Here is a 229,006-nt window from a genome sequence, read left to right on the forward strand (position 1 = left end):
GTTGCCGCAGGGTTGATCGATGCGGATGATTTCGACGATGAGCGCCTGGGCCAGAGCGCCGAGCAGGTGCATGCCGAGCTGATCGCAACGTGTCCGGCGGATGAAGATCTGGTGGTAGCGCACGGCGATGCATGCCTGCCGAATCTGATGGCGGTCGACGGCCGCTTCAGCGGTTTCATCGATTGTGGCCGGCTGGGTGTGGCTGATCGTTGCCAGGACCTGGCGTTGGCCGCACGCAGCCTGGTCCACAACTATGACGACACCCGCTGGGTTGCGCCCTTGCTGGCCCGCTATGGCATCGGTGCCGATGAACGCCGACTCGCGTTCTACCGCCTGCTGGACGAGTTCTTCTAGGTGCATGCAGGGTCCGCAGTTGCAGCAGGGCGCGGCAGGATCGGTCCTCAACAGCGGTTGAGGTCAAGCGCGACGCGCTGAACGGCGACTGGCCGAAGGCTGGGATTCGGCTTTTAAATGGACGAACGTTCGTTCATTGTTTGCCGCATGAACCGCACCGACCGCAATGAGCAACGCGCTTCGCAGATCCTGCAGGCGGCCCTGCAGTGCTTTCTGTCCAAGGGCTTCCACCAGACCAGCATGCGCGACATCGCGCAGGCGGCCGGGGTGAGCCTGGGCAATCTCTACAACCACTTTCCCGGCAAGGAGGCGCTGATCCTGGCGACGGCCGAGGCCGAACAGGACGAACTGCAGCCGTTGCTGCAGCGGTTGGCGGGATGCAATGGCGAACGTGCGCAGGTGCAGGGGGTCCTGCGGGACTTCCACACCCTGTGCCGGCAGCCGGAATGGGCGCTGTTGAGCGTGGAAGTGCTGGCCGAGAGCGCGCGTAATCCGGCGGTGGCGGCGGCATTCGCTGGCAACCGCGCGCAGTTGCAGCGTGGTCTTGCCGAGGCTTTGCAGGAGGTCGCACGTCGTGAGCGCCGCCGGCCCGTGCTGGCGCCCGCGCTGCAGGCGCAGGTGCTGCTGGATGCGATCGAGAGCGCTGCGCTGCGACAGGGATTGGGTGAGGCGAGCGATGCCGATACCGACGTGCTTGATCCCGCTCTGCTGGCAGCTCTGCTTGGGGCGCGTGCGTGAGCACTGACGATCGGCGGCTGCATGGGCTGGACCTGGCGCGCTACCTCGCCCTGGCCGGCATGGTGCTGGTCAACTTCCGCCTGGCGATGGCTGTCGAGACCGACGGCGGCGGCTGGCTTGCTGGATTCTTCCACCTGCTGGAAGGCAAGGCTTCGGCGACCTTCGTGACGCTGGCCGGGGTGGGCCTGATGCTGGCCACACAGCGACTGGCGTGGTGGCAGGCAAGCGTGCAGACCTGGCGGCGGGCCGTGTTCCTGGCCGTGCTCGGCCTGCTCAACCTGACCGTGTTTCCTGCCGATATCCTGCATTACTACGCGGTGTACTTCGCGCTGGCGGTGCTGTGGCTGCGCGCGTCGCCCCGTGTTCTGCTGGGCAGCATGGTGGCTCTGGCGATGGTCGCGTTCTGGTCCCTGCTGCGCTGGGACTACAGCCAGGGCTGGAACTGGCAGACGCTGGCTTACGAGGGGCTGTGGCACTGGCCGGGTGCGATGCGCAACCTGCTGTTCAATGGCTTTCATCCGGTGTTGCCGTGGCTGTGCTTTTTCCTGCTGGGCATGCTGCTGGCGCGGCTGCCGCTGTCGCAACCCCGGGTGCAGCGTGCCTTGCTGCTGCTCGGCCTGCTGCTGATGGGGGCCGGCCAGGTGTTGCAGCAGTGGGGCCACGGCACGGTGTGGCAGGTGTGGCTGGCGACGCAGCCGATGCCGCCCGGTCCGGCCTATCTGCTGACCGGCGCAGGCGCGGCGTGTGCACTGATCGCGGCATGCCTGTGGCTGGTGCGGCTGCATCCTGGCGATTGGCTGGAACCGTTCACCGCGGCCGGACGGATGACGCTGAGCCTGTACGTGGCGCACATCCTGATCGGCATGGGCGTGCTGGAATCGCTTGGACTGCTTGATGGCAGTGCCAGCCTGTCGTGGGTGCTGATGGCCGCGTTGTTGTTCGTGATGCTGGCGACCGCGGCGGCCTGGTTGTGGTCGTGGCAGTTCGCGCGCGGTCCGTTGGAAGCGGTCATGCGACGCATCGCCGGCTAGTTCTTTTGTCGCAGGAGAGCGATGTTGTGACCAGTTTGCCTGTGCGGATGCAAGGCCATCTGCGATAGTAGGTGTCGTCACCAAAGCACGCCTGCATCCATGTCATTCGCTTCGGCGCAGCAGATCGTTGAAGTCCTGCAGCAGTCCTACGACATCAACGCGACCGCGGTGGTGCCGCGTCCGGTGGGCGCCGACGCCAATGCGTGCGTGTTCCGTATCGATGCCCGCCACGACCATTGGTGGTTGAAGTGCCGCAACTTCCAGGTGGCACCCGCGGTGTGGGACAGCCTGCATTGGCTGCGTGGCACCTTGGGCATCGAAGAGATTGTTGCGCCGTGGCCGGCATTGACCGGCGGCGCATCGGTGCAGCGCTGGGGCCTGCAGTTCACGTTGTTCCCCTACATCGAAGGGCAGTCGGGCTTCGAGGCACCGCTGAGCCGTGCGCAATGGCGCCAGCTGGGCGGAGTGCTGCGTCGCCTGCATGAGGCCGAGATTCCGCCGGCGTTGCGCCAGGCCCTGCCGACGCTGCGGCTTGAAACCGCAGCGGTCGACACGGTGGGGACATGGTTGCGCGATCCCTCGACGCTGGCGCAGGCGCAGGATCGGTCCGGCAGTGCGTTCCTGGCGCTGTGGCAGCAGCGGCGGCCGCGCATCGCCGAACTTCACCAGCGTGCAGAAGCGCTGCATCGCCAATTGCAGGGTGAGGCACCGGCGCTGCGCCTGTGCCACACCGACCTGCACGCGGGCAACCTGCTGATGGGGCAGGACGATGCACTGCACCTGATCGACTGGGACGGACTGGCACTGGCCCCGCGCGAGCGCGACCTGATGTTTGTCGGCGCCGCGGTAGGTGGTCGCTGGGGGCGCGAGCATCCACTCGGCTTCGCCGAAGGCTATGGCAGCGACCTGGGCGATCCGCGCTGGATTGCGTGGTATCGGCACTGGCGCATCCTGCAGGACCTGATCGAATTCGAGCAGATGCTGCTGGGCCCCGGCGCGGCGCAGCGCTCGTTGCAGCAGCACCGGCAAGCACTGCATTACTTGGGCGAGCAGTTCGCGCCGGGCAATGTGTTCGATGCGGCCGAGCGCGCGTACCAGGTGCTGTAGGGGGTCTGGCCGGGCTGCGCCCGGCACCTGCAGAGGCCGAAGCAACAGCAACAGCCGAAGCAACAGCAACAGCAAAAGCTGGCCTCCTGTGGGATGGCGGGGTGGGTCCGGTTGCGGGGGACGCCGTAAATCCTTCCATGGAGGCTCGGTCGCGCCATCCATGGCGCTCACGCCCCCGCAACCGGACCCACCCCGCCTTCGACAGATCTCCGTAATCTGTCGGGATGGCATGGCTTGCTCTTGGTAGGTGTCGACCTTGGTCGACACGGTAGATCCACGCCATGCGTGGATGCTCTTCGATCATTTGATCAATTGTCGAAATATTCGATTTCGATGGAAGTTCATCCACGCATGGCGTGGATCTACCAGACACCGGGGAATTGTCGAAGGCGGGGCGGTGTCGGATTGCGGGGTGTCCGCGGCATGGATGCCGCGGCCAAGCCTACAAGGACGTACTTGCGGCGTCCCCGCCATCCGACACCGCCCCGCCATCCCACGGAACGCCCGCTGTTGCTTTTGCTGTTGAGGTTGCCGGCCAGCGGCCGGCACTACCACGGGTGCCGGGCGCAGCCCGGCCGGACCTCTTACTCTGCCGGCTTGGCCGCTGCGCTCGCGGCGACGCTCGCTGCACGCCGTGACAGCACCGCTTCGCGATGGGCGATGTAGGCGTTGGCGGCGAGGATGATGCCGGCGCCAATGATCGTCCAGCGATCCACCGTCTCTGCGAACAACAGCCAGCCACACAAGGTCACCAGCGGCAGTTGCAGGAAGCTGATCGGGGTCAACGCGGAGACTTCGCCCAGGCGCAGTGCGCGTGTCCACAGCAACTGGCCGATGGTGCCCAGCACGCCGGTGGCCAGCAGCCAGAGCCAGGCGATGCCGGTGGGCCAGACCCACACGAACAAGGCCGGTATCAGCGACAGCGGTACCCAGAACACGTAGGTGTAGAGCACCACGGTGTCGGCGCTGTCGATCCGGGTGAGCTGCTTGATCTGGATCGCCACCAGCGAGCTGAGCACGGCGGCGGCCACGGCGATCAGGCTGCCGGACGTGAAGCCGGCGGTGCCCGGCCGCACGATCACCAGTACGCCGATGAAGCCGACCACCACCGCTGCCCAGCGCCGTACGCGTACCGTTTCGCCCAGCCACAGCACCGCCGCGATGGTGACGAACAACGGGGTGGAGTAGGACAGCGAAACGGCCTGTGCCAGGGGCAGGTGGCCCAACGCCCAGAACGCGCACAGCATCGAGCCCAGGCCGATCGCGCTGCGCAGGAAATAGCGCGGCAGCTGCTGGGTCTTCAACGGGGCATGGCCTGGGCGCAGCAGCATCGGCAGCAGGGCGAGCAGGCCGAAGGCATTGCGGAAGAACGCCACTTCCTGGGTCGGCACGTAGCGGGTGGCGTAGCGGATCGCCACCGCCATCAGTCCAAACGCCATGGTGCTGCCGAGCATCAGCAGCGCCGCCCGCAATGGGGTGGCGCTGGCGGGTAGGGCGGGTGTGCTCACCACTGTGCGCCGAGCAGGCGGGGCTCCGGTTCGATCGGCACGCCGAACTTCTCCAGTACCGAGGCAGAGATCCACCGTGCCAGCGCCAGCAGTTCAGTGCCGGTGGCGTTGCCGTGGTTGACCAGCACCAGCGCGTGGCTGGGCGCAACGCCGGCATCACCTTCGCGGAAGCCCTTCCAGCCACAGGATTCGATCATCCAGGCCGCCGAGACCTTGCGGCGGTCGTCGCGGTCCGCCGGGAACACCGGCAGCTCGGGGAAGTGCTGCAGCAGCACCTCCACCTGTTCCAGCGGCAGCACCGGGTTCTTGAAGAAGCTGCCTGCGTTGCCCAGTACGTCGGGGTCGGGCAGCTTGCGGCGACGGATCGCGATCACCGCATTGGCCACGTCCACCGCGCTCGGCAGTTCCACGCCCTGCGCCTGCAGTTCTTCGCGGATGCCGGCGTAGCCCATGCGCAGGTCGTGCAGCAGCGGCAGTTTCAGTTCAATGGCGGTGATCAGGTAGCGGTCCAGCTGCTGCTTGAACACGCTGTCGCGGTAGGCGAAGCCACACTGTTCGTTGTCCATCCGTACCCAGGCTTTTTCCTGGCAGTCCCAGGCCTCTACGGTCTGGATGAACTCGCCGACCTGCGCGCCATAGGCGCCGATGTTCTGGATCGGCGATGCGCCGGCGGTGCCGGGAATCAGGGCCAGGTTTTCCAGGCCGGACAGGCCTTCCTGCAGCGACCACATCACAAGCCCGTGCCAGGACACGCCGGCTCCAGCGCGGATCACGGCGTGGTCGGCACGGTGTTCGAGGAAACTGATTTCGCGGTTGCCGAACACGAGCACGGTGCCGGGCAGGTCTTCGGCGATCAGCACATTGCTGCCGCTGCCGAGCACCAGCAGCGGGCCATTGGCCACTTCCGGCAACGCCAGAACCTCCGGCAGCAGCGCGGCGTCGTGCAGTTCCAGCAACTGCGCTGCGCTGGCCTGCACGTGGAACGTGTTCAGGGCCTGCAGTGGCGCGTTGTGGGTGAGGGTCCAGCGCAGCGGTGCTGCAGCGTTGTTGGTGTCGTCCATGGGCGTGCTCACAGGGGTGCCACCGCGCCGCGGCTGGGCGCCTCGCGTCGGCGGCGGATCGCCTCCACGCAGTCGGCGACCAATGCCGGGCCCTTGAAGATCAGGCCGCTGTAGCACTGCACCAGCGCCGCACCGGCGGCCATCTTGGCCACGGCGTCGGCACCGGACAGGATGCCGCCGACACCGACCAGCGGCACTGATTCGGGCAGGCGTGCACGCAGGCGGCGCAGTACCAGGGTGGACTGTTCCAGCACCGGTGCGCCGGACAGCCCGCCGGCTTCATTGGCCAGCGGATCGCCGGCAACCCGGCTGTGGTCGATGGTGGTGTTGGTGGCGATCACGCCGTCCACCTGCAGTTCGCCAAGTACGCGCGCGGCGGCATCGATGTCGCGCTCGCTGAGGTCCGGGGCCACCTTCACCAGCATCGGCACGCGCCGGCCATGCTGCGCGGCCAGTGCTTCCTGGCGCTCACGCAGCTGGCTGACCAGCTGCCGCAGCGCGGTCTCTTCCTGCAGCTCGCGCAGGCCGGCCGTATTGGGCGAGGAAATGTTGACGGTGATGTAGTCGGCCAGCGGGTACACCTTGTCCATGCAGGCGATGTAGTCATCGGCCGCCTGTTCGTTGGGGGTGTCCTTGTTCTTGCCGATGTTGATGCCGAGCAGGCCGCGCCGGTTGCGCGCGCGTTCGACGTTGCGCACCAGCGCATCCACGCCGGCGTTGTTGAAGCCCATGCGGTTGATGATCGCGTTGTGCGCCGGCAGCCGGAACAGGCGCGGCTTGGGGTTGCCGGCCTGCGGTCGCGGCGTGATCGTGCCGATCTCCACGAAGCCGAAGCCCAGCGCGAACAGTGCATCGATGTGCTCGCCATTCTTGTCCAGGCCGGCAGCAAGGCCGACCGGATTGGGGAACGTCAGCCCGAACACCGTGCTGGGCATCGGCGCGATGCGTGCGGCCACCAGCGGCGTGGTGCCGGTGCGATAGGCCAGGTCCAGAGCGGACAGGCCGAGACCGTGGGCGCGTTCGGCGTCGAGCGAGAACAGGAAGGGGCGGGCAAGCGAATACATGCGTTGGTTTCAGTCCAGCGTGCCGAGGAAGGCTCGGGTTCGATATTCAAAAGCGACCTGGCCGTCGACCGCATGGGCGGCGAACAGGTCCTGCAGCGCAGCCAGCATCGGCGCGTGGCGCGGATGGCCGGGCTGCGGCGCGTAGGAAGAAGACAGCAGGCGCCCGCGCAGGGCGTCCAGGTCCAGGTGCTGCACGTTCGGCAGCTGCACCATGCCGCGCAGGCCGGAGCCGAACCAGGCCTGCATGGTGGCGTCGTCCTGGTAGCGTTCGGCCACGGCCGTGTAGTCGGTGCCGTAGTCCAGCAGCAGTTGTTCGTAGCCGACCAGGAACGGGCTGGCATCGAGCAGGCGCGAATTCCAGTAGATCAGCGCCAGGCCGCCCGGGCGCAGGATGCGCTGCCATTCGGCGCGCACGGCCACGGTGTCGAACCAGTGGAAGGCCTGCGCGGCGCCGACCAGATCAACGCTGGCATCGGCCAGCCCGGTGGCCTCGGCGCGGCCATCGACGGCGGAGAACTGCGGATACTGCGGCGTCAGCCAGTGCTCGGCGGCGGCGCGCATCGCCGCGTTGGGTTCGACGGCGACCAGTGGATGGCCGGCGGCCAGGAACTGCCGGCTGGAGATGCCGGTGCCGGCGCCGATGTCAGCGACACGCGCGCTGGTTGCCACGGCCATGGAGCCATGCAGCCAGTCCATCAGGGCAGGCGGATAGTCCGGGCGGTAGCGGACATAGTCCGCGACGCGGCTGCTGAAGCGTTCAGTGCTGTCGGCGGAGGTCATCGTGCTTTCACCAGCGCAGTCCAGGTTTGGCGTCGGCGCCGGCGGCCACCATCGCGAAGATCAGGATCGCCACCAGGCCCACCGCAGCGAGGATGTTGAGCCAACCCATGATCAACCCGGCCAGGGCCATGCCATCGCCGTCCTGTTCGCCGGCGCGGCGGCGGATCTCGGCGCGGGCCAGGTGCCCGGTGATGATGGCAACAAGGGCGGCGACACCCGGCAGCACGGTCCAGCTGCAGATGCCCGCGATCAGGCTGACCACGGCCAGGGCGTTGCTCTGTCGGGGTGGCACGCTCATCGAGTCCTCCGTGGCAGTGCCGACATGATAGTGCGTCTGCCCCGGCAATCCCATGGTCCGGCCAATGCAAGGCTGCCAGGCAAGGTTGGCAACCATCGGAGCCGAGCGCGGGGTGGCTTTTGCAGGCGTCGACCTTGGTCGACGAATGCGGCGCCAACCAAGGTTGGCCGCTACCGAGGGATCGGCGCTAGCCCATCAGCACCTGGCCGCCATCGACATTGAGCACGTGGCCGGTGATCCAGCGCGCCAGCGGCGAGCACAGGAACAGCGCGGCATCGGCGATCTCGCGCGGCTGCCCGAAGCGGCCGAACGGAATCTTCGCCAGGGTGCCGTGGTACAGGGCGGGATCTTCGACACGACGTCGATCCCAGAGGCCATCGGCAAATTCGATCGAGCCCGGTGCGATGGCGTTGACCCGGATCCGGTCCGGCGCCAGCGCCAGGGCCTGCGACGTCGTGTAGTGCGACAGCGCGGCCTTGGCCGCCGCATACGGTGCGCCGCCGGGACGCGGTTGCTGCGCGGCGATTGAAGAGAGGTTGAGGATGCAGGCATCGGACGAGGCGCGCAGCCACGGCAGCGCAAGGCGCGAGGCGCGGACCGCCGCCATCAGGTCGATCTGCAGGCTGGCGGCCCAGCCGTCTTCGTCATCGGCCATGCCGTAGCCGGTGGCGTTGTTGACCAGCACATCGATGCCGCCGAGCGCATCGGCAGCGGCCTGCAGCCAGGCGCCGATGCGGCCGAGGTCGCCCAGATCGGTGGCGAAGGTGTGCAGCTGCGTGCCCTGGGCCTGCGCATCGGCCTGCAGGGCGTCAAGCCCGGCCTGGCCGCGGGCGCAGGCCGAGACCTGCGCACCGGCGCGGGCGAAGGCCAGCGCCAGTTCGCGGCCGATGCCCTTGCTGCCACCGGCGATCAGCACCCGGCGGCCGGTGAAATCGAGGGTCGGAGCCCCTGTGGGGATCCGACCCTGAGTGGTCGGCACGGCATGGGTCGGATCCCCGGAGGGGCTCTGACCCATGTGCATGGCCGGACCGTTTGCCATTACAGGTCGAACTTGATGCCCTGGGCCAGCGGCAGCGAATCCGAATAGTTGATGGTGTTGGTCTGGCGGCGCATGTAGACCTTCCATGCATCCGAACCGGACTCGCGACCACCGCCGGTGTCCTTCTCGCCACCGAAGGCGCCACCGATTTCCGCGCCCGAGGTGCCGATGTTGACGTTGGCGATGCCGCAGTCCGAACCGGCCGCCGACAGGAAGCGCTCGGCGGTCTTCAGGTTGGTGGTGAAGATCGACGAGGACAGGCCCTGCGGCACGCCGTTCTGCATGTCGATGGCTTCCTCCAGCGTGCTGTACTTCATCACGTACAGGATCGGCGCGAAGGTCTCGTGCTGCACCACTTCATCGCTGTTCTTCAGGCCGGTGACGATGGCCGGCAGCACGAAGTTGCCGGGGCGGTCGATGCGCGTGCCGCCGGTTTCGATGGTGCCGCCGCTGGCCTTGGCCTTTTCGATGGAGGCCAGGAACTGCTGCACGGCACCGTCGCTGTTGAGCGGGCCCATCAGGTTGGCCGGGTCGGTCGGATCGCCGATCTTGCCTTCCACCTGCTTGTACGCCTTGACCAGCGTGGCCAGCACGTCGTCATGGATGGATTCGTGCACGATCAGGCGGCGGGTGGTGGTGCAGCGCTGGCCGGCGGTGCCGACCGCACCGAACACGATGCCGGGAATGGCCAGCTTCAGGTCGGCGGTTTCGTCGAGGATGATCGCGTTGTTGCCGCCCAGTTCCAGCAGGCAGCGGCCAAGGCGGTGCGCGACCTTCTCGGCGACCGTGCGGCCGACCTGGGTCGAGCCGGTGAAGCTGATCAGCGGCACGCGCTTGTCGGCCACCATCTTTTCCGACAGCGCGGTGCCGGCGTCGTTGATCAGGAAGAACAGGTCCGGGAAACCGGCATCGCGCAGCGCTTCATTGCAGACGCGCATCGAGGCGATGGCGGTCAGCGGCGTCTTGTTGGACGGCTTCCACAGGCAGATGTCGCCGCAGATCGTGGCCAGGAACGAGTTCCATGCCCACACCGCCACCGGGAAGTTGAACGCGCTGATGATGCCGACCAGGCCGAGCGGCTGGTACTGCTCGTACATGCGGTGGCCGGGGCGCTCGGAATGCATGGTGTAGCCGTACAGCATGCGGCTCTGGCCCACGGCGAAGTCGGCGATGTCGATCATCTCCTGCACTTCACCGTCGCCTTCAGGCTTGCTCTTGCCCATTTCCAGCGCAACCAGCGAACCGAGGGCGTCCTTGTTCCTGCGCAGCGCTTCGCCACACAGGCGCACGGCTTCACCGCGACGCGGGGCCGGCGTGGTGCGCCAGACCTTGAAGGCTTCCTGGGCGCGCGCGATGACGGTTTCGTACTCGGCTTCGGTGGTGGCGCGGACCTGCGCGATCGGCTCGCCCGTGGTCGGATTGATCGGGGTGATCAGTTCACCACCGGTAGCGCTCGACCACTCCCCGTTGCCCAGGTAGGTGCCAGCGTTGATCGCGTCCAGACCAAGGGACTTGAGCAGCTCGGAAGACATGCAGACTCCTGTGTTTCGTTACGTTGTGTTTGGTGCCGTCGCGGGCAGGTGGGGGCGCGACGAACTGAGCCGCCGATGGTAGCAGAGCGCCCGGACTGGCCATGGTGCGCCGCGCCAGTGGCAAAGGTGTGGCAGATGAAAGCTTGGAGGGCAGGGCGGCTTGCCTGTAAACTTGGCGGCTGCATGGCCCCGTAGCTCAGCTGGATAGAGCGTCCCCCTCCTAAGGGGAAGGTCGCCCGTTCGAATCGGGCCGGGGTCACCATAATCAATGACTTAGGTCAGCACAGTGGCGTGCAATTCCCACTGTTTCCCGCATATCCACAGGATTTGGTCCCAGTGGTCCCAGTGGTCCCGCTCAGTACCTGAGCTTCGCCACAGCGCCATCGTCGCCTTCAGGCGTCAGATGGGCGTAGAACTTCTCGGTCGTGGCGTAATCGGCGTGGCCGGCCAAGATCTGCACCCTTCGCAACGGCACTCCGGCCATGACCATGTGGGCGCAGAAGGTGTGCCGTAGCCGGTGCAGGCTGCCGCCGATCCCCGCACGCTTGGCATCCGAGGCGAACCAGTCGGACACGGTGTCCTTGTGCACGGCGACCAGCGGATCGGGTAGGTGGCGCAGCGCCCAGCGCGCATACCGGTTCAGCGGCACCTCGCGCCACTTGCCCGACTTGGTGCGTCCCTCGCCATCTTCGTCTGGATCGCTCTCGACCCTGAGCTTCCGCCCGGTCACTGAATCCTTGCCCAGCCCAACCAGCTCGCCACGGCGCAGCCCCGTGTGGGCCATGAACAGCCACAGGGGCGCCCGGCTGGGGTTTGCTCGGTAGAGCTTGCGCATCGCCCCCCGGTCGTAGAACCGCACTGCGACGCTACGGACGCCGCGCGGTGCCTGGGTTTCCTCCAGCGGGTTGAAGTCCAGTTCCTTCCACTTCACGCCGCGACGAAATGCCGCCTGCAGCCTGCGCACTTCCTTGCCTACGGTCTCCGGGGCCACCTTGTCCTTGGTCAAGCGATCCGTCTTGTAGGACTCCATTTCCATCGGCCGCAGGGTATCGATGGGGCGATGGCCGAACCGGGCAATGAACAACCGAACCTCGCTCTTGGCCTTGCCGTGCGTGGTCGGGTGCTCGGCCTTGTACCAATCCAGGTACGCCTCCAGGAAGTCCCTGACAGTCGGTAGCCGGGGAAGGATGCGCACGCCATGGGTCAGTTCCGCTTCTTTCGCTGCTCGTACGCCCTCAGCTTCGCGTGGGCCGACGCGACCAATGGCGACACGGCTTCGCTTGCCGCCTTCCCGCCAGTTGAGGTACGCGGCGCCGTCCCGCCAGAAGATTGTGACCTTGACCATTGTCTGGAGCCGTAGATTGCAGAGTAGAGGGCAGCTTTCTCGTAGAGCTTTTTGCCCATGAAATTTCGGGGTTCGATGCCGTAGTCGGCGATGTTCGAATCGAACTGGCTTCGGGACACGCCGCAGTAGTGCGCGGCCTCGTCCACGGTCAGCCAGTCCTTTCCGACGATGTCCAGCTTTTCAGCAGCTCCCATCGGGTTCTCCTTCAGTTCGTGGCCAGCGCAGCGCGGAGCTGCTCGGTGGCGGTGTTCATGCGATGCCACGCAGTAGCGGGGCGTCATGGTCGAGACGATGGGCTGCGCTTCTCGCGATTGCTTCGTCCATTTCGATCAGGATCGACTGGCGGCCCTCGACCCCTGCGGCAAGCCCTGTGCTGCCACTGCCAGCGAAAGGGTCCAGAACGACGCCTCCCGGGGGGCACGAATAGCGGATCAGTGGCAGGAGCAGCTCGAGGGGCTTCTGGGTCGGGTGAATGGCGCGGCCATGCTCATTGCGGACCTGCATTACGCTGCGCATCAGCCTGGGCCCGCCATCCTCGGAAACGTAGGTAGTCGAGCCAGTGGCGCCGTGCCATTGCGCTGGCTTCTCCTTCTTGCGGACCACTCGGGCACGGGCGTCGTTGGTGAACTGGGTGGCGTGGTAAACGTCTGCCCACGCCCCCCGGTAGAAGAGGACGGCGTGCTCATGGACGCGACGGAACCGGTCATTGTTGAAGCCGGTGCCGTTCTGCTTTTCCCAAACCACGTCCTGGGAGTAGCGGAACCCGTGGGCGGCCATCTCGGCGAACAGGGGCGCCAGGAAGCGCATGGATCCGAAGACCCAGATCGACCCGTTGGGCTTCAAGGCACGGGCTACATGCTCGATCCAGCCAGGGCAGACCGCATCCCATTCCAGCGAGGTATCGCCGTAGGGCGGGTCAGTAATGCAGCAGTCTGCCAATGCCGGGCGCATGGTGGCCAGCACCTCACGGCAGTCTCCGATGTGGATCATGCGAACAGTTCCAGTTGGGCCGGGAGCGCCGGCGAAGAGGTGGCGATGGCCAGCACCGAAGGCTTTACGCGGATCAAGCATTCACCCTCTCCGCGCATCTGCCACGGGCGGCCGGCGATGGGAACAAGGTCGTGGTAGCCACCGCCACCACGCTCCCGGTCTTTGACTTTCACCTGGTAGTAGTCGCGACCACCGAACTGCGTGTGGTGCCCGGGACGTCGCCGCACCGAAACGACAGTGAAAACGGGAATCAGAAGGTGCCACCCGCTGGCCCGCACTTCGTCTTCGTAGTGCCAAGAGCCATCCAGATCGCGGTCCATCGAGAGAACCTGGTCACCCACCGCGAAAGGCTCCAGGCTATCGACATCGCCGTGCGCAGATTTGTGGACCGGCGGGAAGAAGTCGCAGATGGGGAAGAAAAGCCCGCGGCCGTTCGCGTCAGTGAACTGGGCCATGGGGAAGTAGGCAACGGCGATGCCGCCCTCCCGCAACAGGTAGAAGGCGGAACCGCACGGGGTCGGCCCGGCGGCCTCGTGCTTCCGCAGCGACTGGCGCGACCAGCCGCTTTCCAGCAGGTCGAGGACGACACGCTCCGCGAGGTCCATTCCGATCTCCTGGTGCATAACGCGCTCGCGCTGTGCCTCAGCCATGAGCGCACCTCCGCCAGCACCAGCGCAGCCCTGCGCGCGCGGCGCGGTATGCGCGACTGATCGCCCACAGGGTGGCGATGCCGGCCAGGAACCCGATGCCGGCGAACACGTGGACCATTGCAGCGGTGAGCAGCTGGTCAGCCATTGGCGCGATCATGCTGCAGCCTCCATCGGGAATCCGAACAGATCCACCTCCGTGGCAGCAGTCGCTTCCGACGGGCCGGGAGCTGACTCTTGGAGGTCGGCCACCTCCTCCTCCGGGACTACGAAGTCGCAAACCACGATCTCGCAAAGAGGACTGACCCCGTTCCATTCGTCCTGGTAGTAGGCCGTGTCTACGCCGGTGCCGAACTCCATCACGATTCCGGTTTGCTCGCGGAACTTGCGCGGGTTGGCGCCTTCCTTGGAGTTGTACAACCGCTTGCCGGAGTAGGCAAAAGGAGCCGAGCACTGCGGAATGATGAAAGCCCCATACGCGGCCATCCGTGACGCCACCTCGATTGCCTTGTATTCGAAGCTCTTGCCGGTGTACTTGCCATCGAACCCTTCCGCTGCGATGTATCCGAATGGCGGATTGCTTATGGCATAGTTGAACCAGCCGAGGCCAGCGATGAGCGGATCGAAGATGCTGGCGACAATCCACTCTGCCTCCGGCACTACGCGTCGGCCTACGCGGGCGTATTCCGGATTGAACTCGATGCACACAAGGCGGGTTGCTCTGTCACGAACCGCATAGGCAAGGCTGCCAATCCCCGCACACAGATCTACTATCGACCCCTTGCCGATCTCAATGGAAAGGTCGACGGCGAGCCCGCGTGGCGTAAAGAACGCGCCGTGCTGGGAGTTCACGTTCGTGGCCGACTCTTGGAAATTGTCCAGGATGAATTCCCTCTCGTCCTCGAACAGGGGGCGATCCAGATCCACTAGGTCCATAACTTCCTTGTGTGCCTTGATCTGAGCCTTGCTGAGCTTAGCCATTGCCCACCGCCTGGCTGTCGATGAAGTTGTGCAGCCGGTGGCGCTCGTCAATCAGCTTGTACGCGCAGCACTGCGAGTGATGCAGACCATAGTCCGTGAGCAGCGGGAACGCGGCCTTGATCGCCGCGCCCAGGTCCACGGCCTGCGCGGGCTGCTGCGCGGGCGGGGCGTCAAAGAGCGGCACGTACTTACCGTGCAGCTCTACTGCCATTGCAGAAGGAGGGGTGCGGCGAGCCGTCATGGCCACGATGCCCTTATCGAAGAATTTGGCAGGAACCCACGCCACCGGCTCCGTCACCGGCTGGCGGGCGGCGAGGGCTGCTGCCGCGTTGCGCAGCAGGTTTGCAGTTTCCTCGGCCTTGGTGGCGCCGTGCTGCAAGCCAGCAGCTACGTCCTGAGGCTCGTCCGGGGTGTAGCCTTCGCCATTTTCGATGGCTTGTTCGATGCTTTCGCCCGTCTCCCGGTCGCCGGCCGCCATGCGTTCCAGTCCTTCGGCATACGCCAGCAGCTCGGAAGCCAGCACATCCTGACCACCCGGGGAGGGCTGGGCGGAGAGGGCGGCTTGCCATGCGCACCACAGAGCATGCGTGAAACTACTTACGTACTCCCCATCTGCCGCGCGTGCCATCGAGGAGACACGATGCTTGGCCCACGCCTCAAACCGCTCGCGCTCCGAGTTGAGCAACTGCACGCATCCGCCGTGCTTCGCGGTCGCCAGGGTGGCGGGGGTCTTGTCGGTGGTCATGCGCGTGCTCCCTTGTTCGCGGTGCGGCGGCCGTGGCCACCCTCGACCACCTCGCGGCGGGTGATGGTGGATCGGTCGATGGGGCTGTTGCCGAGCTTCTGGACCTTGCCGCCGGAGCGCAGGAACTGCGCCACGTCGTCGGCGATCTCCTGCCGCTGGCGGTTCTTCTCGGCCTGCGTGGCCAGGTCGAAGGTCGGCTGTACGTGGATGTTGGTCATGCGCCTTCTCCCGTGGCCTTGGCGATGGCAGCGCGCAGTGCGGTGATCGCGTCTGCCACTTGCGTTGGGCCACCCTCGATGGTGTCGATAGTTGAAAGCGCGGCCTCCAGCAGCTCCGGCGCGGCAGCGATCAGGCGGGCGTTGGCTTCGGGTGTGCCAAGGTCTGGCGTCGGGTTCTCGGTCGGATCGCCGCCGACGTAGCCGTGGATGATCCTGTAGCGGTCGAACATGGGATGGCAGCTGGCGGGCTGGTTCACGACCTGCACGAACAACTCACCATCTTCCTCTGCAACTTCCCACGGACCCGGCGTGTGCTTACTGCTCATGCAATGCTCCTCATCGGCTCGCGGCGCACAGGCCCGTGCCACAGTTGGACGACGTTGTTGATTTGGACCTGCAACGGATCGGCGCGCAGGGGTTTCAGCGGATCGCGCAGGCGGCGGTCCGTGTTCCGGCACGGCGCGCAGTCGGCCGTGGCCTTGCCGTTCACCAGCGGGAAGAACCGCAGCGGCAGTCGGGCGGCGCACTTCGTGCAGGTTTTCATGGTCGACGCACCTTGATCAGGCTCGCCCAGGTGAGCGGGTGGGCCCGGCGCTTGATCCGCTCGTATGCCGCGTCGTTGGAGATGCCCAGGATCTCGGCCACCTGCGCGGTGGTGTAGCGCTTGCCCTCGATCACGTGGGCGTACAGCTGGGCTCGCGCGAGGCCGGCACGGCGCAGGCATTTGGCGTGGCTGGGGTAGATCGTGACGTCCATCAGGCTGCCTCCTGGTGGTGATCACCAGCGCGCAGGGACTGCTCGAACCCGTCGACCATCTGCCGGAACTGATCCAGGTCGGTGCGCATCTTGGCGATGAACGCCTCGTCGCGGTCGAAGCGGCGCCACCACAGCTGGCGGTTCGCCGAGGCCAGGGCGGGGCAGTACAGGCCGATGTGCCACCACTCGCGGTCGGTCAGCCACATGCAGCCCTGCGCCTGCTCGAACACCTCGCTGGCGTCGTCATCGATGTGGAAGGCGCGCAGCTTCTCCGGGTTGATGAAGCACTTGTATTCACTGCCGCCGGCATCGCCGATGAAACCGTCCGCCGAGCAGCCGTAGTTGCCGCAGTCGCTCAGGACGAACCCGGCGCGCTTCACCAGCAGGCCGGACTGCACCTCATGCTCAGCGCGGGCGAACGGCTCAAGTTCGTGGCCGCGACGCATGGCGTACGTCTCGAAACCTTCGTCCAGCGGCTGCCCGCTGATGCGCTCGACGGCCAAGCGGAACGCGTAGTTCTTCGCTGCCTCGCTGAAATCGCCGATGGGCTCGCCGGCCAGCGCCTTCTCGATGATGGCCGAACGCGGGACTGCGGCATATCCAGCTTCAATGGCGGCGTGCTTGCGATGTACACCGGCCAGCACCGAATCCACGTAGGCGCGCTGCTGGTCGGTCAGCTCGCCAACACGTGAGCGCGCGGTGGCGAACATGCTGGCGGTAATGATGCCGGCGCGGGCGTTGTGCCACGCGTCGCTGCCCTGGTCGCAATGAATCAGTCGCATCCTGCAGCCTCCCTGCGCTCGATGTCGCGGTCGATCAGGTCGGTGACAGTGGGGCGACCATCGTGTTCGACCACCTCCGCGCCTGCCTTCTCGGCCTCAGCCTTCAACGCAACCAGACCGGTCTGGCCGATCATTGCCCGCTGCTCCTTGGTCAACTTCGCCCATGCCTCGCCAAGCGCGTCGACGCCATCGGTCGCGATGTCCTGCAGGCTGGCGTACAGCTCCTGGCGCTCCGGGGTGTCCTCCGGCGGCGGCAAGGCGGCGCGATTGGTGGGCAGCTGCTGGCCTTCGATCACAGCCAGCCCTTCGCCAGCCTCGGTGTTGAGGTGGTGAATCGCCTTGTCCATGCGGTCGGTCTTCGGCCAGTACTTGTAGCCGCGCTTCACCACCGTTTTGCGCGCCATTTCGTGCCAGTCGGTTTTCCAGGGCGACGACTTGCCAGACCTCACTGACTGCGAGCGGCCCATGATCCGGTCAATATCCTCGCGGTCCATGCACTCGGTCAGGTAATCGCCTTCGGGGGTCTTGACCACCACGTATGCGCCGATCACTTCGCCGCGGTCGCGGCTGAAAGGGGCGTGCTTGTGGATGGGCTGCTGGTCAATCCCTACCAGCTCGAACTGATCCTTTTCGTAGACCAGCTTTGCCTGTCCCCAGCGGATCGACCCAGAGTCGATGGCCAGGTCCATCAAGCCCATGTAGCTGATGTCGAGGCAGATCTTGCCGTCGCGTGGTACCAGGTAGGCCTGCTTCTTGGCCGGGTTAAGGCTGATGCCGATGGCCGCGATGTTCACGACCGCATTGATGACCGACTGCCGGTTCTGCATCGCGATCTTCATTGCGTACTCGTTGCCGTACAGCGCCTGCAGGGCGAACTCGGCCTCGCGGTCGAAGTTGATGGACCGGTCAGTCAGCACCGAGGCGAAGGAATCCTTGGTGCCGTAGACCGAATCCTCGATGGTGACGATCTGGTTCATGGCTGCTCTGCTGGTAGGTGGAATGAATGCCGGCATCGTGGAATCCCGGCCGGCGCGGGGCCCGTAAGGGCGGGGGAATGCGTTACGCGGCCAGGTCTTCCTGCTGCGCCGGCGCGCTGGGCGGCGTGAGGGTCAGGCGCACATCACCGCGGCGCCATGCAGAGATCAGCTCGGCGTCTTCGTTCTCGTCCAGCAGCACCGAGACGGTGAAGCCCATGGCCACGCTGCCGCCTTCGAGCGGCTTCCAGGTGATCTTTTTCACCTTGGCGTCGGCGAAGAACACCGGCTCGATGTGGTCCATCAGGGAGCCGATGTTCAGCTCGTAGCCTTCGAACTTGCCGGTGATGTCCTGCTCGCCCAAGAGCGGCAGGTTCAGCGCCACCAGGTCGGTGCTGCCTTCCATCGGCAGCGACTGCTGCTGGCCCTTCTCGGCCTTCTTCCAGAACGCGCGCACGATGTTCGGGTCGATCGTGTCGAGGATCGTGTTCTGGGCGGTCAGGGTGAACTTCAGGTCGGCAGCGGCTGCGTCTTCGTCGCCGTGCTTTTCCTTCCGCAGGTTCAGATGCGAGAACACCGCATCGTGTTGATCGAGTTGGAACATCGGTGGTGCCTCTCGTAGGAGCCGGCCGCGCCGGCGGGAAGGGGGAGCGGTCAGCCACGCACGCTGGTGGTGATCAGCCAGCGGTGCTTGGCTGGCTGGGGCTCGGCTGGGCTGCGGTCGGCCTTGGGCAGCGACATAGCCACCACCAAGGCCAGCAAGAACGCCGACCGAACGCTGTGGGTGCGCGCCCTCATGCCCCGCCGCCTTCGCCCGTGCGGATTGCCCGCATCGCGGTGCGCAGCAGGTCGTTCATCTCGCTGATGGCTGCTGCGGCGCTGCGGCGCCCGCTGAGGAAGTCACGGCGGGCCATGGCAGCAGCGTTGTCTGCGTGGTGCTGGTGGTATCCGAGACGCACAGCCGCACGGCGCACCGCCTCAGCGACTGCAGCGGCGCGCACACGGCGGTAGGGGAAGTGGAGGAGGACGGCGCTCATGCGGCCACCTGCATGGCCTTCAAGGCGCGGTCGGTGTCGTTGGCGCACATCTGCACCCGGGCCAGCGTGTCGGCCTCCAGCAGGCCGCTGCAGGGGCGCATAGCGCGCAGGCGATACAGGGCGTAGTTGTGCCGGCGGTCGGCGGCGCGGCGCTCGCTCATGGCCCATCCGAAGCGACCCTTGCGGTACTTCGCCACCAGCAGCAGCGGGTCGATCAAGCCATCTGCCAGTTCGCCTTCGCCGTTGCAGCGAGAGCAGGGCACGCCCGAATCCCGCTGAGGATCACCGGTGCCGCTGTCGTTGTGGGCGTGCTCGCCGGTACCGTCACAGTCCGGGCAGGTGGCCCAGCCGTTGACCGGATGCAGAGGCAGGCCGCGCTCTTCCCGGCACTCGTCCTGGCACCGCAGGTGCGACCGCAGGCCCAGGTAGCCGGACCGCGTGGTGTTCCTTGGCAGGTTCTCGAACATCTCGGCCTCCGACGTTCCAGCGGGGTGCTGGCGGGTCGGGACCTAGTATGCCTATAGGAATTGGATGGTCAATGCCTATAGGAATACAATTTTGCAGCAGCCGACGAACGGTAGGTGCCGGTTCATCGGAAAGAGCGTGGTTTAGCGGTCGCGGACTTGCTTCAGGATGTTGCCGATAGTGGGACGATCCCGATCAGCTTCCGGGCTCGTTGCGGCCTGGCCAGAGGCAGGTGCAACAAGTGCCCGAAGGAGGGCGTTCGTCTCGTCCTGCTTTTGAACCAGCTGAGCAAGTAGCCGCCGGATGGCAAGAACAGCGAAAGGCACGAAGAGCCAGACAATGGCCATGATCAAGAACAGCACCTGGAGAATCAGGTTCCCCGGTCCAAGAATCGAATCCATGCTTCCTCCATGGCCGGCGACTGGCCGGCCTAAGCCCATCATGCCACCCAGGTGCAGGTGGCGCCCCTGATCAGCCCAACCTCCACGAACGGGACCCCGTCGTGTACCGCCTGTTCCGCTCGCAGGAGGGTCGCGATAAGACCTTCCAGCTCCTCATCAGGTAAGCACTCCAAGACGCCATAGACGTGCATGGTCTCCTGCCGCACCAGCCACCCAAGCTGATATAGGGTCTGGAGGTCGATGATCCTGCGGAGCATCGCATCCCGCCTCGTGGCTGACTCTTTGCGCCTCTCTTCGGGCCGCCGCATCTCATCGGCGATCAACGCTGCAAGCTCGTCACGAAGCAAAGGGTTCATGTTTCCTCCACCGTCATCATTATTCCCGCCAGAAGCGCTTGCACGGTCTGTGGCGTGCTCGCGGCTAATTCCGGATCGTGGGCATAGAGGGTGGCTACCATCCGAGCCTTAAGGCGGGCGGGAATCGTCCGTCCGCTTTGCTCTGCTGCCGCCTCAACCGTTTCGATCAGGGAGGCCAGCTTCGCAGGCTCCAATCCCACAGCCTGAGACGGCTTGCTGGGCCCGTCTGCCTCCAAGTCACGCCAGACCAGGTCGTCCATGGAGACGCCGAAATGGCGTGCCAGCCCTGCAACGGTCGCGTACCCAGGCATCTTGGTCGTGCCGTTGATGATCTTGCTGATTGCCGGCTGCCCGACACCGGCGGCCGTGCTGGCACGGCCTTGGCTGCCCTGTGCCTGAGACGTAGTCAGGTGGCGCAGATTCTTGATGAGAAAGTCCATGCGGGAAGGTTCGCGTCTACCGTTCGTCAGGTCGAATGCCTATAGGCATTGAATGTGCTTGACCGACACATTCCTATAGGCATACTTGGCGCATGAACCCATCCGCCGCCATTGAGCTTCTGAGGGACGCCGGCATGACCGAACAGGCCATTGGGGCCAAGGTCGGTGCCGGGCAGTCGACGATCAACAAGATTCGCCGCGGCCAGATGCAGCCCACCTACGAGGTGGGGCGTGCGCTGGTCGAGTTGGCCGTCGCGGCTCGCCGCAGACAGGCGCGACGTAAGCAGGTCCCAAGTTGACATGAACGGTCAACGCCCGCCGCACGGGAAGTGCACCACTTCCCCCAGCGCCATCCGTGGCGCTCGGCGGGGCTGGCGCAGGCACCGCACCACATCCCGGCCTTTGATCCTCCGCACCGCGTACGACCTACCGCCCATGTGCACCAGTCGAACCACGTTCGGCGCCCACAGCAGCCTTTCTTCCTTCTTCGCTCGCTTCTCCATGCCGCGCATCTTGCGCCGGCGTCGTAACGCAAACCACGTTCACCGAGACCGCCCATGAACATCACAGACGCCGCACACAAGACCGTGAAGGACTACCCCGGTGGTAGTGAAGCGCTGGCCGTCCGCATCGGCATGTCCGCTGCGGTGCTGCGCAACAAGGTCAATCCGAACAACAACACGCATCACCTGACCCTGGCCGAGGCCAGCGAGATCATGGGCGTGACCGGTGACGACCGGATTCTGCACGCACTGGCCGCCGAGCATGGCTATGTCCTGCGCCGCACTGAGGGCTCGCCGGGCGGCAGCGTGGTGACGGCGCTGCTGGCGGTGGCTGCGCGTCAGGGCAACCTCGCGCAGGCCGTCTCCGAGTCGCTGGAGGACGGGAAGATCTCGCAGAACGAAGCCAGCGAGATCGGGCGCCTCTGCGCATCCATCCAGGCCGACGCTGCAGACCTTGCCCAGCGTGCGCACGTTGCAGCGAGGACGGTGGCATGAAGCGCCAACACGATTCCATCGCCCATGCCATCTGGCTTGTCAGGCAGCGCTGGCACATCGCCGGCTGCCTGCCGCTGCTGCGGGGTGCGTGATGAGCACCGATGCCCGCCTGAGCGTCGGCCTTCCGGGCCACCCGAAGACGAAGAAGCTGATCCGCCGTCTGAATGCCTCGGCTGGCTGGTCGCTGGTGTGCCTGATCCTGTGGGCCCGTGCAAATCGTCCCGACGGTGATCTCTCTGGCATGTCGGCCGAAGACATCGAACTGGCAGCCGACTGGACTGGCGAGAACGATGCGTTCGTGCGTGAGCTTGCCTCCGTCGGATTCCTGGATGGCGTGGAAGGGGACTACCAACTGCACGACTGGGCTGATCACCAGCCGTGGTCGGCAGGGTCGGATCTGCGTTCACTCAAGGCGAAATGGAACGCGGTGAAGCGTCACCACGGAGAATCAGAGGCTGATCGGCAGGTTCCAGAATATGCACGGATTCGTGCTGCAAACGCCGATTCGGATGCTGGTAGCAAGAAAAGTGATGCTACTAGCAATGCTGGCAGCAGTGATGCAGCAATGCGTCCAGCAGCTTCTAGCAATGCTCCGTCTCCGTCTCCGTCTCCGTCTCCAAAAGAAGAAGAGCCCCCCCATACCCCCCCGGCTACCGCCGAGGGGGCGAAGCCCGGCCGTCGTAAGCGGGAGAAGATCACCTTCGCCGCGTTCCTCGACCTGTGCCTGGAAGCGGGGGAGTCGGCCATCCCGAGGACCGATCCGATCTTCACGTTTGCCAAGGATACGGGGATCCCGAAGGATTTCCTGCACCTGGCATGGCGCGAGTTCGCTGCCCGGCATCGCGAAAGCGGCCGGATGCAGAAGGATTGGCGCGCACACTTCCGAGACGCGGTGCGCCGCAACTGGTTCAAGCTCTGGTGGTTCCCGGCAACCGGGCCCTGCGAGCTGACGACGGCGGGTGTGCAGCTGGCCCGAGAGCGCGACGCAGAGCGCGCCCGTGAGCAGGATCAGGAGCAGGCCGCATGAGCGCCCAGCCTGTCTACCGCGACGACTACGCCTACCTGCCGGTGCCGCCGCACTCGATCGACGCTGAGCAGGCGGTGCTGGGTGGCCTCATGCTGGCACCAGAAGCGCTACGGGAAGTCCGCGATCTGCTGACAGAGCAGAATTTCTATCGTCGCGACCACCAGCTGATCTGGCAGGCCATCTGTGACCTTGCCGACCGCGAGCAGCCGTTCGACGCGGTGCTGCTGGCCAACTGGTTCGAGAACCAGGGGAAGCTGGAGATGGTCGCCAACGGCTCCTACCTGGTCGAGTTGGCCTGCACCACGCCGTCGGCGGCAAACATCCGTGGCTACGCCGAGGTCGTGAGGAACAAGGCACTGCTGCGTGGCGTGATTGAGCGTGCCACCGAGATCACCAACGACGCCTACGGCACTGCTGACGAGGATGCCGACGCACTGGTGGCCAGCGCCACTGCGGCGTTCGCCAACCTGAGCGTGCAGTCTGGGGGCACCGGTGGTCTGGTGCTGGTGCGCAGCGATCTGCAGGGCATGTGGGAGGAAATGGAAGCCCGCTACGAAGGCACTGCCGACCTGGGTCTCGTTCCGCCGTGGCAGAACGTTGCCAGGAAGCTGCCAGGGCTGGAGCCGACCGACCTGATGATCCTTGCGGCACGGCCGTCCATGGGCAAGACCGCGAACATGCTTGAGTGGGTTTACAGCGTTGCCGATCAGGGCAAGAACGCTGCAGTGTTCAGTCTGGAAATGAGCCGGCGCCAGCTGCTCGCGAGGCTCATGAGCATGCACTCGGGTGTCCCGCTCTCGCGTATGCGGGTAAAGGGCGAGCTGACCGACGACGACTGGCACAAGCTCAGCATCGCCAGGAACTACCTGCACAGCTTGCCACTGGCGATCGACGACTGTGGCTCGCTGCCGGTGGATTCGCTGGTGGCGCGCGCGTCGCGGATGCACGCCAAGGTCAAGGGCGGCTTGGGCGTGGTCGCGGTCGACTACCTGCAGCTGCTGTCGGGTCAGGCCAAGGCAGGAAACCGCACCGAGGAGGTGTCCTACATCTCCCGAACGCTGAAGAAGCTGGCCAAGACGCTGGGATGTCCGGTGATCGCACTGTCGCAGCTCAACCGGAGCGTCGAGACGCGCACCGACAAGCGGCCAGTGATGGCGGACCTACGTGAGTCCGGCGGCATCGAGCAGGACGCCGACGTGATCGCCTTCATCTACCGCGACGACTACTACACCAAGGACGCCTGCGGCGCCCCGGGCATCTCGGAATTCATCCTGGCCAAGAACCGCCAGGGCGAGACCGGTACCGCTTACCTGCGTCACCACCTGGAGTGCAGCCGGTTCGAGAACTACCACGGCGAGAAGCCGAACTACACGCCCAAGGCAGTGGTTCGGGACACCGCTGGAGACGATGACGGCGGCTTCGATGCCCCGGCCGGCCATCGTCGAAGTGGCAAGGATCGAGCTGCAGGAGACCGAGCATGACCCTCACTGCTGCAGCAAAGAAGATCCGCGCCAAGCGCGCGCGCCGCCCGATCTACATGGTCGTGACCAAGCTGATCGATCCGGCAACCGGTGAACTGGTCGGCGCACTGGTTCCGGCACATGAGGTAGACCAGCGCCTGCTGCGAGAGCGCAAATTCAAGGTGGGTCGCGAGGTGCGCGCGGAACTGAAGCAGCCGCGCGAGGGCTGGCAGCATCGCCTGGTGCACAAGATCGGCCAGCTGATGGTCGACAACGTCGAGGGGTGGGAACAGCTCGGCAGCCACGACGCAGTGAAGCGTCTACAGCGCGAGTCCGGCACTTGCTGCGAGGAAATGGAGATCGATGTCCCCGGCGTCGGCCGCCTGATGGTGAAGCAGGCCGAGAGCCTGTCGTTCGACGAAATGGAACAGGACCGATTCCAGGTCCTGTTCGATGGAATCACTGAGCACATCGGCCGCCACTACACCCACGTGATGCTCGACGAAGTGCGCGCGGAGTTCTGGGAAATGGCTGGGCAGAACAGGAGGGTGGCGTGATGGAACGTTCATTCCGACAAAGTGCTGAGGAAGGCTTCAACTCGCTCGCTGGCGTCTCGGCATTCCTTCTGTGCGAACACCAATGTTTCGATGAACTGGTCGTTGTCGGTGATAGCCAAGGAGCCATTTCGGATAAGGTCCTGCGCTTCCTCAAACAGGTTGATCGCGGTGAAGCCTGGTCCGCCAGCGCGGTTGTCGAGGAGGTGCATCTCGCTCTCCATATCCCTCAGATCGTCTGGGACGCGAAGGACCTGCATGCTTCCGGACCGATAGGCCCCGCGGTATCCCTGCGCTTCTTCGATCTGCTTGGAGATCAGCCGATCAAAGCGGTCGAGGATTCGATTGGCTCGGACGTGCCTACCAATCTTGTCCCGATAGTCCCGCTCTGCCAGGTCTCGGCGCGAAGCCCGCTGCTGCCACCACGCAATGACAATTGCGGCAATGATCGCAAGCACACTGCCAACCGCCTGAACCCATGCAGCCTGCACTTCGGGCTTCATCACGCACCAGCCAATCCATCCGCAATCCATGCCAGCCCCCTGTGTCATTGGAGGAAAGCATGAAGCGCGGCCGCTCAACGGGCAACCCTACGGCCGCTCAGCGGCAGCGTATGGACGCTATCGCCGAGATCGGCTGCATCGTTGCCCACAGCCTGGGGATCGACCTGGGAGACATGCCGATCCCCGCCGAGGTGCATCACCTGACGGTCGGCGGCAAGCACGGGGCCAAGCGCCGGGGACACGACTTCACTGTCGGCCTTAACCCATGGTCCCACCGTGGAGAGCCGTTCTGCGGATGGTCGGCGGCTCGTTGCGAGGAGCTGTTTGGTCCGTCCTACGCCCGTCAACCCCGCAAGTTCCGCCAGGAGATCGGCAGCGACGACTACCTGCTGGATCTGCAGAACACCCTGATCGAAAAGCACATGAAGGAGGGCAGCCCATGGCGAGCCGACTGACTTTCGGTATTGACCCCGGCCTGACGGGCGCCATCGTGACGCTGCTGGATGGCGAGCCCGGCCCGATGGTCGACATGCCCGTGATGGACGGGGAAGTGGACGCGCGCGCCGTCGCCGCTTTCCTCCGGCAGCAGCGAGAAGCCAACCCTGGCGCAGTGATTGCCGTGGCGCTGGAGCGGATCCATGCCCGGCCGATGCGGAACGACGAGGGAAAGGCCATCGAGGGTTCGGTGGCCAGGCACAACCTTGCGGAGGGCTTCGGCCAGTTGAAGGCGACGGTGCGGCTGCTGGGCATCCACCTGGTGCTGGTGCAGCCGTCGGTGTGGAAGCGGCGTTTCGACCTGTCGGGAAAGGGCAAGGACGCTGGCCGAGTGCTGGCGATCCAGCGATTCCCGGCGGCGGCGGTGCAGTTGCAGCGGAAGAAGGACAACGGCCGAGCCGATGCGCTGCTGATCGGCCTGTACGGCGACAGCCTGCTGAGGGGCGGCGCATGACCACAGCTGAGGCCCGCACGCGGAAGCGATACAACGCCTACCTGCGCCGGCACGGCGTGTGCGCCGTCTGCACCATGCGCGAGCGCGGCAGCAGCCCGGCGCACTGCCAGCGCCGGCCGGACCGGCAGGGGAGCTGCGACACCGACGGCCTGCTGCCGGTGTTCCGATTCGACGAGAACGTACTGAAGGGGATGCGCGATGGCGACCGATGACAACTTGACGGCGCAGCTGCGTGCCTGGGGTTTCGCCCAGGCCAATCGGTTCGCGCTCACCTACGCCGACCGGAGCACGCACGTGCTGGAGAAGGCGCGCGACATGGCGCCAGGCACCCGCGAACGGGCCCTGCGCGACTTGGTGGGGCGGGACGGATCCAGCCGCCGGCGCTTCATGGCCGAGCGGAGCGGGGTGCAGGGCCTGGCGATGCTGCCGACATGGGCCGTGGACCCGATCCGGTCCAGTAACGACGCCGACAAGCCCCACGATAACCCCGAGATCGCGGTCGACGTGGGTATCCCGGACGAACTGCGCTGGGTCGACCGGGCGCTCGCCTCGATGATGCGGCAGCATCCGCTGCGCGCCCTGGTGCTGCACACCGAGTACACGGTGTCGGCCAGTCAGGCGGTGAAGGCTCGCATGGTGGCGGAGAAGTACGGCGGTACGCTTTCGGTCTGGCAGTACCGCCGGGAGCTTCAGCGTGGGGTCGACTGGCTTACTGGGTCTCAGGCGGCGTAAACGCCCATCGCCTTTGCGATCCGCTCAGCTTCCGCATCTGCGGCATCCTCGGAAGCGAAATACTCGGTAAGTGCGTAGCCGTTGACGATCACGTGCACTTGATACTGGATGCTTCCAACGCTGCCGCTATTGATCACGTCGCTGACGGCGCTGATGTGATCGACACGGATGGAGTAATTGCCGAACGAAACGAAGCGGATTGGTGAAGTCACAGGAGTCTCCTAAATGGACCTGTGTTGATACGCTGTTGGATGGGGTATTGACAAGTTGCACAAGCGGGACCACCATTTCTGCAACTGTCAAGAATTGTCCCTGAAGCCCCGGCCCTGCGTCGGGGCTTCTGCGTTTCCGGGGCACCACCTACGCCCGTCAACCCTTACCGGACACACCACACCGCCCTGAAATTCCGGGCTGCGGTGGCGGGCACCTTTTCGGAAAACCCCTATGAGCCAGTTCGACCAGATCATCGACCGGGTGCTGGCCCATGAGGGCGGCTACGTCAACGACCCGCGCGACCCAGGCGGCGAAACCCGGTGGGGCATCAGCAAGCGGTCGTATCCGCAGCTCAACATCCGTGCGCTGACCCGGCCGGATGCCGTGGCCATCTACCGCCGGGACTTCTGGCAGCGGGTGAGCGGCGACCAGCTGCCGAAGGCCTTCGCCTTCCAGGCACTGGACGCAGCGGTCAACCACGGCATCGGCAACGCCGTCCGATGGATCCAACGGGCTGCCGGCGTGGCGGACGATGGGATCATCGGCCCCCGCACCTTGGCCGCGGTGGCTGCAGCCGACCCAGCCGACCTGGTGCTGCTGTTCAACGCTGAGCGCCTGGAGTTCTACGCCAAGCTGGGTACGTTCGACACCTTCGGCCGCGGCTGGACCCGGCGTGTGGCCGGCAACCTGCGGTACGCCGCCAAGGACAACTGATGCCGGCGGCCAAGGCCAAGGCTGCCAAGCTCTCGCCGGTCAGCCAGCTGCAGGGCGTGCTGGTGGTGCTGGAAAGCCGCAAGGCCAAGAACCCCACCGCTGAGCTGCTGACCGCCATCCGCGAGATGGTGAGCGACGCGCTGGCGGTGCTCCAGGAGCCGGACCCGACCAAGCAGCGGATCGCGTTCGTGCTGCTGGCGGTCCAGCAGTCCACCCAGGTCGCCATCAAGGTCGTGCGGGGCAAGCGCCTCACCCGCGTGACCATCGTCGACCAGCAGCTCTATCACTGGGCGCTGGAGGAAATCCACGCACTGGCAGGTGCCGCATGACCTTCGCAACACGCAACGTGGGCGCGGCCAGGGCTGGCATCGCGATCCTGATCCTGTTCCTGATCGGCATGGGCATGGCCGCAATGCTGGCGGTGGCCATCCCCGAGGGAAACAAGGACGCCTTCCTCATGCTCATCGGCGGGCTGAACACGGCCATGGGCGGAATCATCCAGTTCTACTTCAACATTGGCCGCCGCGGCGCAGGAGCCTGACGTGAATCGGACCGTGATCGTGGTGCTGGTGTTCGTCGCCTGGTCGGCCGGCATGTTCGGTGCTGGCTGGGCGTGGCGCGGCGATCGCGCCGAGGGCACTGAAGCCCGGCAGCAGGCCAGCGCCAGTGCCGCCCAGGTGCAGCAGGTCAACCAGACCCGTGTCACCGAGCACAACCAGGCCGCAGCGCTGGCCACCATCGGAGCCAAGCATGAAGAAGACCGGACTGCGGCCGAGGCCGTCCCTGCTGCTGTTGTGGCTGACCTGCGCACTGGCAACCTCCAGCTGCGCGACGACCTCGCCACCTGCAGCACCAGCCTCCTGTCCCAAGCTATCGCCGGCACCATCGAACGTGATGCGCACGCCGAACTACGAGCAGAGGTTGCGGGAGCTGTTGTTCAAGTCGGCCGAGACGCAGACGACCACGTCCGCGCCAGCCAAGCCGTCATCGCAGCAGACCGTGCCGAGGTGACGCCGTGAGCCTCGCCGACCGCCTGCGCCGCATCGAGCAGCAGCAGGAAGAGCAGCGCCTGGCCACCGCCCGTGTGGAAGGCAAGCTCGACACACTGCTGGAAGCGCTGGCTGCCGAAGGCGAGGAAGAGCAGGACGAACCGACCCGCAGCCTGGACGGTGAGCTGGTGCCCGGCGAGCGGGACCAGTCGCAGAGCTTGGGCTGATGGCTCGCGTCACCACGCTGGCCCCGCGCATCGCCAGCGCACCCAGCAGATTGAAGCCCACCGCACCGGTGGTGCCGACGTATGGGAAGGGCAGAGGCGGCAGGCCATGGCGCAGGAAGAGGGATGCCGTCATGCAGCGAGACCATTACCTGTGCCAGCCCTGCAAGCAGCGGGGAAGGATCACGGAAGCCACTGAGGTGGATCACATCGTCAACGTGGCCGAAGGCGGCAGCGACGACGACACGAACCTGCAGGCCATCTGCACCGAATGCCATGGGCTGAAGACCCAGGCAGAGGCACGACGTGGAGCCGCAAGGCGGTGAGTGTGGAACCCAACAGGGTGAACGCGAAGCTGAACGGCGAAACCGTGGAACATGAATGACGAACATGAACGTGAAACATGAACGGGGGGGGTAACTTCGATTTTTCGGTCGAGGGGTCGGACACCCGCCGCCCACTCATTCAGAGGTTTTTTTCTCGCCCCGGAGATTTCACCGGAGCGCCTTTCGCAGCAATTAACGGCTGACCCGACATGGCACGACCCGCACACAAGCCGACCAAGGCCACGCAGCTGAAGGTCGCCGTCGCTGCCGGTGGCGGCATGCGGCACGAAGAGATCGCCAACGCGCTGGGCATCACCATTCCAACCCTGCGCAAGCACTACGCCACCGAGCTTTCCTCGGGCGCGTCCCTGAAGCGAATGGAGGTCCTTGCGGTGGCCTTCCGGTCGGCAACCAAGAAGGGCAACACGTCGGCCGCCAGGCTGTACCTGCAGCACTCCCCGGAGTTTGAAGTGGCGCCGGCAGCGCCCGAGCAGCAGGAGCCGGAAGCGCCGAAGCCGGAAGGGAAGAAGGCGCTGGCCAACGCGAAGGCGGTGGGGGCTGAGGTCGGTACCGGGTGGGAAGGGCTGCTGGGCGAGAACGTCACACCCATCCATCGGGCAGCGGGTAAGTGAGCTGGGACCTCTCCTGCCGGGACTGGTGGGAGCGTCTTCAGGCCGGTCAGGTCCCGGTCGGCAACCTGCCGCTGTGGACCGGCCAGGCCGAGCGCGCTGCTGCCATCTTTGGCCGTCTGCGGCTGGCCGATGTGCCGGGCACGCCGACGGTGGCCGAAGCAGGCGGTGAGTGGTTCCAGGAGGTGGTCCGGTGCATGTTCGGTGCGGTGGATCCGGCGACCGGACAGCGCGAGATTCGCGACCTGTTCGCCCTGGTGCCGAAGAAGAACGCGAAGACTACGTTCGGCGCCTTGGGCATGGTCACCGCGGTGCTGCTCAACAAGCGCCCGCGTGCCACGTTCCTGATGACGGCACCGGTGCAAGACACGGCGCAGCTGGCGTTCGACGCCGCCGCCGGCGCGATTGAGCTGGACCCGGTGCTGGATGCCAAGTTCCACATCCGCCACCACCTGAAGACGATCATCCACCGCGAGACGAAGGCCTCGCTGGAGATCATGACGTTTGACCCCGGCGTGCTCACCGGCATCAAGGTGTCCGGCGGTGCGCTGATCGATGAGCTGCACGTCTGCGCGAAGAAGTCGAAGGCGCCGCAGGCACTGCGACAGATCCGCGGCGGCATGGTGCCGTACCCGGAAGCGTTCCTGTGGTTCATCACCACGCAGAGCGACGAACAGCCCGTCGGGGTGTTCGCCGATGAGCTTCAGAAGGCCCGCGACATCCGCGACGGAAAGCGGGTGGGCAAGATGCTGCCGGTGCTGTTCGAGTTCCCGCAGGAGCTGCAGGAGTCGAAGGATCAACGCTGGAAGGACCCTCAGCTGTGGCCGCTGCTGAACCCCAACATCGGCCGGGCCATCACCCTGGAGCGCATGGTCGAGGAGTTCGACGACGCGGTCGGTACCAGTGAGGCAGAGCTACGCAGCTGGGCCTCGCAGCACCTCAACGTGCAGATCGGCGTGGCACTGCACCAGGGCAGCTGGGCCGGTGCCGAGTTCTGGGAAGGGCAGGCGGACAAGCGGATCACCTTGGACGGAATGATCAGCCGTTGCGATGCGATCACGGTCGGTATCGATGGCGGCGGACTGGATGACCTGCTCGGCCTGTCGTTCTGCGGCAGGGACAAGCACACGAAGCGGAAGCTGCTGCTGAGCCGGGCATTCGCCCATCCCAAGGCGTTGAAGCGCCGGAAGAGCGAAGAGACACGCTACGAAGATTTCAAGGCTGACGGTCACCTGCTGATCGGCGCTGAGGAAGAAGAAGGCGCTACGGACCTGCGCGAGATGGCGGCGATGGTGAAGCGGGTGGCCAAGGCCCGGCTGCTGGCCGGCATCGGCGTCGATCCCTCTGGCCTGGGCACGGTGCTGGACGCACTGGCGGCCGAGAAGATCGACGCCGAGCTGATCGTCGGCATCCGGCAGGGCTGGCAGCTGACCGGCACGTGCAAGGTGTTCGAGCGTTGGCTGGCTGATGGCCTGCTGACGCATGACGGCTCGCGGCTGATGGACTGGTGCGTGGGCAATGCCAAGGTCGAGGCGTCGAAGAACGCGCTGTACGTGACCAAGGCGGCCAGCGGGGTCGGGAAAATCGATCCCCTGATGGCGGCGATGAACGCCGTCGAGCTGATGTCTCGGAACCCCGAGCCGCAGAACAAGAAACTCGTCCTCATGACCTTGGGTGGAGCCCGATGAACAACGAGAACCGCGCCTACAGCTTGCTGGAGGTGAAGAACTACGACGACGACCTGCAGGTGATCACCGGCCTGGCCACCACGCCGGAGCCGGATCGCTATGGCGATATCGTTGAGCCGCTGGGTGCCAAGTTCGCCGCCGAGCTGCCGCTGCTGTGGCAGCATCGCCACGACAGCCCGGTCGGCATCGTGAAGTTCGGCAAGCCGACGGCCAAGGGCATCCCGTTCACCGCCAGCGTGGCGAAGATCGCGACGCCTGGCGCGCTGAAGGATCTCTGCGACCTCGCCTGGCAGTCGGTGAAGGAACAACTGGTGCGCGGCGTGTCGATCGGCTTCCGCGCGCTGGAGTACAGCTACATGGAAGGCGGCGGCATCCGGTTCACCGAGACCGAGATCTACGAGCTTTCCCTGGTCACCATCCCGGCCAACGCCGCGGCGACCATCCAGACGATCAAGGCCATGGATACCGGCGCCCGGCGCCCAGTGAACTATGGCGTTCCGCTCATCCAGCGCAAGGCGGCACCGGTCGAACGACCGGCCGACGGCGCGGTGAAGTTGCTGCACTGAAGCACCGGGCCTGACGGCCCTGCGGGGTGGAACCCGCCTCCCATCATCTGCAGGCACTGCCCGGCGTGGAACCCGGGCCGAACGGCTGCGCCTACGAAAGAGAACCGAAAAATGAACATCGCAGAACAGCTGGAGAAGCTCCGCGCAACCCGTGCCGAGCTGGAAAAGCAGCTCTCCGCCGTCATGAAGAAGCCGGCCGACGAGCAGCGCTCGCTGAACACCGGCGAGCAGGAAGAATTCGACTCGCTGAAGAGCCAGATCACCTCGATCGATGGCGACATCGAGCGCTACGAGCACCTGCAGGCGATCCAGGCAAAGTCGGCCACCGCTGTTGCGACCATCGTCAAGGCGCAGGGTTCGGCAACCGTCGGCGCCGAAGGCCTCACGCTGGAACCGGCTCAGCTGAAGACGTTGGACAAGACCGATGCTGGCATCGGCTTCGCCCGTATGGCGCGCTGCCTGGCCGTGTCGCATGTGCACCACCAGAATCCGCTGGATGTGGCGCGCGCGATCTATCCGAACGATGAGCGCCTGCACGGCATCATCCAGGAGAAGGCCGCTGTGCAGGCTGCCAGCACCGGCAATGCGACCTGGGCCGGCAACCTGATCACCGACGGTGGCGTGGCCTTCGCGGACTTCGTAGAGTGGCTGCGCCCGCGCTCGCTGCTTGGCCAGGTCACCGACCGCCTTCGCAACCTTCCGTTCGATACCCCGGTGCTGGTGCAGGGTTCGGCCGCCACGGCGAAGTGGGTCAAGGAAGGCGCCGCGAAGCCGCTGACCAAGTGGTCGTACACCCGGGCGAAGCTGACCCCGTTGAAGGTTGCTGCGATCGCCGCTGCCACCAAGGAAACGATGATGCGCGCCACGCCCGCGGCCGATGCGCTGCTGCGCGATGAGCTTGGCCGATCGGTCAACCAGGCAATCGACACGCAGTTCATCGATCCGGACGCGGCGGCCGTGGCCGATGAGGCGCCCGCGTCGATCTTGAACGGCGTGCCTGCGACCACAGTCCCGGCGGGTAGCGACCCGGATTCGATCCGGGCCGGCGCTGCGGCGCTGATGAATGCGATTGCCGGTTCCAACCTGTCGCTGGCTGGCTCGTTCTGGGCCATGTCGGAGCGCACTGCGATCGCGCTGTCGCTGATGACGAACCCGCTGGGTGCATCGGAGTTCCCGGGCATCAGCTTCACCGGAGGGACGTTCCTCAGTCTGCCGGCGTTCGTTTCGGCCTACGTGCCGGACGACGAGGACGGTGCCGTCATCGCGCTGATCAAGGGCGATGAGATCTTCCTGGGCGACGAAGGTGGCCTGCAGGTCTCGATGTCGGATCAGGCGTCGCTGGTGATGGATGACGCCCCGACCATGAACAGCACGACCCCGACCGCGCAGCAGGTCGTGTCCCTGTGGCAGACCAACAGCGTGGCCTTCCTGGTGGAGCGCTTCATCAACTGGCAGCGTCGTCGCGCACAGGCCGTCGCCTGGGCCCGCGTGAACTGGGGCAGCGGTTCGGTTCCGTCCAGCTCGTAACCGACACGTGGCGGGGCCTTCGGGCCCCGTCACTCTCTCCCGTATTGCGAGGTTCCCATGAGCAAGGTCGATATCGTTGGACGTGGCGGCCGCGTGATCAGCGTCCATCATCGTGTTGCTGCGGCGATGGAGCAGCGCGGCGGCTACCTGCGCCGTGACATGGTGGCGCACCAGCCCACCACGTCCCAGCCGGTTACCACGGCCACTCCGCTGAAAAAGCCGAAAAAGAAGGCCAAGAAGACGGCAGACAAGGCTGGCCAGCCGAACAAGGACGCATCCGTATGACCGGTTTCTCGCCCCGGGAGTTGGCCATCGCCGCTGGCGTGCGCCGGCATGGCGTCGACTACCTCAAATCGCTGTCGCCGGCCGTTGCTGCACCGGGGCGGGAATCGTGGCATACGCTGACCGTGCATGAGCCATTTACCGGGGCATGGCAGCGCAACATGGAGGAGCGTGCTACCACGGTCCTCACCTATCCGACGCTCTATGCCTGCCTCAACCGCATCGCCTCGGACATCGGCAAGCTGCCTTTTCTGCTGAAGGTGGAGGATGGGAGCGGGATCTGGCGTGTCGATAAGGGCAACACTGCCTATTGGCCTGTCTTGCGCAAGCCCAACGGCTACCAGACTGCGGGCCAGTTCCTCGCAGCTTGGATCCTCTCGAAGCTCATCCAAGGCAATGTCTACGTGCTGAAGGGGAGGGACGAACGCCGGGTGGTCAACCGGCTGTGGATACTCGACCCGTGCAGCGTCCAGCCGATGGTGTCCGAAAGTGGCGAGGTGTTCTACCAGCTGAATTACAGCACCGGTTCCAATCTGCTACCGGATGCTTACCCGGGCAGCCAGTTGATCGTGCCGGCTAGCGAGATCATCCACGACCGCATGAACTGCTTTCACCACCAGCTGATTGGTGTGCCTCCGCTATGTGCGGCGCACTGGCCAGCGGTGAAGAACCTGAAGATCCTGAAGGATTCGACCACCTTCTTCTCCAACGGCGCCAACCCTGGCGGCATCCTGACGGCTCCGGCGGGCATGTCCGACGAGGACGCAAAGGAAGTGAAGGACTACTGGAACAACAGTTTTCAGGGTTCCAACGCCGGCAAGGTGGCCGTGATTGGCGCCGACATGAAGTTCACGCCGTTCGCCTTCAAGGCCGCTGATTCGCAGCTTGTCGAACAGATGCGGTACTCCGACGAGCAGGTATGCCAGCCGTTCGGCATCCCGCCGTTCAAGATCGGCATCGGCTCCATCCCTGCGGGTATGAAGGTCGACGACATCAACCAGCTGTACTACTCAGATGCTCTGCAGGCGCACATCGAGGCAATAGAGGCGCTTCTGGACGAAGGGCTGGGCATCTCCCGCCCGATGGGCGTGGAACTGGATCTGGGACCGCTCCTGCGAATGGACGTGGGTAAGCAGGCAGAGGTCGAAACGAAGCTGGTGAGCGGGAACGTCAAGACGCCGAACGAAGCGCGGCTGGCCTTCAACTTGGCGCCGCTGGAGGGTGGTGACACCGTCTACATGCAGCAGCAGGACTACCCGCTCGACCAGGTACGGCAAAACAAGATCACGGCCGAGCCCGATGCCGCACCGGCGGCACCTCCCGCCGAACCCGACGACACGCCGCCTGACGACAGCGACGAAATGCGCGCGCTGCAGCAGGAGAATTTCATGATGAAGGCCCTTCACGCCGCGCGAGCCGAGGTATTCCGCAATGACTGACCCCATCGACTTCGGCAAGGAGATCGGCGGCCTAATCCGTGAGGCGATCGCGCCGGTGAAGCGGGAGCTGGAGGAGCTGCGCGAGCGCGGACCAGAGAAGGGTGACCCCGGCCAGGATGCGGAGCCGGTGGACGTGGATGCGCTGGCCGACCTGGTTGTGGCCAAGCTGCTGGAATCGCCCCGCCTGCTGACGCTGGTCGATGTGGCCACCGCCGAAGCTGTCTCAAAGCACTTCGAAGCCAACCCGGTGCAGCCTGGCCGCGATGCTGATCCTGCGGTGATCGAGGCAACGGTGAAGGCCGCTGTCGAGGCACTGCCTGCGCCGAAGGATGGCCGCGACGCCGATCCGGTCACCGAGCAGCAGCTGGCCGAGGCGGTCGCCAAGCACCTGACCGACAACCCGCCGCAGGCTGGTGCAGATGGCGTTGGCCTGGCCGGCGCCATGATCGATCGTGCTGGGGAACTGGTGATCACCACAACGAAGGGCGAGGCGATCAGGCTGGGCAAGGTCGTCGGTGAGGATGGCCGCGATGGTCTCAGCTTCGAAACGGCCGCCGGCGAATACGACGCCGAGCGCGGCTTCGTGCTCACCTTGGGCACCGGCGACCGCCGAAAGGAGTTCGTCCTGCCGTACATGGTGCACCGCGGCTTCCATCGCGATGGCCTGGGAATGAAGGCGGGCCAGTCGGTGACGCACGACGGTGCGCTGTGGATTGCCAAGCGCGACAACGCTTCGCGGCCCTGCTTGGAGAACGCGGACGACTGGATCCTGGCGGCGCGCAAGGGGCGCGACGGCAAGGACGGCAAGAGCGTGCGCGTGCCGGCCGAGCCTGTGCAGCTGGGTGGCAGCCATGCGTGAGTTCGTCACCCAGGCCGACGCCCGCGAGCAGATGCGCATCGACAGCGACGCCGATGACCGCTGGCTGGCCATCTGGATCCCGGCTGTTTCTGCCTCGGTCGCCGCTTGGCTGAAGCAGGATTGGCGCCTGTACGTGCTGCAGCGCGATTCGGATGGCGAGCTGGTGCGCGACAGCGCTGGCCGCCCGGTGCCGGCCGAAGACAGCAACGGCGAGCCGATCCTGCAGCCTGCAGTGATCGCCGCCACCTTGCTGGAGCTGGCATCGCAGTACCGATTCCGGGAGGGCGAGGGCGACAACGTGGTGCCGGCTGATGCCGGACACGGCTACGTGCTTTCGAAGGCCGCCACCGCACAGCTGGCGCCGCTGCGCCGCACGACGGTGGCCTGATGAGCAACGTGGCGACCGGAACCCTGCGGCACCGCGTGCTGATCCAGCAGCAGGTGACCACCAGGGATAGCGATGGCGTCGAACAGACGGCGTGGGTAGACGTGGCCACGGTGTGGGCCTCGGTAGAGCCGCTGTCGGCCCGCGAGTTCATCCAGTCCGGGCAGACGCAGGCTGCTATCACGGCGCGGATCACCATGCGCTACCGCGAGGGAATGCTGCCGACGATGCGGCTGATCCACCGCGGCGAGATCTTCAACATTGCCGGCCTGCTGCCGGATAAGGCATCGGGTCTGGAATACATCACCATTCCCGTCTCGGCCGGGGTCAACGACGGCCAATGATCGATTTCGACCTTCTTGGACCAGGCCCGAGCGCATCGGCAAGCCTGGCCGAACGGCTGCGCGGCCGTCGGGTTGGCGTGGTCGGCAACGCCTACGAGTTGGCGCCGTGGGCTGAATTCCTGGCGGCAAGCGACCGGCAGTGGTGGGACAAGTACCCGCAGGCCCGGGAGTTCGCCGGTGCCCGCTACAGCAGCCACCGGATTGGTGGGGTGCTGCAGCTGCCCGGCGCGCTGACTAACTGGAACAGCGGCGTGCTGGCGCTGGCAGTTGCTGCCCACCTGGGCGCGACGCTGGTCCGCCTGCACGGATTCGATATGCACGGAAGCCACTTCTTCGGCCCGTACGCCAACGGCCTGACCAACACGGCGCCGGCGCGGCGCGAGATTCACAAGCAGCAGTTCGCCCAGTGGGCGAGGCAGAACCCACACGTCCGGGTCGTGAACTGCACGCCCGGCTCAGCCCTCAGGTGCTTCGAATTCGATGAACAGATTGCCGCTTAACTCGGTGCGCGGTCGCATCCGCGCTTACATCGAGAGCCATGTCGGGGGCCTGGGCGATGACGTGCTGGAGGTCGGCAGCCGCATCCATGACCCAGCTGCGTGGTGGTGCACGAATCGCGATCTGGCAACTGGCCAGTGGACGGGCATCGACATGCAGGCAGGTGAGGGCGTCGACCAGGTGGCCGACATCCACGACCTGCCGGCCGAATGGTCTGGGCGCTTCAGCGGCATCGTGTGCTCGGAGGTGCTGGAGCACGTCGCCCGGCCATGGCTGGCCCTGCCGGAGCTTCGCCGGGTGCTGCAGCCGGGTGGCCTGCTGGTGATCACCACGCTGTTCGCCTTCCCGGAACACGGCTACCCCGAGGACTACTACCGGTACAGCCAGAGCGGGCTGCGGCTGCTGCTGGCCGATGCTGGGTTCAGCGACATCTCCACCGAGTACGCCGGCGAGGTGCCGATTGAACTGAACGACCATGGCGAGCGAGGCGTGGCCCGCCGCCGGCTGCCGATGCACACCTTCGCGGTGGCGCGATGCTGACGCTGCTGACGGCCACCGGTGCCCGGCCCGCTGCCTGGACGCTGTGCGAGCGCTGGATGGCGCGACAGGACTACGCCGGCCCGGTGCGCTGGATCATCGTGGACGATGGCCCTGAGCCGCAGCCTGTGACCTTCCGCCGCGAGGGCTGGCAGCTGGTGCTGGTGCGCCCTTCGCCGCATTGGGCACCCGGCCAGAACACGCAGGCTCGCAACCTGCTGAAGGGGCTGGCCGCAGTCGATCCGGCTGACAGCCTGGTGATCATCGAGGACGACGATTGGTATGCGCCGGACTGGCTGACCACGGTTGCCGCGGAGCTGCAGCACGCGGAGCTGGTAGGCGAGCACCGCGCCCGGTACTACAACGTGCAGAAGCGCCGCGGCCGACAGCTGGTGAACACCGGCCACGCCAGCCTTTGCAGCACGGCCATGCGCGGCTCGGCCTTGCAGGACTTCGCCGATGCCTGCCGATCGCGTCCGAAGTTCATCGACCTGGAACTGTGGCGCCGCCCGCGCGACCGGCGCCTGTTCGGCGGACACCGCGTTGTCGGCATCAAGGGCCTGCCTGGTCGCGGCGGCATCGGCATGGGGCACGACGCCGGGTTCAAGGGTGAGCCGGACCCCACCGGTGCGCTGCTGCGGGACTGGATCGGATGTGATGAGGAGGCGTATCGATGAGCCGGATTGGCATGACCATGAACATCACGGGCCTGGACGGGACGATAGGCACGCTCCAGAGCCTTCCCGCTGAAGTGGTGTCCAAGCGCGGCGGCCCGGTGAAGATGGCCCTCGCCCGCGGCGCGCGGATTCTTCGCGGGTACGCAAAGCAGAACCTTCGGGCTGCCATCGCCAACGCGCCCACCACGCGCAGTACCGGAGAGCTCGAGAAGCGCGTCATCGCCTCGCGCGGCAAGGCTCCGAACGGAACGAAAGGCGAGCGTTACCTGGTCCGGATCAAGAAGAAGGACTACCTCAATGCGGATGGCGTGCGCACCAATCCCCTGATGACGGCGAACCTGCTCGAATGGGGTTCAAGCCATCAGCCGGCAACCCCGTGGCTGAGGCCGGCAGTGATGCAACACGGTGGGCAGATCATCACCGCGACCCGAGATGACCTGACGCGCCGAGTGGATCTTGCCGTGAAGAAGCTGGCCGCTCAGAACGCGGGGACGCGCTGATGCTCCCGAAGGTGGCTCGAACCATCAGGACGCCGGCAGTTGCCGCAATTGTCGAGGATCGCATCGGGCGGCACGGACAGATATCCCCCACCGAGAAGCGTCCGTACGTTGTCTGGCAGGTGGTCAGCGGCCAGGCGTACGACAACCTGAGCGCGGCGCCCGGCGGCGACTTCACCACAGTGCAGATCGACTGCTACCACCCTACGGATGCCGGTGTGGAGCAGCTGGCCAAGGCAGTTCGCGACGCGCTGGATGCGGTCCTCATAGTCAACCGCGTAGCGATCAACAACGTCGATCCAGATACCAAGCTGTACCGCATCGGCCTCGAAGCCGATTTCATCGACCAGCGCTGAACGCTGGTCATCCGTAATGCCGCCCTCGCGCGGCCCTTCAGAGGAAACTGCCATGACCGAGGGCGTCGTCAAGACCCAGGGCACCCATCTGTTCTTCGTCAACCCGAATGCGGCCGGCGGCCCGGCGATCGTCAAATTCGCCTGCCCCACCGGCGCATCCGGCCTGGGCGGTGCTGCCGACCAGATCGAGTCCACCTGCCTGGATGCAACGGTGGACAAGGAGTACCAGCGCGGCCTGGGCAACCCGGGCCAAGTGTCCATCCCGTTCAACTACATCCCCAGCGACGCGTCGCACGACGCGCTGTTCAAGCTGAAGGACACCGGCGAGAACGTCAGCTGGTACATCGGCCTGAGCGACGGCACGGCAACGCCCACGCTCGACAGCGAAGACGAACTGGTCCCGCCGCTGGCCACAGCCCGCTCCGGATTCCTGTTCAACGGCTACATCTCCGACGTGAACATCGACATCGCCACCAACGAGATCGTGCGGGGCACGGTCACCGTCCAGCGCAGCGGCGGCGTCACCCGCTACGGTAAGCCGCTGGCCTGAGCCCATCCAAGCGCCCGGCGCCCCAGTGGCGCCGTGGCGCACCCTCCCTACGGAACTGTCCCATGACCGAGAACATCAACACCGCAGTGCCGCTGCTCGACCCTTCGCTGTTCATTTCTGACGACGTGCACGAGCGGGAGGTGAAGCTGGCCGATGGCCGCAAGAACACGTTCTTCATCCGTGAGCAGGATGCCGGAGTGCTGCGCGGCTTCTTCGCTGGGCAGGCAAGCGACGATCCGGACAAGCAGGCAGATTCAATGGCGAGACTGATCGCAAAGGCCATCTGCGATCCAGAGGGCAAGCCTGCGCTCTCGCTGGTGGACGCCAAGCGTCTGAAGTTCGCTGTCCAGATCGCCCTGACCCAGGCAATCAGCGAGGTGCACAGTTACCAGGGAAAGGACAGCTCGCCCGCCGCGGAAGCGGAGAGTGGTTCCGATACCAGCTCGCGCTGAGCCTCGGGAAGACCCTCGGCGAGATCGACGCAATGCCGGCCGCTGAACTGAACGGCTGGCGTGCCTTCTACGAGCTGTATCCGTTCGACGATCTGCACCGGTTCCACCGGCCGGCTGCAGTGATCGGCGGCGCCTTTGGCGGCAAATACGAAAGCATCATCGGCTTCCTCGCGCCTAGCCCGGACGATCCGGTTCTGAGCGACGCCGATCGCGATGTATCCAAGGCCCTCGGCTTCTAACCTCACTGGATTGAATCATGGCCACAGCTGGCTCCATCGTCATCGACCTGTTGATGAAGACAGGCTCGTTCGAGACCGATACCGAGCGCTCCGCGAAGTCGCTCAGAAAGCTCGGTAAGGACGCTGGCGATTCCGCCGCGAGCATCGGGCGTGCCTTCGGTCTGATCGGTGGCACCGTTGCTGGCGGCCTGGCCACGGCGGGCACTGCGGTACTCGGTTGGACCCGACAGCTGGTAGATGCTTCGGCGGAGCTGGAGAAGTTCTCCCGCCTGTCCGGAACCAACGAGCAGGTGTTCCAGCGCATGGCCGCCGGTGCGGCCACCGTTGGCATCCAGCAGGACAAGCTGGCCGACATCTTCAAGGACACCCAGGACAAGCTGGGTGATTTCCTGCAGACCGGCGGCGGCGCGATGAAGGACTTCTTCGAGCAGATCGCCCCGCGCATCGGCTTGACTGCGAAGGAGCTCCAGCACCTGAGCGGGCCGGAGGTGCTACAGAAGTACTACAGCGCCTTGGAGCAGGCCGGGGCCAGTCAGGCCGAGATGGTCTTCTACATGGAGGCCATCGCCAGCGATTCGTCGCTGCTGGCGCCGCTGCTGGCGCGGAACGGTGAGGGCTTCCGCAAGTGGGGCGATGAGGCGCAGCGGTTGGGCGCGGTGCTCGATGCCGACACCCTGAAGGCCATGAAGGAGGTGAAGGAACAGTCCAACTTGATCCAGCTGGCGTTCCAGGGCCTGAAGAATGAGGTCGCGGCCGAGCTGCTTCCGCAGTTCAAGGAGCTGACAGCGTTCCTGGGCTCGGACCAAACGAAGAGCGCGTTCGTCTCGATCACGAAGTGGGTGGGCGACTTGGCCGCCGAGATGGCCAACGGCGCCGTGCTGATCGTCAATTTCATCGACAAGGCCAACCAGCTGCGAAAGCTGGACGCGGGCGGAATGGTCGGCGACGCCGGCGAAAATGCCCTGAACACCCAGATGGCGCGGCTGACCGACCAGATCAACTACGCCAAGAAGAACACCTCAGGCTTGTTCGGCCTTCCGCTGACCGACGGGCAGGAGGAAGCCCGCCTGAAGCGCATCAATGACCTTGAAGCCAAACGGCTCGACATCCAGAGGGAACTGACAAAGCGGTACAGGTCGGAGGCCGCCGGCGAGAGCTTCAAGGGGGTGACTGGCTCGGTAGATAGCACAGCGCGTATTCCTGGGAGTGGTTCAGCTACCGGGGCAGGTGCTGCTGGAGCTTCGGATCGGCGTACGGGCGCCTTGACCAAGGAAAAGTCGCTGCTGGAGCAGATCGCGGAGGACTACGAGGCGTTGTACGGCGCCGGCAGCAGCCGAGCCGATGACCAGATAGCAAAGCTGGAACGAGAGATCGCTCTGCATGGCGATCTGAGCGAATCGGCAAAGCTGAACTACGACATCCAGACCAACGCCTTCGGTGCGCTGAGTGAGGCACAGGCGGAGGTGCTCCGCAACTTGGCCGCGGTGAAGGACGCGCAGGACGACTTCGCCGCTCTCTACGGAGACGGTCTACAGGATCTGGCCAGCAAGACCCAAGAAGCGAACAGCCAGATGAGCGTCTTTGCCGACCAGGCCGCCCGCAACATGCAGGACGCCTTCGCCGACTTCCTGTTCGATCCGTTCTCCGAAGGGGTGGGTGGCATGGTGCAGGGATTCGCCAAGGCCCTGCAGAAGATGGCCGCGCAGGCAGCTGCGTCGCAGATCTTCAAGATGATCGGCAGCTGGGCGAGCGGCTACAGCGGCGCCGGTGCCGGCTGGGTCAACGCGATCGGCTCGGCCATTGGCTCGTCAGGTGGACGCGCTGGCGGTGGTCCGGTAGCGGCAGGAAGCATGTATCGCGTTGGCGAGGGCGGTCGTCCGGAGCTGTTCGACCAAGGTGGAAAGACCTACCTGATTCCTGGCGATGCCGGATCCGTCCGCCCCATCACCGCAGGGCTCCCTGCTTCTTCGATGGCCGGTGGCGCCGGTCCCACCAATCAGTTCAACACTACCCTCAACGTCACCTCGGAAGGCACCAGCACCACCCAGCAAGGAAGTGGGGACGAAAAGGGGCAGCAGATCCAGAGGGCGTTCCTGGCAATGATCAATCAGTGGGCCGTGCAGCAGTCTCGCCCGGGCGGCCTCTTCCACCAGATGAGCGTGCGCAATGGCTGAGGTATTCACCTGGTGCGTGCGCACCGAGATCACCGGCACCGGTGACTTCCGTACCCGTGAGGCGCAGTTCGGCGACGGCTACCGACAGACCGCCGCCGATGGACTGAACAACGAAACGCAGCAGTGGCCGATCTCGATGGTTGGCCGCGAGTCGAAGGTTGGCCCGGCGCTTGCCTTCCTGCGCGCGAGGAAAGGGGCCGTGTCCTTCCTGTGGACGCCACCGCTGGGCGTTCAGGGCCTGTACTTGTGCAAGACCTACACCATTATTCCCCATGGCAATGGCTTGTTCACGCTCAATGCCACATTCGAACAGACGTTCCAGCCGTAAAGGAAGACCATGACCATCGAGATCATTGACACTGTCACGGATCACGGGACGTATAAAGGCGACCCAGCAAAAATCGCCTTTGAGAAGGCAAACTCAAATTTCGCCCAAGTCGCAGGACCGCTCGGTGTTTCAGCGATATCAGGGGCGGGCCTCAAGATCACGCGCACTGGAGCAAATTCGGTATCCGTAAGCGAAGGATTCGCCTACGTCCCGGGGCTCAACAAGGTCGTGGTGCTGGCTTCACCAGCCGTGTCAACGGGGTTGGCTGTCCCTGCGGGTACGTATCTCCACGGCTACCTGTATGAGTCTTCGCCCGGGCAGGGAGCAGTAGAGTGGGTAACCACCGCGATGTCGGCGCCATACAGTGGTTCTGCCAGGACCAAGTCGGGTGATACAACTCGTCGCTACATCGGAAGCATTCGATCCATTGCAGCGAATACCCTCGCGAAGTTCATACACAATCCGGCGAACAACGCCGTCCGCTACTTGGAAGACATAAACCAGAGCTTCCTTCGTCCGCTCGTCAATGGGGTCAGTACCACAAGCACCAACATCAGCTGCTCGAACTGCGTGCCGGCAAGCGCCCGAATTATCAATGTGTTCGCAGAGAACGTCGCTGACAGCAGCGGCGCCTTAGTGTTCATTTCTAACAGTGAATCAGGGCCAGCCGGAAGTGGAAACATTCTGGCATTCCTGCGCACAGGTGGCGTCCTGTATGGCGAACTTACGCTGGATTCGAGCCAGCAGTTCAACTATGCGAGAGCTGTGAGCAGCACCGGTGGGCTCACTGTTTGGTGCAACGGCTATGTTTTCGAGAGGTAACCATGTACGCGATCACAGAGCTTGGATTCCGCGTCATAGCTAGCGCCGACGACCTGGCCGAGGGCGAAATAGCAGTCGAAGAGGTTCCGGAATCACTTTGGGGTTCAATAGCGAGGCAGGATGCCATTCGACGCAGGGATGATGCGCTGAGGGACACAGCGTTGGCCTTATGGCCGGATTCACCGTTGAGCGAGGAGAAGCGGGTTCTGATATTGGAGTATCGCCGCCTCCTTCGAGAACTGCCCGATCACCCTGGCTTTCCTGAATGTGAGTTTCCGGAGTCACCGATCCCATGATTACTGCTGATGCTCAACAGCTCGAGCCGGGCGGGCGAATCACCTTGTTCGAACTGGACGCCAGCAGCTTCGGTGCAGACCAGCTGTTCTTCCACGCCCACCTGCAGTCTGGCGTGATCTGGTGGCAGGGCCAGGAGTACGGGCCGTGGCCCATCGAAGCAACCGGCTTCGCGCGCACCAGCGATCAGCCGCCGAACCCTCGGCTGAAGGTGAGCAACATCGATGGCCGGATCACGGCTCTATGCCTCCTTTTCGACGACCTGGTGGGCGCGCGAGTAATCCGCCGTCAGACGCTTGCCAAGTACCTGGACGCGGCGAACTTCCCCGACGGCAACCCGACGGCTGACCCGAATGAGCACTTCCTGGACGAGATCTGGTTCATCGAGCGCAAGGTCGCTGAGGACAAGCAGATGGTCGAGTTCGAGCTGACCACGGCCATCGACCTCAACGGTGAGCAGCTGCCCGGGCGGCAGGTTATCGCCGGCGTGTGCGGCTGGCTGATCCGTGGCGGCTACCGCGGGCCCTACTGTGGCTACAACGGCCCGGCGGTCGCCGATGCCAACGATGTGCCCACGACGGACCCGGCGCGTGACCAGTGCGGGGGCAGGGTTGGCAGTTGCAAGCTACGCTTTGGCGCGGACAAGCCGCTGCCATACGGGGGCTTCCCGGCCGCTGGCCTGCTGCGCACCTGAAGCGCCTAACAATTCCGCACCCTACAGCCCGCCTTGCGCGGGCTTTTTCTATGAGCGAACCATGGAACTGACCACCCTGCAGGCTGTCCAGGCGCACGCCGTGGCCGAGTACCCGCGCGAGTGCTGCGGGCTGATCGTGGCCGGTGCTGATGGCGAGGCCTACCTGCCGTGCCGAAACGTGGCCACCACGCCCAGCGAGCACTTCCGGCTGCCGGCCGAGGACTATGCCGATGCCGAGGATATCGGCGCGGTGCTGGCCGTCGTGCACAGCCACCCGAATGCACCAGCCACGCCCTCGGACGCGGACCGAGTCATGTGCGAAGCCAGCGGCCTGCCGTGGCACATTGTCAGCGTGGGCCAGGTCACCGGTGCCGAACCCGAGTGTGGCGACCTGCAATCGATCGAGCCGGCCGGCTACGTCGCACCGCTGGTGGGTCGGCAGTTCGCCCACGGCATCCTCGACTGCTACACGCTGGTGCGGGACTTCTATGACCGAGAGCTGGGGATCAGCCTCAGCCAGTACGACCGCGACGATGACTGGTGGGAGAAGGGGCAGGACCTATACAGCCTGGAGCGGTTGAGCGCCGAGGGCTTCAACCTGATCGAGGGCGCCCCGCAGCGCGGCGACATGGTGCTGATGCAGATCCGGTCACCTGTCCCAAACCATGCCGGCGTCTATCTCGGCGACGGCCAGATGCTGCACCACATGCACGGCCGCCTGTCGGAGGTGATCACCTACGGCGGCATGTGGGCCGAGCGCACCCGTTACATCGTCCGCCACAAGGAGGCAGCCCGTGTCTGAGCGCCTGCGCACCATCCGCCTGTACGGCCAGCTGGGCAGCCGCTTCGGGCGCTCGTTCCGCTTGGCTGTGAACAGCCCGGCCGAGGCCGTGCGCGCGCTCTGCGCGATCCTTCCGGGCTTCCAGCAGTACCTGGCTCGGGCGAAGGAGAACGGCATGGCTTTCGCCGTCTTCGTCGGTAGGCAGAACCTGACGAAGGATCAGCTGCAGGACCCGCCAGGCAATGAGGACATCCGCATTGCACCGGTTCTGCTCGGCAGTAAGCGTGGAGGTGCCCTCCAGACGATCATCGGCGTGGTGCTGATCATCATCTCTTATGTCTTCCCAGTGACCGCCCCCTACTTGCTGGAGCCCGGTATCGCGATGGTCATCGGCGGCGTTGTGCAGATGCTTGGGCCGCAACCGAAGGGCTTGGGCTCGCAGGATAGTCCTGAGAACCGTCCGAACTACAGCATGAACGGCACCGTCAACACCCAGGCACAAGGCAACCCGGTGCCAGTGGCGTATGGCGGCCATGACACCAAGGGGATGCTGACCGGTTCCGCAGTCATCAGCGGCGGCATCATGGCGGAGGACCAGCTTTGAACCTGCCCATCGCAACTCCTATCGCGCGTGCCGTGCAGCTGGCCGGCGCCGGTGGCAAGAGTGGCAGCAACGGCCGCACGCCCGTGGAAACTCCCGACAGCCTGCACTCGATGGCTGTTGCAAGAATCATCGACTTGGTCAGCGAGGGTGAAATCCGTGGCCTGGTCGCCGGCAATCAGTCGATCTACCTGAACCAGGTTCCCATCCAGAACCCGGACGGTGGGCTGAACTTCGCCGGCGTCACCGTGGATACCCGGTCCGGGACGCAGGACCAGGAGTACATCCCCGGCTTCCCATCCGTGGAGAATGAGATCGGGGTCAATGTCGAACTGCGCAGTGATCAGCCGATCGTGCGCACGGTGAGCGGGTCAGACCTATCGGCAGTTCGCATCCGGCTGGCCGTGCCAGCACTGCAGAAGGTCGACGAAGCGAATGGAGACCGCAACGGGTATTCCATCAGCTACGCGGTGGACCTCTCCGTTGACGGCGGCGCCTACACGACGGTGCTCAATGACGCGATCACCGGCAAGACGACCACGCAGTACGAGCGCAGCCGCCGCATCGACCTGCCTGCGGGATCACAGTGGCAGATCCGTATCCGCCGGCTTACCCCCAACCAGAACAATTCTCTGATCTCGGACACAGTGAACGTGCTCTCGATGACCGAGATCATCGACGTGAAGCTGCGCTACCCGAACTGCGCCCTGGCTGCGGTCCAGGTGGACGCCAGCGCCTTTCAGAGCGTGCCGTCGCGTTCCTACCGCATTTGGGGACGCATCGTCCGCGTGCCGAGTAACTATGACCCCATGGGCCGTACCTACAGCGGGGTGTGGGACGGCACCTTCAAAGCTGCATGGACAAACAACCCAGCATGGGCGTTCTTCGACATCGTCACGAACGACCGCTTCGGCCTGGGCAACCGTATCCCTCTTGACTGGGTGGATAAGTGGCGGCTTTACCAGATTGCCCAATATTGCGATCAGCTCGTCAGCGACGGGCAGGGCGGTCAGGAGCCACGCTTCACCTGCAGCCTGTATCTCCAGACGCGAGCAGACGCGTACAAAGTGGTGCAGGACATGGCCAGTATGTTCCGTGGCATCAGCTTCTACGCTGCTGGGCAGGTCATGGCCTCCGCTGACATGCCGAAGGATCCAGGTGCCACATTCAGCCCGGCCAACGTGATCGATGGACAGTTCCGCTACGAAGGCAGCGGCCGCAGGGCTCGGCACACCGTGGCATTGGTGTCATGGACCGATCCTGACGACTTCGGTCGCCAGAAGGTTGAGCCAGTGCAGCATCTGGATGGTATCGCACGCTATGGTGTGAACCAGACGGAGGTGACCGCCATCGGCTGCCATTCGCGTGGCCAGGCGCAGCGGATCGGCAACCACATCCTTTTCACGGAGACCCTTGAAACCGAGACGATTCGATTCGCCGTCGGCCTTGACTCTCTGAACTGCATGCCTGGTGACGTGATCCAGGTGTCAGATCCCAACCGCGCAGGTCGTCGGAACGCTGGTCGGATTCGTGCGGCGACCGCCAACAGTCTGACGCTGGACCTTGTGCCGGACACAATGGACGTCGGGGATACGCTACGCGCCACGCTCCCCAGCGGCGGGACGGAGGCAAGGACGGTCAATGGCGTCAACGCATCGACAGGAGTCGTTACCGTATCGGCCCCGTGGAGTGCTGTGCCAGTTCCGCAGTCGGTATGGGCAACGGAGTCTAGCGAGCTGGTGCTACAGCTGTTCCGTGTGATTGGCATCGAAGAAGGCGAGGGGCTGACCTTCAACGTGACAGCACTGAAGCACGTCCCCGGCAAGTACGCCGCGATCGACGACGGCACCCGTCTGGAGCTGCCGCCGATCAGCATCATCCCGCCCAGCGTGCAGCCGCCGCCGACCAACGTGGCGCTTTCCTCGCATGTGGTGATCGAGCAGGGCATAGCCACCCCGACGCTGACCATCCAGTGGGACGCGGCAGACAAGGCCATCGCCTACGACGTGGAGTGGCGCCGGGACGACCTGAACTGGGTTCGCGCAGGCCGGGTGGCCACCAGCAGCATCGAGGTGCCCGGCATCTACGCTGGCCAGTACCTCGCGCGCGTGCGGGCGGTGAACGCGCTCAATGCCGTCTCGCTGCCGGCCATGAGCCCGCTGACCACAATTGCGGGCAAGACCGAGCCGCCGCCGGCGGTGACCTCGCTGACCGCCACGTCCATCGTGTTCGGCATCCGACTGGCGTGGGCATTCCCACCCGGGGCGACGGACACGCAGCGCACCGAGATCTGGCGCAGTCCCAGCCCCAATCGCGAGACCGCGACGAAGCTGGGCGACTACGCCTACCCGCAGAACCGCCTTGAACTAGATGGCCTGGCTGCCGGTGCTCGTTTCTTCTTCTGGGCGCGGCTTGTGGATCGGTCCGGCAACATCGGCCCTTGGTATCCGGAAGGCACCGGGGTGATGGGCGAGGCCAGCACCAACCAGTCCGACTACGACGCCTACTTCGCCGGCAAGATCAGCGAGAGCGCGCTGGGCCAAGCGCTGCGCGAGAAGATCGACAGCATCGACCAGATCGTGCCGCTGATCTGGGACGCTGCTGCGACCTACGAGCCGGGCCAGACGGTGGTGCACAACGGGAAGATCTGGAGCTGGCAGGGAACCGAGCCGGGGAACGAGGAGCCACCGGGTACGAACTGGCAGGACGTGGGGGATGCGATTGCTCAGGCCGGTGCCATCGTTGGTCGCGTCAACACCTTGGAGCTGGAGGTCAACGATCCCGAAACCGGTCTGCAGGCCATCGGCCGTAAGACAGATGGCCTGTTTGCCCAATTGGACGTGCAGGCGGCTGGTGATCAGGACTGGGGCGCTGGCGACGAGACTGTGTTCGCTGGCTCGGTGACCATCCAGACCGTGATCGCCGAGGGTGACCGGGCGCTCGCAGAGCGTGTGGACACCGTGGAAGCATCCATCGGCGATATCGACCTTGGGGGCATCCAGGCATCAGTGCAGCAGGTCAGCCAGGCAGTGGTTGACCTCAATGGCAGGGTGAGCGCGACGTATACCCTGCGCGCCCAGGTCACCTCCGACGGACGCATCTACGGCGCCGGCTTCGGCCTGGGTGTCGAGCAGCAGCCCGACGGCAGCTTCCAGAGCCAGGCACTGTTCCAGGTGGATCGGTTCGCGCTGATCAACATCGCCAACAACGTGACGACAGCGCCGTTCGTGGTGCAGAACGGCCAGACCTTCATCAGCCAGGCGTTGATCGGCACCGGCTGGATCCAGAACGCGATGATCGGGGATGTGATCCAGTCGACGGCTGTCGGTGCTGGCGGACTGCCTCGCTGGAAGCTGGACAAGAACGGCAGCCTTACGATGAACGGCCCGGTCGGTGGTGGGTCATTGGCGATAAATGACCGAAACATCTTCGTCCGCACCGCCGGCGGGCAGCCGTTGGTCGCCCTCGGGGATGGAATCTGATGGCAACCGGAATGCGGGTCTGGAACCCCGATGGTTCCATCAAGTTCGAAGTCACGACCCGCCTGACCCGGCTGCTGGGTCAGGTGCAGACTGGCAATCAGGACGGGTATCTGGATGTTCCCAACCAGGGAAACCAGGTCTTCTTCTTCATCATCTCCAATAACCCGGCGCAGCCGACTCGCGGGATACCGGTGATCGGTGTTTCTGGGAATCGCCTGTCGTGGACGTTCATGGAAAACGTCCGCACACCCTGCACTCTCTACTATGGACTCTGGTGATGGCGACTGGCTTCAAGGTCTGGACCAACAATGGAAGCGTCCTCACAATCGACGAGTCCTATGAGAACCTGTCGCTCTATAGCTCGGGGACAGGGCAGACATCCGCCGCGGATGCGTCATTGGCATATGGGCTGTATACGCTAACGCTCACGCTGCCAAGCGCGGCCATTCCTCAGCTGGCATTGCGGACCCACGACCCTTCGAAGTACATCGGGATCGTGGGGGCGTCGGCCAATGGCAACATCTACAGCTTCCTGATTCGAACGCAGGGTGGGCCGGTCGATTTCAGCTGGTACATCTTCACCATCCCTGCATACATTGCGGCGAGCACCGTCGGCATGAAGGTGTGGCGCCCCAGCGACGGGCGCCTGGTGTTCGACACAGGGATGAGCTGGATGCGGGTGGCGGGGCAACTCTTGGGGGCCGATGCTTCGGTGCAACTACCCGACCCATCGCGGACCTATGCCGTCGCGTTCGCTGCGGCAGCCATGAATCAGGTCAGGCAATGGCAGAATCAACCCGAGACACAGCCGGCAGTGGTGGCTCAGACCACCAACATCATCGGCGCACGCGTGCTCAATGGGGTTCTGTCAAGCCTGAGCATGCGCGTGGATGTGACACAATCCTCCCCAGGCACGCCGGCCGACATCGGATACATCTCCAACGGCGTGGCCGCCTACTTGGCTCTGGACATCACCGGGTACTGACCGGCCGATCCTTGGTGCGGCCTTCCTGATAACGAACCACGTTGCCAAACGCGACGTATCCGCCGGGGCGCTTGAAGTTCTCTGCTGAGAACCCGCGCTGGCTTCCCTCATCGCTGGTAGTGGTGTGAAAGGTGATACCTGTCGACGTGAAGCCGGCCACAGTGTTGGCCAAGTCAATGTCGCACTTCTTCCAGGTGTTGCTCGTGCCCAAGCGGATCCCGAACCGCTCCCCCGACTTCCCGATCACACCGCAGATGGAAACGCGCCGCTGTCCCGTGACCTCGATAGCCTTCGGGCTGATTCGAGCGACGAACCCGTCCATCGTCTCGCCAGGCGTCGAAATCTCTTCGTAAAGCTGGGTGGGGTCCTGCGCTGAAGCGGCGAGGACTGGACTGGCTACGACGGCGGCCAGAACTGCGGAAAAGATCGATACGCGCATGACGCTCTCCTTGTGTTGTGCTGCGAACAAGGGAGAGGTTACGCCCAATCCAGGGCAGGTGCCTTACGGAAAACCGTTCGCGTTTGGCTGCCGCGAACGTTCGAACACGCCTCACGTCGACCGATCATTGAGCCTGGCGGCGACCAACTTGCAGTAGTGCCCAGACCCAGCCAGATCCCATGAACAGGCCGGCGAGCCATGCCAAGTCCTGAGCGTAGGCCGTGAAGTCGCCCAGCTCATCGGCTGACCCCCAGCTGTTTGGCATCCAAGACAGCATGAAGGCAACGCCGGCACCGGTGATAGCGGCCGCAGCTATCCAGGCCAGCACCTGCAGAACGATGCCGACGGTACGGTAGCGGCCGCCCGGCGTGTATAGGCTGCGGACCCAGTCGGGGAACAGCCATGAAGCCAGCTGCAGGTGCACTAGAGCCGCTAAGGATAGGGTCGACCCAGTGATCGCTATAAAGAGAACGGCTGTCTGCATAGTGAAACTCCCTCCATGGCATCGGCGCGGATTGTGCCACGGGTTCACCCTTTACGATGAGACGCAGTTGCCTGCCTCAGGCCACGGGCTGCAGAAGATCCTCGCGGTTATTCCGCGGCGTGTTCACCGCACGGCTGACGCGGTAGGCCTCCATGGCCGGCGTCTCGCTGGCCAGCAGCATCGCCATGGCGTCGTCCGGGCTGGCGGCCATCCACTCATCGATCTGGCCGGCCTGCAGCCACACCGGCATGCGGTCGTGGATGTCGGCCGATACGCCGCTGCTGTCGCCGGTGATGATGGTGAAGGTGCCGAGGTTGCCGTCGGGCAGGAGAGGGCTGGTGTCCTCCCAAAGGCCAGCGGCCAGCAGCGGCCCGGTGGCGTGGATGAACCATGGATCTTTCTTCCCGTCCTCTGGGCTCACCGACCACTCGTAGTAGCCGGCCATGGGGATCACGCACCGGCGCTTCTTGAACGCCGATCGGAAGGCCGGTTTGGTGGCCACCGTCTCGATCCGGGCGTTGATGGTCGAGCCCTGCAGGCCCTTGACCTTCGCCCAGAACGGCAGCAGGCCCCAGGCCAGCCGCGTCACCTGCCGGCCTTCGCCGCGGTCCAGGATCACCGACGCTCGCTGCGTGGGCGCGAGGTTGAAGCTGGGCTGGATCTCGGCCAGGCCGGGGGCAAGGTCAGCCAGGCCCGGCTGGCCAAAGTCGACGACGGGGAGCTGGACGAATCGGCCGCACATAGCCGGAGCGTAGCCCGCCGGCCCGTGGCCGGGGCGTGTAGGAGGCCCCAGGCGGAGGGGCCACTCGGCATGTCAAGTCTGGCCGTGTGACACCGGTCCGCGTTAGCATCGCGTCCCCTCTGGCGGTGCCGGGGCAATTGGATACACTACCCCGCATGACGAGCATCACCATCCCCGGTGGCCTGCTGGTTGCCATCGAGGGAATCGATGGGGCCGGCAAGTCGACCTTGGCCAAGGGCCTGACCGAGCGGCTTCGCGCCCACGGCGTGGCCGTTTCGACCAGTAAAGAGCCGACCAATGGCCCCTGGGGCACCAAACTTCGTCAATCTGCTGAATCCGGCCGCTTGAGCCCTGAGCAGGAAGTCGAGTACCTGCTGGCTGATCGTCGCGATCACGTCGAGCAGTTCATTGAGCCAGCCCTGCAGCGCGGCGAAGTGGTGATCCTGGATCGTTACTTCCCGTCCATGGTGGCTTACCAAGGCGCTGCCGGCCTGCCGGTAGAAGACCTGTCGAAGGCGAATGACTTCGCGCCGCGGCCACACCTTATGTTGCTGCTGGACGTCGAGCCGGCCACAGGGCTGGAGCGGATTCGTGCGCGCGGCGACCGGCCCAACCACTTCGAGAACGAAGACAATCTGGCCCTATGCCGGCAGATATTCCTCGGCATGCCGGAGCGCACCAAGTGCGTGATCGACGCCTCGAAGTCGGAGGCGGACGTCCTTGAAGATTCCTATGCCCTGCTTATCCGCCAGTTCGCCCAGAACATCGGCGGCCTGTCGCTGGAGAACATCGGAAAGGTGGGCGCCCTGATGGAAGGGCACCTGTCTTAATCCGGTCAGGATTCAATCGCAGCATCTGCGACGGCCGGCCGTATCCTTCCCGCCATGCTTCCCATGCACGGCTATCAAGGTTTCCGCACCGCACCTCCACCCTCCGGCTGGGTCCGCCTGAGGGACACATGGGTGCTGTGGTGGAGTGGCCGGCAGATCGCCCAGGTTTCGCCGGCGAAGGAGCGCGGGGTGCGTGTGCACCTCGATGCCCGGAAGATGTGGCAGACCAAGGATGTATGGGCGGCGAGCGTTGACCAGGGCAAGCGCTACGCCGAGCGGTGGTGCGCGGCCAGGCTCTACCCAGAGATGCGGCTGCGAGCCGCTGTGGCTCGGATGGTAGACGGCTCCCCGGGGGAACCTCTACCGCCGCTGCCCGGCCTGCCGCCGACACCCGAACAGCTGCAGCAGGCCCGGCGTCTGGCCGAGGCGGGGGCGAAGGAGCTGGAGCGGGTCAAGGAAGCGCTGGCGCCAATCCGTCCGCCGTCGGCGACGAAGCCCAGGGCGAAGGACCCGCAGAAAACGCGGGTAAGGGCAGCGCTGCGGGATCTACGGCGCGGGGTGTGAGAGTAAAATGGACCCAAGCTGGTCCCGGCCACGTCGCAAGCCATTGATTGAAATGGCGATGAAATCCCCCTCCTAAGGGGAAGGTCGCCCGTTCGAATCGGGCCGGGGTCACCATAATCAATGGCTTAGGCCATTCGGCGCATAGCCATTCGGCGCATAGCGTCTACTCCACTGTTTTCGGCATATCCATGCCGTTTGGTCACAGTAGTCACAGTCGGTCTGCGTCTGCGAATCTATCTGGCAGGAAGCCGAGCGCGCGGGGTGTCCTTCATGAGCGTGGCGCGAATGGCGGCGAGCCTTTCCGCCGACGTTCGGGCGGAGCGCATCACGGCATCGATGCCAGGCTTCCAGCGGGTCAGCTTTTCGGTTTCGTGGTTCCAGTGGAGGATGTCCCGTATCGCGACGCCGTCCACAACCCGCATCACCAGATGGTTGCCGGTTCCATTCGACGCGAGCGCCACAAGATCAAGTGATCGAAGGTGCATTCCCCACGCACCGCGCAGGTTCTCATACGTGACCGATCCGGCCGTCTTCCGCGGGTTGCCAGGGTCAAAGACCGGGAAAAATCGCCACCCACCCGGTAGCTCGGTGCCGTTGTGCGTGAGCCAGACGGCCCTGAGTTCAACTGGAAACACAACGCACAGCTCCCGCTCTGCCTCATCAATGAGCGCCGCAGTGGCAACGGTGGTACCTCCCTGCATCGTCGTCTCCTTTGTTCGGGACTGCCGATTGTACGAAACGAGCATCGGGCCGGGGTTACCAAAATCAATGAGTCAGGCAAGCGCAGTGGCGTGCAATTCCCACTGTTTCCCGCATATCCACAGGATTTGGTCCCAATGGTCCCAGCGGCGCCGGTCAGTACCGGAGCTTCGCCACGGCGCCATCATCGCCTTCAGGCGTCAAATGGGCGTAGTACTTCTCGGTCGTGGCGTAATCAGCGTGCCCGGCCAGGATCTGCACCCTTCGCAACGGCACCCCGGCCATGACCATGTGGGCGCAGAAGGTGTGCCGTAGCCGGTGGAGGCTGCCGCCGATTCCCGCACGCTTGGTATCCGAGGCGAACCAGTCGGATACCGTGTCCTTGTGCACGGCGACCAGCGTATCGGGTAGGTGGCGCAGCGCCCAGCGCGCATACCGATTCAGTGGCACCTCGCGCCACTTGCCCGACTTCGTGCGTCCCTGGCCATCTTCGTCCGGATCGCTCTCGACCCTGAGCCTGCGCCCGGCCACCGAGTCCTTGCCCAGTCCGACCAGCTCCCCGCGGTACAATCCCGTGTGGGCCATGAACAGCCACAAGGGGCGCCCGGCGGGAGTTCGCACGGTACCGCTTGCGCATCGCCGCCCGGTCGTAGATCCGCGGCGAGCTGAAGCAGCCGCGCGACGGCAGCCAGCACTATCTGATTCACAAGATCGGCCATCTGATGATCGACAACGTGGAAGGTTGGGAGCAGCTGGACCCGCATGACGCGGTGAAGCGTCTGCCCACGTCGGGCGCATCGACGCGTGCCCGCAACAGCGCCGGCGCCATGGATTACGTCCTGCAGCCTGTCCAGCCTTCGCACTTTGCCGTTGTTGCCGGCTGGCTCGACTCACCTGAGGCGACCCTGCGCTGGGCAGGTCCCGGCGTTCCCTTCCCCTTGCCTGCCGAAGCCTTCGCCGCTGCATTGGCGTTGCCTTCGCGTCCAGGCTGGACACTGCAGGATGCCGACGGCGCCTGCCTGGGCTTCGGCCAGTATTGGCAGACAACACCTGACAGCATGCACATCGGGCGCATCATCGTGTCGCCGCAGGCGCGCGGCCGTGGCCTGGGCCGGGAATTGATGACCGCATTGTGCGCCGAAGCCCTTCGCAGCAGCGCTGCCGTGCAACTGACGTTGAAGGTCTATAGGGACAATCAGGCGGCCGTGGCGCTGTACCGCGACCTCGGCTTCGTCGCCAGCGAAGACGCCTCCACGCCTGAGCTGCTGTTCATGGCATGCCGTACAACCTGAGCGGGAAAGGGCAGGGCTCTGCACTCCCGCTGCACATCCTGTGCACGCGCTGCTGCAAGCGGACTCGGCAGTCTGGTGCCGTCCCCATCGGTTGCCTAGGAGCGCCCCCATGAATACCCCCGGCACCCCCAAGCCTTCCTGGCGCCAGCGCAACGTGCTGCTGACCGTCGCCGCCGTGCTGCTGGTGATCGTGCTGATCCTGCTCTTCGTGCCCTGGTAGAAGCCTGGCTGCCGCCAAGCGCGGCGCGATCCCCCTTCCACTTCAGCTCCCGCCGGTAGCCCATGGCCCGGCGGTTTTTCTGTGTGCGCCCCACGCCGGATGCATCGCGCCGGCTCCGAAAATGCGTGACGAATTGCCGGAAAGGGCGGTGCGGCTGCCGGATCCGTGCACGAGGCCCCCGGGGCCCGTTGCTACAACTGTGTTCGTGGGGCCGGCGCCAGATTTTGCAAACTTAAATGTGACCTACATCACACAAGTGTTTGTATTGTGTTATCTTCGTCACAGTTTTGCGAACCTGACCAACAGGGTCCAGGGACGGTTGTAGTCGCCACGGAACCGGCAGACACGCATTCGTACGCGTCTCCGGGTCCGGCAGAACCCTCCCCGGTACCCACTGAACAGCGGCTCCCCTGTGGGGCTGATGACGGGGAAAAACCAACATGTGGCAGTCGACGACGTCGCGCATCAGCGCGGGCGGTGAATCCGTTCATCCTGAAAAAAGTGCACATCCCGGCCGGACCGGGCGATGGCTGGCCGCCGGTCTGCTGTTGCTGCTGCTGTCGGTGCTGCTGCCATCGTCGGCCTGGGCCGCGGCCTACGCGACCGGCGGCACCAGCCCGTACCGCAACACGGTGCTGTGGCTGACCTGGGGTGGCGGCACGGACCTGGGCACTGCCGGGGTCACGCTCAACAATGGTGATACCTCGTCGATCTCGATGCCGGTGGCCGCGGGCATCAACCTCAGTGTCAGCTGCAGTCTGGCCAACATCAGTGGCGGCGGACTCCTGCAGAGTTATCGCCCGGGCAGCTTCAGCGGCGACAGCCTGGACGACCTGTACAACGTCGGTGGCACCGGTGGCGCCAACCAGCTGATCGCAGGCATCTCGCGCAGCAGCGGTACATCCTCTTTCGAAATCAACTGCGTCTCGACCCTGGGCGGTGCGCCGTATCGCCTGCGCGGCGTGGTGATGGCCGACGCCGAGTCGATCAACAACAGTGGCGAGTTCGTCGAAGCCAGTGCACTGGGCACCTGGAACGTGGTGGAGATGCGCAAGAACCTCAGCGCAGGTGCCTACAACGTGACCAAGTCCAGCAGCGGCGGCAACAGCGTGATCCGCTTCGGGCCGGGCAACGACAACAACACCGCTGCGGTCACCTTCCTCAATTTCGACAATGCCGCGCACGCGCCGGGCAACCTCGCGGTGAACATGGGCTTCTCGATGCGCGGCGGCGGCACCACCGCCATCGCCATCGGCCTGCTGGTGCCGTACGCCGACTTCGGCGATGCGCCGCAGAGCTACGGCGACGCCATGCATGTGGTGGACGACCTTCAGTTCCGCCCGGATGGCCTGCCGGTCAACGCCACCCCCACCAACATCAACACCGCCGGCTATACGCCGGGTGGCCTGGCACCGCCGCTGACCGATTTCCTCGGCACGATGGGTCCGGATACCGAGCAGAAGAGCAGCTACAGCGCCGATGCGAAGGGTGACGACAACTTCCCTTCGGGCAATCCCAACGAAGAGAACGCCTGGCCGGCGAGCTACGTGCTGACGGTGATGCAGGCCGGTACCCAGATCAGCCAACCGGTGGCGTGCGTGGGCAGCGGCAGCGTGGCCGGCTGGATCGATTTCAATCGCAACGGCACATTCGACCCGGGCGAGCGCAGCAACATCGCTGCATGCAGTGGTGGCGGGGCCAACCTGAGCTGGACCGTGCCCGCGCAGGTAAGCGCAGGTAGCAGTTACGTGCGCCTGCGCTATGCGACCAATGCGGCGCAGATCCAGCAGCCGACCGGCGTGGCCGACGACGGCGAAGTGGAAGACCACCTGATCACCATCACCGCACCCGCGCTGAAGGTGGTGAAGAGCAACAATGCCACCGGCGGCATCTGGAACTACGGCCAGGCCGGCACCCAGTACACGCTGACGATCAGCAACACCACCAACGTGCCGACCGGCAATCCGCCGAACGTGCCGGCGGGTGTCATCACCGTGCGCGACCAGTTGCCGGCAGGGATCGTGCCGAACTGGACCGGTACCCTCAGCAGTGGCAGCTGGAGCTGTACGGCGAGCGGCCAGGCGGTGACCTGCACCAGCAGCCAGGTACTGTCGGCAGCCGGCACCGCCGGTGACAGCAGCAGCTTCACCCTGCCGGTGACCGTGTCCGCATCGGCAAGCGGCCTGTTGCGCAACCACGCCAGCGTCGGCGGTGGCTACGATCCGTTCAATGGTGGCAATCCGCCCGCACCGGGCGAGGCCTGCACCGATGCCAACCATTGCACCCGCAGCGATGTGACCGTTCCGGTTACACGGGTGAGCTACGCGAAACGCTCCAACACCACCGGTCCGGTGGCGGTGGGGGCGACGGTGAGCTACACCGTGGATGTCACCATTGCCGACGGCAACAGCCGCGACGTGCTGACCCTGACCGATACCCTCGGCACCGGTCTGGATTTCGCCAGCGTGACCAACGCCGGCGCCTTTACCTGCAATGCGGCCAATCCGCTGGTGTGCACGCTGCCAGCGGGCACCGTACCGGGTACCTACAGCCTGACCTATGCGGCCACCGTCAACGCGCAGGCCAGCGGCCAGGTGGTCAACACGGTGGTGGGCACCGGCACCGACACTCCCACCTGCAGCAGCAACTGCACCACCACCACGCCGGTGGCGGCGCCGCGCATCTCGGTGTCCAAGGCCAGCGCTACGGCCGGCCCGGTCGCGGTGGGCGACAGCGTTGCCTACACGGTGAGCGTGGTCGTGGCCGATGCGCGCACCACCGCTGCCGTCACATTGACCGATACCCTGGGCACTGGCCTGGACTTCGGCGGCATGACCAATGCCGGCGGCTTCATCTGCGTGCCCGGCAATCCGCTGGTGTGCACGCTGCCCGCCGGCACCGTGCCCGGCAGCTACGCGTTCTCCTATACCGGCATCGTCAACGCACAGGCGGTTGGCCAGGTGCGCAATGCCGTAGTGCCGAGCGGTCCGGACAATCCGTCGTGCGTCGGCAGCTGTGATACCACCACGCCGCTGGCCAGCCCGCAGGTGAGTTACGCCAAGCTGGCCTCCACCGGTGGACCGGTACGGGTGGGCGACAGCATCGGCTACACGCTCAGCGTGACCGTTGCGCGTTCGCGCACCACCGATGTGGTCACCCTGACCGATACGCTGGGCAGCGGCCTGGACTTCAGCAGCGTGACCAGCGCGGGCATCTTCACCTGCAATGCCGCCAATCCGCTGGTGTGCACGCTGCCTGCAGGGACGGTGCCGGGCACCTACAGCCTGAGCTATACCGCTACGGTCAATGCGCAGGCCAGTGGCACGGTACGCAATGCCGTGCTCGGCACCGGCACTGACACGCCCTCGTGCACGACCAACTGCGATACCACCACGCCGGTGGCGACGCCGGGCGTGAGCTATGCCAAGTCGGTGAACAGTGTCGGCCCCGTGTCGGTGGGTGACAGCCTGGCCTACACCTTGACCACGGTGGTGACCAACTCGCGCACCACCGACGTGGTGACGCTGACCGATACGCTGGGCAGCGGCCTGGATTTCGGCAGCGTGACCAGTGCCGGCGCCTACACCTGCAACGCGGCCAACCCGCTGGTGTGCACGTTGCCGGCCGGCACTGCGCCGGGCAGCTACAGCCTGTCGTACACCGCAGTGGTCAATGCCCAGGCCACCGGCCAGGTGACCAACGCGGTGCTCGGCAGCGGTGGCGACAACCCGAGCTGCACCGTCAACTGCGATACCACCACCCCGGTGGCTGGCAGCCAGATCGACTATCGCAAGACCTCGGCCGCGGTCGGCTCGGTCAAGGTGGGTGACAGCATCGCCTACACCCTGACCGCTGTGGTCAGCCGCTCGCGCACCACCGCTGTATTCACCCTGACCGACACGATGGGGCAGGGCCTGGACTTCGGCACGGTCACCGCCACCACCGGCTTCACCTGCAATGCCGGCAACCCGCTGGTGTGCACGTTGCCGGCCGCCACCGCACCTGGCACCTACACGGTGAACTACACCGCGACGGTGAACGCGCAGGCCAAGGGCAGCGTCAGCAACGCCGTGCTTGGCAGTGGCACCGGTACCAACACCTGCACCACCGACTGCACCACCACCACCCCGGTGCTGGCGGCGACGGTCACCTACCGCAAGTCCTCCAGCACGGCATCGCCGGTCAACATCGGCGATGCGGTGGACTACAGCGTCGAGGTGGTGGTCGCCAACTCGCAGACCACCGATGTGCTCACCCTGACCGATACCCTGGGCGCAGGCCTGGACCTGCAGTCGGTGACCCAGCCGGGCGCCTTCACCTGCAATGCCAGCAATCCGCTGGTATGCACGCTGCCGGCAGGTACCGCGCCCGGCACCTACACGCTGGGCTATCGCGCGCAGGTCAACGCGCAGGCCAGTGGCAGCGTCCGCAACGCGGTGCTGGGCAGTGGCGGCGATACCCCCACCTGCACGGGAACCTGCAGCACCGAGCACGTGCTGGCTGAGCCGCGCGTGGTGCTGGAAAAACTGTCCGGCCCTGCAAGTGGCAGTGAAGTGCGTCCGGGCGATCGGTTGCGCTACACCCTGCGGGCCACCGTCGAGCGTGCTTCGCTGCGCCAGCCGTTGCAGCTGCTGGATACGCCCGATGCGGGCCTGAGCGTGGACACGCTGCCGGCTGGCTGCGTGCAGCAGGGCACCGACATCCTCTGCACGCTGCCGACCGGTACTCCCGTTGGGCAACATGAATTCGTCTACCAGGCCATCGTCAACCAGGAAGCACGCACGGAAGTGCTCAACCGCCTGCGCGGCCAGTACCCGGATGGATCGCCACCGCCGGAGTGCGCCACCTGCGAAACGCGGCACAAGGTGATCTCGGACTTCGCGCTGCGCATCACCAAGACCGCCAACCCGCGGCTGGTGAAGGTGGGCGACCTGGTGCGCTACCAGCTGGTGGTCGAGAACGTCGGCAGCAGCCATTGGCGCGACGGCGTGGTGGTCGATACGCCGCCGCCGGGCTTCAGCTATGTGGACGGCTCGATGCGCGTGGCCGACGACGACGGTGCGTTCTCGCTGGGCGCTAGCCAGACCCCGCTGCGCATCGGCGCGGTCGACATCGCCGTGGGCCGCAGTGCCACCATCACCTACCTGTTGCGGGTGGGCGCGGGCGTGCGTGCCGGCAACCACATCAACCAGGCCGTGGCTACTGCCGGCGACGGCACGCCGCTGTCGAACGTGGCGACCGCAGAGGTGCGCATGGATGCCGATCCGCTGCTGGAAGACAGCCTGGTGTTCGGCACCGTGTTCGATGACCGCGATGGCGACGGCTGGCAGGACAGTGCGGAACTGACCGGTGTTCGCGTGCAGGGCGGTTTCGCGCCTGCCGCGTACGTGCCGGGTTCGACAACGCTGGATCGTGGCGATGGACCGCAGCCGTTGGCCGATGCCAGCGCGCCCCTGCTGCATGGCGTGCAGGTGGGCGTGGTACACGGCCTGGCGTCTACGTCGGACACGGTCGAGAGCCATCAGGTGGTGATCCGCCAGCGCCTGCGCGAACTGTCCTTCACCGATGATTTCGTGCTGGAAAGCGCCCAGGGCCATCGCCTGCAGCTGGATGCGCAGGGTGTGGCAACCGTGCAGCGCAGTGGCGAGGCGGCCAAGGGCCTGACCGCAGCCGAGCCGACCGTGCATCGCGAGATCGCGCGGGTCGCCGAGGGCTATGAGGTGGCCTACGTGATCCGCAACAGCGGCATCCAGGAGCAGGGCATTCCCGGCGTGCGCCTGGCCACCGTAGAGGGCCTGCTGATCGAAACCGATCCGTTCGGTCGTTACCACCTGGCCGATGTGCACGGTGGCGATGCGCGGTTGGGCCGCAACTTCATCGTCAAGCTGGACCCGGCAACGGTGCCGGCGGGTTCCGGACTGACCACCGAGAATCCGTTGCTGCGTCGGGTTACCCAAGGCGTGCCGACCCGCTTCAGCTTCGGCGTGCGCCTGCCGCCGTCGCCGCAGGCGTCCGCCGAGCGCGCCGAACTGGCCTTGGGCGAAGTGTTGTTCGCCCCGGGCAGCAGCGAGCTGCGTGCCAGCTATCGTCCGGTGCTGGCGAAGATGGCCGAGGTGGTCGATCGCTACCAGGGCGGTGACGTGGTGATTGCCGCCAACGGCGAAAGCCAGGCATTGGCCTTCGCCCGTGCCGTGGCCGTGCGTGATGCGCTGCAGGCCGAAGTGGCTGAAGGTTCGCGCGCTGGATTGACGGTGCAGCTGCGTACCGACGTGCGCGATCCGCACTCGCTGGTCGCTGGCGTAGATGCCGGCGGCGCGCTGTTGGGCAACGTGCTGTTCGACACCGACAAGGCGGTGATCCGCGAGGAGTTCAAGCCGCTGCTGGCTGCCATCGCCGCGCGCCTGGAGCAGATGGGGGGCGGCCAGGTCAGCCTGGTCGGCCATACCGATGTGCGTGGCAGCCACGCCTACAACCAGGCGTTGGGCCTGCGCCGTGCCAATGCCGTGTTCGAAGCGCTGCGCGTGCAGCTCAGCCCTGCCGTGCAGCAACGCCTGCGCGTGCGCAACGAGGAGACCGCCGCCACCCGCGCGGCGGCCCACCAACAGGAGGCCCGCCGATGAGCGCCCATCACTCTGTCGTCCGGCGTCCCGCCCGCCTGCACCGCGCTGCGTTGTACCAGTCACTACTGCTGGGTCTGGCAGCAACGGCGCAGGCCGCGCCGCCGCCGGCCAACGACGCGTCCATCGATGGCGCGCCCATCCACTGCGAGGGCAACCAGTGCAGCGCCGCAGGCGACCTGCTGTTCACCCTGCGCTCGCGCAGCTTCGATGAGCCGATGACCGAAGGCACGTCGACGCGCTCGTCATCGCAGGTACTGCAGCCGGACCGGCGCGTAAGCGTGGCGCTGGACGAGCCGGGCAAGGCGACCGTCCGCGGTGAATTCATGATCCGCCTGCCGGAAGGTGGCGCGATCTGGGCCACCGAAGACCCGGCCATGGGCCAGCCCGAGCTGTCGATCTCGGCGCCGGGCATGGTGGCGTTCGACCAGGGCCGCATCGTGCGTCCGGTCGAATTCTTCGTGCGTGGCAACTACACCGCGTTCATCAAACGTCTGGAGGTCAGCCTCTACCGCGGCAGCGACAGTGACCGGGTCGCGCCATTGGCGACCTTTGAACTGCCTGTGGCTGCGGTCGGGCAGGGCAGTTGGGACGGTACGCTGCCGGCGTCCACGCCGCTGCGTCGTGGCGACCGCCTGGTCTATGTGCTGCGCGCGTACGATGCCGAGGGCAATGTCGATGAGACCTCGGCACAGTCCATTCAGCTGGTGACGCTGGCCGAAGTGGAGCGTGGCAACCAGCAACTGCGTGACGCCCTGGAAGATCGCCGCGGTACTGCCGTCGATGCCAACCAGGCGGCCTCGTTGTCGCTGCTGGAGCAGGTGTTCGACAGCAACGGTCTTCGCCAGCAGAACATCCCGGTGTACGGCTCGCGCGTGCGCCTGCGTGGCCGTGACCTGCCGCTTGGCGCGGCACTGAAGATCAATGGCGAAAGCTATCCGCTGGACCAGGACCGCAAATTCGCCGTCGAGTACCTGATGCCGATCGGTCACCACGTGTTCGACGTGCGGGTGGAGCGGCCCGACGCGCCGGCGATCGCACGCACGCTGGAGGTGGATGTCAGCGGCAGCTATCTGTTCGGTGTGGGCCTGGCCGATGTCACGGTGTACCAGAACAAGGCCAGTGGTGCGGGCCGCGATGTCGCCCGTGGCGAGCGCGATGACGATGTGCTCAGCGACGGGCGGCTGGCGTTCTATCTGAAGGCCAAGACCCGCGGCCGCTATCTGTTGACGGCGCAGGCCGATACCCAGAACCGGCCGCTGGACGAACTGTTCACCGGTTTCACCACGGCCGATCCGCAGGACCTGTTCCGCAGCCTGGACCCTGACCTCTATTACCCCACCTATGGCGACGATTCGCTGACCCAGCGCGACGTCGACAGCATGGGCCGCTTCTACCTGCGCATGGACTGGGACAAGAACCAGGCGCTGTGGGGCAACTACAACACCGGGCTGAGCGGCACCGAGTACGCCCAGTACGTGCGTTCGCTGTACGGTGCGGCGCTGTCGTGGCGCTCACGCGGCGCCAATGCGTGGGGCGATGCGCAGACCGAACTGCGCCTGTTCGGTTCGCAGGCCGAGACCGCGCCGGGCCACAGCGAGTTCATCGGCACCGGCGGCAGCCTGTATTACCTGCGCCACGCCAGCATCCTGCGCGGCTCGGACCAGGTGGTGCTGGAGATCCGTGACCGCACCACCGGCCGTGTCGAACAGCGGGTGTCGCTGGTGCGCGGTGCCGACTACGAGATCGACGCGTTGCAGGGGCGCATCCTGCTGACCCGGCCGCTGGCCCAGGTCAGCCGCGAGAACCTGCGCCGGATCAGCCGCGACGTGCCGCTGGACGGCTACGAGCAGCGCCTGATCGTCGACTACGAATGGGTGCCGACCGGCTTCGACAATGACGACATCACCGCTGGCGTGCGTGGCAAGCACTGGTTCGGTGATCACGTGGCGGTGGGCGCCACCTATGTGGACGAACAGCGCGCTGGGCAGGACTATTCGCTGCGCGGTGCGGACCTGACCCTGCAGGCCGGGCGTGGTACCTACCTGAAGGTCGAGCACAGCCGCAGCGAGGCGACCAGTGCGCCGGTGTTCTTCTCCGACAACGGTGGCCTGAGCTTCACCCGCCTCAACCCCGAGGGGCCGCGCGAAGGCGAGGCGACCGCGGTGGAGGCACGGGTGAACCTGCGCGAGCTGGGCTGGACCCAGCGCGACTGGAGTGCCGGCGCCTGGTGGCGGCAGGTCGAGGGAGGCTATTCGGTGGGCCGCTTCGACACCGGCCAGCGCGTGCGCGAACAAGGCGCCGAACTGCTGGGCTACGTGACCGACGATTTCAGCCTGTATGCGCGTTACAGCGAAGCACGGCGTGGCAATGAATCGTTGATCCAGGCCCAGGCCACAGCCGAATGGCGGATCGGTGACAACGACCGCGTGTCGGCCGAGCTGCGCCGGGTGCAGGAAGACCGCGGCATCGGCAGCAATGCCGGTGTGCTGGCGGCAGCGCGCTACACCCATCGCATCGGCACCGCGCTGGACATCTATGGTGGCGGCCAGCTGACCGTCGATGACGATCATGGCCGCTACGCGGACAATGATGCGGTGGTCGCCGGTGGTACCTACACCTTCGCCAACCTGTCCACGATCGGCGCGGAGGTGAGCGATGGTGATCGGGGCAGTGCCGCGCAGGTCAATGCCGAGTACAAGCTGACCCCGCAGCACAGCTTCTATGGTGCGTTCACCCAGTCCACCGACCGCAGTGAATACGACCCGCTGTTCAGCCCGAATGCGCAGGATGGTTGGACACTGGGCCAGCGCTGGCGCCTGTCCGACCAGGTCAACGTGTTCAACGAGAGCCAGTTCCTCAAATCCGGCCAGGAATCCGGCCTGGCCAACACGTTCGGCATGGATTTCTATCCGGCGGTGGGCTGGAATGTGGGCTTCACCCTCAGCGACGGCAAGCTGGATGCGAGCAATGGCCAGGTCGACCGCAAGGCCGTCAGCCTGTCCGGCGGCCGCACGTCGCCGGGTACCGACTGGCAGAGCAAGCTGGAGTGGCGTCGCGACACCGGTGCCGAGCGCCGCACGCAATGGGTCAGCACCAACCGCCTCAGCCACCGTCTCAATGACAGCTGGCGGATCGCTGCGCGGTTCAACTACGCCGACACCGACGATGCGATCAACCCGGTGGCCGGCGCCCGCTTCATCGAGGGCAATCTCGGCTTTGCCTACCGCCCGTGGGACAATGACCGCTGGGCGCTGTTCGGCCGCTACAGCTATCTGTACGACCTGTCGACGATGGGCCAGATCAACGGCGTGGACTACGACCAGCGTACCCAGGTGTTGTCGCTGGAAGGCGTGTACCGCATCGACCAACGCTGGGAAGTGGCGGCCAAGCTGGCCCGACGCGAAGGCGAGGTCCGCTATGGCCGGGGCACCGGTCCGTGGTTCGATTCAGCCACGAACTTCGGTGCAGCACAGCTGCGCTATGACCTGTACTACCAATGGCATGGCCTGCTGGAGTACCGCCTGCTGGACGTGCGGGACGGCGGTCGCCGGCAGGGTTGGCTGGCCGGCGTGGACCGCGACGTCGGCCGCAACTTCCGGGTTGGCGTGGGCTACAACTTCACCGACTTCAGTGACGATCTGACGAAGTTCGACTACACCCACCGCGGCTGGTACCTGAACCTGGTGGGTCGCTATTGAGGACCGGGCAACGCCAGGCCATGCCTGGCGGGCCCGCGGCGGTCGCTACCCAGTAGTGCCAGGCCATGCCTGGCAGGGCGGCAACGGCTCAGGCCTGCCTGAGCAGCTCCACCAGCTGCCGCAGGCGGTAAGGCTTGGGCAGGAATTCCACCTGCTCGGGCAGCGGCGGCAACTGCGAGCGTGCGTAGCCGGAGGAAAGGATCATCCGCGCCTGCGGCTGGTCGCGCGCAACATGCTCGCTCAGCTCGATGCCCGACATGCCGTTGGGCATGCTGATGTCACTGAACACCACATCGAAACGCGTATCGCCCTGCAGCAGCGCGACCGCTTCCTGCGCATCGGCCGTGGTAGCCACGTCGATGCCGAAGTCGCGCAGGGCCAGGCCGATCATTTCGCGCAGATCGGTCTGGTCCTCCACCATCAGTACGCGGATCGGATCATCGGTCATGGGTTGGGTTCCTCTGTGGCGGGTAGCAGCAGGCTGACCGTGGTGCCAACACCGGGCGTGGTGGACACGTCTACGAAGCCGCCGCTCTGGGTGGTGAATCCGAACACCTGGCTCAGGCCCAGGCCGCTGCCCTTGCCGATGTCCTTGGTGGTGAAGAAAGGCTCGGTCGCGCGTTCGGCGATGTCCGGGGCCATGCCGTGTCCCTCATCGCAGACGCTCAACGTCACATAGGTCCGTTGCCGGGATGTGTCGGCGTCGGGGTCCATGCGGTGCTCCAGCGCGGTGGCGATCAATACCCGGCCGCCACCCACCGTAGCGTCCGCAGCGTTGCCGACCAGGTTGGCGAGCGCGGTCTGCAGCTGCACGGTATCACTGAGTATGGCAGGCAGGCCCGCAGCCAGCGCGGTTTCCAGGGTGACGCCGGCAGGGCAGGTGGCCTGCAGGGCGGGCAACCAGTCGCGGATCCGCGCATTGATGTCCAGCGTTTCGCGGATCAGGGTCTGCCCGGTGCTGAAGGCCAACAGCTGGCGGGTCAGCAGTGCGCCACGATCACTGGCCGCCTGCGCGGTGGTGAGCAGGGCGTTGGCACGCTCGTCATCGCCCATGCGTGCGGACAGCAGGTCCAGCGCATTGACGATGGTGGTCAGCAGATTGTTGAATTCGTGGGCAAGGCCGCGGCTGAGCTGGCCGACCGTCTCGAACTGCTGGGTCTGGCGCAGCGCCCGCTGCGCGTCGCGCAGGAGCCGTTGCGCCTGCCACTGTTCAGTGATGTCGCGGGTGATCTTGACGAAGCCCACGAGCTCGCTGTTCTCGACCACCGACTCGATGACCACGCTGGCACGGAACGGAGACCCGTCACGGCGCACCCGCCAGCCTTCGGCGGCATGGTGTCCGCTTTCCGCCGCCAGTCGCAGCAGGTGCTGCGGCTCGCCGGCATCGCGATCGGCTGGCAGGTAGAAGCGTCCAAAGTGGGTGCCGATGACTTCTTCCGACCGGTAGCCCTTGATGCGTTCGGCGCCGGGATTCCAGCTGCAGACGATGCCATCGGGATCGAGCAGGTACAGCGCATGGTCGCGCACGCTGTCGATCAGCAATCGCAGCTGTCGGGAAGGGTCCGTCAACACGGACGGCGTCGAAGCGGCAGCGACCACGATGAAATGCGTATTACCTCTGTCAGGCACGAGAACGTAGGCAGTGGAGTGTGAAGAGGGCGTGCATGCGACGCCTGTGCCATTGGTCGTATGCGGCTGAATGCGACAAGGAGTAACATCAGTCCCCTTTTCCAAACTGGAACCGACCTGCATGCGTCCTGGTGCGACTACGCGTGACCGCTGGATCTGGATGACGTCGGCGGTACTGGTGGCGGCTACGGCCGCGCTGGAACTGGTGGTACCCCTGGGCTATGCCGTGTGGCTGGCCTATTTCATGGCCATCGGCGTCACTGTGTTCCAGCGCAGCGCCCGGGTGCCGTTCGTGGTGGCTGTCAGCGCCTGCGTGCTGCTGGCGGTGGGCTACAACGTGGCGCCGGCCAGCAACAACTCATCCTTCTCGTTCGTCAACCGGTCGATCGGTGGCGCGGCTTTCCTGATGATCGCACTCATCGCCTCGCGCGCCATCCAGGCGCGACGCGAGGCGATGCGTGCGCTGTGGCTGCAGGAGGCGGAGAACGCGGTCGCGCTCAGCCTGCGCGGTGAGCTCGGGCCGGAACAGATCGCCGAAGCGGCGGTGTCGACGCTGGCGACCCAGCTGGGTGCCGATGTCGGTGCGCTCTACCGGCTGGAAGGCGGACGCCTGCAGTTGACCGGTGGGCTGGCGTTGCCGAACGGCATCCCGGCCACGTTGGGCCTGCAGGAAGGGGTGGCAGGGCAGGTGGCCCGCGACCAGCGGGCGCGGCATCTGCAGGGGGATGAAGCGGCACCGCTGGAGCTGCAGACCAGCCTGGGGCGCGTGCCTGTGCGTGAACGGATCCTTGCCCCGGTCAGCAGCGACGGCGCGATCGTGGGCGTGCTCGAGCTGGGCCGGGCGGCGGTTGGCGAACAGCGTGCACTGGATGACGAACTGCTGGAGCGCTGCGCCGAAACGATCGGCATGGCACTGCGTACCTCGATGCTGCGCGGGCAGCTGATGGTGCTGCTGGAGGAGTCGCAGCGCCAAGGCGAAGAACTGCAGGCACAGCAGGAAGAACTGCGCGTGGCCAACGAGGAACTGGAAGAGCAGAGCCGCAGCCTGATGCAGTCGCAGACGCATCTGGAACAGCAGCAGGCCGAGCTGGAACAGAGCAATGTGCAGCTGGAAGAGCGCACCCACGAGCTGGAGGCGCAGAAGCAGGCGCTGCTGGTGGCGCAGGGGCAGCTGGTGCGCAACAGCAATGAACTGGCGGCCACCTCGCGCTACAAGTCCGAGTTCCTGGCCAACATGTCGCACGAGCTGCGCACCCCGCTGAACAGTTCGCTGATCCTGGCCAAGCTGCTGGCCGACAACAAGGACGGCTCGCTCAGCGACGAGCAGGTCAAGTACGCCCGCGCCATCCTGTCGTCGAACAACGACCTGCTGGCGCTGATCAACGACATCCTGGACCTGTCGCGCATCGAAGCAGGGCACGTCGAACTGGCCGACGAAGTGGTGGTGGTCGACAGCGTGCTGCAGCGACTGCGCGAAACCTTCGAGCCGATGGCGCGGCAGAAGGGCCTGACGCTGCAGATCGAGTCCGATGGCCTGGCCCCCAGCCAGCTGGTGGCCGACAACCAGCGCCTGCAGCAGATACTGAAGAACCTGCTGGCCAATGCGGTCAAGTTCACCGAGCACGGCAAGGTGAGCCTGCACGTTCGCAGCGGCGGCAATGGCCGGATCCGATTCGAAGTGGCCGACAGCGGCATCGGCATTGCACGCGACCAGCTGCAGCTGATCTTCGAAGCGTTCCGCCAGGCCGATGGAAGCACCCGTCGCCGTTACGGCGGTACCGGCCTGGGCCTGTCGATTTCGCGTGACCTTGCGGTGCGCATGGGCGGTGACATCCAGGTGGACAGCGAGCCGGGCCGCGGCAGCTGCTTCATTCTCGAACTGCCGCTGCAGGGCGCGCCGGCAGCCGAGGCCGCCGCAGGCGCCGCAGCGCCGGTGCCCGTGCAGCCGGTACCCGCCACCCCCGTGGCACCAGCCCCCCTTGCCCAGCGGTCCAGTGCCGCGCCGGTGGCAGCGGTGGCCGATGACCGTGGCCGCCGCCACCATGCGGGACGCTTGATCCTGGCCGTGGAGGACGATGCGGTCTTCGCCGAAGCCCTGGTGACGCTGGCGCACGAGCTTGATTTCGACTGCGTGGTGGCCACCACGGCCGAAGAGGCGCTGGCGCTGGCGGCGGACCTGCGTCCCAACGGCATCCTGCTGGACATCGGCCTGCCCGACGTTTCGGGCCTGACCGTGCTCGAACGGCTCAAGCGCAACCCCGACACCCGGCACATTCCGGTGCATGTGGTCTCGGGCATGGACCGCGGCCAGGTGGCACGCGAACTGGGCGCGATCGGCTTTGCGATCAAGCCGACCACGCGCGAGCGCCTGGTGGCTGCCATCGAACAGCTTGAACAGACCAGCCAGCGCGACGTGCGGCGCCTGCTGATCGTGGAGGACGACAACGATCTGCGCCGCAACCTGGAACTGCTGCTGGGCCGCGATCAGCTGCAGATCGCTGCTGTCGGTACGCTTGCCGCAGCGGTGGAGCAGCTGAGCACGGTCACCTTCGACTGCATGGTGATGGACCTGTCGCTGCCCGACGGCAGTGGCTACGACCTGCTCGAGCACATGGCAGGCAACGATGATGTCGGCTTCCCGCCGGTCATCGTCTATACCGGCCGTGCCCTCAGCCGCGAAGAAGAGCAGCGCCTGCGCCGCTACTCCAAGAGCATCATCATCAAGGGTGCACGCTCGCCCGAGCGCCTGCTCGACGAGGTGACGCTGTTCCTGCACAGCGTGGAGGCCAACCTGCCCAGCGACCAGCAGCGCCTGCTGCGCGAAGCGCGCCGCCGCGACACCGTGCTCGACGGACGCACCGTGCTGCTGGCCGAGGACGACGTGCGCAACATCTTCGCGCTGTCCAGCGTGCTGGAGCCGCTGGGGGTGACGCTGGAGATCGCCCGCAATGGCCAGGAGGCCGTCGACCGCCTGGCCCAGCGCGAGGTGGACCTGGTGCTGATGGACATCATGATGCCGGAGAAGGATGGCCTGCAGGCGATGCGCGAGATCCGCGCGCAGCGCCACCTGCAGGACCTGCCGATCATCGCGCTGACCGCCAAGGCCATGCCCGATGACCGTGAGCGCTGCCTGCAGGCCGGTGCCAACGACTACATCGCCAAGCCCATCGACGTGGACAAGCTGGTATCGCTGTGCCGGGTCTGGTGCTCGCGGCAATGAACGAGCAGGCGCTGTTCGACCTGGAGCTGAAGGTGCTGCTGGAGGCGCTGTACCAGCGCTACCACTACGACTTCCGCAGCTATGCGGTGTCCTCCCTGCGCCGTCGCGTCAGCCAGGCCATGCAGCGCTACGAGTGCGAGCGCCTGTCGGACCTGCAGCATCGGCTGCTGCACGAGCCGGAGCTGTTCGCCCAGGCGATGCAGTTCTTCACCGTGCAGGTCTCGGAGATGTTCCGTGACCCGGAGTATTTCCGGCAGATGCGCGAACAGGTGGTACCGGTGCTGCGCACCTACCCCTCGGTGAAGCTGTGGGTGGCCGGCTGCAGTACCGGCGAGGAAGTGTGGTCGCTGGCGATCCTGCTGCACGAGGAAGGCCTGCTTGAGCGCAGCATCGTCTACGCCACCGACATCAACCCCGCGGCACTGGCCACGGCTGAGGCCGGCGCCTACGGCATCGACCGCCTGGCCCAGTTCAGCCGGAACTACCTTGCCGCCGGCGGCACCGCGTCACTGTCGGACTATTACAGCACCGCTTACGACGGCGCGGTCTTCGACCGCCAGCTGCGCCGCAACGTGGTGTTTGCCGACCACAGCCTGGCCACCGACACGGTGTTTTCGGAAGTGCACCTGGTCTCGTGCCGCAACGTGCTGATCTATTTCAACCGCGACCTGCAGGATCGGGCGGTGGGCCTGTTCCGCGAAGCCCTGGTGCATCGCGGCTTCCTCGGCCTGGGCAGCAAGGAGTCGCTGCAGTTCGGTCGCCATCACGATGCCTTCGAAGCCTGTTCGCGGGAGCACCGCCTGTACCGGAAGGTGGCCTGATGGCGGCGATGTCCCACCCTGACGTGGTGGTGATCGGCGCATCGGCCGGTGGCGTGGCCGCCCTGCAGATCGTGCTGGGTGCGTTGCCGGCCACGCTGCCGGTGCCGGTGCTGGTGGTGCTGCACCTGCCGCGCGACCGTTCCAGCCGCATCGCCGAGGTTCTGGCGCCGTACTGCACGTTGGCCCTGCGCGAAGCGGAGGACAAGCAGCCCCTGCAGGCCGGAACGGTGACGTTCGCGCCGCCGGACTACCACCTGCTGGTGGAGGACACGCAGGCCATCGCATTGTCGATGGACGAACCGGTGCTGTTCTCGCGGCCGGCCATCGATCCGCTGTTCGAATCGGCTGCGGCCGCGTTCGGCACGGGTGTGCTGGCGATCCTGCTGACCGGTGCCAGCAGCGATGGCAGCGATGGCGTGGCCGCCGTGCGCGCCGCTGGCGGCCAGGCCTGGTTGCAATGCCCCGAGGAGGCCGAGGCATCGATGATGCCGGCCTCTGCCCTGCAGCATGCCGGCGCCGACGCCGTGCTGCCCCTTGAACTGATGTGCCGCCGCCTGAAGGAGTTGTTTGCATGAACCTGCTGCCGCCGGACCCTGCCCAGTCGCAGGCGCCGGTCAACCTGCTGATCGTCGACGACGTGCCGCAGAACCTGGTGGCCATGCAGGCGCTGCTGCGCCGCGAGGGCGTCAACCTGTTGCTGGCGGACTCTGGCGCGCAGGCGCTGGAGCTGCTGCTGGAGCATGAGGTAGCGCTGGCGCTGCTGGACGTGCACATGCCGGAGATCGACGGTTTCATGCTGGCCGAGCTGATGCGCGGCTCGCAGCGCAGCCGGGATGTGCCGATCATCTTCCTGACCGCCTCGCCGGATGATCCGTTGCGGGTGTTCAAGGGCTACGAGACCGGCGCGGTGGATTTCCTGCACAAGCCGGTTGCACCGCAGGTGATCCTCAGCAAGGTCAATGTGTTCATCGAGCTCTACCAGCAGCGGCAGCTGCTGAAGGCGCGCAACGAAGCGCTGGAGCGCGCGTTGAAGCTCAACGAGACCATGGCTGCGGTGCTGACCCACGACCTGCGCACGCCGCTGTCGGCCATCCTGCTGTGTGCCGACAAGCTGTCGCTGGAACTGCCGGACGACAATGCCGGTGCGCAGCAGACACTGAGCTACCTGGAGGCCAGCACGCTGCGGATGGCACGCATGGTCGAGCAGCTGCTGGACTTCTCGCGGATCCGCAGCGGTGGCCTGCGCCTGCAGAGCAGCGTCTGTGACCTCGCCGAGGTGACGCGTGCGGTGCTGGTCGAGGCCGGTGCCGGCCATCGAAGCGATCGGATCGCGCTGGACGTCCGTGGCGATTCGACGCTGCAGGGCGACATGGATCGCCTTGGGCAGATCGTCGCCAACCTGGTCGGCAACGCACTCACCCATGGCGCCGACGCGACGGTGCAGGTGCAGGTCGATGGTGGCGATGCACGGGTGGTCGCGCTGCGCGTACGCAACACCGGCCATGTCGATGAGGCGTTGCTGCCGCGCCTGTTCGAACCCTTCAAGGCCAGCTTCCACCAGAGCAACGGGCTCGGGCTGGGGCTGTACATCGTTGACCAGTTCGTGCGTGCGCATGGTGGCCAGTTGAGCGCGCGCAATGAGGCAGGGCAGGTGGTGTTCGAGGCGCTGCTGCCTCGTCGATCCGATTTGCGCAGTCCGGCGGTTTCCTGAATTCTTCAGCTGGCGCGTGAGCGAACTGAGACGGGCCCGTCCGCAACTGCTACCGTGGCACCACTCTTGCAAAGGAAGCTCCATGCCACTGCGTGCCATCGCCTATGTCAGCCAGGCCAAGCCGGATCTGTCTGCCGCACGTCTGCAGACGCTGGTCGAGGATGCCTCGCGCTTCAACAAGATGGCAGGGGTGACGGGTGTGCTGCTGCATGACGGCGAACGCTTCCTGCAGTACATCGAAGGCCCGCCTGATGGCATCGATTCGGTCTATGAGCGCATCCTGCAGGCCGGCAGCCATGTCGACATCGTCGAGCTGGCGCGTGGCCGGCTGGGCCAGCGCCAGTTTCCGTACTGGGCAATGCGCGGGCTGCCGGTCGACGCCGCGCTGCTGCGTCAGCTTTCCGCAGGCGACTGGTCGGGATTCGCCCGCTCGGTAAACGGTGACAGCGTCGTGCTTACGGCAGTGGATCTGTTGGCCGAGGTCGTGCGGCCGGTACTCAGCGCGGGTTGACCGCTAACGCTGCGGGGCGCAGTACGCCGCGTGCAATGCCTGCAGCACCCCCAGCGCCGGACCCTCCAGCAGCCGATAGTGCAGTGACTGTGCCTGCCGCCGCGTTGCCACCACATCCAGATTGCGCAGCACGGCCAGATGCTGTGACAGCGCCGATGCGCTCAGGCCAGTCAGGGCCTGCAGTTCCGGCACCGGTGCTTCTCCTTCCACCAGACGACACAAGACGCGCAGTCGCGCCGGGTGTGCCAGCGATTTCAGCAGGGCAGCCGCTTGTGCGGCATGCGTAGCCATCGCGGCACTGTCGGTGGTGATGCTGGGCACGGCTTGACCCGGTAGTTCAGGAAAGTCTAATTTAGAGAAATCTAAATTGAAGGGCAAGCCGATGCGCGCGATGCAGAGGGGCAGGGCATGAACCTGCCATGGGCGGCAATTGCAGGCGGCGGCCTGATCGGTGCGTCGGCGGTGCTGCTGCTGGCCACGCTCGGTCGGGTGGCGGGCATCAGCGGTATCGCTGCTGGCGCCGCTGCCGCGCCGCGCGGTGATCGTGTTTGGCGCTGGGCTTTCCTGCTCGGACTGATGTCGGCGGCGGCAGCGGTGTTGAGTTGGCAGGCGGGTGCAGGACAACCACCACGCGCCTTGCTGCGCGACGCGCTGCCGGCCTGGCAATTGATCGCTGCCGGTGTCCTGGTGGGCCTGGGTACGCGGCTGGGCAACGGCTGCACCAGCGGCCACGGTGTCTGTGGCCTCGCCCGTGGATCGCGGCGATCGCTGGTGGCGGTGCTGGTGTTCATGGCCTGCGCGATGCTCACCACGTTCCTGCTACGTCACGGCGGAGGCCTGGCATGAGCCGCAGGTTGTGGGCGGCAGGTGTGGCCGGCGGCCTGTTCGGTGCCGGCCTCGCGCTGGCCGGCATGACGGATCCGCGTCGCGTGCTGGGGTTCCTCGATGTGGCTGGCGACTTCGATCCCACGCTGGCCTGGGTGCTGGCGTCGGCGCTGCTGGTCAGCGCACTGGGTCAATTCTGGCTGCGGCGTCGGCAGCGGCCATGGTGCGCCGAACGTTTCGAGCTGCCGGCGGCGCAGGCTGTCGACACGCGGTTGCTGCTGGGTGCGGCGCTGTTCGGTGTCGGCTGGGGCTGGGTCGGCTATTGCCCAGGGCCCGCGCTGGCCGCGTTGGCGGTGGGCGCGCGCGAAGCCCTGTGGTTCGTGCCAGCAATGGCTGCCGGTTTCTGGCTGCATGATCGCTGGCTACGCTGAGGCTTCACGTTCGTCTCACCGTTGCGGGGTTCAGATCACCTTTCCCGGGGAACGGAGGACGACATGGCACGGATGAAATGGAAAGGCGGCGCGTTGCTGGCGGCGGCACTGGCGACGGCGGCAACGCCGGCGATAGCCTGCACGCGCGCGGTGTATCTGGGCGACAACGGCGATGTCATCACCGCCCGCTCGATGGACTGGAAAGTGGACGTGGCCACCAATCTCTACGTGTTGCCGCGTGGCATTGCGCGCACCGGAAAGGCGGGGCCGGGGTCGATCGCCTGGACTGCACGCTACGGCAGCGTGGTGGCCACCGGCTATGACATTTCCACCACCGATGGCATGAACGAGAAGGGCCTGGTCGCCAACCTGCTGTGGCTGGTCGAGTCGGAGTACCCGGCCCAGCGCAGCGGCAAGCCCGGCCTGTCCATCTCGTTGTGGGCGCAGTACGTGCTGGATAATTTCGCGACGGTGGAAGAGGCGGTGACCGCGCTGCAGCGCGAACCGTACTCGATCGTCACCGACAAGGTGCCGGGCGAGGACCGCCAGGCGACGCTGCACCTGTCGCTGTCCGACGCCACGGGTGACAGCGCGATCGTCGAATACATCGGCGGGCGCCAGGTGATCCACCATGATCGGCGCTACCAGGTGATGACCAATTCGCCGATCTTCGACCAGCAGCTGGCATTGAACAGCTACTGGCAGCAGATCGGTGGCACGGTGATGCTGCCGGGCACCAACCGTTCGGCCGACCGCTTCGCGCGGGCCTCCTTCTACATCAACGCGATTCCGAAAGCGGAAGATCCGGTGGAGGCGCTGGCCAGTGTGTTCAGCGTGATCCGCAACGTGTCGGTACCGTTCGGCATCACCACGCCGGGCGAGCCCAACATCTCGTCCACCCGCTGGCGTACGGTCGCCGACCACAAGCGGCGCCTGTATTTCTTCGAGTCGGCACTGACGCCCAACACCTTCTGGGTCGACCTGACCAAGGTCGATTTCGGCGGAAAGGTGCTCAAGCTCGATCTCGGCCGTGACCAGCGCAATACCTTCGCCGGCGATGCACTGGGCCATTTCGTGCCCAGCGCACCGTTCACCTTCCTCGGCGTCGACGGCTAGTTCGACGCCTGGCTGGAGGCCGGGTAGACCGCCTGGATCGTGCAGGCGCCGCGGCGGGTGAAGCGGGGCAGCGGCGCCACCGCGTCGCTGCGCTCGTCGAAGCTGGCGAAATCGGCCGTAACCACGCGGTCGCCGGGGTTGCCGCAGATCAGGCCGTTCTGCATGCCGGATTGGAAGCTCAATTCCGGTGAGCGGTCGAGCTGGAGGCAGTGGCTGCCCAGTTCAACACGGTAAAAGCGATGGCCGCCGCTACGCAGCGGGTTGGTTTCCACCAGCATGCCCTGCGTGTCGGACGACCAGCCGCGCACATTGCGGGTGGCGAAGCAGTACGAGGCCGAGCCGCCGAAGCCGCGACGGACGTCCTTGCGTTGGCGGATCGTCAGGGCGGGCAGGGTGGCCGTGCGCAGGCTGTCGCTGTCGCGGGCCACGCTGGCATAGTCGCGGGCCTGGACCGGGGTGACTGCACTGACGGCACAGCTGTGGCCATCGACCACAACGCGCTCGCTGGGACGACCGCAGGCCCAGCCGGCGGGTGCTTCCAGCTTCAACGTGGTGGCTGTGCGGACGCCGGGGCAATCCTCGGCGAAGTCGATGCGATAGGCTTGGCCGGAGGCGGCACGCAGCGCGATCGAGCGCGGTGATGCCTGCTCCACTTCCTGGACGCCGACAGCGTCCATGCAGTGCGGGGCCGGTGGCATGCGTTCCTGTGCCGAAGCCGTGGCGGTGAGCACCAGCGCGAGGCTGGCGGCCAGTACCATGGATGCGTGCCTGTAAGTCATGTCCTGCACTCCCTGCGTTGGATGACGGGCCGACTATAGCAGCGGTTTGCACGGCAAGTGTTACACGCGCAGACTGCTCGGATGGGCGCCATCTTCCATCTACGGCACTACGGTCAGGCCACCGGCCTGGATCGCCACGGCTATGCGCAGTGGGTGCTGCCGCTGCAGGGTGAGCTGCAGTTCGAGATGGAGGGCAGGGGCGGCCGTCTTGACCTGCTGCAGGGGGCATTCGTGGCGGCCGGCGAAGCGCACGACCAGATGGCCGAAGGTCCCAACGGTTTCGTGATTGTCGACTGCGGGCCGGGTGTGCTCGATGACGCGACCCAGGAGCACCTGTGCCGGCAGCGCTGGCTGCATCTCCCGCTGTCGCTGCGGCAGCGGCTTGCCCAGGTGCAGACGGGCCGGCCTGTGCCAGCGCTGCTGCCGGAACTGCTGCGGGTCTTCGCGCCTGCCGGTAGTGGTGCGCGCCTGCAGGGCCTGTGCGCTGCGGTCGAGGCGATACCGGGGCAGGCATGGTCGGTAGCGCGCATGGCTGCCTTTGTCGGCATCAGCGAAAGCCGCCTGCATGCGGTGTTCCGGCGTGAGTTCGGGCTCAGCCCGCAGGCGTGGCTCAGTGCCAGCCGCTTGCGCTGGGCCAAGCACCAGTTGCGGGTCAGCCCGGCATCGATCAGCGATATCGCACTGGCCGCAGGGTATTCCGAGCAGAGTGCACTGACCCGTGCGCTGCGCCGCGAATGCGGGCAGACGCCGGCGGCATGGCGGCGAGCCACACCCAACGCTGCGGAAGCGAACCGGCAGTAGCCTCGGTCAAGACCGGCCGGCAAGGGGCCGCTTACACTGCGCGGCCCGTTCTTGCTGTGATCCTGCAATGCGCAACAACCCGATTGCCCTGGGCATCGCCAATGGCATCGCCGCCGGTGCGCTGTGGGGCGTGGTCTTCCTCGCGCCCGCCGTGTTGAGCACGTTCAATGCCCTGCAGCTTTCCGCCGGCCGCTATCTGGTCTATGGCCTGATCGCCGTGGTCCTGCTGCTGCCGCGCTGGAAGCGGCTGGCGCCGATGCTCGGTCGCGCTGAGTGGATCGGCCTGTTGTGGCTCAGCCTGGCCGGCAACCTGGTGTACTTCCTGCTGTTGGCCACGGCGGTGCAGTGGGCCGGTGGCGCCGCTGCTTCGTTGATTGTCGGCCTGATTCCGGTCGTGGTCACCCTGGTGGGCGTGCGCGAGCAGGGTGCGGTGCCGTTGAAGCAGCTGCTGCCGGCGCTGGCGCTGTGCGTGCTCGGCGTAGCGATGGTCGGCTGGGAGGCGCTGATGTCCGAGCATCTGGGCACGCCTTGGCGGCAACGCCTGATCGGCCTGCTGTGCGCGTTCGGTGCGTTGTTCTCGTGGGCGCTGTATTCCATCGGCAACAGCCGCTGGCTGTCGCGGCGGCCCGACCTTTCCAGCCACGACTGGTCACTGCTGACCGGCGTCACCACCGGCGGGTTGTCGCTGCTGCTGGTGCCGATGGCGTTCAGTGGACACAACCAGGCGCATACGGCTGCGCAATGGGGTGGGTTCTGGGCCATCAGCGCCGGCGTGGCGGTGGTCGCCTCGATCCTCGGCAATGCGTTCTGGAACCGGGCCAGTCGCCTGCTGCCGCTGACCCTGACCGGGCAGATGATCGTGTTCGAGACCCTGTTCGCGCTGCTGTACGCCTTCGCCTGGCAGCGGCGCTGGCCCAGCCTGCTGGAACTGCTGGCGATCGTGCTGCTGGTGGGCGGGGTGCTGCTGTGCGCGCATGCGCATCGCACGCCGCGCGCAATCACCGAACATGTCGGCTGAATCGACGCACTGAGGGCGACGATCACCTGTTGGTCTCAGTTGCAACCAAATGCCGGCACGTTGGCCGATGATCGCCGCAAAGAAATATTGCGCCGCAACACTTGACAGCAACCATCGCGGCGGTGTTTTCTGTAGCACATGGTCCTTGATGCCGCCAACGCCCGCCTGATCGCCCCCGCTACCGCGGGCCGTTCGACTGCGCCGGTCGCCATCACCACCACCATTACCACCACCACCGTCACCACTGCCCTGGTGCGGCCCGTCGTCTTCGTGTAACTCCCGAAAACAACGGCCCCGCACCATCCAGGTGACGGGGAAACTCGACCACCTGCATGCGACGGGGCCTCCAACCGAGGTCTGCATGTCTTCCATCGCTCCCGCCCATTCGCCTGCCGCGTCCGCACTGGCCGCGCCGTCCACTGTCGTGCACAAGTTCGGCGGCACCTCGGTGGCCGACGCCGAGCGCTATCGCCATGTCGCCGGCCTGCTGCTGGCCCGCCCCGAGTCGTTGCAGGTCAGCGTGGTCTCGGCCATGAAGGGGGTTACCGATGCGCTGATTGAACTGGCGCACCTGGCAGCCCAGGGCGATGCCGGTTGGCAGGAGGCGTGGCATGCGCTGCGCGCGCGGCATCGGGGTGCCGCGGTAGCGCTGCTGGGTGAGCAGGTGGGCGATACCGTGGACTGGATCGATGCACGCTTCGACCAGTTGGCCGAGGTGCTGGCCGCGCTGGCGGTGATCGGCGAACTGCCACGCGAGGTGCTCGACCGCGTGCAGGGCCTGGGCGAAGTGTTCTCCGCACAGTTGCTTGGTACCCACCTGCGCGCGCTGGGCGAGGACTGCGCGGTGCTGGATGCACGCGATGTGCTGGTGGTCGGCCACGGCGAACTGGGCGTGGATGTCGACTGGGATGCCAGTGCCGGCCGCCTTGCCGCGTGGCGGCTGCAGCACCCGCAGTCGCGCGTGGTCGCCACCGGTTTCGTCGCCCGCGACCGCCAGGACCGCGTCACCACGCTGGGCCGCAACGGCAGTGACTACTCCGGCGCGATCTTCGCCGCACTGTTCGCCGCCGATGAACTGCATATCTGGACCGACGTCGACGGCGTGCTGTCGGCCGACCCGCGGCTGGTGCCGGAGGCCGTGCAGCTGCACGCGCTGAGCTACGACGAGGCCTGTGAGCTGGCCTATTTCGGGGCGAAAGTGGTGCATCCGCAGACGATGTCACCGGCGATCCGGCTGGGCCTGCCGATCTTCATCCGCAATACCTTCCAGCCCAGCCATCCGGGTACGCGGATCAGCGCCGAGCGCTCGCCACGTGGCCCGGTGAAAGGGCTGACGCTGAGCACGGATCTGGCCCTGCTGAACCTGGAAGGCACCGGTCTGATCGGCGTGCCGGGTACCGCCGAACGGGTGTTCGCCGCGCTGCGCCAGGCACAGGTCTCGGTAGTGATGATTTCGCAGGGGTCTTCCGAACATTCCATCTGCTGCGTTGTCCGTGCGGGTGAAGCGGCGCGCGGTCGCGATGCCGTGGTGCAGGCGTTCTCGCACGAGCTGGCCGCCGGCCAGGTGCAGCGCGTGCAGGTCAGCGAGGGCGTCAGCGTGCTGGCCGCCGTGGGCGATGGCATGGCGGGCCAGCCGGGTGTGGCCGCACGGCTGTTCGAATCGCTGGGCCGGGCGCAGGTGAACATCCTGGCGATCGCGCAGGGATCTTCCGAACGCAACATCTCGGTGGCGGTGGCAAGCGCCGACGCGACCCGCGCGCTGCGTGCCGCGCATGCCGGGTTCTGGCTGTCGCCGCAGACGTTCGCGGTGGGGGTGATCGGTCCGGGCAATGTTGGCGCTGCGCTGCTGGACCAGCTGCTGGCGGCGCGCCCGCAGTTGCTGGCCAAGGCCAATGTCGATCTGCGCCTGCGCGCGCTTGCGTCACGCTCGCGCATGCGCCTGGAGGCCGATGGCCTGCATGAAGACTGGCGCCAGGCGCTGCAGGACGCCGGCCAGGCCAGCGATCTGGACCACTTCACCGAGCACCTGCTGGCCGCGCATCTGCCGCACGCGGTGGTGATCGACTGCAGTGGCAGTGCAGAGGTTGCCGAGCGCTATGAAGGTTGGCTGGCCGCCGGCATCCATGTGGTGACCCCGAACAAGCAGGCTGGCGCCGGTCCGCTGGCACGCTACCAGCGCATCCGCGCGGCGGCGGCGGCCAGTGGTGCGCGCTTCCGCTACGAGGCCACGGTGGGTGCCGGCCTGCCGGTGATCACCACGCTGCGTGACCTGGTGGATACCGGAGACGAAGTGTTGGCGATCGAAGGCATCTTCTCCGGCACGCTGGCCTGGCTGTTCAATCGTTTTGACGGCAGCCAGCCGTTCTCGGCACTGGTCGCGCAGGCGCGCTCGATGGGCTACACCGAGCCGGATCCGCGCGACGACCTGTCCGGTGTGGATGTTGCGCGCAAGCTGGTGATCCTGGCCCGCGAGGCCGGTCACGCGCTCAGCCTGGAGCAGGTGCAGGTGGAGAGCCTGGTGCCGGCGTTGCTGCGCGAAGGAAGCGTGGACGATTTCATGGCCCGCCTGGGTGCCTCCGATGAGGCGCTGCTGGCCCGGCTGCACGATGCCCGCCAGCGCGGTGCGGTGCTGCGCTATGTCGCGCGGCTGGGGCCGGATGGCGCGTCGGTCGGGTTGCAGGAGCTGCCGGCCGACCACGCGTTCGCCAACCTTCGGCTGACCGACAACGTGGTGCAGTTCCGTACCCGCCGCTACTGCGACAACCCGCTGGTGGTGCAGGGCCCGGGCGCGGGCCCGGAAGTCACCGCTGCCGGCGTGTTCGCCGATCTGCTGCGGGTGGCGGCCGGCGAAGGAGCGCGGCTGTGATCGCACGCGCTTTCGCACCCGCATCGGTGGCCAACGTGGCGGTCGGCTTCGACATCCTCGGCCACGCCATCGCCGGTATCGGCGATACGGTGAGCGTGCGCCGCATCGACGAACCGTTGGTGCGCATCGATGCGATCCGTGGCAGTGCGGTCGAACTGCCGCTGGATGCACCAGGCAATACCGCCGGCGCCGCGCTGATCGCACTGCGTGCAGCGCTGGGGCTGGGCTTCGGTTTCGCCATCGAGATCGACAAGGGCATTCCGTTCGGCTCCGGCATGGGCGGCTCGGCGGCCTCCTGCGTGGCCGCGCTGGTGGCAGCCAATGCACTGCTGGACATGCCGCTGCCGCGCGAGGCGCTGTATCCGTTCGCACTGGATGGCGAAGCCGTGGCCAGCGGTGGCCGCCATGGTGACAACGTCGGCCCGCTGCTGCTGGGCGGCGTGGCGCTGTGCACGGCTGATCGCCTGGTGCCGATTCCGGTACCGGCCAGCTGGCACAGCCTGCTGGTGCATCCGCATGCGGTGCTGGAGACCCGGCGGGCACGACAGGCGCTGCAGGGCAGCTATGCGCTGGGCGAATTCGTCGCGCAGAGTGCCCACCTGGCGCTGGTGTTGAGCGGTTGCCATCGCAGCGATGCCTCGCTGGTGCGCGCCGGCCTGCGCGATGTGCTGGTGGAACCGCGGCGGGCGGGCCTGATCGTGGGCTTCGACGCGGCACGCGATGCTGCACTGGCCGCCGGCGCGATGGGCGCGGGCATTTCCGGCGCCGGGCCCAGCGTCTTTGCCTGGTTTGAAGATGCCGACCAGGCGCGCGCGGCAGCGCAGCCGGTGCGTGCGGCGTTTGCCGCTGCCGGCTTCGACAGTGATGCCTGGATCTCGCCGCTGGATGCACCCGGAGCCTGCTTGTGCTGAATCCTTCCTCCCTACCGGATATCGACCTCATGCAATTCGTTTCGACCCGCGGCCAGTCGCCGGCCGTTGGACTCAGTGCGGCCATCGCTGCCGGTCTCGCCCCCGATGGTGGCCTGTACGTACCGGAGGTGCTGCCGGCGCCGCGCGCGCTGCAGGCCGGTACGAGCCTGGCCGATACCGCCGCTGACCTGCTGGCGCCGTTCTTCGCGGGCGATGTGCTGGCCGAGGCCTTGCCATCGATCTGCCGTGAGGCCTTCGATTTCCCCTTGCCATTGCGCGCGCTGCGCAACAGCGGTGACCATGTGCTGGAGCTGTTCCATGGGCCGACGGCGGCGTTCAAGGATATCGGCGCGCGCTTCCTCGCCGGTGTGCTGTCGCGGCTGCAGACCGGCAAGGGCCGCGATCTGACCATCGTCGTGGCCACCTCCGGTGACACCGGTGCAGCCGTAGCGGCGGCCTTCCATCGGCAGCCCGGTGTACGCGTGGTGGTGCTGTATCCCGATGGGCGGGTGTCGCCGCGACAGGCGCACCAGCTCGGCTGCTTTGGCGACAACATCCAGGCGCTGCGGGTGGCCGGTTCGTTCGATGACTGCCAGGCGATGGTGAAGCAGGCGCTGGCCGACCGCGATCTGCAGGCACAGGTGCCGCTGAGCTCCGCAAACAGCATCAGCCTGGGCCGGCTGCTGCCGCAGATGAGCTATTACGCGCACGCAGCGCTGGGCCATCATGCGCAGCATCAGCGGCGCTTGAACCTGGTGGTGCCGACCGGCAACCTCGGCAATGCGATGGCGGCAGTGCTGGCGCGCGCGCTGGGCGTCCCGATCGGGCAGATCGTGCTGGCCACCAACGCCAACGCGGTGCTGCCGCGCTATTTCAGTGGCGACCCGTACCAGCCAGCGGCCAGCATTGCGACCGTGGCCAACGCCATGGATGTCGGCGCGCCCAGCAACTTCGAGCGGCTGCGCTGGCTGTACCAGGGCGACGATGCCGAGCTGCGGGCGGCGTTCCGCGCGTTCGCAGTGGATGACGTGACCATCCGCGCGACCATCGCCAGCGCCCATGCCAGCGACGGTGAACTGTTCTGTCCGCACACGGCCACGGCGGTGAAGGTGCTGCAGGATCTGCGCGCCGGTGGCGCCAAGGGTGACTGGGCGGTGGTTGCTACCGCGCACCCGGCGAAGTTCGAGGCGGTGGTGGAACCGTTGATCGGCGAAGCAGTGGCGGTGCCGCCGGCCTTGGATGCATTGCTGCAGCGTCCGGCGCATGCCGAGCCATTGGCGGCGGACTACGCGGCATTGCGTGAGGTGTTGTTGCGTTGATGGAGGCGCCTGCGTGGTTGCCGGCCAGCGGCCGGCACTACCAGAAGCACGCATCACGGGTAGTGCCGGCCGCTGGCCGGCAACCGCAGATGTCACCAATCGATCATGGTAGTGCCGGCCGCTGGCCGCCAATCGCAGAGGTCACCAATCCATCATGGTAGTGCCGGCCGCTGGCCGGCAACCGCAGATGTCACCAATCGATCGGGGTAGTGCCGGCCGCTGGCCGGCAAGCCGATACTGATCGGGCGCTCAGCCCTGCACGTCACCGGCCAGCGTGCGCAGGCCATCCTCGTCGAGGATCTCAACCACGTTCAGATGGGGCAGGGCGATCAACCCCTGCTGGCGCAGCTTGGTGAAGGTGCGGCTGACCGTCTCCATCGTCAGGCCCAGATGATCGGCGATGTCGCCGCGGCCCATCGGCAGGGAGACGCGCAGGCCATCTCCGCCCAGCTTGGCCTCGCGCGCGGCCAGGCGAAGCAGGAAATCAGCGAGTTTTTCCGCCGGTTGCAGGCGTGCCAGCGCCAGCGCGGCATCCTGTGCGGCGTCCAGCTCCTGGCAGGCGCGCTGCAGCAGCTTGCGCTCCAGGTGCGGATAGCGGGCGCGCAAGCCCTTCATCTGCGGCAGGGCAACGCGGCACACGCGGCTGTCGGCGATGGCCTCGATGTCGTAGCGATGGTGGTCGCTGCCGCTCAGGCCCAGGTAATCGCCAGGCAGCACGAAGCCATTGATCTGGCGACGGCCATCGGCAAGCGTGCGCACCAGCCGCAGCGCGCCACCGGTCAATGTATAGACATGCTGGCGCTCTTCGCCGCTGCGGGCGAGAGTGCTGCCCATCGCCAGCTGCTGCGACACGGTCACCTGTTCCAGCGCCTGCACCTCATCGGGCGACAGCGCAGAGCACACCGCCAGGTGGCGTACCGAGCAGTGCAGGCAGTCCAGCGTGGCGCAGGACGGCGCGGCGGGGTCGTTGGTGGCGGGCGGAGCGCCGGAAGGCCGGGACATGTTGCGTGGGCGTATCGCGGGCGGGGGAGGGCTTTATGATACTTCAAGCGGCCGTTGGACCCCTTATCTGCGGCTGAGCGATGCGGGGCGCTAGAATGTCGCCCCCTCCCACGTCCCCGATTCCGCAGGAGCTCCGCCCGTGATCAAGCCCCGTACCCCGCCCGGCACCCTTGAACTGCTGCCGCGCGAGCAGATTGCGTTCCAGCGCATGCTGGACGTCATCCGCCGCAACTACGAGCGCTTCGGGTTCCTGCCGGTGGAGACGCCGGTGTTCGAGCTGTCCGATGTGCTGCTGACCAAGTCCGGCGGCGAGACCGAGCGCCAGGTGTATTTCGTGCAGTCCACCGGCGCGCTGGCCAACGCTGCTGAATCCGGCGATCGTTCGCTGCCGGAGATGGCGCTGCGCTTCGACCTGACCGTGCCGCTGGCGCGTTACGTGGCCGAACACGAACACGAGCTGACCTTCCCGTTCCGCCGTTACCAGATGCAGCGCGTGTACCGCGGCGAGCGCGCCCAGCGCGGCCGCTTCCGCGAGTTCTACCAGTGCGACATCGACGTGATCGGCAAGGACAGCCTGAGCGTGCGTTACGACGCCGAAGTGCTGGCGGTCATCCATGCGGTATTTGCCGAACTGCGCATCGGTGACTTCAGCATCCAGTTGAACAACCGCAAGCTGCTGCGCGGCTTCTTCGAAAGCCTGGGCGTGGCCGAGGGCGAACGCCAGCTGGCAGTGCTGCGCGAAGTGGACAAGCTGGACAAGCGTGGCCCCGACTACGTGCGCGAGACGCTGGTGGGCGAGGGCTTCGGCATTCCGGCCGAACAGGTCGAGAAGATCCTGGCCTTCGTCGCCGTGCGTTCGCAGGGTCATGCCGATGCGCTGGCACAGCTGGCAGCGCTGGAAGAAGGTGCGGGTTCCTCGGAGATCCTGCGTGCCGGCGTGGCCGAGCTGCGCGAAGTACTGCAGCTGGTGCAGGCACTGGGCGTGCCGGAAAGCGCGTACTGCCTGAACTTCTCCATTGCACGTGGCCTGGATTACTACACCGGCACGGTATACGAGACCACGCTGACCGACCACCCGCAGATCGGGTCGATCTGTTCCGGTGGCCGTTATGAAGACCTGGCCAGCCACTACAGCAAGTCCAAGCTGCCGGGCGTGGGCATTTCCATCGGCCTGTCGCGCCTGTTCTGGCAGCTGCGCGAAGCTGGCCTGATCGAGGGCATCGAGGCCAGCAGCGTGCAGGCGCTGGTGGCGCTGATGGACGAGCAGGGCATGCCGCAGTCGCTGGACATCGCCCGCCGCCTGCGCGCCGGTGGCATCAACACCGAAGTGCAGATGGAGCCGAAGAAGATCGGCAAGCAGTTCCAGTACGCGGCCAAGGCCGGTATCCGTTTCGTGGTGCTGGCTGGCGAAGACGAGCTGGCGCGCGGCGTGGTGGCGGTGAAGGACCTGCTGCGCGAGCAGCAGTTCGAAGTCTCCCGTGATGAACTGGCCAGCACCCTGCAGGTGGAACTGGAGCAGTCGCGGGTCATGCCGTGACGCGTGCCGCTGCAGGAACACTGATGCTGTTCCTGCTGGCGGCATGCCAGAGCGATCCGGCGTTACGCAGCACCCGGATCGGCCCTGCGAATTACCAGCTGGTGGCTGATCGCTGCCATGTGATGGATCGAGCGCAGCTTGAGCAGGATCTGCAGGCCCTTGCCGAGCGGGCGTGCCCGGGCCGGGCAGGAGCGCTGCAGAACCTGCAGCCTCGTCCCAGCCGGCAGGGCAGCCTGTTCGGTGAATGCCTGCGGCGCGGCGCGCTGCAGGCAGAGGTCCGCTGCCTGCCCTGATCGAAGCCCTGTCCATTGCCGCATCCGAACGCCCACCGCCCGGTGGGCGTTTTCGTTTCCGCTGCCTGAACGGGCCTGGCGGAACCTGGCCGTGCCTTTGACGCGACGTGCAAGAATGCGTTAATGTACTAACACGCTATTACATTGATGCAAGAGCCCCGCCCGTGAAAGCCCGCCCCGACATTGCCGCCAAAGACCCGCAAGCCGACCTTGAATCCCTGGCCCAGGCCTTTGCCGCGCTGCGCGAGCCGGAGCAGGTGGTCGCCTTCCTGCGTGACCTGTGCACGCCGGCCGAGCTGGAAGCCATGGCCGACCGCTGGAAGGTGGTGCCGCTGCTGCAGCAGGGCGTGCCCTATCGCGAGATCCACGAGCGCACCGGCGTCAGCGTGACCACCACCGGACGGGTGGCACGCACGCTCGAGCATGGCCATCGAGGCTATGCCGCCGCTGTCGACCGCCTTGCTTCGCGCTGATCCGCGCCCCGTTCCAGACTTCGAGACCTCCCCCATGAGTGCAACCCAGGCAGCGCCGGCGCGAGACCGGCTGCGTATCGCCATCCAGAAGAGTGGCCGGCTGGCCGAGCCCGCCCGCAACCTGCTCAGTGCCTGTGGCCTGAGCTGGCGCGAGAGCCGCGACAAGTTGTTCTGCTACGGCGAATCGCTGCCGGTGGACCTGTTGCTGGTGCGCGACGACGACATTCCCGGCCTGATCGCCGATGGCGTCTGCGACCTGGGTATCGTCGGCCGCAATGAACTGGACGAACAGGCGGCCGCGCGTCGCCAGATCGGCCTGGCCGATGCCTACCAGGCATTGCGGGGGCTGGGCTTTGGCCAGTGCCGCTTGATGCTGGCGGTGCCGGAAGACTGGCAATGGCAGGGGCCGGCACAACTGGCCGGTACCCGCATCGCCACCAGCTACCCGGCCATCCTCAAGCAGTGGCTGGCCGTGCAGGGCGTGGATGCACAGGTGGTGGAACTGTCCGGCTCGGTGGAGATCGCGCCGCGCCTGGGCACCGCCGACCTGATCTGCGACCTGGTCTCCAGCGGTGCCACGCTGCGTGCCAACCAGCTCACCCCGGTGCACAACCTGCTCGACAGCGAAGCCGTGCTGGCCGGTGCGGTACGCGTTCCCGATGATGCGCGCGGCGCGCTGCGCAGCATGCTGCTGCGCCGCCTGGACGGTGTGGTGCAGCGGCAGGACCGCAAACTGCTGATGTTCCGCGCCAGCGAGGACCGCGTCGACGCGTTGTCGCAGCTGCTGGCCGATGCCGAACCGTTGGTGCGTTTGCCTGCCGATGGCGGTGCATTGCGCCTGCAGACCATGTGCCCCGGTCCATTGACCTGGCAGCGCATGGAAGAACTGGAGCGCGCCGGCGCCCAGGGCCTGATGGTACTGAGCGTGGAGCGGTCGCTGGCATGAATCGTCTGATCTGGTCGCAACTTGACGAGGCCGCACGCAGCGCGGCGCTGACCCGCCCGGTGCAGACCGTGGCGCAGCAGACCCGTGATGCGGTGGCCGCGCTGATCGCGCAGGTGCGCACGCAGGGCGACGCCGCGCTGCGCGCGATCACCGCGCGCTTCGATGGCGTGGATCTGCAGGATTTCGAAGTTTCCGCAGCCGAGTTCGCAGCTGCCGATGCCGTGGTGCCGGCCGAGCTGCGCCAGGCCATGGTGGAAGCGGCCGAACGCATCACCCGCTTCCACGCGGCCGGCATGGGCCAGGGCTATACGGTGGAAACCGCGCCGGGCGTGGTCTGCGAGCGCATGCTGCGGCCGATCGGCCGGGTTGGCCTGTACGTGCCGGCCGGTAGTGCGCCACTGCCGTCCACCGCGCTGATGCTGGGCGTGCCGGCGCAGTTGGCCGGTTGCCCACAGGTGGTGCTGTGCACCCCGCCGCGTGCCGACGGTACGGCCGATCCTGCGGTGCTGGTGGCCGCGCGCCTGACCGGTGTGCAACGCGTGTTCAAGCTGGGTGGTGCGCAGGCGATCGCGGCGATGGCCTATGGCACCGAAAGCATCCCGGCCAGCGACAAGCTGTTCGGGCCGGGCAACAGTTTCGTCACCGAAGCCAAGCAGCAGGTGGCACAGGACGGTGCCGCCGCCATCGACATGCCGGCCGGTCCCTCGGAAGTGCTGGTGATCGCCGATGCCGGTGCCAACCCTTCATTCGTTGCCGCCGACCTGCTGTCGCAGGCCGAGCACGGCCCGGATTCACAGGTGCTGCTGCTGACCGATGACGCGGCGATGCTGGCCGCCGTCGAGGCCGAAGTTGAGCGCCAGGTGGCCCTGCTGCCGCGGCAGGACATCGCCCGCCAGGCGCTGTCGGCATCGCAGTTGATCCAGGTGGAATCGCTGGCCGATGCGTTTGCGATCAGCAACCGCTACGCCCCCGAACACCTGATCCTGGCCCTGCGCGAACCGCGCGCGTGGCTGGACCAGGTGCAGGCAGCCGGTTCGGTGTTCCTCGGCGACTACACGCCGGAAGCACTGGGTGACTACTGCAGCGGCACCAACCACGTGCTGCCCACCGCCGGTGCCGCGCGCGCCTACAGTGGCGTCAGCGTGGCCAGCTTCCAGAACCTGATCAGCGTACAGAGCGCGACCGCCGCTGGCCTGGCCGCGATCGGTGGCTGCGCGCGCATCATCGCCAGCGCCGAAGGGCTGGATGCGCACGAACGTGCGGTGGCACTGCGCATGGAGGTGGCCGCATGAGCGCGGACATCGACGGCGTGCTGGCACTTGTACGGCCGGACCTGCAGGCCTTTGCCGGCTACAGTTCGGCGCGCAGCAGCGCTGTGCAGGGCGAGGTGTGGTTGAACGCGAACGAATCGGCGTGGGCCAATCCGGCAGACGCCGCCGGGGGCAGCCGCCGCTACCCGGAGCCGCAGCCGGCTGCGCTGTGTGATGCGCTGGCGTCGCTGTACGGCGTGCAGCCGCAACAGCTGCTGGTAGGCCGTGGCAGCGACGAGGCGATCGATCTGCTGGTCCGCGCCCTGTGCGTGCCGGGCCGCGATGGCGTGCTGGTGACGCCGCCGGTATTCGGCATGTACGCAGTCTGTGCGCGGTTGCAGGGTGCGCCGTTGATCGAGGTGCCGCTGATTGACGATGGTGAGGGCCTGCGCACGGACCTGGATGCGGTTATTGCCGCTGCGAAGGGGCAGGGCGCCAAGCTCGTTTTCCTGTGCGCGCCGTCCAATCCTGCCGGCAGCGATATCCCGCTGGCGGAGATCGAGCGCGTGGCCCTTGCCCTGCGCGGGCAGGCGCTGGTGGTGGTGGACGAGGCCTACGTCGAGTACGCGCAGCGCGCTTCGGCGACCACGCTGCTTGCCGCGCACGCCAACCTGGCGGTGCTGCGCACGTTGTCCAAGGCGCACGCACTGGCCGCCGCGCGTATCGGCACCTTGATCGCCGCGCCGGAACTGATTGCCGTGCTGCGCCGATGCCAGGCGCCGTACCCGGTGCCGACGCCGTGCGCCGAGCTGGCCGTGCAGGCGCTGCAGCCGGCCGCGCTTGCGCGCACCGCTGAGCGGGTAGCCACGGTCATCACCGAGCGCGAGCGCCTGCACCACCGCCTGCAGGGCCTGCCTGGCATCGGCCGGGTATACGCATCGGCCGGCAACTACCTGCTGGTCCGCTTTGCCGATGCGCAGGCGGCGTTCGACGCGCTGCTCGCTGCCGGCGTGGTGGTGCGCGACCAGCGCGCCGCACCGCAGCTGGGTGACGCACTGCGTATCAGCATCGGCAGCCCCGAAGAGAACGACCGCGTGCTTGCGGCCCTGTCGGCACGGAGGGCCGCGGCATGACGCCGATCCTGTTCATCGACCGCGACGGCACCCTCATCGAGGAGCCGGCGGATTTCCAGATCGACGCCTACGAGAAGCTGCGTTTCGTGCCGCAGGTGATCCCGGCGCTGCTGAAGCTGCGCGATGCCGGCTACCAGTTCGTGATCGTCACCAACCAGGATGGCCTCGGCAGCGAGAGCTACCCGCGCGCCAGCTTCGATGGCCCGAATGACCTGATGCTGCAGATCTTCGAAAGCCAGGGCATCGTTTTCCGTGACGTGCTGGTCGACTGCAGCTGGCCGCACGACAACGCGCCGACGCGCAAGCCGGGCATCGGCCTGATGACGGCCTACCTGCAGGACCGCAGCATCGACTGGGCGCGCTCGGGCATGGTGGGCGACCGCATCACCGACCTGCAGTTCGCCGACAACCTCAACATCCGTGGTTTCCAGCTGCGCACCGAACAGTTCGGCGGCGAGTGGGACTGGCCGGGCATCGCCCACGCACTGGCCGATGCACCACGCACGGCGGTGGTCCAGCGCAATACCAAGGAGACGAAGATCCGCGTCGAACTGGATCTGGACCGCGCCGGCGATGCGCACATCCACACCGGCCTGCCGTTCTTCGACCACATGCTGGAGCAGATCGGCAAGCACGGCGGTTTCGCCCTGGACATCCGCGCCGAGGGTGACCTGCACATCGACGAGCACCACACCATCGAAGACACCGGCCTTGCACTGGGCCAGGCCCTGCGCGAGGCGCTGGGCGACAAGCGCGGCATCGGCCGTTACGGCTTCACCCTGCCGATGGATGAAACCCTGGCCAGCGCTGCGCTGGATTTCAGTGGCCGCCCGTATTTCGTGTTTGAAGGCGAGTTCAAGCGCGAGCGCGTGGGCGACATGCCGACCGAGCTGGTCCCGCACTTCTTCCGTTCGCTGTGCGATGCCAGCGGGCTGAACCTCAACCTGCAGGTGCGTGGCGACAACGACCACCACAAGGTTGAAGCCTGCTTCAAGGCCCTGGCACGTGCACTGCGGCCGGCACTGGCGCGGCAGGGCACCGCCTTGCCGACCACCAAGGGGGCGCTGTGAGCGAGGTCGTGCTGATCGATGCCGGCGGTGCCAACCTGGGTTCGGTGCGCTACGCATTGGAACGGCTCGGTGCGACGGTGAAGCTGGTCCGCGATGCCGAAGGCCTGGCCGGCGCGCAACGGGTGATCCTGCCCGGCGTCGGCGCGGCCGGCCCCGGCATGCAGCGCCTGCATGCGCAGGGTTTGGTCGAGCCGCTGCGCCAGCTGCAGGTGCCCTTGATGGGCATCTGCCTGGGCATGCAGCTGTTGTTTGACCGCTCCGAAGAGGCCGGCGTGGATACGCTGGGATTGATCCCCGGCGTGGTGCGCAAGCTGGTGCCGGCCTGTGGCATCCGCGTGCCGCACATGGGCTGGAACCGGCTGCTGCCGCTGCGCCCGTCGCTGCTGCTGCAGGGGGTTCCCGAGCGCGCCAGCGCGTACTTCGTGCACAGCTATGCCGCGCCGCTGAACAGCCATACCGTCGCCGCCTGTGATCACGGCGGCCTGTTCACCGCCGTGGTCGAGCAGGGCCGCTACTTCGGCGCCCAGTTCCATCCCGAGCGGTCCGGCGATACCGGTTCGCTGATGCTGCGCAATTTCCTCGAGGGCACCGCTGCATGAGTTTCATCGTCTACCCCGCACTGGATATCCGCGACGGCCGCGTCGTGCGGCTGCGCCAGGGCGACTACGCGCAGGAAACCCACTATGGCGACGACCCGCTGCCGCGTGCGCAGGCGTTCGCCGCACAGGGCGCACAGTGGATGCACCTGGTCGATCTGGATGCTGCACGTGCCGGTGGCTACACGTTGGCGCCGCTGTTGGCCGCGATCCGTGCGCAGACCCCGCTACAGGTGCAGACCGGTGGCGGCGTGCGTGGCCGTGACGACGTGGCACGCATCCTCGATGCCGGCGCCAGCCGCGTGGTGATCGGCTCACTGGCGGTGCGCGAGCCGGCGCAGGTGATCGGCTGGCTGGGCGAGTTCGGCCCGGAGCGGCTGACCATCGCCCTCGATGCACGGCAGGACGCGCAAGGGCAATGGCAGCTGCCGGTGCATGGCTGGACCGAGAACGCGGGGGTGACCCTGGATGCGCTGGCCGAGCGCTATGCACAGGCCGGCATGCGTCACCTGTTGTGCACCGACATCGCCCGCGATGGCATGCTCGCCGGGCCCAACATCAGCCTGTACCAGCACCTCGCAGCGTTGCTGCCGGGCGTGGCGGTACAGGCGTCAGGCGGTATCCGTGATGTGGCCGACGTGGCTGCGGCACAGGCCGCCGGTTGTGGCGGCGCGATCCTCGGCAAGGCATTGCTGGAACAGCGCATGGACCTGGCGGAGGCGCTGGCATGCTGAGCCGCCGCATCATTCCGTGCCTGGACGTGCGCGATGGCCGCGTGGTCAAGGGCGTGCGTTTCCGCGATCACGTCGACATGGGGGACATCGCCGAACTGGCGCAGCGCTATCGCGACCAGGGCGCCGACGAGCTGGTGTTCTATGACATCGGCGCCAGCCCGGAGGCACGGTCGGTGGACGTGGCCTGGATCGAGCGCATCGCGCGCCTGATCGATATCCCGTTCTGCGTGGCCGGCGGCATCGACAGCGTAGAGACCGCGCGTCGCGTGCTGTTCGCCGGTGCGGACAAGATCTCGATCAACTCACCCGCGCTGGGCCGCCCGGAACTGATCACCGAACTGGCCGAAGAATTCGGCGTGCAGTGCGTGGTGGTCGGTGTCGACTCGGTACACGAGGACGACGGCCAGTGGCGCGTGCGCCGTTTCAGCGGCGACCCGGACAAAACCCAGGCAGTGCCGCTGCGCACGCTGGACTGGATCGTCGAGGCGCAGCGCCGGGGTGCCGGCGAGATCGTGCTGAACTGCATGGACAGCGATGGCGTGCGCCGCGGCTATGACGTCGAGCAGCTGCGCCAGGCACGTGCGCTGTGCCAGGTGCCCCTCATCGCATCGGGCGGTGCGGGTACGATGGAGCACTTCGCCCAGGCCTTTGACCAGGCCGACGTTGACGGTGCGCTGGCGGCCAGCGTATTCCACAGTGGCGCCATCGCCATTGCCGACTTGAAGCGCTACCTGCGCGAGCAGCAGATCGAGGTGCGGGATGTCTATTGATGTGCGGCCGTCGCCGCAGGCGCTGGAAACGCTGGACTGGGACAAGGGCGATGGGCTGCTGCCGGCCGTTGTGCAGGACGCCGACACCCTGCAGGTGCTGATGCTGGGTTACGTCAGCGCCGAGTCGCTGGCAGCGACGCTGGCCATCGGCCACATGACCTTCTTCAGCCGCAGCAAGCAGCGTCTTTGGACCAAGGGCGAGCAGTCCGGCAATGTGCTGGCGGTGCAGTCGATCAGCGTCGATTGCGATGCCGATACGCTGCTGGTGCTGGCGCGCCCGGCAGGCCCGACCTGCCACACCGGTGCGGAAAGCTGCTTCGACGGCGCACCGAAGGACTTCCTCGGTGGCCTGGACCAGCTGGTCGCCGTGCGTGAGGCGCTGCGCCCCTCCGGCAGCTATACGACGTCCCTGTTCGAAGGCGGCATCCGCCGCATCGCGCAGAAGGTGGGCGAGGAAGGCGTGGAGACGGCGCTGGCCGCGGTGGCGCAGGACGATGAGGCCTTGCTGGGCGAGGCGTCGGACCTGCTGTACCACCTGCTGGTGCTGCTGCGCGCGCGCGGGCTGTCGCTGGAAGATGCCCGCGACGTGCTGGAAAAGCGCCATCGTTAGAGGTGCGGTAGCGCCGGCCGCTGGCCGGCAACCCGATGATCAAGGGACGCCTGGTGGAATGCCGGCCAGCGGCCGGCACGACAGGAAAAGCGGCAATCGCGTGCGCGATGTCATCGCCGGAATCTACAATAGGCGGTCTCTTTTTCCCGGACCGCCCCCATGAAACTGCCTGCCGCCTGGCTGTGCTGCCTGTTGCTGACCTCGCCGGCGTGGGCCGCCGATACCGTGGTCAGCGGCAAGGTCTATCTGGAGCGTGACGGCAAGCCGGGCCGCGGTGCGACCGATCCTGGCCTGGCCGGCGTGCAGGTGTCCAACGGCGAAACCATCGTCAAGACCGCCGCGGACGGCAGCTACAGCCTGCCGGTGCGTGACGGGCAGACGGTCTTCGTGATCAAGCCCGATGCGTATTCCTTCCCGAAGGCCGCCGACGGCCTGCCGTCGTTCTGGCGGCACTACCGGCCCAACGGTTCGCCGGCGCTGAAGTACGGTGGCATCGCCGCGACCAGTGACGTTGCCCGCAACTGGGACTTCGCCCTGCAGAACGACCGGCATGACAGCCGCCGTGGTTTCCAGATGCTGGTGTTCACCGACTCGCAGACCGCCAGCCTGCAGGACATCGGCTACTACCGGCAGTCCATCGTGGCGCCGCTGGTGGGCCAGACCAAGGCCCGCCTGGGCACCACCCTGGGTGACATCGTCAACGACGACCTGACCCTGTACCCGGCGATCAACAAGGTCACCACTGAACTTGGCGTGCCGTGGTTCCACGTACCCGGCAACCACGACCTGGATGTCGACGCGGCCAATGATGCGCATTCGCTGGACAGCTGGCGCAACATCTACGGCCCCGATACCTATGCAGTGGAAGAGGGGGGCGCCAGTTTCGTGTTCCTCGACGACGTGGTGTACGACCCCAACGCCAAGCCCAGGTATGTGGGTGGCCTGCGCGAGGATCAGTTCGCTTTCCTCGCTGCCTACCTGAAGGGCCTGCACAAGGACCGTCTGCTGGTGCTGGGCATGCACATCCCGCTGTTCGATGCGGCACCGGGGCGCGAGACCTTCCGCCATGCCGACCGCCAGCGCCTGTTCGACCTGCTGAAGGACTTCCGCAACGTGCTGGTGCTCAGTGGCCACAGCCACACCCAGCAGCACGTCTACCACGGCAAGGCTGACGGTTGGCAGGGCGCCAGGCCGCTGCACGAGTACAACGTCGGTGCCAACTGCGGTGCGTTCTGGTCGGGCGTGAAGAATGCCGCCGGCGTACCGGACAGCACCATGAGCGACGGCACGCCGAAGGGCTATGCGTTGCTGGACGTGGCCGGCAACGGCAGCTATCGCCTGCAGTACCGGGTGGCCGGTGCGGCCGCCAGCGAGCAGATCGGCCTGCATGCACCGAAGGTGCTGCGCAAGGGCGCGTACCCGGCGTGGGGCATCTATGCCAACGTGTACATGGGCGAGGACGCCAGCGTGGTCGAGTACCGCGTCGATGGCGGCGCCTGGCAGCCGATGAAGCAGGTCAGCCAGCCTGATCCGCGCCTGCTGGTGGAGAACGTGGCCGACGACCTGGCTTCCACGCTGCGCGGTTACGACCGCTCGCCGGAAGCCACCGCCTCGCCGCACCTGTGGCGTGGCGCGTTGCCGACCGACCTGGCCGTGGGCAGCCACAAGGTCGAGGTGCGCTCCACCCAGCCCGATGGTGCGGTGTTCACCGCCAGCACCAGCTACAGCCTGCAGACCGCGCAGCCCTGAGCGCGGGCCAGGCTGCCTTCACCAACTTCCATCACGAAAGGATGCAGCATGGATATCCGCTTCATGGCCGGCACCACCCCGGTCACCCTCAGCCGCCACTGGTTCACCGGCGCGATGATGCTGCAGAGCGCCAGCGAGAAGGTCTGGGTGCAGCATCCGCTGCATCCGGGCACGCACTTCTCGTTCTCGCTGGTACAGTCGTGGCAGCGCCATATCGCCGGCCATGAAGTGCTGGTGGAGCGGACCCGGCCGCTGCTGTTCGCCGGGTTCCGCCCGCAGCGCCTGCGGGTGCTGGTGGACGGTGTGCAGGTGGCCGAGCAGGAAGGCATGTGACCCGGGCGGCGCTGTCGCCGCGCTAGGCAAAGGCCGTCCGATGCCTGAGAATCGGCACGATTCAATCGATCCAAGCAGGCCAGCGTGAACGTTGCAGCAGTGTCCCCGGCGCCATCCGAGTCCGCCCGCAGCGGCGTCCCCCGCAGCCTGGTCGTCGCCGATGTCGGCGGTACCTTCGCTCGTCTTGCGTTGGCTGAGACCCTGCCGGGGCAGGCGCCGCGGCTGGGCAGCTACCGCACCTACGCCTGCGCCGACCACCCCAGCCTGGCGGCGATCCTGGCCGATTTCACCGCCAGTCTCGGCCAGCCGATGGCCAGTGCGGTGGTCGCCATCGCCGGCCTGCTCGACGGCGATACCCTGATCAATGCCAATCTGCCGTGGACGGTGTCGCTGTCGGCGACGCGCCGCGAGTCGGGCCTGCCCGACCTGCAGCTGATCAATGATTTCGAAGCAGTGGCGTTGGCCATTCCCTACCTGCAGGCCGACACGCTGGTGCCGCTGAATGGCGATGCCGATCCGGCCAAGACCTTCCCGGCACTGGTGCTGGGGCCGGGCACCGGCCTGGGCGCCGCGTTGCGCTTCGCCGATGGCGAGCGCCCGGTGCTGGCCAGCGAGATCGGCCACGCTGCGTTGGGCGCCGGCAATGCGCTGGAACTGCATGTGCTGGGCCAGCTGCTGCAGCGCTGGCCGCATGTGGACAACGAACGCGTGCTGTCCGGCAGCGGCCTGATGAACCTGTATCCCTGCCTGTGCGAAATGCGCGGCGTGGCTCCGCAATGGACCAGCACCGAAGCGCTGATCGCGGCTGCGCGGCAAGGCGACGACGCGCTGGCAGTGGAAACCCTGCAGGTGTTCTGCGCCTGGCTGGGCAGCCTGGCCGGCGACGCGGCGATCGCCGTGGGTGCGCGCTCGGTGTACCTGGCCGGCGGCATTTCCACCCATGTGCAGGACTTCCTGGCCGACGGCCGTTTCCGTGAGCGCTTCCTCAACAAGGGGGTGCTGACCGACGTGCTGCGCCAGGTGCCGGTGTGGCGGGTCGAACATGGCCAGCTGGGTGTGCTCGGTGCCGCAGCCTGGCACGCAGCGCGGACCCCCGCGCACGATTGATCGGCGCTGCCGGCATCGGGCCGGCGGGCGCAGCATGCAGACGGAGGCGAAGATGGTGGATCGCAGGCAGTTTTTGCAGGCCGGTGCACTGGCCGCAGGCGTGGCAGCGTTGCCGGCGGTGAAGGCGCGTACGCACGGTGGCGCCAAGGTGGTCTCGACCTGGGACTTCGGCGTGCCGGCCAACCAGGCCGCGTGGAAGGTACTGGCGCAGGGCGGCAGTGCGCTGGATGCGGTGGAAGCCGGTGCACGCTGGGCCGAAAGCGAGCTGTGCAATCCCACCGTCGGCCATTGTGGCAACCCGGACCGCGACGGCGTGCTGAGCCTGGACGCCAGCATCATGGATGGAGACGGCCGCTGTGGCGCGGTTGCTGCGCTGGTCGACATCCTGCACCCGGTGTCGGTGGCCCGCAGGGTGATGGAGAACAGCCCGCATGTGCTGCTGGTGGGCGAGGGCGCCCAGCAGTTCGCCGTGCAGCAGGGCTTCCAGCGCCAGCACCTGCTGACGCCGAAGGCCGAAGCGGCCTGGCGTGAGTGGCTGAAGACCGAAAAGTACGCGCCGCAGATCAATGCCGAGCGCCGCGGTCTTCCCGGCAACAGCGATAACCACGACACCATCGGCATGCTGGCACTGGACGCCAAGGGCAACCTGGCCGGTGCCTGCACCACCAGCGGCATGGCCTGGAAACTGCACGGCCGGGTCGGCGACAGCCCGATCATCGGCGCCGGCCTTTACGTGGACAACGACGTGGGCGCGGCCACCGCCTCGGGTGTGGGCGAAGAAATGATCCGCAACGCGGCCTCGTTCCTGGTGGTCGAGCTGATGCGCCAGGGCCGTTCGCCGGCACAGGCCTGCCGCGAAGCGATCGACCGGGTGGTACGCAAGCGCCCCGAGGCCAGCCGCACGCTGCAGGTCTGCTTCCTTGCCATGAACAAGCAGGGCGAGGTGGGTGCCTATGCACTGCATCGCGGCTTCGTCTACGCGGTGTGCGATGCGCAGCGCCAGGACGACCTGCGCGACTCACCGTCGATCTATACGAGCACGCAGGCGTGAACGCGCGCCTGACGCTGGAGATCGCCAGCAATTCGGTGGCTTCGGCGTTGGCCGCGCAGGCCGGTGGCGCAGATCGCATCGAACTGTTCGACAACCTTGCCGAAGGCGGTACCACGCCGTCGTTTGCCAGCATCGCCATCGCCCGCGAGCGGTTGCAGATTCCGTTGTTCGTGCTGATGCGACCGCGTCCGGGGGATTTCCACTACGACGCGCTGGAAACCGAGCTGATGCTGCGCGACATCGCCCAGTGCCGCGCGCTGGGCTGCGATGGCGTGGTGATCGGTGCGCTGGATGCGCGGGGCGATATCGACCTGCCGCTGTGCCGCGAACTGCTGCGCGCGGCGGGCCCGTTGCAGGTGACCTTCCACCGTGCCTTCGATGCCGCGCTCGATCTGCCGGCGGCGCTGGAGCAGGTGATCGGGCTGGGCTGCCAGCGGGTGCTGACGTCCGGCGGCCAGGCCAGCGCCGACGCCGGTGCCGATGTACTGGCCGCGCTGGTCGCGCAGGCGGCCGGCAGGATCAGCGTCATGGCCGGCGCAGGGCTGGGCCCGCGCAACATCGCCGCCGTCGCGCGGAAGACCGGCTGTCTCGAACTGCATGCCTCGGCCAAGGGGCAACGACGTTCGGCCATGCAGTTCCAGAACCCGGCCCTGCGCGGGCTGGACCCGGACTGGAGCCAGACAGACACCGCCACGGTGAGTGCGCTGCGGAAGGCGCTCGACGGCTGAGAGCCGCAGGGGCTGGATCCCTTCGCAGAAGGACTTCGACCCGCGTCAGGACTCGTAACCCAACACCGACGTGGATGACGTTTCAGGCGCGTTTGAATCGCGGCGACGTTCCGTAAGTGACGGAAAGTAGACGTCATCTGCGTTTCCGGCTGGCGGAGCAGGACCGCATTGTTGACAGTGGGCGACCGTAGCCCTTCTATGAAATCGCACATGTTTCGACTGTTTCTGCTGCTGATCTGCGTGCTGCCATGCCGTGCAACCGCCGTAGCTGGTGGGCAGTCGCCAGGATGGAGCTGGCATGACGCCGGAACCAAGAGTCTCCGAATCAGTTCTGCTTTGCCCGAAGTGACCTTGGAGGCAGGCGCCAAAGGCGCGTTTGTAGACAATCGGGCATATCAGATTGGAAAGAAGCGCTTTCGGCTGCTGTATCAGGTATTCGATTCAAACGCGGAAAACCCGATCGGGCGCTGCGGGGCTGGGCGTGAGATCCATCTGTTCGTCTATGAAATGACTTCGCCGACGCCTGTTGAGCGCGGCAGGATCCTGATCGGGAGTTGCCTGCACAACGTGTCTCTGGCCAGCCAGAACTCAGGGCGTCCCGGCAGTGAGTCCGATTTTTCCTCGGTCATCTGGCGCGGAGATGGGCTCACGATTCAATGGTGGGACGGTGGCGCTACAGGCGGGGTCGCAAGCCGGTACGTACTTCGCGATGGGCGCCTTGTTGCAGATCAACCGGGCGCGGGAACTCGTTGAAGGCGGACAAAACCGTTCTGCGCGCGGGTGTCGCGATCGTGTCATCGACATCTGTGCTGCTTCCATAACGATGTCGTGCAACCCATTGATTTATCTGCAGCCCAACAGGCAACAACGACGTGTGTCGCGTGGATGCTGCGCCGCCACATGCTGGGCGTGGTTCAGCTGTGCTTTAGTTTGGATCGATCCACAGGGGAGGGCGGTCGAATCGAGATGGATCGATTCAACGCCCGGGATCGCCATCCGACCGCGCGTCCACCATCCAAGAGCAACCACCCATGGCTCAGTCCGTCCGCAACCGCCGTCATCTGCTGTCCCACGCCCTCGCCCTGGCCTTGCTGCCGTTTGCCGCTGGCGCACAGGACGCGGCCCCGTCGCCCACCAAGGATCTTGATGCGGTCACCGTCACCGGTTCGCGCATCAAGCGTGCCAGCGTCGAGGGCCCGGCCCCGGTCAACGTGATCAGCGCCGCACAGATCCAGAAGGAAGGCTTCGTCACCGTCTACGACGCACTGAAGACCCTGACCGAGGCGACCGGCACGGTCGAGGCGGCATCGCAGTGGGGCTCGCACACCCCCAACGCGAGTGGCCTGAACCTGCGCGGCATGGGCCCCAACCGCAGCCTGCTGCTGGTCAATGGCCGCCGCGTGGCCGACTATCCGCTGCCCTATGGCGGCGAGACCAATTTCTCCAACTACAGCAACATTCCGGCGGCGGCGGTCGAACGCATCGAAGTGCTGACTGGCGGCGCTTCGGCGATCTACGGTTCAGACGCCATCGCCGGCGTGGTCAATGTCATCCTCAAGACCAACTACGACGGCGACGAAGTGCGCGTGCGCGGCGGTACCTCCACCGAAGGCGGGCGTGACACCTGGGATCTGTCCTGGGCGGGCGGCAAGACCGGCGACAACTGGAGCGTGACCTACGCCCTGCAGTACACCAAGCGCGATCCGCTGTTCGGCCGTGACCGGCCGCAGATGGACGACGCCGACGATGCGCTGTACCCGTCCTGGAACATGGAGCAGCGCAAGGTCGGCTTCCGTCCCACCGCTGGCCTGGCGTTGATCGACCCCAGCAACGGCCAGCGCCTGGCGCCGCCCGACGGCACCTGCGAGAAATTCGCTGGCGAGTACTACACCGCCGACCGCCTGGTCTACAACTACAACGCCAATACGGTGAGCAACACCGGCCGCCTCTGCGGCATGAGCGCCGACTACGCCAACTGGCTGTTGACCGGAGGCTCGGAGAACCTGTCGGGCAACCTGTATGCCACCTTCGATTTCGGCAACGATCTGCAGGCCTGGAGCAACCTGGCGGTATACCGTTCCGATGCGATCTGGGGCACCAATCCGCCGAGCGTGTCGCTGATCGACGATGCCAACGGTTACTACTGGGATGCCAACCGCAATCGCCCGGTGCTCGGCGTGCGCCAGTTCACCCCGAACGAAGTCGGTGGCCTGGACACGCTGCGCAATACCAACCGCGAGTTGTCGTGGGATATCAGCGCAGGCCTGCGCGGGCGCCTGGCCGATCGTTTCGATTGGAGCGCCACGGTCGGCCGTTCCTACTACCGCGTTGAGGAGCGGCAGAACGTGGTCGACGAGCAGAAGTCGTACGACTTCTTCCTCGGCCCACGGCTGGGCACCACCGGCGATGGCGAGGCGATCTACGCCTTGAACGAGTCGCGCTGGTGGAACCCGATCACCCCGGACCAATACTGGCAGATGGGCACGGTAGCGAAGAACCGGGCGTCGTCCTACGTCAACCAGGCCTCGGCCGACATCACCGGTGAACTGTTCCAGGGCTGGGCCGGGCCGATCTCGTTCGCAGCGGTGGCCGAAGTGGCCAAGCAGGGCTATCACCTCAGCCCGGACCCGCGCGCGGGCATCGATTTCGATCTGCAGAACGTCGATCGCGGCGGTGGCGAGCGTACCCGCTACTCGGCCGGTGTCGAATTCAAGATCCCGTTGGCCGACAGCCTGATCGCCACCGCGGCGGCACGCTACGACCGGTACGGCAGCTACAAGGCCGACGGCGGCGGCGAAGCGCTGGATATCGGCAGCCAGAAGGAAACTACCTGGAACGCCGGCCTGGAATGGCGGCCGTTCGAGTCGCTGCTGGTGCGCGGTTCCTACGCGACCAGCTTCCACGCGCCGGACATGCACTACCTGCTGGGCCAGGCCAGCAGTTCCGAAGTGCTGACCTACGACCGCCTGCGCTGCATCGAGAGCGGCGCTTATCTGGTCAACAACTGCGGCGTGGGCAATACCGATGTCTGGTACGCGTTCGACGTGAACCGCCGGGGTACGCCACTGCTGCGCTCGGAAACCGGCGATTCGTGGACGGTCGGTTTCGTGTGGGACGTGCTGCCGAACCTGTCGATGAGCGCTGACTACTGGGCGATCAAGCTGGAAGACATGATCGTCGACGTCGGCGCGGACGAGGTGCTGGCCAGCGAGGCCGGCTGCCTGACCGGCAAGAACATGGACGGCACGCCGTGGGCGAACCCGGCAGGTGAGGCTTACTGCGCCGGCATCCTGGCCCGGGTGAACCGTGACGGCAGCGGCCGGCTGGTGTCGATCGAGCGCGGGCCGTTCAACCTGGCCAGCCGCGAAGTGCGCGGCATCGACCTGAGCGCGCGCTACCGGCTGGAGACGGCCGCATGGGGCAGCTTCCAGCTGGGGGTGAACTACACCAACCAGATTTCGACGAAAGAACAGCGTTACGCCAACGATCCGAACCCTGAGCGTCGCGACCGTGACCTGCGCAGCAAGCTGCGCGCCAGCCTGGCGTGGCAGGGTGGCAACTGGAATGCGAACGTGTATGCCGACCGCATCGGCTCGGTGCCGGGCGTGCGCTACCACTGGGGCACCGACCGCCTGGACAATCCCGGCGGCTGCCTGCCGTTCGCCGATGGCTACGTGCCCAGCGACAGCCCGTCGCTGAACTGCCTGGAACCCGCCACGCGCCCGGATGGATCGGCCAATCCGAACCCGAATGCGGGGCAGCAGACGGCGCGCTACTACGGGCGGGTGGGGCCATTCATTACCTGGAATTTCAACGTCGGCTACCAGGTGACCGAGTTCATGAAGGTCAATCTGTACGTGAACAACGCTTTCAATGCGACCAGTTGGAACCACAAGGACCCGTACAAGGTCGACTACGATTTCGCGCCGACCCGCCTGCTGGGTGCGGTGGGACGCGAGTTCGCGCTGGAGTATGTGTTCACGTTCTGAGGGAAGGCGGCGCCGGGCATGGCCCGGCGCCAGCCACGATTTGACGGGCAGCCACGCATGGCGTGGCTCTACTGGGCGCGCGCGGGATGGGTGGGTCGTTGGCGGGGTGGGGTGGATTTGACCTTCCCACGATGGCAAGGTCTAGGCTGGTCGCCATCCTCCAGATGGAACCAGGGAAACCAGGCCATGAGCACCTCCAGCCCCACAGCCGTCCACGAGACGGTTTCCACCCTCAGCCTGCCGATCGAAGGCATGACCTGCGCCAGCTGTGTTGGCCGCGTTGAAGCGGCCCTGGCCAAGGTCGAGGGGGTCGCCAGCGTATCGGTCAACCTGGCCACCGAGCGCGCGGACATCCGTTCCTCTGGTCCGGTCGACCGCGATGCGCTGATCCAGGCAGTGGAGAAGGTGGGCTACGAAGTACCCGCCGCGACCACCGAACTGGCCGTGGAAGGGATGACCTGCGCGTCCTGCGTCGGCCGCGTGGAGCGCGCGCTGTTGGCGGTGCCGGGCGTCAGCCACGCCAGCGTCAACCTGGCCACCGAGCGGGCGACCGTGCGCGGCGTTGCCGGCATCGATGCACTGGTGGCGGCGATCGACAAGGTTGGATATGCGGCACGCGCGATCGATGGCGGTACCCAGGTCGACGAGGAAGCGGCGGAAAAGAAGGATGCCGAGCGGGTGGCGCTGAAGCGCGACCTGATCCTGGCCAGCGTGCTGGCGGCCCCGGTGTTCGTATTGGAAATGGGCTCGCACCTGATCCCCGGCATGCACCATTGGGTGATGTCCACGATCGGCATGCAGGCCAGCTGGTACCTGCAGTTCGTGCTGACCACGCTGGTCCTGGCCATTCCCGGCCGGCGTTTCTACCAGAAGGGCTTCCCGGCGCTGCTGCGCCTGGCGCCCGACATGAACTCGCTGGTGGCGGTGGGTACCGCGGCGGCGTTCGGTTATTCGGTGGTGGCCACCTTCATCCCGCGCCTGCTGCCGGCGGGCACCGTGAATGTCTACTACGAAGCGGCGGCAGTGATCGTCGCGCTGATCCTGCTCGGCCGGTTCCTGGAGGTGCGCGCGAAAGGCCGCACCTCGGAGGCGATCAAGCGCCTGGTCAACCTGCAGGCCAAGGTGGCGCACGTCAGCCGCGAAGGGCGCATCGTCGATATCCCGATCAACGAGGTGCTGCTGGGCGACCTGCTGGAAGTGCGTCCGGGCGAGCGCGTGCCGGTGGATGGTGAGGTGACTGAGGGTCGCAGCTACGTCGACGAATCGATGATCACCGGCGAGCCGATCCCGGTGGAGAAGTCGGCCGGCAGCAACGTGGTCGGCGGCACCGTCAACCAGAAGGGCTCGCTGACCCTGCGTGCGACCGCGGTGGGTGGGCAGACCATGCTGGCGCAGATCATCCGTCTGGTTGAACAGGCACAGGGTTCCAAGCTGCCCATCCAGGCCGTGGTCGACAAGGTGACGCTGTGGTTCGTGCCGGCGGTAATGCTGGCGGCGTTGGCCACCTTCCTGGTGTGGCTGATCTTCGGGCCGTCGCCGGCGCTGACCTTCGCGCTGGTCAACGCGGTGGCCGTGCTGATCATCGCCTGCCCATGCGCGATGGGGCTGGCCACGCCGACCTCGATCATGGTCGGCACCGGCCGTGGCGCCGAGATGGGCGTGCTGTTCCGCAAAGGCGAGGCGCTGCAGCTGTTGAAGGACGCCAAGGTGGTGGCGGTGGACAAGACCGGCACCTTGACCGAAGGTCGCCCGCTGCTGACCGATCTGGAAATCGCCGACGGCTTCGATCGTGCGCAGGTACTGGCGCGGGTGGCGGCGGTGGAGTCGCGCTCGGAGCATCCGATCGCCCGCGCCATTGTCGAGGCGGCGACGGAGGAGGGCATCGCGTTGCCGCCGATGATTGATTTCGAGTCGGTGACCGGCATGGGCGTGCGTGCCAGCGTCGACGGTGCGCGGGTGGAAGTGGGTGCTGATCGCTTCATGCGTTCGCTGGGCGTGGACATCGGCATGTTCGCTGCGCTGGCCGACCGCCTCGGCAACGAAGGAAAGTCGCCGCTGTATGCCGCCATCGATGGCCGCCTGGCGGCGATCATCGCCGTCTCCGATCCGATCAAGCCGAGTACGCCGGCCGCCATTGCCGCCCTGCACCAGCTGGGTCTGAAGGTGGCCATGATTACCGGTGACAACGCCGCTACCGCGCAGGCCATCGCCCGCCAGCTCGGCATCGATGAAGTCGTGGCCGAGGTGTTGCCGGAAGGCAAGGTGGAGGCGGTGCGCCGGTTGAAGGCGGCTTACGGGCAGATTGCGTTCGTCGGTGATGGCATCAACGATGCGCCGGCGCTGGCCGAGGCTGATGTGGGCCTGGCGATCGGCACCGGCACCGACGTCGCGGTGGAATCGGCCGACGTGGTGCTGATGTCCGGCAACCTGCAGGGCGTGCCCAATGCCATCGCGCTGTCGAAGGCGACCATCGGCAACATCCGCCAGAACCTGTTCTGGGCCTTCGCCTACAACACCGCGTTGATTCCGGTCGCGGCGGGTGCGCTGTACCCGGTATGGGGCGTGCTGCTGTCGCCAGTGTTCGCCGCCGGTGCCATGGCCCTGTCCAGCGTGTTCGTGCTCGGCAATGCGCTGCGCCTGCGGCGCTTCCAGGCGCCGATGGTCGAGGCGTCCCATGCGGCCCAGTAAAGGAGTGATGGCATGAACATCGGTGAAGCATCGAAGGCATCCAGCGTGTCGGCCAAGATGATCCGCTACTACGAGCAGATCGGCCTGATTCCGCCAGCTGACCGTACCGGCGCGGGTTATCGCGCCTATTCGCAGGCCGACGTGCACCGGCTGCGTTTCATCCGTCGCGCGCGTGATCTCGGCTTTTCGGTGGCCGAGATCACCGACCTGCTGGGCCTGTGGAACGACACCTCGCGGCACAGCGCCGACGTCAAGCGCCTGGCCGAGCAGCACATCGATGATCTGGAACAGCGCATTGAGAACATGCGGCAGATGGCCGATACGCTGAAATCACTGATCAGCTGCTGCGCCGGCGATGATCGTCCCGAGTGCCCGATCCTGCAGCGGCTGGGGGAAGGCGAGGAGGGCGCTGCGCCGGTTGCGGCGCCCACCGGGGCGGTACGCAGGCGCGCGCGCAGGACCTGAGGACGACATACGGAAAAGAAAATGCCCGCCCCGGCAGTTGCACGGGGCGGGCATCGTTCATGCAGCGGCTCAGGCGATCAGGCCGGGCGCGGCGGGAAACCCGCTTCGGTCAGCGCTGCAATGATCTGCGCTTCGCTGGCCGAGGTCTGCACCTGCACGCGGCGGCTGGGCGGGTCGGCCGACACCGTCGCCGCCGGGTCGACCAGCTCGATCGCCTTGGTCACGCTGCGCGCGCAGCCGCCGCAGGTCATGCCTTCCACATGGAATTCCATCTGTAGCTCCTTCGATGCACTTGGGGGTGGAGGCAGTGTGCACCTTGCAACGATGGCAGGGTCAAGGGTTCCCGCGGCGCAGGGGCCACGAAAAACGGCAGCCACCTGTACCAGCGCGGCTGCCGTGGAGGATCGTCCCCGCCCGCAGGCGGGGGTAATGCCTTAGAACTTCCAGTTCACGCCGAAGTACAGCTGGCGCCCGGCATACAGGTTGGACAGCAGTCGGGCCTGGCTGTCATTGCCGATGTAGCTGCGCAGCTCGGACTTGGTGGCGTTCAGCACTGCCGCGGTGACCGTCCAGTCCGGCGTGAGGTTGTAGGCCACGTTCAGATCCAGCTGGCTGTACGGCTTGGTGTAGGTGGTCAGGCCGTTGTTGAGCCCGCCCACCACTTCGCCGCGACGGTTGTACGAGGCACGGGCCAGGAACTTCTCGTTCTCGTAGAACACGGTGACGTTGGCTTGGTTCTTGGCGCTGCCGACCAGCGGCGACGAACCGATCTCTTCGCCATCAAGCACGATCGAGGCCAGGTTGGTGTCGTTGTAGGTGTAGTTGGCCTGCACGCCCAGACCGAAGTCGAAGGTGTACTGGCCATACAGCTCCACGCCCTGCGACACGCCGTCGCGGCCGTTGGCTTCGGTGCTGTACTTCTGCACCACCACCGTTTCACCACCGACGCTCATCTGCTGGTCGCGCACGACCGGCACGGTGAAGTTGTCCACGTTCTTGCGGAACAACGCCACGCCTGCAACCGAACCCGGCTTGAAGTACCACTCCAGGCCAAGGTCGAACTGCACCGCCTTGAACGGCTCCAGTGCCTTGTTGCTGCCCGAGCCGTACCAGCCGGGGGTGTCGGTGCCGCCAGCGACCCGACGATCATTGCTGTATTCCTGGCTGATGTACTGCAGGCCGCCCGGATAGGCGATGCTGGTGTAGCCCGGGCGCGCGATCACCTTCGACGCGGCACCGCGCAGCACCAGGTTGTCGGTGATGTCCCAGGCGATGTTGAAGCTCGGCAGGAAGTCCGTATAGGTCTTTTCCAGCGAGCTGAGGGTATAGACCTTGTCGCGCACCTGGTTGTCCGGCAGACGCACGAAGCCGCCCTGGCAACGCAGGTTCGGATCGGCAGCCGGGTCATCGCAGCTCATCGGCGCACCAGCGGCGTTGTCCACGAAGTAGTCGTTGAAGCGCTCGACCGAATCGCTGGACTGGGCGAACTGCTTGGTGCGCACCACGCGCACGCCGACGTTGCCGCGCACGCGGTCGGTACGGAAGTTGGCCTGGAAGTAACCCGAGTAGATCTTCTCGTTGACGTCGTAGACGAAGTCTTCCTCGGTACGGTTGTGCGAGCCACCGTAGGTCTGGTTGAGGTAGTCGATGTAGGCCGGGTAGTTGATGCCGGGGAACACGTTGGCATTGAAGCCACCGGCGATGTTGCTGATCGGGTTGGACAGGAAGAAGCCCGGCTGCGCATTGCCTGCGGTCGGATCGCAACCGGCCTGGTAACGATTGTTGTCATAGTCGGCCGGGTCCAGGCCCTGGCAGACCCAGTAGGTGTTGCCGGTATTGCGGTGCACCTGGCCGTCGCGGTACTTGGCGCCGAACTGGATGGAATCCAGCCAGCCGGCTTCGAACATCTTGGTGACGTCGGCCTGGAAGTAGTTCTGCTTGACCTCGGTCTGCATCCACGACGAATCGGTGGAGCCGGTATCGACCTCGGCGATGCCGGCCATCAGCTGCTGCTGGATGTCCGGCGAGACGGTCAGCGAAGGCGTGCCGGTCAGGTCCCACGCGGTGTACTGGTTGCCCGCCTGCCACTGGTCACCGACCTTGCGGCGGGGCTTGGCCGACATGCGGAAATTCATCGACGGGCCACCCTTGGACCAGGTGCGGCCGCCGGTGAAGCTGGCCTTCCACAGCGGGCTGATGTCCCAGTCGACGGTCAGATCGGCCGTCTGCGAAAGCGCCTTTTCCTTGCTGTAGCCACCGGTCAGCTGCGGAGTGGGGATGGTGCAGTCATCCGGACCCCAGCCACCCGGCGGCAGGCCAGCTGCGGCGGCCTGGTCTTCGCTGCAGTAATAGGTCTTGCCGGCAAGCTTTTCGTACTGCGCGCCGGTGACGATGCTGCCACTGGGATCGAAGCTCAGCCCGTTGAGCAGGCGCCCACCGGCCCAGTTGCCATCGCCGTTGTAGCGGGCCAGGTTCCACTCCGGCACCTTCAGCATGTTCTGGGTGTAGTCACCCTGCAGTTCGAAGCGGAAGTAGTTCGCGGTCAGGGTCAGGTTGTCGATCGGCTTGAACTGGAAAGTCAGCTGGCCGCCCTTGCGCTCGCGCTTCTCTTCCTTCACCGCGAAGTTCACCGAGGTCGGCATGAAGAATTCGCTGTAGTTCGTGCCGGTCTGGTTGTTGAAACCGGATTGGCCCCACCAGTAGTGGATGCCATCCTGTTCCAGCAGGTTGCCGTTGGCATCGCGCGCGGTGGTGTTGTTGCCGTACCACTGGTAGTCCTCGGTGCTGGTCTCCATGGTGCGGCTGGTGCGCTTCTGCTGGGTCACGCCGACCAGCACGCCGAAGCGCTCGTCCTTGCTGTGCCAGGAATACAGCGCCGACACCTGCGGGTCGACGTCGTGGCTGGTGTCGGACGAGGTGCCTTCCAGGTTGACGTAGCCGGAGTTGGCTTCCATCTCCAGCGGGCGCCGGGTATGCAGGATCACCGTGCCGCCGATGCCGCCTTCGTCGATGCGCGCTTCCGGCGACTTGAACAGCTCGGCGCTGGACAGCATGTTCGACGGCAGCAGGGTGTAGTTGAACGAGCGGGTAGCTTCGTTGTTGGTTTCCGACGAGGCGACGTAGTTGCCGTTCAACTGGGTCAGGGTCAGGTCGGGCGCGAGGCCGCGCACGCTGACCGACTTGCCTTCGCCACCGCTGCGGGTGATGACCACGCCGGGCACGCGCTGCAGCGCGTCGGCCACGTTCTTGTCGGGGAACTTGCCAACGTCCTCGGCGGTGATCACTTCGACCACGGCGTTGGCGTCGCGCTTCTGCTGCAGGCTCTTTTCGATCGCGTAGCGATAGCCGGTGACCTGGACGCTGTCCAGGGTGGTGGCGTCCTGCGTGCCGGTCGTAGCTGACGCCTGCTGGGCGGAAGCGCCAAGCGGGGCGACGGCGGCGGCCAGGGCCAGCGCGATGGCCAGCGACAACGCGTCGTGGCCCTGCGTACGTGTTGAATGCTTCATTGCCATCTCTCCCTCTCTCCTGGATTGATCCGGTGACTGACTGACGCGGAAACTTGAATCGATCTAATTCGTGATGCCGATCTTGCCTTCGCCCTGCAGATGCAACGAGCGTCTGGCAGATGGCCTGACACGTCCTGTCCTGCTCCCCAACTCCCGGGCCATCGCGATGTCGTCTTGGATCGATCTAAGCGATGGGCGGGGCGATTTTTAGCACGGCCAACGCGCCGACGCATGTTGCTGCGCAATATGGCAGCGACGTGTCGTGCAAATGACCCTTCGCGGAAAAATGCTGTAAGCGTTTACATGCGCAGACGGGGTCGGCCGGCCGGGCTGCGCCCGGCACCCGCAGAGGCCTTCAGGCCAGGGCAACAGCACAGCAACTGCAACAGCAACAGCTGGTTTCCTGCGGGATGGCGGGGTGGGTCCGGTTGCGGGGGACGCTGCAAGTACGTCCATGTAAGCTCGGTCGCGCCATCCATGGCGCTCACGCCCCCGCAACCGGACCCACCCCGCCTTCGACAGATTTCCGCGATTTGTCGGAATGGCATGGCGTGGTCCTGGTGGGTGTCGACCTTGGTCGACACGTGGATCCATGCCATGCATGGATGAAATCCAATCGATGATTTCGAAATCGGTAGGAACATCCATTCGCGCACGGCGTGGATCTACCAGATCTCGGGAAACTGTCAGGGGTGGGGCGGTATGGGCAGGGAGGACCGTTGGCGCCATGGATGGCGCCATCGAGCCCCCATGGATGGGTCTACGGCGTGTCCTGCTTGCCCATACCGTCCCGCCCAGCTCGGTAGCCCGCCGTTGCTGTTGCTGTTTTCTCGGCTTGAAGGCCTCTGCGGGGGCCGGGCGCAGCCCGGCCGAAGCATCCCCGCTCATGCTGCGCCGCAGAATGCATTGGGCGAAATTCCCATGGTCTACTTGAATCGATCTAAATCCGCCGGGGTGCGGATTTGTACCGATGGAAACGAGGGCTCGGCCTGTGCGGCCGGTTCTTCGCTGCCGCCCTGCCGCCAAGGAGTCCTGCCCGTGACCAGGTTGTCCCGCCGTCGTCCCGCCCGCCGCCTGTCGGCATTGTCCCATCGGCCCCTGGCCCGCATCGCCTGCCTGCTGGCACTGGCGGTGACGCCCTGGCTGCAGGCCGCACCGGCCGCGCTGGAGCGCGAGGTCAATACCTTCATCGGCAGCAAGGATGACGGCAACACCTTCCCCGGTGCTTCGGCACCGTTCGGCTTGATCCAGGTCAGCCCGATCGGCAGCCACTATTCGGGCTGGCGCTACGACGACGACAAGATCCGCGGCTTCGGCCACTCCTTCCTGTCCGGTGCCGGTTGCTGGGAGCAGGGTGGGCAGGTCTCGGTGCTGCCGGTGACCGGTACGATCGGCCCCGGCGGCGACTTCGATACCGCGGATGCGAAAGCCTTCAATCACAAGACCTATGCGTCGGCCTACAGCCACGACGGTGAGATCGGCCAGGCCGGCTACTACAAGGTGCGCCTGACCAGCTACGGCGGCATCGACGCCGAAGCGACCGCGCGCACCCGCGCAGCTGCCGAGCGTTACACCTTCAGCCAGCGCCAGGGCGATGGCCACGTGCTGGTGAATGTCGGTCAGGCCAACGAGCGCCACTCGGTGATCGGCAGCGTGGTCGATGTGGTGGGTGACCGCGTGGTGGAAGGCAAGCTGGTCACCAAGAGTTTCTGCGGCGGGCACCAGTACACCACCTGGTTCCGCATTGAGTTCGACCGCCCGTTCAAGGCGCATGGCACCTGGGGCGAGGGCGGCGGCCTGCCGGGCGCGCGCCACAGCATGGAAGGCGAGCAGAAGCCGAATGGCGCGTGGCTCAGCTTCGACCTGGCCAAGGGCCAGTCGGTCACCGCCATCAGCGCGATTTCGCATGTGGATGCCGAAGGTGCGCGCACCAACCTGCGCGCCGAGGGCATGCAGGGCGGGGCGTTGCTGGGCTTCGAACGCATGCGCGCGCTGTCGCAGCAATCGTGGCGGGAGCAGTTGGCACGCGTGCGCGTGCAGGGCGGCAATGGCGATGACCGCACCGTGTTCTACAGTGCGCTGTACCACGCGCTGCTGCAGCCGCTCACCGGTAGCGATGCCGACGGCCGTTACCGCGGCTACGACGACGGCATCCATCGCGCCGATGGCTGGACCTACTACGAGTACTTCTCGCTGTGGGACACCTACCGTGCACAGAACCAGTGGCTGGCACTGACGCGCCCGGATGTGGCGCGCGACATCGGCCGCAGCCTGCTGGCGATCGATGAGCAGGGCGGCTGGCTGCCGCGCTGGGGCTATGCCAACTTCGAGACCAACATCATGACCGGCGATCCGGTCACCCCCTTCATGGTCGACCTGTGGCGCTTCGGCGCGCTCAAGGGCCGCGAAGGGCAGGCATGGGATGCGCTGCGTCGCAATGCGTTCGGTACGCCGCCGCTGAACTCGCGTGCTGCCGGTCGCTCCGGCAACCCGACCTACCTGGACAAGGGCTACGTGGTCTACGACCGTGCGTTCCCGTCCAAGGGCATGGATGTCGATCCCCATCATGGTGGTTCGGCAACGCTGGAGTACGCACTGGCCGACTGCGCGCTTTCGCAGATGGCCGATGGGCTCGGCCATGCCCAGGATGCGGCGGTCCTGCGTGAGCGCGGCCGCAACTGGCGCAAGGTATGGGACCCGCAGGTGCGCGACGCCGAGACCGGCTTCACCGGCTTCCCGCGCCCGCGTACCGAAGATGGCCAGTGGTACACGCCGGCCGATGGCCACTACAGCCCGCGCTCGCATCACGGTTTCCATGAAGGCACGGCGTGGCAGTACCAGTGGCTGGCGCAGCAGGACGTGCCGGGCCTGGTCGAAGCGATGGACGGCCGCGAACAGGCCGGCCGCCGCCTGGATGCTTTCTTCGCCATGGACGCTCTGCAGGCCGACCCCCTCAATGCCGCCCGCAAGGAGTGGGTGGTCGGGCCGTACAGCTATTACAACCAGTTCCGCTACAACCCGAACAACGAACCGGACCTGCACTCGCCGTGGCTGTACACGCTGATCGGCCAGCCGTGGAAGACCGCCGCCGTGGTGCGCGCCGCGCAGCAGCTGTTCACCAATGCGCCCAACGGCGTGACCGGCAATGATGACCTCGGCACGATGTCGGCCTGGTACCTGTTCAGTGCGATCGGCGTGTACCCGGCGGTGCCGGGCAGCGGCGAGTTCCTGCTGCATACGCCGCGCTTTGCCAAGGTCGAGGTCGAGCTGGGCAATGGCCGCACCCTGCGCATCGAGGCACCTGGCGCCGATGGCCGCCGCCTGCAGTACGTGCAGGGCGTGCAGGTCGACGGCCAGGCACATGCCCCGGTATGGCTGGGCTGGAGCCAGCTGCAGCAGGGCCCGAAGCTGCGCTTCGCGCTTGACGGGCGGGCGCCGACCGAGGGCTGGGGCACGGCGGTCAAGGACCTGCCGGTGTCCTGGTGCGCGGCACCGGGCAGCCAGCTGCACTGAGCCGGGCTGTGCCGTTCGAGGCAACCCAGCGAACGGCACGGCACGACAGGGCCGCGATCCATTAGGCTTGAGCATCCATCGGAGTGCGGGAAGACGATGAACGACAACAGCGACAGTTCCAGCAAGCGTTCCGGCAAGGCGGTGACGGTGACCGACATCGCCCGTGCCATCGGCGTTTCGCGCGCGACCGTGTCGCTGGTGCTGCGTGGCAGTCCGCTGGTCAACGTCGATACCCGCGCCCGGGTCGAGGCTGAGCTTCGCCGCCAGCGTTACGTCTACAACCGCGCTGCAGCGAACCTGCGGCGGCGCACGTCCTCCAGCATCGCCCTGGTCATCAACGATCTGTCCAACCCGTTCTTCGCCGAATTCGCCTCCGGCGTGGACGAGGCACTGGGCGGACGCGGCTACGTGACCCTGCTCGGCAGTACCGGCGAGTCGCCCGAGCGGCAGCAGGCGGTGCTGTCGACATTGATGGAACACACGCCTGCGGGCCTGATCCTGTCGCCGGCCGAAGGCAGCGATGCGACGCTGCTGCGGCAGGTGCTGGGCGCCAACGCCAACGTACTGCTGTTCAACCGCGAACTGGACGGCGCCGACTGGGACTTCCTGACCCTGGACAACCAGCATGGTGCCTACCTGGCCACCCGTCACCTGATCGAGCGCGGTCATCGCCAGATTGCGTTCTTCGGCGGCCACGCGGCATCGAGTTCCTGCCACCAGCGTCGTGCCGGTTTCCAGCAGGCCCTGGCCGAGGCCGGGCTGGCATTGCCGCCGGGCTGGATGATCGAATCTGCACCCAACCGCCTGGAAGCGGCCGCGCGCACCGATGAACTGTTCGTCGACGGCCATCGGCCGAGCGCAGCGGTCTGCTACAACGACACCGTCGCGCTGGGCCTGATGCTGGGCCTGAACTCGCGCGGCATCCGTCCCGGCGGTGACTTCGCGGTGACCGGCTTCGACGATATTTCCGAAGCGTCGGTTGCCGTGCCGCCGTTGACCACACTGACGGCCGACCCACGCGAACGTGGGCGGCAGGCGGCCTCGCTGCTGCTGCAGCGGCTGGAGGAACCGGATGCGCCACCACGGCGCACGGTCGCCCCGGTACAGTTGCGCATCCGCGAAAGCAGCGCCGCACGTCCGAATTGAATTGATGCTTCGCTCCTGAACTGATTGCACCCTTCCACGCACCAACGACCTTTCGCGCATCGAGGCGCGTACCGCATGCCGATCTCCGCAACGCCCCGCCCATCAGGTTCCCCGGGCAACCAGCCTGCCGTCACCAACGGCAAGGCGCTGGCCGTGGTCACCACCATCTTCTTCATGTGGGGCTTCCTGACCTGCCTCAACGACATCCTGATTCCGCATCTGAAGGCGGTGTTCGAGCTGAACTACGCCAAGGCAATGCTGGTGCAGTTCACTTTCTTCGGCACCTACTTCCTGATGTCGCTGCCGGCAGGGCGGCTGGTTGCAGCGCTGGGTTACAAGAAGGGCATCGTCGCCGGCCTGGTGATCGCCGGCATCGGTGCACTGGGCTTCTGGCCGGCCGCTGAGCTGCGCGTCTATGGCGCCTTCCTCGGTGCATTGTTCGTGCTGGCCACCGGCATCACCGTGCTGCAGGTGGCGGCCAACCCGTATGTCGCCCTGCTTGGTCCGGAGCAGACCAGTTCCAGCCGCCTGACCCTGGCGCAGGCGCTGAACTCGCTGGGTACGGCCATCGCGCCGATCTTCGGCGGCATGCTGATCCTGTCCAACACGGCCATGAGCGGCGAGCAGATCGCCGCGCTGCCGGCCGCCGAGCAGCTCGCCTACCGTACCGCCGAGGCACACGCAGTGCAGGGCCCGTACGTCGGCCTGGCCGTGGCGCTGGTGCTGCTGGCCCTGTTCGTGTTCCTGTTCCGCCTGCCGGCGCTGAACGACACCACCGAGCAGGCTGACCAGGGGCATCAGCACAGCTATCTGGATGCGCTGCGCAAGCGCCACCTGCTGCTGGGCGTGCTCGGCATCTTCTTCTACGTCGGTGCCGAAGTGTCGATCGGCAGCTTCCTGGTCAACTACCTGTCGATGCCCACGATCGGCGGCTTCAGCGAGCAGGAAGCCACCCACTATGTGTCGGCCTACTGGACGATGGCGATGATCGGTCGCTTCGCCGGTTCGGCGCTGCTGGCGCGCTTCTCGCCGAGCCGCCTGCTGGCGATCTTCGCGCTGGTCAACGTGGGCCTGCTGACGCTGACCATGATGACCTCCGGCAATGTCGCGCTGTACTCGGTGGTGGCGATCGGCCTGTTCAATTCGATCATGTTCCCGACCATCTTCGCGCTCAGCATCGAGCGTCTGGGCCCGCTGACCAGCAAGGGTTCGAGCCTGCTGATCATGGCCATCGTCGGTGGCGCCGTGGTGCCTTACCTGCAGGGCGTCCTGGCTGACCACATCGGTGTGCAGGCCAGCTTCATCCTGCCGCTGCTGTGCTACGGCTACATCATTTTCTACGGACTGGTCGGCGCCCGCGCGCCGGCTGCCGGCACGCAGGGAGGCTGAGTCGAAAATGGGTTCCATCGTCTGCTTCGGCGAAATTTTGATCGATCTACTAGCGCAGCCGCCGGCCTCGGCCGATACCCCGCGCGCGTTCCTGCAGTACGCCGGAGGTGCACCGGCCAACGTCGCGGTGGCCGCCGCGCGGCTGGGCGCGAAGACCCAGTTCGTCGGCATGCTCGGCCGCGACATGTTCGGCGACTTCCTGGCGGAGAGCCTGAGCGAACACGGCGTCGGCACCGACTACATCGTGCGTACCGACGCGGCCAAAACCGCGCTGGCCTTCGTTGCACTGGACGCGGGCGGCGAACGCAGCTTCAGCTTCTACCGTCCGCCTGCGGCCGACCTGCTGTTCCGTGACAGCGATTTCCAGGCGGGCTGCTTCGATGGCGCGCAGTGTTTCCACGTCTGTTCCAACAGCCTGACCGAAGCGGACATCGCCGAAGCGACGTTCGCCGGCATGGACCGTGCGCGTGCGGCCGGCGCGGTGGTCAGCCTGGATCTCAACCTGCGTCCGGCGCTGTGGCCGGCCGATGTCGACCCGACACCGCGCCTGTGGCAGGCGCTGGAGCGCGCCGACCTGGTCAAGCTGTCGCGCGAGGAACTGGACTACCTGGCCGCCCCGCTGGGCGATGACGGCGAGGCGCTGGTGCTGCGCCGCCTGCTGGCCGCGCAGGCACGCTGGGTGATCATCACCGACGGCGCCGCCACGCTGCATTGGTATACCCGTGAAACGCAGGGCAAGGTCAGCAGTTTCCGCGTCGCCACCGTGGACACCACCGCTGCCGGTGATGCCTTCGTCGGCGGCGTGCTGGTTGGCCTGCTGGAGCGGGGTGGGGCGGGTGCGGGCTTTGCCGCGTTCTGCCAGGACCCGCAGGCGATCGCCGCCACGCTGCGCTTCGGCGCCGCCGTTGGCGCACTGGCGGTGACCCGCAAGGGCGCGTTCGCTGCAATGCCCTCGTTCGATGAAGTGCAGCAGCTGCTGCAGCTACAGGATCTCCCCGCATGAGCACCTCGCCCGATTTCCGTTCCCCCACGTTCCTGCGCGCCCACATCGCCGACACGATGGCGTTCTACCATCCGCGCTGCATCGACCCGAAGGGCGGCTTCTTCCATTACTTCCGTGACGACGGCAGCATCTACGATGCCAGCCATCGTCATCTGGTGAGCAGCACCCGCTTCGTCTTCAACTACGCCATGGCCTACCGCGAATTCGGCAACGCCGAGTATCGCGACGCGGTCGAGCACGGGGTGCGCTACCTGCGCGAGGTTCACCGCAACCCGGCCACCGGCGGCTACGCCTGGACCCTGCGCGATGGTGTGGTAGAGGACGACATGAACCACTGCTACGGCGTGGCCTTCGTGCTGCTCGCCTACAGCTGTGCGTTGAAGGCAGGCATCGAAGAAGCCCGCACGTGGATGGACGAAACCTGGCAGCTGCTGCAGGCGCGCTTCTGGGAAGCCGAGCACGGCCTGTACAGGGACGAGGCCGACGGCCAGTGGAACTTCACCGGCTACCGCGGCCAGAACGCCAACATGCACATGTGCGAGGCGATGCTGGCCGCGTTCGAGGCCAGTGGCGAGCAGCGCTATGTCGAGCGCGCGCTGCAGCTGGCCGACAACATGACCCGCCGCCAGGCGGCAAAGGCCGGCGGTCTGGTCTGGGAACACTACGACGTCAACTGGAACATCGACTGGGACTACAACCTGGACGATCCCAAGCACCTGTTCCGGCCGTGGGGCTTCCAGCCGGGGCACCAGACCGAGTGGGCCAAGCTGCTGCTGATCCTGGACCGACACGTGCAGGCCGACTGGCTGGTGCCGACCGCGCAGCATCTGTTCGATGTGGCCGTAGAGCGCAGCTGGGACGAGGTGCGCGGCGGCCTGTACTACGGCTTCGCCCCGGAGTCGCGCCGGCAGCCGGGCATGGACGGCGCGCCGATCGGCGGTGACAGCTTCGTCTGTGACGACGACAAGTATTTCTGGGTGCAGGCCGAGACCCTGGCCACCGCCGCGCTGATGGCCGCGCGCACCGGCGACGACCGCTATTGGCAGTGGTACGACCGTATCTGGGCGTACTCGTGGGAGCACTTCGTCGACCATCGATACGGCGCATGGTTCCGCATCCTCGACGCCGACAACCGCAAGTACAGCGATGAGAAGAGCCCGGCCGGCAAGGTGGATTACCACACCATGGGTGCCTGCTACGAAGTGCTGAACGTCGTGCGTTGAGGTCTGCCGCGCTGCGCGCTCGCCGGACGTGGTCCGGCGCTACCGTGGCGTGAGGCATTGGTAGCGCCGGGTCATACCCGGCGGAAAAACAGGAGTATCACGTGCATCGCATTTCCAACGCTGTCCGTCTGCTGCTGTTGTTGATCGCCCTTGGCGCCTTCCCGGCAGGCGCCGCACCGCTGCAGGCGCAATGGGAGTTCCGGCTGCTGCCCGGCGACGCCCAGGGCGCGGCCCATCCTGGCCTGCAGCAGTGGCGCGCAGCCACGGTGCCAGGCAGCGTGCACACCGATCTGCTGGCGCATGAGCTGATCCGCGATCCCTACGTCGGTGCGCCCGAAGCCGAGCTGCAGTGGATCGGTCTGGCCGACTGGGAGTACCGAGCCCGTTTCGATGTGGACGCTGCCAGCTTGGCAAAGGCCCATGCCGAGCTGCGCTTCGACGGCCTGGACACCTATGCCGAGGTGACGCTCAACGGCAAGCCGCTGCTGCGCGCCGACAACGCCCACCGCACCTGGCGCGCCCGCGTCGAAGGTCGCCTGCGTGCGAAGAGCAATGAGCTGCAGATCGTGTTCCGTTCGCCGATCCGCACGCTGCTGCCCGGCGTGCAGGCGATGCCGCACAGGATTGCCGGCAACTATCCTTCGCCCTACGGTGATGAACCCAAGGACGCGATGGTCGGCAACTTCGCGCGCAAGCCGGCGTACCACTTCGGGTGGGACTGGGGCCCGCGCTACGTTACTGCCGGCGTCTGGCGGGGCGTTGACCTGCAGGCATGGGATGCGCATCGGTTGACCGATGTGGCCGTACGCACTGATTCGCTTGATGCAGAAAACGCAAAGCTGGCGGTAGTGCTGCAGGTGGAACAGGATGCGGTCGCCGCTCCGATTGCGGTGGACGTTGAAGTGCGGGATCCCGACGGCCGCAGCGTCGCACGGGTGCAGCGCACGGTCGAACTGAAGCCCGGCCGGAACAGCGTGGACGTGCCGGTTGAACTGGCCAAGCCGCGGCGCTGGTGGCCGGTCGGCCATGGTGCGCAGGACCGCTACACCGTGCAGGCGCGCCTGGACGGCAGTGCCGATCCGGTGCTGGCACGCGAACAGCGCATCGGCCTGCGCACCGTCGAACTGCGCCGCGAGCAGGACGACAAGGGAGGGCAGGGCTTCGCCTTCGTCATCAACGGGGTGCCGATCTTCGCCAAGGGCGCGAACGTGATCCCCTTCGACGCCTTCCCCGCGCGCGTTGATGCTGCGCGCCTGCGCCAGGTACTGGTCGCCGCGCGCGATGCCAACATGAACATGCTGCGCAACTGGGGCGGCGGCTACTACGAGGACGATGCGTTCTTCGACATCGCCGACGAACTGGGCCTGCTGGTCTGGCAGGACTTCATGTTCGGCGGTGGCATGCAGCCGGGTTACGACCCGGCATTCCGCGCCAGCGTGGTGGCCGAGGCGCGCGACAACGTGCGCCGGCTGCGCCACCATCCCAGCATCGTGCTGTGGTGTGGCAACAACGAAGAAGAAACGGCGTGGAAGGACTGGGGCCACGGCCGCGACCTGAAGTCCGCCGATCCGGCGTTCGCGGCGAAGGTCTGGCAGGGCTACGTTGACCTGTTCGGCAACGACCTGCGCCAGGTGGTGAGCGAAGATGGGTTGGGCGTGCCGTACTGGTCCAGTTCGCCCAGCAACGACCTGGACGAGAAGGCCAACGACTCCACCCGTGGCGACAAGCATTACTGGCAGGTGTGGGGCAATCCGGCATTGCCGGTGCAGGCCTATCTGCGCGAGACCCCGCGCTTCATGTCCGAGTACGGCCTGCAGGCCTGGCCAGCGGTGGCGACGGTGGACCAGATCGCCACCCGTGCCGAACAGCGCATCGACAGCCCGGTGATCCGTGCGCACCAGAAGTTCATGGCCGGCGAGGGCAATACACGCCTGCTGCACTACATCGAACTGGGCTACGGCACGCCGAAGGACTTCGAGGACTTCATCTACCTGAGCCAGGTGATGCAGGCCGATGGCATCGCCCTGGCGGCGCTGCACCATCGTGCTTCGCGACCTTACACGATGGGCTCGCTGTATTGGCAGCTCAACGATGTCTGGCCGGGAGCATCGTGGTCGAGCGTGGACTACTTCGGTCGCTGGAAGGCGCTGCACTATGCCGCGCGGCGCTTCTTCGCGCCGGTTACGGTGGCCGCACTGCGCGATGAAGGCAGTACGCGCGTGCGCCTGATCAACGATGGTGCCGCGCTGGATGCACGTTGGCGCCTGCGGGTGATGGACGTGGAGGGCAAGGTGCTGCGCCGACGCGAGCAGGCGGTGACCCTGGCTGCCGCCGGGGTGACCGATATCGGCACCTACGCGGATGCCGAGCTGCTGGCCGGCGCTGATCCGGCGCGGACGGTGGCGGTGTTCGAGCTGCTGCAGGATGGCAAGGTGACGGCGCGGCAGGTGGTCGGCTTCGTTGAAGCCAAGGACCAGGTGCTGCCACGCCAGCAGTTGACGTCAACGCTGGCGATCGACGGTGACCACTATCGCCTGCGGCTGCACAGCGCTGCGCTGGTGCGCGCAGTCTGGATCGATTTCGGCGCGCTCGACGTGCAGGTGGAAGACAACCTGCTGGACCTGCTGCCGGGCGAAACCCGCGACATCGCCGTGCGTGGCCCGGTGGATCTGGCTGCGCTGCGCGAGGCCTTGAAGGTGAAGACCCTCAACGACCGTTGAGAGAGGCGCCCTGGTAGGTGCCAACCTTGGTTGGCACGCTTTGGGCGGGCATTACGAATGCCAACCGAGGTTGGCATCTACCGAAGGCGGTTTCCCGCAGCGTACCCGGTAGCGCCGGGCCATGCCCGGCGAGCGCAGCGGATAGCTGTTAGAACTGGATCTGCTGGAAGTTCTCGACGCGATCATGGCCGTTGGCGGCGTCGCCGATGCGCGGCATCGGGTAGTCGTCCAGGCGATCGATCAGGCGTGTCTGCAGGCCGGCTTCGCGGGCGGCGTCCAGTTCCTCGACCACGTCGGACAGGAACAGGACCTCGCCAGCGGGAACGCCGATGGCCTGCACGATGTGGCGGTAGCTGTCGGCCTCGCGCTTGCCGCCCACTTCGGTATCGAACCAGCCCGACACCAGCGGACTGAGATCACCCGCGTCGCTGAAGCCGAAGAACAGCTTCTGCGCCGGCACCGAGCCGGAGGAGTACACGTACAGCGGCAGGCCCGAGGCGTGCCAACCCTTCAACACCGGCGCTACCTCCGGGTAGAAGTGCGCGGTGTAGTCGCCACGACGGTAGCCTGCGTCCCAGATCAGCCCCTGCAGGGCCTTCAGTGCGGTGTGCTTGCGGTCCTGGTCGATCCAGCCCTGCAGCGTCTCGGCCACCAGGCTGTCCTGGCAGGCGCCGCCGATCTCGGTGGCGATTGCATCCAGCCAGCGACGCACCTCCGGTTGCTGGCCATGGTCGGCGACGAAGCCGGGCAGCGCCTGGCGTGCGTACGGGAACAGCACGTTCTTGACGAACGAGATGCTGCTGGTGGTGCCTTCGATGTCGGTCAGGATGACGCGGGGCTGCATTGATCAGGACGCCTGGGTCGGAATGTAACGGGGGAATTTCTGCGCGATGTCGGTGCCGGTGAAGTGACCGACCCAGCCATCCGGTTCGGTGAAGAAGCGGATCGCCACGAAGCTGGGCTCATCACCCATGTCGAACCAGTGGGTGGTGCCGTCGGGCACGGCGATCAGGTCATCCTTCACGCACTCGATCTCATAGACCTTGTCGCCCACGTGCAGGGTGAACAGGCCCGAGCCGGCGACGAAGAAGCGTACTTCGTCTTCCTTGTGGAAGTGTTCGTCGAGGAATTTCTTCCTCAGCTCGGCGCGGTTCGGGTTGTCCGGGGCGATCGAGGCCACGTCCACGCTCTTGAAGCCGCGTTCGGCAACCAGGCGGTCGATGTCGGCGCGGTAGGCGGCGAACACTTCGTCCTGGCTTGCGCCCGGGGCGACCGGCGCGATGGCCTGCCAGCGCTCAAAGGTGACGCCGATCTTCTGCAGTTCGGCAGCGATGATCGCGCCGTCCTGGGTGTCCAGCAGCGGCGATTCGGGATGGGTATCGTCGTAGATGCGCAGTCGGCTCATGGCGGCAGCTTGAACGTCTCGGGGAAGGACAGGGTAGCAGGGTGGCGTTGATGGCCTGATTCCAGAACGGCATCTGGCCGTGCCGGAAACTTCAGCGGCGCAGCTTGCGCAGCTCCAGCTCGCAGTGCAGCAGGAATTCGAACGCTTCCATGTGCCGCCGCGCTTCGGCCATGTCGCGGCCCCAGGCATACAGGCCGTGGCCGTCGATCAGGTAGCCCCAGAGGGTCTGCGTGTCGAGCAGGGCGTCGACCTGGGCCGACAGCACGTCCATGTCCTGGGTGTTGGCAAACACCGGGATGTCGATGGCCATCTCGTGGGTGCTGTTGCCCGCGAAGGCCTTCAGCAGTTCGTAGCCTTCCACCCGGATATGGCCCTGCGGTGCATACAGGCGCGAGGCGATGGTCTGCACCGGCGAATGCGTATGCAGCACGCAGCCGATCTCCGGGAAGCGGCGATACAGCTGGGTATGCAGCAGGGTTTCGGCGGACGGGCGCAGCGGGCGGCCGACGGCCTTGCCATCGAAGTCCACGACCATGATGTCGTCTTCGATCAGGCGGCCCTTGTCCTTGCCGGAGACGGTGATCGCGGCGTGGCGGTCGTCCAGGCGGTGGGAAAAGTTGCTGCTGGTGGCCGGGGTCCAGCCGGCCTGGGCCAGTTCGCGGACGTTGTCGATCAGCAGCTGGGCCAGTTCGCTCAGGCGCGCGGTGTCGTAGGGGAAGGTGGGGGTGTTCATGGGGGCGATTTTACTGGATTCGGCCAACGGCTGAGCCCCTCGTGGCTGGCGTCAGAAGCAGATTCCGTGGGTTGGCCGGTCGGGTAGGCTGCGCAGGGGACGCCGTAAACCCGTCCATGGGGGCTTGGCCGCGGCATCCATGCCGCGGACACCCCTGCGCAGCCCACCCGACCGGCCACGGACAGGTTCCGCGCGGCCAGCCACGGATTGAAGAAAGAAAGGCAGAAGCGGGTCGCTTCGCTGCGCGTGCTCGGAGCGGAGCATGGCTCCGCTCTACAGTAGATTCGTCCCCGAACATTCATGTCCCGGAACGCTTCATCCACGCATGGCGTGGATCTACCGGACGGGGCAGGAGACTGTCGGAGGTGGGGCGGGTTGGATTCGCGGGGGTGTCCGCGGCATGGATGCCGCGGCCAAGCCTCCAGGGACGGATTCACGGCGTCCCCCGCGAATCCAACCCGCCCCGCCAAACCCTCAGCCCAGCTGTTGCCGTTGCTTCGGCTTCAACGGCGGGTGCAGGGCCGCAGGCCCTGCGATGCAGAAAACCTTACTTCCCGCGCAGGCGGCTGTGTTTGAACCCGTAGAAGAAGTAGATCACGAAGCCGACGAAGGTCCACACGCCCATCAGCATCCAGTTGTGCAACGTCATCGCCGACAGCAGCGCCAGGCAGCTGATCACGCCCAGGCTGCAGACCAGCCATGCACCCGGAATGCGGAACGGGCGCGGCAGGTCGGGCTGCGTGCGGCGCAGGATCAGTACGCCGGCGCAGACCGCCGCGAAGGCGATCAGCGTGCCCATCGAGGTCAGCTCGCCGAGGATGTCCAGCGGGAACAGCGCCGCCAGCAGGGCGATGCCGATGCCGGTGATGACGGTGTTGATATGCGGCGTGCGGTACTTCGGGTGGATCTTGGTGAACACCGGCGGCAACAGGCCGTCGCGGCCCATGATCATGAAGATGCGCGGCTGGCCGATGATCATCACCAGCACCACCGACGACAGGCCGATCAACGCACCGATTTCCACCACCACGCGCAACCAGCCCAGCTGCGGATGCGCGGCCACGGCGGTCACCACCGGCTCATCGGTGCCCAGCAGCTGGTAGGGCACCAGGCCGGTCATGACCGCGGCCATCGCGATGTACAGCACCGTGCAGATCACCAGCGACAGCATCATGCCGATCGGCATGTCGCGCTGCGGTTTATGTGATTCCTGCGCGGCCACCGATACCGCTTCGAAGCCGATGTAGGCGAAGAACACCATCGCCGCGCCACGCAGCACGCCTTCCATGCCGTACTTGCCGGGGCCTTCGTTGGCCGGGATGAACGGGGTCCAGTTGCTGGTGTCCACGTACTTCCAGCCGACCACGATTACCAGCACGATCAGCCCGGTCTTGAGGATGACCATGGCCATGTTCATCGCCGAGGATTTGCTGATGCCGACGTAGCACAGCCAGGTCAACAGCAGCACCAGGATCGCGGCGGGAATGTTGGCGATGGCGCCGGTGGGCCGCAGCTGCGCATCCAAGGGGGCGCTGACCAGCGCCGCCGGTAGATGGATGTCGAAATGGCTGAGCAGGCTGAGGAAATACCCGGTCCAGCTGACCGCCACGGCCGAGGCGGAGACGCCGTACTCGAGCACCAGCATCCAGCCGATGAACCAGGCCGAGAGCTCGCCGAAGGTGGCGTAGGTATAGGTGTAGGCGCTGCCGGAAACCGGCACCATCGCCGCGAACTCGGCATAGGCCAGGGCGCAGAAGGCGCAGCAGATCGCGGCCAGCACGAACGAGAGCATGATGGCCGGGCCGGCGTGGTTGGCTGCGGCCTGGCCGGTGATGACGAAGATGCCGCCGCCGATCACGGCGCCGATGCCGAGTGCGGTCAGGCCCCAGGGGCCGAGGTGGCGACGCAGGCTCAGGCCGTTGGCGTCTTCATGGGCGGCATGCGGATGCTTGGTGGCCCACAGTTGCTTGAACATGTGTGGTGGTCTTGTGCGATGCGCCCGGTGACCGGGCGCGGGCGGAAATGCTTGCGGATATCGACGGGCCGGCGCAGGGGCCGGCCCGTCGGGAGGATCAGGGCGACTTGGCCAGCTTGCTGTGGCGCATGCCGTAGCCGAAGTAGATCAGCAGGCCCAGCACGGTCCAGCCTACGAACAGGTGCCAATGCACCACGAACGCCTGCCAGAACAGGAACAGGCACGACAGCGCGCCCAGCGGGCAGATCACCCACACCAGCGGCACGCGGAACGGACGGTGCAGCTCCGGGCGGGTGTAGCGCAGTATCAGCACGCCGATGCAGACCGTGGCGAAGGCCAGCAGGGTGCCCATGGAAACCAGTTCGCCCAGCACGTTCAGCGGCACCAGGCCGGCCAGCGACGCGGCGATGACGCCGACCACGATCGTGGCCCAGTAAGGCGTGCGGAAGCGCTTGTGGACCTTGCCAAACACTTTCGGCAGCAGGCCATCGCGCGAGATGGTGTAGGCGATGCGGGTCTGGCCCATCATCATCACCAGCACCACCGAGGACAGGCCGGCGATCGCGCCGATTTCCACCGCGGTCTTCAGCCAGGACAGGCTCGGGTAGGCTTCCAGCGCGGTGGCCACCGGCTTGTCGGTGCCCAGCAGGTGGTAGGGCAGCATGCCGGTCAGCACCGCGCAGACGATGATGTAGACGATGGTGCACACCGCCAGCGAGCCGAGCAGGCCGATCGGCATGTTGCGCTGCGGGTCCTTGGTTTCACCGGCGGCGGTGGAGACCGCATCGAAGCCGATGTAGGCGAAGAACACGATGGTGGCCGCGCGGAACACGCCGCTCCAGCCGAACTCGCCGGACACGCCGGTGTTTTCCGGGATGAACGGGTGCCAGTTGGCCGGGTCCACGTGGGCCGCGCCGATGCCCACGAACAGGCAGATCACGAAGACCTTGATGGCCACGATGATCGCGTTGACGAACGCGGACTGGGTCACGCCCACGTACAGCAGGCCGGTCACCGCCGCCACGATCAGCACCGCCGGCAGGTTGAACAGCTTGCCGGAGGCGGCGAACTCGTGCCCGTTCCAGGCGATCGGCGCCGCGCTCAGCGCGTCCGGGAACGGCATGTGCAGCGTGGTGGTGATGAAGCTGATCAGGTACGCCGACCAGCCCACCGCGACCGAGGCCGAGGCGAACAGGTACTCCAGCACCAGGCACCAGCCGATGAACCAGGCCATGCCCTCGCCAAGCGTGGCGTAGGAGTAGGAGTAGGCGCTGCCGGAGACCGGCATCATCGCTGCGAACTCGGCGTAGCACAGGCCGGCCAGCGCGCAGGCGATGCCGGCGAACACGAACGACAGCATGACCGCCGGGCCGGCGTGGTTGGCCGCGGCCTGGCCGGTAAGCACGAAAATGCCTGCGCCGATCACCGCACCAATGCCAAGCATGATGAGGTGTTTCGCCGTGAGGGTCCGTTTCAACGTGGCTTCGCCATCCAGGCTGCCTTCGATGGGTTCGCCGGCATCGACGTGCCCGGCCGGTTCGACCGGCTTGACCCTCAACAGAGCTTTCAGCATGCAGTACTTCCTGATGATCGGATTGGGAGGGCCGCCAGTACATTGCCGGCGGCCTGGAATCGTGAAAGCCGTGCGAACGGCCCGCTGTACCTTAGCCAATGCTGAAGGCACCGCACAAGCGCAAACGCAACAATGAACGGCGATAATGGCAGGTATTTTTCCAGGCACCCCGCATTCATGAGCGAAACCACCGAATCCCTTGCCGCACTTGACGATCGCATGCGCGGCCTGCTGCATGACTATGCGCGCAAAGAACCCGCCCACGACGCCCTTGCTGCCGAATTCAGCACATTGATCGACGATGCGGAAGATGCTTTCCGCCGCGAACGCCTGGCCGGCCACTTCACCGCCAGCTGCTGGCTGGTCAGCGCCGATGGCCAGCGGCTGCTGCTGACCCACCATCGCAAGCTGCAGCGCTGGCTGCAGCTGGGTGGCCACGCCGACGGCGACCGCGATCTGGCCCGGGTAGCGTTGAAGGAAGCCGAGGAGGAATCGGGCCTGAGCGGCCTGGTGCTGGATGATCCGGCCATCTTCGATATCGACAAGCACTGGATTCCCGAGCGCAAGGATGTACCGGGGCACTGGCACTACGACGTGCGTTTCGTGATCCGTGCGCTGGGAGGGGAAGCGTTCGTGCTCAGCGAAGAGTCGCTGGAGCTGTCCTGGCGTGCGGTGGCCGAGGTCGCCAGCGATCCCCAGTCGGACGAATCGATGCAGCGCATGGCGCGCCGTTGGCTGGCGCGCTGAAAGACGCATCCACGCCACGCGTGGATGACGCAATGCCGGACGCATTCCGCCGGGCCACGCCCGGCGACGTACATCTCAATACAGGATGCGGGTGCGCAAGGTGCCCGGAATCGCCGCCAGCTCGTCACGCACCGCGCTGGCCTGCTCCTCGCTGGCGGTGATGTCGATCACCACGTAACCCACCTTCGGGTCGGTGCGCAGGAACTGGCCGTCGATGTTGACGTTGTGCCGCGAGAAGATCTCGTTGACCTTGGACAACACGCCCGGCACGTTCTGGTGGATGTGCAGCAGGCGCAGGCTGTCGGCGTGCTCGGGCAGGGTCACTTCCGGGAAGTTGACCGCCGACAGGGTGCTGCCGTTGTCGCTGTAGCGCACCAGCTTGGCCGCCACTTCGATGCCGATGTTGTCCTGCGCTTCCAGCGTGCTGCCGCCCACGTGCGGGGTCAGGATCACGTTGTCGTGGCGGGTCAGCGGCGATTCGAAGATATCGCCGTTGCCCTTCGGCTCGACCGGGAACACATCCAGTGCAGCGCCACCGATGTGGCCGCTGGCCAGTGCTGCATCCAGCGCATCGATGTCGACCACGGTGCCGCGCGCGGCGTTGATCAGGTGGGCGCCGCGGCGCATCTTCGCCAGCTCAGTGCTGCCGATCATCCACTGCGTGGACGGCGTCTCCGGCACGTGCAGGGTCACGATGTCAGCACGCGCCAGCAGGTCGTCCAGGCTGGCCGCCGCACGGGTATTGCCCAGCGACAGCTTGGTTTCCACATCGTGGAAGATCACCTGCATGCCCAGCGATTCGGCCAGTACGCCGACCTGGGTGCCGATGTGCCCGTAGCCGATGATGCCCAGGACCTTGCCGCGCACCTCATGGCTGCCGCTGGCCGATTTCGACCAGCCGCCGCGATGGCATTCGGCGTTCTTCTGCGGGATGCCGCGGGTCAGCATGATCGCTTCGGCGATCACCAGTTCGGCCACGCTGCGGGTATTGGAGTAGGGCGCGTTGAATACCGGAATGCCGGCCAGCTCGGCCGCATCCAGGTCGACCTGGTTGGTGCCGATGCAGAAACAGCCGACCGCGATCAGGCGCTTGGCCTCGGCCAGCACCTCGGCACTGAGCTGGGTGCGCGAGCGGATGCCGACGATGTGGGCTTCGGCGATGCGCGCCTTCAGTTCGTCCTCGGGAAGCGCCTTGGTGTGCGCCTCGATCTGGCTGTAGCCGGCGGCGCTGAACACCTCCACGGCGGTCTGGCTGACCCCCTCCAGCAACAGCACGCGGATATCCTGCTTCGGGAACGAGGTCTTCTTCGGCGACATGGGGCGGCACGGCCAGTGGGACAGGGGCTGACCACTATGCCAGATCGCAACGCCCATGGTGCAGTGCGCAATTGGTTGCAACTGCAGCTATTGAAGGCCCTGCAGGGCTGGACGCTGGGCCCGGCCACTGGCACGCTTGCCCGTTCTTCACGCCCCGCGCTGGACCGTCATGACCGATTCCCGCATCGCCTCGTTGCAGCAGGCCTGTCCCGGCCTGAAGCTGAAGACCGACCCTGCCGACCTGGAGCATTACGGCCGCGACTGGACCCGGCGCTGGACACCGGCGCCGCTGGCGATCGCGTTGCCGGCCACGGTTGAAGAAGTGCAGGCGGTGATGCGCTGGACCGCGGCCGAGGGCGTGGCGGTGGTTCCCTCCGGCGGTCGCACCGGCCTTTCCGGCGGTGCGGTAGCGGCCAATGGCGAGCTGGTGCTGAGCCTGGAGCGGATGAACAAGGCGCTGGACTACGATGCGGTCGACCGCACCCTGGTGGTGCAGGCCGGCATGCCGCTGGAGGCGCTGCACAACGCGGCCCTTGAACATGGCCTCATCTATCCGGTGGACTTCGCGGCGCGCGGGTCGTGCTCGATCGGCGGCAACATCGCCACCAATGCCGGTGGCATCCGGGTGATCCGCTACGGCAATACCCGTGAATGGATCGCCGGACTGAAAGTGGTTACCGCCACGGGCGAACTGCTCGAGCTCAACAAGGGCCTGATCAAGAACTCCAGCGGCTACGATTTCCGCCAGCTGCTGATCGGATCGGAGGGCACGCTGGGCGTGATCGTCGAGGCCACGGTGAAACTCACCGACCCGCCGCCGGCGAGCAACGTGATGCTGCTGGCGCTGCCCAGCTTCGATGTGCTGATGCAGGTGTTCGCCGCCTTCCGTGCGCGGCTGCAGCTGCAGGCCTTTGAATTCTTCACCGACCGGGCGCTGGAACATGTTCTGGCCCATGGTGCGCAGGCACCGTTCGATGAGGTGCATCCCTATTACGTGGTGACCGAGTTTGCTGCCGGTGACGAGGCGCAGGAAGCGGCGGCGATGGCGGCCTTCGAGGACTGCATGGGCAACGGCTGGGTCAGCGACGGCGTGATCAGTGCCAGCGATGCCCAGGCGGCGCAGCTGTGGCGCCTGCGCGAGGGCATCACCGAGGCGCTGGCACGTTACAAGCCCTACAAGAACGATGTCTCGGTGCGGATCTCGTCGATGCCGGCGTTCCTGGCCGAGACCCAGGCGCTGATCGGCGAGGCCTACCCGCACTTCGACGTGGTCTGGTTCGGCCACATCGGCGACGGCAACCTGCACATCAACGTGCTCAAGCCGGACGGCACCAGCGATGCGGACTTCGTAAGCCAGTGCGAGCATGTCACCAAGCTGCTGGCGCAGGTGCTGGCGCGCTTCAATGGCAGCATTTCGGCCGAGCACGGCATCGGCCTGGTCAAGAAGGGCTACCTGGACAGCACCCGTGGACCGGCCGAGATCGCGCTGATGAAGGCGGTCAAGCGCGCATTCGATCCCGAAGGGCGGCTGAATCCCGGCAAATTGTTCGACCTTTGACACAGGCAAAGTCTTCACCCAGCCGTTACGCTCCACCCACCCAATCGATGAACTCCCCGACCATGATCCGTCCGTTCCTGCTGCTTGCCCTGTTGTCCCTGCCGCTGGCCGGCGTCGCTTCGAGTTTTGCCGGCACCTCGGCCGGTTCGGCGACGGGCGCCTCTTCGGGTTCCTCGGGCAGCAGTTCCGGCGATGACAAGGTGGTGCTGGCTGCCCGCGATGATGCGGCTGCGTTTGTCGCCAGCGATGGCCAGATCCGTGGCGCGCGCCTGCAGGCGGCACTGGTGCACCTGCGTGAGCAGGATGCAGCTGCGCAGCAGCAGAGCGACCTGCAGCTGGCACGCGCCCTGCTGGCGCGTTGATCCAGCGCCCGGGTAGTGCCGGCCGCTGGCCGGCAACCTCATGACACCTGCGTGGAACGCTGCCGGGCATGGCCCAACGCGACGGAGGCGGATGGGCTGGCTCGCTGCGTTGGCGTGGCTGGTCATTCCAACAGCCCATGCCGCCGACCGCCTGCAGCTGGACCCGGCCGGGCTGAGCCCGGCGCAGCAGCAGGTAGCAATGCAGACACTGGCTGATGTGCAGTCGTTGCTGCCCGACGGCCTGCTGCGGGCCTTGCCCGCGAAGGTGCAGGTCGGCTGGCGTGACGACCTGCCCGCCAACGTGCATGGCCGTGCCTTCGCCGGGGGCATCGCGCTGCGCCGCGACCTGCTGGACGACGATGTAGCCGGTGCCCGACGCGCCCGGCGCAGTGCGCTGGTGCACGAACTGACCCATGTTGCCGACCGCACGGGGGCGCACTGGTCACGCAGCGCCCGTTGGCGTGACCTTGCAGGTTGGCAGCGCAAGCCCTGGCATCTGGGCCGCGGTGACAACGCCTTCCGCGACCGCAGTCCCGATGCCTACGAACTGACCGACCCGGCCGAGTACCTGGCGGTGAACGCCGAACACTTCGTGCTCGATGCAGAGTTCGCCTGCCGCCGTCCGGCCTTGGCGCAGTGGTACCAGGCGCATTTCGGCACGCCGCCCTCGCTGCCCGCGCCGCATTGTGCGGGCACCGTTCCGCTGCTGCAGGCCGATGCGGAAGAGGGCGCTGCATCGCTGCTCGCACTGGACCCGGCGCGGGTGTATGCCGTGGACTACCTGTTCGCCGAAGGCAGTGCGCAGCCGATGAGCCGTTGGGGCCACAGCATGCTGCGGCTGGTGATCTGCCGTCCTGGACGCGCACCGGGTCCGGACTGCAGGCTGGACCTGGAGCATCATCGGGTGCTGTCCTTCCGCGCCTTCGTTGGCGATGTGCAGATCTCCAACTGGCGCGGCCTGACCGGTGGTTATCCTTCGCGCCTGTTCGTGCTGCCACTGCAGCAGGTGGTGGACGAATACACCAAGGTCGAACTGCGCGGACTGGCCTCGCTGCCGCTGCAGCTGGACCGCAGCGAGATCGCCAGCCTGCTCGAGCGCACCGCCCAGGTGCACTGGAGCTATGACGGTCGCTATTACTTCGTCAGCAACAACTGCGCGGTGGAGACGGCGAAGCTGCTGCAGGCCGGTGTCCCGCGCCTGGGCGAAGCCGGCCTGGCACAGCTGAGCCCGCGCGGGCTGCGCCGCCGCCTGGCGCGGCTGCACGCACTGGACGAGCAGGTGCTGGCCGATCCCGTGCAGGCCCTGGCGCAGGGCTACTACTTTGCTTCTGCGCGCGACCACTACCAGCAGTTGTTCGCGGTTGCCGCCGCGCAGATGGCGCTGCCGGCGCACGATGTGCGCGCATGGCTGGCGCTGCCGGCGCAACAGCGCGCACCGTGGTTGCTGCGTGGTGATGTACGTGCCAGTGCCGGCCTGCTGCTGCTGGAACAGGCGGCGCAGCGGCGCGCGGAGCTGCGTGCGCGCGATGCACTGAAGCGACGGTTGCTGGCCAACCCGGACAGCAGCGCTACCCGCTCGCTGCGCGCGTTGCTGGAACAGAGCGGGCAGTGGTTGCGGCCGGGCCAGTTGCTGGCCGACGCTGGCTACGGCCTGCCGCAGGCGGACGAACAGGCGGAGGTGGCACGGACAGCGGCCGCTGCCAGCGTACAGGCGGTACCCGCTTGGCAGGCGCTGCGCGTGCAGCTGCGCGCGCAGTTGCCGTCATCACAGCAGCGCGAGCTGGATGACATCGACCGCAATCTCGCTGTGTTGGGTGCGCGCGTGCGTGAGCAGGCGGCCGCAGTGCCGCCTACTGGCGCGGCAGCTCGATGATGAAACGACTGCCGCCGCTGGTGCCCGGGGTGCAGTAGACCTGACCGCCGTGCGCATCGGCGATGGCCTTGACCACCGCCAGGCCGAGGCCACTGCCACCGCCCAGGCGCGATCGTGAGCCGTCGCCGCGCATGAATGGATTGAAGATGTCCGCGTGCAGGGCCGGGTCGATGCCCGGGCCTTCGTCTTCGATCGCCACCTGTACATGGGCCACGGTGTCATGCACGGCGATGCGTACCTTGCCCGGGTTGGCATAGCGGCGCGCGTTTTCCAGCAAGGCCAGCAGCGCCTGCCGCAACCGCGTCGGGTCGCAATGGGCGGGGTGTTCCTCGCGGCTGGTTTCCAGCTCCAGCACGAAACCGGCGCTGCGGAACGCGGGATCCACCAGGGTCATCACCGAATGCACCTCGGCCACCACATCGGTACGGGCGCGGCGCACGTCGAGGCGCGCGTTGTCGGCCAGGCTCAACACCCGCAGGTCCTCGATCAGCCGTGACAGGCCCTCGACCTGCGCCAGCAGGCTGCGGAACTGTGACTCATCGGGCTGGAACACGCCTTCGGCCAGGCCCTGCAGGCGGCCGCGCAGGATCGTCACCGGTGTGCGCAGTTCGTGGGCGATGGCCGCGTGCCACATCACCCGTTCGCTTTCCATATGCTGCAGGCGGCGTGCCATTGCGTTGAAATCGTCCACCAGCGCTGCGACCTCGCCGGGCGAGTTGGCCTCGGCCGTGGCGCGCGCGCCGAGATCGCCGCCAGCCAGCGCACGCACGCTGTCCACCAGTGAATTGAGCGGCGACAGGATGCGGTGGGCCAGTCGGAACGAGGCAGCGATCGCCAGCGCCAGACCGGTCAGGATCACCCCGACCATCCAGGCCAGCTCCGGTCCGCTTGGCAGCCAACCTTCCGGCTCTTCGGCGCTGGCCGGGAAGAACTCGATCAGTACGGCGTACAGCAGCCACGAAGAGAGGATCACCATCACGATGACGCCAACGACCATCAGCGACATCGATACGATGATGTGCCGGCTGAGCCCGGAGCGGCGCATCAGCGGTCGGCCATCAATCGGTAGCCGACACCGCGCACGCTGGCCGGAATCTGGGTGAGACCCACTTCGTCCAACTTGCGCCGCAGCTTGCTGACATGGCTGTCCACGGTGCGCTCCAGTGCTTCGCTTTCCGGCAGGCATTCGTGCATCAGTTCGCTGCGGCTGAAGATCCGTGACGGGGCCAATGCCATGCAATGCAGCAGCTTGAACTCGGTCAGGGTCAGCAGCAGCTCGTGGCTGTAGCCGTCGCCCTCCACATGCACCGCGTGGGTGGCGGTGTCGATCAGCAGCGGGCCCACGCGCAGGGCGCTGGGCGCATCCGCCCGCGGGCTGCGCAGCGTACGCCGCAGTACTGCACGCACGCGTGCCGCCACTTCTGCCGGGTTGAACGGCTTGACCACATAGTCATCGGCACCCATCCGCAATGCGGTCAGCTTGTCCAGATCCTGGTCCAGCGCGGTCAGCATGATCACCGGCGTTTCGCCGCGCTGGCGCAGCTGGGTCAGCACGCTCCAGCCATCCAGTCGCGGCAGTTGCACGTCCAGCAGCACAAGGTCCGGGCGCATGCTGCGATGCATGTCCAGGGCGATCTGGCCATCGGCCGCACGCAGGGTGCGCAGGCCCTCGCGTTCAAGGTAGGCGGCAAGGATGTCGGCGATCTCGGCTTCGTCCTCGACGATCAGGACCAGCGCCGCGAGGGCAGGGGAGGCATGCATGGCAAGGCGAGGCCGGAAGGTGCTTGTCCTCCATCGTATCTCCACAGTTCCTCCATCGAAACCCCATCATCGCCACGCACACTGCGCGCTTCATGATTCCTCAGCCGCGTCTGCGGCACTGTGCACAGCAATGAGAACCTTCAGGACTCCGGTCGCGCTGGTCGCGGCCTTCGCCTTGGCCATGACGGCCTGCTCCCGCCCCGAACCCACCGTTGAAGCCGTGCCGCGTGTCAGCGTGGTCACCGTTGGCCCGCAGGTGGTGCAGCGCGATGATGAACTACCCGGTCGGGTGGCGGCGGTGCGCACCGCGCAGATCCGTGCGCAGGTCGGCGGCATCGTGCAGCGCCGGATGTTCGAACAGGGCGCGGAGGTGCATGCCGGAGAGCCTCTGTTCCAGATCGACCCGGCGGCGTTCCGCGCCGACGTCGATTCGGCGCTGGCTGCCCTGCAGCGCAGCGAGGCGGCACTGGGTCGCAGCCGGGTGCAGTCACAGCGGCTGCAGGCATTGGCGGCCGCACAGGCGGTCAGCCAGCAGCACCGCGACGATGCCAGTGCCGAGCATGAGCAGGCCCGGGCGGCGGTCAATGAGGCGCGCGCGATCCTTGCGCGACGCCAGCTCGACCTGCGCTACGCCACGGTCAGCGCACCGATCGATGGCCGCATCGATCAGGCGCTGGTGACCGAAGGCGCGCTGGTCGGCGTCGCCGATGCCGAGCCGATGGCGGTGGTGCAGCAGATCGACCAGGTCTACGTGGACGTGCGCCAGCCTGCTTCGCAGCTGCAGTCCCTGCAGCGCAGCGCGGTGGACGGCGAGTTGCCGGTGACGATCATCGGCGCGGCGGGTACGCCGCTGCCCGAGCGCGGCCGGCTGCTGTTCTCCGGTGTCAATGTCGATGCTCGCACCGGCGATGTGATCCTGCGCATCCTGGTCGACAACCCGGAGCGGCAGTTGTTGCCAGGCATGTACGTGCGTGCGCGGGTGCCGCGTGGTGCGCCGGCCAGCGCGTTGCTGCTGCCGCAGCAGGCAGTGCTGCGCAGCGCCGGTGGCCAGGCCTATGCCTGGGTCATCGCCGCCGATGGCAAGGCGGTGATCCGCACGCTGGAGGTGGACGGCAGCGTCAACCGGCAATGGCTGGTGCGGCACGGCCTGAAGGCCGGCGAGAAGGTGGTGGTGGAAGGCCAGGAGCGCCTGCAGGAAGGCGTGCTGGTCGATCCGCGCGACTGGCAGGTGCCGGTCGCCAGTGCCAGCGCACCGCCGACATCCGAACGCCAGGGCTGAGCCCTTCCAGGAACCCACGACATGGCCCGTTTCTTCATCGATCGCCCGGTATTTGCCTGGGTGCTGGCGATCTTCGTCATCCTGGCCGGCGTGCTGGCCATTCCGCGGCTGGCGGTCGAGCGCTATCCGGCGGTCGCACCGCCCAGCGTCAGCATCTATGCCAGCTATCCCGGCGCCAGCCCGCAGACATTGAATGATGCGGTGGTCGGCCTGATCGAGCGCGAGCTGTCCAGCGTCAAGCATCTGCTGTACTTCGAATCGTCGGTGGACACCTCCGGTGAAGCGTCGATCACCGCCACCTTCAAGCCCGGCACCGATCCTGAACTGGCGCAGGTGGACGTGCAGAACCGGATCAAGGCGATCGAGCCGCGCCTGCCGCGCAGCGTGCGCCAGAACGGCCTGTTCGTGGAGGCGGCCGACTCCGGGTTCCTGATGCTGGTGGGCCTGCGCTCACCCGATGGCAGTGTCAGCGAAGCGGCGCTGGGCGATTTCATGGCGCGCAACATCATCGAGGAGCTGCGACGCATCGACGGCGTCGGCCGCGTGCAGCTGTTCGGTGCCGAACAGGCGATGCGGATCTGGCTGGACCCGACCCGCCTGACCGGCTACGGCCTGACCATGGGCGATGTCGCCAGCGCGATCGAGCAGCAGAACCTTGAAATCTCGCCGGGCCGCATCGGCGATTCGCCCGGCGTTCCTGGCCAGCGCATCACCGTGCCCTTGAGTGCCGAAGGCCAGCTGTCCACGCCCGAACAGTTCGCGGCGATCGTGCTGCGCGCCGGTGCCGATGGTTCGCGGGTGCTGCTGGGCGACATTGCCCGGGTCGAGCTGGGCGCGCAGAGCTATGCCTGGGGCACGCGCGAAGACGGCTATCCGGCGACGGCCGCCGGCGTGCAGCTGCGCCCCGGTGCGAATGCGGTGCGTACCGCCACGGCGGTGCGCGAACGCATGGCCGACCTGCAGCCGCTGCTGCCGCAGGGTGTCGAATCCAGCATTCCGTTCGATACCGCGCCCTTCGTGAAAGTATCGATCCAGAAGGTGCTGCAGACCCTGATCGAGGCGATGCTGCTGGTGTTTGCAGTGATGTACCTGTTCCTGCAGAACTGGCGCTATACGCTGATCCCCGCCCTGGTCGCGCCGATCGCGCTGCTGGGCACCTTCGCGGTGATGCTGGCGCTGGGTTTCTCGATCAACGTATTGACCATGTTTGGCATGGTGCTGGCGATCGGCATCATTGTTGACGACGCGATCGTGGTGGTCGAGGGCGTGGAGCGGATCATGGCCGAAGAGGGGCTGCCGCCGCGCGAGGCCACGATCAAGGCGATGCGTGAGCTGACCGGTGCGGTGATCGGCATCACCCTGGTGCTGACGGCGGTGTTCATCCCGATGGCGCTGGCCAGTGGTTCGGTTGGTGCGATCTACCGCCAGTTCAGCGTGGCGATGTCGGTGTCCATCCTGTTTTCGGCACTGCTGGCGCTGAGCCTGACCCCGGCGCTCTGCGCGACGCTGCTGCGGCAGGGCACACGTGGTCACCATGGCCGCGGCGGCGTGTTCGGTGCGTTCAACTGCGGCTTCGAGCGCATGACCGGGCGTTACCAGCAGGGCGTGGCGGCCGTACTGCGGCGCAGTGGCCGGGTGATGGGCCTGTTCGCTGCCTTGCTGGTGGCACTGCTGATCGGCCTGCATTGGTTGCCGGGTGCGTTCCTGCCGGAAGAGGACCAGGGCTATTTCATGACTTCCATCCAGCTGCCGGCCGAAGCAACCGCCGAGCGTACGCTGGCGGTGGTCGAAGCCTACGAACAGCATGTCGCCTCGCGGCCGGCGATCGCGTCCAACCAGGCCATCCTCGGCTACAGCTTTTCCGGTTCCGGCCCAAGTGCGGCGCTGACCTACACCATGTTGAAGGACTGGGGTGAACGCGGCGGCAGCACCGCATCGGACGAGGTGAAGGCGGCGCAGCAGGCCATGGCAACGGTCCCGGAAGGCGAGGTGATGAGCGTGATGCCGCCGGCCATCGACAGCCTTGGCCGTTCTTCCGGCTTCTCGCTGGCGCTGCAGGCGCGTACCGGACAGGGCCAGGCCGAGCTGCGCGCTGCCCTGCAGCAGCTGTTGAAGCTGGCAGAGGCAAGTCCGTTGCTGGCCGAAGTGAATGCCGATGGCCTGCCGGCGGGCAGCAATGTCCGGCTGGACATCGATCGCGCCAAGGCCGAAGCGATGGGCGTGGCGTTCACCGACATCAGTGCCACGTTGTCGGCGGCAATGGGCTCGCAGTACGTCAACGATTTTCCAAATCGCGGGCGCATGCAGCAGGTGATCATGCAGGCCGATGCGCCGTACCGGATGGAGCTGGAGGACGTGCTGAAGCTGTATGTCCGCAACAGCGAAGGCGGCATGGTGGCGCTGTCCGAACTGGTCACCCCACACTGGACCGAGGCGCCGCTGCAGCTGCAACGTTACCTGGGGTTCCCGGCATTGAATCTGTCCGGCGCACCTGCCGGCGGGGTGTCCACCGGCCAGGCGATGGTCGAGATGGAGCGCCTTGCCCAGCGCCTGCCAGCGGGCTTCGCCCTGCAGTGGACCAGCCAGTCGCTGCAGGAACGCGAGTCGGGTGCCCAGGCGCCGTGGTTGCTGCTGCTGTCGATGCTGGTGGTGTTCCTGGTGCTGGCGGCTCTGTACGAGAGCTGGTCGATCCCGCTGGCGGTGATGCTGGTGGTGCCGTTGGGCCTGCTCGGCGCCGTCGCTTCGGTGTTGCTGCGCGGGATGCCCAATGACGTGTTCTTCAAGGTCGGCATGATCACGGTGATCGGACTTTCGGCGAAGAACGCGATCCTGATCGTCGAGTTCGCCCGCCAACTGCAACAGCAGGGACGCGGTCTGGTCGAGGCGACCATCGAAGCAGCACGCCTGCGATTGCGACCGATCGTGATGACCTCGCTGGCGTTCGCGCTGGGCGTGGTGCCGCTGATGCTGGCGCAGGGGGCTTCAAAGGAAACGCAACAGGCCATCGGTACCGGTGTGTTCGGCGGCATGGTCAGTGCGACCGTGTTGGCCGTGTTCTTCGTGCCGGTGTTCTATGTGGTGGTGCAGGGGGCGCAGCAGTGGCTTGCGCAGCGCCTGCGCCGACGCCGGCCGACGCCGGGAGGGAGCGTGGATGGAAAGCAGGTGGATGGAAAGCAGGAGCCCTGAGGGCCTGTACGAGGCGCAGCTGCGCGTGTTGGAGCAGCAGCTGCGGGATGCGCTGCTGGACGGCGACCGTGGCGCAGCCACTGCGCTGCTGTCACCGGTGTTGTTCATGATGGACGGGCAGGGCGGCCGGATGCTCGACCTGCCCTGGCTGAGGGACTGGCAGCAAGGGCGCCTGCAGATTCTTGCGCTGCAGGTGCATGCAGTTGAAACGCTGCTGTGTGGACGCCTGGCGTTGTTGTCCGGCGATGTTCAGCTGCATGTGCATTGGCGGGGACGCGAACACATGCAGCGCTTGCGCCTGTTGCGCGTCTGGACAAGCGCTTCCAGTGCCAGCGGCGCGCAGCTGCTGTCGATGGCGGTGCTGGCAGGCTGAACAGGGTCATGCAGCTTTCAGGCCCCGTTTGCGTGCGGATGGTAGGGTCCAGGGTCTCTGTAGTTTCGACAAGGAGTCGAGCCATGCGTGTAATTCCCAGTCTGTTGGCTGCCTCCCTCGGCCTCGCGCTGAGCGCCTGCCAACCGGCCCAGACGCCGGCCGCCAGTAATGCAGGCGATGCGGCCGCAACGCCGGCACCGGTGGCCGCCGACGCTGATGGCGGCGGCATAGGCGCCGGCAATGAAACCCTCTATCGCTGCGGCGACCTTGATGCGCGCGCGACCTTCAACGGAGAGGACGCAGCGACGGTTGTGATTGGCGGGCGCAGTTTCGCGATGTCCTCCGAACGTGCGGCCTCCGGTGCGAAGTATGGCGACGGCAAGGGCAACAGCTTCTGGACCCGCGGCAGTGACGACGCGCTGCTCAGCCTGAAGGGCGAGGCGGACCGTGAATGCAGCGCGGTGGAAGCGACCGAGGGCGATGGCAGTGCCGGCAACGCGGCGTTCCGTGCCACCGGTAACGAGCCGGGCTGGCTGGCCGTCGTCGACGGCGATACGCCGGGCCTGCAGGTGGATGTGGATTACGGCGAGCGCCGCTTCACCGTCGCCAAACCGACCGAGGGTGCGGATGGCTGGGTGGGCAAGGCGGCGGATGGCACCGACATCAAGCTGAGCTTCCAGCGCACCACCTGCCAGGACGGCATGAGTGGCGAGACATTCGAGGCCAAGGCGATGCTGGCCGTGGGCACGCGCCAGTACCACGGCTGCGGCAACTTCGGCGGCAAATAAGAAAAAGGGGACGGAGGGGATGACGTTGTTTGTGCCATGAACGACGTCATCCCCTCCGTCCCCTTTTTTGCGTCAGCCCTCGCAGGGCTTCAGATCCAGATCGGGGGACAGGTCGTAGCGCAGGTTCACGCCGATCAACGCCTGCCGGATCGCGCAGTCATCGCGATGGCGGGCCACCAGGTCGGCAAAGATCTTCTCTCGATCGTCGCAGAACCTGGCGATGGCGGCCTCCAGCTCGCGACGACGGGCGTCGTCGTAGGGTTCTTCGCCGGCAAAATGCTGGCAGCTGTTCTCCCGTTCGATGAAGGCCTGCACATCGGCCGGCATGCCGCAGTAGATGCGGATGTCCTGCACGAAAGCGACGTCGTCGGGGACGCTGCAACCGGCGGCAGCCCGCGCCTGTTGCTCCTCGTCGGGGCTACCTGCCAGCGTCGCCACAGCATCTGCTTCATCTGCAGCCGGTGCAACCGCAGCGGCAGCGGTGTCCGCAGCGGCGGGCTGCGTCACCGCGTCCGCGGCGACGTCACCGGTGCTGTCCGCTGCGCGCGGCGAGCACGCCACGAGCAGGGACAGGCAGGCGATCAGCGCAGCGCGGTTAATCGGCACGGCCGGCAAATTCGCCGGTGGCGGTGTTCACCAGCACACGCTCGCCGTTGACGATGTACTCCGGCACCATGATCTCGATGCCGGTGTTGAGCTTGGCCGGCTTCGGGCGCTTGGTGGCGGTGCCACCCTTCAGTTCCGGCGGCGTCTCGATCACTTCCAGCACCACCGAGGCCGGCAGCTGGATGGCCACCGGCTGCTCGTCGATCACCTGCACGTAGATGCCGGTCAGGCCGTCGGTGATGTAGCCGGCGTCATCGCCGATCACGTCCGCGTCCAGGGTGTAGGGGGTGTAGTCCTCGTCGTCCAGGAACACGAACGCATCGCCGTCCTTGTACGAGTAGGTGGACTGGCGGCGCAGCAGTTCGACTTCGACCAGGTTGTCGTCGGCATCGAAGCTGGCGTCGAGCTTGTTGCCGCCCGGCACGCTGTACATGATGAAGCGGAAGCGGACGTTGCCGCCGCGACCCTGCGGCGAGCTGCGCTCGATGTCGCGGATCTGGTAGACGCCGTTGTTGAACTCGACGACGTTGCCCTTCTTGATGTCGTTGGCTTTCATGATGATGTTGGTCGTTGGGGGAGGGCGCCGTCCCGGCGCCCGGGGGGAATCACTTCGGAGCGAGCCGGGTGGCGCCGTCCAGGCGGATGGTCTCGCCGTTGATGTAGGTGTTGCCGAGGATGTGGCCGACCAGGCTGGCGAAGTCTTCCGGCTTGCCCAGGCGCGACGGGAACGGGATCGAGGCGGCCAGCGATTCCTGCACGGCTTCGGGCATGCCATCGACCATCGGCGTCCAGAACACGCCCGGCGCGATGGTGTTGACGCGGATGCCGAAGCGCGACAGCTCGCGGGCCATCGGCAGGGTCATCGCCACCACGCCGCCCTTGGAGGCGGAGTAGGCGGCCTGGCCGATCTGGCCTTCGTAGGCGGCAACGCTGGCGGTGTTGATGATGACGCCGCGCTCGCCGTCCACGCCGGCCTCGTTGTGCTGCATGCGGTTGGCTGCGGCCTTGGCGACATTGAAGCTGCCGACCAAGTTGACCATCACCGTGCCCTGGAACCCGGCCAGCGGCATCGGGCCTTCCTTGCCCAGCACGCGGCCAGCGCCGAGGATGCCGGCGCAGTTCATGGCGACATTCAGGCCGCCGAGGAAATCGCAGGCCTGGTCGATGGCCGCCGACACGGACGCTTCATCACTGACGTTGACGTTGAAATAGCGGGCGTTGTCCTGCCCCAGCTCGGCAACAGCGGCCGCGCCCTTGGCGTCGTTGAGGTCGAACAGGGCGACCTTGCCGCCCTCGGCAACCAGGTGCTGGGCCACGGCCAGGCCGAGGCCGGAGACGCCGCCAGTGATCACGGCACGTACGGAAGACAGCTGCATTGCACGGTCCTGCAGGTTCAAGAACCGCCGATTCTAACGGAAGCGACGGCAGCCGCCGTTGTGCACTGCGCCGCCGGCCTCAGCCCAGTTCGCGGGCGCGGCGCAGGCGACGCTCGAAGTCGGCGGCGGGCAGGCCATGGGCGAACAGGAAACCCTGGCCGACGGTCACCCCCAGGTCGAGCAGGCACTGCCGTTGTGGCTCGGTCTCCACGCCTTCGGCGACCACGCCCAGCCCCAGGCTGCGCGCGATCGCGCAGACCGCCTCGCACACCGCCACATCCGAACGGTTGCGGGGAATGCCTTCGACAAACAGCTGGCTCAGCTTCAGCCCATGGATGGGCAGGCGCCGCAGGTAGTTCAGGGCGCTGTAGCCTTCGCCGAAGTCGTCGATGGTCAGCATCACCCCCATTTCGCGCAGGCGGGCGAAGGTGCGCAGGGTGTCCGGCGCATCCTCGATCAGCACCCGCTCGGTGAACTCCAGTTCCAGCACGCTGCCGGGCAGGCCGAATTCGTCCAGCACCTGCCGCACCCAGCGGGCGAGATCCTCACCGACGAACTGGCGCCAGGACACGTTGACGGCCACCCGCACCAGGCCGAGCCCGTCGTCCTGCCATTGCCGTACCTGTCGGCAGGCTTCGCGCAGCGCCCATTGGCCGATGCGCACGATGTCGCCGGTGTGCTCGGCGTGGCGGATGAACAGGTCCGGGCGCATCTGCCCCAGCTGCGTGTTGTGCCAGCGCATCAACGCCTCGCAGGCGATGGTGGCGCCGCTGCGCAGGTTGACCTGTGGCTGGTACACCAGGTGGAACTCTTCCCCATCAAGGGCCTTGTGCAGCCGGCTCTCGATCTGCAGGCGGTCATGCTGGCGCTGTGCCAGTTCCGGGGAGAACACCTGCCAACCGTTGCGGGTGCGGCGCTTGCACTCGTACATCGCCGTGTCGGCGTTCTGGATCAGCTGCTGCGGCCGGTTGCCATCGCGCGGTGCGCGGGCGATGCCGATGCTGGCGGTCACCGGGAACTCGTCGCTGCCCAGCTGGAACGGTGCCGAGAACGCCGCAGTGATGCGCTCGGCCAGCTGTTCGGCCTGGTCCGGCTGGTCGCGCAGGTCGCAGATCACCAGGAACTCGTCGCCGCCAAAGCGTGCAAGCAGGCCTTCGGTGCCGATCGCAGTGGCGATGCGCCGGGTCGCTTCGATCAACAGTTCATCACCGGCGTTGTGGCCAAGCAGGTCGTTGACCACCTTGAAACGGTCCAGGTCGATGTACAGCACCGCCACGCGGTCGTGGCTGGGGCTGTCCATGCGCACGCCGAGGTCGCTCAGCACCGCATCGCGGTTCATGATTCCGGTCAGTGGGTCGGTGCGGGCCTGCACGCGCAGGGTTTCCTCGGCCTGCTTGCGCTCGGTGATGTCCTGCACGGTGCCGGTGATGCGGGCGGCATCGACATCGCCGGCCGAGACCTCGCCGATCATTCGTATCCAGAACGAGTGGCCATCGCGGCGCTGGCCCTGCAGCTCCAAGCCGAAGCTGCTGCGGTGTTCGATGGTGTCGGCCAGCGCCTGCTGCAGGGCGGCGCGGTCGTCGCTGCGCAGGCAGTCCAGCAGGTCGGGCATGTCCTCCAGGTCGGCCGGCTGGCCGACGATGCGCCGCGCTTCATCGGTGAGGTACAGGCGCTGCAGGCCGCGATCCCACTCCCAACCGCCGATATGGGCCAGTGACTGCGCGCGCGCGAACAGGGTGTTGTTGCGCTTCAGCTCGGTGATGTCACTGAACATCGCATAGACATGGTCGGCCTGGTCGCAGCCGTTGCCGAACACCGGCACGTTGGTGGTGGACAACCACAGCATGCGTCCGCGCGGGCGGTGGTACAGGCCGATGATGGTGCTGCGGATCACCCGCCCGGCCTGGAAACAGCGGCTGGTCGGCCACTGTGACTGGGTCAACGGGTGGCCATGCTCGTCGACGATGATCCACGCTTCGGGATCGAGCATCGCGTTCAAGCCCACGCCGCCACCGGTGAGGCCGAGGATGCGATGTGCGGCCGGGTTGGCCGACAGCACGCGCAGGTCGCGGTCGAACAGGATCACGCCCTTGTCGATCGATTCCATCAACAGGCGATAGCGCGACTCTGCGCGCCAGCGCCCGCTCAGGTCGCGGGCGACGGCGACGATGCAGGGTTGGCCGCGGTCCTGGAAGCCGGCCGAGTGCACCTCCACCGGAAAGCGGCTGCCATCACCGCGCATGTTGGTCACTTCGATGACGTAGGTGTCGCCGCGGTTCAGCGCTTCCCACACCGGTTGCAGATGGTCGCTGGGCAGGTCGGGATTGAGCAGTTCGATCGGCTGGCCGACGATGTCCTCGCGCGGGCGGTCGTAGGCGACGATGCCTGCGCGGTTGACGTCCAGCACCACGCCTTCGGCGCTGAGGATGCTGACCGGGTCGGGCACGGCGTCGAACAACGCGGCATAGCGTGCCTGGGTATCCAGTTCGCGCTGCTGCGCATCCGCCAGCGCCTGCCGTGCCTGGCGCAGCAGCCTGGCCTGGGCCGGCGGCGGCGAAGCAGCCAGCGCCGCGTCCAGAGCGGCCAGCGCGACGTCGGTTGCGGCGGGTGTATCGCCGATGGCCGGACGGTCGCGCGGGCCGCTGTCATTCATGTCGCTGCCAGCGCCTGCCCGACGCGGCTGGCGGTCGCGCGGCCGAGCAGTCCGGCCAGCCAGCGGCCGGTCTCGGCCAGCGACGGCAGGTCGACCCCGCACTCCAGGCCCAGGCCCTGCAGCAGGTACACCACGTCCTCGCTGGCCACGTTGCCGCTGGCGCCCTTCGCGTACGGGCAGCCGCCGGCACCGGACACCGCACTATCGACCACGCGCACGCCTTCTTCCAGGCAGGCGGCGATGTTGGCGATGGCCTGGCCGTAGGTATCGTGGAAGTGCACCGCCAGTGCGCTCATCGGGATCTCGGCAGCCACCGCCTGCAGCATCGCGCGGGCCTTGCGTGGCGTGCCGACGCCGATGGTGTCACCCAGCGAGATCTCATAGCACCCCATCTGGTGCAGTGCGCGGGCGACGCGCACCACATCGGCCAGCGGTACTTCGCCCTGGTAGGGGCAGCCGAGCACGGTGGAGACGTAGCCACGCACGCGCACGCCGTCGGCGGCCGCGCGGCGCAGGATCGGCTCGAAGCGGGCCAGCGATTCATCGATGCCGGCGTTGGTGTTGGTGCGGTTGAAGGCTTCCGATGCAGCGGTGAACACCGCGATTTCCTGCACGCCGACGGCGCGCGCACGGTCGTAGCCCTGTTCGTTCGGCACCAGCACCGGATAGGCGATGCCCGCGCGGCGCTGGATGCCGGCATAGACCTCGGCAGCATCGGCCAACTGCGGGACCCAGCGCGGGCTGACGAAGCTGGTCGCCTCGATGGTGCGCAGGCCGGTGGCCGACAGGCGATCGATCAGGGCGATCTTGTCGGCGGTGGCCACGGCCTGCTTTTCGTTCTGCAGCCCGTCGCGCGGGCCGACCTCGACGATGCGGACGAAATCGCTCATCGCGGCACCCCCAATGAAAAGCGGGGCGGGGCGGGCAGGGCGGATGGGATCGGCTGGGGTCACGACGGTTCCTGGGAAACGGGGGCGGCCCGGTCTTCGCCAGGCTGCCAGATGAGATACGCAGGCGGGTCGCACAAGCGGCCACGCCTGCGCCTGGTGGAGACGCAGGGGTCTACCCGGGCAGGTGGCAGACCGCCTCGATGTTGTTGCCGTCGGGGTCGATCACGAAGGCGGCGTAGTAGTCCGGGTGGTACCAGGGACGCAGGCCGGGCGCGCCATTGTCGCGCCCCCCTGCGGCCAGCGCGGCGGCGTGGAAGGCATCAATCTGGGCGCGTTCGGCGCAGACGAAGGCCACGTGCACGCCCTGGCTGAGCGGCGCCGCATTGCCCAGCCAGAAGAACGGCTTGCCGTGGTTGCCGAAACCCACGTGGTCGTGGGCGCCGGTCTGTGCGGCGCTGACCTCCATCACCACGCCGATCTGCAGCGGTGCCAGCGCCTGCAGGAAGAAGGCCCTGCTGCGCGGCAGGTCGCCGCTGTTCAAGCCGATATGGTCCAGCATGTCAGGCCTCCGTGACCCAGTGCGGCGCGCGTTTGTCGAGGAAGGCACCCAGGCCCTCCTGGCCTTCGGCCGATACCCGCAGGCGGGCGATCAGGGCGGCATTGTCACGGTCCAGGCTGTCGCGATCATGGGCGTCGCGAACCTGCCGGACCAGCAGCTTGGCCGAAGCCGAGGCGATCGGCCCGGCCTTGTCGAGCAGGGCCAGCTGTCGCTGCACCGCCTCGTCCAGGCGTTCGGGCTCCACCAGCTGGTGGATCAGGCCGATACGCAGGGCGGTGTCGGCGTCGAAGTGCTCGCCGGTGGCGAACCAGCGGCGGGACTGGCGGCTGCCGATGGCCTCGATCACATAGGGCGAGATCACTGCCGGCAGCAGGCCCAGACGGCTTTCGGTCAGGCCGAAGCGGGCGGCGCTGGTAGCGATGGCGATATCGCAGCAGGCCACCAGGCCGACGCCACCACCGAAGGCGGCGCCGTGGACGCGGGCGAGGGTGGGCTTGGGCAGTTCGTCCAGGGTGCGCATCAGCCGGGCCAGGGCCAGGGCGTCGTCACGGTTGTCGGCCTCGCTGGCGGAGGCCATGCCGCGCATCCACTGCATGTCGGCACCGGCGGAGAAGGAGGCACCGTGGCCGGCCACCACCACCGTGCGCACCGTGTCATCGCGGCCGGCCGCTTCCAGGGCTGCGGTCAGCCGGGCGATCAGGCCGGCGTCAAAGGCGTTGTGCAGCTCCGGCCGGTTCAGCCAGAGGGTCAGGACAGCGCCGTTGCGCTCGATCTGCAAAGCATCGTTCATGGGATTCCGGGGGTTGCTCCATACCTGTATGGATCATAGCGGGCCATTGGTCATGGGCCATGACGCGACGCGGGAATGTTAGAATCGAGAACCATTTACATCCAGCAGAGAACACGCTAGATGACGCTGTCCGAACTGCCCCTGCACGCCTCGGCCGTGGTCGATTCCGTGCAGGACCTGCATGCCAACGATGCCATCGCCCGGCGCCTGCGCGAGCTGGGCTTCGTCAAGGGCGAGGAAGTGCGCCTGGTGGCGCGAGGCCCGGTTGGTGGTGAGCCGCTGCTGGTGCAGGTCGGGTTCACCCGTTTCGCGCTGCGTATCAGTGAGGCCCGGCGCGTGGTCATCGACCCGGCCAGCCAGGAGGGACGTGCATGAGCGCCACCGCAACCGCCGCCCCGCTGCGCATCGCGCTGGTCGGCAACCCCAACAGCGGCAAGACCGCGCTGTTCAACCAGCTGACCGGCAGCCGGCAGAAGGTCGCCAATTACACCGGCGTCACCGTTGAGCGCAAGGAAGGCCGCCTGCGTGCGCCGTCCGGCCGCGAGTTCGCCGTGCTCGACCTGCCGGGCGCCTACAGCCTGCAGCCGGCCAGCCTGGACGAGGCGATCACCCGCGACCTGTGCCGGGGGTTCTACCCGGGCGAGGCCGCGCCGGACGTCCTTCTGTGCGTGATCGACGCCACCAACCTGCGCCTGCACCTGCGCTTCGCCCTGGAACTGCGCGAGCTGGGCAAGCCGATGATCATCGCCCTGAACATGGTCGACGCCGCGCAGCGCCGCGGCATCCAGATCGATGTGGCCGCGCTGGAGCGCGAGATCGGTGTGCCGGTGGTGGAAACCGTGGCGGTACGCAAGCAGGGCGCGCGTGCACTGGTGGAACGCCTGGATACGATGGTGCCGCACCTGGATGCGCCGCTGGCCGGCGTTGAGAGTGGCGTGGACTACCACGCGCAGGTGCGCGCGATCCTGGCCGCAGCCGTACGCATGCCGGCACGGACGGCGAAGATCGACGACACGCTGGACCGCTGGCTGCTGCATCCGGTGTTCGGCCTGATCACGCTGGTGGTGGTGATGTTCCTGATCTTCCAGGCGGTGTTCGCCTGGGCCACGCCGCTGATGGATGGCATCGAGGCCGGCTTTGCCTGGCTGGGTGAGCTGGCTGCCAGCGTGCTGCCGGCAGGTCCGCTGACCAGCCTGCTGACCGACGGCATCATCGCCGGCCTGGGCGGCGTGGTGGTGTTCCTGCCGCAGATCCTGATCCTGTTCGCCTTCATCCTGGCGCTGGAAGAGTCCGGTTACCTGCCACGCGCCGCGTTCCTGCTGGACCGCATGATGGCGGCGGCCGGCCTGTCGGGGCGGTCGTTCATCCCGCTGCTGTCCAGCTTTGCCTGCGCGGTGCCGGGCATCATGGCCACCCGCAGCATCCAGGACCCGCGTGACCGCCTGGCCACGATCCTGGTGGCGCCGCTGATGACCTGCTCGGCAAGGCTGCCGGTATATGCGCTGCTGATCGGTGCGTTCATACCGGCCGGCAGGATCGGCATCTTCAACCAGCAGGGCCTGGTGCTGTTCGGCCTGTACGTGGCCGGCATCCTAAGCGCGCTGGTGATGTCGTGGGTGATGAAGAAGTGGCGTCGCGACAAGAGCGAGCACCCGCTGATGCTGGAGCTGCCGTCGTACCGCATTCCGCATCCGCGCGACCTCGCCGTCGGCCTGTACGAGCGCGGCATGATCTTCCTCAAGCGTGTCGGCGGCATCATCCTGGCGCTGACCATCCTGCTGTGGTTCCTGCTGTCGTTCCCGGGCGCGCCCGCCGACGCGACGATGCCGGCCATCGACTACAGCTACGCCGGCCAGATCGGTCATGCGATGACCGCGATCTTCGCGCCGCTGGGCTTCAACTGGCAGATCTGCATCGCGCTGATCCCGGGCCTCGCTGCGCGCGAAGTAGCGGTGTCCTCGCTGGCGACGGTGTATGCGCTGTCGGCCGCCGATGACGATGCGGCGATCTCCGCACTGTCGCCGGTGGTGGCCGACGGCTGGTCGCTGGCTACCGGCCTGGCCCTGCTGGTGTGGTTCATCTACGCGCCGATGTGCATTTCGACGCTGGCCACCATCAAGCGCGAGACCAACTCGTGGAAGACGATGGGCTTCTCGGCGTTCTACCTGTTTGCTGCGGCCTATGTCGCGGCGCTGATCACCTACCAGGTGACCGTGGCGCTGGGAGGCGGCTGATGGACGCCGGCCTGCTGGTGCAGTACCTGATCATCGCGGTGGCCGTGCTGGTCAGTGCCTGGGTGGTGCTGAAGAAGCAGGCGCCCGGCACCGTGCGCAAGCTGCGCGGTGCGCTGGCACTGGCGCTGCTGAAGCCGGGCCGTGCGGCCTGGCTGCAGGCGCTGGGCCGGAAGATCGCGCCGCCGGCCACTGGCGGTGGCGGTGCGTGCGGCGGCTGCGACAGCTGCGGACCGACACCGCCGAAGCAGCACTAGAGAGGCGCCTGGGCGCTGCCCTGGTGGGTGCGGGCCTCGGTCCGCACTGCCGATTGATCATCCACGCATGGCGTGGATCTACCCATCCCCAGCGCTGCCCTCCAGCGGTGTCGGAATTGATCATCCACGCAGGGCGTGGATCTACGTTGCAGGCAGGGTGAGGCGGCCGGTTCGCGGCGATGCGTCAACCTGTCCGCGTGCCAAGCTCCGCTGCCAGTGCCAACCAGCGTTCGCGCTGTTGCGGCGTGCTGCTGCGCACCGGGCCCAGCCGGCTGACCCGTACCGGGCGGATACCGCAGAACTCAAGGATGGTGGCACGGATCTGGGTGATGCCCGGGTCGCGGTAGATCCAGCGGTAGTACCAGGGCGGCGTATCCAGCGTGGTGATGACCCGCGCGCTGCGCCCCGCCAGCAGCCGGTCCCACCACACCGAATCGCGACGGTAGCGGAAGGCGAAGCCCGGCAGCAGCACGCGATCGAAGAAGCCCTTCAGCAGTGCCGGCATCGTGCCCCACCACGTCGGGTAGACCAGCACCAGGTGGTCGCAGGCCTGGATCGCGTCTGCTGCATCCTGCAGGTCGGTTTCCAGTGGCTGGATCTGGCGATAACCGTGGCGCAGCACCGGGTCGAACTGAAGGTCGCCCAAGGCGATCATGCGCACGCGGTGGCCGGCGTTGCGGGCGGCGGTCGCGTAGCGCTGGGCGAGGGCGCCGCACAGGCTGTCGCGGTCGGGATGGCCAAGCAGGATCAGGATGGAACGGGACACGGCAGTCTCGGAGGCTGGAAGGCGACCGACGTTGCGCTATGCCCCAAGGGCAGAGTCAAACCCCGCCGGGGCAGCCAGCGGGGGCCAGCACGCAGGGACCATCGCCCTGTTGCAGCCATTGCCGCAGCTCGTCAGCCACATGCAGCAGCTCGATCTCGGTGCGGGCAAGGCGCTCGCGCTCGGCGGCAATCGCAGTGCGCTGGCGTTCCAGCAGGGCGAGCACGGCTGGCCAGTCCAGCTGGCCGTCGCCGCGCTGCAGGCGGGTGATGGCGGCCAAGCCGATGCCCAGCCCCAGTGCCTGTCGGATCAGCTGCACCCAGGCCACGTCCTGCTCGCTGTAGTCGCGATAGCGGTTCAGGCGCGGCACTGGCGGCAGCAGGCCGCGTGCCTCGTACAGGCGGATGGCCTTGGCGCTGGCGCCGGTACGGCGGGCGACTTCGGAAATGCGCACCGTTTCAGCCCTGCATCCGCGCAGGCGGCATGATGGCGTCAGCGCTTGGCGCGGGCGGTTTGCAAAGGTGCATGAGGTGCGGGCCAGCGCTTGAAGGGGCACGCAGCGTAGCAGCGACAGTGCTTGCCGGACCATGCGTGCTGCCGCTAGCCTGCGTGCATGAACCAGACTCCCCTGCGATTGCTTATTCACGGCGCCTCCGGGCGCATGGGCCAGGCCCTGTTGCGGCTGGCCGCCGAACATCCTGATTCCCTGCAGATCGTCGCTGCGGTGACCGGCCGCGCGCCAGCGCAGCGGGTGATCGACGGCGTGCCGTTCTTCGCGGCCAGCGAGCTGCCGGGGGCGCCGGTGTTCGATGTGGCGATCGACTTCAGCCTGCCCGAGGGCTTCGATGCGCTGCTGGCACTGTGCGTGGAGCGCGGTGCGGGACTGGTATCGGGCACCACCGGCATCTCCAGCGCGCAGCGCCAGGCACTGGAAGCAGCGGCGGCGAAGATCCCGCTGGTGTGGGCGTCGAACTTCAGCTTGGGCGTGGCGGTGCTCGATGAGCTGGTGGAACGTGCGGCGCAGGCGCTGGCCGGTTGGAACTGCGACATCGTCGAATCGCACCATACGCAGAAGAAGGACGCTCCCTCGGGCACGGCGTTGACCCTGGGCGCCGCGGCGCAGCGGGGCGGCGCCGAGCCGCAGTACGCCAGCCTGCGCGCCGGAGACATCGTCGGCGAGCATCTGGTGCAGTTCACCGGCCTGGGCGAGCGCATCGAGCTGGTGCACCGGGCCACCAACCGCGACATCTTTGCCCGCGGGGCGCTGTTTGCCGCTCGCCAGCTGCAGGGCCGGGCGGCAGGCAGCTACCGGGTACGTGACCTGCTGGACGGCCCCCTGTAAACGGTAGCGCCGGGCCATGCCCGGCGTCGGTGGCAGATCCGCCGGGCATGGCCCGGCGCTACCCTTGAGTGGCTGCATACGGCCCCGGATTGAAATGAATGCGCAATCGCCTGTTCATGAATGGCGATAACCGCTGGCGCGAGCGCCCCGGCACCGCTACAATTCGCACTCGCCGAATCACGAAAGCCGGACCGGTCCCAGACCGTACGTCCGCGCTTTTTTGCAACCGGATTTCCGTGAAGCGCAGGCGTGACTTCGGCACCCCCTCGGTAGCCAAAGTGAGAATTCCGTGACCCAAGCCGCAATCCTCGTCCTCGAAGACGGCACCGTATTCGAGGGCGAATCCGTAGGCGCGCCCGGCCTGTCCGTCGGTGAAGTGGTGTTCAACACCGCCATGACCGGCTACCAGGAAGTGTTGACCGACCCGTCCTACGCCCGGCAGATGGTCACGCTGACCTATCCGCACATTGGTAACACCGGCATGACCGACCAGGACGATGAAGCGTCCAAGGTGTGGTCGGCCGGCCTGATCGTGCGCGACGTACCGCGCCGCCCGAGCAGCTGGCGCAGCCAGGTGTCGCTGCAGGACTGGCTGATCCAGCGTGGCGTGGTCGCCATCGCTGGCATCGACACCCGCAAGCTGACCCGCATCCTGCGCGAGAAGGGCGCCCAGAACGGCGCGCTGATGGCCGGCGACGGCATCGACGTGGAAAAGGCACTGGAAGCGGCCCGCAAGTTCCCGGGCCTGAAGGGCATGGATCTGGCCAAGGTCGTGACTACCGACAAGACCTACGTCTGGACCGAGGGCCAGCTGGACCTGGATGCCAACGCCTTCGTCAGCGTGCCGGCCCAGTACAAGGTCGTGGCGTACGACTTCGGCGTGAAGACCAACATCCTGCGCATGCTGGCCGAGCGCGGCTGCGAGGTCACCGTGGTGCCGGCGCAGACCCCGGCCGCTGAAGTGCTGGCGCTGAAGCCGGACGGCGTGTTCCTGTCCAACGGCCCGGGTGACCCGGAACCGTGCGACTACGCGATCGCCGCGATCAAGACCTTCATCGACGTGAAGATTCCGACCTTCGGCATCTGCCTGGGCCATCAGCTGCTGGGCCTGGCCTCGGGCGCGAAGACGATCAAGATGGGCCATGGCCACCACGGCGCGAACCATCCGGTGCAGGACCTGGACAGCGGCCGGGTGATGATCACCTCGCAGAACCACGGCTTCGCGGTGGATGAAGCGACCCTGCCGGCCACACTGCGGGTGACCCACCGTTCGCTGTTCGACGGCACCAACCAGGGCATCGCCCGCACCGATGTGCCGGCGTTCTCGTTCCAGGGCCACCCGGAAGCCTCGCCGGGCCCGCATGACGTCGGTCCGCTGTTCGATCGTTTCGTGACCCTGATGGCCGAGGCGAAGGCTTGATGCGCAGCGCCGCTCTGCTGCTGTCGCTGTGCTGCGCCGCGGGTGCGGCACAGGCTGCGCCGGCGTCCGCTGCGGACATGGACGCGCTGCTGCACACGTTGAAGAAGGACTCGGTTGGTGCGTCGTCGGCGGCGATGATGGTCGAGGAGGTGCCAACGCTCAAAGCGCTGGCCGAAAGCGAGCGCCAATGCGCCCGCACCTCCATCCAGTCGTTCTTCTACGTTCATGCGCGCCAGTCGTTGATCAACAGCCTTGGCGAGGACGGTGACGTGATCGTCGCGGACTGGTCGCGCTTCCTGGCCACACCGTCCGGAAAGGGTTACCTGATCCTCACCCGCGCGCTCCCGGAGTCGGCAGCGGACGCGTCGGTCAACGTCAACGACGAGGCGTACGCCGCCGGATTCGACGCCTTTCTCGGCAGTACGTCCTTCAAGCGCCTGGATGCTGGTTTCGATGCAATGAGCGTCCCTGACGAATTTGCGGTGAAACTGAGCCAGGGATTGCAGGACCAGTGCGGGATTGCGCTGAAACCCGAAGAGATTTCCTGATCGACAGCGTGCGATCACTCCCCCTTGTCACGCTGTACTGACTTAGAGAAGAAAATGCCCAAGCGCACTGACCTCAAGACCATCCTCATCATCGGTGCCGGCCCGATCGTCATCGGCCAGGCCTGTGAGTTCGATTACTCCGGCGCCCAGGCCTGCAAGGCCCTGCGAGATGAGGGCTACCGCGTGGTGCTGGTCAACAGCAATCCGGCCACGATCATGACCGACCCGGAGATGGCCGACGCCGTCTACATCGAGCCGATCAACTGGCAGACCGTCGAGAAGATCATCGCCAAGGAGAAGCCCGACGCGCTGCTGCCGACGATGGGTGGCCAGACCGCGCTGAACTGCGCGCTGGACCTGGCCGACAACGGTGTGCTTGAGAAGTACAACGTCGAGCTGATCGGCGCCAAGCGCGAAGCGATCATGATGGCCGAAGACCGCGAACTGTTCCGCGTGGCGATGAGCGAGATCGGCCTGGAGTGCCCGACCGCTGCCGTTGCCCATACGCTGGACGAAGCGCTGGAGATCCAGACCCGCGTCGGCTATCCGACCATCATCCGCCCCAGCTTCACTCTGGGCGGCAGTGGCGGCGGCATTGCCTACAACCGCGAAGAGCTGATCGAGATCGTCAACCGCGGCCTGGAACTGTCGCCGACCACCGAAGTGCTGGTCGAAGAGTCGGTGCTGGGCTGGAAGGAATTCGAGATGGAAGTGGTCCGCGATACCGCGGACAACTGCATCATCGTCTGCTCGATCGAGAACCTGGACCCGATGGGCGTGCATACCGGTGACTCGATCACCGTGGCCCCGGCGCAGACCCTGACCGACAAGGAATACCAGCGCCTGCGTGATGCCTCCATCGCCGTGCTGCGCAAGATCGGCGTGGATACCGGTGGTTCGAACGTGCAGTTCGGCATCAACCCGGACACCGGCCGCGTGGTGGTGATCGAGATGAACCCGCGCGTGTCGCGTTCCTCGGCGCTGGCGTCCAAGGCCACCGGCTTCCCGATCGCCAAGGTCGCCGCCAAGCTGGCTGTGGGCTACACCCTGGACGAACTGAAGAACGAGATAACCGGCGGCCTGACCCCGGCGTCGTTCGAGCCGTCCATCGACTACGTCGTCACCAAGATTCCGCGCTTCGCTTTCGAGAAGTTCCCGGCTGCCGATGCACGCCTGACCACCCAGATGAAGTCGGTGGGCGAGGTGATGGCGATGGGCCGCACCTTCCAGGAATCGATGCAGAAGGCCCTGCGTGGCCTGGAAACCGGCAAGGTCGGCTTCGACCCGACCGGCCTGGACCTGACCAGTGAAGACGATCTGCAGACCCTGCGCCGCGAGCTGAAGGCGCCGGGTCCGGAGCGCCTGTTCTTCGTCGCCGACGCGTTCCGCGCCGGCATGAGCGTGGAGGACATCTTCAAGCTGTCCTACATCGATCCGTGGTTCCTGGACCAGATCGAAGAAATCATCGCCGCCGAGACCCAGGTCGCAGCCGATGGCATCGACGCACTGGATGCGGCGCGCCTGCGCAAGCTCAAGCGTGCCGGCTTCTCCGACGCCCGCCTGGCCCAGCTGACCGGCACCAACGAAGCGGCCGTGCGTGCGCTGCGTCGCGCGCACAAGGTGCGTCCGGTGTACAAGCGCGTGGACTCCTGTGCCGCCGAGTTCTCCACCGGCACCGCCTACCTGTACTCGACCTATGAGGACGAGTGTGAAGCCGCGCCGAGCAACCGCGACAAGATCATGATCCTCGGCGGTGGCCCTAACCGCATCGGCCAGGGCATCGAGTTCGACTACTGCTGCGTGCACGCGGCACTGGCGCTGCGCGAGGACGGCTATGAAACCATCATGGTCAACTGCAACCCGGAAACCGTTTCGACCGACTACGACACCTCCGACCGCCTGTACTTCGAACCGCTGACCCTGGAAGACGTGCTGGAAATCGTCGAGCTGGAGCAGCCCAAGGGCGTGATCGTGCAGTACGGCGGCCAGACCCCGCTGAAGCTGGCACGCGCGCTGGAAGCCAACGGCGTGCCGGTGATCGGCACAAGCCCGGACTCGATCGACCTGGCCGAAGACCGCGAGCGCTTCCAGCAGCTGGTGGACAAGCTGGGCCTGAAGCAGCCGCCGAACCGCATTGCCCGCAACGACCAGGAAGCCCTGCTGCTGGCGCGCGAGATCGGTTACCCGCTGGTGGTGCGCCCGAGCTACGTGCTGGGTGGCCGCGCGATGGAAATCGTCTACGGCGAATCCGATCTGGCCCGCTACGTGCGTGACGCGGTGAAGGTGTCCAACGATTCGCCGGTGCTGCTGGATCGCTTCCTCGACAACGCCGTCGAGTGCGACGTGGACATCATCGCCGACGCCCAGGGCAACGTCCTGATCGGTGGCGTGATGGAGCACATCGAAGAGGCTGGCGTGCACTCGGGCGATTCCTCCTGCTCGCTGCCGCCTTACTCGCTGTCGGCTGAAACCCAGGCCGAGCTGCGTCGCCAGGTGGTCGAGCTGGCCAAGGCCCTGAACGTGGTGGGCCTGATGAACACCCAGTTCGCGATCCAGACCGATGAGGAAGGCAACGACACCATCTTCCTGCTGGAAGTGAATCCGCGTGCCTCGCGCACCGTGCCCTTCGTGTCCAAGGCCACCGGCATGCCGCTGGCCAAGATCGCGGCGCGCTGCATGGCGGGCAAGACCCTGGAAGAGCAGGGCGCCACCAAGGAAATCGTGCCGGACTACTACTCGGTGAAGGAAGCGATCTTCCCGTTCGCCAAGTTCCAGGGCGTTGACCCGATCCTCGGGCCGGAGATGCGCTCCACCGGTGAGGTGATGGGCGTGGGCCGCAGCTTCAACGCCGCCTTCGCGCGCGCGCAGGAAGCCGGTGGCATCAAGGCGCCGCCAGTGGGCAAGGCGTTCGTGTCGGTGCGCGACCCGGACAAGAAGCGCGTGCTGCCGGTGGCCAAGGCCCTGCTGGCGCGTGGTTACAGCCTGGTTGCCACCCGTGGCACCGCAGCGTGGCTGCAGCAGCACGGCATGGACTGCGAGATCATCAACAAGGTGGTCGAGGGTCGCCCGCACATCGTCGATTCGATCAAGAACGGCGAGATCGTCTATATCGTCAACACGACCGAAGGCCGTGCCGCGATCAACGACTCGTTCTCGATCCGTCGCGAGGCACTGCAGCACCGTGTCACCTATTCGACCACCATTGCCGGTGCCAAGGCGCTGGTGGATTCACTGGAATTCCGCGGTACCGGCCCGGTCTGGTCGCTGCAGGAACTGCACAAGGAGTTGAACGCATGAGAGCACCCATCACGATGAAGGGCGCGCAGCGTCTGCGCGACGAACTGGATCACCTGAAGTCGGTCAAGCGTCCGAAGGTGATCGCCGCGATCGCCGAAGCGCGCGAGCACGGCGACCTGAAGGAGAACGCCGAGTATCACGCCGCGCGCGAGGAACAGGGCTTCATCGAAGGCCGCATCAAGCAGCTGGAAGGCGAGCTGTCGCACGCCGAGATCATCGACGTGAGCAAGCTCAATGCAGGCTCCAAGGTGGTGTTCGGGGCCAGCGTGATCCTGGCCGACGTGGAATCGGACGAAGAGAAGAAGTACCAGATCGTTGGTGATCTGGAAGCGGACATCAAGCTCGGCCTGATCGCGATTTCCTCGCCGGTCGCCCGCGCGATGATCGGCAAGCTGGAAGGTGACTCGATCGTGATCGATGCGCCGGCCGGCCAGCGCGAGTACGAGATCGTCAGCGTCAGCTACCAGGACTGATTCGTGGCGACGGCGACCCTGCTGTTGCCGGCACGCAGCCGCTTTGCGGTGGCTGCATTGCCGGATGACGTGGCGCGCGCCCTGGGCCGCGCCACCACTTCGCAGGGCGATGCCGGCGAACGCGCGCAGCTGCTGCGCCACTTCACGGTGGCCGCGCCGCACTGGCCGGTGGCCGCGTTGACCCGCCAGCGTGACGTCGGCGATGCCGCCGGCGCCTGCTGGCTGCGTGCCGATCCGGCCTGCATGGTGCCGGACATGCATGGCGCGCGGATGATGGGCCACGGCGAAACGCTGCGGCCCAGCCTGGCCGATACGCTGGCGTTGCTGCCCGTGCTGCAGCCGCTGTTTGCGGATGCAGGCTTCGTGCTGGATGCACCCGATCCGTCACGCTGGTACCTGCGCCTGCCCATCGGTACTGAACTGCCGGAGTTCGACAGCCCCGACGAGGTGCTGGGTGATGACCTGTTCTCGCACCTGCCGCCGGGCGAGGCGGGCCGTCGCTGGCGCGCACTGATGACCGAAGCGCAGGTGCTGCTGCACACCCACTCGTGGAACCAGCAGCGCGCCGCGCAGGGCCAGCAGCCGATCAATTCGCTGTGGTTCTGGGGTGGTGGCGTGATGCCGGTATCGGTGGCCACGCCGCACGCGCAGGTGCGCAGCCGCGATGCGCTGCTGCAGGGCCTGGCCCAGGCCGCAGGTGTCGCGGTGGATGGCGAGCAGTCGGTCGATGCACTGGTCGACCTGCGCCAGCTGCGCTCGCTGCAGCAGCTGGGCAACGATGCAATCCGGCCGCTGCTGGCCGCGCTCAAGCGTGGCGAGCTGCAGCGCCTGGTGCTGGATTTCGAGGACGGCCTGCAGTTCCAGCTGGATCGCGGCCAGCGCTGGCAGTTCTGGAAGAAGCCACGGCAGCTTCACGACGCCTGACGTGGTGGTAGCGCCGGGCCATGCCCGGCGGATGCCCTAGCGCAATTCCGTAACGTAGGTCGGCAGTTGCCAGTGGCGCTGACCGACGCCCAGGCAGTGCCGGCCGACGAAGGTTGCCGCCAGCACCAGGCGGGCTCCATCCCAGGCCCAATGCCGGTCTATCCCGCAGCGGTCGGTAGGGCTTGCAAGGCCTTCTTCAAGGAACACGGCGTGCGGGTAGAGCGGGAACAGCGTGGATGCGGTGATCGGCACGGGCGCAAAGGGCGTTCGGTCGCGGATCACCCAGCTGCCGGCTGGCCGGATGTAGCGGCCGGTCGTGCAGTTCAACATCGCCAGCACATGCGTTGCATCGATCCGCTCGATGCGCAGGTGGCGGGAAGAGGCTGCAGCGCAACCCGCGCCGGCCTCGGCGCGCGGTAGCAGCGCTTGCAGTAGATCGGCACGTTCGGCCAGCGCGGCATCCTCGTCGTGGGCTTCAACCAGCAGCGGTGGCGGCACCAGGCGAGCTGCCGCCCGTGCGACCGGCACCTGCGATTCCGGCCGCAAACCCTTGTCCACCAACGCCCCGGGGGTGTGCAAGCGGCCCTGTACCTCGTCCATCTTCAGCAGCAGTGCGGCATTACCGCTCTCTGCCAATGGCCATGCCTGGCCCGCCGTGTCGGTCATCCTGACCGGCCGCCCGCGCCCCAGTGCATCCAGCAGCGCTTGCGCATGTGGTGGTGCCAGAGCCAGGCCGGCCTCAAGCGCATCCACCGGGCCGATATCACCCAGGTCCGCGCCATCCACATGCAGCCGCAGCCGGCCCTCTGGATGCACCCGCGGGCTGCGGGGCGCGCCGTCACTGCCATCAGCCAGCGACAATCGCGCCGTCACGGGGGTGTCTGGTCCAGCGGCACGCTCGATGAGCACGCCCAGCATCAACGCGGCCGGTGGGCCGAACGCCACCATCCGGCAGGTGCCTGTGTTATCGCATGCCAGGTGTCCGTTCTGTTCAAGGAACGTGAACTGCGCGGGCGTGCCGGCGAAGCTGACAGGTGCCAGCGTCAGTGACGCCAGCGCCAGTAGAGGAAATCGAAGCGTAGTCATGTTCCAGGCTTCCGGGTCAGCGGACCGTGCTGACCAGCGTCGGCAGCGTCCAGTGCCCGCCCGCCACGCCACGACACAGGCCGGTACTGAACGCACTGCTTGGCTGGAATCTGCGGCCATCCCAGGCCCAGTCCCAGCCGGAAACGCAGTCGCCGATGCCGCGGCCCTTGTAGCGCGCGTACAACGTGCGATCGGAGCGCGAGAAGCCTTCTGCCTCCAGCGTGACCGTCTCAGGTGCGAACGGCGGCTGATCGCGCGCGATCCAGAAGCCATTGCTGTAGTTGTACGCGCCCATCTGGCACAACGCCTGCACCAGCACGTGGTGGTCGTCCAACCGCTCGATCACCATTTCCGGTGTTCCCTCGTACTCGATCAGGCGCGGACAGTCGTCGTTGTCGCCGAGCGTGGCAATCAGCGCGTCGCGCAGCGCTTCGCTGCTGCCCAGCCCGCTATCGCCGGGGCGGCCGGCCGCCAGCACACCGCGCACGATCACCGGCTTGGCCACTGCGGCGGGCACGCTCGCTTCGGCACGCGTGCCGCGGCGTACCAGCGCACCGGGCGTGCCCACGCGCCCTTGGACCTCGTCCATTTTCAGCAGCACCGCGGCGGCACCACGATCGGAAATCGGCCAGCGCGTGCCCCTGCTGTCGATCACCTCGATGCGTGCCTGGCCGGGCAGGGCGGCCAGCAGGCCTTCTACCTGCGTCGGCCGCAGCATCACTGCTTCGTCGGCCCCGGTGTCCTGCACTGGGCCCAGATCACGACCGTTCACGTGCAGGCGCATTGAACCTTCAGGCACTGCACTTTCGCCATCCTCGCCGACCCGCAGCCTCGCCTTCACTGCCGTGCCGGGGCCGCCGGCACGTTCCAGCATCAGGCCCAGCAGGCTGTCCGCCTTTTCAGGGCCGTAGCCGGCTGCACGGCAGGTGCCGGTGTTGTCGCAGGCCAGGAACCAGTCGTGGTGTACGAACTCGATACCGGGGGTTGGCGGCGTGTTTGCGGCCTGGGAAGCAAGTGGCAGGAGGCTGGCAAGCAGTACGGACAGCAGGCGGTACATGGCGAATTCCGTTTCAGAAGCGAACAAGCATGGGCGATCGCCACGCCTGCGCCAAGCCCGGAAGAGCCTGGCGAGCCGAGCGGGGTATCATGCGCGGGTCTTCCGCAACCCGGCGATGCCGATGTCCCTTGCCGCCGATGCTGTGCTGCCGTCTTCCGATACGCCGATGATCCGCCGTCGCGATGCGGCCGTGCCCGGTAGCTGGCCGGAGGGCACGCTGCCCCTGCTGGCCCGCCTGTATGCCGCACGTGGTGCGCACACGCCGGAGCTGGCCCTGCCCAAGCTCGGCAACCTGCATGCGCCGGAACTGCTGACCGGCATCGACGCAGCAGTGGACCTGCTGGTGCAAGCCATCGCCGCCGACAAGCGCATCCTGGTAGTCGGTGATTTCGACTGCGACGGCGCCACCGCCTGCGCGGTCGGTGTGCGTGGGCTGCGCATGCTCGGCGCGCAGCACGTCTTCCACGCAGTGCCCAACCGCATGGTGCATGGCTATGGTCTGTCGCCGTCTCTGGTGGACGAGCTGGCTGCGCTGCAGCCGGATCTGCTGGTCACCGTCGATCACGGCATTGCCTGCCATGCCGGCGTGACCGCGGCCAAGGCGCGTGGCTGGCAGGTGCTGGTGACCGATCACCATCTGCCCGGTCCACAGCTGCCACCGGCCGATGTCATCGTCGACCCCAACCTCGACGGCGACGCCTTCCCCAGCAAGGCGCTGGCCGGTGTCGGCGTGATCTTCTACGTGCTGATGGCGCTGCGCCGGCAGATGCGCGAAGCGGGGGTATTTGCCGATGGCAAAGGGCCGGACCTGACCACGCTGCTGGACCTGGTGGCGGTGGGCACAGTGGCCGACCTGGTGGTGCTCGATGCCAACAATCGCGCCCTGGTCAGCGCGGGATTGCGCCGGCTGCGCAATGGCCAGGGCTGCGTCGGCCTGAAGGCATTGATCGAGGCCAGCGGCCGCGATGCTGCACGCTTGACCGCCACCGACATCGGCTTCGGGCTTGGCCCGCGCTTGAACGCGGCCGGTCGGCTGGAAGACATGGCATTGGGTATCGCCCTGCTGCTCACCGAAGATCCGCGGCAGGCCCGCGACATCGCGCAGACGCTGGAACAGATCAACGCCGAGCGGCGTGCGGTCCAGCAGTCGATGACCGATGACGCCGAACACGCGCTGTCGCGGGTGGTGCTCGATACCGCAGGCCAGCGCCCGGTGGCGGCCTGCTTGTTCGATGCTGATTGGCACCCCGGCGTGGTTGGCCTGGTTGCTTCAAAGATGAAGGATCGCCTGCATCGGCCGGTGATCGCGTTCGCGCCGGCCGAGCCGGGCGCCGACACCCTGCGCGGCTCGGCGCGTTCGATCGCCGGCCTGCATATCCGTGATGCGCTGGCGCTGGTCGATGCACGCCATCCCGGCTTGATCGAGCGCTTCGGCGGTCACGCGATGGCCGCCGGGTTGAGCATGCGTCTGGATCATCTGGCCACCTTCGAAGCCGCGTTCGTCGCCACCGTGCTGGAAATGCTCGACCCGGCTGCACTGCAGCAGCAGGTGCTCAGCGACGGCGAACTGGCCGCGGACGAACTCGATCATCGCCATGCCGATGCGCTGCGTTTGGCGGGTCCATGGGGGCAGGGCTTTCCCGAGCCGCTGTTCGATGGCCACTTCGAAGTGGCCAACTGGCGCGTGCTGAAGGAACGGCATCTGAAGCTGGAACTGCGCCTGCCCGGCGTACCCGGCACGATCAACGCGATCCATTTCGGCGGCTGGCACGGCAATGCGCCAGGCAAGCATGTTCATTTGGCCTATCGCCTGGCTTGCGACGACTACCGTGGTGGCGCAGCGATCCAGCTGATCGTCGAGCACTCCCTGCCGGCGTAGTCCATGCCGGGCATGGCCCGGCGCTACCGCTTCGGAAGGGTCAGCGTACGTCGGTCACCCGCGTCGGCAGTTCCCAGGTACCCCCGGGAACGCCGCGGCACAGGCCGCCACTGATCGCCGAGGTCGCGACGAAGCGGGTGCCATCCCAGGTCCACGTTTCATCCGACACACAGTCGGCCAGACCGCGGCCCTTGTGCGAGGCGACGATCTGCCCGTCGCCGTAGTCGATCGCGTCGCTGGTCACCCATTGCGGCTGGTAGGGCGCTTTCTCACCGATGACCCAGTAGCCATCACCGGTGTTGTAGGCCGCGCGCCAGCAGGGGACGTTGACCAGCAGATGCTTGGTGTCCAGGCGCTGGATCTGCAGTGGTGAATTGCTGATCGGAAGATCCGGGTCGGTGTCGAGCAGGCCTTCGCAGCTGGGTTCTACCAGAGTGGCGCGCAGCGCCGCACGCAGCGCCGGCGAGGCGGCCAGCTTGGAAAACGCCGGGTCGTCCGGTGGCGTCGACAGCGTCGGTGCCTTGCGCACCACGGGTTTGGCAACGGCGGCAGGCACGCTGCTTTCGGCAGCGGCCCCCTTGCGCATCACCGCGCCCGGCGTGCCCACGCGGCCCTGGAACTCGTCGGTCTTCAACAGCACAGCCGCTGCGCCCTTGTCCGACAGCGGCCACGTGTGGCCGGCGCCATCGACAACCGCGATGCCACCATCGCGCACCAGCGCGGACAGCACTGCGCTGGTCTGTGCCGCGCTGAGCACATGGACACCCGGCTCCGTGGCCGGCGCCAGCACACCGAGGTCACGCTGCTGGATGCGCAGGTGCAGCGCGCCCTTGGGCTGCGGCTGGTCATCGATCGGCTGCAACGACATCCGACCGCTGATGGCCTGATTGGGGCCGCCCGCCCGGGTCAGCAGCACGCTCAGGGTGCTGTCATCGCCACTGGCGTAGCCGGCCGCGCGGCACGTGCGCGTGTTGTCGCAGGCCACGACCCAGTCGTGATGCTGGAAATAGAGGCCTGCAGGCGCATCGACGGCGCCGGCGGCCAACGGCCAGCACAGGGCCAGCAGGGTGGGAAGCAGGGGAGAACGCATGGGCATCCTTGCACGGGATCGGGAAGTCGCACATGGTGCGCCCAGGGGCAGCGAAGAACCAGCATCGAATCACGTTAACCCCGTCCTCCCGGTTGGTGCGTTCAAGCAGTCACGATCCCACTGGAGTCCTGTCATGGTCTTCGCCCGTTGCTGCACCGTACTGCTGTTGGCCCTGGCAAGCTGGCCGGCACTGCCCCAGGCGTCGCGGCGTCCGGCACCGCCGATGACGTCCACACCGCTGCTGATCGCGCCCGCCGCCGAACAGCCCGTGCAGCTGCGACATGCCCGCATCGAAGGCGAGGTCCAGGCCGGTATCGCCCAGACCCGTATCACCCTGGAGTTCCATAACCCCAACCAGCGCGTGCTGGAAGGTGAGCTGCAGTTCCCGCTGGCCGAGGGCCAGCAGATCACCGGGTTCGCCCTGGACATCAACGGCGAGTTGCGCGAGGCAGTACCGGTGCCCAAGGACCGCGGTCGTCAGGTGTTCGAGGAGATCGCCCGTCGTGGCGTCGACCCGGGCCTGCTGGAGCAGACCGCCGGCAACCAGTTCCGGCTGCGCGTGTATCCGCTGCCGGCCGGCGGTAGCCGCCGCGTGCAGTTGGTCGTACGCGAGCCGCTGGCATATGCCGGGCAGGGCTGGCGTTGGACACTGCCGCTGCAGTTCGTCGCCGGCGCCGCAGCCGTCGAACTGGACGTGCGGGCACCGAAGGGGGCTGAGGCAGGAAGCGCGCCGTTCCGCATCGCCGATGGCCGCCTGCACTGGCAAGGACGTGGCGCGCAGTTGCCGGCCCAGCTGCAATGGACGCTGCCGGCCGAGCGCAAGGCACAGGTGCAGGTTGCGCGCTGGCAGGACGGTCACTACCTGTTGGCGCAGCTGCCGGTGCCGACGTCGACCGCGCCGCGCCGTGTGCCGTCGGAGGTGGGGCTGCTGTGGGACGGTTCGGGTTCCGCAGGCCAGCGCGACCGCACCCGCGAGTTCGCGCTGCTGGATCGCTACTTTGCTGCGATGGGCGAGGGCAACGTCGCGCTGACCGTGCTGCGTGATCGCGCCGAGCCTGTGCGTCGTTTCCGTATCCGCAGGGGTGACTGGAGTGAACTGCGGCGCGCGTTGATGGCGGTGCAGCCGGATGGCGCCAGCGCGCTGGCGCAGTGGCAGCCGCAGCCCTCGGTGAAGGAGTACCTGATGGTCAGCGACGGCCTGCTGACCTACGGGCCGGAAGCACTGCCGGCGTTGGCCGCCGATCAGCGCCTGTTTGCGTTCAGCAGTGCCGGCGCACGCACCGATGCCACACGCCTGCGCGGTTGGAGCGAGGCGCATGCTGGCAGTTTCGTGGCGCTCGGCAGCGATATCGATGCCGCTGCACGGGAGCTGCTGTCGATGCCACTGGATGTCCAGATCGATGCCGGCCGTGGTGTGCAGGACGTGGTGGTCGACCGCCGCAGCCAGGCCCAGGGCTGGCTGTGGTTGCATGCGCGGTTGGCGGCCGAAGGTGTGCCGATGCGGGTGCGCATTGCCGGTGGGCAATGGCAGGCACTGCCGGAGAGCTCCACCAGCGCCGATGGCGATCTGCTGGCCGGCCTGTGGGCACAGGCACGCCTGCAGCAGTTGTCGACCGATCGGCGCGGCAATCGCGAGGCGATGCAGCGCCTGTCGCAGCAGTTCAGCCTGGTGGGCCCGGACACTTCACTGATCGTGCTGGAAACGCTGGACGACTACCTGCGCTACGCGATCCGCCCCGCAGGTGCCTTGCGCGCCCAGTACGACCAGCGCTTCGCACGCCAGGTTGCAGATCGCGATGCCGCCGACCGTCAGCGCCTGGACAAGGTGGTGACGCAGTGGCAGCAGCGCCAGCAATGGTGGAGCCGCCGTTGGCCGAAGGGCATGCGCGTGCAGGCGAAGGCGCTGGAAGTGGTCGGTCAGGACGCGTACGCGGCTGCCCCGGTGGCGATGCTCGCCGCGCCTGCTCCCGCGCCAGCGCCGATGGCCGTTGCCGCCGAGCAGCGGGCGGAGTCCAGCAGCGCGCGCGCCCGTCGATCGCCGCCGCGGCAGGCACCTGCGGGCCTGGAGGCCGCGATGGATGCCGTTGCCATCGAACCCACGGCGTCCAATGCACCGGCCGCCGCCAATGACGGTCAGCTGGGAATCCGGTTGGCCGCCTGGCAATCGGATTCGCCGGTTGCCCGCCGCCTGCGCCAGGGACCGTCGTCGCAACTGTACGACCGCTATCTGGCCGAGCGCGCTGCGAACGCCAACAGCAGTGCGTTCTTCCTCGACGTGGCCGACCTGTTGATCGAACAGGGCCAGCGCGATCTTGCCCTGCGCGTGCTGTCCAACCTGGCCGAGATGGAGCTGGACAACCGCCATCTGCTGCGCGTTCTCGGCTATCGCCTGCTGCAGGCCGATGCACCCACACTGGCGGTGCCGGTGTTCGAGCAGGTGCTGGCGATGGGCCAGGAAGAACCGCAGAGTTTCCGTGATCTGGGCCTGGCGCTGTCCGCAGCGGGCAAGCCGCAGCAGGCGCTGGCGCCGCTGTACCAGGTGGTCGTGCGGCCGTGGGATGGTCGTTTCGACGGCATCGCGCTGATCGCCCTGGATGAACTGACCAACCTGGTGGCCGGCAGCACGCCGCGCCTGGATACCACCGGCATCGACCCGCGCCTGCTGCAGGCGATGCCGCTGGACCTGCGCGTGGTGCTGGCCTGGGATGCCGACAACAGCGACATGGACCTGTGGGTCACCGACCCGAACGGCGAGCGTGCGTACTACGGCAACCGCCTGACCTACCAGGGTGGGCAGATGTCGCAGGACTTCACCGGTGGCTATGGTCCGGAACAGTTCTCGCTGCGCAACGCCAAGCCGGGCAAGTACAAGGTGGAGGCGAACTACTTCGGCAGCCGCCAGCAGCTGGTGACCGGTGCGACGACGCTGATGCTGCGCCTGACTACCCATTGGGGCACGCCGAAGCAGAAGGACCAGATGATCACGATGCGGCTGAAGGATCGTGCCGAGACGGTGCTGGTCGGCGAGTTCGAGGTGCGGTAGCGCCGGGCCATGCCCGGCGGCCGGCGCTGTGGTCCTGCGTGATGCTCACTGCGCCGTTGCGATCGGCACGCAACCCGAACAGCGGCCGCAGCCAGCGCACACGGCGTACCAGCAGTTCATGGATCAGCAGGCAGCCGGCGACGGTACCTACAATCACCAGCGCCGGCTCCAGCCATGCGCCCAGCTGCAGGGGACGCAACCAGTACAACAGCATGATCAGCACGGTCTGGTGCAGGATGTACCAGCTGAACACCGCCTCGCGGCAGTAGCCCAGGCCACGCCATGGCCGCGCCAGCAGGACCTGCGCCCATCCGAAGAGGGCCAGCAGGGAACACCAGGTGTACAGCGCTCGGCCAACGCGCTCGGTCTGCGCCCACGGCAGCGCCAGCACCCACTGCGGCAGATCGCCGAGGTCGGGCATCCGCCCCAACGCGCGGATGCCCAGTTCGACAGTCAGCCCGACAACGGCCAGCATCAGGGTCAACCGCCGGCCGCGCACCAGCAGATTCCAGCCACGCTGCCAGCGCGCGGCGAGGAAGCCGCCGAGGAACAGGGGCAGCGATTCGGCGTGGACGTACAGGTCATCGACCAGCGCATGGGTTGGCGGGTGGGCGGGCAGGATCACCAGCAACGCCCACGCCAGCCACAGCACCGGCAGCAGCAGGCCCAGCGTGGCCACCCAGCGGTCGCCCGCAGGCAGGCCCGGCAGGCGGTGGCGCAGCGGCCGCACTACGCTGGCCAACACGATCGCCAGCAGCGTGTAAGGGATCAGATAGGCCAGGTACCACAGGTGGTTCCAGGTGAAGCCATAGGCGGCACCGGTGAAGCTGGCTCCCGGCCACGGCCGGAACTGCCAGTAGCGCCACAGGAACGCACCGAGCCCTGGCGTGACGTCGCCCTTGTCCACCGCTTCACAGTAGGCCTGCAGCGAAACGACCGCGACGATGCCGAACAACAGCGGCAACAACAGCCGCCCGCCGCGCCGCAGCGCGAATCGCCACCGGCCCTGCGCGGGCAGGCACAGGCCCAGCGCGATGCCGGAGATGGCAAACAGCAGCGGCATGCGCCAACGATTCAGCGCGATCATCGGCCATTGCAGCCACTCCGCGGTGTGGACGCTCTTGAGGTGGAAGTCCCATCCGGCCACGTAGGCCATGGCCACGTGGTAGAGGATCAACAGCCCGAAGGCACCGATACGCAGGGTGTCGAGGTCGTGGCGGCGGGTCATGGCGGTATCCGTGTTGGCGTCCTCGCAGAGTGGAAGTCCTTGTGGGCTGTCGCCAGCAGGAAGGGGCGGTTGGATGCCCTGCAGGGCCCAGTGGCGGGGCTGGGGGACGAATGGCGTGCGTCAGTGGGGCTGTGGTTGGCGATAATCCAGTGATGGATGAGTACAACCAGCAGGACCCGGACGTGCGTGGCGAATCGATGGGCAACGGCAGGCAAGGGCGGCAGGCAGCCGCGTTCTGGGTCGTACTGTTCCTGGGGACGGCGGCGGCCAATGTGCTGGCCAAGGCCATGATGGCGGCGCGCGATGGGCTGCCCTCCCAATGGATGGCGGCCACGATTGACGAGTTCAGCAGTGCGCTGGTGTCGCTGCTGCTGCTGGCGGTGCTGATCCGCGCCGCGTCGCGCTGGCCGCTGCACGCCGATACCTGGCGACAGCGCTTGGCGCCGTATCTGCTGGGCGCGGTTGCGTGGTGGCTGCTGCATGTGAGTGCGATGGTCCTGCTGCGCAAGGCCGCCCACGCCGTGCTTGGCAGCCACTACACCTTTGGGGACTGGCCGGCGCAATGGTTCTACGAGTTCTTCAAGGACATCCAGACCTATGCGCTGCTGGTCTCGGCAGTCCATGCCCTGGCCTGGTTCGGCCGCCGCCGCCAGGGTGAAGCGACCCTGCTTGCCGCCCCCGATGAGGGCCCGCCGGTCGAACCGGTCGATCGCCCCGACCATTTCCTTGTGCGCAAGCTGGGCAAGGAGTTCCTGGTGGCCACGGCCGACGTCGAGTACGCCCAGGCCGCCGGCAACTATGTGAACCTGCGGGTGCGCGGGCATGACTACCCGCTGCGGATCACCATGGCAGTGCTGGAGGCGCGGCTGGACCCGGTCCTGTTCCTGCGCAGCCACCGCAGCTGGCTGGTCAACCGTGACCAGCTGCGCTCGATCGAGCCGCTGGATGGGGGCGAGGCCTTGCTGCACATGGCCGATGGGGCCAAGGTACCCTGCAGCCGACGCCAGCTGCCGTTGCTGCGCCAGGCCTTGGGCGGGTAAGGGGCGTGGCAGGGCGGGACCGGCTTCTGCGCCGGTTCACCCCGGCCTGCGGTATCATTTGCAGTCATCTTTTGAATGCATAACCGCCGACATGATCGAACTGAATCCTGTCCGCCAGCGCATCGCCGATCTGACCGATCGCGTGTTGTCGCTCCGGGGGTATCTTTGACTACGACGCCAAGAAAGAGCGTCTTGAGGAAGTAACGCGGGAGCTGGAAAGCCCCGACGTCTGGAACAACGCCGAGTACGCCCAGAACCTGGGGCGCGAGCGCTCGACCCTGGAAAAGACCGTGGGCGGCATCGCCGCGGTGCTGGAAGGCCTGAGCGACGCCACCGAACTGCTGGAGCTGGCCGAGTCCGAGCAGGACGAGGACACCGCGCTGGCCGTGGTGGCCGACCTGGACAAGCACCAGGCGCACGTGGAGAAGCTGGAGTTCCAGCGCATGTTCTCCGGGCAGATGGACACCGCCCCGGCGTTCGTCGACATCCAGGCCGGTGCCGGTGGTACCGAAGCCCAGGACTGGGCCGAGATCCTGCTGCGCATGTACCTGCGCTGGTGTGAATCGCGTGGCTGGAAGACCGAGCTGATGGAAGTGTCCGGTGGCGACGTCGCGGGCATCAAGTCGGCCACGCTCCGCGTGGAAGGCGACTACGCCTACGGCTGGCTGAAGACCGAGACCGGCGTGCACCGCCTGGTGCGCAAGTCGCCGTTCGACTCGGACAACCGCCGCCATACCAGCTTCACCTCGGTGTTCGTGTCGCCGGAAGTGGACAACAACATCGAAATCGACATCAACCCGGCCGATCTGCGTACCGACGTGTACCGCTCGTCCGGTGCCGGTGGTCAGCACGTCAACAAGACCGAGTCGGCGGTGCGTATCACCCACATCCCGACCAACACGGTCGTGGCCTGCCAGACCGGCCGCAGCCAGCACCAGAACCGCGACAACGCGATGAAGATGCTGGCCGCCAAGCTCTACGAGCTGGAGATCCAGAAGCGCAACGCCGAGCGTGATGCGGTGGAAGCCACCAAGTCCGATATCGGCTGGGGCAGCCAGATCCGCAATTACGTGCTCGACCAGAGCCGTATCAAGGACCTGCGCACCGGCATCGAGCGTTCGGATACGCAGAAGGTGCTCGACGGTGACCTGGACGAGTTCGTCGAGGCCAGCCTGAAGGCCGGCCTGGCGGTTGGCTCCAAGCGCATCGATGCCTGATGCGTGCCCGGCGACAGCGGTACCGTCCGCTGCCCGGGCCCTGCGTTGCGGGACGTCTTCGGCGTCCCGCAACGCCGTTGAAACCTGCAGGGCAGGGCGATGATGCGCAGTGAAGCCGAACGCAAGGAACTGGGAGGCTTTCTCAAGGCCTGCCGTGCGCGGGTCGACCCAGCAACGCTGGGGCTGCCAGCCGGCCGCCGACGCACGCCGGGCCTGAAGCGCGAGGAAGTCGCACTGGCGATCGGGGTCAGTGTCAGTTGGTACACCTGGATCGAGCAGGGCCGCGAAGTGCGCGCCTCGCCCGAAGTGCTGGAGCGCCTGGCGCAGGTACTGCGACTGAGCGACGACGAGCGCGCCTACGCGTTCGCGCTGTCCGGCTATGGCGTGCCGCTGGAATCGCCCGACGAGACGGTGACCGACGGCCTGCGCCAGCTGGTGGAGGCGATGCAGCCGATCCCGGCCTACGTGCGCAATACCCGATTCGACATCCTGGCCTGGAACCCGGCCATCGCCGATCTGTTTGTTGATTACGGTCAGCTGGCGCCGCACGAACGCAACACGCTGCGGCTGATGTTCCTGTATCCGCCTTACCGCACGTTGATCCTCAACTGGGAAGAAATGACCCGCGGGCTGCTGGCCAGCTTCCGCGCGGCGATGGCGCAGGCGCCGGACAAGGCGCCGTTCCTGGCACTGGCCGAGGACATCGGTGCGCACAGCGAGCAGTTCCGCCAGTGGTGGCCGGAGCACGATGTGCGTCGTTTCGACGAAGGTGCGAAGAAGCTGAACCATCCCACGCGCGGGCTGCTGGACCTGCAGTACGTGGCGCTGGTGCCGGAGAGCCGGCATGACCTGTCACTGGTGACCTACCTGCCGCGAAGGTAGGTTGGTCGGCAGGGCTTGCAGCCCTGCACCTGCTGTAGTGCCGGCCGCTGGCCGGCAACCTCAACAGCAACAGCAACAGCAATAGCGGGCTTTCCGTGAGTTGGTGGGGCGGTGTCGGAGTGCGGGGACGCCGCAAGTACGTCCGTGTAGGCTTGGCCGCGGCATCCATGCCGCGGACACCCCGCACTCCGACACCGCCCCACCTCTGACAGATCTCCGCTGCTGTTGGTAGGTGTCGACCTTGGTCGACACGTTGATCCACGCGATGCGTGGATGAAATCTGTCAGATATCGAAATACATCTGGGGTCAGATCCGTTTCCTTCGGAAAGCGGATCTGACCCCAAGAGCCGTTCCAACAGACCGCGGGAATCTGTCGAAGGCGGGGTGGGTCCGGTTGCGGGGGCGTGAGCCGCATGGATGCGGCGACCGAGCTTACATGGACGTACTTGCAGCGTCCCCCGCCACCGGACCCACCCCGCCATCTCACGGAATGCCGCTTTTGCTGTTGCTTCTGCCGTTGCTGTTGCCTCCGCGGGTGCAGGGCGCAGCCCTGCCGGGAAACCACCCCATTCAGGCAGGTAAGTACAGGTCACAGGATACGCAGACGCCTTGTTGCTGCCATCGATCGGGTCCACATTCGTTGTCAGGAAACGGGCAGCCGCCCGTTGTCGAGACAACAGGAGACCTGCATGTCCGCTTCCCCCGCAGCCCCCGCTGCCATTTCCCGCGATCCGGCGACCGGCCAGCAGATCGCCAGCCACCCCTTCGCCACCGACGCCGAACTGGAAGCCATCCTCGACCGCGGCCAGGCCGGTTTTGCAGCCTGGAGCGCGCAGTCACTGGAACAACGCGCCAGCGTGCTGCGTGCGATGGCTGCCGTGCTGCGCCGCGACCGTGAACCGCTGGCCGCGATGGCCACTGCCGAAATGGGCAAGGTCCACGCCGAGTCGCTGGCCGAGATCGAGAAGTGCGCGGTGCTGTGTGACTGGTACGCCGACAACGGTGCGGCGTTCCTGCACGACGAGCCGACCGCGGTGGCCGACAACAAGGCCTATGTCTCCTACCTGCCGCTGGGCGTTGTGCTCGGCATCATGCCGTGGAATTTCCCGTACTGGCAGGTGATGCGCGCGGCCGTGCCGATCCTCATGGGCGGCAACGGCTTCCTGCTGAAGCCGGCCGAGAACATCGTCGGCACCGCCGGGCTGCTCGCCGCTGCGTGGCGCGATGCGGGCCTGCCGGACGGCACCTTCATCGCCGCCAACATCAGCCGCGAGGGAACCAGTGCCGCCATCGCCGATGACCGCATCGCTGCCGTGACCCTGACCGGCAGCGTCGCTGCGGGGCGCAGCATCGCCGCGCAGGCCGGGCAGGCGCTGAAGAAGGTGGTGCTGGAGCTGGGTGGCTCGGATCCATTCATCGTGCTGGCCGACGCCGACCTGGAGGCAGCGGTCGATGCCGCGGTGGCCTCGCGCTTCCAGAACACCGGGCAGGTGTGCATTGCCGGCAAGCGCATCATCGTCGAAGACGCCGTGTATGAGCGTTTCGTGTCGTTGTTCTGCGAGCGCGTGCAGGCGCTGACCGTGGGCGATGGCCGCGAGGCCGGCAACCGGATCGGACCGATGGCCCGGCAGGACCTGCTTGAACAGCTTGATGCACAGGTGCGTGCGTCGGTCGAGGCCGGTGCGCAGTTGCTGGTAGGCGGCAAGCAGCTCGATCGCCCCGGCAGTTTCTATGCACCCACCGTGCTGGCGGGTGTCGAGCCGGGCATGCAGGCCTTCGACACCGAGACCTTCGGGCCGGTGGCGTCGATCAGCCGCGCGCGCGACGCCGACCATGCGGTGGAACTGGCCAACCAGAGCGAGTTCGGCCTGAGCGGCAATCTGTGGACCGGCGACCACGCCCGCGCGATGCAGCTGGCGCGCCGGCTGCAGACCGGTGGCGTGTTCGTCAACGGTTTCTCTGCCTCCGATCCACGCGTGCCGATCGGCGGAGTGAAGAAAAGCGGCTTCGGCCGCGAGCTGTCGCACTTCGGCATCCGCGAGTTCGTCAACGCGCAGACGGTGTGGTTCGACCGCCGTTGACGCGGGCCATCCACCGTTCCTGTCAGCATCCCTGCAACGTTCCATCATCACGCACTGCGAGAAGGACGTCATTCCATGTCCAAGGGTTCCGATCTGCTCGTCGCCGCACTCGAAAACGAGGGCGTCGAGCGCATTTTTGGCATTCCCGGTGAAGAGAACCTCGATGTCGTCGAGTCGCTTCGCCACTCCAGCATCGAGCTGGTCATCACCCGCCACGAACAGGCTGCCGTGTTCATGGCCGCCACCTACGGCCGCCTGACCGGCAAGCCCGGCGTGTGCCTGGCCACGCTCGGCCCGGGTGCACTGAACTTCACCACCGGTGCCGCCTACGCACTGCTCGGCGCGTGGCCGGTGATCATGATCACCGGGCAGAAGGGCATCGTGGCCAGCAAGCAGGCGCGCTTCCAGATCGTGGATATCGTCAGCACGATGAAGCCGCTGACCAAGTCGGCGCGGCAGATCGTTTCGGCGCGCACCATCCCCACCATCGTCCGCGAGGCCTTCCGCACCGCGCTGGAAGAGCGCCCCGGGCCGGTGCTGCTGGAACTGCCCGAGGACATCGCGGCGATGGAGGTCGAGGACGTTGCACTGATCCCGCCACACCCGGTGGATCGGCCGATCGCCAGTCCCGAGGCGCTGGACCGTGCGGCGCAGATCATCCGCGAGGCCAAGCGTCCGCTGCTGGTGATCGCCTCGGCGGCGTCGCGACCGCAGTCCAGCGAAGCGCTGTCGGCCTTCGTACTGCGGGCCGGCATCCCGTTCGTCACCACGCAGATGGGCAAGGGCGCGGTGGCCGGTGGCTCTGGCCTGTACATGGGCACGGCGGCACTGAGCGAGCGCGACTACGTGCACATGGCCATCGATCAGGCCGATGTGATCGTGACCATTGGCCACGAGGTGACGGAGAAGCCGCCCTTCGTGATGCGCCCGGGTGGCCGCACGGTCATCCACATCGGCTACTCGCAGGCCGCGGTGGAGCAGGTGTACTTCCCGCAGGTGGAGGTGATCGGCGATATCGGCCGCTCGCTGACCCTGCTGGCCGACCGCATCGAGGGCAGGGTGGACAACGCCGCTGCACTGCTGCCGCTGCGCGCGACGATCCTGGAGCACATCGCCGACCGCGCCGAAGAGGCCGGTTTCACGCCGCAGCGGCTGGTGCATGACGTGCGCCAGGTGATGCCGCCGGATGGCATCGTGGCGCTGGACAATGGCATGTACAAGATCTGGTTCGCGCGCAACTACCGCACCCAGGTGGCCAACACACTGCTGCTGGACAACGCATTGGCGACGATGGGCGCGGGGCTGCCGTCGGCGATCATGGCCTCGATCCTGTACCCGCAGCGCCGCGTGCTGGCGGTGTGTGGCGATGGCGGTTTCATGATGAACAGCCAAGAGCTGGAGACCGCGCGGCGGCTGGGCCTGAACCTGGTAGTGCTGATCCTCAACGACGGCGCCTACGGAATGATCCGCTGGAAGCAGGCGGTGGATGGTTTCGCCGACTACGGCATGACCTTCGGCAATCCGGATTTCGTCAAATACGCCGAGGCCTATGGCTGCCACGGGCACGAGGTGACGGCGATCGAGCAGTTCATTCCGACCCTGGAAGCAGCGTTCACCGCGGGCGGCGTGCATCTGGTGTCGGTGCCGGTGGACTATTCGGAGAACCAGCGGGTGCTGGTGGATGAGCTGCGGCAGGCATTCCCGGGAAACGGGTAGGTGTCGCCCCCCGGAGCCCCGTAGGCGTCGCCCCCCGAGCCCGGTAGGTGTCGACCCCCGAGCCCGGTAGGTGTCGACCTTGGTCGACACAGTAGATCCAGACCATGCGTGGATGCCTCCCCATGCCCGGCTCGGTAGAGCGCCAACCAAGGTTGGCGGCTACCAGGGCGGTGGATCGAGGTTGATCGACTGCGGCAGGCGTTCCTGGGAGCCCGGTAGGTGTCGACCTTGGTCGACACGGTGAGCGCCAACCAAGGTTGGCGGCTACCGCAGCAGGGGCGGCCCGAGGCCGGGGCGGGGCGCTTTTGGTATGCTGGGCAACCGGCTGCGCCGGGCGCAACACTCCCCCTCACTACACGATTCCCGCAGATCCATGAGCGAAGCTACCGATACCCCCCCCGTCGACGAAAACAAGTTGATCGCCGAGCGCCGTGAGAAACTCAAAGCGCTGCGCGGGCAGGGGATCGCGTATCCGAACGACTTCCGTCGCGAGGACTTCGCCGGCAGCCTGCAGGAAGAATTCGCCGATGCGGAGCAGTGGACCGCCGAAACCCTGGAAGGCAACGGCCGCCAGGTGAAGATGGCCGGTCGCCTGATGGCCAAGCGGGTCATGGGCAAGGCCAGCTTCGCCCAGATCCAGGACGAATCGGGCCGCATCCAGCTGTTCCTGCAGGGCAGCGTGCTGGGTGATGCCTACACCGCCTTCAAGGGCTGGGACGTGGGCGACATCATCGCTGTCGAAGGTGGCCTGACCCGCACCAAGACCGGCGAGTTGTCGGTCAAGGCCGAATCGATCCGTCTGCTGACCAAGTCGCTGCGCCCGCTGCCGGACAAGTGGCATGGCCTGGCCGACGTCGAACAGCGTTATCGCCAGCGTTACGTCGACCTGATCGTGACGCCGGAGTCGCGCGCGGTCTTCATCAAGCGCTCGAAGATCATCCGTGCGATGCGTGCATGGCTGGACAACCGCGACTTCCTCGAAGTCGAAACGCCGATGATGCATTACATCCCCGGCGGCGCGGCGGCCAAGCCGTTCACCACCCACCACAACGCGCTGGACCTTGACCTGTACCTGCGCGTTGCGCCGGAGCTGTACCTCAAGCGCCTGACCGTCGGTGGCCTGGAACGCGTCTACGAAATCAACCGCAACTTCCGCAACGAAGGCGTCAGCACCCGCCACAACCCGGAATTCACCATGATGGAACTGTACGAGGCCTATGCCACGTACAACGAGATCATGGACCTGACCGAAGGCGTGATCCGTGACGTGGCACAGTCGGTGAACGGCACCACCGTGGTCGAGTGGGACGGCGCCAACATCGACCTGGGCCCGGCGTTCCGCCGCTGGCGCATGGACGAGGCGGTGCGCCACCACAACCCGGAAATCTCCGCGGCCGACTGCACCGACCGTGACGCGCTGCTGCGCCATTGCGAGCGCCTGAAGATCCGCGTCAAGCCGTCCTACGGCTGGGGCAAGCTGCTGCTGGAGATCTTCGAAGCCACCGTCGAGCACACCCTGATCCAGCCGACCTTCATCACCGATCACCCGGTGGAGGTCTCGCCGCTGGCCCGCGCCAACGACAACGATCCGGGCTATACCGACCGCTTCGAACTGTTCGTCAACGGCAAGGAGCTGGCCAACGGCTTCTCCGAGCTGAACGACCCGGAAGACCAGGCCCAGCGCTTCCAGGCGCAGGTGGCGGCGAAGGAAGGCGGCGATGACGAGGCCATGCACTACGACGCCGACTACATCCGTGCGCTGGAGTACGGAATGGCGCCGACCGGCGGCCTTGGCATCGGCGTCGATCGCCTGGTGATGCTGCTGACCGGCAGCAGCTCGATCCGCGACGTGCTGCTGTTCCCGTACATGCGTCCGGAGCAGTAACCGGCGTTTTCGGCGTCCGTTTGTGCGCGTCGTCTCGGTTTGAGACGGCGCCATTGACGCATCCCGCACTCGGCGTATCGTTATTGCACAACCTTGACACCGGCTATGGCTTCATGGGGTCAGGGGAGGCCGCGATGTGGAGAATCCGCTTCACATTGTGACGACGATCATGAATCGGGGAGCTTGTGACGGGAGTCGAGCCGATGCAGGGTGCCAGCGTGCACAGCGGCGGGGTATCCTCGCCCGCTGACCTTTCAGCATGGTCGAGAAAGCAGGCAGAGAACGCCTTGAACATCGTCATCGTCGATGACCAGACTTCCGCACGGACGATGCTCCGTCACGTCATCGAGGACATCGCGCCGGAACTGAGCGTGCATGACTTCGGCGATCCGTTGACGGCGTTGGCATGGTGCGAATCGTACCCGGTCGACCTGCTGCTTCTCGATTACCGCATGCCGGAGATGGACGGGCTTGAATTCGCCCGCCGCTTCCGCCGGCTGCCCAAACATCGCGATATTCCGGTGATCCTGATCACCGTGGTGGGTGATGAGCCGATCCGCCAGGCAGCACTGGAAGCCGGCGTGATTGATTTCCTGGTCAAGCCGATCCGCCCGCGCGAACTGCGCGCACGCTGCTACAACCTGTTGCAGCTGCGCCAGCAGACCGAGAACGTGAAGCAGCGTGCGCTGTCGCTGGAGCAGCGGCTGCTGGCCAGCATGCACGAGGTGGAGGAGCGCGAGCGCGAGACGCTTTCGCGGCTGGCGCGTGCGATCGAGTTCCGTGATGCCGGCACCAGTGCCTACCTTGAGCGCATGGCGCGCGTGGCTGGCCTGATCGCCGAGCAGCTGGGCCTGCCGGAAGACGACGTCAAGCTGATCGAGATGGCCGCGCCGCTGCACGACATGGGCAAGATCGCCATTCCCGATGCGGTGCTGCTCAAGCAGGGCAAGCTCAATGATGAGGAGCTGGCGATCATGCGACGGCATCCACGCATTGGCCATGAACTGCTCAGCGGCAGCCAGAACCGCTTCATCCAGGTCGGTGCATTGATCGCGCTGCGTCACCATGAGCGCTACGACGGCAGTGGTTATCCCGATGGCCTGGTCGGCGATGCGATTCCGCTGGAGGCACGCATCGTCGCCGTGGCCGACGTGTTCGATGCGCTGATCTCGCCGCGCCCCTACAAGGAGGCGTGGACGATGGAAGCCACCATGGCCTACCTGTATGCCCAGCGCGGGCGCCTGTTCGATCCGCGTTGCGTGGACGCGTTGCTGCGCGGCCGCGAGCAGCTGGAACAGATCTGCGCCGAGCACTCCACCGCCTCTGCACGGCCGGGACTGGGCGCGTGAAACGCCTGCTGTCGCGATTGCGGTTGCGCCTGTCCCAGCGGCAGGACAGCGAGCACGGGCAGCAGATCGTCCGCATCGTCCTGATCAGCCTGATCCTGGCTTACGTGCTGCTGCCTTCGGCGCGGCACGATCTGCCGCACACCCAGTATGTCGGTGTGCTGGCGATCGTGTTGACGGGGCTGAGTCTGTCGCTGCTGTTGTTCGGCTGGCTGCTGTGGCGGCCGCAGCGTTCCGATCCGCGCCGCGTACTGGGCATGCTGGCCGACTACGGCCTGATCGCCGCCGGCATGATCCAGATGGGCGAGCCGCTGTCGTGGGTCTACATCGTGGTGATGTGGGTGACGGTGGGCAACGGCATGCGCTTCGGCAACCACTACCTGTATGTGGCCGTGGCGATGGCGATGGTCAGCTTCGGCAGTACCGCGCTGTCGACCCCCTATTGGCAACAGAACGCACGCCTGGCCATCGGCCTGTGGCTTGGCCTGGCGGCGGTTCCCCTGTATTTTTCCACGCTGCTGCGGCAGTTGACCGAAGCGATGGCCGAGGCGCGGCGCGCCAGCGAAGCCAAGAGTCGATTCCTGGCCAACATGAGCCACGAGTTTCGTACCCCACTCAATGGATTGAATGGCATGACAGAAGTGTTGGCGACCACGCGCCTGGATGACGAGCAGCGTGAGTGCGTGAGTACCATCCAGGCGTCATCGCGCAGCCTGCTGGCGCTGGTCGAGGAAGTGCTGGACATCTCGGCGATCGAGGCCGGCAAGCTGCGCGTGGTCGCCGAGGATTTCGTTCTTTCCGAAGTGATGCAGGCGATCGGCCTGATCCTGTTGCCGCAGGCCAAGGCCAAGCGCCTGGACTACCGGGTGAAGGTGGCCGAGACCGTGCCGCCGACCCTGCGCGGCGACGTCGGGCATCTGCGGCAGATCCTGCTCAACCTGGCCGGCAACGCGGTCAAGTTCACCGATCACGGCCGGGTCGAGATCCGCGTCAGCGTTGTCCACGCCGACACCCAGGGTGGGGTGCGGCTGCGCTTCGACATTCTCGACACCGGTATCGGCGTTGCACCGGCGATGCGTCCGCGTCTGTTCGAGGCCTTCGAGCAGGCTGACGTCAGCATGGCCCGCCGCCATGAGGGTACCGGCCTGGGCACGACCATCGCCAAGGGGCTGGTCGAAGCGATGGACGGCGAGATCGGTTACCTGGACAACCCGCCGCAGGGCAGCCACTTCTGGGTGGAGCTGCCGTTCGCGCCGCCGCAGCCGGTGGTCCCGGGTGCGGTACCGACCCTTGCTGCTGGCGACGAAACCGGTGCCGGCGGCAACGTCATCGCCTTCGCCGATCCGTTCCTGCGCCATCGCGCGCGCGTGCGCAGCATGCAGATCCTGGTCGCCGACGACCACGAGGCCAACCGCATGGTGCTGCAGCGGCTGCTGCAGAAGGCGGGGCACAAGGTGCTGTGCGTCGATGGTGGCGAGGCGGTGCTCGACGCACTGGCTGAAAGCGAGTTCGATGCGGCCATCGTCGATCTGCACATGCCGGGCATGAGTGGCCTGGACATGCTGAAGGAGCTGCGGGTGATGCAGGCCGGCGGCGGCCCGCGCACGCCGGTGCTGGTGCTCAGCGCCGACGTCACTCCCGAAGCCATCCAGCGCTGTACCCAGGCCGGTGCACATGCGTTCCTGGCCAAGCCCGTGGTGGCCGTGCGACTGCTGGACACCCTGGCCGAGATTGCCAACAACGCTCAGCTCAAGGCCAGTGCGCCGCCGATCGTGCGCACCGTCACCAACCTCGATGGCGTGCTCGATACCGGCGTGCTTGATGAGCTGGCCTCGCTGGGAATGGGCGAGGGTTTCGAGCGCGAGTTCATCCGCCAGTGCCTGGACGATGCCGAGTCGTGCCTGCGCAAGGCCGAAGGTGATGGTGAAGCGGCACGCTGGGGTGCTTTCCGCGAACAGTCGCATGCGATCAAGGGCGTGGCCAGCAACTTGGGCCTGGTGCGCGCGTCCAACCGCGCCGGTGAGTTGATGCGGATGGCCGACTGGCAGCTCAAGGCCGAATGGCGGCAGCGTCTTGCGGTGCTGCAGGGGGCCATCAAGGAAGGCCGGCAGGCGCTGGATGCGCGCGCCGAACGCAAGGCACGCGGCGTGGCCGACGACGGCGAGCGGTAGAGCCAGGCCTGCCGGGCCTGCGCGGCGGGTTGTCGATGACTGTGCACCCCATAAAAAAAGCCCGGTGGCCAGCCGGGCTTGAACCCTGCGGGGGAGGGGAACGTATCAGGCCACATCCAGATTGGCGCGTCGGGTCTGCGCTTTGATCAAACGGTCCATGGTGCGCAGCGAACGATCGCCCAGGGCCAGTGCCGAATCGACCCAGACCTTGGTGATTTCCAGCAGTTCGTCATAGCTGACGGCCTGTGCCAGGTTGCGCGCGGCGTTCATTGCCAGGTACGACTGCGGCAGGCGCTGCTGCTGGCGGATCATCTCTTCGACCGCGCCGCGGCCTTCACCTTTCCTGACCAGCACGTCGACCACGCCCATCGCGTGCATCTCCTCGGCGCTGTAGATACGGCCATCGAGGATGATCTTCTCGGCCAGCTGCGGCGCCACCCGGCGGCACAGGAACGAGTAGGCGCCCATGCCCGGGAACAGGCCGAACAGCACTTCGGGCAGGCCCATGCCGCACCCTTCCTCGGCCACGATGGTGTGGCAGGCCAGGGCCATTTCCAGGCCACCGCCCAGCGCATCGCCCTGGATCAGGGCGATCGAGCGGACGTCGCCGCCGAAGCCGGTGTGCAGGTGGTGAACGCCCTCCACGCAGCGTTGGGCGTAGGTCAGCAGCAGGTCGCGGTTGCCTTCGCGGATCAGGCGGGTGAACAGGTCCAGGTCGCCGCCCAGGTTGTAGGCGGCGGCGTCGGAGGCCAGCACGAAATGGCGCAGCTGGCCGCTGTGGCGCTGCGCCGGCCCGCGGGTGATGGCGCTCATGTAGCTCCACATCTCGTCCAGCATGTCCTTGCGGCAGCAGGGACGCACGCCGGTGGAGGCATCGGCGTGCATGAACAGCCAGTGTGCGGCGCCGTCGGCGCTGTCCTGGGTGCGGATGGTGGCATAGGGCGAGCCGCTGCTGGGCAGCTTTTCGATGGTACTCATGGAAGGGTCCTCGGCGGTGCGGCCCGCAGATCAAGGTGGTGGCCGGCGGGCCGAACGGTCCACTCACGCGGCGATGCTACACCGGCCCCGGGCCCGCGCATGCGAAAAGGCCCGGGTCGTTGCCGACCCGGGCCTGAGCGCGTTCAACTTTCCCGAAACCCTTACGGGGCGGGCGTATCGCGGAGTTCGCGACGCAGGATCTTGCCGACGTTGGTCTTCGGCAGCTCTTTTCGGAATTCAACGATTCTGGGGTGCTTGTAGCCGGTCAGGTTGGCCCGGGCGTGCTCCTTGACCATCTCGGCGGTCAGGTTCGGGTCCTTCTTGACGATGACCACCTTGACCACCTCGCCGGACTTCTCGTCCGGTACGCCGACCGCGGCCACTTCCAGCACGCCCGGCATCATCGCGATGACGTCTTCGACTTCATTGGGGTACACGTTGAAGCCGGACACCAGGATCATGTCCTTCTTGCGGTCGACGATGTAGAAGAAGCCGTGCTCGTCCATCTTCGCCATGTCGCCGGTGTGCAGCCAGTCGTCGGCGTCGATGGCCTTGGCGGTTTCCTCCGGGCGCTGCCAGTAGCCCTTCATCACCTGCGGGCCGCGGATGCACAGCTCGCCCACTTCACCCAGCGCCAGGATGTTGCCGTTGTCGTCCTTGATGCAGGCATCGGTGGAGGGGATCGGCAGGCCGATCGAGCCGTTGTATTCGGCCAGGGTAAGCGGGTTGATGCAGGCCGCCGGCGAGGTCTCGGTCAGGCCGTAGGCCTCGACCAGGGTGACGCCGGTGGTCTTCTTCCAGCGCTCTGCGACCGCACGCTGCACGGCCATGCCGCCGCCCAGGGTCACCTTCAGCGAGGAGAAATCGACGGTGTCGAAGCCGGGGGTGTTGAGCAGGCCGTTGAACAGCGTGTTGACGCCGGTGATCGCAGTGAAGCGCACCGACTTGAGCTCCTTGACGAAGCCCTTCATGTCACGTGGATTGGTGATCAGGTGGTTGCAGCCACCGAACTTCATGAAGACCAGGCCGTTCGCCGTCAACGCGAAGATGTGGTACAGCGGCAGGGCGGTGATGATCCATTCCTTGCCCATCTCGATGCCCGACGCGCTGATCCAGGCCGAGGCCTGCTGCATGTTGGCGATCAGGTTGCGGTTGGTCAGCATCGCGCCCTTGGCGACACCGGTGGTGCCGCCGGTGTACTGCAGGAACGCCACGTCGTCATGGTCGATCTCGACCTTCGGCAGGGTGTGGCGGCTGCCCAGCTTGAGCGCCTGCTTGAAGCGGATCGCGCCCTTCAGGTGGTAGTTGGGCACCATCTTCTTGATGTACTTGAGCACGAAGTTGACGATCGTGCCCTTGGCGCCGAGCAGGTCGCCCAGGCCGGTGGTGATGACCTGCTTGACCTGGGTATCGGCGATGACCTGTTCGACGGTGTCGCCGAAGTTGTCCACCACCACCAGCGCGGTCACGCCGGCGTCGACCAGCTGATGCTTCAGCTCGCGCGCGGTGTACAGCGGGTTGACGTTGACCACGGTCAGGCCGGCACGCAGCACGCCGAAGGTGGCGATCGGGTATTGCAGGCAGTTGGGCATCATCAGGGCGACGCGGTCGCCCTTCTTGAGCTTCAGCTCGCCCAGCAGGTAAGCGGCGAACTGTTCGACCAGGGCGTCGGTCTCACCGTAGGTGAGGGTCTTGCCGAAACTGGAGTAGGCCGGTCGGTCGCGGTACTTCGCGACGGAGGCGTCGAAGACCGAAACTACCGAATGGAACTCGTTGACGTCGATTTCGGCGGGAACGCCTTTCGGATAGCTCTGCAGCCAGGGACGATCCAGACTCATATTCCCCCTCCAGGAATCGTAATGATGGGTGCGGCGCGGACAGTATCCGCCAGAACCGCTCTCCGCAGCATACCGTCCCGTAGGGAAAACGCGAAGAGGGTGGACACTGCGCGGCCGTATGCGCCAAAAGCCGCCGGGCATGGCCCGGCGCTACCGAAGGCAAAGCTCGCCTCGTAGTGCCGGGCCATGCCCGTCGACCGAAGGCAAAGCCCGCTTGGTAGCGCCGGGCCATGCCCGGCGACCGAAGGCAAAGCTCGCCTCGTAGTTCCGGGCCATGCCGTCGACCGAAGGCAAAGCCCGCTTGGTAGCGCCGGGCCATGCCCGGCGACCGAAGGCAAAGCCCGCCTCGTAGTGCCGGGCCATGCCCGTCGACCGAAGGCAAAGCCCGCTTGGTAGCGCCGGGCCATGCCCGGCGGATGATTCCGATGGCCGGAGACTCAGCTCTTGTTGCGCACCGGCGCGCCGTTGGCCTTGTAGTACGAAGCCGTGCTGCGCGGCAGCGGCGCGCGGCCACGGATCACATCGGCCAGCTTCTCGGCGATCATGATGGTCGGTGCGTTGAGGTTGCCGGTGACCACCTGCGGCATGATCGAGGCATCGACGATGCGCAGGGCTTCCAGACCGTGCACGCGGCCCTGGCCGTCAACCACCGCCATCGGATCATCGGCGTGGCCCATCTTGTTCGAGCACGACGGGTGGTAGGCGGTCTCGGCATGCTCGCGCACGAACGCATCGATCTGCGCGTCGGTCTGCAGCGCGCTGCCCGGCGAAATCTCGCGGCCGCTGTACGGTGCCAGCGCCGGCTGCGCGAAGATCTCGCGGGTGATCCGGATTGCCGAGCGGAACTCGCGCCAGTCCTGGTCGTGCGACATGTAGTTGAACAGGATGCTGGGATCTTCGCGCGGATCCTTCGAGCGCACGTGGATGCGGCCGCGGCTGGGCGAGCGCATCGAGCCGACATGCATCTGGAAGCTGTGCGCCTTGATCGGGTTGGAGCCGTTGTAGTTGATCGCCACCGGCAGGAAGTGATACTGCAGGTTGGGCCAGTCGAATTCGGCATCGCTGCGGATGAAGCCGCCGGCTTCGAACTGGTTGCTGGCGCCGATGCCCGTGCCCAGGAACAGCCATTCGGCGCCGATCGCCGGCTGGTTGTACAGCTTCAGTGCCGGGGCCAGCGAGACCGGCTTCTTGCACTCGTACTGCAGGTACATCTCAAGATGGTCCTGCAGGTTGGCGCCGACGCCGGGCAGGTGGTGCACCAGGTCGATGTCCAGGCTGCGCAGCAGGTCGGCCGGGCCGACGCCGGAGCGCTGCAGGATCTGCGGCGAGGCGATGGCACCACCACACAGCAGCACTTCGCGGCGTGCGGTGGCGCGCTGCGGCTGGTCGTTGTGCAGCCACTGCACGCCCACTGCGCGCTTGCCCGAGAACAGGATGCGGTCGGTCAGCGCGTGGGTGACGATGGTCAGGTTCGGGCGCGGCTTGGCCAGATCCAGGTAGCCACGGGCGGTGCTGGAACGACGGCCCTTCGGCGTGACCGTGCGGTCCATCGGACCGAAGCCTTCCTGCTGGTAGCCGTTGAGGTCGTCGGTGCGCGGGTAACCGGCCTGCACGCCGGCCTCGACCATCGCCGCGAACAGTTCGTTGTTGCCGGCCTTGGGCGTGGTGACGCGCAGCGGGCCGTCGCCGCCGTGGTAGTCGTTCGGGCCGATGTCACGGGTTTCGGCCTTGCGGAAGTACGGCAGGCAGTCCAGGTAGGTCCAGTCTTCCAGGCCCGGCATGCCGGCCCAGTTGTCGTAGTCCATCGCGTTGCCGCGGATGTAGCACATGCCGTTGATCAGCGACGAACCGCCCAGGCCCTTGCCACGACCGCAATCCATCCGGCGGTTGTTCATGAAGGGCTCGGGATCGGTCTTGTACGCCCAGTTGTAGCGGCGGCCCTGCAGCGGGAAGGCCAGTGCGGCGGGCATCTGGGTACGGAAATCGAGCCGGTAGTCCGGGCCACCGGCTTCCAGCAGAAGCACGCTGACATCGGCATCTTCGGTGAGGCGGGTGGCCAGCACGTTGCCGGCCGAACCGGCGCCGATGATGATGTAGTCGTACTCGTTATGGGTGCTCATGGTTGCTCTCCTGCAGGCCGGGCGCGCTGCATGCAGGCGTCCCGGCGGAATGTCGGATCGGCGCGGTGGCCGGACGATGGGCGGTGCTCAGGACGCGCCGGTCAGAACACGCTGGCGTAGTCGCCCAGTTCGACCTGCACCGACTTGATGCGGGTGTAGTGGCCGAGGGTGGAGATGCCGTTCTCGCGGCCAACGCCGGACTGCTTGTAGCCGCCGACCGGCATTTCCGCCGGCGACTCGCCCCAGGTGTTGATCCAGCAGATGCCGGCTTCCAGGCGATGGATGATGCGATGTGCGCGGCTGATGTCCTTGCTGACCACACCTGCGGCCAGACCGAAGGTGGTGTCGTTGGCGCGACGGATCACTTCGTCCTCATCGTCGTAGGCGAGGATGCTCATCACCGGCCCGAAGATCTCTTCGCGGACAATCGTCATGTCGTCGCGGCAGTCGGAGAACACCGTCGGCAGCACGTAGGCGCCGTCGGCCAGGGCACCGTCGGTGGCACGAGCGCCGCCGGTCAGCAGGCGCGCGCCTTCGCTCTTGCCGCTTTCGATGAAGCGCAGCACGTTTTCCATGTGCGGGAAGCTGGTCAGCGGGCCGAAGTTGGTCTCTTCAGCCATCGGGTCGCCGATGCGGATGCGCTTGACGCGCTCCACCACGGCAGCTTCGAACGCGGCCAGCATGCTGCGCGGCACGAACACGCGGGTACCGTTGGTGCAGACCTGGCCGGAGCTGAAGAAGTTGGCCATCACCGCGATGTCGGCGGCACGGTCCAGATCGGCGTCGTCACAGATCACCAGCGGCGACTTGCCGCCCAGTTCCATCGTCACTTCCTTCAGTGACGAGGACGCGGCGCTGGCCATGACCTTCTTGCCGGTGGCCACGCCGCCGGTGAAGGAGATCTTCTCGATCACCGGGTGCTCGGTCAGCCAGTTGCCGATCTCGCGGCCCGGGCCCTGCACGACGTTGAACACGCCGTCTGGCACGCCGGCTTCGGTGTAGATTTCGGCCAGCTTGATCGCGGTCAGCGGGGTCACTTCGGACGGCTTGAACACCATTGCATTGCCGGCGGCCAGGGCCGGGGCCGACTTCCACATGGCGATCTGGATCGGGTAGTTCCAGGCGCCGATGCCGGCGACCACGCCCAGCGGCTCGCGGCGGGTATAGAAGAAGCTCGATTCGCGCAGCGGCAGCTGGATGCCTTCGATGGCGGTGGCCAGGCCGGCGTAGTACTCCAGCACGTCGGCACCGGTGACGATGTCCACCGTGGTGGTTTCGGCCAGCGCCTTGCCGGTATCCAGGGTTTCCAGGTGGGCCAGCTCATCGTTGCGCTCGCGCAGGATCTCGACGGCACGGCGCAGGATGCGCGAGCGCTCCATGGCGGTCATCGCTGCCCACACCTTCTGGCCTTCGCTGGCGCTTTCAACGGCGCGTTCGACATCGGCCTGGCTGGCGATCTGCACTTCAGCCAGCACCTGGCCATTGGCAGGGTTGACGGTCTGGAAGGTCTTGCCACTGGTGGCGTCGACGCGGCGGCCGTGGATGTAGAGCTGTTGCACGGGCAGGGTGGTCATCGGCTTGCTCCTGGAAGGGGTGGGGCGGGGTCGTGGCGCGCTCAGGGCGCGTTGGCCTGCAATTGGAAATCGATGTAGCCGTAGGCGATGCGGCGGGCCTTGTCGGCGTTGAAGTCACCACCGACCAGGCTGCCGCGCAGCCACAGGCCGTCGATCATCGCGGCCAGTCCGCGTGCGGACAGGCGTGCCTGCGCATGCGGCAACTGGCGGTTGAACTGGTGGCAGAGGTTGGAGAACAGTCGCTGGTCGTTGGCGCGCTGCAGCCGGGTCAGTTCCGGCTGGTGCATGCTCGCGGCCCAGAACGTCAGCCATACACGCATGGCGGTCCCGTTGGTCTGGCTGTCGTCGAAGTTGCCATCGACGATGGCGCGAAGCTGTGAACGTGCGTCGTCTGCCGCGGCGTCGCGATAGCGGGCGACGGCTGCCTTCAGCTCGCGCAGGATCTGCCGCATCGCCGCATTGAGCAGGCCGTCCTTGTCGCCGAAGTAGTGGGCGACGATGCCGCTGGACAGGCCGGCCTTCTTTGCGATGGTGGCGACGGTGGCATCGGCCATGCCGATCTCGTCAATGGTCTGGAAAGTGGCCCGGATCAACTGCTCGCGACGGACCGGTTCCACGCCTTTCTTCGGCATTGTCTCTCCACGGATTGCGACCCGGACTGCCGGGCTGGTGAAGATCATACTTTTTATTGATTGAACGTTCAATCAATAAACCCTACGATGCCGGTCGCGCCCCCACGCCATGGGCCCGGTTTCCGGTCCGGCCCCGCCCATGTGCCCCCTTGGACTGATGAGACGACCCCATGTCTTCCCTGGCTCATCCCAAGCGCTCGCCCCTGCGCTTGAACCGTTTCGTGTTCTTCAGTTCGTCGGTCTCCATCGGCATCCTCGGTGCGTTGACCGTCTTTTTCCCGGAGGCCAGCGAGCACTGGCTGCAATGGGCACAGGCCGAGGTCTCGGCGGCGTTCGGCTGGTGGTACATGCTGTTGATCGTGGCCTGCCTGGGTTTCGTGCTGTGGCTGGCGTTCTCGCCATATGGGCGCATCCGCCTGGGCCATAACGAGGAATCGCCGGCCTTCGGCTACGTGGCCTGGGTGTCGATGCTGTTCTCGGCCGGCATCGGCATCGCGCTGCTGTACTACGGCGCCTACGAGCCGCTCGATCATTTCCTCAACCCGCCCGGGCAGCCCGGCGGCACCGTCGCCGCTGGCCGCGAAGCGATGGTGCTGACCTTCCTGCACTGGGGCCTGCATGGCTGGGCGCTGTACGCGCTGGTCGGCGTAGCGCTGGGCTACTTCGCCTACCGCCGCAACCTGCCGCTGGCCCTGCGTTCGGCGCTGTACCCGATCTTCGGCGAGCGCATCCATGGCCGCATCGGCGACATGGTCGATGGTTTCGGCATCCTCGCGACGCTGATCTCGATGGTCACCAACCTCGGCATCGGTGCACTGGTGGTGCAGTCCGGCCTGGTCTACCTGTTCCACATCCCGGATACGCCGCAGGTGCTGGTGGCCATCGTGCTGGTGATGATGGTCGTAGCCACCATCGGCGTGGTCGCCGGCGTGGAGAAGGGCATCGCCTGGTTGTCCAACCTCAACGTGCGCCTGCTGTGCCTGCTGCTGCTGTTCGTGCTGGTGACCGGGCCAACCCTGCACCTGTTCGATGGCCTGGTACAGAACACCGGCGATTACCTGGGCGCGTTCGTGCGCAAGAGCTTCGACATGTACCTCAACGACCCGAAGGGGCGTGAGTGGATGGGCTCGTGGACGTTGTTCTACTGGGCGTGGTGGATTGCCTGGGCGCCGTTCGTGGGCCTGTTCGTGGCGCGCATCTCGCGCGGCCGCACCATCCGCGAAGTGATCATGGGCGTGCTGTTGATCCCGCTGGGCTTCACCCTGGCGTGGCTGTCGATCTTCGGCAACACCGCCATCGACCTGGTGCTGAACCACGGCCAGGCAGTGCTGGGCCAAGTGGCTCAGCACGATGCGGCGATGACCCTGTTCAAGCTGCTGGAATACTTGCCCGCGGCGCCGTACATCGCTGGTGCGGCAGTGGTCATTGGTTTCGTGTTGTTCCTGACCCCGGTCGATTCGGGCACGCTGATGATCGCCAACCTGTGTACCCGGCGTGTCGATGATGGCGTGGAGGATGGGCATGACGCGCCGATCTGGCTGCGCGTGTTCTGGGCGGCGGGCATCACCGTGGCCAGTGTCGGCCTGTTGCTGGCCGGCAACTTCAGCGCGATGCAGACGGCGGTGGTGCTGTGCGGCCTGCCGTTCTCGTTCATCCTGGCGTTCTACATGTGGGGCCTGCTGAAGGCGCTGCGTACCGACCCGGACGCGCCGCGACGGTAGGTGGCGCCGGGCCGCCACGCCCGGCGAGCAGCAAAGAAAAGGGCCGGATCTGTGAGGATCCGGCCCTTTTCGTTTGTTTCCGGGATCCGCCGGGCATGGCCCGGCGCTACCCGTTACCTGGCAGCCAGCTGGCGCAGCACGTACTGCAGCAGGCCGCCGTGGTGGGCGAGGAGGCGCGCTTGCGAACCACGGGTTCGCGCGCCTCCGCAGCGCCCCCGCGCTGGCGCGGGGGCCGGGCTTCCGCCCATTGGGTCCATGGAAGGGTTCAGCGACCTGCCAGCTGGCGCAGCACGTACTGCAGCAGGCCACCGTGGCGGAAGTACTCCACTTCCTTCGGGGTCAGCAGCATCACCGAGACTTCGAAGGTCTTCTTCGTGCCATCGGCCTTGGTCGCGGTGACCGTGGCGCGCTTGCTGGCGCCGTCCTGCAGGCCGGTGACATCGATCACTTCCGATCCATCCAGGCCCAGCGACTGTGCGTTTTCGCCGTTGCGGAACTGCAGCGGCAGCACGCCCATGCCGACCAGGTTGGAGCGGTGGATGCGTTCGAAGCTTTCGGCGATGACCGCCTTCACCCCCAGCAGCAGGGTGCCCTTGGCGGCCCAGTCACGCGACGAGCCGGTGCCGTATTCCTTGCCGGCCAGTACCACCAGCGGCACCTTGTCGGCCTTGTACTTCATCGCCGCATCGTAGATTGCCAGCTTTTCCGGCTGGCCGCCGTTGGCCGGGTAGTACAGGGTGTTGCCGCCTTCTTCGCCACCGAACATCAGGTTCTTGATGCGGATGTTGGCGAAGGTGCCGCGGACCATCACGTCATCGTTGCCGCGGCGGCTGCCGTAGCTGTTGAAGTCGGCCGGCTGCACGCCGCGCTCCTGCAGGAAGCGACCTGCGGGCGAATCCTTCTTGATGTTGCCGGCCGGGGAGATGTGGTCGGTGGTGATCGAATCGCCGAACAGGCCCATCACCCGCGCGCCGTGCACATCATCGATGCTGCCGACCTGCATGGTCATGCCATCGAAGTAGGGCGGGTTCTTGATGTAGGTGGACGCGTCGCTCCATTCGTACAGGTCACCGTCCGGCGAGGCGATGGTGTTCCAGCGGGTATCGCCCTTGAACACGTCGGCGTAGTTCTGCTTGAACATCTCCGGGCCGACGGTGGCGGCGATGACGTCGCCGATCTCCTTGTTGCTCGGCCAGATGTCGCGCAGGTACACCGGCTGACCATCGCTGCCGATACCCAGCGGTTCGGTGGTCAGGTCGATGTCGGTGGTGCCGGCGATGGCGTAGGCCACCACCAGCGGCGGGCTGGCCAGGTAGTTCATCTTCACTTCGGGGTGCACGCGGCCCTCGAAGTTGCGGTTGCCCGACAGCACCGAGGTCACCACCAGGTCGCCACTGGCGATGCCGGCACTGACTTCGGTCGGCAGCGGGCCGGAGTTGCCGATGCAGGTGGTGCAGCCATAGCCCACCACGTAGAAGCCGATCTTCTCCAGCTCGGTGAGAACGCCGGCCTTTTCAAGATAGTCGGTGACCACACGCGAGCCTGGGCCGAGCGAGGTCTTGACCCACGGCTTGCGGTCCAGCCCCTTGGCGGCCGCGTTGCGGGCCAGCAGGCCGGCGCCGATCATCACCGCCGGGTTGGAGGTGTTGGTGCACGAGGTGATGGCGGCGATGACCACCGCACCATCCTTCAGCCGCACCTTCCGGCCGTCCATCTCGATGTCAGCGTAGCCCTTGGCCAGCTGCTCGTTGCCCACTGCGGCGCCGCCGCCTTCATTGACGAAGGTGGAGACATCCTCGCTGCGCTTGTCGCGGTTGGCGGTCATGCCGACCAGCGCGTCGCGGTAGTTCTTCTGCACGTCTTCCAGCAGCACGCGGTCCTGCGGGCGCTTGGGGCCGGCCAGCGAGGGCTTCACCGTGCCCATGTCCAGTTCCAGCGTGGTGCTGTACTGCGCATGCGGGCTGTTGGCGTCGTGCCACAGGCCCTGCGCCTTGGCGTAGGCTTCGACCAGGGCGATCTGCTCTTCGCTGCGGCCGGACAGGCGCAGGTAGGTCAGCGATTCGTTGTCGATCGGGAAGATGCCGCAGGTGGCGCCGTATTCGGGGGCCATGTTGCCGATGGTCGCGCGGTCGGCCAGTGGCAGATGCTGCAGGCCATCACCGTAGAACTCCACGAACTTGCCGACCACGCCGAGCTTGCGCAGCATCTGGGTGACGGTCAGCACCAGGTCGGTGGCGGTGGCGCCTTCGGGCAGCTTGCCGGTCAGCTTGAAGCCGACCACCTGCGGAATCAGCATCGACGAAGGCTGGCCGAGCATGGCGGCCTCGGCTTCGATGCCGCCCACGCCCCAGCCGAGCACGCCGATGCCGTTGATCATCGTGGTGTGGCTGTCGGTACCGAACACGGTATCCGGATACGCAACGGCCTTGCCGTCCTTGTCCGCGGTCATCACCACGCGGGCCAGGTTTTCCAGGTTCACCTGGTGGACGATGCCGGTGTTGGGCGGCACCACCTTGAAGTTGTCGAAGGCCTTCTGGCCCCAGCGCAGGAAGCCGTAGCGTTCCTGGTTGCGCTGGAATTCAATCTTGCCGTTGAGGTCCAGTGCGTCGGGCTTGCCGAACACATCCACCTGCACCGAGTGGTCGATGACCAGTTCGGAGGGAATCAGCGGATTGATCTGTTCGGGGCGGCCGCCGAGCTTGACCACCGCATCGCGCATCGCGGCCAGGTCGACCACGCAGGGCACGCCGGTGAAGTCCTGCAGGACCACGCGAGCGGGCATGAAGGCGATTTCGGTATCCGGTTCGGCGCTGGGCTGCCAGCGGGCGACGGCCTCGATGTGATCCTTGCCGACGGTGACGCCGCCATCCTCGTGCCGGAGCAGGTTCTCCAGCAGGATCTTCATCGAGTAGGGCAGGTGGGAGATGTCGAAGCGCTGGCCCAGCTTGGGCAGGCTGAAGTAGTCGTAGGTCTTGCCGCCGACGTCCAGCTGGCTGCGGGTGGAGAACGAATCGCTCATGCGGGATGACTCCTCTTGCGGATGGCTTGCAGTGGCCCGCATGGGCGGGCCTGCTTGCGTTTGCCGGTGGCACTCCGGCCCCGGATCCTGCCCAGTATCGGCGATCCAGTGCCCGGCAATGACCCGGCAGGCTTGGAACGCAAGGTTACAGCGGTGTGTGTAGCCTTCGTGTCAGCGTGTGCATCGTTTTTGCGCCGGCCCGCACGCAGACGGGGCGCTCATGGGCGCCCCGTCCAGGAATGCATCGGCTGCAGGACTTACTTGCCGTTGGCGGCATCGATCAGTGGATTGCCGGTCTTGCCGACAGCGTTGCTCTTGGACTTGGCCGTCAGCACGCCCTGCTTGTTGAACTCCAGTACGGTCGCTTCCTGGATGTTCTTGCCGAAGCTCTTGATCTTCACGAAGTCGTAGTACCAGACCTGGGTGTCGCCCAGCTGTTCGCGGCGGCCGGGGGCGCCGAATTTCTCACGGATGTTGTCCTGGGTGGTCTTGCCCACTTCCAGGGTGTCCATCTGCTGCTGGGTGATCTCGATGCCGGTGGTGTAGGCGCCGAACGGGTTGGCATGGGCGGAGGTCGTCGAAACGGCCAGCGGGGCTGCGAGGATCAGGGCAAGGGCGAGCGCGCGCATGAAACTTCCTTATTTATGGAGCGGATAGGTGCGGTTGGAACGCCGGGGCGTCCAGCCGGGGCGCAGCAGGGCTGCTGGGCGAGTCTAACCCCCGGCTGCGACTGACGCGGGATCAGGGTCACATATCGGGAGGTTTGTTCCGGATGCGACGGGTATGTATAATTCATGCATACTTTTTGAGGCGTACCCCATGGAAGCCACCGTTGCTGAACGCGGACAGATCACCCTGCCCAAGGCAGTGCGCGATGCGCTGGGCCTGACCAAGGGCACCTTGCTGAAGGTGGAGCTGGAAGGCAGCCGGATCATCCTGCGCAAGAGCGTGGACGATGCGATCTCCCGCGCCCGCGGAAAGTTCTCGCTGGACGGCTTCGAATCGGCCGACGCGGCCGTGCGCGACCTGCGCGACGAGGAGTAAGCGGTGATGATCGCCGTCGATTCACCGGTACTGGTCGAACTGCTCAGCAACGGCCCGCAGGCCGATGCGGTGGAAGCCTGCCTGCGGCAGAGCCTGGTCGGTGGCCGCGTGGTGGTCTGCGGCGCGACCCTGGCCGAGATCTGCGCCGCCCTGCGCGGCGGTGCCGAGGTGCTGGAAGCGCTGGAAGAAATGGGCGTGCACTTCAACGCGCTGGAAGCCAAATCGGCACTGCGCGCGGGTGAGATGCATCGCCGCCATCGCCAGCGCGGCGGCAGCCAGCGCCGTGGCCTGGACGAATTCATGATCGGCGCGCACGCCCTGCTGCAGTGCGATGGCCTGATTACCTGGAACGACACGTTTTATCGCGACTACTTCAAGGGCCTGAAGCTGATCGTGCCGCAAGCCTGAGCCCACTTTTTATTCACCTCACGCATTACCCGGGAGTTGTCATGTTGGAAGCCTACCGCCACCACGTCGCCGAGCGCGCTGCGCTTGGCATCCCGCCCCTGCCGCTGACCGCGCAGCAGACGGCCGATGTCATCGAACTGCTGAAGAACCCGCCGCAGGGCGAAGCCGAGTTCCTGCTCGACCTGCTGACCCACCGCGTGCCGGCCGGCGTCGATGACGCTGCCAAGGTCAAGGCCTCGTACCTGGCCGCGATCGCACTGGGCAGCGAGCAGAACCCGCTGATCAGCCGCGAGCGCGCCACCGAACTGCTGGGCACCATGCTGGGCGGTTACAACGTCGCGCCGCTGGTGCAGCTGCTGGACGATGCCAGCGTTGGCGCCATCGCTGCCGACGCGCTGAAGAAGACCCTGCTGGTGTTCGATGCCTTCCACGACGTGCAGGAAAAGGCCAAGGCGGGCAACGCCAACGCCCAGGCCGTGATGCAGAGCTGGGCCGATGCCGAGTGGTTCACCAGCAACCCGGAAGTGCCGCAGAGCCTGACCGTCACCGTGTTCAAGGTGCCGGGCGAAACCAACACCGACGACCTGTCGCCGGCACCGGACGCGACCACCCGCCCGGACATTCCGATGCACGCCCTGGCGATGCTGAAGAACAAGCGTGACGACGCCGCGTTCACCCCGGAAGAAGACGGCAAGCGCGGCCCGATCCAGCAGATCCTGTCGCTGAAGGACAAGGGCCATCTGGTCGCCTATGTCGGCGACGTGGTCGGCACCGGTTCCTCGCGCAAGTCGGCCACCAACAGCGTGCTGTGGTGGACCGGCGATGACATTCCGTACATCCCGAACAAGCGCGCCGGTGGCGTCTGCCTGGGTTCGAAGATCGCCCCGATCTTCTACAACACCATGGAAGACGCCGGCGCGCTGCCGATCGAGCTGGACGTGTCGAAGATGGAGCACGGCGATGTGGTCGAGCTGCGTCCGTACGATGGCAAGGCGCTGAAGAACGGCGAAGTGATCGCCGAGTTCCAGGTCAAGTCCGAAGTGCTGTTCGACGAAGTGCGCGCCGGTGGCCGCATTCCGCTGATCATCGGCCGTGGCCTGACCGGCAAGGCGCGTGAAGCGCTGGGCCTGGCCCCGACCGACCTGTTCCGCCTGCCGGTGCAGCCGGCCGACACCGGCAAGGGCTTCTCGCTGGCGCAGAAGATGGTTGGCCGTGCCTGTGGCCTGCCGGAAGGCCAGGGCATGCGCCCGGGCACCTACTGCGAACCGAAGATGACCTCGGTGGGCTCGCAGGACACCACCGGCCCGATGACCCGCGACGAGCTGAAGGACCTGGCCTGCCTGGGCTTCTCGGCCGACCTGGTGATGCAGTCGTTCTGCCACACCGCGGCCTACCCGAAGCCGGTGGACGTCAAGACCCACCACACCCTGCCGGAATTCATCTCCACCCGCGGCGGCGTCTCGCTGCGTCCGGGCGATGGCGTGATCCACAGCTGGCTCAACCGCATGCTGCTGCCGGACACCGTCGGCACCGGTGGCGACTCGCACACCCGTTTCCCGGTGGGCATTTCGTTCCCGGCCGGCTCGGGCCTGGTCGCCTTCGCCGCTGCCACCGGCGTGATGCCGCTGGACATGCCGGAGTCGGTGCTGGTGCGCTTCAAGGGCAAGATGCAGCCGGGCGTGACCCTGCGTGACCTGGTCAACGCGATCCCGCTGTACGCGATCAAGTCGGGCCTGCTGACCGTGGCCAAGGCTGGCAAGAAGAACATCTTCTCCGGACGCATCCTGGAAATCGAAGGCCTGCCGGAACTGAAGGTCGAACAGGCTTTCGAACTGTCCGATGCCTCGGCCGAGCGTTCGGCGGCCGGCTGCTCGGTGCGCCTGAACAAGGAACCGATCATCGAGTACCTGACCAGCAACATCACGCTGCTGAAGTGGATGATCGCCGAGGGTTACCAGGATCCGCGCTCGCTGCAGCGCCGTATCGAGAAGATGGAAGCGTGGCTGGCCAACCCGGAGCTGCTGGAGCCGGATGCCGACGCCGAGTACGCCGCCGTCATCGAGATCGACCTGGCCGACATCCACGAGCCGATCGTGGCCTGCCCGAACGACCCGGACGACGTGAAGACCCTGTCCGAAGTCGCTGGCGCCAAGATCGACGAAGTGTTCATCGGTTCGTGCATGACCAACATCGGTCACTTCCGTGCGGCTGCGAAGCTGCTGGAAGGCAAGCGTGACCTGCCGACCCGCCTGTGGGTGGCCCCGCCGACCAAGATGGATGCGTCCGAGCTGACCAAGGAAGGCGTGTACGGCACCTTCGGCGCGACCGGCGCACGCATGGAAATGCCGGGCTGCTCGCTGTGCATGGGCAACCAGGCGCAGATCCGCGAAGGCTCCACCGCGATGTCGACCTCGACCCGCAACTTCCCGAACCGCCTGGGCCGCAACACCAACGTGTACCTGGGTTCGGCGGAACTGGCGGCAATCTGCTCGCGCCTGGGCCGCATTCCGACCAAGGAAGAGTACATGGCCGATATCGGTGTGATCGCCGCCAGCGGCAGCGAGATCTACCGTTACATGAACTTCGACCAGATCGAGGAATACCAGGACGTGGCCAACACGGTCGCTGCCTGAGGGTAGTGCCGGCCGCTGGCCGGCAGCCCGTTGAAACGAAGAACCCCCGGTGAGAGCCGGGGGTTTTTTGTGGTGCCGATGATGCCTGGTAGTGCCGGCCGCTGGCCGGCAGCCGTGCGAGGTCAAGAGCGCTGCCGGCCAGCGGCCGGCACTAGTCGCGATTCAGGTCCGTCCGGGGTCAGGCCTGGGCGGCGGCGGCCGCTTCCTCGGTCACCGCTGGCGTGTCCATCGGCAGCTCCGGTTCCGCGGCCGTTTCCGGCAACGCACCGTGGTCGGGGAACAGGCGCGGCAGCTCGGCGACGAAGCGGACGATGCAGGCTTCGGCGAACTCACGCGATGCAGCTTTCGCCTTGGCGTAGTCGTCGGCCTGCCATTCCTGCAGCGGAGCAACCCGCGCTTCGTCCTGGCAGTGCACGCCCTGGCCGCCACTGGCGCTGCGGAACAGCTTGCGCACCAGCGGGAAGCCGATGGTTACATCGTGGCGCAGCTCATACGGGGTCTCTGCGTCGCTGAGCTTCTGGTACACCAGAGACCACTGGCCGGCGCTGGCTTCCACGGTGCGCTCGTCACTGGGAATGGCGCCGGGATGGGCCGTGAAATAGAGCGCCAGCTGCTCGCGGATCATGCCGGGCAACGCGCCGAAGGCCGGGCTGGGAACGGACTGGATGTCCTCGCCGCGCACGTTGTTCTTGCTGAAGCTGTTGCTGGTGCCGATGTCACCCACGCCGGTGACGAACGCCAAGGCAGACAGACCGACCTTGGCTGCGGTGACGGCGGCGGTGTCACCGCGCATCACCAGGCGCAGCACATGGTCGCCCACGCGATTGCCGTTGGGCCCGACGCCCAAGCCGGAAGTGACCTTTACTCGTTGCAGGCTGCTGAGATCCAGTGCGGGGGCCACAGCCACTGTGACGTCCCCGACGGCTGGTCCGGCGACGGCCGCAGCTGCCGGTGCGGCCTCGGCGATATCGGTTACGGGCGTGGCGTCCGTTGCCGGATCGGGTGATGCCCCGGACGTGACCGCAGAGGCGGCGACAGGCGTGGGTGCTTCGTCGACGGCGTAGGCCGACGGAGCCAGCAGCAGGCTGGCCGCGATCGCGGCGGTGAGGCAGGCTGGGCGTAATGCCACGGTGGTACTCCTTGGGGAAACGTGATGGGTGCGCGCGCTGCAACTCACTGCGCCGCGAATTCCTTGATCGGGAAAGCCTTGCAGCGCGTGACCGCGGCGGCGATGTCGACCGGAGCATCGGCGGCGGCATTGCGGCGCTGGTTCACCGTGGACGTCTCCTCCCACAGACTGGGCAACACCTGCGGCGCATCCAGCACGCGTTCGCGCACGGCATCGTGCAGGACGCTGCTGTAATCCGCGGCCGGTACCACCACGCACAGGCGCGTGCCGGGCTTGCTACTGGCCTGCTGCAGCATCTGCTGCAGTGCCTCGCTGCTGCCCGTATCGTCACTCAGCTGCTTCGGCGCGCTGCTCTGGTTGGCATCCTGGATCTGCAGCTCGCCGGGGCTGAACAGCAGCACCTGCATGTCCTGGCGTGGCTCGATGCGGACCGGCGCGCGGGTGCCCTCACAGATCGTGGGGGTCGCCCGTGACTGCTGCGGTGTCATGCTGCCGTCGGCATGCACCTGGCGGATATGCAGCCGACAGATCTTGTCGGCCACTTCAAATTCCACTTCGTAATCCTGGCCGGGCCCGGCCACGAACTGGCCCGACAGCTTGCCGTCGCAGTACACGCGACTGCTTGCGTCGAAGCGTGCCTCGAAGATCAGCGGCTTGCCACCGGGTACTTCGTATTCCTGGTAGCTGAGCGTGGAAAACCGCTCGTTCTCTTTGCTGCGCAGGGTTTCCGTGACGGGGATGCCGAGCACGCCTTTGTCGCCGGCGTTGTTGTACTTGACGTCGATCCTGTCGCGGTAATCCTCGCGGCAGGCGGCATCGGTGTACAGGGTGGTGGTGCGCCCCAGGGCTGCGTAGACGCGCACCCGTGCCGGGGGAGCGGCGCCGTCAGCGTAGGCGCTGACATCTTCAGCGGCCAACGGGCGCGGATACATCGCGGGGATCCTCTTGACCAGCTTCTCGATGCATTTCATCGTGATCATCTGCGCGGCCCCCTTGAGCCGCGCGTAATCATCGGCCTGCCATGCTTCCAGGGTTGCGCGGTTGTCGCTGTCATTGCAGCTGATGATTTCCGCCAGCGTACCGTCGGCACGCCGCTGCTCGATGGTGCTGGAGTGGTTGAGGCGGTAGAGGGGATCCTTGCGCGTGTTGCCCTGGTGCACCAGTGCCCACGTGTCTGCACTGAAGCGCAGGGTACTGGCCTGCGCGGGCAGCGCGTCGGGTGCATAGCGGAAGTAGCCGCCCACCAGCGCCTTGGCCACGTTTGGCATCAGCGTGATGGCGGGACTGGCTTGTCCTTCGATGATGCTGCCGGGCAGGTTGTTGCGCTGGAAGTAGTCCGGCTCGTTGCCGCTGAAGAGAAGCGCGAGCCCCTTAGGCGTGAGCGCCTCGCTGTCATCGGGAGTGACGATGCGCAGCGCCACGTCGGGTGCGTGCATACGCTTCAGCGCGCCGGCCGGACCGCTCTGGATCTGTACGCGATCAGTCCAGGGGGCAGGGTGGTCGGTGGTGGTAGCGGTGGCAGCGACGGGTGTTGTGTGCGGCGGTGCTGATTGTGCGGCAGACGTGGCCGCCAGCGGGGCCAGTAGCGCGGCAGTCAGCAGCGAGGTTCGGGTGGGGAAGCGGCGCTGGGCCATGGTGAAGCTCCTTGAAGAACGAAACAGCTGGCCCCTCCGGGGCCGGCGTTTGAAAGACGGGATGAAGCACTGCGGCGCTGTGGTCGGTCAGCCGCGGGCCAACGCGAGCAGCCGCTCGGCAATGCGCTCCAGCGGCACCTGTTCTTCGGCGGCGCCGAGCTTGAAGGCTGCACCGGGCATGCCCCAGACCACGCTGGTCGCCTCGTCCTGCACCAGTGTGGGCGCGCCGGCCTGGCGCATTTCCAGCAGGCCGCGTGCGCCGTCGTCGCCCATGCCGGTGAGGATCGCGCCGATGGCGTTGCCGCCCGCGCTCTGTGCCACCGAGCGGAACAGCACGTCCACCGCCGGCTTGTGCCGGTTCACCGCAGGACCATCGTCGACACGGCAGCGCCAGCGCGCACCGTCGCGGATGATCCGCAGGTGCTTGCCGCCCGGAGGCAGGTAGGCGTGGCCGGGCAGCACCGCTTCACCGTCGCTGGCTTCGCGCACGGCCATTGCCGAGTGACGGTCCAGTCGTTCGGCGAAGGCGGTGCTGAAGCTGGCGGGCAGGTGCTGGGTCATCACCACGGCCGGACCGTCGGCGGGCATGCCTTCCAGCACCACGCGCAATGCTTCGGTACCGCCAGCCGACGAGCCGATGGCGATCAGGCGGTCGGTGGTGCGGAACTGCGTTGCTGCCGGGCGCGCGGCAGGTGCTGCGTCCAGCGTGAGTTTCGGCGTGGCCACGCGTACCAGCGGGCGCACCCGGGAACGCGCAGCCATCTTTACCTTGGCGATGATTTCATCGGCATAGCCCTGCAGGCCGCGGGCCACGTCGAGCTTGGGCTTGGACACGAAGTCCACCGCGCCCAGGCCCAGTGCCTGCAGGGTGGTATCGGCGCCGCGTTCGGTCAGCGAAGAGATCATCACCACCGGCAGCGGGTGCAGGCGCATCAGGTTTTCCAGGAACGCCAGGCCATCCATGCGTGGCATTTCCACGTCCAGGGTGATCACGTCCGGGGCCAGGCGCTTGATCTTCTCGCGGGCCAGCAGCGGGTCGGCGGCGGTGCCGACCACGTCGATGGCCGGATCGCTGGACAGGATCTCGGTGAGCATCTGCCGCACGACGGCGGAGTCGTCGACGATCAGGACCCGGCAGGGGGCGTTGCCGGTCAGGGTCATTCGAACAGCTCCACGCCACCGGTGACCGGGGCCTTGGACAGGCGTGCGCGTACGGCCGATTCGGTCGCGGCGACTTCGGCTTCGTGGGCGTGTGGCAGGCGCTGCACAACCACGCGGCCGGTATCGGCGAAGAACCAGATCTTGCGCGGATGGATGCCGCACAGGTCCTCGGCGAGGATCGGGATGTGTTCGGCCTGCAGGTACTGGCGCACGAACTCGGCGTTGCGGGTGCCTACCGGATTGCTGGTGAAGCCCTTCAGCACGTTGGCGCCGCCGAACACCTTCGCCTCGATGCGCTTGCGGTGGGCGCCGCGCTTGAGCATGTCGTTGATCAGCAGTTCCATCGCATAGCTGCCATAGCGTGCGGGCGCGCCGTCGCCGGCGTTGCCTTCGGGCAGCAGGAAGTGGTTCATGCCGCCGATCTTCAGTACCGGGTCGCGCAGGCAAGCCGCCACGCAGGAGCCCAGCGTAGTGGTCAGCGCGGTGGTGTCATCCACCACCAGGTACTGGGTTGGCAGCAGCTTGGCGGCGATGGTCTTGAAGCGTGCGTCCTGGTAGCGCATCACATCGTCGGTACGCAGTGATGCGTTCATGCGCTGGCCTTTGCCGCACGACGGTACAGGGTACGGCCGCAGGGTTGGATCAGATCGGCAGCGTGCAGGTAGTTCTCCGAATGGCCGGTATAGAGCAGGCCGTCGTCGGCCAGGTGGTTGACCAGGCGGCCAAGAATCGCGCGCTGGGTCGGCTTGTCGAAGTAGATCATCACGTTGCGGCAGAACAGCGCATCGAACGGGCCGCCGACGTCGTAACGCGGTGCCAGCAGGTTCAACGGGCGGAATTCGATCAGTTCGCGCAGCGCCGGCAGCACGCGGCACTGGCCTTCGTTGGGACCACTGCCACGCTGGAAATAGCGGCGACGCAGGTCCGGATCGAGGCCGGCGACACGGTCGATGTTGTAGACGCCGCGCCCGGCGGTGGCCAGCACCTGGGTGTCGACGTCGGTGGCGACGATGCGTACCGGCGGCTTCAGGGTGCCGAACGCTTCGCAGGCGGTGATCGCCATCGAGTAGGGCTCTTCGCCGGTGGAGGCGGCGCACGACCACAACAGCAGCGGACCGCGCCCGTTGCGCTGCTGCAGCTCTTCGCGCAGCTTGTCGAAATGGTGCGGCTCGCGGAAGAACGCAGTGAGGTTGGTGGTCAGCGCATTGGTGAATGCCTGCCACTCGTCGCCATCACCCTGTTCCAGGTGGTCCAGGTACTGCTGGAAGCTGCGCATGCCCAGCGTGCGCAGCCGGCGCGACAGGCGTCCGTACACCATGTCGCGCTTGGCCGGGGCGAGGGCGATGCCCACGCGCTGGTAGATCAGGTCGCAGACGCGGCGGAAATCACGGTCGGCGAATTCGAATTCGCGCGTACCGCTGACGATGGGGGTAGGGCTCTGCACGGGTGACGTGTCCATCGGCGGGGCGGCGGCCGGAGCCGCCGCGAGGATCAGAATTCCTGCCAGTCGCCGTCGTTGGAGACGACGGTGCTGGAGTGGGTACGGCGGATCGGTGCGGGCGTCGACAACGGTCGCGAAGGCGCAGGGCTGGCAGCCTTCGGCGCGACCTTGGCGGTCACCGCCTTCACTGCGACAGCGACCTGGTTGTCGAGGCGGAAGATCGCCACGGCGTCGGCCAGCTGTGCGGCCTGGTCTTCCATCGCCCGCGCGGCGGCGGTGGCTTCTTCCACCAGCGCGGCGTTCTGCTGGGTGGTTTCGTCCATCTGCACCACGGTCTGGTTGACCTGCTCGATGCCGGCGGACTGTTCCTGCGAGGCGGCGGAGATCTCGGCCATGATGTCGGTCACGCGCTGCACCGAGGCGACGATCTCGCCCATGGTGCTGCCGGCCTGGTGGACCAGGCTGGAACCCTCGGCGACCTTGCCGACCGAGTCGTCGATCAGCCCCTTGATCTCCTTGGCGGCGGCGGCCGAGCGCTGGGCGAGGGTACGCACTTCGCTGGCGACCACGGCGAAGCCACGGCCCTGTTCGCCGGCACGGGCCGCTTCGACTGCGGCATTCAGCGCCAGGATGTTGGTCTGGAAGGCGATGCCATCGATGACCGAGATGATCTCGGCGATCTTCTTCGAGGAGGCTTCGATGGCCGACATGGTGGTGACCACCTGGCCGACCACTTCACCGCCCTGCGAGGCCACGCCGTGCGCACCGATGGCGAGCTGGTTGGCCTGGCGCGCGTGTTCGGCGTTCTGGCGCACGGTAGAGGTCAGTTCCTCCATCGAGGCGGCGGTTTCTTCCAGATTGGCGGCCTGCTGCTCGGTACGGCGCGACAGATCGCTGTTGCCCGACGCGATTTCGCCGGCAGACAGGGTGATGCTGGAGGCACTGGCCTGGATCTGGCCGACGATCTGGGTCAGCTGGCTGACCGTGGCGTTTGCATCGTCGCGCATGCGGGCGAACACGCCCTGGTAGTCACCGTGCATGCGTGCCGTCAGGTCGCCGTCGGCAATGGACGACAGCAGCTGCGAGAGCTTGCCGAGGTTGTCATCGCTGACTGCCATCATGGCATTGAGGTTTTCCAGCATGGTGCGGAAATCGTGATCGAAGCGCTGTGCATCGCCGCGCTGGCTGAAGTCGCCCGCGGCGGCGGCACTGGCCAGTTGCTTGATCTCGGCGTTGATGCGGCCGAGGTTGGCCTTGACCGTGTCGACGGTGGTGGTCATCGCCGCCTTTTCGCCCGGATAGCGCGCGATGTCGCTGCTGAGGTCGCCCACGGCGTACTGCTGCACGACGTTCAGTACATCGTGCAGGGTCTGCACGTGGCTGCCGACCAGGACGTTGGTTTCCTGCACCATCAGTCCGTATTCGCCGGGGAAGCTGCTGGCGTCGATGCGGTAGCTGAGTTCACCGCCATCGTGGCGGCGCGCCATCTCGCGCTGGCCGCTGATGACCGCGTGCAGCTGCTGCTGCATGCGCGACATGGCTTCGAGCAGGCGACCGGTTTCGTCATGCGGCTGCGGGCCGATGTGGCTGTCCAGCTTGCCGCCGGCAATGCCTTCGGCCACGGCGGTGGCCTGCTTCAGCGGGCGTGCGATGCGGTTGCCGATGACCCAGCTCAATGCCAGCACGATCAGCACCAGTACGCCGCCGGCCAGGGTCATGATGGCGGTGAAGACCAGTGCCTGCTGCTGCACGTCATCCATGTATACGCCGCTGCTGACCACCCAGTTCCAGGGCTTGAACAGGCCGGCGTAGGACGCCTTGTCGTACAGGCCCTCGCTGTTGGCCTTGGCCCACTTGTAGGAGACCACCCCGCCGCCCTTGCGAGCCACTTCCACCAGGTCGTGGAACAGCTGCACGCCGTCCTCGGAGCGGAAGTCCTTCATGTCCTTGCCGATCAGGTCCTTGCGGAACGGATGCATCAACACGCGGTAGTTCGTGTCGTAGACGCTGTAGTAATACGTATCGCTGTCGGCGCGCATGCGCGCCAGCGCATCGAGCGCGGCCTGGCGGGCGGCGGGCTCGGTGAGTTCGCCGCTGGCGGCCAGCCCGTGGTAGTGGTCGAGGATGCCGTAGGTCAGTTCAACCTGGGTCTTCAACGACGACTTGCGGGTTTCATTGAGGTCCAGGTACTGCATGCGGGCAGCGATCACCGAGAGCGCGATCACGCCGAGTGCGATCAGCAGCGTGAGCAGATTGAGCTTGCGTCGGACGGAGAGATTGCTGAAGTAGTGTTGCCAGCGATGCAGGAGATTCATCGAGCAGTACCCGGGTGGTGGTGGGTGGAGGCGCCGGTGCTGATCGGGAGCAGCGGTGACATGACCGTTATCGGCCGCGGGGGCGGGGGATTGAGGTGGGCTGTTCGAACGTATTCAGGTTCGTTTGCAGCGGCGGCTGCGGCGCTGCCTGCGGCAGGCTTTTTGGAGGGAGAGCAACAGCAACTGCGGATGGTCGGCTCTGCAATGTTGAGGGGGAGCCGTGCGGGGATGGGCTGGCGGGACACGCCGTAAACCCGTCCATGGGGGCTCGATGGCGCCATCCATGGCGCCAACGGTCCCGCCAGCCCATCCCCGCACGACTCATCTGACATCCCGGTGTCGGACGGCAAGTGCTTGAGTTTCCAATTGGAGAGAGGGGTCAGATCCGTTTTCCGCAGGAAAACGGATCTGACCCCGGAAGCACTGCGCCGTTGGCTGGACAACACCTGGCGAGGCCGCAAAAGAAAACGCCCCAGCGCAGGGCCGGGGCGTTTTCGTGCCTCAGGTCAGGCAGGAATCAGAATTCCTGCCAGTCTCCATCAGCCAGTTCGGTGGCCATGGATCGGCCGCCGGTGCTGCGGCGGGCCGGGGGTGCCGCCGCTGCCGGAGCCAGGGCTGCCGGTGCAGACGCGCGCGGTGCCGGTGCGCGCGTGGCGACCACGGCTTCGGCTTCGTCGACCACGAAGATCGAGACCGCCTCGCTGAGGTGGCCCGCCTGTTCTTCCATCGCACGTGCGGCGGCGGTGGCTTCTTCCACCAGCGCGGCGTTCTGCTGGGTGGTTTCGTCCATCTGCACCACGGTCTGGTTGACCTGTTCGATGCCGGCGCTCTGCTCCTGCGAGGCAGCAGAGATCTCGGACATGATGTCGGTCACGCGCTGCACCGAGGCAACAATTTCGCCCATGGTGGCACCGGCCTTGTGCACCAGTGCCGAGCCGTCGTTGACCTTGCCGACCGAGTCGTCGATCAGGCCCTTGATTTCCTTGGCGGCGGCGGCCGAGCGCTGGGCGAGGGTACGGACTTCGCTGGCGACCACGGCGAAACCACGGCCCTGTTCGCCGGCACGGGCCGCTTCCACCGCGGCGTTCAGCGCCAGGATGTTGGTCTGGAAAGCAATGCCGTCGATGACCGAGATGATTTCCGCGATCTTCTTCGACGAGGCCTGGATGGCCGACATGGTGGTGACCACCTGGCCGACCACTTCGCCGCCCTGCGATGCCACGCCGTGCGCGCCGATGGCGAGCTGGTTGGCCTGGCGTGCGTGCTCAGCATTCTGGCGCACGGTGGAAGTCAGCTCCTCCATCGAGGCGGCGGTTTCTTCCAGGTTCGCGGCCTGCTGTTCGGTGCGGCGCGACAGGTCGCTGTTGCCGGAGGCAATTTCACCGGCGGCCGAGCTGATCGCACGGCTGGACTGCTTGATGCGGGTGACGATCTCGCTCAGCTGCGCGGCGGTGGCATTGGCATCGTCGCGCATGCGGGCGAACACGCCCTGGTAGTCGCCGTGCATGCGCACGGTCAGGTCACCCTGCGACAGTGCGGCGAGCAGGCCGGAAATCTGTTCGATGCTGCCCGAGTTGGCGTCCAGCAGGCCGTTGATCTGCTGGGCCAGCTGCAGGAAGAAGCCTTCCTTGTCGTTGGCATCGATGCGGCCGGACAGGTCGCCGGCAGCGGCCTGGGCGATCACCCGTGCCACTTCCGCCTCGACCTGCGCTTCCTGGGTGCGGTCGCGCCATTCCACCACGTAGCCGACGGTGTCGCCGTCTTCGTTGCGGATGGTCGACACGACCTGGGCGAACTGGGCATCGCCGTACTGCATTGGGCGGCGGGCAACGCCATGCTGCTTGAGGTTGGCCAGCAGGGTGTTGTCCATCTCGCCGCGGTGTTCAAGCACGGTGACCGGCTTGCCGACCAGCGAGGCGTGGACGTCGAAGTCGGGCAGGTCGCGGCGCAGCTCGTCCTGGTACTGGGCCAGGGTCTGCTGCAGGGCGCGGTTGCTGTAGACGATGGTGTTGTTGGGGTCGGTGAGGTAGACGCCGGTCGAGCTGTAATCCAGCGCGGTGCGGATGCGCAGGTTCTCGCGGGCGATGGCCTGGTCGGTTTCGGTGCGCTCGCGCAGGTCGCGCTGCATGCGCTGCATGGCCTGCATCAGTTCGCCCACTTCGTCCTGGCGGCTGACATCGATGTGACCATCGAGCTTGCCACCGGCGACGTCGTTGGCCACCGAGACGGCGCCACGCACGCTGCCGACCAGGGCACGGGCGAATAGCCACACCAGCACCAGGCCGAGCGCGGCGCCGCCGAGCAGGGCGATGACGGTCAGCACGGCCGAGGCGGAGTAGGTGGAGGCGGCTTCGTCGCGCGAGGCGCGGGCGAGGCGGTTATCTTCGGCGATCAGCGCTTCAAGCGCGGCGCCGGCCTTGCGGTGTTTGGTGCGGGTCTCGCCGACGAAGGTATCGATCGCATCGTCGGGCAGGTCCAGCTCCAGCATTTCGGTGACGCTGTCATAGGAGGCCAGCGCGTCCTTCCAGTCCTTGGCGAAGGTGTCGAACAGCTTCTTCTGCTGTGCGTTGTCGACCAGCTTCGGATAGTCCTTGATCGACTTGTCCATGCTGGTGCGCAGTTCGACGGCCTGCTTGCGGGCGTCGGCCTTGACGTCGTCGCTGGCGCGGATCAGCTGCTGGTAGGCGCTGTTGCGGTACTCGCCGAGCATGCCGCGCATCTCGCCGGCCATGCGGATGCTCTCCATGCGTGAACCAGCCAGTTCGGTGGTCACGTTGTTCAGCGAATGCAGGCCACGGTAGGCGACGATGCCCTGCAGCAGCATCACCAGCAAGAGGACACCGAAGGTCAGCATGAGCTTCGGCATCAGTTTCAGGTTGTTGATCCACGGCATGGGCGTTGCGATCTCCTAAGGCAGACGCGGCCGGGCGCGGGGCCCGGTTGCAACAGCCACGCCGGCACGCTGGCCGGCGCGGTCTGACGGACAGCGGATTACTTGATGTTGGCCAGCTTCAGGCTGGACGGCGAGCTGACTTCGATTTCCGCGCGCGAGGCGTCGCGCTGGATCTTGCCGATCACGCACACGGTCTTGCCTTCCAGGGTTTCCAGCGGGAAGGAGAACTTGCCGCGGTTCTCGCCGGCGATGCGTGCCGAGAAGGTGTGGCGCGGGAAGGCGCCGCCCATGTACAGGAAGGTCGGCTGGCCTTCGGAACCTTCTGCGAAGCGGGCCTTTTCGACCTTGCCGCAGACCATGCCGTCCTTGCCGACGGCGCGCGGTGCCATCTCCGGCGGAATCATCTCGGCCGACTGCGCGAAGGCGGAGGAAGCGGTGGTGGCCAGGACGGCAGCCGAAACGAACGCAAGCAGGGACTTCATCGGGGTGATTCTCCGGGGATGGTGATGGTGGATCCGGCCTTGGCGCGTTCCTGCGCGACCGGCTTCTGTCCCCCTATCGGCGTGGATGAGGGGAACTGAAGGGCTGCGTAACAGAAACGTGAAAAAGGTCCGTTTGCTCAGGCGGCAGCGTCTTCGACGACGTTGGTCTGACCCATGTCGGCGCTGTCCAGCAGGGTTTCGATATCCAGCAGGATCAGCATGCGGTCGTCGTGGGTGCCGATGCCGGAGATGAAGCGGGTGTCGACGGCGGCGCCGAATTCCGGGGTCGGGCGGATCTGCTCGGCCGACAGCGGGATCACGTCGGAGACGCTGTCGACCACGATGCCGACCACGCGGTCTTCCACGTTGAGCACGATCATCACGGTGAAGGCGTCGTAGCGGGCGTCTTCCAGGCGCAGCTTCAGGCGCAGGTCGATCACCGGCACGATGGTGCCGCGCAGGTTGATCACGCCCTTGATGTAGTCCGGGGCATCGGGGACGCGGGTGACGGCGTCGTAGCCGCGGATTTCCTGCACCTTGAGGATGTCCACGCCGTAGTGCTCGGCACCGAGGGTGAAGCTGAGGAATTCGCCATCGGCGCCGGCGGCGGAGCTGTTCTTGTCGTTCATCGAGGGGTCCTGGTTCTGCCGGAAGTGCCGGTGTCAGGCTCGATATCGGCCCCTGGGTGGGGGACTTTAGGCATCTGGTAGTGCCGGCCGCTGGCCGGCAGTTCCTGCATCCACGCATGGCGTGGATCTACCGGGGAGGCATGCATCCACGCATGGCGTGGATCTACCGGGGAGGGATGGCGTGGATCTACTGGGGAGGGGTGGTGCCGGCCGTTGGCCGGCGATTCCTGCATCCACGCATGGCGTGGATCTACTGGCTCCCGCATCCACGGATGGCGTGGATCCGCCGGCTCCTGCATCCACGCGGTTTCGAGGTTGCCGGCCAGCGGCCGGCACTACCCGCCGTGGGGGTGTCAGAGCTCGCCGTTGCGGCGTGCCTTGCGCTGGCGGTCGATGCGGAAGATGTAGCGCTGGATGGCGCTGTCGCCGCCGCGCGGCAGGTCGTCGAAGCGCATGCCGACGCGCTTGACCTCGGTGCCGTTGGGCAGGCGTTGCGGCAGCAGGTTGCAGACCACCAGTTCGATCTGCAGGTCCGGGCCATCGGGCATCGACAGCTGCGCCCGGTAGCGCTGCTGCAGGCTGAAGATGGCGCAGTCGGTGGGCACGGTTACCGCCAGGCCGCCGCCACTGATGTCCACCACCCGCATCGACAAGGCTTCGGCGCGGGCCTCGCCCGGTGGCAGCAGCAATTGCGGTGAGTCGGTGATGGGGGTCTCCAGCCGGTACAGTTCGCGCCGCTGCAGGTGCACCAGTTCATCGGGCAGCGGTGCACGGAACGCCACATGGCCCTCGTTGTCCACGCGCTGCAGGTCATGCAGGCGGAAGCGCACCAGTACCCGTTCCAGCTGGGCGAAGCAGAGCAGGTGGTCGGACTGTTCGGCGGCGCGGTTGGAGGCCTCCTGCGGGCTGCCATCGAGCAGCAGGAAATCCTCGTCGTCGTCCAGTTCAAGCAGGGCGGTGGGGAAGGATCGATCGCGGCCGTCGATATGGGCGTTGATCAGTGATCGCTGGTCGATCAGTGAACGCAGCAGCTGCCGCACCTGGCGGGGGTTGCGGACCAGAAAGCGATCATCCGCGGCATCGGCCGCATGGACTTCGGGCAGTGCAGTGTCGTGGCCGTCGGACATGGAATCTGTGGTCAGGGGCGGGCGCCGACGCGTTTGGGCGCGTGGCTCGAAAGAGGTATCGGCTGCGTTGCGGATTTATGTAGCACCGAACGCACTCGTTTGCTCCGTTGTGCCATGCCCGCGGCGGTCGGGCAAGCGTGGTGCCCGGGCCGGGCATGGCCCGGCGCTGCCTTTCCGCTGACGGGGTGGCGCGCGGCCACCCCGATGCTGCGATCAGAACTCCTGCCAGTCGCCGTCACCGGCCAGGGCCGGCTGCGCAACGGGCTTGCGCACGCGCGCAGGTGCGGCGATGGATGCGGGCGCCGCCCTGCGCGGAGCACTGCTGGCCACGGCCATGGCTGCGCGCGGTATCGCATTGCCCGCGCTCGGTGCGGCCAGGCGGAAGCGTGCGACGGCCTCGCCCAGCTGTGCGGCCTGGTCTTCCATCGCCCGCGCTGCGGCGGTGGCTTCTTCCACCAGCGCGGCGTTCTGCTGGGTGGTTTCGTCCATCTGCACCACGGTCTGGTTGACCTGCTCGATGCCGGCCGACTGTTCCTGCGAGGCGGCGGAGATCTCGGCCATGATGTCGGTCACGCGCTGCACCGACGCGACGATCTCGCCCATGGTGCTGCCGGCCTGGTGGACCAGGCTGGAACCCTCGGCGACCTTGCCGACCGATTCGTCGATCAGCCCCTTGATCTCCTTGGCGGCGGCGGCCGAGCGCTGGGCGAGGGTACGCACTTCGCTGGCGACCACGGCAAAGCCACGGCCCTGTTCGCCGGCACGGGCCGCTTCCACTGCGGCATTCAGCGCCAGGATGTTGGTCTGGAAGGCGATGCCATCGATGACCGAGATGATCTCGGCGATCTTCTTCGAGGAGGCTTCGATGGCCGACATGGTGGTGACCACCTGGCCGACCACTTCACCGCCCTGCGAGGCCACGCCGTGCGCACCGATGGCGAGCTGGTTGGCCTGGCGCGCATGTTCGGCGTTCTGGCGCACGGTGGAGGTCAGTTCCTCCATCGAGGCGGCGGTTTCTTCCAGATTGGCGGCCTGCTGTTCGGTACGGCGCGACAGGTCGCTGTTGCCGGAGGCGATTTCGCCCGAGGCCAGGGTGATGCTCGAGGTGCTGGCCTGGATCTGGCTGACGATCTGGGTCAACTGGGCGACGGTGGTGTTGGCATCGTCACGCATGCGGGCGAACACGCCGTGGAACTGGCCGTCCATGCGTGCGGTCAGGTCGCCCGCGGCGATGGACTGCAGCAGCTGCGACAGCTGGCCAAGATTGCCGTCGGCGACCTCCATCATGCTGTTGAGCTGCTCGATCATCACGCGGAAATCGTGATCGAAGCGCTGCGCATCGCCGCGCTGGCTGAAGTCGCCGGCGGCGGCGGCCGATGCCAGCTGCTGGATCTGCGTGTTGATGGCCAGCAGGCTGGCCTTGGCCGCATCCATCGATTCGTGCAGGATCGCGCGGCTGCCCGGCAACCGGCGCGCATCGGGGGCGAGGTTGCCGGTGGCGTACTGGTTGAGCACGTCGATGGCATCACGGATCGCATCGAGGTGTTCGAAGATCACCGTGTTGATGCCGCCGGCGAGCTGGCCATAGACGCCCGGGAAGTCTTCCGGAATGCGGTGGCTGATATCGGGGCCGGCATGCATCTGTGCCATCAGCTGGGTCTGCTCGGAGAAGCGACGCAGCATCGCGGTCATCTCCGCGGTGGCCGCCAGCATGCGACCCGCCTCATCCTTGCCGGTGGCCTGGGTAGTGACGCTGAGATCGCCGCGGGCGACGGCCTGGATGGCGTGCACGGCCTTGCCCAGCGGGCCGACCACGGCGCGCGAGATGATCACGGCCAGGGTGGCGGCGACCACGACCAGCAGCACGATGGCGGCGATGATGGCCAGCATGCTGTTGCGGTGGGTCGCGTTGGCGTCGTCGATCTTGCCCTGCATCTGGGTTCCCAGCAGCGCACCCAGCGCCTTCAGGTCTTCGAAGGCTTTGCGGCGCAGAGGGCGCGACTGTTCATCGGAAATCTGCCGGGCCGCTTCGCCATCACCGGCGGTGGCCGCTTCGCGCAGCTTGGTATTGGCGGCGAAGTAGCCATCGACGTCAGCCTGCACGGCCTGGTACAGCGTGCGCTCCTTGTCGCCGGACGGCAGCTTGGCATAGGCCGCCAGCTGCTCGCGCACCACTGCAGCGGTGTCGTTCATGCGCTTGTTGTAGTCGGCCACTTTCTCCGGCTGGTCCAGCATGCTGATCTGGGCCAGTTCATAGGTGCGGAACTCACCCAGCTGCGAGCGCACTTCACCGAGGTACTGCACCGATGGAATGTCGTTGGTCGCCATCGAGGTCAGCTTGGCGTTGGCTTCGGACAGGCGGACCAGGGCGAACGCACCCAGCACGACGGTCATCAGGGTGGTCAGGGTGAATCCCACAGTCAGCTTGCGGGCGATGGGCAGATCGTGGAACCACTTCATGCAGGGTGCTCCAGGGTGGGCAGAATACCGGCGGCGGCGCCGCGGGCAAAAGGTCGTTGCAGGAGGGAACGGTGGGGCCGGGTGAAGGATCGGTGACTGCCGTCAACCCGAGATAGCGGCGCAGCTGCGCCGTACTTTATGGACCGATGTCACATTCGCTGGCGTAGGGGAAACCAACGGAAAGCAAGCAGTGGCGGGGCTTTCGCCGTGACGGCGTGGTTTCAGGCGAAACCATGCGCCCGATCAGGTTCACGACGCAGGACGACGGAGTTCACAGTTGCGGGCGCCGCCGCGTTGCGCGTGGGTACGATTGCTGCCTGCGCCCGCGCGCAAACGAAAACCGCCGCCCCGGAGGGCGGCGGTCAGGTACAACGTGTAGCGCAGCTCAGGCGGCCTGCGGCACCCGCAGCGAACGCACCAGGCCGCCGATGTCGACGATCAGGGCAACGCGGCCATCGCCGAGGATGGTGGCACCGGAGACCCCGCCGATGCGGCGGTAGTTGTTCTCGATGTTCTTCACCACGACCTGCTGCTGGCCGACCAGTTCGTCCACTTCCAGCGCGATCTTCTGGCCATCGCCTTCAACCACCACCACCAGCGATTCACTGCCGGGTGCACGCTGGCCATAGCCGTAGTACTCGCTCAGCGACAGGATCGGCAGGTATTCGCCACGCACGCGCAGCACGCGGCCTTCGCCGGCCATGCTGCGGATGTCGTCAGGCTGCGGCTGCAGTGCTTCAAGCACGTAGGCCAGCGGCAGGATCAGGGTTTCGCCGGCCACCGCCACGGTCATGCCGTCGAGGATGGCCAGGGTCAACGGCAGCCGGATCAGCGTACGGGTGCCGGTGCCGAGGCCGCTTTCAATCTGCACCTCGCCACCGAGCGCCTGGATGTTGCGGCGGACCACGTCCATGCCCACGCCACGGCCGGACAGGTCGGTGACCGCGTCGGCGGTGGAGAAGCCGGGCTGGAAGATCAGGTCCCAGACCTGCGAGTCGGTGGGGTTGTCCGGTACGGCCAGGCCGCGTTCCTGCGCCTTGGCCAGGATCTTCTCGCGGTTGAGGCCGCGGCCGTCGTCGCTGACTTCGATGACGATATGACCGCCCTGGTGCGAGGCCGCCAGGGTGATCGTGCCGGTCTCGTCCTTGCCGGCATCGCGACGCACGTCCGGCATTTCCAGGCCGTGGTCGATGGAATTGCGGACCAGATGCACCAGCGGATCGGCGATCTTCTCGATCAGGCCCTTGTCCAGCTCGGTGCCTTCGCCGATGGTGCGCAGGCGCACGTGCTTGCCCAGGCGGCCGGACAGGTCGCGGACCAGACGCGGGAAGCGGCGGAACACTGCGTCGACCGGCAGCATGCGCACGCCGATCACAGCCTCCTGCAGGTCACGGGTATTGCGTTCAAGCAGGTCCAGGCCGGCGAACAGGCTCTCGGCATGCACCGGGTCCAGCGCGTGCGAGACCTGCTTGAGCATGGCCTGGGTGATGACCAGTTCGCCGACCAGGTTGATCAGTGCATCGACCTTGTCGACGCTGACACGGATGGAGGTTTCTGCTTCCTGGCTGGCCCCGGTGCTGGCCGTCGGTGCGGCAGCGGCGGGCGCAGGGGCAGCGACCGGCGCGGCGGCCGGTGCCTGGGTGGCCAGGCTCGGCGGTGCGGCCGGACGGATGTCCAGTTCGCAGTCGTCCAGCACCCAGGCGAAGGTGTCTTCGATCTTGCTGCGCGGCACCTTGCCGACCAGGCCCAGGTCCCACGCCAGGTGGGCTTCAAGCGGGTCGAGCTGGGCGAAGCCGGGCAGGCGATCCATGCGCGCGGCCACCTGCAGCGAACCCAGGTGTTCCAGTTCGCGGATGATGCGCAACGGGTCGTTGCCACTCATGAACAGTGACGGCGCCGGGGTGAAGCCGATCTGCCAGGCTTCCGGCGTGTCGTCCACCTTGCTGGCGGCAGCGGGTGCAGCGGCGGCGGGTGCCTGGCCGGACAGCACCGCTTCCAGGCGCGCCTTCACCGCAGCAACCGCTGCAGGATCGGCGGGCTGGCCGTGCTCGGCCTCGCGCAACAGGGCGCGCAGTACGTCCACCGACGACAGCATCGCATCGACGGCGTTGCCTTCCAGTGCGCGCTTGCCGGCCCGCAGCTCATCGAGCAGCGTTTCCAGCACATGGGTCAGCCCGGCGATGGCATCGAAGCCGAACGTGCCTGCGCCACCCTTGATGGAGTGGGCGGCACGGAACACCGAGTTGATGATCTCCGGGTCCTGTTGTCCCGATTCCAGGGCCAGCAGGCCAGCCTCCATGGCGTCGAGGCCTTCGCGGCTCTCCTCGAAGAAGGTGGCGTGGAAGCGTTGCAGGTCCATGCTCATGGCAGTGGCGATCCGGAAGCGAAGAGGGGGAGCAGTGCGGGGCGATCAGCCCAGCACTTTCTGCACGGTGGCGACCAGCTGTTCGGGATTGAACGGCTTGACCAGCCAGCCGGTGGCACCGGCGGCCTTGCCTTCGGACTTCTTGTCCGCTGCCGACTCGGTGGTCAGCATCAGCATCGGCGTGAACTTGTAGTCCGGCAGCTGGCGCAGTTCGCGGATCAGCGCGATGCCGTCCATGTTCGGCATGTTGACGTCGGTGACCACCGCATTGAAGCGCTGGCCCTTGGCACGTCCGAGCGCGACCGCGCCGTCTTCAGCTTCTTCGACGGCAAAACCGGCCGAGGTGAGGGCGAAGGAAACCATCTGGCGCATCGACGCCGAATCGTCCACCACCAAGATACGTGCGCTCATGCAGCGTTCTCCACAGATTTCAGGTTGTCATGGGGTACGTCCAGGCCCAGGGCCTGGGTGACGCCCAACAGGCGTGCAGCGTCACGGAAGGTTGCAGTGCAACCGTGGAAGCCGGTGCCCAGGCCTGCCTCGCGGCGGGCCTGCACGAAGGCGCACAGCACCTGCACGCTGGCGGTGTGGATGCGGCCGACCTGGCTTGCATCCAGGGTCAGCTCGCCTGCTTCCGCCACCAAGGGCGAAAGGCGGTTCTTGAGCTCGGTGCTGCTCTCGATGCCGAGATCCTCACCCAGTTCGACAGTGCTCATCGTTGCTCCGGACAAACGGTTCCAGCATTCATAACGGCACCGTGGGGCGGTTCTTTAGGGGTATCGGCGCGAAGCGCCGATTCAGAGCACGGATTCACCCCAGCAGCTGCGTGGCGTCGAGCAGGATCATCGGCCGCTGGCTGATGCGGGCCACGCCGCGGAACAGTTCATTGGAGATCTGGCAGATGCGGGCGGTATCGGGTGGCTCGATCTGCGAGTCGGTCAGGTTGGCGACGTCCTCCACGGCCGACACACGCAGGCCCAGGGTCTCGCCGTTCTCCTCAAGCACGACGATGCGGGTCTGCGCGTCATCCTCGGCGGAGGCCGCGCCCAGGTGCAGGCCGAGATCCATCACCGGCACCACCTGGCCACGCAGGTTCATGATGCCGAGCATTTCCGGGGCAGTGCCGCGCAGTGGCAGCAACGGCACCGGCAGCACCACTTCCTGCACCTTCAGCAGTTCCAGCGCATAGGCCTGGGTGCCACAGCGCAGGCGCAGCCAGCGCGACGTGCGTTCGCCGGCGCGGCGGTTCTGCGGATGCGGGCTGCTGGCGGGCTGATGCGCCTGGGCCTGCAGCTCCTGCCAGGAACCGGGGCGGTTGCTGGAGGGGGTGTCCACCGCGAACTGCGGCGGCGGTGCGACAGCGGCGCGGGTCATCGATGGCATCGGTGCTGGTGCGGGGCGCGCGGCGGCCTTGGCAACGGCCGGCGCAGCGATGTCAGCAACCACTTCGCCGTCGGCGGCGGCTTCGAAGGCGGCCTGCAATCCGGGGCTGTCGGTGTGCGCCAGGCTGTCGGCGGCGTCGGTTTCGTAGATCACTTCGTCCGGCAGGTCATCCCAGGTGGGTTCCGGCGCGGGCGGTGCGACAGCGACAGTGGCCACGGGCGCGGTTTCATGGACGACCTCGGCCGGCAGGTCATCCCAGGTGGGCTCGCGCTCTGTGTCGACCGCAGGCACGTTGGCGGCGTCGAAAGCAGCCTCCAAGGCCGCATCATCATTGGCCGGAGCGGTTGCGGCGGCGTCGGTTTCGTAGATCACTTCGGCCGGCAGATCGTCCCAGGTTGGCTCGCGCCCGGTATCGGCCGCAGGCGTGGCAACGGCGTCGAAGGCGGCTTCCAGCGCCGCATCATCATTGGCCGGGGCCACTGCGACGGCGTCGGTTTCGTAGATCACTTCGGCCGGCAGATCGTCCCAGGTCGGCTCGCGCCCGGTGTCGGCCGCAGGCGTGGCAGCCGCGTCGAATACGGCTTCGAGCGAAGCATCGTCGTTGGCCGGGGCCACTGCGACGGCGTCGGTTTCGTAGATCACTTCGGCCGGCAGATCATCCCAGGTCGGCTCGCGCTCGCCGTCGGCTGCTGCGCTCGTCGGGCGTGGCGCGGCATCAGTGGCGACCGGTGCGACGGCAATGTCGCCGAGCAGTTCGTCCAGATAGTCGTCCAGCATGCCGGTGGTGTTCATGCCGCCTGCTCCAGGGCACGTGCGTCCTCACCGAGGATCCAGTTCAACGCACGCCGATAGGCTGCCAGGCCGCGTCCCGGGTAGTCCTCACCGATGCTCGGCAGGGTCAGGCCGGCCGCGTTGCTGATGCGGGTGTCGATCGGAATCGCGTCTTCCCAGACGCGGCTCGCGTGGCGGTCCTGCATGGCGCGCAGCGATTCATTGCCGGTGCGGGTGCGGCGGTCGAACAGCGTCGGCAGGATCGAGATCGGCAGCGGCCGGCGGCGCGAACGCTCGACCATCTCGCCGGTGCGGACCATGCCATCCAGGCCGTGCAGGGCCAACGGCTCGGCCTGGGTGGGAATGATCAGCCGATCGGCCGCGGCCAGTGCGTTGATCATCAGCAGGCCCAGGGTCGGTGCGCAGTCCAGCAGGATGTAGTCGTGCTGGCCCTGGTGGCGGGCAAGCGCGTTCTGCAGGGCCAGGCCGAGGCCGGGCTGGTTGGCGCTGCGTCGTTCCAGCGTGGCCAGCGAGGCCTGCGCGCACACGTAATCGAGTCCGCCGATGTTGCTGGCATGGCTGAGCGCGGACAGGTCGGCCGGCGGTGCGGCGAACAGTTCCAGCACGCCGGCCGGTGCCGGCTCGATCGGCACGCCGAAGGCGCGGGTCAGCGAGGCATGTGGATCGAGATCGATCAGCAGCACGCGGTGGCCGAGCGCGGCCAGGCCGCGACCGAGGGCGAGGGTGGTGGTGGTCTTGCCGACTCCGCCCTTCTGGTTGGCGACTGCCCAGATGCGCATCGGATTACTCCTTCATTGCCGGGGGAACGGCGGCGCCGACACGGCTGCCAGCCGGCACCGGTGGCAACTGCACCGGTGCGATGGGGGAAGTGGGGGTGGTGGCCGGTGCTGCGGCGGCCTGTTCGCTGGCGCCGCGGGCAGTGCCGGTGGCGGCATTCAGGCGTTCGCCGAGCGGGTCCACCGAATGACTGGTGTCGGCCAGGATGATGACCATCACCCGCCGGTTGCGATTGCGGCCCTGTGCGCTGTCGTTGTCTTCGCGGGGGCGGAACTGGCCGTAGCCGACCATCGCCAGCCGCGACGGCTGCAGCCCCTGGTCGGCAAACAGATGCACCACGCTGGCCGCGCGCCCGGCCGACAGTTCCCAGTTGGACGGGAAGGTGGCAGTGGCAATCGGCATGTTGTCTGTGTGGCCTTCCACGCGCACGCTGTTGGGCACGTCGCGCAGCACACCGGCCAGGCTGGCCAGGGTGTCGCGCGCATGCACGTCCAGCGCCGCCGAGCCGGTCGGGAACAGGATGTCGCTGTTGATCTCCACTTCGATCCACAGCTCGGTGCGGCGCACGCTGATCATGCCGCGGTCGATCAGTGGCGCCAGCGCGGCGGTCAGGCGATCGGCGATGCTGTTGAGCTGGCGCTCGGCACGCGCGATCTGTTCCTGGTTGTGCACCGACACCGGCATGCGCATCTGCGAGGCCATCGCCGGCAGCAGGGTGGGGTCGTGCGAGGGCGCGGGAGCGGACGGCCCGATCTTGGTGCCGGACTTGATCACCGACGGGCTGTCCCAGCCGCCGCCCTGCACCTGCTTGTTGCCCACCTGCACCGGATTGATGGTGCGCGGCGCACCACCGAAGGCATCGGTGAGGGCGTCGGCCATGATCCGGTACTTGCCCTCGTTGACTGAGGAGATCGCGTACATGACCACGAAGAAGGCGAGCAGCAGCGTCATCAGGTCGGCATAGGGGATGGCCCATGCCTCGTGATTGGCGTGCTCTTCGTGGTGCTTGCGGCGGGCCATGTCAGTGCAGGAAGCCGGAGAGGTTGGTTTCGATGTTGCGCGGGTTCTCGCCCTGGGCAATCGAGATCAGGCCTTCGATGACCATTTCGCGGTCGCGGCTGGAATGGGCGATGACGCCCTTCAGCTTGGCGGCGATGGGCAGGAACAGCAGGTTGGCCGAGGCGATGCCGTAGATGGTGGCGGTGAACGCGGCGGCGATGCCGTGGCCGAGCTTGCTCGGGTCGGCGAGGTTCTTCATCACCGCGATCAGGCCGAGCACGGCGCCGATGATGCCCAGCGTGGGTGCATAGATGCCCATGCTTTCAAACACCTTGGCAGCGGCCTGGTCCTGGTGCTCCTGGCTGCCCAGTTCGATCTCCAGCATGTGCCGGATCGATTCGGGTTCAACGCCGTCCACCAGCAGCTGCAGGCCCTTGCGCAGGAACGGGTCCTGCTGCGCTTCCACCTGCGATTCCAGGCCGAGCAGGCCCTGGCGGCGGGCGATGTTGCTCCATTCCACGATCTGCTGGATCAGTTCGCGACGGTCGCTGTGCGGCGGCCGCACGACCCAGCGCACGATCTTGAAGGCGTGCTTGAACACCGCTGGCGAGGTGTGCAGCAGGATGGCGGCGATGGTGCCGACGATGACGATCACGAACGCCGCAGGCGACCACAACGACGCCAGGCCGGCGCCCTTGAGGATGCTGCCACCGACCAGCGAGGCCAGGGCGAGGAAAAGTCCAATGAGGCTGAGTCTATCCATGGGTCCGGTATCGGCTTGTATGAATGGGACTTGAGACACCGGTAGGTCGTGTACAGACGGTAGTCACAGTTTTGGGGTCGCCGGGCATGGCCCGGCGCTACCCTGCGGGGCCGTTTCCGGTAGCGCCGGGCCATGCCCGGCGGGCTTCAGCGCAGCCCGTCCACGTCCAGGATCAGCGCCATGCGACCATCGCCGATCAGGGTTGCACCGGCATAACCACGCAGGCCGCGCAGGGCCTTGGGCAGTGGCTTGATGACCACTTCCTCACGCCCGCGCACCTGGTCCACCACCAGCCCGAAGCGTGCTTCACCGGCCTGCAGCACGACGATGGTCAGCAGGGGCGAGGTGGCCGGCGTCACATCCAGCCATTGCCGCAGGTCGACCAGCGCCAGCGTGTGCGAGCGGCGGTCGAGCACGGCGCGGCCGTCGAACCAGCCCAACGAGGTGCGCGGCGCATGCAGCACTTCCATCACACGGGCCAGCGGCAGTGCGTAGACGTCTTCGCCGGCCTGCACCAGCAGGGTCGGCAGGATCGCCAGGGTCAGCGGTACGCGGATCATGAAACGGCTGCCGCGGCCCAGTTCCGACTGGATCTGGATCTGCCCGCTCAGCTCGCGGATGCGCGACTGCACCACGTCCATGCCGACGCCGCGGCCGGAAATGTCGGTGACCTGCTGCTTGGTCGAGAACCCTGGCAGGAACACTAGGTGCAGGCATTCCTCGCTGCTCAGGCGGGCGGCGGCTTCCGGATCGATCAGGCCCTTCTCGCGCGCCTTGGCGCGCAGTTTTTCCGGATCGATGCCGGCGCCATCGTCCTGCACTTCGATGCTGACGTAGTCGCCTTCCTGCTGTGCCGACAGGCGCACGTGACCCATCCGCGGCTTGCCCTGCGCTTCGCGCAGGTCAGGCATTTCCACGCCATGGTCGATGGCGTTGCGGACCAGGTGCACCAGCGGGTCGGCCAACGCTTCGACCAGGTTGCGGTCGAGCTCGGTTTCGGCGCCGATCAGTTCCAGGTCCACTTCCTTCTTCAGCGAACGCGCAACGTCGCGCGCCACCTTCGGGAAGCGCGAGAACACCTTGCCGACCGGCTGCATGCGGGTGCGCATCACCGCCGACTGCAGGCGGGCGGTGGCGATATCCAGCGTGGACACGGCGCGGTCCAGCTCTTCATCGCGCAGGCGCGCGCGCAGCGTCTTCAACCGGTTTCGTGACAGCACCAGTTCGCCGATCAGGTTGACGATGGCGTCCAGGCGCTTGGTGTCCACGCGCACGGTGTGTTCGGCTTCGGCGACAGGCTTGTTGGGTGCGGGCTTGGCAGCGGGCGGGGCCGGCGAGGGCGCCGGTCGCGGTGCCGGTGCCGCAACAGCCGCCGCGGTGGTGTTGCTGCCCGGGGCGGCGCCGCCATGCAGCTGGTCGAGCAATGCCTCGAACTCGTCCTCGCTGATCATGTCGTCGGCCTTCTTCGCCGCCGCCACGGTTGTCGGCGCCTTGCCGCCATGCAGCTGGTCGAGCAGGGCCTCGAATTCGTCGTCGGTGATCAGGTCGCCGCCGCCCGCACCCGGCGTCGCGGCCGCAGGCGCGGCAGCGCCGCCGCCATGCACGTCGAACTGGGCGACCAGTTCGGGCGGGGCAAAGCCCGGCTCGGTGCCCGAAGACACCGCGTCAAGCATCGATTGCAGGTAATCCAGTGACTGCTGGGCGGCATCGAAGTGATGCGCCTGCAGGACGGCCTGGCCGGCGCGTGCGGCGCCCAGCGCTTCCTCGGCGGCGTGGCACAGCTCGACCATTGCGGTGATGCCGAGGAAACCTGCGCCGCCCTTCAGCGTGTGGTAGCCGCGGAACACCGCGTTGAGCTGTTCATTGTCCTGCGGTGCCTGTTCCAGCGACACCAGCTGTTCGCCGAGGCGATCCAGGATCTCCTGGGCCTCGATGATGAAATCGGCAGTGATGTCGTCGGCTACTGCGCCCATGGTTACAGCCCCAGATCCGACAACAGGTCGTCGGCGTCGTTCTGCGAGACCGCATGGCGGTCCAGTCCCTTCAGTGCCGGCCCAGCCAGTTCCGGATCGGTGCGATGCTGCTCCGGCGGCAGGCCGAGCGCGCCGAAGCCTTCGTGCACGCGGCGGACGATGCCCACCACGCGACGGATGATCTGCCCGGTCAGGTCCTGGTAGCTCTGGGTCAGGGCGATCTCGGTGAGGTTGTGGCGGATGCGGTCGAGCTGCACGTCCTGGCCCGGCTGCAGGCCGTCGGCGCGCAGCTGTTCGGTCAGGCTGCGGCACTCTTCGGCCAGGTCCAGGGTGCGGTGGGTGGCCTGTTCGGTCATCGCCACCACGTGGTCCAGGCGCGCGCAGGCATCGTCCAGCTCGCCGGCTTCATCGGGCACGGTCGGCAGTTCGCCCAGCGCCTGGCCCAGCTCGCGGGCCAGCCGCGAAAGGCCGCTCATCATCGGCTGGGTGCGCAGCGCGACCAGGCCGTCGATGCGCTTGCGCCATGCCGCCTCGTCGCCGGATTCCAGTGCATCCAGGGCTTCCTGCAGGCGCAGGGCGAGGGCGCTCTTGTCGACCGTGGTATCCATCAAGCGCTGGCCGCCAGGCGTTCGAAGATCTTGCCGAGCTTCTCTTCCAGCGTCTGTGCGGTGAACGGCTTGATGATGTAACCGTTCACGCCGTTCTGCGCCGCTTCGATGATCTGCTCGCGCTTGGCTTCGGCAGTCACCATCAGCACCGGCAGGGTCTTCAGCTTGGCATCGGCACGGATGGCCTTGAGCAGTTCGATGCCGGTCATCACCGGCATGTTCCAGTCGGTGACCACGAAGTCGAACGGCTGGCTCTGCAGCAGCGACAGCGCGGCATGCCCGTCCTCGGCTTCGGCGGTATTGGTGAAGCCCAGATCGCCCAGCAGGTTCTTGACGATACGACGCATGGTCGAGAAGTCGTCGACGATCAGGATGCGCATGTTCTTGTTCAAAGCAGAGTTCCTTTGTTGATCAGCTCTCGAGGCCGGCGTCGGCCGCCTCGAAAATCTTCAGTCGGCCACGCAGGCGCAGGACCGCCTGGCCGTGGATCTGGCAGACCCGCGACTCGCTCACGCCGAGCACTGCGCCGATCTCTTTCAGGTTCAGTTCCTGCTCGTAGTAGAGCGACAGCACCAGCTGTTCGCGCTCGGGCAGGTGGCCGATGGCATTGCCCAGCTCGCGGCCGAATTCACCGCGCTCCAGCACCTGCTGCGGGGTCGGGCCGCCCTGGGCGACGGTGTCCAGCTCGCCCTGGTCTTCAATGCGCGACTCCAGGCTCAGTACCTGGCCGCGCGAGGCGTCCTCCATCAGGCGCAGGTACTCGGGCAGCGGCATCTCCATCGCCGCGGCCACTTCGGTGGCGCTGGCGGCGCGGCCGGTGCTCTGCTCCAGGCGGCGGATGGTGGCCGCAGCGTCACGTGCACGGCGGTGCACCGAACGCGGTACCCAGTCGCCACGACGGATCTCATCGATCATCGAACCGCGGATGCGGATCGAGGCGTAGGTCTCGAACGAGGCACCCTGGTCGGCGTCGTAGCTGCGCGAGGCTTCGATCAGGCCCATCATGCCGGCCTGGATCAGGTCGTCCACCTCAACGCTGGCCGGCAGGCGTGCGGCCAGATGGTGGGCGATGCGCCGCACCAGGTCCGAGTGCTGGGCGATGACCTCGTTGGCCGCCGTGCGCTGGACCTCTCTGTACTGGGCGGCGCCTTTCATGCTGCCACCCCGCGCTGCTTGATGATGCGTTCGAGGAAGAACTCGACGCCACCGCGCGGCTCGGTCGGTGCCTGCCAGCGGGCGGTGCGGCGGGCGATCTCGGTGATCGCCAGTGCCGACGGGCTGGACGGATAGGCCTTCACCACCGGCTGCTGGCGCTGCACCGACAGGCGCAGCCAGTCGTCCTGCGGCACGCAGCCGAGGTAGTTCAGCGAGACATCGGCGAGGAATTTCTCGCAGACGCGGGTCAGCTTCTCGTACAGCACGCGGCCTTCGTTGGGGTCGCGCACCATGTTGGCCACCACCTGGATGCGGTCCACGCCACGTTCGCGTGACAGCACCTTGATCAGCGCATAGGCGTCGGTGATCGAGGCCGGTTCATCACAGACCACCACCACGGTGTCCTGCGCGGCCTGGCAGAAGGTCAGCACGCCATCGGTGATGCCGGCGGCGGTGTCCACCACCATGATGTCCAGCTCGCGCTCCAGTTCGGAGAACACGTTGACCAGGCCGACATGCTCGGCCGGGGCCAGCTCGGCCATGTGCCGGCGGCCGGACGCAGCCGGTACCACCAGCACGCCGTTCGGGCCTTCGATGATCACGTCATCCAGGCTGCAGCGGCCAGCGACCAGGTCGGCCAGGGTGTTGGTGGGGCTCAGGCCCAGGATCACGTCGATGTTGGCCAGGCCCAGGTCGGCGTCCAGCAACAGGGTGCGTTTGCCCATTCCCGCAAGCGCCACGGCCAGGTTGGCCGATACGTTGGTCTTGCCGACGCCGCCCTTGCCGCCGGTCACGGCAATCGTGCGCACAGGGCCGAGCGGCTCGCTGCGGGTCGCCGTCAGCGGGAAGGTGGTGGTCAGCTTGGCGTACTCACGCGACGGCATGGTTCAACTCCGGGTTGCAGGGCATATCGGCCGCGCGGCGCAAATCTTCAAGGCGAAGTACAAGATTGGCTGCACTGGCCCGGTGCAGGTCGTCCGGGACGTCCTGGCCATCGGTCACCCAGGTGATCGGCAGCTTGTGGTCCACCGCCACCGACAGGGCGTTGCCGAAGCGGCCGGTCTCGTCCAGCTTGCTCAGCACCAGGCCCTGCAGGTTGGCCGCGCCGAAGCGGCGGACCACTTCGTCCATGTCGCCGAAGCTGGTGTTGGCCGGCAGTACCAGCAGGGTGCGGACTTGGCGGGCGGCGCGCAGCCACTGCAGCTGGGCGGCCAGCGCACGGTCGCGCGGGCCCAGGCCGGCGGTGTCGATCAGCACCAGCTTGTAGTCCTTCAGGCGTTCCAGCAGCTGGTCCAGGTCGGTGCCGCTGTTGGCCTCGTGCACGGCGATGCCGAGCTGGCGGCCGTAGCCGTACAGCTGTTCGCGGGCGCCGATGCGCATCGTATCGGTGGTGACCAGGGCGACGTCGCGGGCGGCATGGGCTTCGGCGAAGCGCGAGGCCAGCTTGGCGATGGTGGTGGTCTTGCCGGCGCCGGTCGGGCCGACCAGGGCGATCACGCCGCCTTCCTCCATCGGATCGACCGGGGCGATCGGCAGCTTGCGCGAGATCAGCCCCAGCATCAGGCCGCGGCCGCGATGCGCTTCGGTTTCCAGCGGGATCTGCATGGCCACGTCGCGGGCGATGCCGGCGTCGAAGCCGTACTCGTCCATCAGGTCCAGCGCGGTGGCACGCACCGGGCTGCCGCGCAGGCGCTCGTCGGTGAAGCGGTTCATCTCGCGCTCGATCACCTGGCGCATGCCGGCCACTTCCTGGCGCAGGTGGCGGATCTCGGCGTCATCGGCGACCAGGGTCAGCGCGGGTGCTGGCGCCAGCGCCGGCATCGGTGCCGGTGCAGCCTCGGTCGGCTGCACGGCAACCTGCGCGTGTGAGGCTTCGTCTTCGGGTGCCGTGGTGGCCTGGAGGGCAACCGGCAACGGCGGCGGCGTCACTGCCGGCATCTGCGCGCTGTCTTCCAGCGGCGGGTCGATCTGGAAGCGGGCGCGGTTCACCGGCGCGGCTGCCGCAGGCGAGGGTGAGGGCGCCACGATGGCGTCGGCGAACGGGGCGAAGATCTGTTCCGGCAGCGTCGATTCATTGACGGCGGCGCGCGCCAGGGTGGCGGCGAAGCCGGTGCTGCCACGCGTCGGCACGATCTCGTCGGCGCTGTCCAGGGTGCGGCCGGTAGCGCCGACGGCGGCGCGGGCGAGGGCGGCAACGGCCGAGGTGGTGGCGGCCACCGGCTCCGGTGCCGGGGTGCTGCTACGGCGGCGGGTGACTGCGGCGATCACTGCGTCGGCGGCGCTACGCGGCTTCGGCGCGGGCGGCGGTGCCACGTCGCGGCGCGACGCTTCCAGGGCGCGCTGCACGGCGCTCTCATCGTAGTTGGCGGCGGCCACGATCTCGATGCCTTCCTCGATCCGGCGGTTGGACAGGATCACGGCATCAGGACCATGTTCCTTGCGCACCAGGTTCATAGCCGAGCGCATGTCGGCGGCGACGAATCGTTTGATTTTCATGCTGTGGTCACGGGACGAAGTCGGCGGAGTGGCGGTCGGAGAACGCGGATGGTCGGTGGTCTGCACGGTTCGGGTTCCCCTTGGAATCTGTCTGTTGCGGGTGTTTGAAAGTGGTGTCTGTTTTCTGGCGCGCTGCAGGGCGGCGTCAGCTGATCGTTCCGACCAGCTTCAGGCGCTTGTCCTCCGGCACCTCGCTGTACGCCAGGACCGACAGCGACGGAACGCTGTGGCGGACCAGGCGGGCCAGCGCGGCTCGCACCGGGCCAGGTACCAGCACCACCGCGGGCTCGTTGCGGGCTTCCTGCTTGCTGACACATTCGGCCAGGCTCTGGTGCAGTCGCTCAGCGAGTCCGGGTTCCAGCGCGGCGCCGTTGCCCTGCGTGGACTCCTGCAAGACACGTTCCAATTGCGGGTTGAGGGTGAACACCGGCAGCTCCGCCGACATTCCGGCGATCTCCTGCACGATGAAGCGGCCCAGTGCGGTGCGCACGGCGGCGGTCAGCGTGGCCGGGTCCTGGCTGTGCGGGGCGTGTTCGACCAGTGCTTCGGCGATCTTGCGCAGCTGGCGGATCGGAATGCGCTCGACCAGCAGGTTCTGCAGCACGCGCACCACCGCCGACAGCGGCAGCGCCTTCGGCGTCAGATCTTCGACGAGCTTGGGCGCGCTCTTGGCCAGGTTGGCCAGCAGGTGCTGCACTTCCTCGTGGCCGAGCAGTTCCGGTGCGTGCTCGCGGATCAGGTGCGAAAGGTGGGTGGCCACCACCGTGGCCGGGTCGACCACGGTATAGCCCAGGGTTTCGGCCTGGGCGCGCTGGTGTGGCTGGATCCAGGTCGCGTCCAGTCCGAAGGCCGGGTCCTTGCCGGCGATGCCTTCCAGCGGACCGAGGGCACTGCCCGGGTCCAGCGCCAGTTCGCGGTCGGGATGGATCTCGGCAGTGGCCACCGGCACGCCATGCACCAGTACCCGGTAGCCGTTGGCCGGCAGTTCCAGGTTGTCGCGGATGTGGACCGAGGGAATCAGGAAGCCGACGTCCTGGGTCAGCTTGCGGCGCACGCCCTTGATGCGCGGCATCAGCTCGCCGCCCTGGTTGCTGTCCACCAGCGAAATCAATCGATAGCCCACTTCCAGGCCCAGCGGATCGACCGGGCGCAGCTCGTCCCAGCTCAGTTCCGCGGTGGGTGCGGGGGCAGCGGGGCGGCCCAGCGCGTTCAGTGCGTTGGTGTCGCCTGCAGCGGTGTCGGCCTGCGCCGGCACCAGGCCCTTGCGGTACACCTTCCAGGCGATGAAGCCGAGGATGGCCGCCAGCGTCAGGAAAGCGACGTTGGGCATGCCCGGCACCAGGCCGACCACGCCGAGGATGCCGGCGGTGATGGCCAGCGCACGGTACTGGCCGAACACCTGGCCGGTCATCGCCTGCGCCATGTCCTGCGAGCGCGAGGCACGGGTAACCAGCATCGCCACCGCGCTGGAGACCAGCAGCGCCGGCAGCTGCGCCACCAGGCCGTCACCGATCGACAGCAGGGTGTAGGTGGCGGCGGCATCGCCGAACGGCATGCCATGCTGCAGCACGCCCACGGCCAGGCCGCCCAGCATGTTGATGAACAGGATCAGGATGCCGGCGATCGCGTCGCCGCGGATGAACTTGCTGGCACCGTCCATCGCACCGTAGAAGTCGGCTTCCTCGCGTACTTCCTCGCGGCGCAGCTTGGCTTCCTCGCGCGTCAGCAAACCGGCGTTGAGGTCGGCGTCGATCGCCATCTGCTTGCCGGGCATGGCGTCAAGGATGAAGCGCGCGGTCACTTCCGAGACGCGGCCGGCGCCCTTGGTGATGACCACGAAATTGATGATGGTCAGGATCGCGAACACCACGATGCCGACGGCGTAGTTGCCGCCGATCACGAACTCACCGAATGCGGCGATCACCTTGCCGGCCGCTTCGTGGCCGTTCTGGCCGTTGAGCAGGATCACGCGGGTGGAGGCCACGTTCAGCGCCAGCCGCAGCATGGTGGTGATCAGCAGCACGATCGGGAAGATGGTGAAGTCCAGCGGGCGCTTCACGTAGACCACTGCCAGCAGCACCATCAGCGAGATGGCGATGTTGAAGGTGAACAGTGCGTCGAGCACCGGCGCGGCCAGCGGCACCACGACCATGGCCAGCAGGGCCAGCACGATCAGCGGCGCGCCAAGGCCCTGGCGGATCATTTCAAGCGCGCGGCGGGTATTGAAGCTGGATGCCTGGGCGCTCATGGACGGCCCCCGTTGCCGAACTCATCAACCTGGATGTGCGGCGTGGACGGCATCGGGCCGGTCCGCCAGCTGCGCAGCTGGTAGACGTAAGAGAGGACCTGGGCGACGGCTGAATACAGTCTCACGGGGATTTCCTTGCCGAGTTGGCCTTCCCGATACAAGGCGCGTGCCAAAGGCGGGGCAGAGACGATGGCGACCTTGTTGCCGTCGGCCACTTCACGGATGCGCAGGGCGGTTTCATCCACGCCCAGGGCGACCACGGTGGGGGCATTCATGGCCCCGCCTTCGTACTTCAGGGCCACCGCGTAGTGGGTGGGGTTGACCACCACCACGTCGGCAGTGGGGACCGCCTCCATCATCCGGCGGTTGGCCATCTGCTGCTGCAGCTGGCGGATGCGGCCCTTCACTTCCGGGCTGCCTTCGCTTTCCTTCATCTCCCGGCGCAGCTCCTCGCGGGTCATCTTCAGCTTGCGCATCCAGTTCCAGCGCTGGTACGGCGCGTCGATGGCGGCCAGCACCAGCATCGCCCCGGCGGTGGCCAGCAGCAGCCGCAGGGTGAAGCCCAGTCCGTCGCCGATGGCGGTTTCCAGCGGCTGGTGGATCAGCCCGCGCAGGGTGTTGAAGCTGGTCCATACGACCATGCCGGCGGCGACGCCGACGAAGGCCACCCGCAGCAGCGACTTGATGAACTCGGCGATGGCTTCGGGGCCATACAGGCGCTTGAGCCCGCTCATCGGGTTCATGCGGTTGATGTCGGGCATCATCGCCTTGGCCGACCAGCGCAGGCCGCCCATCACCACCGGCGCCAGGAAACTGGCCAGCAGGCAGACCAGCACCAGCGGGGCGATCACCCACATCAGCTGCAGCAGCAGGTCGCCGAAGTGGCCGAACAGCGCCTTCGGGTGCTGGCGCAGGCTCTGTTCGGGGCTGAGCGCATGGCGCATCCAGGCGCTGGCGCCGCTGGCCATCGAGCCGCTCATGGCCATCACCGCGATCACCCCGGCGCCGAACACGGCGGCCGTGCCCAGTTCACGCGAGCGCGGCAGGTTGCCCTGTTCGCGGGCGTCGCGCAGGCGTTTTTCTGTCGGTTGTTCGGTTTTTTCGCCGGCGGATTCGTTCTCGGACATCACAGGCACTGCAGCAGGGGATGCCGGAGTGCGTGCAAGATTCGTTCCGTTACGGGTGCATGTGCCAACCGCAGTTGGCGCCTGCCGGAGCAGGTACCGGTAGCGCCGGGCCATGCCCGGCGAGCGGGCAGCCTGGATCATTGCATCCGCCGGGCATGGCCCGGCGCTACCCCGGGGGCCGGTCCTGCGGGCTCTGCGCCAGTTCCACCCGTGGCCGCGGCAGGTCGTGCAGCTGCATGAAGCGGGCCGCGTCCACTGGCCGGCCCAGCAGGAAGCCCTGCAGGTAGTCGCAGCCGAGGCGCTCCAGGTAGGCGCGCTGCGCGGCGGTCTCCACGCCCTCGGCCACGATGTCCATGTCCAGCGCATGGCCCAGCGCAACGATGGCCGACACGATCACCACGTCTTCGGCGCTGTGTTCCAGGTCGCGCACGAATGCGTGGTCGATCTTGATTTCGGTGGCCGGCAGGCGCTTGAGGTACAGCAGGCTGGAGTAGCCGGTGCCGAAATCATCGATCGAGATGCCCACGCCCAGGGCGGAGAAACTCTGCAGCAGGCGCAGGCTGGTATCGGTATCGCGCATCACCGTACTTTCGGTGATCTCCAGCACCAGGTTGCGCGGGGCGATCGCGTAGCGCTCGATCACCTCGCGCACGTCCTGCAGCAGGTGCGGCGAACTGAACTGCACCGGTGACAGGTTCACCGACATC

General features: G+C 66.6%; 215 protein-coding genes, 1 tRNA gene and 1 pseudogene (2 of these 217 cut by a window edge). 122 read left to right on the forward strand and 95 right to left on the reverse strand.

All coding sequences use genetic code 11. The features are described 5' to 3' along the window. The 4 genes from LC407_RS05385 to LC407_RS05400 all read left to right on the forward strand — a co-directional run. A protein-coding gene (locus LC407_RS05385) for an APH(3')-II family aminoglycoside O-phosphotransferase (protein WP_223482323.1) crosses the window boundary here: on the forward strand, positions 1-354 show its 3' portion. The gene continues 450 nt to the left of window position 1, outside the view; only the last 354 of its 804 coding nucleotides appear in the window; its start codon lies off the left edge, out of view; its stop codon occupies positions 352-354. A gap of 147 nt (positions 355-501) precedes the next feature. After that, the gene (locus tag LC407_RS05390; protein WP_223482324.1) at positions 502-1,092 is read left to right on the forward strand and encodes a TetR/AcrR family transcriptional regulator; all 591 of its coding nucleotides are present in this window, start codon (positions 502-504) and stop codon (positions 1,090-1,092) included. Continuing rightward, entirely contained in the window at positions 1,089-2,123 is a 1,035-nt protein-coding gene (locus LC407_RS05395; RefSeq protein ID WP_218789175.1) for a DUF418 domain-containing protein, read from the forward strand. Before LC407_RS05390 ends, LC407_RS05395 begins: the two co-directional genes overlap by 4 nt. A gap of 99 nt (positions 2,124-2,222) precedes the next feature. Continuing rightward, on the forward strand, positions 2,223-3,230 hold the full coding sequence (locus LC407_RS05400) for an aminoglycoside phosphotransferase family protein (protein WP_223482325.1): 1,008 nt from the start codon (positions 2,223-2,225) through the stop codon (positions 3,228-3,230). Positions 3,231-3,814: 584 nt separating this feature from the next. On the opposite strand, the gene LC407_RS05405 is transcribed toward LC407_RS05400, so the two are convergent. The 7 genes from LC407_RS05405 to LC407_RS05435 form a co-directional block, all read right to left on the reverse strand. Beyond that, a complete protein-coding gene (locus LC407_RS05405; protein WP_032976099.1) occupies positions 3,815-4,702 on the reverse strand; it encodes a DMT family transporter in 888 nt (295 codons plus the stop codon). A gap of 32 nt (positions 4,703-4,734) precedes the next feature. Continuing rightward, entirely contained in the window at positions 4,735-5,799 is a 1,065-nt protein-coding gene (gene murB / locus LC407_RS05410; protein ID WP_223482326.1) for a UDP-N-acetylmuramate dehydrogenase, read from the reverse strand. An 8-nt stretch (positions 5,800-5,807) separates the two neighbouring features. After that, on the reverse strand, positions 5,808-6,863 hold the full coding sequence (locus LC407_RS05415) for a quinone-dependent dihydroorotate dehydrogenase (RefSeq protein ID WP_033830956.1): 1,056 nt from the start codon (positions 6,861-6,863) through the stop codon (positions 5,808-5,810). A 9-nt stretch (positions 6,864-6,872) separates the two neighbouring features. Next, positions 6,873-7,643 (reverse strand): class I SAM-dependent methyltransferase, encoded by a 771-nt coding sequence (locus tag LC407_RS05420; RefSeq protein ID WP_223482327.1) that lies wholly within the window; start codon positions 7,641-7,643, stop codon positions 6,873-6,875. Between the two features lie 7 nt (positions 7,644-7,650). Continuing rightward, positions 7,651-7,941 (reverse strand): DUF4190 domain-containing protein, encoded by a 291-nt coding sequence (locus tag LC407_RS05425; RefSeq protein ID WP_025874887.1) that lies wholly within the window; start codon positions 7,939-7,941, stop codon positions 7,651-7,653. 187 nt (positions 7,942-8,128) lie between these two features. Next, positions 8,129-8,980, reverse strand: coding sequence for an SDR family oxidoreductase (locus LC407_RS05430; protein WP_032976093.1), 852 nt, complete (start codon positions 8,978-8,980; stop codon positions 8,129-8,131). Beyond that, positions 8,980-10,512: an aldehyde dehydrogenase family protein gene (locus LC407_RS05435; RefSeq protein ID WP_223482328.1), complete on the reverse strand. Its 1,533-nt coding sequence runs from the start codon at positions 10,510-10,512 to the stop codon at positions 8,980-8,982. The genes LC407_RS05430 and LC407_RS05435 overlap by 1 nt, the downstream gene beginning before the upstream one ends. A 185-nt stretch (positions 10,513-10,697) precedes the next feature. Here LC407_RS05435 and LC407_RS05440 point away from each other — a divergent pair. Next, positions 10,698-10,774, forward strand: a tRNA-Arg gene (locus LC407_RS05440). Positions 10,775-10,867: 93 nt separating this feature from the next. Here the strand turns inward: LC407_RS05440 and LC407_RS05445 are convergent. The 19 genes from LC407_RS05445 to LC407_RS05535 all read right to left on the reverse strand — a co-directional run bounded on the left by LC407_RS05445 (position 10,868) and on the right by LC407_RS05535 (position 20,649). Further along, a complete protein-coding gene (locus tag LC407_RS05445) occupies positions 10,868-11,707 on the reverse strand; it encodes a tyrosine-type recombinase/integrase (protein ID WP_223482329.1) in 840 nt (279 codons plus the stop codon). Positions 11,708-11,715: 8 nt separating this feature from the next. Next, entirely contained in the window at positions 11,716-12,051 is a 336-nt protein-coding gene (locus LC407_RS05450; RefSeq protein WP_223482330.1) for a hypothetical protein, read from the reverse strand. A 55-nt stretch (positions 12,052-12,106) separates the two neighbouring features. Continuing rightward, complete coding sequence (locus LC407_RS05455) at positions 12,107-12,847, reverse strand: site-specific DNA-methyltransferase (RefSeq protein ID WP_223482331.1); 741 nt, start codon at positions 12,845-12,847, stop codon at positions 12,107-12,109. Continuing rightward, entirely contained in the window at positions 12,844-13,497 is a 654-nt protein-coding gene (locus LC407_RS05460) for a hypothetical protein (protein WP_223482332.1), read from the reverse strand. Before LC407_RS05460 ends, LC407_RS05455 begins: the two co-directional genes overlap by 4 nt. Then, positions 13,490-13,654: a hypothetical protein gene (locus tag LC407_RS05465; RefSeq protein WP_223482333.1), complete on the reverse strand. Its 165-nt coding sequence runs from the start codon at positions 13,652-13,654 to the stop codon at positions 13,490-13,492. The genes LC407_RS05460 and LC407_RS05465 overlap by 8 nt, the downstream gene beginning before the upstream one ends. Further along, on the reverse strand, positions 13,651-14,475 hold the full coding sequence (locus tag LC407_RS05470) for a hypothetical protein (protein ID WP_223482334.1): 825 nt from the start codon (positions 14,473-14,475) through the stop codon (positions 13,651-13,653). The genes LC407_RS05465 and LC407_RS05470 overlap by 4 nt, the downstream gene beginning before the upstream one ends. Continuing rightward, positions 14,468-15,220, reverse strand: coding sequence for a hypothetical protein (locus tag LC407_RS05475; RefSeq protein ID WP_223482335.1), 753 nt, complete (start codon positions 15,218-15,220; stop codon positions 14,468-14,470). The genes LC407_RS05470 and LC407_RS05475 overlap by 8 nt, the downstream gene beginning before the upstream one ends. Next, on the reverse strand, positions 15,217-15,438 hold the full coding sequence (locus LC407_RS05480; RefSeq protein WP_223482336.1) for a hypothetical protein: 222 nt from the start codon (positions 15,436-15,438) through the stop codon (positions 15,217-15,219). The genes LC407_RS05475 and LC407_RS05480 overlap by 4 nt, the downstream gene beginning before the upstream one ends. Beyond that, positions 15,435-15,764, reverse strand: coding sequence for a hypothetical protein (locus LC407_RS05485; RefSeq protein ID WP_223482337.1), 330 nt, complete (start codon positions 15,762-15,764; stop codon positions 15,435-15,437). The genes LC407_RS05480 and LC407_RS05485 overlap by 4 nt, the downstream gene beginning before the upstream one ends. Further along, a complete protein-coding gene (locus tag LC407_RS05490) occupies positions 15,761-15,982 on the reverse strand; it encodes a hypothetical protein (RefSeq protein ID WP_223482338.1) in 222 nt (73 codons plus the stop codon). The genes LC407_RS05485 and LC407_RS05490 overlap by 4 nt, the downstream gene beginning before the upstream one ends. After that, positions 15,979-16,194: a hypothetical protein gene (locus LC407_RS05495; protein ID WP_223482339.1), complete on the reverse strand. Its 216-nt coding sequence runs from the start codon at positions 16,192-16,194 to the stop codon at positions 15,979-15,981. Before LC407_RS05495 ends, LC407_RS05490 begins: the two co-directional genes overlap by 4 nt. After that, positions 16,194-16,976, reverse strand: a complete 783-nt coding sequence (locus LC407_RS05500; RefSeq protein ID WP_223482340.1) for a lambda exonuclease family protein — start codon at positions 16,974-16,976, stop codon at positions 16,194-16,196. Before LC407_RS05500 ends, LC407_RS05495 begins: the two co-directional genes overlap by 1 nt. Next, entirely contained in the window at positions 16,967-17,953 is a 987-nt protein-coding gene (locus LC407_RS05505; protein WP_223482341.1) for a recombinase RecT, read from the reverse strand. Before LC407_RS05505 ends, LC407_RS05500 begins: the two co-directional genes overlap by 10 nt. An 82-nt stretch (positions 17,954-18,035) precedes the next feature. Next, a complete protein-coding gene (locus tag LC407_RS05510) occupies positions 18,036-18,554 on the reverse strand; it encodes a hypothetical protein (RefSeq protein WP_223482342.1) in 519 nt (172 codons plus the stop codon). Between the two features lie 190 nt (positions 18,555-18,744). After that, positions 18,745-18,987, reverse strand: a complete 243-nt coding sequence (locus tag LC407_RS05515; protein WP_223482343.1) for a hypothetical protein — start codon at positions 18,985-18,987, stop codon at positions 18,745-18,747. Continuing rightward, positions 18,984-19,454: a hypothetical protein gene (locus tag LC407_RS05520; RefSeq protein WP_223482344.1), complete on the reverse strand. Its 471-nt coding sequence runs from the start codon at positions 19,452-19,454 to the stop codon at positions 18,984-18,986. Before LC407_RS05520 ends, LC407_RS05515 begins: the two co-directional genes overlap by 4 nt. 141 nt (positions 19,455-19,595) lie before the next feature. Next, positions 19,596-19,853, reverse strand: a complete 258-nt coding sequence (locus tag LC407_RS05525; RefSeq protein ID WP_180853708.1) for a hypothetical protein — start codon at positions 19,851-19,853, stop codon at positions 19,596-19,598. A gap of 38 nt (positions 19,854-19,891) precedes the next feature. Further along, positions 19,892-20,209, reverse strand: a complete 318-nt coding sequence (locus LC407_RS05530) for a hypothetical protein (protein WP_180853707.1) — start codon at positions 20,207-20,209, stop codon at positions 19,892-19,894. Next, positions 20,206-20,649 (reverse strand): helix-turn-helix transcriptional regulator, encoded by a 444-nt coding sequence (locus tag LC407_RS05535; protein WP_223482345.1) that lies wholly within the window; start codon positions 20,647-20,649, stop codon positions 20,206-20,208. The genes LC407_RS05530 and LC407_RS05535 overlap by 4 nt, the downstream gene beginning before the upstream one ends. 134 nt (positions 20,650-20,783) lie before the next feature. Between LC407_RS05535 and LC407_RS05540 the strand changes: the two genes are divergently transcribed. The 5 genes from LC407_RS05540 (at position 20,784) to LC407_RS05560 (ending at position 24,691) form a co-directional block, all read left to right on the forward strand. Next, positions 20,784-20,948: a hypothetical protein gene (locus tag LC407_RS05540; protein WP_223482346.1), complete on the forward strand. Its 165-nt coding sequence runs from the start codon at positions 20,784-20,786 to the stop codon at positions 20,946-20,948. Between the two features lie 258 nt (positions 20,949-21,206). After that, complete coding sequence (locus LC407_RS05545) at positions 21,207-21,647, forward strand: phage regulatory CII family protein (RefSeq protein WP_088470460.1); 441 nt, start codon at positions 21,207-21,209, stop codon at positions 21,645-21,647. A 91-nt stretch (positions 21,648-21,738) separates the two neighbouring features. After that, a complete protein-coding gene (locus LC407_RS05550) occupies positions 21,739-22,674 on the forward strand; it encodes a hypothetical protein (protein WP_223482347.1) in 936 nt (311 codons plus the stop codon). Beyond that, positions 22,671-24,155: a replicative DNA helicase gene (gene dnaB / locus LC407_RS05555; RefSeq protein WP_223482348.1), complete on the forward strand. Its 1,485-nt coding sequence runs from the start codon at positions 22,671-22,673 to the stop codon at positions 24,153-24,155. Before LC407_RS05550 ends, dnaB begins: the two co-directional genes overlap by 4 nt. After that, positions 24,152-24,691 carry a hypothetical protein gene (locus tag LC407_RS05560; protein ID WP_223482349.1) on the forward strand — a complete coding sequence of 180 codons (540 nt, stop codon included), beginning with the start codon at positions 24,152-24,154 and terminating at the stop codon, positions 24,689-24,691. Before dnaB ends, LC407_RS05560 begins: the two co-directional genes overlap by 4 nt. An 8-nt stretch (positions 24,692-24,699) precedes the next feature. Here LC407_RS05560 and LC407_RS05565 read toward each other — a convergent pair whose 3' ends face one another. Continuing rightward, complete coding sequence (locus LC407_RS05565; RefSeq protein WP_223482350.1) at positions 24,700-25,191, reverse strand: hypothetical protein; 492 nt, start codon at positions 25,189-25,191, stop codon at positions 24,700-24,702. Between the two features lie 59 nt (positions 25,192-25,250). Between LC407_RS05565 and LC407_RS05570 the strand changes: the two genes are divergently transcribed. Genes LC407_RS05570 through LC407_RS05585 form a run of 4 tightly spaced genes read left to right on the forward strand, consistent with a single transcriptional unit; the run spans position 25,251 to position 26,872 of the window. Then, on the forward strand, positions 25,251-25,646 hold the full coding sequence (locus LC407_RS05570) for a Ref family recombination enhancement nuclease (protein ID WP_223482351.1): 396 nt from the start codon (positions 25,251-25,253) through the stop codon (positions 25,644-25,646). Then, positions 25,631-26,140, forward strand: a complete 510-nt coding sequence (locus tag LC407_RS05575) for a hypothetical protein (protein WP_223482352.1) — start codon at positions 25,631-25,633, stop codon at positions 26,138-26,140. The genes LC407_RS05570 and LC407_RS05575 overlap by 16 nt, the downstream gene beginning before the upstream one ends. Beyond that, complete coding sequence (locus tag LC407_RS05580; RefSeq protein ID WP_223482353.1) at positions 26,137-26,352, forward strand: hypothetical protein; 216 nt, start codon at positions 26,137-26,139, stop codon at positions 26,350-26,352. The genes LC407_RS05575 and LC407_RS05580 overlap by 4 nt, the downstream gene beginning before the upstream one ends. Further along, positions 26,339-26,872, forward strand: a complete 534-nt coding sequence (locus tag LC407_RS05585; RefSeq protein ID WP_223482354.1) for a hypothetical protein — start codon at positions 26,339-26,341, stop codon at positions 26,870-26,872. Before LC407_RS05580 ends, LC407_RS05585 begins: the two co-directional genes overlap by 14 nt. On the opposite strand, the gene LC407_RS05590 is transcribed toward LC407_RS05585, so the two are convergent. Continuing rightward, positions 26,860-27,084, reverse strand: a complete 225-nt coding sequence (locus tag LC407_RS05590) for a hypothetical protein (protein WP_223482355.1) — start codon at positions 27,082-27,084, stop codon at positions 26,860-26,862. The genes LC407_RS05585 and LC407_RS05590 overlap by 13 nt on opposite strands. 232 nt (positions 27,085-27,316) lie before the next feature. On the opposite strand from LC407_RS05590, the gene LC407_RS05595 reads away from it, so the two are divergent. The 32 genes from LC407_RS05595 (at position 27,317) to LC407_RS05755 (ending at position 51,024) form a co-directional block, all read left to right on the forward strand. Then, the gene (locus tag LC407_RS05595; protein ID WP_223482356.1) at positions 27,317-27,799 is read left to right on the forward strand and encodes a glycosyl hydrolase 108 family protein; all 483 of its coding nucleotides are present in this window, start codon (positions 27,317-27,319) and stop codon (positions 27,797-27,799) included. Next, on the forward strand, positions 27,799-28,128 hold the full coding sequence (locus LC407_RS05600) for a hypothetical protein (RefSeq protein WP_223482357.1): 330 nt from the start codon (positions 27,799-27,801) through the stop codon (positions 28,126-28,128). Before LC407_RS05595 ends, LC407_RS05600 begins: the two co-directional genes overlap by 1 nt. Beyond that, complete coding sequence (locus LC407_RS05605) at positions 28,125-28,340, forward strand: hypothetical protein (RefSeq protein ID WP_049464547.1); 216 nt, start codon at positions 28,125-28,127, stop codon at positions 28,338-28,340. Before LC407_RS05600 ends, LC407_RS05605 begins: the two co-directional genes overlap by 4 nt. 1 nt (position 28,341) lies before the next feature. Then, positions 28,342-28,818, forward strand: a complete 477-nt coding sequence (locus tag LC407_RS05610; protein WP_223482358.1) for a lysis system i-spanin subunit Rz — start codon at positions 28,342-28,344, stop codon at positions 28,816-28,818. Then, complete coding sequence (locus LC407_RS05615) at positions 28,815-29,015, forward strand: hypothetical protein (RefSeq protein ID WP_223482359.1); 201 nt, start codon at positions 28,815-28,817, stop codon at positions 29,013-29,015. The genes LC407_RS05610 and LC407_RS05615 overlap by 4 nt, the downstream gene beginning before the upstream one ends. Then, positions 29,015-29,338: an HNH endonuclease signature motif containing protein gene (locus LC407_RS05620; protein WP_223482360.1), complete on the forward strand. Its 324-nt coding sequence runs from the start codon at positions 29,015-29,017 to the stop codon at positions 29,336-29,338. The genes LC407_RS05615 and LC407_RS05620 overlap by 1 nt, the downstream gene beginning before the upstream one ends. A 209-nt stretch (positions 29,339-29,547) precedes the next feature. Beyond that, positions 29,548-29,970 carry a hypothetical protein gene (locus tag LC407_RS05625; RefSeq protein WP_223482361.1) on the forward strand — a complete coding sequence of 141 codons (423 nt, stop codon included), beginning with the start codon at positions 29,548-29,550 and terminating at the stop codon, positions 29,968-29,970. Continuing rightward, a complete protein-coding gene (locus LC407_RS05630; protein ID WP_223482362.1) occupies positions 29,967-31,655 on the forward strand; it encodes a terminase TerL endonuclease subunit in 1,689 nt (562 codons plus the stop codon). Before LC407_RS05625 ends, LC407_RS05630 begins: the two co-directional genes overlap by 4 nt. Beyond that, positions 31,652-32,221: an HK97 family phage prohead protease gene (locus LC407_RS05635; RefSeq protein WP_223482363.1), complete on the forward strand. Its 570-nt coding sequence runs from the start codon at positions 31,652-31,654 to the stop codon at positions 32,219-32,221. Before LC407_RS05630 ends, LC407_RS05635 begins: the two co-directional genes overlap by 4 nt. A gap of 111 nt (positions 32,222-32,332) precedes the next feature. Continuing rightward, a complete protein-coding gene (locus LC407_RS05640) occupies positions 32,333-33,748 on the forward strand; it encodes a phage major capsid protein (protein WP_223482364.1) in 1,416 nt (471 codons plus the stop codon). A 57-nt stretch (positions 33,749-33,805) separates the two neighbouring features. Continuing rightward, entirely contained in the window at positions 33,806-34,033 is a 228-nt protein-coding gene (locus LC407_RS05645; RefSeq protein ID WP_223482365.1) for a hypothetical protein, read from the forward strand. Then, positions 34,030-35,469: a phage portal protein gene (locus tag LC407_RS05650; RefSeq protein ID WP_223482366.1), complete on the forward strand. Its 1,440-nt coding sequence runs from the start codon at positions 34,030-34,032 to the stop codon at positions 35,467-35,469. The genes LC407_RS05645 and LC407_RS05650 overlap by 4 nt, the downstream gene beginning before the upstream one ends. Then, entirely contained in the window at positions 35,462-36,328 is an 867-nt protein-coding gene (locus tag LC407_RS05655; protein ID WP_223482367.1) for a hypothetical protein, read from the forward strand. The genes LC407_RS05650 and LC407_RS05655 overlap by 8 nt, the downstream gene beginning before the upstream one ends. After that, positions 36,321-36,716: a hypothetical protein gene (locus LC407_RS05660; RefSeq protein WP_223482368.1), complete on the forward strand. Its 396-nt coding sequence runs from the start codon at positions 36,321-36,323 to the stop codon at positions 36,714-36,716. The genes LC407_RS05655 and LC407_RS05660 overlap by 8 nt, the downstream gene beginning before the upstream one ends. Continuing rightward, positions 36,716-37,057 (forward strand): phage head closure protein, encoded by a 342-nt coding sequence (locus LC407_RS05665; RefSeq protein ID WP_223482369.1) that lies wholly within the window; start codon positions 36,716-36,718, stop codon positions 37,055-37,057. The genes LC407_RS05660 and LC407_RS05665 overlap by 1 nt, the downstream gene beginning before the upstream one ends. Beyond that, positions 37,054-37,557, forward strand: a complete 504-nt coding sequence (locus tag LC407_RS05670; RefSeq protein ID WP_223482370.1) for a hypothetical protein — start codon at positions 37,054-37,056, stop codon at positions 37,555-37,557. The genes LC407_RS05665 and LC407_RS05670 overlap by 4 nt, the downstream gene beginning before the upstream one ends. Then, on the forward strand, positions 37,538-38,095 hold the full coding sequence (locus LC407_RS05675; protein ID WP_223482371.1) for a methyltransferase domain-containing protein: 558 nt from the start codon (positions 37,538-37,540) through the stop codon (positions 38,093-38,095). Before LC407_RS05670 ends, LC407_RS05675 begins: the two co-directional genes overlap by 20 nt. Then, positions 38,089-38,769, forward strand: a complete 681-nt coding sequence (locus tag LC407_RS05680) for a glycosyltransferase family A protein (RefSeq protein WP_223482372.1) — start codon at positions 38,089-38,091, stop codon at positions 38,767-38,769. The genes LC407_RS05675 and LC407_RS05680 overlap by 7 nt, the downstream gene beginning before the upstream one ends. Further along, positions 38,766-39,269, forward strand: coding sequence for a hypothetical protein (locus LC407_RS05685; protein ID WP_223482373.1), 504 nt, complete (start codon positions 38,766-38,768; stop codon positions 39,267-39,269). Before LC407_RS05680 ends, LC407_RS05685 begins: the two co-directional genes overlap by 4 nt. Beyond that, positions 39,269-39,622 carry a DUF3168 domain-containing protein gene (locus LC407_RS05690; RefSeq protein ID WP_223482374.1) on the forward strand — a complete coding sequence of 118 codons (354 nt, stop codon included), beginning with the start codon at positions 39,269-39,271 and terminating at the stop codon, positions 39,620-39,622. The genes LC407_RS05685 and LC407_RS05690 overlap by 1 nt, the downstream gene beginning before the upstream one ends. 52 nt (positions 39,623-39,674) lie before the next feature. Then, entirely contained in the window at positions 39,675-40,172 is a 498-nt protein-coding gene (locus LC407_RS05695; RefSeq protein WP_049464582.1) for a phage tail tube protein, read from the forward strand. A 62-nt stretch (positions 40,173-40,234) separates the two neighbouring features. Continuing rightward, positions 40,235-40,624 (forward strand): phage tail assembly chaperone family protein, TAC, encoded by a 390-nt coding sequence (locus tag LC407_RS05700; protein WP_223482375.1) that lies wholly within the window; start codon positions 40,235-40,237, stop codon positions 40,622-40,624. Positions 40,625-40,656: 32 nt separating this feature from the next. Further along, positions 40,657-40,863, forward strand: coding sequence for a hypothetical protein (locus tag LC407_RS05705; protein WP_223482376.1), 207 nt, complete (start codon positions 40,657-40,659; stop codon positions 40,861-40,863). Between the two features lie 17 nt (positions 40,864-40,880). Then, positions 40,881-43,037: a hypothetical protein gene (locus tag LC407_RS05710; RefSeq protein ID WP_223482377.1), complete on the forward strand. Its 2,157-nt coding sequence runs from the start codon at positions 40,881-40,883 to the stop codon at positions 43,035-43,037. Then, positions 43,030-43,365 carry a phage tail protein gene (locus tag LC407_RS05715; RefSeq protein WP_223482378.1) on the forward strand — a complete coding sequence of 112 codons (336 nt, stop codon included), beginning with the start codon at positions 43,030-43,032 and terminating at the stop codon, positions 43,363-43,365. The genes LC407_RS05710 and LC407_RS05715 overlap by 8 nt, the downstream gene beginning before the upstream one ends. 9 nt (positions 43,366-43,374) lie before the next feature. Further along, a complete protein-coding gene (locus LC407_RS05720) occupies positions 43,375-44,187 on the forward strand; it encodes a hypothetical protein (protein ID WP_223482379.1) in 813 nt (270 codons plus the stop codon). Between the two features lie 292 nt (positions 44,188-44,479). Beyond that, complete coding sequence (locus LC407_RS05730; RefSeq protein WP_223482381.1) at positions 44,480-45,175, forward strand: phage minor tail protein L; 696 nt, start codon at positions 44,480-44,482, stop codon at positions 45,173-45,175. Between the two features lie 61 nt (positions 45,176-45,236). Then, a complete protein-coding gene (locus tag LC407_RS05735) occupies positions 45,237-45,977 on the forward strand; it encodes a C40 family peptidase (RefSeq protein ID WP_223482382.1) in 741 nt (246 codons plus the stop codon). After that, positions 45,970-46,560 (forward strand): tail assembly protein, encoded by a 591-nt coding sequence (locus LC407_RS05740; protein ID WP_223482383.1) that lies wholly within the window; start codon positions 45,970-45,972, stop codon positions 46,558-46,560. The genes LC407_RS05735 and LC407_RS05740 overlap by 8 nt, the downstream gene beginning before the upstream one ends. After that, positions 46,557-50,039, forward strand: a complete 3,483-nt coding sequence (locus tag LC407_RS05745; protein WP_223482384.1) for a DUF1983 domain-containing protein — start codon at positions 46,557-46,559, stop codon at positions 50,037-50,039. The genes LC407_RS05740 and LC407_RS05745 overlap by 4 nt, the downstream gene beginning before the upstream one ends. Further along, positions 50,039-50,317, forward strand: a complete 279-nt coding sequence (locus LC407_RS05750) for a hypothetical protein (RefSeq protein ID WP_223482385.1) — start codon at positions 50,039-50,041, stop codon at positions 50,315-50,317. Before LC407_RS05745 ends, LC407_RS05750 begins: the two co-directional genes overlap by 1 nt. Beyond that, positions 50,317-51,024, forward strand: a complete 708-nt coding sequence (locus LC407_RS05755) for a hypothetical protein (protein WP_223482386.1) — start codon at positions 50,317-50,319, stop codon at positions 51,022-51,024. Before LC407_RS05750 ends, LC407_RS05755 begins: the two co-directional genes overlap by 1 nt. Here LC407_RS05755 and LC407_RS05760 read toward each other — a convergent pair. The 3 genes from LC407_RS05760 to LC407_RS05770 all read right to left on the reverse strand — a co-directional run bounded on the left by LC407_RS05760 (position 51,011) and on the right by LC407_RS05770 (position 52,689). Then, positions 51,011-51,463, reverse strand: coding sequence for a hypothetical protein (locus LC407_RS05760; protein ID WP_223482387.1), 453 nt, complete (start codon positions 51,461-51,463; stop codon positions 51,011-51,013). The genes LC407_RS05755 and LC407_RS05760 overlap by 14 nt on opposite strands. A 124-nt stretch (positions 51,464-51,587) precedes the next feature. Next, positions 51,588-51,947, reverse strand: a complete 360-nt coding sequence (locus LC407_RS05765; protein WP_223482388.1) for a hypothetical protein — start codon at positions 51,945-51,947, stop codon at positions 51,588-51,590. Positions 51,948-52,023: 76 nt separating this feature from the next. Further along, positions 52,024-52,689, reverse strand: a complete 666-nt coding sequence (locus LC407_RS05770; RefSeq protein ID WP_223482389.1) for an SOS response-associated peptidase — start codon at positions 52,687-52,689, stop codon at positions 52,024-52,026. A gap of 155 nt (positions 52,690-52,844) precedes the next feature. Between LC407_RS05770 and tmk the strand changes: the two genes are divergently transcribed. Together tmk and LC407_RS05780 are read left to right on the forward strand one after the other, a co-directional pair. After that, positions 52,845-53,519, forward strand: coding sequence for a dTMP kinase (gene tmk / locus LC407_RS05775; protein WP_223482390.1), 675 nt, complete (start codon positions 52,845-52,847; stop codon positions 53,517-53,519). Positions 53,520-53,573: 54 nt separating this feature from the next. After that, positions 53,574-54,083 (forward strand): hypothetical protein, encoded by a 510-nt coding sequence (locus LC407_RS05780; protein ID WP_223482391.1) that lies wholly within the window; start codon positions 53,574-53,576, stop codon positions 54,081-54,083. A gap of 233 nt (positions 54,084-54,316) precedes the next feature. Here LC407_RS05780 and LC407_RS05785 read toward each other — a convergent pair whose 3' ends face one another. Continuing rightward, positions 54,317-54,784 (reverse strand): SMI1/KNR4 family protein, encoded by a 468-nt coding sequence (locus LC407_RS05785; RefSeq protein WP_223482392.1) that lies wholly within the window; start codon positions 54,782-54,784, stop codon positions 54,317-54,319. A 154-nt stretch (positions 54,785-54,938) separates the two neighbouring features. Continuing rightward, positions 54,939-55,367, reverse strand: coding sequence for a tyrosine-type recombinase/integrase (locus tag LC407_RS05790; protein WP_263292176.1), 429 nt, complete (start codon positions 55,365-55,367; stop codon positions 54,939-54,941). A gap of 242 nt (positions 55,368-55,609) precedes the next feature. On the opposite strand from LC407_RS05790, the gene LC407_RS05795 reads away from it, so the two are divergent. The 3 genes from LC407_RS05795 (at position 55,610) to LC407_RS05805 (ending at position 66,612) form a co-directional block, all read left to right on the forward strand. Beyond that, positions 55,610-56,074: an N-acetyltransferase gene (locus LC407_RS05795; protein WP_223482394.1), complete on the forward strand. Its 465-nt coding sequence runs from the start codon at positions 55,610-55,612 to the stop codon at positions 56,072-56,074. Positions 56,075-56,734: 660 nt separating this feature from the next. Then, entirely contained in the window at positions 56,735-62,914 is a 6,180-nt protein-coding gene (locus LC407_RS05800) for a CshA/CshB family fibrillar adhesin-related protein (RefSeq protein ID WP_223482395.1), read from the forward strand. Continuing rightward, complete coding sequence (locus LC407_RS05805) at positions 62,911-66,612, forward strand: hypothetical protein (protein ID WP_223482396.1); 3,702 nt, start codon at positions 62,911-62,913, stop codon at positions 66,610-66,612. The genes LC407_RS05800 and LC407_RS05805 overlap by 4 nt, the downstream gene beginning before the upstream one ends. A gap of 88 nt (positions 66,613-66,700) precedes the next feature. Here the strand turns inward: LC407_RS05805 and LC407_RS05810 are convergent, their stop codons facing one another. Together LC407_RS05810 and LC407_RS05815 are read right to left on the reverse strand one after the other, a co-directional pair. Continuing rightward, positions 66,701-67,060 carry a response regulator gene (locus LC407_RS05810; protein WP_025874874.1) on the reverse strand — a complete coding sequence of 120 codons (360 nt, stop codon included), beginning with the start codon at positions 67,058-67,060 and terminating at the stop codon, positions 66,701-66,703. Continuing rightward, positions 67,057-68,184 carry a PAS domain-containing sensor histidine kinase gene (locus tag LC407_RS05815; protein WP_154881335.1) on the reverse strand — a complete coding sequence of 376 codons (1,128 nt, stop codon included), beginning with the start codon at positions 68,182-68,184 and terminating at the stop codon, positions 67,057-67,059. Before LC407_RS05815 ends, LC407_RS05810 begins: the two co-directional genes overlap by 4 nt. A gap of 178 nt (positions 68,185-68,362) precedes the next feature. Between LC407_RS05815 and LC407_RS05820 the strand changes: the two genes are divergently transcribed. The 5 genes from LC407_RS05820 (at position 68,363) to LC407_RS05840 (ending at position 74,504) form a co-directional block, all read left to right on the forward strand. Further along, positions 68,363-71,461, forward strand: a complete 3,099-nt coding sequence (locus LC407_RS05820; RefSeq protein WP_223482397.1) for a response regulator — start codon at positions 68,363-68,365, stop codon at positions 71,459-71,461. Then, a complete protein-coding gene (locus LC407_RS05825; protein ID WP_032951761.1) occupies positions 71,458-72,282 on the forward strand; it encodes a CheR family methyltransferase in 825 nt (274 codons plus the stop codon). Before LC407_RS05820 ends, LC407_RS05825 begins: the two co-directional genes overlap by 4 nt. Further along, positions 72,282-72,857, forward strand: coding sequence for a chemotaxis protein CheB (locus LC407_RS05830; protein WP_033830960.1), 576 nt, complete (start codon positions 72,282-72,284; stop codon positions 72,855-72,857). Before LC407_RS05825 ends, LC407_RS05830 begins: the two co-directional genes overlap by 1 nt. Beyond that, on the forward strand, positions 72,854-73,993 hold the full coding sequence (locus LC407_RS05835) for a hybrid sensor histidine kinase/response regulator (protein WP_223482398.1): 1,140 nt from the start codon (positions 72,854-72,856) through the stop codon (positions 73,991-73,993). The genes LC407_RS05830 and LC407_RS05835 overlap by 4 nt, the downstream gene beginning before the upstream one ends. A gap of 82 nt (positions 73,994-74,075) precedes the next feature. Continuing rightward, positions 74,076-74,504 (forward strand): BLUF domain-containing protein, encoded by a 429-nt coding sequence (locus tag LC407_RS05840; RefSeq protein ID WP_025874866.1) that lies wholly within the window; start codon positions 74,076-74,078, stop codon positions 74,502-74,504. A gap of 3 nt (positions 74,505-74,507) precedes the next feature. On the opposite strand, the gene LC407_RS05845 is transcribed toward LC407_RS05840, so the two are convergent. Beyond that, positions 74,508-74,795, reverse strand: a complete 288-nt coding sequence (locus LC407_RS05845) for a metalloregulator ArsR/SmtB family transcription factor (RefSeq protein WP_223482681.1) — start codon at positions 74,793-74,795, stop codon at positions 74,508-74,510. A gap of 117 nt (positions 74,796-74,912) precedes the next feature. On the opposite strand from LC407_RS05845, the gene LC407_RS05850 reads away from it, so the two are divergent. The 3 genes from LC407_RS05850 (at position 74,913) to LC407_RS05860 (ending at position 76,876) form a co-directional block, all read left to right on the forward strand. After that, positions 74,913-75,350, forward strand: a complete 438-nt coding sequence (locus LC407_RS05850; RefSeq protein WP_140227064.1) for a YeeE/YedE family protein — start codon at positions 74,913-74,915, stop codon at positions 75,348-75,350. Beyond that, positions 75,347-75,760: a DUF6691 family protein gene (locus LC407_RS05855; RefSeq protein WP_025874860.1), complete on the forward strand. Its 414-nt coding sequence runs from the start codon at positions 75,347-75,349 to the stop codon at positions 75,758-75,760. Before LC407_RS05850 ends, LC407_RS05855 begins: the two co-directional genes overlap by 4 nt. A gap of 63 nt (positions 75,761-75,823) precedes the next feature. After that, entirely contained in the window at positions 75,824-76,876 is a 1,053-nt protein-coding gene (locus tag LC407_RS05860) for a linear amide C-N hydrolase (protein ID WP_223482399.1), read from the forward strand. On the opposite strand, the gene LC407_RS05865 is transcribed toward LC407_RS05860, so the two are convergent. After that, a complete protein-coding gene (locus tag LC407_RS05865) occupies positions 76,873-77,655 on the reverse strand; it encodes a DUF6491 family protein (RefSeq protein ID WP_223482400.1) in 783 nt (260 codons plus the stop codon). The genes LC407_RS05860 and LC407_RS05865 overlap by 4 nt on opposite strands. 81 nt (positions 77,656-77,736) lie before the next feature. On the opposite strand from LC407_RS05865, the gene LC407_RS05870 reads away from it, so the two are divergent. The 6 genes from LC407_RS05870 to thrC all read left to right on the forward strand — a co-directional run bounded on the left by LC407_RS05870 (position 77,737) and on the right by thrC (position 84,570). Further along, positions 77,737-78,456 carry an AraC family transcriptional regulator gene (locus LC407_RS05870; RefSeq protein ID WP_223482401.1) on the forward strand — a complete coding sequence of 240 codons (720 nt, stop codon included), beginning with the start codon at positions 77,737-77,739 and terminating at the stop codon, positions 78,454-78,456. Positions 78,457-78,523: 67 nt separating this feature from the next. Then, complete coding sequence (locus LC407_RS05875; protein WP_088100681.1) at positions 78,524-79,474, forward strand: DMT family transporter; 951 nt, start codon at positions 78,524-78,526, stop codon at positions 79,472-79,474. 138 nt (positions 79,475-79,612) lie between these two features. Beyond that, positions 79,613-79,750, forward strand: a complete 138-nt coding sequence (locus LC407_RS05880; RefSeq protein ID WP_164745120.1) for a hypothetical protein — start codon at positions 79,613-79,615, stop codon at positions 79,748-79,750. A gap of 85 nt (positions 79,751-79,835) precedes the next feature. Continuing rightward, entirely contained in the window at positions 79,836-82,340 is a 2,505-nt protein-coding gene (thrA, locus tag LC407_RS05885; RefSeq protein ID WP_080148954.1) for a bifunctional aspartate kinase/homoserine dehydrogenase I, read from the forward strand. Beyond that, positions 82,337-83,251 carry a homoserine kinase gene (locus LC407_RS05890; RefSeq protein ID WP_223482402.1) on the forward strand — a complete coding sequence of 305 codons (915 nt, stop codon included), beginning with the start codon at positions 82,337-82,339 and terminating at the stop codon, positions 83,249-83,251. The genes thrA and LC407_RS05890 overlap by 4 nt, the downstream gene beginning before the upstream one ends. 29 nt (positions 83,252-83,280) lie before the next feature. Further along, positions 83,281-84,570: a threonine synthase gene (gene thrC, locus LC407_RS05895; protein WP_223482403.1), complete on the forward strand. Its 1,290-nt coding sequence runs from the start codon at positions 83,281-83,283 to the stop codon at positions 84,568-84,570. 249 nt (positions 84,571-84,819) lie between these two features. Here the strand turns inward: thrC and LC407_RS05900 are convergent, their stop codons facing one another. Next, positions 84,820-85,572: a helix-turn-helix domain-containing protein gene (locus LC407_RS05900; RefSeq protein WP_033830968.1), complete on the reverse strand. Its 753-nt coding sequence runs from the start codon at positions 85,570-85,572 to the stop codon at positions 84,820-84,822. 139 nt (positions 85,573-85,711) lie between these two features. On the opposite strand from LC407_RS05900, the gene hisS reads away from it, so the two are divergent. The 20 genes from hisS (at position 85,712) to cueR (ending at position 107,094) form a co-directional block, all read left to right on the forward strand. Then, a complete protein-coding gene (hisS, locus tag LC407_RS05905; RefSeq protein WP_223482404.1) occupies positions 85,712-87,109 on the forward strand; it encodes a histidine--tRNA ligase in 1,398 nt (465 codons plus the stop codon). Positions 87,110-87,132: 23 nt separating this feature from the next. Beyond that, the gene (locus LC407_RS05910; protein WP_154880186.1) at positions 87,133-87,402 is read left to right on the forward strand and encodes a hypothetical protein; all 270 of its coding nucleotides are present in this window, start codon (positions 87,133-87,135) and stop codon (positions 87,400-87,402) included. 164 nt (positions 87,403-87,566) lie between these two features. Beyond that, positions 87,567-87,875, forward strand: coding sequence for a YerC/YecD family TrpR-related protein (locus tag LC407_RS05915; RefSeq protein WP_223482405.1), 309 nt, complete (start codon positions 87,567-87,569; stop codon positions 87,873-87,875). A gap of 34 nt (positions 87,876-87,909) precedes the next feature. Further along, positions 87,910-88,821, forward strand: coding sequence for an ATP phosphoribosyltransferase (gene hisG, locus LC407_RS05920; protein WP_025874837.1), 912 nt, complete (start codon positions 87,910-87,912; stop codon positions 88,819-88,821). Further along, positions 88,818-90,113, forward strand: coding sequence for a histidinol dehydrogenase (gene hisD / locus LC407_RS05925; RefSeq protein WP_223482406.1), 1,296 nt, complete (start codon positions 88,818-88,820; stop codon positions 90,111-90,113). The genes hisG and hisD overlap by 4 nt, the downstream gene beginning before the upstream one ends. Next, positions 90,110-91,204 carry a histidinol-phosphate transaminase gene (gene hisC, locus LC407_RS05930; protein WP_223482407.1) on the forward strand — a complete coding sequence of 365 codons (1,095 nt, stop codon included), beginning with the start codon at positions 90,110-90,112 and terminating at the stop codon, positions 91,202-91,204. The genes hisD and hisC overlap by 4 nt, the downstream gene beginning before the upstream one ends. Continuing rightward, positions 91,201-92,274, forward strand: coding sequence for a bifunctional histidinol-phosphatase/imidazoleglycerol-phosphate dehydratase HisB (gene hisB / locus LC407_RS05935; RefSeq protein WP_025874831.1), 1,074 nt, complete (start codon positions 91,201-91,203; stop codon positions 92,272-92,274). The genes hisC and hisB overlap by 4 nt, the downstream gene beginning before the upstream one ends. Next, a complete protein-coding gene (gene hisH / locus LC407_RS05940; RefSeq protein WP_025874829.1) occupies positions 92,271-92,873 on the forward strand; it encodes an imidazole glycerol phosphate synthase subunit HisH in 603 nt (200 codons plus the stop codon). The genes hisB and hisH overlap by 4 nt, the downstream gene beginning before the upstream one ends. Further along, entirely contained in the window at positions 92,870-93,604 is a 735-nt protein-coding gene (hisA, locus tag LC407_RS05945) for a 1-(5-phosphoribosyl)-5-[(5-phosphoribosylamino)methylideneamino]imidazole-4-carboxamide isomerase (protein WP_134832459.1), read from the forward strand. The genes hisH and hisA overlap by 4 nt, the downstream gene beginning before the upstream one ends. After that, positions 93,598-94,374 (forward strand): imidazole glycerol phosphate synthase subunit HisF, encoded by a 777-nt coding sequence (gene hisF / locus LC407_RS05950; protein ID WP_223482408.1) that lies wholly within the window; start codon positions 93,598-93,600, stop codon positions 94,372-94,374. The genes hisA and hisF overlap by 7 nt, the downstream gene beginning before the upstream one ends. Then, a complete protein-coding gene (hisIE, locus tag LC407_RS05955) occupies positions 94,364-94,984 on the forward strand; it encodes a bifunctional phosphoribosyl-AMP cyclohydrolase/phosphoribosyl-ATP diphosphatase HisIE (RefSeq protein ID WP_025874822.1) in 621 nt (206 codons plus the stop codon). Before hisF ends, hisIE begins: the two co-directional genes overlap by 11 nt. Positions 94,985-95,143: 159 nt before the next feature. Beyond that, a complete protein-coding gene (locus LC407_RS05960) occupies positions 95,144-96,733 on the forward strand; it encodes a calcineurin-like phosphoesterase family protein (protein WP_032975528.1) in 1,590 nt (529 codons plus the stop codon). 48 nt (positions 96,734-96,781) lie between these two features. Beyond that, complete coding sequence (locus LC407_RS05965; protein ID WP_025874818.1) at positions 96,782-97,066, forward strand: hypothetical protein; 285 nt, start codon at positions 96,782-96,784, stop codon at positions 97,064-97,066. Between the two features lie 84 nt (positions 97,067-97,150). Next, a complete protein-coding gene (locus LC407_RS05970; protein WP_025874816.1) occupies positions 97,151-98,173 on the forward strand; it encodes a glucokinase in 1,023 nt (340 codons plus the stop codon). Between the two features lie 52 nt (positions 98,174-98,225). Beyond that, on the forward strand, positions 98,226-99,224 hold the full coding sequence (locus LC407_RS05975) for a N(4)-(beta-N-acetylglucosaminyl)-L-asparaginase (RefSeq protein WP_059064083.1): 999 nt from the start codon (positions 98,226-98,228) through the stop codon (positions 99,222-99,224). Beyond that, the gene (locus LC407_RS05980) at positions 99,221-99,952 is read left to right on the forward strand and encodes a copper homeostasis protein CutC (protein ID WP_223482409.1); all 732 of its coding nucleotides are present in this window, start codon (positions 99,221-99,223) and stop codon (positions 99,950-99,952) included. The genes LC407_RS05975 and LC407_RS05980 overlap by 4 nt, the downstream gene beginning before the upstream one ends. Before the next feature lie 210 nt (positions 99,953-100,162). Beyond that, positions 100,163-100,705, forward strand: coding sequence for a hypothetical protein (locus LC407_RS05985; protein ID WP_223482410.1), 543 nt, complete (start codon positions 100,163-100,165; stop codon positions 100,703-100,705). 278 nt (positions 100,706-100,983) lie between these two features. Beyond that, the gene (locus LC407_RS05990; RefSeq protein WP_223482411.1) at positions 100,984-103,941 is read left to right on the forward strand and encodes a TonB-dependent receptor; all 2,958 of its coding nucleotides are present in this window, start codon (positions 100,984-100,986) and stop codon (positions 103,939-103,941) included. Positions 103,942-104,127: 186 nt separating this feature from the next. Next, positions 104,128-106,629, forward strand: coding sequence for a heavy metal translocating P-type ATPase (locus LC407_RS05995; RefSeq protein WP_223482412.1), 2,502 nt, complete (start codon positions 104,128-104,130; stop codon positions 106,627-106,629). Between the two features lie 12 nt (positions 106,630-106,641). After that, positions 106,642-107,094 (forward strand): Cu(I)-responsive transcriptional regulator, encoded by a 453-nt coding sequence (gene cueR, locus LC407_RS06000; protein WP_025874806.1) that lies wholly within the window; start codon positions 106,642-106,644, stop codon positions 107,092-107,094. Between the two features lie 77 nt (positions 107,095-107,171). On the opposite strand, the gene LC407_RS06005 is transcribed toward cueR, so the two are convergent. After that, positions 107,172-107,366 (reverse strand): heavy-metal-associated domain-containing protein, encoded by a 195-nt coding sequence (locus LC407_RS06005; RefSeq protein WP_025874804.1) that lies wholly within the window; start codon positions 107,364-107,366, stop codon positions 107,172-107,174. A 162-nt stretch (positions 107,367-107,528) separates the two neighbouring features. Beyond that, complete coding sequence (locus LC407_RS06010; protein WP_059064082.1) at positions 107,529-110,606, reverse strand: TonB-dependent receptor; 3,078 nt, start codon at positions 110,604-110,606, stop codon at positions 107,529-107,531. 1,068 nt (positions 110,607-111,674) lie between these two features. Here LC407_RS06010 and LC407_RS06015 point away from each other — a divergent pair. The 6 genes from LC407_RS06015 to LC407_RS06040 all read left to right on the forward strand — a co-directional run bounded on the left by LC407_RS06015 (position 111,675) and on the right by LC407_RS06040 (position 121,594). Continuing rightward, a complete protein-coding gene (locus LC407_RS06015) occupies positions 111,675-114,113 on the forward strand; it encodes a GH92 family glycosyl hydrolase (RefSeq protein ID WP_189487137.1) in 2,439 nt (812 codons plus the stop codon). A gap of 96 nt (positions 114,114-114,209) precedes the next feature. Next, entirely contained in the window at positions 114,210-115,259 is a 1,050-nt protein-coding gene (locus tag LC407_RS06020; protein ID WP_088100695.1) for a LacI family DNA-binding transcriptional regulator, read from the forward strand. Between the two features lie 75 nt (positions 115,260-115,334). Further along, positions 115,335-116,648 carry an L-fucose:H+ symporter permease gene (gene fucP / locus LC407_RS06025; protein WP_025874796.1) on the forward strand — a complete coding sequence of 438 codons (1,314 nt, stop codon included), beginning with the start codon at positions 115,335-115,337 and terminating at the stop codon, positions 116,646-116,648. 7 nt (positions 116,649-116,655) lie between these two features. Then, the gene (locus LC407_RS06030) at positions 116,656-117,651 is read left to right on the forward strand and encodes a carbohydrate kinase (RefSeq protein WP_025874794.1); all 996 of its coding nucleotides are present in this window, start codon (positions 116,656-116,658) and stop codon (positions 117,649-117,651) included. Next, entirely contained in the window at positions 117,648-118,874 is a 1,227-nt protein-coding gene (locus LC407_RS06035; RefSeq protein ID WP_033830987.1) for an AGE family epimerase/isomerase, read from the forward strand. The genes LC407_RS06030 and LC407_RS06035 overlap by 4 nt, the downstream gene beginning before the upstream one ends. 101 nt (positions 118,875-118,975) lie before the next feature. After that, positions 118,976-121,594 carry a glycoside hydrolase family 2 protein gene (locus LC407_RS06040; protein WP_223482413.1) on the forward strand — a complete coding sequence of 873 codons (2,619 nt, stop codon included), beginning with the start codon at positions 118,976-118,978 and terminating at the stop codon, positions 121,592-121,594. Between the two features lie 148 nt (positions 121,595-121,742). Here the strand turns inward: LC407_RS06040 and mtnC are convergent, their stop codons facing one another. The 5 genes from mtnC to LC407_RS06065 all read right to left on the reverse strand — a co-directional run bounded on the left by mtnC (position 121,743) and on the right by LC407_RS06065 (position 127,280). Then, positions 121,743-122,438: an acireductone synthase gene (mtnC, locus tag LC407_RS06045; protein ID WP_223482414.1), complete on the reverse strand. Its 696-nt coding sequence runs from the start codon at positions 122,436-122,438 to the stop codon at positions 121,743-121,745. A 3-nt stretch (positions 122,439-122,441) separates the two neighbouring features. Continuing rightward, positions 122,442-122,999 carry an acireductone dioxygenase gene (locus LC407_RS06050; RefSeq protein ID WP_223482415.1) on the reverse strand — a complete coding sequence of 186 codons (558 nt, stop codon included), beginning with the start codon at positions 122,997-122,999 and terminating at the stop codon, positions 122,442-122,444. Positions 123,000-123,090: 91 nt separating this feature from the next. Next, positions 123,091-123,732, reverse strand: a complete 642-nt coding sequence (locus LC407_RS06055) for a methylthioribulose 1-phosphate dehydratase (RefSeq protein WP_059064090.1) — start codon at positions 123,730-123,732, stop codon at positions 123,091-123,093. A 547-nt stretch (positions 123,733-124,279) separates the two neighbouring features. Continuing rightward, positions 124,280-125,707, reverse strand: a complete 1,428-nt coding sequence (locus LC407_RS06060; protein ID WP_032975512.1) for an amino acid permease — start codon at positions 125,705-125,707, stop codon at positions 124,280-124,282. Between the two features lie 97 nt (positions 125,708-125,804). Beyond that, entirely contained in the window at positions 125,805-127,280 is a 1,476-nt protein-coding gene (locus tag LC407_RS06065) for an amino acid permease (RefSeq protein WP_025874781.1), read from the reverse strand. Positions 127,281-127,412: 132 nt separating this feature from the next. Here LC407_RS06065 and LC407_RS06070 point away from each other — a divergent pair, with 132 nt between their 5' ends. Beyond that, positions 127,413-128,027: an NUDIX hydrolase gene (locus LC407_RS06070; protein ID WP_223482416.1), complete on the forward strand. Its 615-nt coding sequence runs from the start codon at positions 127,413-127,415 to the stop codon at positions 128,025-128,027. Positions 128,028-128,102: 75 nt separating this feature from the next. Here LC407_RS06070 and serA read toward each other — a convergent pair whose 3' ends face one another. Next, positions 128,103-129,344, reverse strand: a complete 1,242-nt coding sequence (gene serA / locus LC407_RS06075) for a phosphoglycerate dehydrogenase (RefSeq protein WP_032975510.1) — start codon at positions 129,342-129,344, stop codon at positions 128,103-128,105. Positions 129,345-129,513: 169 nt separating this feature from the next. Between serA and LC407_RS06080 the strand changes: the two genes are divergently transcribed. The 3 genes from LC407_RS06080 (at position 129,514) to LC407_RS06090 (ending at position 133,137) form a co-directional block, all read left to right on the forward strand. Beyond that, on the forward strand, positions 129,514-130,902 hold the full coding sequence (locus LC407_RS06080) for an FAD-binding oxidoreductase (RefSeq protein WP_025874775.1): 1,389 nt from the start codon (positions 129,514-129,516) through the stop codon (positions 130,900-130,902). A gap of 62 nt (positions 130,903-130,964) precedes the next feature. Next, positions 130,965-131,264 (forward strand): DUF2388 domain-containing protein, encoded by a 300-nt coding sequence (locus tag LC407_RS06085; protein WP_032975508.1) that lies wholly within the window; start codon positions 130,965-130,967, stop codon positions 131,262-131,264. A gap of 40 nt (positions 131,265-131,304) precedes the next feature. Next, positions 131,305-133,137: a DUF4105 domain-containing protein gene (locus LC407_RS06090; RefSeq protein ID WP_223482417.1), complete on the forward strand. Its 1,833-nt coding sequence runs from the start codon at positions 131,305-131,307 to the stop codon at positions 133,135-133,137. Here the strand turns inward: LC407_RS06090 and LC407_RS06095 are convergent. Together LC407_RS06095 and LC407_RS06100 are read right to left on the reverse strand one after the other, a co-directional pair. Beyond that, positions 133,115-134,182, reverse strand: a complete 1,068-nt coding sequence (locus LC407_RS06095; protein WP_025874770.1) for an ATP-binding protein — start codon at positions 134,180-134,182, stop codon at positions 133,115-133,117. The two genes, LC407_RS06090 and LC407_RS06095, sit on opposite strands and share 23 nt — an antisense overlap. Next, entirely contained in the window at positions 134,182-134,898 is a 717-nt protein-coding gene (locus LC407_RS06100) for a response regulator (protein ID WP_025874768.1), read from the reverse strand. The genes LC407_RS06095 and LC407_RS06100 overlap by 1 nt, the downstream gene beginning before the upstream one ends. A 130-nt stretch (positions 134,899-135,028) precedes the next feature. Here LC407_RS06100 and LC407_RS06105 point away from each other — a divergent pair, with 130 nt between their 5' ends. The 4 genes from LC407_RS06105 to LC407_RS06120 all read left to right on the forward strand — a co-directional run bounded on the left by LC407_RS06105 (position 135,029) and on the right by LC407_RS06120 (position 140,524). Next, complete coding sequence (locus LC407_RS06105; RefSeq protein ID WP_059064094.1) at positions 135,029-136,177, forward strand: efflux RND transporter periplasmic adaptor subunit; 1,149 nt, start codon at positions 135,029-135,031, stop codon at positions 136,175-136,177. Between the two features lie 21 nt (positions 136,178-136,198). Further along, on the forward strand, positions 136,199-139,363 hold the full coding sequence (locus LC407_RS06110) for a multidrug efflux RND transporter permease subunit (protein ID WP_223482418.1): 3,165 nt from the start codon (positions 136,199-136,201) through the stop codon (positions 139,361-139,363). Further along, positions 139,344-139,736, forward strand: coding sequence for a nuclear transport factor 2 family protein (locus LC407_RS06115; protein WP_223482419.1), 393 nt, complete (start codon positions 139,344-139,346; stop codon positions 139,734-139,736). The genes LC407_RS06110 and LC407_RS06115 overlap by 20 nt, the downstream gene beginning before the upstream one ends. A gap of 83 nt (positions 139,737-139,819) precedes the next feature. Next, complete coding sequence (locus LC407_RS06120; protein ID WP_223482420.1) at positions 139,820-140,524, forward strand: MliC family protein; 705 nt, start codon at positions 139,820-139,822, stop codon at positions 140,522-140,524. A gap of 72 nt (positions 140,525-140,596) precedes the next feature. On the opposite strand, the gene LC407_RS06125 is transcribed toward LC407_RS06120, so the two are convergent. From LC407_RS06125 to LC407_RS06155, 7 genes are all read right to left on the reverse strand, one after another. Next, the gene (locus LC407_RS06125) at positions 140,597-141,130 is read right to left on the reverse strand and encodes a hypothetical protein (RefSeq protein ID WP_223482682.1); all 534 of its coding nucleotides are present in this window, start codon (positions 141,128-141,130) and stop codon (positions 140,597-140,599) included. Continuing rightward, positions 141,120-141,686, reverse strand: a complete 567-nt coding sequence (gene yeiP, locus LC407_RS06130; protein ID WP_006363947.1) for an elongation factor P-like protein YeiP — start codon at positions 141,684-141,686, stop codon at positions 141,120-141,122. The genes LC407_RS06125 and yeiP overlap by 11 nt, the downstream gene beginning before the upstream one ends. 49 nt (positions 141,687-141,735) lie before the next feature. Beyond that, positions 141,736-142,506 (reverse strand): SDR family NAD(P)-dependent oxidoreductase, encoded by a 771-nt coding sequence (locus LC407_RS06135; protein ID WP_033830999.1) that lies wholly within the window; start codon positions 142,504-142,506, stop codon positions 141,736-141,738. 79 nt (positions 142,507-142,585) lie between these two features. Further along, a complete protein-coding gene (locus tag LC407_RS06140) occupies positions 142,586-145,159 on the reverse strand; it encodes an EAL domain-containing protein (RefSeq protein WP_088100900.1) in 2,574 nt (857 codons plus the stop codon). Beyond that, positions 145,156-146,049 (reverse strand): hydroxymethylglutaryl-CoA lyase, encoded by an 894-nt coding sequence (locus tag LC407_RS06145; RefSeq protein ID WP_180831208.1) that lies wholly within the window; start codon positions 146,047-146,049, stop codon positions 145,156-145,158. Before LC407_RS06145 ends, LC407_RS06140 begins: the two co-directional genes overlap by 4 nt. Before the next feature lie 172 nt (positions 146,050-146,221). Beyond that, the gene (locus LC407_RS06150) at positions 146,222-146,608 is read right to left on the reverse strand and encodes a VOC family protein (RefSeq protein WP_223482421.1); all 387 of its coding nucleotides are present in this window, start codon (positions 146,606-146,608) and stop codon (positions 146,222-146,224) included. A 1-nt stretch (position 146,609) separates the two neighbouring features. Then, a complete protein-coding gene (locus LC407_RS06155) occupies positions 146,610-147,398 on the reverse strand; it encodes an enoyl-CoA hydratase-related protein (protein WP_033831003.1) in 789 nt (262 codons plus the stop codon). A 120-nt stretch (positions 147,399-147,518) separates the two neighbouring features. On the opposite strand from LC407_RS06155, the gene LC407_RS06160 reads away from it, so the two are divergent. The 3 genes from LC407_RS06160 to LC407_RS06170 are packed head-to-tail and all read left to right on the forward strand — an operon-like array spanning position 147,519 to position 149,886. Next, positions 147,519-147,773 (forward strand): FeoA family protein, encoded by a 255-nt coding sequence (locus LC407_RS06160; RefSeq protein WP_025874743.1) that lies wholly within the window; start codon positions 147,519-147,521, stop codon positions 147,771-147,773. After that, entirely contained in the window at positions 147,770-149,632 is a 1,863-nt protein-coding gene (gene feoB / locus LC407_RS06165; protein WP_032975492.1) for a ferrous iron transport protein B, read from the forward strand. Before LC407_RS06160 ends, feoB begins: the two co-directional genes overlap by 4 nt. Then, positions 149,632-149,886, forward strand: a complete 255-nt coding sequence (locus LC407_RS06170; protein WP_025874739.1) for a DUF6587 family protein — start codon at positions 149,632-149,634, stop codon at positions 149,884-149,886. Before feoB ends, LC407_RS06170 begins: the two co-directional genes overlap by 1 nt. A gap of 184 nt (positions 149,887-150,070) precedes the next feature. On the opposite strand, the gene LC407_RS06175 is transcribed toward LC407_RS06170, so the two are convergent. Both LC407_RS06175 and LC407_RS06180 read right to left on the reverse strand, forming a co-directional pair. Then, a complete protein-coding gene (locus tag LC407_RS06175) occupies positions 150,071-150,652 on the reverse strand; it encodes an NAD(P)H-dependent oxidoreductase (protein ID WP_223482422.1) in 582 nt (193 codons plus the stop codon). Between the two features lie 55 nt (positions 150,653-150,707). Next, complete coding sequence (locus LC407_RS06180; RefSeq protein WP_099844283.1) at positions 150,708-151,103, reverse strand: MerR family transcriptional regulator; 396 nt, start codon at positions 151,101-151,103, stop codon at positions 150,708-150,710. A 159-nt stretch (positions 151,104-151,262) separates the two neighbouring features. On the opposite strand from LC407_RS06180, the gene dapB reads away from it, so the two are divergent. From dapB to LC407_RS06210, 6 genes are all read left to right on the forward strand, one after another. After that, a complete protein-coding gene (gene dapB, locus LC407_RS06185; RefSeq protein ID WP_099842401.1) occupies positions 151,263-151,991 on the forward strand; it encodes a 4-hydroxy-tetrahydrodipicolinate reductase in 729 nt (242 codons plus the stop codon). Positions 151,992-152,280: 289 nt separating this feature from the next. Continuing rightward, complete coding sequence (gene carA, locus LC407_RS06190; protein ID WP_223482423.1) at positions 152,281-153,411, forward strand: glutamine-hydrolyzing carbamoyl-phosphate synthase small subunit; 1,131 nt, start codon at positions 152,281-152,283, stop codon at positions 153,409-153,411. Then, a complete protein-coding gene (locus LC407_RS06195) occupies positions 153,411-153,959 on the forward strand; it encodes a hypothetical protein (RefSeq protein ID WP_223482424.1) in 549 nt (182 codons plus the stop codon). Before carA ends, LC407_RS06195 begins: the two co-directional genes overlap by 1 nt. Before the next feature lie 54 nt (positions 153,960-154,013). After that, on the forward strand, positions 154,014-157,256 hold the full coding sequence (carB, locus tag LC407_RS06200; protein WP_088100894.1) for a carbamoyl-phosphate synthase large subunit: 3,243 nt from the start codon (positions 154,014-154,016) through the stop codon (positions 157,254-157,256). A gap of 8 nt (positions 157,257-157,264) precedes the next feature. Continuing rightward, positions 157,265-157,729 carry a transcription elongation factor GreA gene (gene greA / locus LC407_RS06205; protein WP_025874725.1) on the forward strand — a complete coding sequence of 155 codons (465 nt, stop codon included), beginning with the start codon at positions 157,265-157,267 and terminating at the stop codon, positions 157,727-157,729. Between the two features lie 3 nt (positions 157,730-157,732). Beyond that, a complete protein-coding gene (locus LC407_RS06210; RefSeq protein WP_025874723.1) occupies positions 157,733-158,653 on the forward strand; it encodes a phosphoglycerate mutase in 921 nt (306 codons plus the stop codon). A gap of 36 nt (positions 158,654-158,689) precedes the next feature. Here the strand turns inward: LC407_RS06210 and LC407_RS06215 are convergent, their stop codons facing one another. Both LC407_RS06215 and LC407_RS06220 read right to left on the reverse strand, forming a co-directional pair. After that, the gene (locus tag LC407_RS06215) at positions 158,690-159,859 is read right to left on the reverse strand and encodes a DUF1176 domain-containing protein (protein ID WP_223482425.1); all 1,170 of its coding nucleotides are present in this window, start codon (positions 159,857-159,859) and stop codon (positions 158,690-158,692) included. Next, on the reverse strand, positions 159,756-160,796 hold the full coding sequence (locus LC407_RS06220; protein WP_223482426.1) for a DUF1176 domain-containing protein: 1,041 nt from the start codon (positions 160,794-160,796) through the stop codon (positions 159,756-159,758). The genes LC407_RS06215 and LC407_RS06220 overlap by 104 nt, the downstream gene beginning before the upstream one ends. Before the next feature lie 121 nt (positions 160,797-160,917). Here LC407_RS06220 and recJ point away from each other — a divergent pair, with 121 nt between their 5' ends. Beyond that, complete coding sequence (recJ, locus tag LC407_RS06225; RefSeq protein ID WP_223482427.1) at positions 160,918-162,675, forward strand: single-stranded-DNA-specific exonuclease RecJ; 1,758 nt, start codon at positions 160,918-160,920, stop codon at positions 162,673-162,675. A gap of 40 nt (positions 162,676-162,715) precedes the next feature. Here the strand turns inward: recJ and LC407_RS06230 are convergent, their stop codons facing one another. Then, on the reverse strand, positions 162,716-163,765 hold the full coding sequence (locus LC407_RS06230) for a DUF1176 domain-containing protein (RefSeq protein WP_223482428.1): 1,050 nt from the start codon (positions 163,763-163,765) through the stop codon (positions 162,716-162,718). A gap of 133 nt (positions 163,766-163,898) precedes the next feature. Here LC407_RS06230 and LC407_RS06235 point away from each other — a divergent pair, with 133 nt between their 5' ends. Beyond that, entirely contained in the window at positions 163,899-166,808 is a 2,910-nt protein-coding gene (locus LC407_RS06235) for a VIT domain-containing protein (protein WP_223482429.1), read from the forward strand. On the opposite strand, the gene LC407_RS06240 is transcribed toward LC407_RS06235, so the two are convergent. Beyond that, on the reverse strand, positions 166,747-168,036 hold the full coding sequence (locus LC407_RS06240; RefSeq protein ID WP_223482430.1) for an acyltransferase family protein: 1,290 nt from the start codon (positions 168,034-168,036) through the stop codon (positions 166,747-166,749). The two genes, LC407_RS06235 and LC407_RS06240, sit on opposite strands and share 62 nt — an antisense overlap. Positions 168,037-168,233: 197 nt before the next feature. Here LC407_RS06240 and LC407_RS06245 point away from each other — a divergent pair, with 197 nt between their 5' ends. From LC407_RS06245 to LC407_RS06280, 8 genes are all read left to right on the forward strand, one after another. Further along, positions 168,234-169,076: a LytTR family DNA-binding domain-containing protein gene (locus LC407_RS06245; RefSeq protein WP_223482683.1), complete on the forward strand. Its 843-nt coding sequence runs from the start codon at positions 168,234-168,236 to the stop codon at positions 169,074-169,076. A 91-nt stretch (positions 169,077-169,167) separates the two neighbouring features. Further along, positions 169,168-170,293 (forward strand): peptide chain release factor 2 gene (gene prfB, locus LC407_RS06250; protein WP_099818762.1). Its coding sequence is split into 2 segments (ribosomal slippage): positions 169,168-169,242 and positions 169,244-170,293, totalling 1,125 coding nucleotides; the frame shifts between segments, so codons are not numbered across the junction. A 99-nt stretch (positions 170,294-170,392) separates the two neighbouring features. Then, the gene (locus LC407_RS06255) at positions 170,393-171,175 is read left to right on the forward strand and encodes a helix-turn-helix transcriptional regulator (protein ID WP_025874707.1); all 783 of its coding nucleotides are present in this window, start codon (positions 170,393-170,395) and stop codon (positions 171,173-171,175) included. A gap of 690 nt (positions 171,176-171,865) precedes the next feature. Next, positions 171,866-173,257: an NAD-dependent succinate-semialdehyde dehydrogenase gene (locus LC407_RS06260; protein WP_223482431.1), complete on the forward strand. Its 1,392-nt coding sequence runs from the start codon at positions 171,866-171,868 to the stop codon at positions 173,255-173,257. Between the two features lie 75 nt (positions 173,258-173,332). Beyond that, entirely contained in the window at positions 173,333-174,973 is a 1,641-nt protein-coding gene (locus LC407_RS06265) for an acetolactate synthase large subunit (RefSeq protein WP_099783886.1), read from the forward strand. Positions 174,974-175,346: 373 nt separating this feature from the next. Continuing rightward, positions 175,347-176,858 (forward strand): lysine--tRNA ligase, encoded by a 1,512-nt coding sequence (gene lysS, locus LC407_RS06270; RefSeq protein WP_025878944.1) that lies wholly within the window; start codon positions 175,347-175,349, stop codon positions 176,856-176,858. Positions 176,859-177,061: 203 nt separating this feature from the next. Next, complete coding sequence (locus LC407_RS06275; RefSeq protein ID WP_025878945.1) at positions 177,062-178,207, forward strand: two-component system response regulator; 1,146 nt, start codon at positions 177,062-177,064, stop codon at positions 178,205-178,207. Next, on the forward strand, positions 178,204-180,375 hold the full coding sequence (locus LC407_RS06280) for a response regulator (RefSeq protein WP_032975476.1): 2,172 nt from the start codon (positions 178,204-178,206) through the stop codon (positions 180,373-180,375). The genes LC407_RS06275 and LC407_RS06280 overlap by 4 nt, the downstream gene beginning before the upstream one ends. A 105-nt stretch (positions 180,376-180,480) precedes the next feature. Here the strand turns inward: LC407_RS06280 and LC407_RS06285 are convergent, their stop codons facing one another. From LC407_RS06285 to betI, 5 genes are all read right to left on the reverse strand, one after another. Continuing rightward, positions 180,481-181,353 (reverse strand): crotonase/enoyl-CoA hydratase family protein, encoded by an 873-nt coding sequence (locus LC407_RS06285; protein ID WP_025878947.1) that lies wholly within the window; start codon positions 181,351-181,353, stop codon positions 180,481-180,483. A gap of 161 nt (positions 181,354-181,514) precedes the next feature. After that, complete coding sequence (locus LC407_RS06290) at positions 181,515-183,191, reverse strand: long-chain fatty acid--CoA ligase (protein WP_025878948.1); 1,677 nt, start codon at positions 183,189-183,191, stop codon at positions 181,515-181,517. Positions 183,192-183,628: 437 nt separating this feature from the next. Next, positions 183,629-185,311 carry a choline dehydrogenase gene (gene betA / locus LC407_RS06295; RefSeq protein WP_025878949.1) on the reverse strand — a complete coding sequence of 561 codons (1,683 nt, stop codon included), beginning with the start codon at positions 185,309-185,311 and terminating at the stop codon, positions 183,629-183,631. 101 nt (positions 185,312-185,412) lie between these two features. Beyond that, positions 185,413-186,885 (reverse strand): betaine-aldehyde dehydrogenase, encoded by a 1,473-nt coding sequence (betB, locus tag LC407_RS06300; protein ID WP_223482432.1) that lies wholly within the window; start codon positions 186,883-186,885, stop codon positions 185,413-185,415. Positions 186,886-186,926: 41 nt separating this feature from the next. Then, positions 186,927-187,517 carry a transcriptional regulator BetI gene (gene betI / locus LC407_RS06305; RefSeq protein WP_099818365.1) on the reverse strand — a complete coding sequence of 197 codons (591 nt, stop codon included), beginning with the start codon at positions 187,515-187,517 and terminating at the stop codon, positions 186,927-186,929. 170 nt (positions 187,518-187,687) lie between these two features. Here betI and LC407_RS06310 point away from each other — a divergent pair, with 170 nt between their 5' ends. Continuing rightward, positions 187,688-189,238 (forward strand): BCCT family transporter, encoded by a 1,551-nt coding sequence (locus LC407_RS06310; RefSeq protein ID WP_025878952.1) that lies wholly within the window; start codon positions 187,688-187,690, stop codon positions 189,236-189,238. 265 nt (positions 189,239-189,503) lie between these two features. Here LC407_RS06310 and acnA read toward each other — a convergent pair whose 3' ends face one another. Both acnA and bamE read right to left on the reverse strand, forming a co-directional pair. Then, entirely contained in the window at positions 189,504-192,257 is a 2,754-nt protein-coding gene (gene acnA, locus LC407_RS06315; RefSeq protein ID WP_223482433.1) for an aconitate hydratase AcnA, read from the reverse strand. 257 nt (positions 192,258-192,514) lie between these two features. Then, positions 192,515-192,886: an outer membrane protein assembly factor BamE gene (bamE, locus tag LC407_RS06320; RefSeq protein WP_025878954.1), complete on the reverse strand. Its 372-nt coding sequence runs from the start codon at positions 192,884-192,886 to the stop codon at positions 192,515-192,517. Between the two features lie 190 nt (positions 192,887-193,076). Here bamE and LC407_RS06325 point away from each other — a divergent pair, with 190 nt between their 5' ends. Genes LC407_RS06325 through acnB form a run of 3 tightly spaced genes read left to right on the forward strand, consistent with a single transcriptional unit; the run spans position 193,077 to position 196,342 of the window. Beyond that, positions 193,077-193,301 carry an AbrB/MazE/SpoVT family DNA-binding domain-containing protein gene (locus LC407_RS06325; protein WP_025878955.1) on the forward strand — a complete coding sequence of 75 codons (225 nt, stop codon included), beginning with the start codon at positions 193,077-193,079 and terminating at the stop codon, positions 193,299-193,301. A 6-nt stretch (positions 193,302-193,307) separates the two neighbouring features. Further along, positions 193,308-193,709, forward strand: coding sequence for a type II toxin-antitoxin system VapC family toxin (locus tag LC407_RS06330; RefSeq protein WP_049466025.1), 402 nt, complete (start codon positions 193,308-193,310; stop codon positions 193,707-193,709). Positions 193,710-193,750: 41 nt separating this feature from the next. Further along, positions 193,751-196,342 carry a bifunctional aconitate hydratase 2/2-methylisocitrate dehydratase gene (gene acnB, locus LC407_RS06335; protein ID WP_105163998.1) on the forward strand — a complete coding sequence of 864 codons (2,592 nt, stop codon included), beginning with the start codon at positions 193,751-193,753 and terminating at the stop codon, positions 196,340-196,342. Between the two features lie 178 nt (positions 196,343-196,520). Here the strand turns inward: acnB and LC407_RS06340 are convergent, their stop codons facing one another. From LC407_RS06340 to LC407_RS06470, 27 genes and pseudogenes are all read right to left on the reverse strand, one after another. Further along, positions 196,521-197,471, reverse strand: a complete 951-nt coding sequence (locus tag LC407_RS06340) for a hypothetical protein (protein WP_049466029.1) — start codon at positions 197,469-197,471, stop codon at positions 196,521-196,523. A gap of 44 nt (positions 197,472-197,515) precedes the next feature. Continuing rightward, the gene (locus LC407_RS06345; RefSeq protein ID WP_223482434.1) at positions 197,516-199,105 is read right to left on the reverse strand and encodes a hypothetical protein; all 1,590 of its coding nucleotides are present in this window, start codon (positions 199,103-199,105) and stop codon (positions 197,516-197,518) included. Between the two features lie 87 nt (positions 199,106-199,192). Further along, entirely contained in the window at positions 199,193-200,266 is a 1,074-nt protein-coding gene (locus LC407_RS06350; RefSeq protein ID WP_099783897.1) for a chemotaxis response regulator protein-glutamate methylesterase, read from the reverse strand. Beyond that, positions 200,263-200,859, reverse strand: a complete 597-nt coding sequence (cheD, locus tag LC407_RS06355; protein ID WP_025878962.1) for a chemoreceptor glutamine deamidase CheD — start codon at positions 200,857-200,859, stop codon at positions 200,263-200,265. The genes LC407_RS06350 and cheD overlap by 4 nt, the downstream gene beginning before the upstream one ends. Continuing rightward, positions 200,856-201,725, reverse strand: coding sequence for a CheR family methyltransferase (locus LC407_RS06360; protein WP_025878963.1), 870 nt, complete (start codon positions 201,723-201,725; stop codon positions 200,856-200,858). Before LC407_RS06360 ends, cheD begins: the two co-directional genes overlap by 4 nt. A gap of 32 nt (positions 201,726-201,757) precedes the next feature. Next, on the reverse strand, positions 201,758-204,022 hold the full coding sequence (locus LC407_RS06365) for a methyl-accepting chemotaxis protein (RefSeq protein WP_099842417.1): 2,265 nt from the start codon (positions 204,020-204,022) through the stop codon (positions 201,758-201,760). A 517-nt stretch (positions 204,023-204,539) separates the two neighbouring features. Beyond that, on the reverse strand, positions 204,540-206,915 hold the full coding sequence (locus LC407_RS06370) for a methyl-accepting chemotaxis protein (RefSeq protein WP_223482435.1): 2,376 nt from the start codon (positions 206,913-206,915) through the stop codon (positions 204,540-204,542). Positions 206,916-207,013: 98 nt separating this feature from the next. Then, on the reverse strand, positions 207,014-207,397 hold the full coding sequence (locus LC407_RS06375; protein WP_025878966.1) for a hypothetical protein: 384 nt from the start codon (positions 207,395-207,397) through the stop codon (positions 207,014-207,016). Positions 207,398-207,534: 137 nt separating this feature from the next. Then, on the reverse strand, positions 207,535-208,026 hold the full coding sequence (locus LC407_RS06380) for a chemotaxis protein CheW (protein WP_025878967.1): 492 nt from the start codon (positions 208,024-208,026) through the stop codon (positions 207,535-207,537). 353 nt (positions 208,027-208,379) lie between these two features. Next, complete coding sequence (locus LC407_RS06385; protein ID WP_025878968.1) at positions 208,380-209,153, reverse strand: flagellar brake protein; 774 nt, start codon at positions 209,151-209,153, stop codon at positions 208,380-208,382. A gap of 213 nt (positions 209,154-209,366) precedes the next feature. Next, a complete protein-coding gene (locus LC407_RS06390; RefSeq protein ID WP_223482436.1) occupies positions 209,367-211,613 on the reverse strand; it encodes a methyl-accepting chemotaxis protein in 2,247 nt (748 codons plus the stop codon). 385 nt (positions 211,614-211,998) lie between these two features. Next, complete coding sequence (locus LC407_RS06395) at positions 211,999-213,978, reverse strand: chemotaxis protein CheA (RefSeq protein ID WP_025878970.1); 1,980 nt, start codon at positions 213,976-213,978, stop codon at positions 211,999-212,001. 45 nt (positions 213,979-214,023) lie between these two features. Continuing rightward, entirely contained in the window at positions 214,024-214,389 is a 366-nt protein-coding gene (locus LC407_RS06400) for a response regulator (RefSeq protein ID WP_025878971.1), read from the reverse strand. Then, a complete protein-coding gene (locus tag LC407_RS06405; protein WP_059064119.1) occupies positions 214,386-214,694 on the reverse strand; it encodes an STAS domain-containing protein in 309 nt (102 codons plus the stop codon). The genes LC407_RS06400 and LC407_RS06405 overlap by 4 nt, the downstream gene beginning before the upstream one ends. 94 nt (positions 214,695-214,788) lie before the next feature. Beyond that, positions 214,789-216,153, reverse strand: coding sequence for a chemotaxis protein CheW (locus tag LC407_RS06410; protein WP_223482437.1), 1,365 nt, complete (start codon positions 216,151-216,153; stop codon positions 214,789-214,791). Further along, on the reverse strand, positions 216,150-216,932 hold the full coding sequence (locus LC407_RS06415) for a ParA family protein (protein WP_059064121.1): 783 nt from the start codon (positions 216,930-216,932) through the stop codon (positions 216,150-216,152). Before LC407_RS06415 ends, LC407_RS06410 begins: the two co-directional genes overlap by 4 nt. Before the next feature lie 151 nt (positions 216,933-217,083). Next, positions 217,084-217,950 (reverse strand): annotated as a pseudogene (gene motD, locus LC407_RS06420) (flagellar motor protein MotD); the annotation flags it as partial. 1 nt (position 217,951) lies between these two features. Continuing rightward, positions 217,952-218,692: a flagellar motor protein gene (locus LC407_RS06425; protein ID WP_025878976.1), complete on the reverse strand. Its 741-nt coding sequence runs from the start codon at positions 218,690-218,692 to the stop codon at positions 217,952-217,954. A gap of 146 nt (positions 218,693-218,838) precedes the next feature. Further along, complete coding sequence (locus LC407_RS06430; RefSeq protein ID WP_059064123.1) at positions 218,839-220,665, reverse strand: chemotaxis protein CheA; 1,827 nt, start codon at positions 220,663-220,665, stop codon at positions 218,839-218,841. A gap of 2 nt (positions 220,666-220,667) precedes the next feature. Next, positions 220,668-221,273, reverse strand: coding sequence for a protein phosphatase CheZ (locus tag LC407_RS06435; RefSeq protein ID WP_223482439.1), 606 nt, complete (start codon positions 221,271-221,273; stop codon positions 220,668-220,670). After that, a complete protein-coding gene (gene cheY / locus LC407_RS06440; RefSeq protein WP_005413247.1) occupies positions 221,273-221,665 on the reverse strand; it encodes a chemotaxis response regulator CheY in 393 nt (130 codons plus the stop codon). Before cheY ends, LC407_RS06435 begins: the two co-directional genes overlap by 1 nt. A gap of 19 nt (positions 221,666-221,684) precedes the next feature. Beyond that, positions 221,685-222,428 carry an RNA polymerase sigma factor FliA gene (locus LC407_RS06445; protein ID WP_025878979.1) on the reverse strand — a complete coding sequence of 248 codons (744 nt, stop codon included), beginning with the start codon at positions 222,426-222,428 and terminating at the stop codon, positions 221,685-221,687. Further along, the gene (locus tag LC407_RS06450; RefSeq protein ID WP_025878980.1) at positions 222,425-223,312 is read right to left on the reverse strand and encodes a P-loop NTPase; all 888 of its coding nucleotides are present in this window, start codon (positions 223,310-223,312) and stop codon (positions 222,425-222,427) included. The genes LC407_RS06445 and LC407_RS06450 overlap by 4 nt, the downstream gene beginning before the upstream one ends. Further along, entirely contained in the window at positions 223,299-224,924 is a 1,626-nt protein-coding gene (gene flhF / locus LC407_RS06455; RefSeq protein ID WP_223482440.1) for a flagellar biosynthesis protein FlhF, read from the reverse strand. The genes LC407_RS06450 and flhF overlap by 14 nt, the downstream gene beginning before the upstream one ends. A 145-nt stretch (positions 224,925-225,069) precedes the next feature. Beyond that, a complete protein-coding gene (flhA, locus tag LC407_RS06460) occupies positions 225,070-227,172 on the reverse strand; it encodes a flagellar biosynthesis protein FlhA (RefSeq protein WP_059064124.1) in 2,103 nt (700 codons plus the stop codon). Further along, positions 227,169-228,299 (reverse strand): flagellar biosynthesis protein FlhB, encoded by a 1,131-nt coding sequence (gene flhB, locus LC407_RS06465; RefSeq protein ID WP_033831035.1) that lies wholly within the window; start codon positions 228,297-228,299, stop codon positions 227,169-227,171. The genes flhA and flhB overlap by 4 nt, the downstream gene beginning before the upstream one ends. A gap of 166 nt (positions 228,300-228,465) precedes the next feature. Further along, on the reverse strand, positions 228,466-229,006 hold the 3' end of the coding sequence (locus LC407_RS06470; protein ID WP_025878984.1) for a bifunctional diguanylate cyclase/phosphodiesterase. It continues 1,589 nt past the right edge of the window; 541 of the gene's 2,130 nt are visible here — the last part of the coding sequence; the start codon falls outside the window, past its right edge; its stop codon occupies positions 228,466-228,468.

The organism is Stenotrophomonas sp. OVS01A, from assembly GCF_019969775.1.
In the GTDB taxonomy this organism is placed as follows: domain Bacteria; phylum Pseudomonadota; class Gammaproteobacteria; order Xanthomonadales; family Xanthomonadaceae; genus Stenotrophomonas; species Stenotrophomonas indicatrix.

Coding starts and splice junctions, on each gene's coding strand:
- LC407_RS05875 (WP_088100681.1), top strand. CDS start 78,524: ATGCGCAACAACCCGATTGCCCTGGGCATCGCCAATGGCATCGCCGCC.
- betA (WP_025878949.1), bottom strand. CDS start 185,311: ATGAGCACCCATAACGAGTACGACTACATCATCATCGGCGCCGGTTCG.
- LC407_RS06365 (WP_099842417.1), bottom strand. CDS start 204,022: ATGAATCTCCTGCATCGCTGGCAACACTACTTCAGCAATCTCTCCGTC.
- LC407_RS05545 (WP_088470460.1), top strand. CDS start 21,207: ATGAACATCACAGACGCCGCACACAAGACCGTGAAGGACTACCCCGGT.
- LC407_RS05830 (WP_033830960.1), top strand. CDS start 72,282: ATGGCGGCGATGTCCCACCCTGACGTGGTGGTGATCGGCGCATCGGCC.
- LC407_RS06235 (WP_223482429.1), top strand. CDS start 163,899: ATGGTCTTCGCCCGTTGCTGCACCGTACTGCTGTTGGCCCTGGCAAGC.
- LC407_RS06020 (WP_088100695.1), top strand. CDS start 114,210: ATGAACGACAACAGCGACAGTTCCAGCAAGCGTTCCGGCAAGGCGGTG.
- LC407_RS06145 (WP_180831208.1), bottom strand. CDS start 146,049: ATGAGCGATTTCGTCCGCATCGTCGAGGTCGGCCCGCGCGACGGGCTG.
- dnaB (WP_223482348.1), top strand. CDS start 22,671: ATGAGCGCCCAGCCTGTCTACCGCGACGACTACGCCTACCTGCCGGTG.
- LC407_RS05635 (WP_223482363.1), top strand. CDS start 31,652: ATGAACAACGAGAACCGCGCCTACAGCTTGCTGGAGGTGAAGAACTAC.
- LC407_RS06100 (WP_025874768.1), bottom strand. CDS start 134,898: ATGCATGCCTCCCCTGCCCTCGCGGCGCTGGTCCTGATCGTCGAGGAC.
- LC407_RS06050 (WP_223482415.1), bottom strand. CDS start 122,999: ATGAGCCGACTGCGCATCTACGACGATACCCATCCCGAATCGCCGCTG.
- LC407_RS05670 (WP_223482370.1), top strand. CDS start 37,054: ATGATCGATTTCGACCTTCTTGGACCAGGCCCGAGCGCATCGGCAAGC.
- LC407_RS05650 (WP_223482366.1), top strand. CDS start 34,030: ATGACCGGTTTCTCGCCCCGGGAGTTGGCCATCGCCGCTGGCGTGCGC.
- LC407_RS05390 (WP_223482324.1), top strand. CDS start 502: ATGAACCGCACCGACCGCAATGAGCAACGCGCTTCGCAGATCCTGCAG.
- LC407_RS05600 (WP_223482357.1), top strand. CDS start 27,799: ATGCCGGCGGCCAAGGCCAAGGCTGCCAAGCTCTCGCCGGTCAGCCAG.
- hisG (WP_025874837.1), top strand. CDS start 87,910: ATGAGTGCAACCCAGGCAGCGCCGGCGCGAGACCGGCTGCGTATCGCC.
- carB (WP_088100894.1), top strand. CDS start 154,014: ATGCCCAAGCGCACTGACCTCAAGACCATCCTCATCATCGGTGCCGGC.
- LC407_RS06385 (WP_025878968.1), bottom strand. CDS start 209,153: ATGTCCGACGGCCACGACACTGCACTGCCCGAAGTCCATGCGGCCGAT.
- LC407_RS05415 (WP_033830956.1), bottom strand. CDS start 6,863: ATGTATTCGCTTGCCCGCCCCTTCCTGTTCTCGCTCGACGCCGAACGC.
- LC407_RS06245 (WP_223482683.1), top strand. CDS start 168,234: ATGGGCAACGGCAGGCAAGGGCGGCAGGCAGCCGCGTTCTGGGTCGTA.
- LC407_RS05960 (WP_032975528.1), top strand. CDS start 95,144: ATGAAACTGCCTGCCGCCTGGCTGTGCTGCCTGTTGCTGACCTCGCCG.
- LC407_RS05515 (WP_223482343.1), bottom strand. CDS start 18,987: ATGAGCGCCGTCCTCCTCCACTTCCCCTACCGCCGTGTGCGCGCCGCT.
- dapB (WP_099842401.1), top strand. CDS start 151,263: ATGAACCAGACTCCCCTGCGATTGCTTATTCACGGCGCCTCCGGGCGC.
- hisA (WP_134832459.1), top strand. CDS start 92,870: ATGAGTTTCATCGTCTACCCCGCACTGGATATCCGCGACGGCCGCGTC.
- LC407_RS05485 (WP_223482337.1), bottom strand. CDS start 15,764: ATGAGCAGTAAGCACACGCCGGGTCCGTGGGAAGTTGCAGAGGAAGAT.
- LC407_RS05505 (WP_223482341.1), bottom strand. CDS start 17,953: ATGAACCAGATCGTCACCATCGAGGATTCGGTCTACGGCACCAAGGAT.
- LC407_RS05570 (WP_223482351.1), top strand. CDS start 25,251: ATGAAGCGCGGCCGCTCAACGGGCAACCCTACGGCCGCTCAGCGGCAG.
- LC407_RS06425 (WP_025878976.1), bottom strand. CDS start 218,692: ATGGATAGACTCAGCCTCATTGGACTTTTCCTCGCCCTGGCCTCGCTG.
- LC407_RS05695 (WP_049464582.1), top strand. CDS start 39,675: ATGACCGAGGGCGTCGTCAAGACCCAGGGCACCCATCTGTTCTTCGTC.
- flhF (WP_223482440.1), bottom strand. CDS start 224,924: ATGAAAATCAAACGATTCGTCGCCGCCGACATGCGCTCGGCTATGAAC.
- LC407_RS05735 (WP_223482382.1), top strand. CDS start 45,237: ATGGAACTGACCACCCTGCAGGCTGTCCAGGCGCACGCCGTGGCCGAG.
- LC407_RS05865 (WP_223482400.1), bottom strand. CDS start 77,655: ATGACTTACAGGCACGCATCCATGGTACTGGCCGCCAGCCTCGCGCTG.
- LC407_RS06255 (WP_025874707.1), top strand. CDS start 170,393: ATGATGCGCAGTGAAGCCGAACGCAAGGAACTGGGAGGCTTTCTCAAG.
- flhA (WP_059064124.1), bottom strand. CDS start 227,172: ATGAGCGCCCAGGCATCCAGCTTCAATACCCGCCGCGCGCTTGAAATG.
- LC407_RS06195 (WP_223482424.1), top strand. CDS start 153,411: ATGCGCAGCGCCGCTCTGCTGCTGTCGCTGTGCTGCGCCGCGGGTGCG.
- serA (WP_032975510.1), bottom strand. CDS start 129,344: ATGTCGCCGAAGAAGACCTCGTTCCCGAAGCAGGATATCCGCGTGCTG.
- LC407_RS05900 (WP_033830968.1), bottom strand. CDS start 85,572: ATGTCCCGGCCTTCCGGCGCTCCGCCCGCCACCAACGACCCCGCCGCG.
- LC407_RS05800 (WP_223482395.1), top strand. CDS start 56,735: ATGTGGCAGTCGACGACGTCGCGCATCAGCGCGGGCGGTGAATCCGTT.
- LC407_RS05535 (WP_223482345.1), bottom strand. CDS start 20,649: ATGGACTTTCTCATCAAGAATCTGCGCCACCTGACTACGTCTCAGGCA.
- LC407_RS05705 (WP_223482376.1), top strand. CDS start 40,657: ATGCCGGCCGCTGAACTGAACGGCTGGCGTGCCTTCTACGAGCTGTAT.
- LC407_RS05855 (WP_025874860.1), top strand. CDS start 75,347: ATGAGCCGCAGGTTGTGGGCGGCAGGTGTGGCCGGCGGCCTGTTCGGT.
- LC407_RS06310 (WP_025878952.1), top strand. CDS start 187,688: ATGTCTTCCCTGGCTCATCCCAAGCGCTCGCCCCTGCGCTTGAACCGT.
- LC407_RS06055 (WP_059064090.1), bottom strand. CDS start 123,732: ATGAACACCCCCACCTTCCCCTACGACACCGCGCGCCTGAGCGAACTG.
- LC407_RS05665 (WP_223482369.1), top strand. CDS start 36,716: ATGAGCAACGTGGCGACCGGAACCCTGCGGCACCGCGTGCTGATCCAG.
- LC407_RS06150 (WP_223482421.1), bottom strand. CDS start 146,608: ATGCTGGACCATATCGGCTTGAACAGCGGCGACCTGCCGCGCAGCAGG.
- acnB (WP_105163998.1), top strand. CDS start 193,751: ATGTTGGAAGCCTACCGCCACCACGTCGCCGAGCGCGCTGCGCTTGGC.
- LC407_RS06360 (WP_025878963.1), bottom strand. CDS start 201,725: ATGGACACGTCACCCGTGCAGAGCCCTACCCCCATCGTCAGCGGTACG.
- LC407_RS05500 (WP_223482340.1), bottom strand. CDS start 16,976: ATGCGACTGATTCATTGCGACCAGGGCAGCGACGCGTGGCACAACGCC.
- LC407_RS05620 (WP_223482360.1), top strand. CDS start 29,015: ATGGCTCGCGTCACCACGCTGGCCCCGCGCATCGCCAGCGCACCCAGC.
- LC407_RS06265 (WP_099783886.1), top strand. CDS start 173,333: ATGTCCAAGGGTTCCGATCTGCTCGTCGCCGCACTCGAAAACGAGGGC.
- LC407_RS05715 (WP_223482378.1), top strand. CDS start 43,030: ATGGCTGAGGTATTCACCTGGTGCGTGCGCACCGAGATCACCGGCACC.
- murB (WP_223482326.1), bottom strand. CDS start 5,799: ATGGACGACACCAACAACGCTGCAGCACCGCTGCGCTGGACCCTCACC.
- LC407_RS05990 (WP_223482411.1), top strand. CDS start 100,984: ATGGCTCAGTCCGTCCGCAACCGCCGTCATCTGCTGTCCCACGCCCTC.
- LC407_RS06450 (WP_025878980.1), bottom strand. CDS start 223,312: ATGCCGTCGCGTGAGTACGCCAAGCTGACCACCACCTTCCCGCTGACG.
- LC407_RS05850 (WP_140227064.1), top strand. CDS start 74,913: ATGAACCTGCCATGGGCGGCAATTGCAGGCGGCGGCCTGATCGGTGCG.
- LC407_RS06325 (WP_025878955.1), top strand. CDS start 193,077: ATGGAAGCCACCGTTGCTGAACGCGGACAGATCACCCTGCCCAAGGCA.
- thrC (WP_223482403.1), top strand. CDS start 83,281: ATGCAATTCGTTTCGACCCGCGGCCAGTCGCCGGCCGTTGGACTCAGT.
- LC407_RS06240 (WP_223482430.1), bottom strand. CDS start 168,036: ATGACCCGCCGCCACGACCTCGACACCCTGCGTATCGGTGCCTTCGGG.
- LC407_RS05860 (WP_223482399.1), top strand. CDS start 75,824: ATGGCACGGATGAAATGGAAAGGCGGCGCGTTGCTGGCGGCGGCACTG.
- LC407_RS06330 (WP_049466025.1), top strand. CDS start 193,308: ATGATCGCCGTCGATTCACCGGTACTGGTCGAACTGCTCAGCAACGGC.
- LC407_RS05430 (WP_032976093.1), bottom strand. CDS start 8,980: ATGGCAAACGGTCCGGCCATGCACATGGGTCAGAGCCCCTCCGGGGAT.
- LC407_RS06230 (WP_223482428.1), bottom strand. CDS start 163,765: ATGCGTTCTCCCCTGCTTCCCACCCTGCTGGCCCTGTGCTGGCCGTTG.
- LC407_RS05655 (WP_223482367.1), top strand. CDS start 35,462: ATGACTGACCCCATCGACTTCGGCAAGGAGATCGGCGGCCTAATCCGT.
- LC407_RS05880 (WP_164745120.1), top strand. CDS start 79,613: ATGGTCCTTGATGCCGCCAACGCCCGCCTGATCGCCCCCGCTACCGCG.
- LC407_RS06370 (WP_223482435.1), bottom strand. CDS start 206,915: ATGCCGTGGATCAACAACCTGAAACTGATGCCGAAGCTCATGCTGACC.
- LC407_RS05550 (WP_223482347.1), top strand. CDS start 21,739: ATGAGCACCGATGCCCGCCTGAGCGTCGGCCTTCCGGGCCACCCGAAG.
- LC407_RS05580 (WP_223482353.1), top strand. CDS start 26,137: ATGACCACAGCTGAGGCCCGCACGCGGAAGCGATACAACGCCTACCTG.
- LC407_RS05795 (WP_223482394.1), top strand. CDS start 55,610: ATGGATTACGTCCTGCAGCCTGTCCAGCCTTCGCACTTTGCCGTTGTT.
- LC407_RS05780 (WP_223482391.1), top strand. CDS start 53,574: ATGCTTCCCATGCACGGCTATCAAGGTTTCCGCACCGCACCTCCACCC.
- LC407_RS06135 (WP_033830999.1), bottom strand. CDS start 142,506: ATGCAGCTGTCTTCCGTACGTGCCGTGATCACTGGCGGCGTCTCCGGC.
- LC407_RS05400 (WP_223482325.1), top strand. CDS start 2,223: ATGTCATTCGCTTCGGCGCAGCAGATCGTTGAAGTCCTGCAGCAGTCC.
- hisD (WP_223482406.1), top strand. CDS start 88,818: ATGAATCGTCTGATCTGGTCGCAACTTGACGAGGCCGCACGCAGCGCG.
- LC407_RS05820 (WP_223482397.1), top strand. CDS start 68,363: ATGCGTCCTGGTGCGACTACGCGTGACCGCTGGATCTGGATGACGTCG.
- LC407_RS05835 (WP_223482398.1), top strand. CDS start 72,854: ATGAACCTGCTGCCGCCGGACCCTGCCCAGTCGCAGGCGCCGGTCAAC.
- LC407_RS05465 (WP_223482333.1), bottom strand. CDS start 13,654: ATGATCGCGCCAATGGCTGACCAGCTGCTCACCGCTGCAATGGTCCAC.
- LC407_RS06220 (WP_223482426.1), bottom strand. CDS start 160,796: ATGTACCGCCTGCTGTCCGTACTGCTTGCCAGCCTCCTGCCACTTGCT.
- LC407_RS05995 (WP_223482412.1), top strand. CDS start 104,128: ATGAGCACCTCCAGCCCCACAGCCGTCCACGAGACGGTTTCCACCCTC.
- LC407_RS05625 (WP_223482361.1), top strand. CDS start 29,548: ATGGCACGACCCGCACACAAGCCGACCAAGGCCACGCAGCTGAAGGTC.
- LC407_RS05450 (WP_223482330.1), bottom strand. CDS start 12,051: ATGGGAGCTGCTGAAAAGCTGGACATCGTCGGAAAGGACTGGCTGACC.
- LC407_RS05685 (WP_223482373.1), top strand. CDS start 38,766: ATGAGCCGGATTGGCATGACCATGAACATCACGGGCCTGGACGGGACG.
- recJ (WP_223482427.1), top strand. CDS start 160,918: ATGTCCCTTGCCGCCGATGCTGTGCTGCCGTCTTCCGATACGCCGATG.
- LC407_RS05755 (WP_223482386.1), top strand. CDS start 50,317: ATGGCGACTGGCTTCAAGGTCTGGACCAACAATGGAAGCGTCCTCACA.
- LC407_RS06030 (WP_025874794.1), top strand. CDS start 116,656: ATGGGTTCCATCGTCTGCTTCGGCGAAATTTTGATCGATCTACTAGCG.
- LC407_RS05660 (WP_223482368.1), top strand. CDS start 36,321: ATGCGTGAGTTCGTCACCCAGGCCGACGCCCGCGAGCAGATGCGCATC.
- yeiP (WP_006363947.1), bottom strand. CDS start 141,686: ATGAAAGCCAACGACATCAAGAAGGGCAACGTCGTCGAGTTCAACAAC.
- LC407_RS05530 (WP_180853707.1), bottom strand. CDS start 20,209: ATGAACCCTTTGCTTCGTGACGAGCTTGCAGCGTTGATCGCCGATGAG.
- LC407_RS06350 (WP_099783897.1), bottom strand. CDS start 200,266: ATGACCCTGACCGGCAACGCCCCCTGCCGGGTCCTGATCGTCGACGAC.
- LC407_RS06345 (WP_223482434.1), bottom strand. CDS start 199,105: ATGGCCCAGCGCCGCTTCCCCACCCGAACCTCGCTGCTGACTGCCGCG.
- betI (WP_099818365.1), bottom strand. CDS start 187,517: ATGCCGAAGAAAGGCGTGGAACCGGTCCGTCGCGAGCAGTTGATCCGG.
- LC407_RS05770 (WP_223482389.1), bottom strand. CDS start 52,689: ATGTGCGGCCGATTCGTCCAGCTCCCCGTCGTCGACTTTGGCCAGCCG.
- LC407_RS06085 (WP_032975508.1), top strand. CDS start 130,965: ATGATCCGTCCGTTCCTGCTGCTTGCCCTGTTGTCCCTGCCGCTGGCC.
- hisB (WP_025874831.1), top strand. CDS start 91,201: ATGACGCCGATCCTGTTCATCGACCGCGACGGCACCCTCATCGAGGAG.
- hisC (WP_223482407.1), top strand. CDS start 90,110: ATGAGCGCGGACATCGACGGCGTGCTGGCACTTGTACGGCCGGACCTG.
- LC407_RS05720 (WP_223482379.1), top strand. CDS start 43,375: ATGACCATCGAGATCATTGACACTGTCACGGATCACGGGACGTATAAA.
- LC407_RS06060 (WP_032975512.1), bottom strand. CDS start 125,707: ATGTTCAAGCAACTGTGGGCCACCAAGCATCCGCATGCCGCCCATGAA.
- LC407_RS06170 (WP_025874739.1), top strand. CDS start 149,632: ATGGACGCCGGCCTGCTGGTGCAGTACCTGATCATCGCGGTGGCCGTG.
- LC407_RS05790 (WP_263292176.1), bottom strand. CDS start 55,367: ATGGCCCACACGGGATTGTACCGCGGGGAGCTGGTCGGACTGGGCAAG.
- LC407_RS06095 (WP_025874770.1), bottom strand. CDS start 134,182: ATGCGCCGCTCCGGGCTCAGCCGGCACATCATCGTATCGATGTCGCTG.
- LC407_RS05605 (WP_049464547.1), top strand. CDS start 28,125: ATGACCTTCGCAACACGCAACGTGGGCGCGGCCAGGGCTGGCATCGCG.
- LC407_RS05520 (WP_223482344.1), bottom strand. CDS start 19,454: ATGTTCGAGAACCTGCCAAGGAACACCACGCGGTCCGGCTACCTGGGC.
- LC407_RS06260 (WP_223482431.1), top strand. CDS start 171,866: ATGTCCGCTTCCCCCGCAGCCCCCGCTGCCATTTCCCGCGATCCGGCG.
- LC407_RS05425 (WP_025874887.1), bottom strand. CDS start 7,941: ATGAGCGTGCCACCCCGACAGAGCAACGCCCTGGCCGTGGTCAGCCTG.
- LC407_RS05870 (WP_223482401.1), top strand. CDS start 77,737: ATGGGCGCCATCTTCCATCTACGGCACTACGGTCAGGCCACCGGCCTG.
- LC407_RS05985 (WP_223482410.1), top strand. CDS start 100,163: ATGTTTCGACTGTTTCTGCTGCTGATCTGCGTGCTGCCATGCCGTGCA.
- LC407_RS05420 (WP_223482327.1), bottom strand. CDS start 7,643: ATGACCTCCGCCGACAGCACTGAACGCTTCAGCAGCCGCGTCGCGGAC.
- LC407_RS05975 (WP_059064083.1), top strand. CDS start 98,226: ATGGTGGATCGCAGGCAGTTTTTGCAGGCCGGTGCACTGGCCGCAGGC.
- LC407_RS06080 (WP_025874775.1), top strand. CDS start 129,514: ATGACCGATTCCCGCATCGCCTCGTTGCAGCAGGCCTGTCCCGGCCTG.
- LC407_RS06375 (WP_025878966.1), bottom strand. CDS start 207,397: ATGAAGTCCCTGCTTGCGTTCGTTTCGGCTGCCGTCCTGGCCACCACC.
- LC407_RS05825 (WP_032951761.1), top strand. CDS start 71,458: ATGAACGAGCAGGCGCTGTTCGACCTGGAGCTGAAGGTGCTGCTGGAG.
- LC407_RS06275 (WP_025878945.1), top strand. CDS start 177,062: ATGCAGGGTGCCAGCGTGCACAGCGGCGGGGTATCCTCGCCCGCTGAC.
- LC407_RS05480 (WP_223482336.1), bottom strand. CDS start 15,438: ATGACCAACATCCACGTACAGCCGACCTTCGACCTGGCCACGCAGGCC.
- LC407_RS05840 (WP_025874866.1), top strand. CDS start 74,076: ATGCCACTGCGTGCCATCGCCTATGTCAGCCAGGCCAAGCCGGATCTG.
- LC407_RS06400 (WP_025878971.1), bottom strand. CDS start 214,389: ATGAGCGCACGTATCTTGGTGGTGGACGATTCGGCGTCGATGCGCCAG.
- LC407_RS05910 (WP_154880186.1), top strand. CDS start 87,133: ATGCTGTTCCTGCTGGCGGCATGCCAGAGCGATCCGGCGTTACGCAGC.
- LC407_RS06410 (WP_223482437.1), bottom strand. CDS start 216,153: ATGAACACCACCGGCATGCTGGACGACTATCTGGACGAACTGCTCGGC.
- LC407_RS05540 (WP_223482346.1), top strand. CDS start 20,784: ATGACCGAACAGGCCATTGGGGCCAAGGTCGGTGCCGGGCAGTCGACG.
- feoB (WP_032975492.1), top strand. CDS start 147,770: ATGAGCGCCACCGCAACCGCCGCCCCGCTGCGCATCGCGCTGGTCGGC.
- LC407_RS06290 (WP_025878948.1), bottom strand. CDS start 183,191: ATGAGTCTGGATCGTCCCTGGCTGCAGAGCTATCCGAAAGGCGTTCCC.
- bamE (WP_025878954.1), bottom strand. CDS start 192,886: ATGCGCGCGCTCGCCCTTGCCCTGATCCTCGCAGCCCCGCTGGCCGTT.
- LC407_RS05765 (WP_223482388.1), bottom strand. CDS start 51,947: ATGCAGACAGCCGTTCTCTTTATAGCGATCACTGGGTCGACCCTATCC.
- LC407_RS06430 (WP_059064123.1), bottom strand. CDS start 220,665: ATGGGCGCAGTAGCCGACGACATCACTGCCGATTTCATCATCGAGGCC.
- LC407_RS06105 (WP_059064094.1), top strand. CDS start 135,029: ATGAGAACCTTCAGGACTCCGGTCGCGCTGGTCGCGGCCTTCGCCTTG.
- LC407_RS05810 (WP_025874874.1), bottom strand. CDS start 67,060: ATGACCGATGATCCGATCCGCGTACTGATGGTGGAGGACCAGACCGAT.
- LC407_RS06140 (WP_088100900.1), bottom strand. CDS start 145,159: ATGAATGACAGCGGCCCGCGCGACCGTCCGGCCATCGGCGATACACCC.
- LC407_RS05575 (WP_223482352.1), top strand. CDS start 25,631: ATGGCGAGCCGACTGACTTTCGGTATTGACCCCGGCCTGACGGGCGCC.
- LC407_RS05690 (WP_223482374.1), top strand. CDS start 39,269: ATGCTCCCGAAGGTGGCTCGAACCATCAGGACGCCGGCAGTTGCCGCA.
- LC407_RS05560 (WP_223482349.1), top strand. CDS start 24,152: ATGACCCTCACTGCTGCAGCAAAGAAGATCCGCGCCAAGCGCGCGCGC.
- LC407_RS05565 (WP_223482350.1), bottom strand. CDS start 25,191: ATGAAGCCCGAAGTGCAGGCTGCATGGGTTCAGGCGGTTGGCAGTGTG.
- LC407_RS06005 (WP_025874804.1), bottom strand. CDS start 107,366: ATGGAATTCCATGTGGAAGGCATGACCTGCGGCGGCTGCGCGCGCAGC.
- LC407_RS06445 (WP_025878979.1), bottom strand. CDS start 222,428: ATGAAAGGCGCCGCCCAGTACAGAGAGGTCCAGCGCACGGCGGCCAAC.
- LC407_RS05710 (WP_223482377.1), top strand. CDS start 40,881: ATGGCCACAGCTGGCTCCATCGTCATCGACCTGTTGATGAAGACAGGC.
- LC407_RS05475 (WP_223482335.1), bottom strand. CDS start 15,220: ATGACCACCGACAAGACCCCCGCCACCCTGGCGACCGCGAAGCACGGC.
- acnA (WP_223482433.1), bottom strand. CDS start 192,257: ATGAGCGATTCGTTCTCCACCCGCAGCCAGCTGGACGTCGGCGGCAAG.
- fucP (WP_025874796.1), top strand. CDS start 115,335: ATGCCGATCTCCGCAACGCCCCGCCCATCAGGTTCCCCGGGCAACCAG.
- LC407_RS06390 (WP_223482436.1), bottom strand. CDS start 211,613: ATGAAGTGGTTCCACGATCTGCCCATCGCCCGCAAGCTGACTGTGGGA.
- LC407_RS06395 (WP_025878970.1), bottom strand. CDS start 213,978: ATGAGCATGGACCTGCAACGCTTCCACGCCACCTTCTTCGAGGAGAGC.
- LC407_RS05750 (WP_223482385.1), top strand. CDS start 50,039: ATGGCAACCGGAATGCGGGTCTGGAACCCCGATGGTTCCATCAAGTTC.
- LC407_RS05490 (WP_223482338.1), bottom strand. CDS start 15,982: ATGAAAACCTGCACGAAGTGCGCCGCCCGACTGCCGCTGCGGTTCTTC.
- flhB (WP_033831035.1), bottom strand. CDS start 228,299: ATGTCCGAGAACGAATCCGCCGGCGAAAAAACCGAACAACCGACAGAA.
- cueR (WP_025874806.1), top strand. CDS start 106,642: ATGAACATCGGTGAAGCATCGAAGGCATCCAGCGTGTCGGCCAAGATG.
- LC407_RS05845 (WP_223482681.1), bottom strand. CDS start 74,795: ATGGCTACGCATGCCGCACAAGCGGCTGCCCTGCTGAAATCGCTGGCA.
- LC407_RS06435 (WP_223482439.1), bottom strand. CDS start 221,273: ATGGATACCACGGTCGACAAGAGCGCCCTCGCCCTGCGCCTGCAGGAA.
- LC407_RS05435 (WP_223482328.1), bottom strand. CDS start 10,512: ATGTCTTCCGAGCTGCTCAAGTCCCTTGGTCTGGACGCGATCAACGCT.
- LC407_RS05470 (WP_223482334.1), bottom strand. CDS start 14,475: ATGGCTAAGCTCAGCAAGGCTCAGATCAAGGCACACAAGGAAGTTATG.
- LC407_RS05785 (WP_223482392.1), bottom strand. CDS start 54,784: ATGCAGGGAGGTACCACCGTTGCCACTGCGGCGCTCATTGATGAGGCA.
- LC407_RS05495 (WP_223482339.1), bottom strand. CDS start 16,194: ATGGACGTCACGATCTACCCCAGCCACGCCAAATGCCTGCGCCGTGCC.
- LC407_RS05680 (WP_223482372.1), top strand. CDS start 38,089: ATGCTGACGCTGCTGACGGCCACCGGTGCCCGGCCCGCTGCCTGGACG.
- LC407_RS06120 (WP_223482420.1), top strand. CDS start 139,820: ATGCGTGTAATTCCCAGTCTGTTGGCTGCCTCCCTCGGCCTCGCGCTG.
- LC407_RS05525 (WP_180853708.1), bottom strand. CDS start 19,853: ATGGATTCGATTCTTGGACCGGGGAACCTGATTCTCCAGGTGCTGTTC.
- LC407_RS05640 (WP_223482364.1), top strand. CDS start 32,333: ATGAACATCGCAGAACAGCTGGAGAAGCTCCGCGCAACCCGTGCCGAG.
- LC407_RS06010 (WP_059064082.1), bottom strand. CDS start 110,606: ATGGCAATGAAGCATTCAACACGTACGCAGGGCCACGACGCGTTGTCG.
- mtnC (WP_223482414.1), bottom strand. CDS start 122,438: ATGCAGCCCCGCGTCATCCTGACCGACATCGAAGGCACCACCAGCAGC.
- LC407_RS06070 (WP_223482416.1), top strand. CDS start 127,413: ATGAACGGCGATAATGGCAGGTATTTTTCCAGGCACCCCGCATTCATG.
- LC407_RS05645 (WP_223482365.1), top strand. CDS start 33,806: ATGAGCAAGGTCGATATCGTTGGACGTGGCGGCCGCGTGATCAGCGTC.
- LC407_RS05760 (WP_223482387.1), bottom strand. CDS start 51,463: ATGCGCGTATCGATCTTTTCCGCAGTTCTGGCCGCCGTCGTAGCCAGT.
- LC407_RS06285 (WP_025878947.1), bottom strand. CDS start 181,353: ATGAGTACCATCGAAAAGCTGCCCAGCAGCGGCTCGCCCTATGCCACC.
- LC407_RS05460 (WP_223482332.1), bottom strand. CDS start 13,497: ATGGCTGAGGCACAGCGCGAGCGCGTTATGCACCAGGAGATCGGAATG.
- LC407_RS05455 (WP_223482331.1), bottom strand. CDS start 12,847: ATGATCCACATCGGAGACTGCCGTGAGGTGCTGGCCACCATGCGCCCG.
- lysS (WP_025878944.1), top strand. CDS start 175,347: ATGAGCGAAGCTACCGATACCCCCCCCGTCGACGAAAACAAGTTGATC.
- LC407_RS05595 (WP_223482356.1), top strand. CDS start 27,317: ATGAGCCAGTTCGACCAGATCATCGACCGGGTGCTGGCCCATGAGGGC.
- LC407_RS06115 (WP_223482419.1), top strand. CDS start 139,344: ATGGAAAGCAGGAGCCCTGAGGGCCTGTACGAGGCGCAGCTGCGCGTG.
- LC407_RS06415 (WP_059064121.1), bottom strand. CDS start 216,932: ATGCGCATCTGGGCAGTCGCCAACCAGAAGGGCGGAGTCGGCAAGACC.
- LC407_RS06160 (WP_025874743.1), top strand. CDS start 147,519: ATGACGCTGTCCGAACTGCCCCTGCACGCCTCGGCCGTGGTCGATTCC.
- LC407_RS05805 (WP_223482396.1), top strand. CDS start 62,911: ATGAGCGCCCATCACTCTGTCGTCCGGCGTCCCGCCCGCCTGCACCGC.
- LC407_RS06090 (WP_223482417.1), top strand. CDS start 131,305: ATGACACCTGCGTGGAACGCTGCCGGGCATGGCCCAACGCGACGGAGG.
- LC407_RS05510 (WP_223482342.1), bottom strand. CDS start 18,554: ATGTTCCAACTCGATCAACACGATGCGGTGTTCTCGCATCTGAACCTG.
- LC407_RS05585 (WP_223482354.1), top strand. CDS start 26,339: ATGGCGACCGATGACAACTTGACGGCGCAGCTGCGTGCCTGGGGTTTC.
- tmk (WP_223482390.1), top strand. CDS start 52,845: ATGACGAGCATCACCATCCCCGGTGGCCTGCTGGTTGCCATCGAGGGA.
- LC407_RS06155 (WP_033831003.1), bottom strand. CDS start 147,398: ATGAACGATGCTTTGCAGATCGAGCGCAACGGCGCTGTCCTGACCCTC.
- LC407_RS06380 (WP_025878967.1), bottom strand. CDS start 208,026: ATGAACGACAAGAACAGCTCCGCCGCCGGCGCCGATGGCGAATTCCTC.
- LC407_RS06405 (WP_059064119.1), bottom strand. CDS start 214,694: ATGAGCACTGTCGAACTGGGTGAGGATCTCGGCATCGAGAGCAGCACC.
- betB (WP_223482432.1), bottom strand. CDS start 186,885: ATGACCACCCTGCCCGTGCAACAGCTCTACATCCACGGCCGCCGCGTC.
- LC407_RS06065 (WP_025874781.1), bottom strand. CDS start 127,280: ATGCTGAAAGCTCTGTTGAGGGTCAAGCCGGTCGAACCGGCCGGGCAC.
- LC407_RS06035 (WP_033830987.1), top strand. CDS start 117,648: ATGAGCACCTCGCCCGATTTCCGTTCCCCCACGTTCCTGCGCGCCCAC.
- LC407_RS06110 (WP_223482418.1), top strand. CDS start 136,199: ATGGCCCGTTTCTTCATCGATCGCCCGGTATTTGCCTGGGTGCTGGCG.
- thrA (WP_080148954.1), top strand. CDS start 79,836: ATGTCTTCCATCGCTCCCGCCCATTCGCCTGCCGCGTCCGCACTGGCC.
- LC407_RS05700 (WP_223482375.1), top strand. CDS start 40,235: ATGACCGAGAACATCAACACCGCAGTGCCGCTGCTCGACCCTTCGCTG.
- LC407_RS06215 (WP_223482425.1), bottom strand. CDS start 159,859: ATGGCCGCAGATTCCAGCCAAGCAGTGCGTTCAGTACCGGCCTGTGTC.
- hisIE (WP_025874822.1), top strand. CDS start 94,364: ATGTCTATTGATGTGCGGCCGTCGCCGCAGGCGCTGGAAACGCTGGAC.
- LC407_RS05965 (WP_025874818.1), top strand. CDS start 96,782: ATGGATATCCGCTTCATGGCCGGCACCACCCCGGTCACCCTCAGCCGC.
- cheD (WP_025878962.1), bottom strand. CDS start 200,859: ATGAACGCATCACTGCGTACCGACGATGTGATGCGCTACCAGGACGCA.
- LC407_RS05675 (WP_223482371.1), top strand. CDS start 37,538: ATGAACAGATTGCCGCTTAACTCGGTGCGCGGTCGCATCCGCGCTTAC.
- hisF (WP_223482408.1), top strand. CDS start 93,598: ATGCTGAGCCGCCGCATCATTCCGTGCCTGGACGTGCGCGATGGCCGC.
- LC407_RS05730 (WP_223482381.1), top strand. CDS start 44,480: ATGATTACTGCTGATGCTCAACAGCTCGAGCCGGGCGGGCGAATCACC.